At 63.6% G+C, this 230,686-nt stretch carries 168 protein-coding genes, 2 pseudogenes and 1 riboswitch (1 of these 171 cut by a window edge); of the genes and pseudogenes, 93 read left to right on the top strand and 77 right to left on the bottom strand.

All coding sequences use genetic code 11. The features are described from left to right. The 11 genes from glgA to FYB76_RS08390 form a co-directional block, all read left to right on the top strand. A protein-coding gene (glgA, locus tag FYB76_RS08440) for a glycogen synthase GlgA (protein WP_154133348.1) crosses the window boundary here: on the top strand, window positions 1–1,599 show its 3' portion. It extends 3 nt beyond the left edge of the window; 1,599 of the gene's 1,602 nt are visible here — the last part of the coding sequence; its start codon lies beyond the left edge, outside the window; its stop codon occupies window positions 1,597–1,599. Between the two features lie 189 nt (window positions 1,600–1,788). Then, a complete protein-coding gene (glgB, locus tag FYB76_RS08435; protein WP_154133347.1) occupies window positions 1,789–4,218 on the top strand; it encodes a 1,4-alpha-glucan branching protein GlgB in 2,430 nt (809 codons plus the stop codon). A gap of 2 nt (window positions 4,219–4,220) precedes the next feature. Beyond that, window positions 4,221–6,488 carry a glycogen debranching protein GlgX gene (gene glgX, locus FYB76_RS08430; protein WP_154133346.1) on the top strand — a complete coding sequence of 756 codons (2,268 nt, stop codon included), beginning with the start codon at window positions 4,221–4,223 and terminating at the stop codon, window positions 6,486–6,488. Further along, window positions 6,485–8,386, top strand: a complete 1,902-nt coding sequence (gene treZ, locus FYB76_RS08425) for a malto-oligosyltrehalose trehalohydrolase (RefSeq protein ID WP_088754389.1) — start codon at window positions 6,485–6,487, stop codon at window positions 8,384–8,386. Before glgX ends, treZ begins: the two co-directional genes overlap by 4 nt. Then, window positions 8,383–10,656, top strand: a complete 2,274-nt coding sequence (gene malQ, locus FYB76_RS08420) for a 4-alpha-glucanotransferase (RefSeq protein WP_154133345.1) — start codon at window positions 8,383–8,385, stop codon at window positions 10,654–10,656. The genes treZ and malQ overlap by 4 nt, the downstream gene beginning before the upstream one ends. After that, window positions 10,656–13,604, top strand: coding sequence for a malto-oligosyltrehalose synthase (treY, locus tag FYB76_RS08415; RefSeq protein ID WP_154133344.1), 2,949 nt, complete (start codon window positions 10,656–10,658; stop codon window positions 13,602–13,604). Before malQ ends, treY begins: the two co-directional genes overlap by 1 nt. Window positions 13,605–13,807: 203 nt before the next feature. Further along, on the top strand, window positions 13,808–15,511 hold the full coding sequence (pgi, locus tag FYB76_RS08410) for a glucose-6-phosphate isomerase (protein ID WP_154133343.1): 1,704 nt from the start codon (window positions 13,808–13,810) through the stop codon (window positions 15,509–15,511). 32 nt (window positions 15,512–15,543) lie between these two features. Further along, window positions 15,544–16,083, top strand: coding sequence for a hypothetical protein (locus FYB76_RS08405; RefSeq protein ID WP_154133342.1), 540 nt, complete (start codon window positions 15,544–15,546; stop codon window positions 16,081–16,083). A 308-nt stretch (window positions 16,084–16,391) separates the two neighbouring features. After that, window positions 16,392–17,996 carry an ATP-binding protein gene (locus FYB76_RS08400; RefSeq protein ID WP_154133341.1) on the top strand — a complete coding sequence of 535 codons (1,605 nt, stop codon included), beginning with the start codon at window positions 16,392–16,394 and terminating at the stop codon, window positions 17,994–17,996. Between the two features lie 54 nt (window positions 17,997–18,050). Further along, entirely contained in the window at window positions 18,051–18,515 is a 465-nt protein-coding gene (locus FYB76_RS08395; RefSeq protein ID WP_154133340.1) for a response regulator, read from the top strand. Beyond that, complete coding sequence (locus FYB76_RS08390) at window positions 18,512–19,660, top strand: hybrid sensor histidine kinase/response regulator (protein WP_154133339.1); 1,149 nt, start codon at window positions 18,512–18,514, stop codon at window positions 19,658–19,660. The genes FYB76_RS08395 and FYB76_RS08390 overlap by 4 nt, the downstream gene beginning before the upstream one ends. 38 nt (window positions 19,661–19,698) lie before the next feature. Here the strand turns inward: FYB76_RS08390 and FYB76_RS08385 are convergent, their stop codons facing one another. Next, a complete protein-coding gene (locus FYB76_RS08385) occupies window positions 19,699–21,897 on the bottom strand; it encodes an ATP-binding protein (protein WP_154133338.1) in 2,199 nt (732 codons plus the stop codon). Window positions 21,898–22,476: 579 nt separating this feature from the next. Here FYB76_RS08385 and FYB76_RS08380 point away from each other — a divergent pair. The 3 genes from FYB76_RS08380 to FYB76_RS08370 all read left to right on the top strand — a co-directional run bounded on the left by FYB76_RS08380 (window position 22,477) and on the right by FYB76_RS08370 (window position 27,188). Continuing rightward, on the top strand, window positions 22,477–22,647 hold the full coding sequence (locus tag FYB76_RS08380) for a hypothetical protein (protein WP_154133337.1): 171 nt from the start codon (window positions 22,477–22,479) through the stop codon (window positions 22,645–22,647). A gap of 13 nt (window positions 22,648–22,660) precedes the next feature. Then, the gene (locus FYB76_RS08375) at window positions 22,661–23,032 is read left to right on the top strand and encodes a hypothetical protein (protein WP_154133336.1); all 372 of its coding nucleotides are present in this window, start codon (window positions 22,661–22,663) and stop codon (window positions 23,030–23,032) included. Between the two features lie 367 nt (window positions 23,033–23,399). Beyond that, window positions 23,400–27,188, top strand: coding sequence for a PAS domain S-box protein (locus FYB76_RS08370; protein WP_154133335.1), 3,789 nt, complete (start codon window positions 23,400–23,402; stop codon window positions 27,186–27,188). A 112-nt stretch (window positions 27,189–27,300) separates the two neighbouring features. Here the strand turns inward: FYB76_RS08370 and FYB76_RS08365 are convergent, their stop codons facing one another. Continuing rightward, complete coding sequence (locus FYB76_RS08365; protein ID WP_154133334.1) at window positions 27,301–27,582, bottom strand: PAAR domain-containing protein; 282 nt, start codon at window positions 27,580–27,582, stop codon at window positions 27,301–27,303. 281 nt (window positions 27,583–27,863) lie between these two features. On the opposite strand from FYB76_RS08365, the gene FYB76_RS08360 reads away from it, so the two are divergent. Continuing rightward, the gene (locus FYB76_RS08360) at window positions 27,864–29,996 is read left to right on the top strand and encodes a TonB-dependent siderophore receptor (RefSeq protein ID WP_370516331.1); all 2,133 of its coding nucleotides are present in this window, start codon (window positions 27,864–27,866) and stop codon (window positions 29,994–29,996) included. Window positions 29,997–30,061: 65 nt separating this feature from the next. Continuing rightward, window positions 30,062–31,312 carry a PepSY domain-containing protein gene (locus tag FYB76_RS08355; protein ID WP_154133333.1) on the top strand — a complete coding sequence of 417 codons (1,251 nt, stop codon included), beginning with the start codon at window positions 30,062–30,064 and terminating at the stop codon, window positions 31,310–31,312. A gap of 25 nt (window positions 31,313–31,337) precedes the next feature. Here FYB76_RS08355 and FYB76_RS08350 read toward each other — a convergent pair whose 3' ends face one another. Beyond that, a complete protein-coding gene (locus tag FYB76_RS08350) occupies window positions 31,338–32,162 on the bottom strand; it encodes a universal stress protein (RefSeq protein WP_145601981.1) in 825 nt (274 codons plus the stop codon). 230 nt (window positions 32,163–32,392) lie between these two features. On the opposite strand from FYB76_RS08350, the gene FYB76_RS08345 reads away from it, so the two are divergent. Beyond that, entirely contained in the window at window positions 32,393–32,809 is a 417-nt protein-coding gene (locus FYB76_RS08345; protein ID WP_088754543.1) for a VOC family protein, read from the top strand. Further along, window positions 32,806–33,756: a glyoxylate/hydroxypyruvate reductase A gene (locus FYB76_RS08340; RefSeq protein ID WP_154133332.1), complete on the top strand. Its 951-nt coding sequence runs from the start codon at window positions 32,806–32,808 to the stop codon at window positions 33,754–33,756. Before FYB76_RS08345 ends, FYB76_RS08340 begins: the two co-directional genes overlap by 4 nt. 15 nt (window positions 33,757–33,771) lie before the next feature. Here FYB76_RS08340 and FYB76_RS08335 read toward each other — a convergent pair whose 3' ends face one another. From FYB76_RS08335 to FYB76_RS08310, 6 genes are all read right to left on the bottom strand, one after another. Further along, window positions 33,772–35,199, bottom strand: coding sequence for a heavy metal sensor histidine kinase (locus FYB76_RS08335; RefSeq protein ID WP_229296922.1), 1,428 nt, complete (start codon window positions 35,197–35,199; stop codon window positions 33,772–33,774). Further along, window positions 35,192–35,884 carry a heavy metal response regulator transcription factor gene (locus FYB76_RS08330; RefSeq protein ID WP_154133330.1) on the bottom strand — a complete coding sequence of 231 codons (693 nt, stop codon included), beginning with the start codon at window positions 35,882–35,884 and terminating at the stop codon, window positions 35,192–35,194. The genes FYB76_RS08335 and FYB76_RS08330 overlap by 8 nt, the downstream gene beginning before the upstream one ends. 99 nt (window positions 35,885–35,983) lie before the next feature. Then, window positions 35,984–39,136 carry an efflux RND transporter permease subunit gene (locus FYB76_RS08325; protein ID WP_220405144.1) on the bottom strand — a complete coding sequence of 1,051 codons (3,153 nt, stop codon included), beginning with the start codon at window positions 39,134–39,136 and terminating at the stop codon, window positions 35,984–35,986. Next, the gene (locus FYB76_RS08320; protein ID WP_154133329.1) at window positions 39,133–40,374 is read right to left on the bottom strand and encodes an efflux RND transporter periplasmic adaptor subunit; all 1,242 of its coding nucleotides are present in this window, start codon (window positions 40,372–40,374) and stop codon (window positions 39,133–39,135) included. Before FYB76_RS08320 ends, FYB76_RS08325 begins: the two co-directional genes overlap by 4 nt. A gap of 55 nt (window positions 40,375–40,429) precedes the next feature. Beyond that, complete coding sequence (locus FYB76_RS08315) at window positions 40,430–41,983, bottom strand: efflux transporter outer membrane subunit (RefSeq protein WP_141106962.1); 1,554 nt, start codon at window positions 41,981–41,983, stop codon at window positions 40,430–40,432. Between the two features lie 139 nt (window positions 41,984–42,122). Then, window positions 42,123–43,307: a citrate synthase family protein gene (locus tag FYB76_RS08310; protein ID WP_154133328.1), complete on the bottom strand. Its 1,185-nt coding sequence runs from the start codon at window positions 43,305–43,307 to the stop codon at window positions 42,123–42,125. 103 nt (window positions 43,308–43,410) lie between these two features. Between FYB76_RS08310 and FYB76_RS08305 the strand changes: the two genes are divergently transcribed. The 4 genes from FYB76_RS08305 to FYB76_RS08290 all read left to right on the top strand — a co-directional run bounded on the left by FYB76_RS08305 (window position 43,411) and on the right by FYB76_RS08290 (window position 47,054). Continuing rightward, window positions 43,411–44,796: a CoA transferase gene (locus tag FYB76_RS08305; protein WP_154133327.1), complete on the top strand. Its 1,386-nt coding sequence runs from the start codon at window positions 43,411–43,413 to the stop codon at window positions 44,794–44,796. A 49-nt stretch (window positions 44,797–44,845) separates the two neighbouring features. Continuing rightward, window positions 44,846–45,538 (top strand): signal peptidase I, encoded by a 693-nt coding sequence (gene lepB / locus FYB76_RS08300; RefSeq protein ID WP_154133326.1) that lies wholly within the window; start codon window positions 44,846–44,848, stop codon window positions 45,536–45,538. Between the two features lie 108 nt (window positions 45,539–45,646). Next, window positions 45,647–46,297 (top strand): TetR/AcrR family transcriptional regulator, encoded by a 651-nt coding sequence (locus FYB76_RS08295; protein ID WP_255475289.1) that lies wholly within the window; start codon window positions 45,647–45,649, stop codon window positions 46,295–46,297. Between the two features lie 418 nt (window positions 46,298–46,715). Then, window positions 46,716–47,054, top strand: a complete 339-nt coding sequence (locus FYB76_RS08290; protein WP_229296920.1) for a hypothetical protein — start codon at window positions 46,716–46,718, stop codon at window positions 47,052–47,054. 22 nt (window positions 47,055–47,076) lie between these two features. On the opposite strand, the gene FYB76_RS08285 is transcribed toward FYB76_RS08290, so the two are convergent. From FYB76_RS08285 to FYB76_RS08270, 4 genes are read right to left on the bottom strand one after another with little or no spacing between them, the layout of a single operon-like run. Next, a complete protein-coding gene (locus tag FYB76_RS08285; protein WP_154133325.1) occupies window positions 47,077–47,874 on the bottom strand; it encodes an endonuclease/exonuclease/phosphatase family protein in 798 nt (265 codons plus the stop codon). After that, complete coding sequence (locus FYB76_RS08280) at window positions 47,874–50,216, bottom strand: VTT domain-containing protein (protein ID WP_154133324.1); 2,343 nt, start codon at window positions 50,214–50,216, stop codon at window positions 47,874–47,876. The genes FYB76_RS08285 and FYB76_RS08280 overlap by 1 nt, the downstream gene beginning before the upstream one ends. A gap of 54 nt (window positions 50,217–50,270) precedes the next feature. Next, window positions 50,271–50,444 carry a hypothetical protein gene (locus tag FYB76_RS08275; RefSeq protein ID WP_154133323.1) on the bottom strand — a complete coding sequence of 58 codons (174 nt, stop codon included), beginning with the start codon at window positions 50,442–50,444 and terminating at the stop codon, window positions 50,271–50,273. 33 nt (window positions 50,445–50,477) lie between these two features. After that, the gene (locus tag FYB76_RS08270; protein ID WP_088754416.1) at window positions 50,478–51,263 is read right to left on the bottom strand and encodes an SDR family NAD(P)-dependent oxidoreductase; all 786 of its coding nucleotides are present in this window, start codon (window positions 51,261–51,263) and stop codon (window positions 50,478–50,480) included. A 335-nt stretch (window positions 51,264–51,598) separates the two neighbouring features. Here FYB76_RS08270 and FYB76_RS08265 point away from each other — a divergent pair, with 335 nt between their 5' ends. The 7 genes from FYB76_RS08265 to FYB76_RS08235 all read left to right on the top strand — a co-directional run bounded on the left by FYB76_RS08265 (window position 51,599) and on the right by FYB76_RS08235 (window position 57,563). Next, window positions 51,599–54,037: an ATP-binding protein gene (locus FYB76_RS08265; protein ID WP_088754417.1), complete on the top strand. Its 2,439-nt coding sequence runs from the start codon at window positions 51,599–51,601 to the stop codon at window positions 54,035–54,037. A 51-nt stretch (window positions 54,038–54,088) separates the two neighbouring features. Beyond that, on the top strand, window positions 54,089–54,814 hold the full coding sequence (locus FYB76_RS08260; RefSeq protein WP_088754418.1) for a methyl-accepting chemotaxis protein: 726 nt from the start codon (window positions 54,089–54,091) through the stop codon (window positions 54,812–54,814). Next, window positions 54,811–55,419 (top strand): hypothetical protein, encoded by a 609-nt coding sequence (locus FYB76_RS08255; RefSeq protein WP_154133322.1) that lies wholly within the window; start codon window positions 54,811–54,813, stop codon window positions 55,417–55,419. Before FYB76_RS08260 ends, FYB76_RS08255 begins: the two co-directional genes overlap by 4 nt. 31 nt (window positions 55,420–55,450) lie before the next feature. Beyond that, a complete protein-coding gene (locus FYB76_RS08250; RefSeq protein ID WP_088754420.1) occupies window positions 55,451–56,404 on the top strand; it encodes a chemotaxis protein CheX in 954 nt (317 codons plus the stop codon). A gap of 76 nt (window positions 56,405–56,480) precedes the next feature. Continuing rightward, window positions 56,481–56,849, top strand: coding sequence for a response regulator (locus FYB76_RS08245; protein WP_008329138.1), 369 nt, complete (start codon window positions 56,481–56,483; stop codon window positions 56,847–56,849). A gap of 173 nt (window positions 56,850–57,022) precedes the next feature. Next, the gene (locus tag FYB76_RS08240) at window positions 57,023–57,289 is read left to right on the top strand and encodes a BrnT family toxin (RefSeq protein WP_088754421.1); all 267 of its coding nucleotides are present in this window, start codon (window positions 57,023–57,025) and stop codon (window positions 57,287–57,289) included. Further along, window positions 57,276–57,563 carry a BrnA antitoxin family protein gene (locus FYB76_RS08235; protein ID WP_088754422.1) on the top strand — a complete coding sequence of 96 codons (288 nt, stop codon included), beginning with the start codon at window positions 57,276–57,278 and terminating at the stop codon, window positions 57,561–57,563. The genes FYB76_RS08240 and FYB76_RS08235 overlap by 14 nt, the downstream gene beginning before the upstream one ends. Window position 57,564: 1 nt before the next feature. On the opposite strand, the gene FYB76_RS08230 is transcribed toward FYB76_RS08235, so the two are convergent. The 3 genes from FYB76_RS08230 to FYB76_RS08220 all read right to left on the bottom strand — a co-directional run bounded on the left by FYB76_RS08230 (window position 57,565) and on the right by FYB76_RS08220 (window position 60,804). Then, window positions 57,565–58,431: a PCC domain-containing protein gene (locus FYB76_RS08230; protein WP_154133321.1), complete on the bottom strand. Its 867-nt coding sequence runs from the start codon at window positions 58,429–58,431 to the stop codon at window positions 57,565–57,567. A gap of 307 nt (window positions 58,432–58,738) precedes the next feature. Beyond that, entirely contained in the window at window positions 58,739–60,055 is a 1,317-nt protein-coding gene (locus FYB76_RS08225; RefSeq protein WP_154133320.1) for a voltage-gated chloride channel family protein, read from the bottom strand. Window positions 60,056–60,144: 89 nt separating this feature from the next. After that, window positions 60,145–60,218: riboswitch (Fluoride riboswitch) on the bottom strand. 211 nt (window positions 60,219–60,429) lie between these two features. Continuing rightward, entirely contained in the window at window positions 60,430–60,804 is a 375-nt protein-coding gene (locus FYB76_RS08220) for a cupin domain-containing protein (protein WP_088754425.1), read from the bottom strand. Between the two features lie 140 nt (window positions 60,805–60,944). Here FYB76_RS08220 and FYB76_RS08215 point away from each other — a divergent pair, with 140 nt between their 5' ends. From FYB76_RS08215 to ldcA, 5 genes are all read left to right on the top strand, one after another. Next, window positions 60,945–61,859 carry a DUF72 domain-containing protein gene (locus FYB76_RS08215; protein ID WP_370516330.1) on the top strand — a complete coding sequence of 305 codons (915 nt, stop codon included), beginning with the start codon at window positions 60,945–60,947 and terminating at the stop codon, window positions 61,857–61,859. Between the two features lie 162 nt (window positions 61,860–62,021). Continuing rightward, a complete protein-coding gene (queE, locus tag FYB76_RS08210) occupies window positions 62,022–62,657 on the top strand; it encodes a 7-carboxy-7-deazaguanine synthase (protein WP_088754546.1) in 636 nt (211 codons plus the stop codon). 106 nt (window positions 62,658–62,763) lie between these two features. Beyond that, window positions 62,764–63,210 (top strand): 6-carboxytetrahydropterin synthase QueD, encoded by a 447-nt coding sequence (queD, locus tag FYB76_RS08205; protein ID WP_034332336.1) that lies wholly within the window; start codon window positions 62,764–62,766, stop codon window positions 63,208–63,210. Continuing rightward, entirely contained in the window at window positions 63,210–63,761 is a 552-nt protein-coding gene (gene tadA, locus FYB76_RS08200) for a tRNA adenosine(34) deaminase TadA (RefSeq protein ID WP_088754426.1), read from the top strand. Before queD ends, tadA begins: the two co-directional genes overlap by 1 nt. A 2-nt stretch (window positions 63,762–63,763) precedes the next feature. Continuing rightward, window positions 63,764–64,768, top strand: a complete 1,005-nt coding sequence (gene ldcA / locus FYB76_RS08195; protein ID WP_154133405.1) for a muramoyltetrapeptide carboxypeptidase — start codon at window positions 63,764–63,766, stop codon at window positions 64,766–64,768. A gap of 48 nt (window positions 64,769–64,816) precedes the next feature. Here the strand turns inward: ldcA and FYB76_RS08190 are convergent, their stop codons facing one another. Beyond that, the gene (locus tag FYB76_RS08190; RefSeq protein WP_088754428.1) at window positions 64,817–65,389 is read right to left on the bottom strand and encodes a DUF1439 domain-containing protein; all 573 of its coding nucleotides are present in this window, start codon (window positions 65,387–65,389) and stop codon (window positions 64,817–64,819) included. 245 nt (window positions 65,390–65,634) lie between these two features. Between FYB76_RS08190 and FYB76_RS08185 the strand changes: the two genes are divergently transcribed. The 4 genes from FYB76_RS08185 (at window position 65,635) to FYB76_RS08170 (ending at window position 70,590) form a co-directional block, all read left to right on the top strand. Next, window positions 65,635–67,233, top strand: coding sequence for an ABC-F family ATPase (locus FYB76_RS08185; RefSeq protein ID WP_088754429.1), 1,599 nt, complete (start codon window positions 65,635–65,637; stop codon window positions 67,231–67,233). 38 nt (window positions 67,234–67,271) lie between these two features. Next, window positions 67,272–68,411, top strand: coding sequence for a quinolinate synthase NadA (gene nadA, locus FYB76_RS08180; protein WP_154133317.1), 1,140 nt, complete (start codon window positions 67,272–67,274; stop codon window positions 68,409–68,411). After that, entirely contained in the window at window positions 68,408–69,313 is a 906-nt protein-coding gene (nadC, locus tag FYB76_RS08175) for a carboxylating nicotinate-nucleotide diphosphorylase (RefSeq protein ID WP_088754431.1), read from the top strand. The genes nadA and nadC overlap by 4 nt, the downstream gene beginning before the upstream one ends. A 161-nt stretch (window positions 69,314–69,474) precedes the next feature. Continuing rightward, entirely contained in the window at window positions 69,475–70,590 is a 1,116-nt protein-coding gene (locus tag FYB76_RS08170; RefSeq protein WP_154133316.1) for a putative zinc-binding metallopeptidase, read from the top strand. Between the two features lie 118 nt (window positions 70,591–70,708). Here FYB76_RS08170 and FYB76_RS08165 read toward each other — a convergent pair whose 3' ends face one another. Next, the gene (locus FYB76_RS08165) at window positions 70,709–72,052 is read right to left on the bottom strand and encodes an MFS transporter (protein ID WP_154133315.1); all 1,344 of its coding nucleotides are present in this window, start codon (window positions 72,050–72,052) and stop codon (window positions 70,709–70,711) included. Between the two features lie 160 nt (window positions 72,053–72,212). Between FYB76_RS08165 and cyoA the strand changes: the two genes are divergently transcribed. The 13 genes from cyoA (at window position 72,213) to FYB76_RS08100 (ending at window position 86,392) form a co-directional block, all read left to right on the top strand. Then, window positions 72,213–73,145, top strand: a complete 933-nt coding sequence (gene cyoA / locus FYB76_RS08160; RefSeq protein WP_154133314.1) for a ubiquinol oxidase subunit II — start codon at window positions 72,213–72,215, stop codon at window positions 73,143–73,145. Window positions 73,146–73,221: 76 nt separating this feature from the next. Further along, complete coding sequence (gene cyoB, locus FYB76_RS08155; protein ID WP_088754434.1) at window positions 73,222–75,225, top strand: cytochrome o ubiquinol oxidase subunit I; 2,004 nt, start codon at window positions 73,222–73,224, stop codon at window positions 75,223–75,225. Continuing rightward, a complete protein-coding gene (gene cyoC, locus FYB76_RS08150) occupies window positions 75,218–75,844 on the top strand; it encodes a cytochrome o ubiquinol oxidase subunit III (RefSeq protein WP_088754435.1) in 627 nt (208 codons plus the stop codon). Before cyoB ends, cyoC begins: the two co-directional genes overlap by 8 nt. After that, complete coding sequence (gene cyoD, locus FYB76_RS08145) at window positions 75,841–76,329, top strand: cytochrome o ubiquinol oxidase subunit IV (RefSeq protein WP_154133313.1); 489 nt, start codon at window positions 75,841–75,843, stop codon at window positions 76,327–76,329. Before cyoC ends, cyoD begins: the two co-directional genes overlap by 4 nt. Further along, window positions 76,326–77,177, top strand: a complete 852-nt coding sequence (locus FYB76_RS08140; protein ID WP_154133312.1) for an SURF1 family protein — start codon at window positions 76,326–76,328, stop codon at window positions 77,175–77,177. Before cyoD ends, FYB76_RS08140 begins: the two co-directional genes overlap by 4 nt. Before the next feature lie 3 nt (window positions 77,178–77,180). Then, window positions 77,181–78,563: an ATP-binding protein gene (locus FYB76_RS08135; RefSeq protein WP_154133311.1), complete on the top strand. Its 1,383-nt coding sequence runs from the start codon at window positions 77,181–77,183 to the stop codon at window positions 78,561–78,563. A 129-nt stretch (window positions 78,564–78,692) separates the two neighbouring features. Continuing rightward, window positions 78,693–79,229, top strand: coding sequence for a response regulator transcription factor (locus tag FYB76_RS08130; protein ID WP_088754439.1), 537 nt, complete (start codon window positions 78,693–78,695; stop codon window positions 79,227–79,229). A 115-nt stretch (window positions 79,230–79,344) separates the two neighbouring features. Then, the gene (locus FYB76_RS08125; RefSeq protein WP_154133404.1) at window positions 79,345–80,529 is read left to right on the top strand and encodes an ABC transporter substrate-binding protein; all 1,185 of its coding nucleotides are present in this window, start codon (window positions 79,345–79,347) and stop codon (window positions 80,527–80,529) included. Window positions 80,530–80,577: 48 nt separating this feature from the next. Next, window positions 80,578–82,470, top strand: coding sequence for an ABC transporter permease (locus tag FYB76_RS08120; protein ID WP_154133310.1), 1,893 nt, complete (start codon window positions 80,578–80,580; stop codon window positions 82,468–82,470). Next, entirely contained in the window at window positions 82,467–83,228 is a 762-nt protein-coding gene (locus tag FYB76_RS08115) for an ABC transporter ATP-binding protein (protein ID WP_154133309.1), read from the top strand. Before FYB76_RS08120 ends, FYB76_RS08115 begins: the two co-directional genes overlap by 4 nt. Next, window positions 83,225–83,878, top strand: a complete 654-nt coding sequence (locus tag FYB76_RS08110; protein WP_154133308.1) for an ABC transporter ATP-binding protein — start codon at window positions 83,225–83,227, stop codon at window positions 83,876–83,878. Before FYB76_RS08115 ends, FYB76_RS08110 begins: the two co-directional genes overlap by 4 nt. Before the next feature lie 208 nt (window positions 83,879–84,086). After that, window positions 84,087–85,727 carry a histidine kinase famiy protein gene (locus FYB76_RS08105; protein ID WP_088754444.1) on the top strand — a complete coding sequence of 547 codons (1,641 nt, stop codon included), beginning with the start codon at window positions 84,087–84,089 and terminating at the stop codon, window positions 85,725–85,727. A 56-nt stretch (window positions 85,728–85,783) separates the two neighbouring features. Next, entirely contained in the window at window positions 85,784–86,392 is a 609-nt protein-coding gene (locus FYB76_RS08100) for a hypothetical protein (protein ID WP_154133307.1), read from the top strand. Here FYB76_RS08100 and bioD read toward each other — a convergent pair. Genes bioD through bioB form a run of 5 tightly spaced genes read right to left on the bottom strand, consistent with a single transcriptional unit; the run spans window position 86,370 to window position 91,750 of the window. Then, complete coding sequence (gene bioD / locus FYB76_RS08095; RefSeq protein WP_154133306.1) at window positions 86,370–87,050, bottom strand: dethiobiotin synthase; 681 nt, start codon at window positions 87,048–87,050, stop codon at window positions 86,370–86,372. The genes FYB76_RS08100 and bioD overlap by 23 nt on opposite strands. Then, window positions 87,047–88,399: an adenosylmethionine--8-amino-7-oxononanoate transaminase gene (gene bioA, locus FYB76_RS08090; protein ID WP_370516324.1), complete on the bottom strand. Its 1,353-nt coding sequence runs from the start codon at window positions 88,397–88,399 to the stop codon at window positions 87,047–87,049. The genes bioD and bioA overlap by 4 nt, the downstream gene beginning before the upstream one ends. Before the next feature lie 6 nt (window positions 88,400–88,405). Further along, on the bottom strand, window positions 88,406–89,551 hold the full coding sequence (gene bioF / locus FYB76_RS08085) for an 8-amino-7-oxononanoate synthase (RefSeq protein ID WP_154133304.1): 1,146 nt from the start codon (window positions 89,549–89,551) through the stop codon (window positions 88,406–88,408). Between the two features lie 10 nt (window positions 89,552–89,561). Continuing rightward, complete coding sequence (locus FYB76_RS08080; RefSeq protein WP_154133303.1) at window positions 89,562–90,731, bottom strand: cytochrome P450; 1,170 nt, start codon at window positions 90,729–90,731, stop codon at window positions 89,562–89,564. Then, entirely contained in the window at window positions 90,731–91,750 is a 1,020-nt protein-coding gene (gene bioB, locus FYB76_RS08075) for a biotin synthase BioB (RefSeq protein WP_154133302.1), read from the bottom strand. The genes FYB76_RS08080 and bioB overlap by 1 nt, the downstream gene beginning before the upstream one ends. 110 nt (window positions 91,751–91,860) lie before the next feature. On the opposite strand from bioB, the gene FYB76_RS08070 reads away from it, so the two are divergent. After that, window positions 91,861–92,499, top strand: a complete 639-nt coding sequence (locus tag FYB76_RS08070; protein ID WP_088754450.1) for a GntR family transcriptional regulator — start codon at window positions 91,861–91,863, stop codon at window positions 92,497–92,499. Here FYB76_RS08070 and FYB76_RS08065 read toward each other — a convergent pair. Next, on the bottom strand, window positions 92,496–93,443 hold the full coding sequence (locus tag FYB76_RS08065; RefSeq protein WP_154133301.1) for an AraC family transcriptional regulator: 948 nt from the start codon (window positions 93,441–93,443) through the stop codon (window positions 92,496–92,498). The two genes, FYB76_RS08070 and FYB76_RS08065, sit on opposite strands and share 4 nt — an antisense overlap. A 103-nt stretch (window positions 93,444–93,546) precedes the next feature. Here FYB76_RS08065 and FYB76_RS08060 point away from each other — a divergent pair, with 103 nt between their 5' ends. After that, window positions 93,547–94,296, top strand: a complete 750-nt coding sequence (locus tag FYB76_RS08060) for an SDR family oxidoreductase (RefSeq protein ID WP_154133300.1) — start codon at window positions 93,547–93,549, stop codon at window positions 94,294–94,296. Window positions 94,297–94,421: 125 nt separating this feature from the next. After that, window positions 94,422–95,834, top strand: coding sequence for a PLP-dependent aminotransferase family protein (locus FYB76_RS08055; protein WP_154133299.1), 1,413 nt, complete (start codon window positions 94,422–94,424; stop codon window positions 95,832–95,834). Between the two features lie 16 nt (window positions 95,835–95,850). Here the strand turns inward: FYB76_RS08055 and FYB76_RS08050 are convergent, their stop codons facing one another. Together FYB76_RS08050 and FYB76_RS08045 are read right to left on the bottom strand one after the other, a co-directional pair. Further along, window positions 95,851–96,057, bottom strand: a complete 207-nt coding sequence (locus tag FYB76_RS08050) for a hypothetical protein (RefSeq protein ID WP_088754454.1) — start codon at window positions 96,055–96,057, stop codon at window positions 95,851–95,853. 135 nt (window positions 96,058–96,192) lie between these two features. After that, window positions 96,193–96,996: a hypothetical protein gene (locus FYB76_RS08045; protein ID WP_154133298.1), complete on the bottom strand. Its 804-nt coding sequence runs from the start codon at window positions 96,994–96,996 to the stop codon at window positions 96,193–96,195. Window positions 96,997–97,216: 220 nt separating this feature from the next. Here FYB76_RS08045 and FYB76_RS08040 point away from each other — a divergent pair, with 220 nt between their 5' ends. Then, a complete protein-coding gene (locus FYB76_RS08040; protein ID WP_370516323.1) occupies window positions 97,217–99,625 on the top strand; it encodes a DNA polymerase II in 2,409 nt (802 codons plus the stop codon). An 81-nt stretch (window positions 99,626–99,706) separates the two neighbouring features. Here FYB76_RS08040 and FYB76_RS08035 read toward each other — a convergent pair whose 3' ends face one another. From FYB76_RS08035 to FYB76_RS08020, 4 genes are all read right to left on the bottom strand, one after another. After that, window positions 99,707–100,186: a type II TA system antitoxin MqsA family protein gene (locus tag FYB76_RS08035; protein ID WP_154133297.1), complete on the bottom strand. Its 480-nt coding sequence runs from the start codon at window positions 100,184–100,186 to the stop codon at window positions 99,707–99,709. 1 nt (window position 100,187) lies between these two features. Then, complete coding sequence (locus FYB76_RS08030) at window positions 100,188–100,484, bottom strand: type II toxin-antitoxin system MqsR family toxin (RefSeq protein WP_154133296.1); 297 nt, start codon at window positions 100,482–100,484, stop codon at window positions 100,188–100,190. 196 nt (window positions 100,485–100,680) lie between these two features. Then, on the bottom strand, window positions 100,681–100,884 hold the full coding sequence (locus FYB76_RS08025; RefSeq protein ID WP_088754456.1) for a hypothetical protein: 204 nt from the start codon (window positions 100,882–100,884) through the stop codon (window positions 100,681–100,683). Window positions 100,885–100,950: 66 nt separating this feature from the next. Beyond that, window positions 100,951–102,195 (bottom strand): multidrug effflux MFS transporter, encoded by a 1,245-nt coding sequence (locus FYB76_RS08020; RefSeq protein ID WP_088754457.1) that lies wholly within the window; start codon window positions 102,193–102,195, stop codon window positions 100,951–100,953. Window positions 102,196–102,515: 320 nt separating this feature from the next. Here FYB76_RS08020 and FYB76_RS08015 point away from each other — a divergent pair, with 320 nt between their 5' ends. Beyond that, the gene (locus FYB76_RS08015; protein ID WP_154133295.1) at window positions 102,516–104,237 is read left to right on the top strand and encodes a methyl-accepting chemotaxis protein; all 1,722 of its coding nucleotides are present in this window, start codon (window positions 102,516–102,518) and stop codon (window positions 104,235–104,237) included. 6 nt (window positions 104,238–104,243) lie between these two features. On the opposite strand, the gene FYB76_RS08010 is transcribed toward FYB76_RS08015, so the two are convergent. The 7 genes from FYB76_RS08010 to FYB76_RS07980 all read right to left on the bottom strand — a co-directional run bounded on the left by FYB76_RS08010 (window position 104,244) and on the right by FYB76_RS07980 (window position 111,382). Beyond that, the gene (locus tag FYB76_RS08010; RefSeq protein WP_154133294.1) at window positions 104,244–105,323 is read right to left on the bottom strand and encodes an adenosine deaminase; all 1,080 of its coding nucleotides are present in this window, start codon (window positions 105,321–105,323) and stop codon (window positions 104,244–104,246) included. Between the two features lie 54 nt (window positions 105,324–105,377). After that, complete coding sequence (locus tag FYB76_RS08005; protein WP_154133293.1) at window positions 105,378–106,346, bottom strand: nucleoside hydrolase; 969 nt, start codon at window positions 106,344–106,346, stop codon at window positions 105,378–105,380. A 32-nt stretch (window positions 106,347–106,378) separates the two neighbouring features. Beyond that, a complete protein-coding gene (locus tag FYB76_RS08000) occupies window positions 106,379–107,392 on the bottom strand; it encodes an ABC transporter ATP-binding protein (protein ID WP_154133292.1) in 1,014 nt (337 codons plus the stop codon). 12 nt (window positions 107,393–107,404) lie between these two features. Continuing rightward, complete coding sequence (locus tag FYB76_RS07995; protein WP_088754461.1) at window positions 107,405–108,184, bottom strand: ABC transporter permease; 780 nt, start codon at window positions 108,182–108,184, stop codon at window positions 107,405–107,407. Then, window positions 108,181–109,041: an ABC transporter permease gene (locus FYB76_RS07990; RefSeq protein WP_088754462.1), complete on the bottom strand. Its 861-nt coding sequence runs from the start codon at window positions 109,039–109,041 to the stop codon at window positions 108,181–108,183. The genes FYB76_RS07995 and FYB76_RS07990 overlap by 4 nt, the downstream gene beginning before the upstream one ends. 78 nt (window positions 109,042–109,119) lie before the next feature. Next, the gene (locus tag FYB76_RS07985; RefSeq protein ID WP_154133291.1) at window positions 109,120–110,172 is read right to left on the bottom strand and encodes a PotD/PotF family extracellular solute-binding protein; all 1,053 of its coding nucleotides are present in this window, start codon (window positions 110,170–110,172) and stop codon (window positions 109,120–109,122) included. Between the two features lie 91 nt (window positions 110,173–110,263). Continuing rightward, entirely contained in the window at window positions 110,264–111,382 is a 1,119-nt protein-coding gene (locus FYB76_RS07980; RefSeq protein WP_195724601.1) for a porin, read from the bottom strand. Window positions 111,383–111,576: 194 nt separating this feature from the next. On the opposite strand from FYB76_RS07980, the gene FYB76_RS07975 reads away from it, so the two are divergent. Then, window positions 111,577–112,503 (top strand): LysR family transcriptional regulator, encoded by a 927-nt coding sequence (locus FYB76_RS07975; protein ID WP_088754465.1) that lies wholly within the window; start codon window positions 111,577–111,579, stop codon window positions 112,501–112,503. A gap of 26 nt (window positions 112,504–112,529) precedes the next feature. Here FYB76_RS07975 and FYB76_RS07970 read toward each other — a convergent pair. From FYB76_RS07970 to FYB76_RS07950, 5 genes and pseudogenes are all read right to left on the bottom strand, one after another. Next, window positions 112,530–114,584, bottom strand: a pseudogene (locus FYB76_RS07970) (c-type cytochrome). Window positions 114,585–114,917: 333 nt separating this feature from the next. After that, the gene (locus FYB76_RS07965) at window positions 114,918–115,481 is read right to left on the bottom strand and encodes a cytochrome b (protein ID WP_088754467.1); all 564 of its coding nucleotides are present in this window, start codon (window positions 115,479–115,481) and stop codon (window positions 114,918–114,920) included. Window positions 115,482–115,538: 57 nt separating this feature from the next. After that, window positions 115,539–116,942, bottom strand: a complete 1,404-nt coding sequence (locus tag FYB76_RS07960; RefSeq protein ID WP_229296919.1) for a HAMP domain-containing sensor histidine kinase — start codon at window positions 116,940–116,942, stop codon at window positions 115,539–115,541. After that, on the bottom strand, window positions 116,939–117,610 hold the full coding sequence (locus FYB76_RS07955) for a response regulator transcription factor (RefSeq protein WP_154133290.1): 672 nt from the start codon (window positions 117,608–117,610) through the stop codon (window positions 116,939–116,941). The genes FYB76_RS07960 and FYB76_RS07955 overlap by 4 nt, the downstream gene beginning before the upstream one ends. Before the next feature lie 114 nt (window positions 117,611–117,724). Beyond that, window positions 117,725–117,961, bottom strand: a complete 237-nt coding sequence (locus FYB76_RS07950) for a hypothetical protein (protein WP_088754469.1) — start codon at window positions 117,959–117,961, stop codon at window positions 117,725–117,727. A 317-nt stretch (window positions 117,962–118,278) separates the two neighbouring features. On the opposite strand from FYB76_RS07950, the gene FYB76_RS07945 reads away from it, so the two are divergent. Further along, window positions 118,279–121,116: an EAL domain-containing protein gene (locus FYB76_RS07945; protein WP_195724600.1), complete on the top strand. Its 2,838-nt coding sequence runs from the start codon at window positions 118,279–118,281 to the stop codon at window positions 121,114–121,116. Here the strand turns inward: FYB76_RS07945 and FYB76_RS07940 are convergent. Then, window positions 121,080–122,597 (bottom strand): PLP-dependent aminotransferase family protein, encoded by a 1,518-nt coding sequence (locus tag FYB76_RS07940; protein WP_154133288.1) that lies wholly within the window; start codon window positions 122,595–122,597, stop codon window positions 121,080–121,082. The two genes, FYB76_RS07945 and FYB76_RS07940, sit on opposite strands and share 37 nt — an antisense overlap. A gap of 307 nt (window positions 122,598–122,904) precedes the next feature. Here FYB76_RS07940 and FYB76_RS07935 point away from each other — a divergent pair, with 307 nt between their 5' ends. The 4 genes from FYB76_RS07935 to FYB76_RS07920 all read left to right on the top strand — a co-directional run bounded on the left by FYB76_RS07935 (window position 122,905) and on the right by FYB76_RS07920 (window position 126,934). Next, a complete protein-coding gene (locus FYB76_RS07935; protein WP_195724599.1) occupies window positions 122,905–124,002 on the top strand; it encodes a sensor histidine kinase in 1,098 nt (365 codons plus the stop codon). Then, window positions 123,999–124,673, top strand: coding sequence for a response regulator transcription factor (locus FYB76_RS07930; RefSeq protein ID WP_241517295.1), 675 nt, complete (start codon window positions 123,999–124,001; stop codon window positions 124,671–124,673). The genes FYB76_RS07935 and FYB76_RS07930 overlap by 4 nt, the downstream gene beginning before the upstream one ends. A gap of 162 nt (window positions 124,674–124,835) precedes the next feature. Next, the gene (locus tag FYB76_RS07925; protein WP_158214899.1) at window positions 124,836–125,204 is read left to right on the top strand and encodes a response regulator transcription factor; all 369 of its coding nucleotides are present in this window, start codon (window positions 124,836–124,838) and stop codon (window positions 125,202–125,204) included. An 11-nt stretch (window positions 125,205–125,215) separates the two neighbouring features. Continuing rightward, window positions 125,216–126,934 carry a bifunctional diguanylate cyclase/phosphodiesterase gene (locus FYB76_RS07920; RefSeq protein WP_229296918.1) on the top strand — a complete coding sequence of 573 codons (1,719 nt, stop codon included), beginning with the start codon at window positions 125,216–125,218 and terminating at the stop codon, window positions 126,932–126,934. A 445-nt stretch (window positions 126,935–127,379) separates the two neighbouring features. On the opposite strand, the gene FYB76_RS07915 is transcribed toward FYB76_RS07920, so the two are convergent. Then, a complete protein-coding gene (locus FYB76_RS07915; RefSeq protein WP_154133285.1) occupies window positions 127,380–128,612 on the bottom strand; it encodes a type II toxin-antitoxin system HipA family toxin in 1,233 nt (410 codons plus the stop codon). A gap of 1 nt (window position 128,613) precedes the next feature. Continuing rightward, entirely contained in the window at window positions 128,614–128,919 is a 306-nt protein-coding gene (locus tag FYB76_RS07910) for a helix-turn-helix domain-containing protein (RefSeq protein WP_154133284.1), read from the bottom strand. A gap of 144 nt (window positions 128,920–129,063) precedes the next feature. Here FYB76_RS07910 and FYB76_RS07905 point away from each other — a divergent pair, with 144 nt between their 5' ends. From FYB76_RS07905 to FYB76_RS07890, 4 genes are all read left to right on the top strand, one after another. Next, window positions 129,064–129,588 (top strand): sigma-70 family RNA polymerase sigma factor, encoded by a 525-nt coding sequence (locus tag FYB76_RS07905; RefSeq protein ID WP_154133283.1) that lies wholly within the window; start codon window positions 129,064–129,066, stop codon window positions 129,586–129,588. A 46-nt stretch (window positions 129,589–129,634) separates the two neighbouring features. Next, on the top strand, window positions 129,635–130,654 hold the full coding sequence (locus FYB76_RS07900) for a FecR domain-containing protein (RefSeq protein WP_154133282.1): 1,020 nt from the start codon (window positions 129,635–129,637) through the stop codon (window positions 130,652–130,654). Between the two features lie 82 nt (window positions 130,655–130,736). Further along, complete coding sequence (locus FYB76_RS07895; RefSeq protein ID WP_154133281.1) at window positions 130,737–133,172, top strand: TonB-dependent siderophore receptor; 2,436 nt, start codon at window positions 130,737–130,739, stop codon at window positions 133,170–133,172. A 24-nt stretch (window positions 133,173–133,196) separates the two neighbouring features. Beyond that, window positions 133,197–133,724, top strand: coding sequence for an RNA polymerase factor sigma-70 (locus FYB76_RS07890; RefSeq protein WP_154133280.1), 528 nt, complete (start codon window positions 133,197–133,199; stop codon window positions 133,722–133,724). On the opposite strand, the gene FYB76_RS07885 is transcribed toward FYB76_RS07890, so the two are convergent. Next, a complete protein-coding gene (locus tag FYB76_RS07885; protein ID WP_154133279.1) occupies window positions 133,666–134,964 on the bottom strand; it encodes a PepSY domain-containing protein in 1,299 nt (432 codons plus the stop codon). The genes FYB76_RS07890 and FYB76_RS07885 overlap by 59 nt on opposite strands. Next, on the bottom strand, window positions 134,958–137,153 hold the full coding sequence (locus tag FYB76_RS07880) for a TonB-dependent siderophore receptor (RefSeq protein WP_370516322.1): 2,196 nt from the start codon (window positions 137,151–137,153) through the stop codon (window positions 134,958–134,960). Before FYB76_RS07880 ends, FYB76_RS07885 begins: the two co-directional genes overlap by 7 nt. 306 nt (window positions 137,154–137,459) lie before the next feature. Between FYB76_RS07880 and FYB76_RS07875 the strand changes: the two genes are divergently transcribed. Continuing rightward, window positions 137,460–137,759 carry a hypothetical protein gene (locus tag FYB76_RS07875; RefSeq protein WP_088754480.1) on the top strand — a complete coding sequence of 100 codons (300 nt, stop codon included), beginning with the start codon at window positions 137,460–137,462 and terminating at the stop codon, window positions 137,757–137,759. Window positions 137,760–137,832: 73 nt separating this feature from the next. Here FYB76_RS07875 and FYB76_RS07870 read toward each other — a convergent pair whose 3' ends face one another. From FYB76_RS07870 to FYB76_RS27090, 10 genes are all read right to left on the bottom strand, one after another. Next, on the bottom strand, window positions 137,833–140,340 hold the full coding sequence (locus tag FYB76_RS07870; RefSeq protein WP_154133277.1) for an EAL domain-containing protein: 2,508 nt from the start codon (window positions 140,338–140,340) through the stop codon (window positions 137,833–137,835). 222 nt (window positions 140,341–140,562) lie between these two features. Further along, window positions 140,563–141,744 carry an acyl-CoA dehydrogenase family protein gene (locus tag FYB76_RS07865; protein ID WP_154133276.1) on the bottom strand — a complete coding sequence of 394 codons (1,182 nt, stop codon included), beginning with the start codon at window positions 141,742–141,744 and terminating at the stop codon, window positions 140,563–140,565. Window positions 141,745–141,876: 132 nt separating this feature from the next. Next, window positions 141,877–143,055, bottom strand: a complete 1,179-nt coding sequence (locus FYB76_RS07860) for a YbfB/YjiJ family MFS transporter (protein WP_154133275.1) — start codon at window positions 143,053–143,055, stop codon at window positions 141,877–141,879. Window positions 143,056–143,066: 11 nt separating this feature from the next. After that, entirely contained in the window at window positions 143,067–144,071 is a 1,005-nt protein-coding gene (locus FYB76_RS07855; protein WP_154133274.1) for an MBL fold metallo-hydrolase, read from the bottom strand. 268 nt (window positions 144,072–144,339) lie between these two features. Then, complete coding sequence (locus FYB76_RS07850; protein ID WP_154133273.1) at window positions 144,340–145,221, bottom strand: ABC transporter permease subunit; 882 nt, start codon at window positions 145,219–145,221, stop codon at window positions 144,340–144,342. Continuing rightward, window positions 145,218–146,003: a taurine ABC transporter ATP-binding protein gene (locus FYB76_RS07845; RefSeq protein WP_154133272.1), complete on the bottom strand. Its 786-nt coding sequence runs from the start codon at window positions 146,001–146,003 to the stop codon at window positions 145,218–145,220. The genes FYB76_RS07850 and FYB76_RS07845 overlap by 4 nt, the downstream gene beginning before the upstream one ends. A 92-nt stretch (window positions 146,004–146,095) precedes the next feature. Next, window positions 146,096–147,106 (bottom strand): taurine ABC transporter substrate-binding protein, encoded by a 1,011-nt coding sequence (gene tauA / locus FYB76_RS07840; RefSeq protein WP_154133271.1) that lies wholly within the window; start codon window positions 147,104–147,106, stop codon window positions 146,096–146,098. 455 nt (window positions 147,107–147,561) lie between these two features. Beyond that, on the bottom strand, window positions 147,562–149,055 hold the full coding sequence (locus tag FYB76_RS07835) for a PepSY domain-containing protein (RefSeq protein ID WP_154133270.1): 1,494 nt from the start codon (window positions 149,053–149,055) through the stop codon (window positions 147,562–147,564). A 5-nt stretch (window positions 149,056–149,060) separates the two neighbouring features. Further along, complete coding sequence (locus FYB76_RS07830; RefSeq protein WP_195724598.1) at window positions 149,061–151,241, bottom strand: TonB-dependent siderophore receptor; 2,181 nt, start codon at window positions 151,239–151,241, stop codon at window positions 149,061–149,063. Window positions 151,242–151,370: 129 nt separating this feature from the next. Further along, window positions 151,371–151,721: a DUF2946 family protein gene (locus tag FYB76_RS27090; protein WP_370516329.1), complete on the bottom strand. Its 351-nt coding sequence runs from the start codon at window positions 151,719–151,721 to the stop codon at window positions 151,371–151,373. 169 nt (window positions 151,722–151,890) lie between these two features. On the opposite strand from FYB76_RS27090, the gene copC reads away from it, so the two are divergent. Together copC and copD are read left to right on the top strand one after the other, a co-directional pair. Then, window positions 151,891–152,409 (top strand): copper homeostasis periplasmic binding protein CopC, encoded by a 519-nt coding sequence (gene copC, locus FYB76_RS07820; RefSeq protein WP_229296917.1) that lies wholly within the window; start codon window positions 151,891–151,893, stop codon window positions 152,407–152,409. Continuing rightward, on the top strand, window positions 152,406–153,290 hold the full coding sequence (gene copD, locus FYB76_RS07815; protein WP_154133268.1) for a copper homeostasis membrane protein CopD: 885 nt from the start codon (window positions 152,406–152,408) through the stop codon (window positions 153,288–153,290). Before copC ends, copD begins: the two co-directional genes overlap by 4 nt. Window positions 153,291–153,373: 83 nt before the next feature. On the opposite strand, the gene FYB76_RS07810 is transcribed toward copD, so the two are convergent. Then, window positions 153,374–153,532 (bottom strand): hypothetical protein, encoded by a 159-nt coding sequence (locus tag FYB76_RS07810; protein WP_154133267.1) that lies wholly within the window; start codon window positions 153,530–153,532, stop codon window positions 153,374–153,376. 346 nt (window positions 153,533–153,878) lie between these two features. Here FYB76_RS07810 and FYB76_RS27085 point away from each other — a divergent pair, with 346 nt between their 5' ends. From FYB76_RS27085 to FYB76_RS07790, 4 genes are all read left to right on the top strand, one after another. After that, complete coding sequence (locus FYB76_RS27085; RefSeq protein ID WP_154133266.1) at window positions 153,879–154,265, top strand: DUF2946 domain-containing protein; 387 nt, start codon at window positions 153,879–153,881, stop codon at window positions 154,263–154,265. Between the two features lie 301 nt (window positions 154,266–154,566). After that, a complete protein-coding gene (locus FYB76_RS07800) occupies window positions 154,567–154,920 on the top strand; it encodes a hypothetical protein (protein WP_088754491.1) in 354 nt (117 codons plus the stop codon). Between the two features lie 49 nt (window positions 154,921–154,969). Then, window positions 154,970–156,283 (top strand): integrase family protein, encoded by a 1,314-nt coding sequence (locus tag FYB76_RS07795; RefSeq protein ID WP_154133265.1) that lies wholly within the window; start codon window positions 154,970–154,972, stop codon window positions 156,281–156,283. A 219-nt stretch (window positions 156,284–156,502) separates the two neighbouring features. After that, window positions 156,503–156,928 (top strand): SMI1/KNR4 family protein, encoded by a 426-nt coding sequence (locus FYB76_RS07790; RefSeq protein ID WP_195724597.1) that lies wholly within the window; start codon window positions 156,503–156,505, stop codon window positions 156,926–156,928. Between the two features lie 97 nt (window positions 156,929–157,025). Here FYB76_RS07790 and FYB76_RS07785 read toward each other — a convergent pair whose 3' ends face one another. The 3 genes from FYB76_RS07785 to FYB76_RS07775 all read right to left on the bottom strand — a co-directional run bounded on the left by FYB76_RS07785 (window position 157,026) and on the right by FYB76_RS07775 (window position 159,664). Further along, complete coding sequence (locus tag FYB76_RS07785; RefSeq protein WP_154133263.1) at window positions 157,026–157,796, bottom strand: amino acid ABC transporter ATP-binding protein; 771 nt, start codon at window positions 157,794–157,796, stop codon at window positions 157,026–157,028. Continuing rightward, window positions 157,793–158,443 carry an amino acid ABC transporter permease gene (locus FYB76_RS07780; protein WP_088754495.1) on the bottom strand — a complete coding sequence of 217 codons (651 nt, stop codon included), beginning with the start codon at window positions 158,441–158,443 and terminating at the stop codon, window positions 157,793–157,795. The genes FYB76_RS07785 and FYB76_RS07780 overlap by 4 nt, the downstream gene beginning before the upstream one ends. 63 nt (window positions 158,444–158,506) lie before the next feature. Then, on the bottom strand, window positions 158,507–159,664 hold the full coding sequence (locus FYB76_RS07775; protein WP_154133262.1) for a PLP-dependent aspartate aminotransferase family protein: 1,158 nt from the start codon (window positions 159,662–159,664) through the stop codon (window positions 158,507–158,509). Between the two features lie 100 nt (window positions 159,665–159,764). On the opposite strand from FYB76_RS07775, the gene FYB76_RS07770 reads away from it, so the two are divergent. The 9 genes from FYB76_RS07770 to FYB76_RS07730 all read left to right on the top strand — a co-directional run bounded on the left by FYB76_RS07770 (window position 159,765) and on the right by FYB76_RS07730 (window position 175,451). Then, complete coding sequence (locus FYB76_RS07770; protein ID WP_154133261.1) at window positions 159,765–160,694, top strand: LysR substrate-binding domain-containing protein; 930 nt, start codon at window positions 159,765–159,767, stop codon at window positions 160,692–160,694. A gap of 300 nt (window positions 160,695–160,994) precedes the next feature. Beyond that, window positions 160,995–161,825 carry a transporter substrate-binding domain-containing protein gene (locus FYB76_RS07765; protein ID WP_154133260.1) on the top strand — a complete coding sequence of 277 codons (831 nt, stop codon included), beginning with the start codon at window positions 160,995–160,997 and terminating at the stop codon, window positions 161,823–161,825. A 504-nt stretch (window positions 161,826–162,329) separates the two neighbouring features. Further along, on the top strand, window positions 162,330–167,606 hold the full coding sequence (locus tag FYB76_RS07760; protein ID WP_154133259.1) for a DUF4347 domain-containing protein: 5,277 nt from the start codon (window positions 162,330–162,332) through the stop codon (window positions 167,604–167,606). A 45-nt stretch (window positions 167,607–167,651) separates the two neighbouring features. Then, window positions 167,652–169,178, top strand: a complete 1,527-nt coding sequence (locus FYB76_RS07755) for a TolC family protein (protein WP_154133258.1) — start codon at window positions 167,652–167,654, stop codon at window positions 169,176–169,178. After that, a complete protein-coding gene (locus FYB76_RS07750) occupies window positions 169,175–169,975 on the top strand; it encodes an efflux RND transporter periplasmic adaptor subunit (RefSeq protein WP_154133257.1) in 801 nt (266 codons plus the stop codon). Before FYB76_RS07755 ends, FYB76_RS07750 begins: the two co-directional genes overlap by 4 nt. A 12-nt stretch (window positions 169,976–169,987) precedes the next feature. Further along, window positions 169,988–171,322: an efflux RND transporter periplasmic adaptor subunit gene (locus FYB76_RS07745; protein WP_154133256.1), complete on the top strand. Its 1,335-nt coding sequence runs from the start codon at window positions 169,988–169,990 to the stop codon at window positions 171,320–171,322. Then, a complete protein-coding gene (locus tag FYB76_RS07740) occupies window positions 171,307–173,430 on the top strand; it encodes an HlyD family efflux transporter periplasmic adaptor subunit (RefSeq protein WP_154133255.1) in 2,124 nt (707 codons plus the stop codon). The genes FYB76_RS07745 and FYB76_RS07740 overlap by 16 nt, the downstream gene beginning before the upstream one ends. 173 nt (window positions 173,431–173,603) lie before the next feature. Next, window positions 173,604–174,026 (top strand): nuclear transport factor 2 family protein, encoded by a 423-nt coding sequence (locus FYB76_RS07735; protein WP_154133398.1) that lies wholly within the window; start codon window positions 173,604–173,606, stop codon window positions 174,024–174,026. Window positions 174,027–174,068: 42 nt separating this feature from the next. Further along, window positions 174,069–175,451: an FAD-binding oxidoreductase gene (locus FYB76_RS07730; protein WP_154133254.1), complete on the top strand. Its 1,383-nt coding sequence runs from the start codon at window positions 174,069–174,071 to the stop codon at window positions 175,449–175,451. On the opposite strand, the gene FYB76_RS07725 is transcribed toward FYB76_RS07730, so the two are convergent. Further along, window positions 175,444–176,979 carry a PLP-dependent aminotransferase family protein gene (locus tag FYB76_RS07725; RefSeq protein ID WP_154133253.1) on the bottom strand — a complete coding sequence of 512 codons (1,536 nt, stop codon included), beginning with the start codon at window positions 176,977–176,979 and terminating at the stop codon, window positions 175,444–175,446. The two genes, FYB76_RS07730 and FYB76_RS07725, sit on opposite strands and share 8 nt — an antisense overlap. Window positions 176,980–177,244: 265 nt before the next feature. On the opposite strand from FYB76_RS07725, the gene FYB76_RS07720 reads away from it, so the two are divergent. The 4 genes from FYB76_RS07720 (at window position 177,245) to FYB76_RS07705 (ending at window position 181,607) form a co-directional block, all read left to right on the top strand. After that, a complete protein-coding gene (locus FYB76_RS07720; RefSeq protein ID WP_154133252.1) occupies window positions 177,245–178,036 on the top strand; it encodes a sulfite exporter TauE/SafE family protein in 792 nt (263 codons plus the stop codon). Between the two features lie 116 nt (window positions 178,037–178,152). Next, window positions 178,153–179,127, top strand: coding sequence for an agmatinase (speB, locus tag FYB76_RS07715; protein ID WP_195724603.1), 975 nt, complete (start codon window positions 178,153–178,155; stop codon window positions 179,125–179,127). A gap of 77 nt (window positions 179,128–179,204) precedes the next feature. Then, window positions 179,205–180,020, top strand: coding sequence for a transporter substrate-binding domain-containing protein (locus FYB76_RS07710; RefSeq protein ID WP_154133251.1), 816 nt, complete (start codon window positions 179,205–179,207; stop codon window positions 180,018–180,020). Window positions 180,021–180,071: 51 nt separating this feature from the next. Further along, window positions 180,072–181,607 carry an amino acid ABC transporter permease/ATP-binding protein gene (locus FYB76_RS07705; protein ID WP_154133250.1) on the top strand — a complete coding sequence of 512 codons (1,536 nt, stop codon included), beginning with the start codon at window positions 180,072–180,074 and terminating at the stop codon, window positions 181,605–181,607. Window positions 181,608–181,625: 18 nt separating this feature from the next. Here the strand turns inward: FYB76_RS07705 and FYB76_RS07700 are convergent, their stop codons facing one another. The 6 genes from FYB76_RS07700 to FYB76_RS07675 all read right to left on the bottom strand — a co-directional run bounded on the left by FYB76_RS07700 (window position 181,626) and on the right by FYB76_RS07675 (window position 190,241). Further along, entirely contained in the window at window positions 181,626–182,597 is a 972-nt protein-coding gene (locus FYB76_RS07700) for a threonine/serine dehydratase (RefSeq protein WP_154133249.1), read from the bottom strand. Between the two features lie 44 nt (window positions 182,598–182,641). Beyond that, the gene (locus tag FYB76_RS07695) at window positions 182,642–183,634 is read right to left on the bottom strand and encodes an ornithine cyclodeaminase family protein (protein ID WP_154133248.1); all 993 of its coding nucleotides are present in this window, start codon (window positions 183,632–183,634) and stop codon (window positions 182,642–182,644) included. A 111-nt stretch (window positions 183,635–183,745) separates the two neighbouring features. Then, window positions 183,746–185,368 (bottom strand): ABC transporter substrate-binding protein, encoded by a 1,623-nt coding sequence (locus tag FYB76_RS07690; protein WP_154133247.1) that lies wholly within the window; start codon window positions 185,366–185,368, stop codon window positions 183,746–183,748. An 843-nt stretch (window positions 185,369–186,211) separates the two neighbouring features. Then, a complete protein-coding gene (locus FYB76_RS07685) occupies window positions 186,212–187,981 on the bottom strand; it encodes an ABC transporter ATP-binding protein (RefSeq protein ID WP_154133246.1) in 1,770 nt (589 codons plus the stop codon). Beyond that, a complete protein-coding gene (locus tag FYB76_RS07680; protein WP_154133245.1) occupies window positions 187,978–189,822 on the bottom strand; it encodes an ABC transporter ATP-binding protein in 1,845 nt (614 codons plus the stop codon). Before FYB76_RS07680 ends, FYB76_RS07685 begins: the two co-directional genes overlap by 4 nt. 29 nt (window positions 189,823–189,851) lie before the next feature. Beyond that, complete coding sequence (locus FYB76_RS07675; RefSeq protein ID WP_088754511.1) at window positions 189,852–190,241, bottom strand: hypothetical protein; 390 nt, start codon at window positions 190,239–190,241, stop codon at window positions 189,852–189,854. Between the two features lie 410 nt (window positions 190,242–190,651). Between FYB76_RS07675 and FYB76_RS07670 the strand changes: the two genes are divergently transcribed. Then, window positions 190,652–192,703: a TonB-dependent receptor gene (locus FYB76_RS07670; protein ID WP_195724596.1), complete on the top strand. Its 2,052-nt coding sequence runs from the start codon at window positions 190,652–190,654 to the stop codon at window positions 192,701–192,703. A gap of 171 nt (window positions 192,704–192,874) precedes the next feature. Here FYB76_RS07670 and FYB76_RS07665 read toward each other — a convergent pair whose 3' ends face one another. The 6 genes from FYB76_RS07665 to FYB76_RS07640 form a co-directional block, all read right to left on the bottom strand. Further along, window positions 192,875–193,639: a thioesterase II family protein gene (locus FYB76_RS07665; RefSeq protein WP_195724595.1), complete on the bottom strand. Its 765-nt coding sequence runs from the start codon at window positions 193,637–193,639 to the stop codon at window positions 192,875–192,877. After that, on the bottom strand, window positions 193,636–195,339 hold the full coding sequence (locus FYB76_RS07660) for a thioesterase domain-containing protein (protein WP_154133242.1): 1,704 nt from the start codon (window positions 195,337–195,339) through the stop codon (window positions 193,636–193,638). Before FYB76_RS07660 ends, FYB76_RS07665 begins: the two co-directional genes overlap by 4 nt. Continuing rightward, window positions 195,326–196,468 carry a Gfo/Idh/MocA family oxidoreductase gene (locus FYB76_RS07655; RefSeq protein WP_154133241.1) on the bottom strand — a complete coding sequence of 381 codons (1,143 nt, stop codon included), beginning with the start codon at window positions 196,466–196,468 and terminating at the stop codon, window positions 195,326–195,328. The genes FYB76_RS07660 and FYB76_RS07655 overlap by 14 nt, the downstream gene beginning before the upstream one ends. Continuing rightward, the gene (locus FYB76_RS07650) at window positions 196,465–203,409 is read right to left on the bottom strand and encodes a beta-ketoacyl synthase N-terminal-like domain-containing protein (protein ID WP_154133240.1); all 6,945 of its coding nucleotides are present in this window, start codon (window positions 203,407–203,409) and stop codon (window positions 196,465–196,467) included. The genes FYB76_RS07655 and FYB76_RS07650 overlap by 4 nt, the downstream gene beginning before the upstream one ends. A 10-nt stretch (window positions 203,410–203,419) precedes the next feature. Then, window positions 203,420–210,559 (bottom strand): non-ribosomal peptide synthetase, encoded by a 7,140-nt coding sequence (locus FYB76_RS26775; protein WP_229296927.1) that lies wholly within the window; start codon window positions 210,557–210,559, stop codon window positions 203,420–203,422. Window positions 210,560–211,406: 847 nt separating this feature from the next. After that, window positions 211,407–215,939, bottom strand: coding sequence for a type I polyketide synthase (locus tag FYB76_RS07640; protein ID WP_195724594.1), 4,533 nt, complete (start codon window positions 215,937–215,939; stop codon window positions 211,407–211,409). A 299-nt stretch (window positions 215,940–216,238) separates the two neighbouring features. Between FYB76_RS07640 and FYB76_RS07635 the strand changes: the two genes are divergently transcribed. Next, window positions 216,239–221,914: a non-ribosomal peptide synthetase gene (locus FYB76_RS07635; RefSeq protein WP_195724593.1), complete on the top strand. Its 5,676-nt coding sequence runs from the start codon at window positions 216,239–216,241 to the stop codon at window positions 221,912–221,914. 3 nt (window positions 221,915–221,917) lie between these two features. Continuing rightward, on the top strand, window positions 221,918–222,643 hold the full coding sequence (locus FYB76_RS07630) for a 4'-phosphopantetheinyl transferase (protein WP_154133236.1): 726 nt from the start codon (window positions 221,918–221,920) through the stop codon (window positions 222,641–222,643). Between the two features lie 256 nt (window positions 222,644–222,899). Here the strand turns inward: FYB76_RS07630 and FYB76_RS07625 are convergent, their stop codons facing one another. After that, entirely contained in the window at window positions 222,900–223,370 is a 471-nt protein-coding gene (locus FYB76_RS07625; RefSeq protein WP_154133235.1) for a hypothetical protein, read from the bottom strand. 356 nt (window positions 223,371–223,726) lie between these two features. On the opposite strand from FYB76_RS07625, the gene FYB76_RS07620 reads away from it, so the two are divergent. From FYB76_RS07620 to FYB76_RS07610, 3 genes are all read left to right on the top strand, one after another. Next, entirely contained in the window at window positions 223,727–225,112 is a 1,386-nt protein-coding gene (locus tag FYB76_RS07620) for a hypothetical protein (RefSeq protein ID WP_154133234.1), read from the top strand. 97 nt (window positions 225,113–225,209) lie between these two features. Next, window positions 225,210–226,415 carry a hypothetical protein gene (locus tag FYB76_RS07615; protein WP_154133233.1) on the top strand — a complete coding sequence of 402 codons (1,206 nt, stop codon included), beginning with the start codon at window positions 225,210–225,212 and terminating at the stop codon, window positions 226,413–226,415. A 437-nt stretch (window positions 226,416–226,852) separates the two neighbouring features. Continuing rightward, on the top strand, window positions 226,853–227,062 hold the full coding sequence (locus tag FYB76_RS07610; protein ID WP_154133232.1) for an antitoxin MazE family protein: 210 nt from the start codon (window positions 226,853–226,855) through the stop codon (window positions 227,060–227,062). Window positions 227,063–227,111: 49 nt separating this feature from the next. Here FYB76_RS07610 and FYB76_RS07605 read toward each other — a convergent pair. Then, window positions 227,112–227,387: pseudogene (locus tag FYB76_RS07605) on the bottom strand (transposase); the annotation flags it as partial. 161 nt (window positions 227,388–227,548) lie between these two features. Beyond that, window positions 227,549–227,683, bottom strand: a complete 135-nt coding sequence (locus FYB76_RS26985) for a hypothetical protein (protein WP_255475286.1) — start codon at window positions 227,681–227,683, stop codon at window positions 227,549–227,551. A gap of 294 nt (window positions 227,684–227,977) precedes the next feature. Here FYB76_RS26985 and FYB76_RS07600 point away from each other — a divergent pair, with 294 nt between their 5' ends. After that, window positions 227,978–230,314, top strand: coding sequence for a type I restriction enzyme HsdR N-terminal domain-containing protein (locus FYB76_RS07600; RefSeq protein WP_154133231.1), 2,337 nt, complete (start codon window positions 227,978–227,980; stop codon window positions 230,312–230,314). Window positions 230,315–230,686 lie beyond the last annotated feature (372 nt).

Below are 230,686 nucleotides of genomic sequence, written 5' to 3'. Positions count from 1 at the left end.
CAAGCTCGAGTTCTGTTAGTCAGCTCAGAGGCCGTACCGCTCGTCAAGACCGGTGGCCTGGCCGACGTGATCACCGCGCTAGCCGTTTCGCTGCGCAAAGTCGGCATTGATGCCAGCATCCTCATGCCCGCCTATCCGGAGGCGGTCCGCAACCTCGGCGACACGGTACAGATCGGCTTGAAGCACGGTCTGCCCGGTGGCGCCGGCCGGCTCCTGCGCGGCACAATCCCCGGTACCGACGTCCCGGCGCTGCTGCTGGATACGGCGCGATTCCGCCAGCGCGGTGCCAATCCGTATGTCGATACCGATGGTGTCGAATTCAGTGACAACGCGCTGTGCTTCGCCGACCTGTCGCACGCGGCCGTGGCCATCTGCGCCGGCGAGACCAGCCTGCCGGTGCCGCATGTGGTACATGCCAACGACTGGCATGCCGGCCTGATTCCCTGCCTGCTCAAGCTGCGCGGACTGGATCATGTAGGTACCATGCTGACCATTCACAACCTGGCCTTCCAGGGCAATTTTGCTTTGGAGTCTGCCGAGCAGATCGGGATTCCCGAGCATCTGCTGACTGGCGACGGCGTGGAGTACTGGGGCAAGCTGTCCTTCCTCAAGGCCGGTATCCGCTTCTCCGATTGCGTCTCCACCGTCAGCAAGAACTATGCGCAAGAGATCATGACGCCGCGCTTCGGTTGCGGCATGGATGGCATTCTCTCCTTCCGCAAGCTGGACCTGCGCGCCATCCCCAACGCCATCGATGCCGAACTCTGGAACCCGGCCGATGATCCGCTGATCGCCCGCAACTTCAGCGTCGGCAACATGAAGGGCAAGGCTTCCTGCAAGCGCGATTTGCAAAAGCTCTTCGGTTTGCCGATCGATCCGTTTGCACCCGTCATGGGCCTGGGCTCGCGCATGTCGCACCAGAAGATGGCCGACGTCGTCATTGAAGCGCTGCCTGGCATCATGGAGCGCCATCCGCGCCTGCAAGTGGTGATCCTGGGTTGCGGTGACCATGATTACGAAGCCGCTTTCCTCGGCCTGGCCGAGCGCTATCGCGGCCGCATCGCGGTGCATATCGGTTACGACGAGCGTCGTGCCCATGCCCTGCACGCCGGCAGCGACATGCTGCTGCACCCGACCCGTTTCGAACCCTTCGGTCTCACGCCGCTCTACGCGATGCGCTACGGCGCCGTCCCCATCGGCTCGCGCGTGGGTGGCCTGGTCGACACCGTGTGCGATGCCGATCTTGACCCGAAACACGCCACCGGTGTGCTCTTCGAGGGCGAGACCGCCGCCGACATGCAGCACGCCGTGGCCCGCGCGTTCGTCCTCTACAGCGACACCGAGCGCTGGCAGAGCGTGCAGCGCAATGCCATGAGCATCGACTGCGACTGGGCCGGCCCGACCCGTGCCTACATCGAGGCCTATGCCCACGTGGCCGACATGGCAGTGCGTCCGCTGTTCGCTGCGCGTCCGCTGGCCGTCGAACGGCCCGCCGCACAGGTCCATGCACAGCATGAACGCGCGGTCAGCCCGGCCGCCGCCATTGCCGCTGCACTGGCGGGAGTGGTGGGCGTACCGGTGTCGGTGGCCGCCGCCTGAACGACGCTTGCTGGGCCCGCTGATCTGCGGGCCTTGGCGACATCCCGATCTGATCCTCACCCGGTCCCCGTGGACCGGGCAGGGGAGGTGTTTGCCGGCGCGCCGCTCCAACGCGCCGGTTTTTGATTCCGCTGTCTTGCGCTTGTTTGCGCAATTTCGATCAACCCGATAACAACAACAGGAGTGTGCATGTCCGGCATGTCTGTCACGGCGTACAGGGCTTCCACGGAGTCCATGGAAGAGGCTTCCGACGCCAGCTCGGCACCCCCCGGTTCCGCTTCGGCGCAACCGTCCTCCCTTTCTCATCCCACCGATTTCCCGGAACAAACTGCCTTGTCCCTTTCCTTTGAAGAGCAGGGCCTGCTCGAAGCCTTGCTGGCTGGCCGCCTGACGCAGCCCTTCTCCCTGCTGGGCCCGCGCTATGCCAGCCAGTCCAGCGGCGTGTCCGCCATCCGCGCCTTCCATCCCGGCGCGGCGGCAGTGCGTGTGCGCTGCCGCCACAGCGGTGCGCTGCTGGGCGAATTGCAGCAGTTCCAGCTGCATGGCCAGCCCAGCGGCTTCTTCAGCGGCGTGGCGACCGGCCTGGATCAGCGCCGCCATCAAGTGCCGTATGTGCTTGAGGTCGACTGGCTGATCCCGGACGGCAGCCGCAGCGTACAAAGCACTGAAGACCCTTATGCCTTCGGTCTCCTGCTCGGTGAGCTCGACCTGCACCTGCTGCGGGAAGGCCGCCATCGCCAGCTGGCCGACTGCCTGGGCGCACTTCCCATGGAGATCGACGGCGTACCCGGAACGCGGTTCGCCGTGTGGGCACCGAATGCCGAGCGCGTTTCCGTGGTGGGCGACTTCAACCAGTGGGACGGCCGTCGCCACGTCATGCGGCTGCGCCATGAATCCGGTGTATGGGAGCTGTTCATTCCGCGCATCGGTCCCGGCGATGTCTACAAATACGAAATCCTCGGACGCGACGGCGTGCTGCTGCCCCTCAAGGCTGACCCTGTCGCGCGCGCCACCGAGCCGCCGCCGGCGACTGCCTCGGTGGTAGCCGACCCCCGTCCTTACCTGTGGCAAGACCAGCAGTGGATGGCCGAGCGCGCGCAGCGCCAGTCGCTGTCGGCGCCGATGTCCATCTATGAACTGCATCCTGCCTCCTGGCGCCGCATCCCGGAACAGGCGCACCGCAACCTGAGCTGGGACGAACTGGCCGACCAGCTCATTCCCTACGTGGTGGGCATGGGTTTCACCCACATCGAACTGATGCCGGTGATGGAACATCCCTTCGGTGGCTCCTGGGGCTACCAGCCCATCAGCATGTTTGCGCCCAGTGCCCGCTTCGGCAAACCGGAGCGCTTTGCTGCCTTCGTCGACCGCTGCCACCAGGCCGGCATCGGCGTCCTGCTGGACTGGGTGCCCGCGCATTTCCCCAGCGACCAGCACGGCCTTGCCCAGTTCGACGGCACGGCCCTGTACGAACACGCCGACCCGCGCGAAGGCTTCCACCAGGACTGGAATACGCTGATCTTCAATCTCGGCCGCAATGAGGTGCGCGGTTTCCTGATTGCCAGCGCGCTGGAATGGATCGAGCACTTCCACATCGACGGCCTGCGGGTCGACGCGGTGGCGTCGATGCTCTACCGCGACTACAGCCGCAAGTCGGGCGAGTGGGTGCCCAACATCCATGGCGGACGCGAGAACCTGGAGGCCGTCGCCTTCCTGCGCGAACTCAATACGGTGGTGGCCCAGCGCTGCCCGGGCGTGCTGATGATCGCCGAGGAATCGACCTCCTGGCCCGGCGTGACCTCGGCAGTCAAGAATGAAGCGGACCATCACGGCCTGGGCTTCAGCTACAAGTGGAACATGGGCTGGATGAACGACACATTGCGCTACATGCAGCATGACCCGCTGTTCCGTCGTTATCACCATCACGACATGACATTCGGTTTGCTATATGGATTCTCGGAAAACTTCATCTTGCCGATATCGCACGATGAGGTGGTCCACGGCAAGCGCGCGCTGTTGAACAAGATGCCCGGCGACGAATGGCGCCGCTTTGCCAACGTGCGTACGTATTACGGTTTCATGTGGACGCATCCCGGCAAGAAGTTGCTGTTCATGGGCAGCGAGTTCGGCCAGCCTGACGAATTCGATCACGACAAGTCGCCGTACTGGCACCTGCTCGATGAACACGGCGGCCATCCGGCCGGCCACCGTCAATTGCGCCAGCTGGTCAGCGACCTGAACCACCTGTATCGCAGCGAACCGGCCTTGCACCAGCGCGACTGCCGTGCCGATGGTTTCTCCTGGGCCGTGGGCGATGACAGCGTCAACAGCGTGCTGGCGTATTTCCGCTATGCCGATGAAGGTCCGCCGGTGCTCATCGTGGTCAACCTGACCCCGGTACCGCGCACCCATTACCGCATCGGCGTGCCCCCGATCGCGCCCGGCCATCACGGCGTCTGGCGCGAAGTGCTCAATACCGATGCCGCCGTCTATGGCGGCAGCAACAGCGGCAACCTGGGCCAGGTACAAGTGCAGGAATTCGGCTGGCATGGCCACCCGACTTCCATCGAACTGAACCTGCCCCCGCTATCCACCCTGATCCTGCGTAGAGAGTCCTGATAATGAGCGTCGCCTTTCCTGATCGCCTGATGCCAGGCTTGCCTTACCCCCTGGGCGCCACCTCCGATGGCCTGGGAGTCAATTTTGCGGTGTTTTCGGCCAATGCCACCCGCATGGATCTCTGCCTGTTCGACCCCTCCGGCAAGCGCGAACTCAAGCGCATTACCCTGCCGGAATGCACCGATGAAGTGTGGCACGGCTACCTGCCCGGCGCCGCTCCTGGCCTGGTCTACGGCTTCCGCGCCCACGGCCCTTACGAGCCCACCAAGGGCCATCGTTTCAATCCCAACAAGCTGCTGCTGGATCCGTACGCCAAGCGCCTGGTCGGCCAGGTGCGCTGGACCGATGCGCTCTACGGCTACCGCCTGCACTCGGCGCGTGCCGACCTGTCCTTTGATCGCCGCGACAGCGCCGCCGCCATGCCCAAGGCCATGGTCACCGATGATGCCTTCGTGTGGGAACATGATCGCCTGCCGCAGGTGCCATGGAACAAGACCGTGATTTACGAAGCCCACGTCAAGGGCATCTCCAAGATGCGCGAAGACCTGCTGCCGCATGAGCGCGGCACCTTTGCGGCCTTGTCCGATCCGGCCTTCATCGACCACCTGCTGCGCCTGGGCGTGACCACCCTGGAGCTGATGCCGGTGCATGCCTTCCTGCAGGACAGCTTCCTGATCGAACGCGGCCTGTCCAACTACTGGGGCTACAGCACGCTGTCGTATTTCGCCCCGGAGCCGTCCTACATGTCCATGGGCGACCCCAACGAACTGCGCATGGCGGTACGCCGCCTGCACAGCGCCGGTATCGAGGTGATTCTCGACGTGGTCTACAACCACACCAGCTGCGGCAGCGAACTCGGGCCCACGCTGTCTTTCCGTGGCCTCGACAATGCCAGCTACTTCCGGCTGCTGCCGGGGCAGGAGCGCTATCACATCAACGATACCGGCTGCGGCAATACCCTGAACCTGTCGCATCCGCGTGTCTTGCAGATGGTCATGGATTCGCTGCGCTACTGGGCGCAGTCCTTCCATATCGACGGTTTCCGCTTCGACCTCGGTTCCACCCTGGGGCGTGAGCCGCACGGCTTCGATCCGGGCTCGGGCTTCTTCGATGCGCTGCTGCAGGATCCGGTGCTGTCCAAGCTCAAGCTGATTTCAGAACCTTGGGACATCGGCCCCGGTGGCTACCAGCTGGGCAATCACCCGGCGCGTTTCGGCGAGTGGAACGACAAATTCCGCGACGACCTGCGCAAGTTCTGGAAGGGCGACGAAGCCATGCGCGGCGGCTTCGCCCAACGCATGCTGGGCTCGGCCGAACTGTTCGAACACAATCGCCGCAAGCCCTGGGCGACGGTCAACTTCATCGCTTCGCATGATGGCTTCACCCTGCGCGACCTGGTCAGCTACAACGGCAAGCACAATGAGGCCAACGGCGAGAACAACAACGACGGCCACAACGACAACGCCAGCTACAACTGGGGCGCTGAAGGCGAGACCGATGATCCTGGCATCCAGGCCACCCGCGCCTGTGTGCAGCGCTCGATGCTGGCCTCCACGTTGCTGGCGCAGGGTACGCCGATGCTCCTGGCCGGTGACGAATTCAATCGCAGCCAGGGCGGCAACAACAACGCCTATTGCCAGGACAACGAGATTTCCTGGATCAACTGGGAACAGGCCCGCTCGCCCGAGGGCGCCGCGCTGACCGCGTTCGTGGGCCGTGTGACCGCGATCCGGCGTGATTTCGACGTCCTGCGCGCGAGCTACTTCCTGCATGGCAACCAGATGGTGGCCGATGGCTTGCCGGACGTGGCCTGGTTCGACGAATCGGCACAGCCCGTCACCAGCGAGGACTGGAACAATCCGGTGGCGCGCGCCATCACCCTGCAACTGGCCGGCAAGCGCATGGAGCCGCACAAGCAACTCAGTTCGCGCCTGCATGACGCCGCCGGTACCGGCGCCGATGGGGCAGGCGACCCCCAGGAAGTGCCGCCCGATGTGTTGATGATCTTCGTCAATGCTGGTCACGAGCCGATCGAATTCAGCTTCCCGCGTACCGAGGGCGAGTACTTCCTGCTGCTCGACTGCGCCCAGCCCACCGGCATGCCGGAAGGCGAGGGTGGGCAGGTCACGGTAGACGGCAGCGCCAGCATCCAGGTCCAGGCCCATACCTTGCAGGTATTTGCCAACCGGCCCTTGCACCTGTCCTCGGCCATCTATCCGCTGGCGGCCAATGAGTGGATCAAACGCAATGAATGGGGAGAACGCGCATGAGTGCCCGCTTTTCCGTCAAGCTCCCCTTTGGCGCCCAGGTCACGGCGCCCGGCCAGGTGCGTTTCCGCGTGTGGGCGCCGGGCGCCGATGCGGTGTCCGTGGACATCGTCGGTCGCGGCCGCCTGCCGATGGCGGCCGAGGATCCGGCTGCTCCGGCCTGGTACGTCGTGGAGGCCGAGTGCGACCCGGGCGCACTGTACCGCTACGTGTTCCAGACCCGCGAGCAGGGTGAGGTCATCGCACCGGACCCGGCCTCGCGCGGGCAGGCCGGGGATGTCTTCGATCCCAGTGTGGTGATCGACCCGCAGTCCTACCTCTGGCAGCACCCCAACTGGCAGGGTCGCCCGTGGGAAGAGACCGTGCTCTATGAATTGCATCCGGGCGCGCTGGGCGGGTTCGCCGGCATCCAGCAACGCCTGGCCGAACTGGCCGAGCTGGGCATCACGGCCATCGAGCTGATGCCGGTGGCGGAATTCCCGGGGGCCCACAACTGGGGCTACGACGGCGTGCTGCCGTTCGCCCCCGATGCCAGCTACGGGACCCCGGACCAGTTGAAGGCCCTCATCGATACCGCCCACGGGCTGGGGATGATGGTCTTCCTCGATGTGGTCTACAACCATTTCGGCCCCGACGGCAACTACCTGCACAGCTATGCGCCGGACTTCTTCCGCCATGACATGAACACGCTGTGGGGCGCCACCATCGATTTCCGTCGACCGGAAGTCGCGGATTTCTTTACCCAGAACGCGCTGTACTGGTTGCAGGAATTTCGTTTCGATGGCCTGCGCCTGGATGCCGTGCACGCCATCTGCGAGCCCGACTGGCTGGTGGCGCTCGGCCAGCGCATCCGCGCCGAGATCGGCAGCGAACGTCACATTCACCTGGTGCTGGAGCATGACGGCAACGCCGCGCATCTGCTGGGCTACACCGCTGCCGTTGAAGCGGAAGCCGAGGTGGCAGGGATCGGCCAGGTACGGGAGCGTTCCAGCCATGTCTACGATGCGCAGTGGAACGACGATGCCCACCACGTCCTGCATGTGCTGCTCACCGGCGAGGAGAGCGGCTATTACAGCGCCTACGCGGAGGCGCCGGCCGAGAAGCTGGCGCGGTGCCTGCAACAGGGCTTCGTGTACCAGGGCGAGGTGTCGCCGTATTCCGGCGAGCCGCGCGGCGAGCCCAGCGCGGACCTGCCGCCCACCGCCTTCGTCAACTTCCTGCAGAACCACGACCAGATCGGCAACCGCGCCTTTGGCGAGCGGCTGACGGTGCTGGCGCATCCGATGGCCCTGCATGCCGCGCAGGCCTTGATCCTGCTGGCGCCGCAGGTGCCGATGCTGTTCATGGGGGAAGAATTCTGCGCGGTGCAGCCTTTCCTGTATTTCACCAGCCATCGCGATGAAGAACTGGTGAAGGCCGTGCGGGAAGGGCGCCGCCGCGAGTTTGCGCGTTTCCCGCAATTCGCCGATCCAAAGCTGCTGGAACAGATTCCCGACCCCAACAGCTTTGCCACCTTCGTCTCCTCGATTCCCGAGCCCGGACCGGCCCCGGGATCGGCGGCCTGCCTGCGGCGCGCTGCCGAGCTGCTGCACATCCGCAAGCTGCATATTGCGCCTTACCTGCGCGGTGCCAAGGCACTGGGTGCGCGTGCCATCGGTCCCAAGGCCGTGCATGCACGCTGGCAGCTGGGCAATGGCAGCGTACTCAACATCACTGTCAATCTCGATGAGGCGCCGTTGCAGGAAGCGCTGGAAGACCTGGCCCAGCCAGCCGGAGCCGACGTGCTCTTCGACAGCGGCGGTGCGCTTGACGCCCTGGCAGGCGGGCGCTTCCCCGGGCATGCCATCCTGGCCCTGCGGGAGCCGCCGACGGCGCTCACTGAAACCGGGAGCGCCGCATGAACGCCGCCCTGCGCCAGCGTTTCGGGGAAATGGCACCGTCCAGCCCGGCCGCGCCTGCCCCGATGAACGTAACTCCGGCTGAAAACGATTTATATCGTTTGGCAGAACGAGCCGGCATCGCCGTCCACTGGATCGATGCCTATGACCAACCACAAGTGGTGCAGGACGATGCCCTGCGCGCCATCCTGGCTGCACTGGGCCTGCCCTGCGACAGTGCCGAAGACTGCCGCACCAGCCTGGCCCAGCTTGATCGCGAGCATGCGGTGGGGTACCTGCCGCCACTGCTCACCGGTGTGCAGCACCAGCCGGTGCAGTTGCCGGCCCACTCGCGCCTGCATGGTCTGTCCTGCCGTGTCGAGCTGGACAACGGCGCGCGCCTGACGCTGCTGATTTCGTCCGACCTCACCCAGCCGCCGACCTTGCCGGCCATCGACGTGCCGGGCTATCACCGCCTGCTGGTGGCGGGCCACATCCTGACACTGGCCATTGCGCCGCAGCGCTGCTACACCATCGCCGATGCGCTGGCTGAACAGGGGCGGGAGCGTGGCTGGGCACTGGCGGTGCAAGTCTACGGCCTGCGCAGCGAGAGCCTCAAGGAGGCCCGCAAGGTCTACGGCGACGGTGGCCTCGGCCACTTCGGCGCCTTGGCCGAGCTGGGCCCGATGGCAGCGCAATACGGGGCCGCCGCACTGGCCATGTCGCCGGTGCATGCGATGTTTGCCGCCGACCCGGGCCGCAGCAGCCCTTATTCGCCGTCCAGCCGCCTGTTCCTCAATCCTTTTCTGATCGACCCGGCCGGCATCCTCGGCGCCGACGCGCAAGCCCAGGTCCTGGCCGAGGGCGGCGCCGAAATGATTGCCACCCATGAACGCCTGCAGCAAGCCGGGCTGATCGACTGGGCGCGCGCCGCTGCCCATCGGATGTCCCTGCTGCGCCGTCTCCATGCGCTGTTCCGCACGGAACATGCCGACGACGTGAAGCAGCAGGCGGCCTTCGCGGCCTTCCAGCTGGATGGGGGCGCTGCCCTGCGCGCGCATGCCTTGTTCGAAGCCTACAGCCATCACCTGAGCAGCCAGGGCGTGCCCGGCTGCTGTGACTGGCGCCAGTGGGGCGAAGCCGGTCGTCATCCGGATACCCCCGAGATGCAGGCCTTCGCGGCCGAGCATGCGGGTGAGATCGAGTTCCACTTGTTCCTGCAGTGGCAGGCTGCGCGCCAGCTGGCCCAGACCCAGGAGAATGCGCGCCAGGCGGGCATGCCCATCGGCCTGATCGCTGATCTCGCCGTGGGCGCGGACAACGGCGGCAGCCAGGCCTGGAGTCACCAGGACGAAATCGCCGCCGGCCTGACCGTAGGCGCACCGCCTGACCGCCTGGCCCCGCAAGGCCAGAACTGGGGCCTGGGGGCGTTTTCGCCGCTGGCTTTGCGCCGCACCGGCTATCGCGGCTACCTCGCCATGCTGCGTGCCACCTTCGCCCAAGGCGGCGGTGTCCGCATCGACCACGTCCTGGGCCTGAACCGCTTGTGGCTGGTACCACAGGGGCGCGAGGCCGATGCTGGCGCTTACGTCGCCTATCCGCAGCAGGACATGCTGCGCCTGATCGCGCTGGAGTCCTGGCGCCATCGCACGGTGGTCATCGGCGAAGACCTGGGAACGGTGCCCCCCGGTTTCGAAACGGTGCTGGACGAGGCTGGTGTGTCCGGCATTCGCGTGCTCTGGTTCCAGCGCGACAAAAAGGGTTTCCTGCCGCCCGCAGACTGGTCGCGCCAGGCCATTGCCGTGACCACCACGCATGACCTGCCCACGGTAGCGGGCTGGTGGTCGGGCGCTGACCTGGCCTGGCGGGCGCGCCTGGGTCAGCTCGACCAAGGTTTGGCTGCGGCACAGGAGCAGCGCCGCCAGGAGCGCAGCCAGCTCTGGCAGGCGCTGGTGCAGCAGGGCTGGGCCAGCGGCCCGCTGCCTGAAGTGGCCCCTGCTGCGGTCGAGGCCGATGACGATGCGGCGCTGCCGGTGTCGCTGGAGGATTGCGGCATTGCCGTGGATGCCGCGCTCGACTATGTGGCCGCTACCCCGGCACCGCTGGCCGTGGTGCCGGTAGAAGACATCCTGGGCCTGGCCCAGCAACCCAACCTGCCCGGCATGACCGAGCCACACCCCAACTGGCGTCGCCGCCTGCCCGCAGACACGTCGCAGCTCTTCGCCGCCTATGCCGCCAAGGCCAGGCTGGAGCGGCTGCGCCGTGCGCGCGGCGGCAACGCCAAGGAGATTTGATGCCAGACCATCCCGTAACGCCGTCGCGCTCCGGCGTCCCGCGCGCCACCGCCCGGCTGCAATTGCACCGCGATTTTCGCTTCGAACAGGCGGCTGCGACGGTGGAGTACTACCACCGCCTCGGCATCAGCCACTTTTATCTCTCGCCCATCCTGGTGGCGCGCCCCGGTTCCACCCACGGCTATGACGTGGTCGATGCCACCCGCATCAATCCGGAACTGGGCGGCGAAGCCGGCCTGCGGCAGCTGCACCAGCGGCTGCGTGCGCAGGGCATGGGCCTGGTGGTCGACATCGTTCCCAACCATATGGCCGTGGGCCATCACAATGCCTGGTTGCAGGACGTCCTGCGCTGGGGGCGCACCAGCCGCCACGCCGAATGGTTCGACATCCATTGGGACAGCCCCGACCCCGCACTGAGCGGCAAGGTCCTGCTGCCTTTCCTGGGGCAGCCCTATGCCGAAGCGCTGGAAGCCGGTGAACTGGTCTTGCGCTTTGACACCGAACAAGGCGAGCTGCTGATCGCGCATCACGACAATTTTTTCCCGCTCGCCCCGACCGATTACGCAGCCGTGCTGGAGACGGCCGGCAGTGCCCGGCTGGCTGATGTGATCGCGGCTTTCGCCGCGCTCGATCCCGCCCAACCGGACAAGGATGTCCGCAGCGCGGCAGCCCGGGCGCAACTACGCCATCTCGCAGCCGACCCCGATGCGCTGGCCGACATCGATGCCGCGCTGGCCGCATTTTCGGCCAGCCAGCCGCACGGCCGCAGCGCCATGCATCAGCTGCTGGAGCGCCAGCACTACCGCCTGGCCTACTGGCGCAATGCCGCTGACGAGATCAACTGGCGTCGCTTCTTCGAGGTCAGCGAACTGGTGGGCATGCGCGTAGAACGCGACGATGTCTTCGAGGCCATGCATGCCGAGATCTTCCGCCTCTACGCCGAAGGCATCATCGATGGGCTGCGCCTGGACCACATCGATGGCCTCACCGATCCCGCCACGTATTGCCTGCGCCTGCGCGAGCGTTTGCGGAGCCTGCGGCCGGATCATGAACCTTATGTGATCGCCGAGAAGATCCTTGCCGGTGACGAGGCCTTGCCGCCTGGCTGGCAGCTCGACGGCACTACCGGCTATGAATTCATGGACCAGTGCGCGGCGGTGCTGCACGATGGCGAAGGCGAGCCGGTATTGGACGAACTCTGGCGCGACATCGTCGGCGAACTGCCCGCCACCGCCGATCAACTGCAAAGCCACGGCCCGGGCGAGCTGTGCCATTTTCCGACCATCGTGCAGGAAGCGCGGCGCAGCTTCCTGGTCCGCAACTTTGCGGCAGAATTCAATGCGCTCACGCTGTGCCTGCACCAGCTCGCACGCAGCGCTTCCCAGACGCGCGACCTGACGCTCATGTCCATTCGCCGCGCGGTGGCCGAGTTGCTGGTGCATTTCCCGGTCTATCGTACGTATGCGAATGCGCAGGGCATGCCCGCACAGGAGCGCGAACTGCTGGCGCAAACCGTGCAGAAGGCCAGCGCCAGCCTGCATGCGGCTGACCATGCCACGCTGCACGTGGTGGAGGGATGGCTGGGCGGCGACCTGCTGCAGGATGGCCGTGACCCGCATCGTCGCGCCTTGCAGCTGCGCGCCATCGCCCGTTTCCAGCAGCTGACGCCGCCGCTGACGGCCAAGTCGATGGAAGACACGGCCTTCTACCGTTACGGCCGGCTGCTCTCGCGCAATGAGGTCGGGGCGGAGCCGGCACACCTGGCCTTGCCGGTGGCGCACTTCCATCAACTGGCTGCACGGCGCGCCGCACAGACTCCCGGCAGCCTCCTGGCCACCGGCACGCATGACCACAAGCGTGGCGAAGATGCGCGCATGCGCCTGGCGGCCCTGTCCGAGATTGCCGAGGAGTGGTCTACGGTCCTGCGTCACTGGCATCAACTGAATGCGCCCATTGTTGCGGCGACTGCCGGCGAGCAGGGCGGCATCGACGCCGTGGATGAATGCATGCTGTACCAGACCCTCGTGGGTGCCTGGCCGGACGGCATGCGCGCCGGGGACGATGACCTCAGCGGGCTGGCCGAGCTGGCCGAGCGTGTCATTGCCTGGCAGCGCAAGGCCCTGCGGGAAGCCAAGCGCCGCAGTGACTGGGTGGTGCCGCAGACGGAATACGAAGCGGCCTGCGAGCGTTTCACGCGGGCGCTGCTGTGCGATCCGGGACTGGATCCGCGTCATCATCCTTTCCTCACCGAACTGGAGGATTTCGTGCGGCGGCTGGCGCCGCTGGGCGCAGTCAACAGCCTGTCCCAGACGATGCTCAAGATGAGTTCGCCAGGCGTGCCCGATTTCTACCAGGGCAGCGAATTGTGGGACCTGAGCATGGTGGATCCGGACAATCGCCGTCCCGTCGACTTCGCGCTGCGTGAACGGCGCCTGGCCGATGCCGTCAGCCGTCCGGTATCCCTGCGTGACTGGCAGGGTGGCAGTGCCAAGCAGCAATTGATTCATGCAGTGCTGCAGTATCGGCGCGAACATGCGGATTTGTTCGCGCAGGGCCAGTACCTGCCGTTGGCCACGCATGGCAAGCTGGCGCGTCACGTGATCGCCTTTGCGCGGCTGCTGCCGGGCAAGGAGGGTGAGGCGGGCGATATCGAGGCTACCGTGGTGATCTGCACGCGCCTGGCCGGACACCTGCTGTCCTTTGAAGGGCGCCGTGAGGAAGCCTTGCCGCTGGTCTCGGCAGAGGCCTGGGGCGATACCCGCATCACGCTTCCGCAGGTGTTATCGCACGCGGGCAGTGAGCTGCGCCAGTGGCGCAGCGTACTCACCAGCGGGCAGGGCGGGCTGGAAGAGTGCGCCATGGCCGATGGAGCGCGTGGGGGCAGCATCGCGGTGGGCGAGATCCTGGGCAGTCTGCCGGTGGAATTGCTGACGCTGCGCCTCAGTTGATCTGACGATGCAAGCGTCCCGGGGCGATGCGGGCTCGGGACGCTCCGGTTTCGGTCAGCTGATCGCGTGAATCATTTGCGGTTTCCGCTTTTCCTACATGGGAAAGTGCCGCCGTCCGATGTCACGTCATTGACGCGCACCACTACCATGTGGCGATACCGGCATTCCATCCGGATCTGCCATGTCGTACAAGGAGTTTGCGCATGACCAAGTTGCCCGCCGCCGATCTGCAGCTGCCGCTGTTCACCTATGGCCAGCGCGAGTCGCTGACCGAGAAGAGCGCCTGGATCGCCCTGCAGGAACATCATCAATACGATGCCCGCCACTATCGGCTGGAGCGCCTCTTCGCCGCCGACGACAAGCGTGGCGAAAACCTGGTGGCCGAAGCCGCGGGTATCTATCTCGATTATTCCAAGAACCTGGTCACCACCGAGACCATGACCCTGCTCATGAACCTGGCGCGCCAGTGCGGCCTGCAGGATCGCATCGAGGCCATGTTCCGGGGCGACCGCATCAATGCGACCGAGCAGCGCTCTGTCCTGCACACGGCCCTGCGCATGCCCGCCAGCCAACGCCTGGTGGTCGAGGGCGAGGACGTGATCGCCCAGGTGCAGCAGGTCCTCACGCGCATGGAGGCCTTCGCCGACCAGGTGCGCAACGGTGAATGGACCGGCCATACCGGCCGCCGTATCCGCCATGTGGTCAATATCGGCATCGGGGGTTCCGACCTCGGGCCGATGATGGCGTATGAGGCGCTGCGCCAATATGGCCAGCCTGACCTGAGCCTTCACTTCCTCTCGGATGTGGATGGGGCGGCCATGCTGGAAACCGTGCGTGACTTGCCCGCTGAGGAAACGCTCTTCATCGTCTGCTCTAAAACCTTCACCACGCTCGAAACCACCACCAATGCGCAGGCAGCGCGGCAGTGGCTGGTACGGCAATTGGGTGAGGAAGCTGCGGTGGCCCGTCATTTCGTGGGCGTGACGACCAATATCGAGGAGGCCAGCCGCTTCGGCATCGATCCGCAAAACATGTTCGGCTTCTGGGATTGGGTCGGCGGACGGTATTCGATGACCAGCGCCATTGGCCTGTCCACCATGATCGCCATCGGCCCAGTGCACTTCCGCGAGATGCTGGCGGGCTTCCATGCCATGGATGAACACTTCCGCACGGCGCCGCTGGAGGAGAACCTGCCGGCCATCCTCGGCATGCTCACGGTGTGGTACACCAACTTCTTCGGCGCCAGCAGCCAGGCCGTGCTGCCCTACAGCCAGTACCTGAAGCGCCTGCCGGCCTACCTCCAGCAACTGACCATGGAAAGCAATGGCAAGCAGGTGACCCTGCAAGGCGATGCGGTGGATTACCAGACCTCGCCGGTCTACTGGGGCGACAATGGCATCAACGGCCAGCATTCCTTCTACCAGTTGCTGCACCAGGGTACGCAGATGATTCCCTGCGATTTCATCGGCTTCTGCCAGCCGGTCGAATCGCTCGGCCAGCATCATGCACTGTTGATGGCCAACATGTTCGCCCAGGCAGAGGCCCTGGCCTTCGGCAAGAATGCGCAGCGGGTGCGCGAAGAAGGTACTTCGGAAGCGCTGGCCCCGCATCGTGTCTTCCCTGGCAACCGCCCCAGCAACAGCATGCTGGTCGAGAAGCTCACCCCCTTTAGCCTGGGATCGCTGGTGGCCTTGTATGAGCACAGCGTCTTCACCCAGGGCGTGATCTGGAACATCGATTCCTTCGACCAGTGGGGCGTGGAGCTGGGCAAACAATTGGCCAAGCGTACTGCCCGCCAGTTGCTCGATCCCGCCGAACCGCTGCATCACGACAGTTCCACCAACGCCCTGATTCGCCGCTATCGCAACGCTGCCAGTGCAGGTGCGGCGACTGAGACGACCCGATAAACCACGCTGCCCGCCCTTGTGCAGGAGAAGCCATGAGCACCATCATCGCCGCCCGTTTCGATCTGCAGGAAGAAGCCGCCCATGCGGTCTCGGTGCTGGAAGAAGCCGGCTTTGAGCGCGGGCGCATCAGCAGTTTTTTCGTCAATCCGGCAGGCCAGCATGACCGCTTTGCCGTCGGTGGCGACCGCGACAAATCACCGGGCGCCGAAGAAACCGACCGGGGTGCCGCCGCCGGCGTAGCCGCCGGTGCCGGCGCAGGTGCCGCTGCGGGACTGGCCACGGCCCCGGTGACCGGCCCGCTGGGCGCGGCCCTCGGTGGATTGGTAGGCGGCCATCTGGGTGGCCTGGTTGGCAGCCTGGCCGCCACCGATGACGCGCCCCTGCCGCGCCGTGTGGCGGGCATGATGGTGGCCGTTGCCGTAGCCGATGAGCAGCAGGGAAGCGACGTGATTCGACTCCTTCGCGGCCTGCAGGCCAGCGACCTGGAGCGCGCCGAGGGCAGCATCCGGGAAGGCGATTGGGTCGATTTTGATCCGCTGTCGATCCCCCGGGCGGTGCACGAACGCGCGTAAGCGAGCGTGCGCAGTGCGTTGTAGCGTCGTAGCGCAAGCCCGGCCCCTTGTTGCCGGGCTTTTTCATGGGCGCTTGCCACGGGCTGCGCGCGCGTGCATATTGTGAGTTTATAATCGTGCGTAACAATTGATTACCGGAAACGCACCCGGCCGGATTGCGCGACATCATCGCAGCGGTCCGCAAGCAAGGATGTGCGCAGGGCAGAACAACAAGGAAATGTCGTGGGGGCGCACTGCAGGTCAAGCCAGGACCCGGCTTGATCGATGGCGATGCACCGTAAGAATGATCATGAAGCGGGCGAACGCACATGAGATTGCTGACCAAGGGCTTGCTGATCGTTGCCATACCAAGCCTGTTTGAGATACTGCTGCTGGGCGCACTGTTCAACTCGCAGGCCGATGCCGAGGACGCCGAGCGCTGGGCCTCACATTCCCTGCAAGTGATGAACCAGGCCGCCGCGTTGCGCGAACCCATGCTGCTGGAAGCTGCGCGTATCCGCAATGCCGTCCTGCTGGATCAGCCCGATACCCTGAGCCGCAGCGACATGTGGGCCGACATCGAGGTCAAGGCCGGTGAACTGGCGCGCCTGGTGAGCGACAATGCGGGCCAGGGCCGCATCGTGCGCGAGGTGCATGAATCCATCGCGCGCTATCGCAGGTGGGACGACAGTGCCCGCGAGCGCCTGATGCGTGGCCAGCGAGACGACCTGATCCGCGAGTTGCGTGAGGAGCAGGGGCAGCACCGTCTTTCCGAATTCCTCAACCAGCTCGACAACTTCGTGGAAGAAGAGCGGCGCCTTGGTGCCGAGCGCAGCGAGCGCGTCCAGGCTGCACGCCGTTCGCAGACCTGGCTGCTGATCCTGGCGGTATTGGGCTCCATCGTCACGGCGGCGCTGGCCTCGCTGGCCTTTACGCGCAGCATCGCGGCCCGCGTGAACGTCCTGATCAGCAATGCCCGCCGCCTCTCCGAAGGCCAGCCGCTGGCCGCACGCGTGGGCGGCAGCGACGAAATCTGCCTGCTGGACGATGCCCTTCATCGCAGCAGTGAGCGTCTCACCGAAGCCGCCCGGCAGGCCCGCGGCTACCGCGAGGAACTCGAGCAGCGGGCGCGCGAACTGGCCGACGTCAACACCGACCTGCGCCAGCAGACCCAGGACAACGAGATGTTCATCTACAGCGTCTCCCATGACTTGCGCTCACCGCTGGTGAACCTGCAGGGTTTCAGCAAGGAAATCACCCACGCCACCCGCGACCTGCTGGACGAAGTCGACCGCCTCGCATTGCCCGAGCCGGACCGCCAGCGCCTGCGCACGCTTGTCGAAGACGACATCCATACATCGCTGCGCTTCATCCAGAATGCGGTCACCCGTTCGGCCGGCATTATTGACGCCATGTTGCGACTGTCCCGTGCCGGCCGTGTTGAATACCAGCCGGTCATGCTGGACATGCATGCCATCGCCACCCGTATTGTCGCGGCCATGAGCGGCAGCATCCGGGCCAAGTCGGCCCGGGTCGAGATCGAGGACATCCTGCCCCCGGCCTATGGCGATCCGACCTCTGTCGAGCAGGTGCTCGGCAACCTGGTGGGCAATGCCGTCAATTACCTGGATCCGTCCCGGCCCGGGCATATCACCATCGGCCACGTACCCCAGGCAGACAGTGTGGTTGCCGCGCCCAGCCTGGTGACCTACTTCGTGCGCGACAACGGCTTGGGCATCCCGGCGGCCTACATGGACAAGATGTTCATCGCTTTTCAGCGCCTGCATGGCAACGTCGCCAAGGGCGAAGGCATCGGCCTGGCCCTGGTCAAGCGGGTGGTGGAGCGGCATGGCGGGCGCATCTGGGTGGAATCGGTGGAAGGGCAGGGCAGCTGTTTCTATGTCGCCTTGCCGGCCCGCCCGCCGGTGTCCTGAAACGGCATGCAGCCCGTCAGGCGGTGCAACGAATCCATTGACAAGGAGAGCAAGATGGCCACAGAGCAGAGCGTCAACATCATCCTGGTCGAAGACGACGACGGCCACGCCTTGCTGGTCGAAAAAAACCTGCGGCGTGCCGGCCTGGTCAACGGCTTCCAGCGGCTGCGCGACGGGCAGGAAGCGCTGGATTATTTTTTCGGCGCCGACCTGGCCCGGGCCGAGCTGCAGCAGCTGGTGGTGCTGCTGGACGTGAACATGCCGCGCGTCAATGGCGTGGAGGTCCTGCGCCGGATGAAGCAGGAGGCCGCCACTGCCGCCATTCCCGTCATTATGCTCACCACCACGGACGACCCGCGCGAAATCGCCCATTGCTACGAAGTGGGCTGCAATGTCTACATCACCAAGCCGGTGGAATACGAAGACTTCATCGAAGCCGTGCGGCGCCTGGGTTTCTTCCTGCAGGTGGTCAAGCTGCCGACACCGGCAGCGGTGGCGAGGGAGAGTGAGTCCCGATGACCGTGCCCATTGCCCACGTACTGGTGCTGGAGGATGACGAAGGCCTGCTTGCGCTGGCCCGCCGGGTCCTCACCAAGCAGGGCCACCGTGTCACCGCCGTGGCCGATGCCGAATCCGCCCAGGCGGCGGTACAGCAGGAGCGGCCCGACCTGCTGATCGTGGACTACAACCTGCAGGCCCTGGAGAGCGGCCTGGATTTCTTCCGCAGCCTGCGCGCGTCCGGTGTGGAGATCCCTGCCATCATGGTCTCGGGCGTCTCGGATGAATTGCGCATCATCGAGGCCTTGCGGGCCGGGGTGGCCGACGTATTGCCCAAGACCAGCGATTACCTCGATCACCTGCCGCAGTCCGTGCAGCGCGTCCTGGAGCAGCAATCGCAGGTGCGACAGGCCGTGCAGCAGCTGCAGCGGGAGCTGGATGCCTTGCTGGCGGCGCAGCGTGAGGCAGAGGCCGAAATCGCGCGGCTGCGCAACGCCCGCGAAACCTTCCTCACGACGCTTTCGCATGAACTGCGCACGCCCCTCAACGCCATCCTTGGCTGGACCCAATACCTGTTGCGCGATGCCTCCGATCCGGCCGGGCTCAACAAGGGCTTGCAGGTCATCGAGCGCAATGCGCGCCTGCAGGCGCAACGGGTGGAGGAGCTCCTCGATGCCAACCGCGTGCTCTCCGGCACGCTGCGCCTGGCGGCTGAACCGGTCGCGCTGGCCGAACTGGTTCGTGATGCCATGCTGGCCGCCGAGAGTGCTGCCGCAGCCAAGGAGATCGCGCTGCGGGCGGAGCCGGCTGCCGGTACGGTAATGGGGGATGCGGCGCGTTTGCGGCAGGTGCTGGGCAAGTTGCTGGGCAATGCCATCCGCTTCACGCCAGCGCGTGGCTGGGTACTGCTGTGCCTGCACCGGCACGGCAGCGAGATCGAGCTGGAAGTGCGCGATAGCGGACAGGGCATGGAGGGCGCCGAATTGGCGCGCCTGTTCCCGGCGCCGCAGGCGGCTGCGGGTCGGTTGGGGAGTGCCGCCGAACTGGGCCTGGGCTTGGCCGTCATCCGCCAGCTGGTGGAGTTGCATGGCGGCCGCTTGCGCGCGGCCAGCGCCGGTCCAGGGCAGGGTGCAAGTTTCTTCGTGAGGCTGCCGCTGGCCGCCTGAGGCGCTCCGCCTGGAGCGCCTTGCAGGCCGGGCCGGATTCAACCGGGCAAAATCGGCAGGGTGACCGTGAAGGTAATGATGTGATGGTCGCAGTTCACGGCGATCTTGCCACCGTGGCCGCTGACGATCTCGCTGACGATGTACAGCCCCAGGCCCAGACCGCGTGCATTGCGCTGGTTGCCCATGGATTCCTTCTTGTAGGGCTTGAACATGTTCTCGCGCACTGCCGCCGGGATGGCCGGTCCGTGGTTGGAGACGGAGATCGTCAGTACATCCTCGCGGCGGAACACGATGAGCGTCGAGGGCTTGCCGATTTCGCCGTGATGGCGCGTGTTGGACAGCAGGTTGGAGACCACCTGGCTGATGCGGTCGCCATCGAGTTCGATCTCGCCGCAGTCTTCCGCTTCGAGGATGATCTCGTTGTCCGGATACGCCATGCGCGCTTCGTTGACGATTTCCGTGACCATCTTGCGCACATCCAGCGGACGGCGCTGGATATCCAGGCCCATGCCGCTTTGCAGGCGGCTGATGTCAAGCACCTGGGAAATCAGGCGATGCATGCGGCTCGATGAGGAGGAGATGCGCTTGCTCAGGTTCGAGCTCGAAGGCGAATGCTCGCGCACCTCGATCATGCGTGCGGCCATCATGATGGCCTGCAGCGGATCGCGCAGATCGTGACCCAGCGTGGCCAGCAGGGTTTCGCGTGCACGCTTGACCATATTCTCGTTGGACAGCGCCACTTCCTGCAGGTCCAGGCGCAGCTGGCTGGCGATCTCGGCTTCGGTCTTTTCCCAGGGCAGGCTCTTGCCGCGCACGGTTTCCTTCCAGACCGCGAAGGAGCCGCGCGGAGTCAGGCGCGGGCCCAGCGGCCCGATGCTGTATTTCTTTTCCGGATTGCCGCCCCAGCGCACGTCTTCCACCTGTTCGGTGCGGAACCAGAAGGCATAGCCATCCTGTTCACGATAGAAGCGCACGGCCAGCACGCCACAGATATCGCCCATCACCGCCTTCAGCGCGGGCGCATCGGCGCCCAGCGCGCTGGTGGAAAAAATGTCGCCGGGTTCGTTTTCGTTGAGCCAGTTGATGAGTGCGTTGACGCCTTCGCGCGAGGGCGCCTTGCCGAAAACCTGGGTCTTGCGCTCCATGGAGATGGCACCGCCGTGCGCGTTCATCAGGCGCACGAAGCCATCATGGTCGGCCGCCAGGGCCAGCACGATGTCTTCGCGGTCGGTCACCTGCGCCACGATCTGGCGCCGCAGGTCGGCGCTGTATTCCAGCGCGCGGGCGCGCTCACCGTTGAGATTGCGTTCCACCAGGGCGCTGACGAATTGCGACAGCAGCTGGCACGACATGCGTACCGCATGCGGCACCAGGTGCGCGGTCATGTGGTGGCAGGCGATGAGACCCCAGAGACGCTCGCCAATGACGATCGACAGGCTCATCGACGCACGCACGCCCATGTTGCTGAGGTATTCGATGTGCACCGGCGAGACGCTGCGCAACATGCTGTGGCTCAGGTCCAGCGGGCCGCCGGTCAGCGGGTTGTGATCCGGTTCCAGCGCCACGGTGGGCGCACCCACGTCGGCGATCAGGCGAATCGGATTGATCACGTACAGGCGCCGCGCCTGGGCCGGGATGTCGCTGGCCGGATAGCGCTGGCCGAGGAAGGGTTCGAGATCTTCACGCTTGTGTTCGGCCACCACTTCGCCGCTGTCGTCATGCAGGAAGCGATAGGCCATCACACGGTCGAAGCCGGTGATGCGGGCGATTTCATCCACCGCCAGCGTCAGCAGGTCTTCCACGCCGGGCTGGCGCTGGATGCGCTGGATGGCCTGGTGCGCGGCCAGGGCAAAGCCCTCCAGCGAGAGTGCATCCGACGGCCGCTGTTCGAATTCGGCGATGAGCACGCCTTCGGATTTGTGGGTGACCAGGTCGAAGGCGCCGCTGTCGAGCGAGATCATGCGCGAATCCACGTAGCCGTGGCGGTCTTCGAGCGCGGTTTGAATCACCGCGCGAGCGGCGGCGTTGAGGTGTTCCTCACCCAGCGGCTGCCCGACCTCGGGCAAGCTGCCCAGCAGGCCAGCGGCGTTGGCGCTGCGCGTGACCAGCTGGCCTTCGGGTGAAAAGCACAGGAGGGCGCCGTGATTCTGGATGGAGCCGGGAATGTGGATCGGCTCCTGGTCGCAATTGCTCAGGTCGACAGGTCGACGGCGCACTGCGTGGTAAGGATTGCTCATGCACTACTTTCTCGATGCCAGCCGGGGCGGGGCATCGAACTACCGGCGCGAAAAATCTCCGCGGCCGCAAGTTGGAGGGGCGAAGTGCAGCGCATCCAGAAGACCCCGGGGCTCCTGTCCGGCAGCCTGAGGCTGCGGTGGCAGATGATGCGCATTCTTTACTTCGGGAAGGGCCAATTATAGGCGTCATCGTCAAGCTCCGTGCAGCCTGCACAACAATTAATTCGCCGCTGCCCAGCTGGACGATCCGGCTTGTCTCGCGCGGGCAGGGATTTTCCATTTTGTCCTACAAGCCAATCCGGTACAGTCCGATAGGACTCATCCGTGCCTGGTCCTAAGATCTCTCAAAACTCGCAGAAACAACGCGGCATGGTCGGACCTGTTGCTCCATGGATGGGTCGGGGTGATGCCGCATGGGAAAAGAAAGCCCGGTCCTGCGCTGTCAAGTCTTCAGAAACCACAATTCGTGCAGCCCTTTGCATCAAGCTCTTCCAGTTTGGCGCGGGCTGGCTAAAATGAAGTGTCGTTCGAAGCGCAAGACAGTAAAGCGACCTGGCGCAGATCAGGGAGCGAACACCCATGCTGTCGATGAAACACAGGGAAAAGATCGATCACATTGTCGGCCAGACGACACGGCTGGTCGATCAGTGGCAGCGCGAGCGCCTGCATGCCCAGGCCAGGCGCGATGCCGCACAGGACAAGCTGATGTTGCAACCAGCCCGGCGCAAGTGGTCGGCGTCGGATCTTTGAGCAGGGTAGCCTCATGGACAAGTCTGATTCCACCCATCCTTATGATCCTCTGATCGCCATTTCCCAAGGCGACTGGACGGCCTATCGCAACCATATCTCCTCCCAGGCCCATGCCGGCGAGATCGAGTCCGAGCCCTTGCCGGCCTATCCCGAGCCGGCGCAGGACAGCGCAGGGCAGCCGCTGCATGGCGAGGAAGACATTTTGGCCTACCGGCGCCGCTGCGCGCGCGCCTACATCGGCATGAATGGGCGCCTTGGCGGCCGCGCCTATCGGCCCAACGAGCCTGTCATCCTGACCCAGGAAGCGGTGCAGGAACTGGCCGAACTCAATCGCCTGCTGCGCGAGGAACGGGCGCTGAAAAAGAAGTCCGAGAAATCCAGCTGAACCAGCGAAAAGCCGTCGCATGGCGGAGCCTTTGATGCGCCGGCGGCGTGGACCTGCCCGTGTAGGTGCGTGGCGCGATTTCGTGTAGGAAAACAGGAAGTCTTCCGTCATGCTTGCGCCATGCGGTTTTGCGGCCGATGGCAGTTTTTCCGCGCGCTGAGAGCAGGTCCGGAAGCGGCGCGGCTTCCCGTATAATCATCCGCGGCACGCAGCAGGCGCGCCGGGCGCATGCGCCTGGTCCTCAACGCCTGCTCCAAGCGGATGCGAACAACAATGAAGGGACCAGCGGGAGAACGACGGTACAAGCCCGTCGCCCGCCAGACCGACCTCGGTGCTCAAAGCTAGGCTTAAAGGTAAGTTTCACGACATGGCAGACATTTCTTGGTTGCGCGGTACAGGCCTGGCCGCGCAGATCGTCACGGCGACCGACTGGACCACCAGTCCCCTGGGTGCGCCGGCGCAATGGTCGCCGACCTTGCGCACCTCCCTCAACATCGCGCTGCATTCGCCCCTCCCGAGTCTGCTGGTATGGGGCGCAGCACGCCAGATGCTTTACAACGACGCATTCGCCGCCTGTATTGGCGCGGCCCATCCGTCAGCCTTTGGCGCGCCGTTGAGCGGCTCGCCGCTCTGGCGCGGCGCTGGCCGGCTCTGCGAAGCGGCGATCGGGGCCGCCTTCAATGGCCAACAGCAACAATTGCCGCGCCTGTCCCTGTTCCAGGAGACCGGGCAAGCCCAGGACATCGCCCGCCAGTGGGATCTCACCTGCGTGCCAGTGTGGGAAGACAGCGCCGATGGCCAGCCCGCGCAGGTGGCCGGGGTGCTGTGCACGCTGGTGCGCGCAACCACGCTCGATAGCGCGCTGGCCCATACCGACCTGTTGCGCGACCTGATGGAAGAGTCGCCCAGCTTCAAGGCCGTGGTGCGCGGCCCGCAGCACGTGTTCGAACGCGTCAATGGCGCCTACTTCAAACTGTTCGGCGATCGGCCGGTGCTGGGCTTGCCGGCGCGCGAGGCACTGCCCGAACTGCTGGACGAAAATCTTTTTGCCTTGCTGGACCGGGTGTACCAGACCGGCCAGACTTATACCGAACGCGGGGCACGCCTGTTCCTGCGGCGCACGCATGAGATCGGTTTTGCCGGCGCCGTGCTGGACTTCGTGTTCCAGCCGATCCGCGATGCCCAGGGCCAGGTAGCCGGCATTTTCATCGAGGGTAACGACGTCACCGAACGCTTCGTGGCCGAGGAGCGCTTGCGCATCGTCGACCGCGCCGGCGGAATCGGTATCTTCGAGTGGTTCCCGATCTCCGGCAAGCTGGCGGTCTCGGATCGGTTCCGCCGCTTGTGGGGCTTGCCGGCCGATGGCGAGGTGAGCTCGCAGCAGCTGGTGGACATGATCGATGAAGAATTCCATCCCAACCTGGGTACGTCGCGCATCAAGGAAGGCGGCCCGCGCAATCCGCTGGAATATACCGAATACCACATCACCCGTCCCGACGGCGAGCAGCGCTGGCTGGCGCGCAAGGGCGAGGTGGTGGAAGACGATCCGCGCGCCGGTTCACGCTATGTCGGGGTGGTCTTCGATGTCACCTCGCGCAAGCTCATGGAGCAGGCCCTGGCCGCCTCCGAAGCCAGCGTGCGCGCCAACAATGCCTTCGTGCGGCAGCTGCTCGATTCGACCGACCAGGGCTTCTTCTCGATCGACCGTGACGGCATCGTCACGCTATGCAATGCCGCCTTCCTGCAATTGCTCGGTTACGCCAGCGAGAAGGATGTGCTGGGCCGCGACATCCATGAGGTGATCGTCAGCGCCAATGACGATGCCGGCTCGCGCAGCGATTGCGCCGTGCTCAGGGCCGCGCGTGAAGGCCTGACCGCGCACGTGGACAGTGAGGACTTCATCCGTGTCGATGGCAGCAGTTTCCCGGTCCAGTACCAGGCGCATCCGGTCTGGCAGGACGGCGAACTGCAGGGGGCACTCTGTACCTTCGTCGACCTCACCGAGCGGCGCCGTGGGCTGCAAGCGCTGTCCTGGAGCGAGAACCGCTTGACGGCCATCTTCAACCAGGCCTCGGTGTGCTTCTCCGAACTGGACCTGCAGGGCCGCTACCTGCGCGTGAACCAGGCACTGTGCCGCATGCTGGGCCGCACCGAAGCCGAGATGCTGGAGATGACCCTGGCCGATGTGACCCATCCGGAAGACGTGCCGATGAACATGAACCTGTTCAATCGCTGCATCGCCGATGGCAGTTCCTTCACCCTCGAAAAACGCTACCTGCGCCCGGATGGCCGTGCCTTCTGGGTCTCCAGCGACATCAGCCGCATCGTCGATGATGAGGGCCGTCCGCAAGCCATGATTGCGGTCTCGACCGACATCACCGAGCGGCGCCGTGCCGAAGACGCCTTGCGCGAGCTCAACGATACGCTGGAACAGCGCGTGGTCGAGGAGATCGTCGAGCGCAGCCGTGCCGAAGCGGCGCTGCGCCAGATGCAGAAGATGGAGGCGGTCGGCCAGTTGACCGGCGGCGTGGCGCACGACTTCAACAACGTGCTGCAGATCATTGGCGGCAACCTGCAGTTGCTGCAGACCGACCCGCGCCTGGATGACCGCAGTCGCCAGCGCGTGCGCACCGCCATCGGCGCGGTCGACCGGGGTGCCAAGCTGTCCTCGCAGCTGCTGGCCTTTGCCCGCCGCCAGCCCTTGCAGCCGCGCAGCATCAACCTCGAGCGCGTGGTGCAGAACATGGATGACCTGCTGCGTCGCGCCGTGGGCGAAAACATCGAGATCTCCACGGTCATCACGCATGATCTCTGGAACACCATGCTCGACCCCAACCAGGTCGAGAACCTCATCATCAACACCGCCATCAATTCGCGCGACGCCATGCCCAACGGCGGCCGGCTCACGCTGCAGATCGACAACGTGCAGTTGAGCGACCCCGCCTTCCTTTCGCAGGCCGACCTGCAGCCGGGCGATTACGTGGAACTGCAGATCTCCGACAACGGCGCCGGCATGTCGCCGGAGGTGCGCGAGCGCGCCTTCGAGCCTTTCTTCACGACCAAGCGCGAAGGGGAGGGTACCGGCCTGGGCCTGTCGATGGCCTATGGCTTCGTCAAGCAGAGCCGTGGCCACATCAGCCTGCACAGCGAAGCCGGCAAGGGCACCACGATCCGCATCTACTTCCCGCGCTGCGTTGATGAGGAAGTGCTGATCGACGACAACCGCGACATGGAAGTGCGCGGCGGCGACGAAACCATCCTGGTGGTGGAGGATGATCCCAACCTGCAACTGACGGTGATCGACACCCTCTCTTCGTTGGGCTATCGCGTCCTCAAGGCCGATAACGGCGAACGCGCCCTGGCCATCCTGCAGAGCGGCATTGCGGTGGACCTGATGTTTACGGACGTGGTCATGCCCGGCAGCGTGCCCGTGACCGAGCTGGCGCGCCAGGCACGGCAGCTGTTGCCGGACATCGAGATCCTCTTCACTTCCGGCTACCCGCGCGATGCCATCGTGCACGAGGGGCGGCTGGATGCAGGTGTGGAACTGCTCTCCAAGCCCTATCGCATCAACCAGCTGGCGCAGCGCATCCGGCAGATGCTCTCCAGTCGCGCGCATCGCATCGAGCTGGCCCAGCTCACGCACGAGCGCGACCAGGCCAATGCCAACGCTGCGCTCCATATCCTGCCGGTGGGTGACAGCCAGCGCCCGGCAGAAGGCCAGGACGCGCACTTCGAGCAGCCTGGGGTCAGCAGCGCCACCGAGCTGGCCACTGCGCCAGGGCAGGCCGGGGCCGCCGCCAGCGGACTGCGTTTGCTGGTGGTGGAGGACAACATCGATTCCCAGCAACTGGTGTGCGAACTGCTGGAGACGCTGGGGCACCAGGCGCGTGGCGTGGTCAGCGCCGAAGACGCGCAGCAGGCGCTGGGCGAGCAGAGTTTTGATGTGCTCTTCACGGACGTCAACCTGCCCGGCATGTCGGGTGTTGACCTGGCCAAGCGTGCGCTGGAGCGCTTCCCCGACCTGGCGGTGATCTTCGCTTCCGGCTATGGCGCCATGGTGGCGCGCAATGTCGGCTTTGCCTCGCACTCGCTACCCAAGCCCTACGATATCGACCAGTTGCAGGAGATCCTGAAGAAGATCGCTGCTGCCTGATGCGCCCGCCGGAAGGGCCAGGGAAGGCGCTCTCTTGCCTGGCAGGTTTCGCGTTCGATCTTCAGCAGTTGGCCTGCCCACCCCGGTGAGCAGGCCATTTTTTATGCCTGTATCAGGCCTGCTTCGGGGTGGGCGTTATCCTGGCCAGATGCTGGGTCGCGATGAGCACCGCGCCGCAGGAGGTCAGCATGCCTTCCACGGCGGCCTTGCGTCCCAGGTATTCGTAGGTTTCTTCACCTGCCAGGATCACGAATTCACATCTGCATTGCGGGCAGTAGCCGCGATGGCCAACCCCGGCCATCGCCTTGCCGTACAACTTCACATTGGCGAAACCTTCCTGTACGACACCGCCGTGCGAGGTGGGATCGTCGAGGCGGATGATGGCCCTGGGCATGTGCGCTTCCTTTCATAAAAAGTGAGCAAGAAAGATAAAGCCAGCCGTTCGACTGAGGGGCATAGACGGCAAGAGATCAACCACATTCAGTAATTTTTGAAGCCTTGCCTCGAATCTGTTCGAGGCCATCATCTCCTTGGGTCACAAACTTTGTCAGGGAGGTTTCCTTTTTGTGTCATATTTCATAAAATAAATAAGAACTATTATCGTTCGTATTAATTACAATGAGAATGAAGAGAAATCCCTTGCTCCCGTCTTCCCTGCCAGCGCGTCCCAGCGCCATGTCGCGTGCCCTGCGCCCGGTCTTCCTCAGTATGGCGCTGGCCGGCTCCCCTGCGCTGGTGCTGGCGCAGTCTTCCCCGTCAGACGCTGCCGGTGCTGCATCTGCCAATGCCGCCAGCCAGCTGCCTACCGTGACCGTCTCCGCCGCTGGTGCGGGCCAGGGTACGCAGCACCTGCAGAGCCAGACCACGTCGGGTGCGCTGGGATCGCGTTCGCTGCTGGAGACGCCTTTTTCGGTCACCAGCATGACCGCCGCCGACCTGGCCGACAAGCAGGTCAACAAGCTGGGCGACCTGTTCTACAACGAGGCATCGGTGAGCGACAACAGCGGCGGTTACAGCGCCTGGGCGTCCTACATCACCATTCGCGGTTTGCCCGCGGACTGGCAGAACTCCTTCCGCATCGATGGCAAGCCTTTCCTGGGATACGGGATCACGCTGCCCTACGATCATTTCGAACGCATCGACCTGCTCAAGGGCTCGGCTGGCTTCATGTATGGATTCGGCTCGCCGGGCGGGGTGCTCAACTATGTCTCCAAGAAACCGACTGATACGCCCGTGCGCAGCGTCTCGGTGGGCTATACCAGCAACAGCATCCTGAGCGAGCACGTCGACCTGGGCGGACGCTTCGGCAACGACAACATGTTCGGGTATCGCCTCAATGTCACGCATGAACAGGGTGAGACTTTCAATGAAGGCCACATCCGCCGCAATTCGGCCTCACTGGCGCTGGACGGGCGTCTCACGCGCGACCTGACCTGGGATTTCCAGGCCATCTGGCAGAACAGCAATTCCACCGACCAGACTCCCTCGGTGGTCACCACCAACCTCACTGGCAGCCGCCTGCCCTCGGTGGTCAGCGGGGCGGACAAGACCCTGGTTGGTCCGGGCCAGCACCTGGACACCAACTTCCAGCTCTACCAGACCGGGCTCACCTATCGCATCAATCCCGACTGGAAGGCCAACCTCAGCTACAGCCACAGCACCGCCAAGCGTTTCCGCAATGAAGACATCGCCATGCTGTCGGATGCGGCCGGCAACTACAACGACTGGCGTTCTGACAGCCGCGAGGGGCATACCTTCGACCAATGGCAAGCCATGCTGGAGGGCAATGCCCGTACCGGCGGCATCGATCATCAGCTGGTAGTGGGCGCGTCCTGGCAGAAGCAGGTCAATGATTACTCGATCAGCTCGGTGTACAAGCAGATCGGTACCGGCAATCTCACTACGCAGAACACCAACGCGTATTACAGCAGCACCGACCTGCAGACCTATCACAACGCCATCATCACCCAGCAGGCGATTTTCGCCAGCGACACGCTGAACTTCTCGGAGCGCTGGTCGCTCTTGGCCGGTGGCCGCTACAACCAGTTCAAGCAGGACAATTTCACCACCACCGGCGCACTCAGTTCGCGCTATGACAAATCGGCCCTGACCCCGACGGTCGCGCTGATGTTCAAGCCCGAGCGCAACACCACCCTCTATGGCAGCTATGTGGAATCGCTGGAGCAGGGCGGCGTACCGGGCGTGACCAATACCAACTACGGTAGCCAGCTCAAACCGCTCAAGAGCAAGCAGTACGAGCTTGGCGCCAAGACCGACCAGCGGGACTGGAGTGCCACCGCCGCGCTGTTCCGTATCGAGCGTGCCTCCGAATACACGCTCAATGGCGCGCTGGTGCAGAGCGGGCAGTCCAATTACCAGGGCCTGGAACTGGGCGCTTCCTGGCGTCCGGCGCCGCAATGGCAGGTGGGTGGCAGCCTCATGCTGCTGGACGCGAAGTACCAGCAGGGCAACACCTACAACGGCAATCGTGTGGCCGGTGCGCCGCGCAACATGGCCACGGCCCAGGTGGCCTACCTGGTGCCGCAGGTGGCGGGCCTGAAGCTCTCGGCCGATGCCAAGCTGACCGGCAGCACCATGGCACGCGCGGCCAACGACATCGAGCTGGCCAGCTATACGCTCTTCAATCTCGGCGCCAGTTACACTACGCGCATCGGCCAGCACGATACGACCTTCCGGGCGTCGGTCAACAACCTGCTGGACAAGCGCTACTGGCAATACCAGTACGAGAACTACATCAAGCCGGGTGATCCGCGCAGCTTCAACGTGTCGGCCAAGGTCGATTTCTGAGCGTGCCATGCCAGCCTTTCCAGCTAGTCCCCCATCCCTTCGCCATTTAGCCAGGTAAGCCAGCCATGCGTGCACTTCTCGTTCTTCTCCACCGTTGGTTCGGCCTGGCCGTGGCCGTGTTCCTGTTCATCGCCGGCGTGACCGGCGCAGTGATCTCCTGGGATCATGAATTGGATGCCTGGCTCAATCCGCAACTGTTCCATGCCCACAGCGCCGAGCGCGCCGAGGCCGGGCGGCCCATGCCCGGCCTGGAGCTGGCGCAGCGGGTCGAAGCCGCCGAGCCCAAGCTGCGCGTGACCTATGTGCTGACCGAGGCCGAGCCTGGCCACACCATCAGCATGATGGTCGAACCGCGCCTGGACCCCGCCACCGGCAAGCTTCCCGAGCTGGATTACAACCAGATCGCGGTCGATCCGGTGACCGGTGAAATACAGGGGCGCCGCATGTGGGGGGCCATCTCGCTGGCGCGGGAAAACCTGCTGCCCTTCCTCTACAAGCTGCACTACACGATGCACTTGCCGGACCTGGGCGGCATCGAGACCGGCATCTGGCTCATGGGCATCATCGGCATTGTATGGGCACTGGATTGCTTCATCGCGCTGTACCTCTCCTTCCCGAACTGGCGCAGCTGGCGCAAGTCGCTGGCCTTCCGCTGGCGTGAGGGCGGGCACAAGCTCAACTTCGATTTGCACCGCTCGGGCGGGGTGTGGATCTGGGGCCTGCTGCTGGTCCTGGCGGTGACCTCGGTGTCGATGAACCTGGAGCGGCAGGTCATGCGGCCTATCCTGCAGACCGTGTCCAGCCTGACGGCCGGTCCCTTCGATACGCGTACGCCGATTGCGCCTGACAAGGTGCCGGAGCCGCGTATTTCACGCGAGCAGGCGGTAGCACTGGGACGCGCGCAAGGCCAGCAGCTGGGCCTGACGGAGCCGGTCGGTGGCGTCTTCTACTCGGGCATGTTCGGGGTCTATGGGGTGGGCTTCTTCCAGCCGGGCAATGACCATGGCGATGTGGGCCTGGGCAATGCCTGGCTGTATTTCGATGCCATGAGCGGTGCCTATGAAGGCGGCAAGATACCGGGGCGCGGCAGTGCCGGCGATATCTTCCTGCAGGCGCAGTTCCCGCTGCATTCCGGCCGCATTCTTGGCCTGACCGGGCGCGTGCTGATTTCCCTGATGGGCGTGCTGGTGGCGATGTTGTCGGTGACCGGGGTGATCATCTGGGTACGCAAGCGCCGCGCCCGCCTGCAACAGCGCGAGCGCCTGGCCGCCCAAAAGACACCGGCCCGCGAGGGGCCGGTAGTGGAAGCGCGCTGAGTCAGCGCGAGTCATGCTGGAGCGTTCAGTGCGCCATCAGCACCGGCAGCGTCATGGTCTTGAGGATGGTGAGCGTCACGCCACCCAGCAGCACTTCGCGGAAGCGGGTGTGACCGTAGCCGCCCATGACCAGCAGGTCGGAGCCCTTGTCGGCCGCCAGCGAGAGCAGGGCGTTGCCGATATCGAGCGTGGTCTGTTCCTGCGCCACTTCCACCTTCACGCCGTGGCGCGCGAGATAGAGGGCGATATCGGCACCAGGCTGCTCGCCGTGGGTGCCCAGGCGCTTGTCGGAATTGAAGAGCACCACCGTCACATTGTCGGCCTGGCGCAGCAGCGGCAGGGCGGCCGTGATGGCGCGGGTCGATTCCATGCTGCCATCCCAGGCGATCAGCGCATTCTTGCCCACGTGCTTGAATTCACCGGCACTGGGGATGATGAGTACCGGGCGCGGTGAATTGAGCATGACGTATTCGGGCAGGTCGGTGAGGAAGCTGTCATCGGCATCGTCCAGGTCGGCCTGGCTCACCACCACCAGGTCGGCATAGCGCGCCTGCAGCGCCAGACCCCCTTCGGCGTCGTCATCGACGAAACGCTTTTCGCAGGAGGGCACGCCCACGCTGTTGGCGATCTTGTCGAAGTTTTCCAGGGCAGCCAGGGCGCGGTCACGGAAACCGTCCATTTGCGCGGCGATGTAGGCCGCGCCTTCCATGGTGATGAAGCTGGAGATGCCGCTGACGGCGCTGCCGATCAGGTGCGCCTGCTGCGCGCGGGCCAGTTCGGCGGCAATGCGGATGCGCTGGGCGGCGTGGCGCGACTGGTCGACATGGACCAGGATGGACTTGTAGCTCATGGTGGCTCCTCGGAAATTCGTGGGGGAAGACATCCGGGGCGGGATGCCATGCAGGCAGATTAGGCCCGGCATCTCCATGCGTCCAGCGCAAATCCCGGGCTGCTTGACGCATGTCAATCCTGCCCGCGTGGCTCTTGTAGGGAAGCATCTTTGGCTTGTTTCCATACAAGCATCAAGCTTGCGGTATGCTTGTCGGCTTTCGCAACCAGCCTGCCGATCCGGGACTTTTCATGCCATCCATCTTTCACCTGGCCTACCACGTGCGCGACCTCGACCAGTCGCGCCACTTCTATTGCGACCTGCTGGGTTGCGCCGAGGGGCGCAGCACCGAGACCTGGGTCGACATCGATTTCTTCGGCCATCAACTCTCGCTGCACCTGGGCGAACCATTTGCCGTGAGCAACACCGGCCGTGTCGGCAATCATCTGGTGCCGATGCCCCATCTGGGCGTGATCCTGCAACTTGAGCAATGGCAGCAACTGGCGGACCGCCTCAGCGCCAGCGGCGAGGTGCAATTCGTGCTGGCCCCGCAGATCCGCTTTGCGGGTGAACCGGGCGAGCAGGCCACGATGTTCTTCCTCGATCCCTCGGGCAACCCCATCGAAGTCAAGGGCTTCCGCGATCTGGCTGCGGTGTACGCCAAATGAGCGCGCGCATGCCCATTCCTTTCGTCAGCCAGAGTGATCCCGCTGCGGTAGCGTCGTGGCTGCAGGCTTTGCGCGCGGCCATGCCGGAGGAAGAGATCATCGCCTTCAGCGAGCTGGACGAAGACCAACGCGCGCAATGCCGCGTGGCCATCGTCGCCAATCCTGATCCGGCGCAGCTGAAGCTGCTGCCGCAACTGCAGTGGGTGCATAGCGTGTGGGCCGGGGTGGAGCGGCTGGTGGCCGATCTCGGCCAGAGCGACTTGCAGATCACGCGCCTGGTCGATCCGCGCCTGGCCGCCACCATGGCCGAAGCGGTGCTGGCCTGGACGCTCTACCTGCATCGTGACATGCCGTATTACGCGCGCCAGCAACAGGCACGCCAATGGCAGCCGCTGGACTACGTGCTGCCGGAGCAGCGCCGCGTGGGCATCCTCGGCCTGGGCGCGCTGGGTGAAGCGGCTGCCGCCGCGTTGCGCCAGGCGCGGTTCCCGGTGATGGGCTGGAGCCGCAGTGCGCGCAACCTGCCGGATGTGCGGACTTACAGCGGCATGGACGGACTGGCGCAGATGCTGGCGCAGACCGACATCCTGGTCTGCCTGCTGCCGCTGACGGCCCAGACGCGTGCTCTGCTGGATGCGGCGCGGCTGGCGATGCTGCCTCCGCAGGCGCAGCTCATCAACTTCGCACGCGGGCCGATCATCGAAGAGGAAGCGTTGCGCCAGGCGCTCGATGCAGGCAAGCTGCGTCACGCGGTGCTGGATGTGTTCGCCACCGAGCCCCTGCCGCCAGGGGCATGGCCCTGGTCGCATCCTGCGGTGACGGTACTGCCGCATTGCTCGGCGCCCACGGATTCCGGTACTGCGTCGGCGATCGTGGCGGCCAATGTCCGTCACTATCGCAAGACCGGCGAAATTGCCGCCAACGTGGATCTCAAGCGCGGTTATTGAGCCAAACAGGCGCCCTCACTGGCGCGCGATGGTAAAGCCGATGGTATTGTGCCCGCCACTGCTGCTGGCAAAAGCGCGCCCGCCGTGCATGCGGGCCACCGCCTTGACGATGGCCAGCCCCAGCCCGTGGCCGTGGCTGCCGTTGATGTCCTGGCGCGCGCTGTCGACGCGGTAGAAGCGGTCGAACAGGCGCGGCAGGTGTTGCTCCTCGATGGCCGGGCCGGGATTGGTCACGGCCACGCGCACCATCTCTTCGCCGCCGGAAATGTCGATGCGCAATTGCGCACCCTGCGGCGAATGCTGGATGGCGTTCTGGATCAGGTTCGTCAAGGCGCGCTTGAACAGTGCCGTTTCCATGGTGGCCGTGGCATCGAGGTCACCGGCCACCGTGATGGACATGCCCGTGTCATCGAGCACGAACTCGAAGAAATCCACGGTCTTCTGCACCGCCGCGGCCACGCTGGCCGGTACGCGCGCTGTCGCCGCTTCACCCTGGTCGGAGCGCGCCAGGAACAGCATGTCGTTGACGATGGAACGGATGCGGTCCAGCTCTTCCAGGTTCGATTGCAGCACGTCCTTGAATTCCCCCGCACTGCGTTCGCGCGCCAGCGCCACCTGGGTTTCGCCGATCAGATTGGCCAGGGGCGTGCGCAATTCATGGGCCACGTCCGCATTGAAGGCTTCCAGTTGCGTGTAGGCTTGCTCGATGCGTTCGAGCGCCCCGTTGAAGGCATCGGCCAATACCGACAATTCTTCGGGCAGGGCTTCCACCGGCATGCGGGCCGACAGCTTGCGCGGCGAAAAGCTCTGGGCGCGCGCCGACATGCGACGCAGCGGCGCCAGCCCGGCACGGGCAATCCAGTAGCTGGAGATGACCGCCAGCACGATGCCCAGCAACGAGGAAATGGTAGTGGCCAGCAGGAAGGTGCGGCGCATCTCGAAATAGGGGGCGCCATCGACGCCGACCGTCACGCGCACTTCAGGACGATCCTCGAAGGGCGGCAGGGTGCGCGTCATGATGTGCAGCGGATAGGCACGCCCGGGAAGATGCAGGCGCCCGACCAGCTTGCCGTCGGCATGATTGATGGCCGAGGGTGAGAGCCGCGTCAGGTCGCCATAGGTATAGCGCGCATCGTCGCTGGCGATCCAGAAGAAGACGTGCTGGTCGGCCTGCGAGAGCGTGGAGAGTTTCAACTGCACGCGGGCCCAGCGCTCGGTATTGCCGGCGCGTTCGATCTGGTAGCTGATGTCGTTGAGGGTGGTAAAGAGCGCATCGCGTTCATGGCGCAGCAGCTCGCCCTTGAGGACGGTGTAGAGCGCCACGCCCGCCACGGCGAAGATCAGCAGCGCCGAGGCGGCCGACATCAGCACCAGGCGCGCCGTGATGGACTGGCGCAGCGGCAGGCGGCGCTTCTTCACTGGCTTGGCGGCGGGCTCACTCATCGGCGGCATCGGAGGAGGCGCGCGGCTCCAGTACGTAGCCCATGCCGCGGACGGTATGCAGCAGCTTCTGCTCGAAGGGCGCGTCGATCTTGGCGCGCAGGCGCTTGATGGCCACTTCCACCACATTGGTATTGCTGTCGAAGTTCATGTCCCAGACCAGTTCCGCAATGGCGGTCTTGGACAGGATCTCGCCCTGCCGCCGTGCCATCACGGCCAGGAGCGCGAATTCCTTGGCGGTGAGGTCGATGCGCAGCCCGCCCCGGAAGGCCTTGCGCGAGATCAGGTCGATCTGCAGGTCGCCGATGCGCAGCTGCGGCGCTTCCTGCACGCGGCCGCGACGGGTCAGGGCCTGCAGGCGGGCCAGTAGCTCCAGGAAGGAGAAGGGCTTGATGAGGTAATCATCGGCGCCGTCATGCAAGCCCTTGATGCGGTCTTCCACGCTGTCACGCGCGGTCAGCATGATGACCGGGGTCTGCTTGACGGTGCGCAGCGAACGCAGCACGGCAAAGCCATCCAGGCCCGGCAGCATCACGTCCAGCACGATGACGTCGTAGTCATGCTGGATCGCCAGGTGCTGTCCATCGACCCCGTTGCTGGCCACATCCACCGCGCACCCCTGCTCGGTCAGGCCCTTGCAGAGGTATTCGGACATCTTTTGCTCGTCTTCGACTATCAGGATCTTCATGCGCTCTCCACTGGCGGCGCCGGGAACACTCCCCGGCACTCGCCCATGCCGGATTCTACCTTCCCGGCTCGCCCTTGTTGATGAGGATGCCTCACTGTCTCAATGTTCCTGCGCCAGGCGTGCGGCCTTGCGTTCCTGCCTTGCCTTCTTCTTGCGTTCGTACCAGTAGTGCGCGCGGTCCAGGTAAAGATAGACCACCGGCGTGGTGAAGAGCGTGAGCGCCTGCGAGAGCACCAGTCCGCCGACCATCGCATAGCCCAGCGGACGGCGCAGCTCGGAGCCGGCACCATGGCCGAGCATGAGCGGCAGGCCCGAGAGCAGGGCGCACATGGTGGTCATCATGATGGGACGGAAGCGCAGCAGGCAGGCCTGGTAGATCGCTTCTTCCGGCTTCATGCCCTGGGTGCGCTCGGCGGTGAGCGCGAAGTCGATCATCATGATGCCGTTCTTCTTGACGATGCCGATCAGCAGGATGATGCCGATCAAGGCGATCACCGACAGGTCGTAGCCGCCGATCATCAGGATCAGCAAGGCACCGACACCGGCCGAGGGCAGGGTGGAGAGAATGGTCAGCGGGTGGATGTAGCTCTCATAGAGCAAGCCCAGCACGATGTAGACCGCGATCAGGGCCGCCGCGATGAGGTAAGGCTGCGAGGCCAGCGAATCGCCGAAGGCCTTGGCCGTTCCCTGGAAGTTGCCCACCAGCGTCTGCGGCACGCCCATCTCATCCTTGGTCTTCTGGATGATGTCCACCGCTTCGCCCAGCGAGACGCCCTTGGCCAGGTTGAAGGAAATGGTCACTGCCGGGAACTGGCTCTGGTGGCTGATCGACAGGTAAGAGGTCTTGGTGGTATCGACCTTCACGAAGGTCGACAGCGGCACCTGCTGGCCGGTCAGCGGTGAGGTCAGGTAGAGTTTGTCGAACAGTGAAGGATCCTTCTGCAATTGCGGCGTCACTTCCATGATCACGCGATAGCTGTTGATCTGCGTGAAGAATTGCGCCACCTGGCGCTGGCCGATGGCGTCATAGATGGTCGCGTCGATGAGCGAAGGCGAGATGCCGAAGCTGGAGGCGCGTGCCCGGTCGATGGTGATGACGGCTGCGGCCGCCTGGTTCTGCTGGTCGGAGGCCACGTCGGTCAACTGCGGCAGCTGGCGGAACCTCTCCAGCATGCGCGGTGCCCAGACGTTGAGTTCATCCAGGTCGGTATCGGTGATGGTGTACTGGTACTGGGTGCGCGAGAGGCGGCCACCGACGTTGATGTCCTGGCTGGCCTGCATGAACAGGTTCACGCCCTGGACCTTGGCCACCTGGGGACGCAGGCGCGCGATGACCTCGTCGGCATTGGTGGTGCGTCCCTCATCCTTGGGTTTCAGCGCGATGAAGAATTGCCCGGTATTGAAGGTGGTGGAGCCGGCACTCATGGCGAAGCCGATCACGTCCGGGTCCTGGCGCACCACCTCGGCCACCTTCAGCAGCCGCTCCTGCATGGCGGCCGAGGACGTATCCTGGGCCGATTCGGCAAAGCCGACGATGACGCCATTGTCCTGCTGGGGGAAGAAACCCTTGGGAATGAAGATGAACAGCACCACCGTCAGCGCCACCGTGGCGATGAAGCTCATCAGGGTGATGAACTGGTGCTTCATCACCACATCGAGCCCGCGCTTGTAGCCGTTGAGCATGGCATCGAAGCAGCGCTCGAACCACTGGTAAAGCTTGCCGTGCTGGCGTCCATGCTCGTTCTTGAGGAAGCGCGAGCACAGCATGGGCGTGAGCGTGAGCGAGATGATGACCGAGACCGCAATGGTCAGCGTCACCGTCACGGCGAATTCGCGGAACAGCCGGCCGACGATGCCGCCCATCAACAGCAAGGGAATGAACACCGCCACCAGCGAGACCGAGATCGAGATGATGGTAAAGCCGATTTCGCCCGCGCCCTTCAAGGCCGCTTCCAGCGGCGACATGCCCTCCTCGACGTAGCGGTAGATGTTTTCCAGCATGACGATGGCGTCATCGACCACGAAGCCCACCGCGATGGTCAGCGCCATCAGCGAGAGGTTGTCGAGGCTGTAGCCGACCACGTACATCACCGCGGCCGTGCCCATGATGGCCAGCGGCACGGTGACCGACGGAATCAGCGTGGCGGCCACATTGCGCAGGAACACGAAGATCACCATCACCACCAGCGCGATGGTCAGCACCAGGGTGAACTCCACATCCTCTACCGAGGCGCGGATGGTCTGGGTACGATCGATCAGGGTATTGACGTGGATGGCCGCCGGAATGGCCGCGCGCAGGCGCGGCATGGCGGCCTTGATGCGGCCCACGGTGTCGATCACGTTGGCACCGGGCTGCTTGGTGATGGCCAGCACGATGGAACGGCCATTGGTGATGGTGTGATCCGCCGTATTGGCAGCACCCGCAAAGGCCCAGGCGGCGATCTTGTTGTTCTCCGGGCCGTCGATGGCGATGCCGATGTCCTTGACGCGGATCGGCGCGCCATTGCGCCAGGCCAGGACCATGTCATTCCACTGCTCGGCCTTGAGCAGCTGGTCGTTGGTATAGACGGTAAAGGCCTGGCGCGCACCATCGACCGTCCCCTTGGGCTGGTTCACGGTGGTGGTGGCGATGACGCCGCGGATGTCTTCCAGGCTCAGGCCCAGCGTAGCGATCTTGGCCGGATCGACCTGGATGCGCACGGCCGGTTTCTGCTGGCCGTTCACGCTCACCAGGCCCACGCCCGAGATCTGCGAGATCTGCTGGGCCAGGATGTTGTCGGCATAGTCGTTGACCACCGTCAGCGGCAGCGCATCGGACTGTACCGACATGATCATGATGGGCGAATCGGCCGGGTTGATCTTGCGGAAGGTCGGCGGATTGGGCAGGTTGGCCGGCAGCTGCCCGGTGGAGGCGTTGATGGCCGCCTGCACATCCAGCGCAGCGGCATCGATATTGCGGTTCAGGTCGAACTGCAGGGTGATCTGGGTGCTGCCCAGGGTGCTCTGGGAAGTCATCTGCGACAGGCCCGCGATGAGCGAGAACTGGCGCTCCAGCGGCTGCGCCACGTTCGACGCCATGGTCTCGGGACTGCCTCCCGGCAATTGCGCGGTGACCTGGATGGTCGGGAAATCGACCTGCGGCAAGGGCGCTACCGGCAGCAGCGGCCATACCGCGATGCCCACCAGCAGGATGGCGATGGCCAGCAGCGTGGTGCCGATGGGGCGCTTGATGAAGGCGGCGGAGACGCTCACTTGGTGCTTCCTTTCGCCTCAGCATTGGCGCCAGGCGCAGCTGCAGCGCCCTTGGGCGGCTGCGGCTTGCTTTCCACGATGCGGCTGCCCGGCTTGAGCTTGTACTGGCCGTCGATGACCACGCGCTGGTCGACCGTCAGGCCGCTGTCGGCGCCCAGCACGGCCACGCCGTCCTGGATGCGGTCGACCTTGACGGGTTGCATGTTGGCCTTGTCGTCCTGGCTGATGGCATAGACATAGGTGCCTTGCTGGTTGCGCTGGATGGCGGCCGCCGGGACGGTGAGGGCATTGCCGTGGCTGTTCATCTGCAGGCGGGCATTGACGTACTGGCCTGGCCACAGCTTGTGCTCGGCATTGTCGAAGCGGGCCTTGAGCTGCACGGTGCCGTTGGTGGTGTTGATCTGGTTGTCCAGCAGGACCAGCTTGCCGGTGGCCAGCACCTCCTGCGAATCCCGCGCATAGGCCATGACCTTGAGCGGCTGCTGGCTGCTGCGCTGGGCGCGGTTGATGCCGACCACGGCTTCTTCGGGCAGGGTGAAGACCAGGGTGATCGGATCGATCTGGTTGATGACCACCAGGCCATTGGCATCGGCTGCGTGCACGATGTTGCCCGGATCGACCAGGCGCGCACCGACGCGGCCGGAGAGAGGCGCATTGATGGTGGTGTAGCTCAGTTGCACCTTGGCATAGGCCACTTGTGCCTCATCGGTCTTGACCGCCGCTTCCAGCTGCGCGACCAGGGCCTTTTGCGTATCGAGCTGCTGCTGGGTCGCCGCGTCCTGGCTGCGCAGGGTGGTGTAGCGCTGCAAGTCCAGGCGGGCATTCATGAGGGTGGCGCTGTCCTTGGCGCGTTGCGCTTCGGCCTGGGCCAGTTGCGCCTGCAGGGCGCGCGGATCGATCTGGGCCAGCAGCTGGCCTTTCTTGACCTCCTGGCCTTCCTCGAAGCCGACCTTCTCCAGCTGGCCGTCGATGCGCGTCTTGACCACGACACTGGCGTTGGCGGTGACCGTGCCCACGCCGGCCAGATACAGGGGGACGTCGCGCTCCTGCACGCGGGCGACCGACACCGACACCGGCGGTGGCGCCTTGGCGGCAGGCTGGTCGGCGGCCGTGGCGCGCTGCATCAGGGTCCAGCCACCGATGCCGGCGCCGAGGAGCAGGGTGGTGGCGACAAAAACGGCCAGCGAAGAGCGATGCGCAATGCGCGCAGCCTGGGGGGAGTTGGGTGAGGTAGTCATGCCTGAAACTCGTTCTGGAAATGTCACGTTGGATTCGGTATGTGCAATGTCCGCTTCAGCGGGCCGCCATCGGTGCCTGGGCATTGGCCGGATCGATTTGTCCGACCTGCCAGCCGCCACCGGTGGCCTTGATCAATGCCACGCTGGCGACCAGCTGCCGACCCAGCAGCGTGACGGCGCTGCGCTGGTTGGTCAGGGAAGTCGCCTGGGTGGTCACCACCGACAGGTAGGTCACGGTACCGGCCTGGTATTGGCTCAGGGCCAGCCGCTCGGCCAGTTGGGCGGATTTGACGGCCTGGGCCTGGACGGCGCTTTCCTGGTCCAGCACGCGCAAGGTAGAGAGGTTGTCCTCCACATCCTGCAGGCCGGCCAGGACCGTCTGCTTGTATTGCGCGGCGGCGGCGTCATAGGCGGCCAGGGCGGCATCGTTGCGGGCACTGCGTGCGCCACCGTCGAAGAGGGTCTCGGCCAGGGCGGCACCCAGCGACCAGACCCGGCCCGGGGTGTTGAAGAGATTGGCGAAGGAGGCGTTGTTGTAGCCGCCGCTGGTGGAGAGCGTGAGCGTGGGGAAGTAGGCGGCCCGTGCCACGCCGATGTTGGCATTGGCGGCCGCCGCCAGGCGCTCGGCGTTGGCGATGTCGGGGCGGCGCTCCAGCAGGTCCGACGGCAGGCCGGCCGGCATCTGCGGCAGGCTCGCCTGCAGCCGCTGGGCGTTGGCGTCCATGGCGCTGTCGCTGGCCTCGGCCGCTGGCAGCGGGGCCAGGCTGAAGGCGGCGGGTGCCTTGCCGATCAGCATGGCAATGGCGTGCTCGAGCTGGTTGCGGGTGGCGTCCAGGTCGATCAGCTGGGCCTGGGCCGAACGCAGTTGGGTCTCGGCTTGTGCGACATCCGAGCGCAGCGCGGTTCCGGCTTCGTATTGATGGCTGGTCAGTTGCAGCGAGCGCGTGTAAGCCGCCACGGTGCGGCGATACAGATCCTTCTGCAGGTCGGTCACGCGCAGCTGCAGGTAGTTCTGCGCCAGCGTGGCCTGGATCGCCAGCCGGGCAGCGGCCAGGCTGGCGGCACTGGCTTCGGCGTTGGCGTCGCCGGCCTCGGCACCACGGCGGATGCGGCCCCAGAGGTCGGCTTCCCAGGAGGCATTGAGGCCCACGGTGTAGTTGTCGGCCAGGCGTTGCACGCCGTTGGTGTTGGTCTGCGCGCGCGTGGCACCGGCCTGTGCACCGACGGTCGGCCACAGGCTGGCACGGGCGACAGCGGCGGTGGCCTGGGCCTGGCGATACTGGGCGGCAGCCTGCTGGATGGTCTGGTTGGCGGCGTTGGCCTGGGTGACCAGGTCATTGAGGATGGGGTCGCCATAGGCTTCCCACCAGCGCTGGCGGTCATCGGCCAGGCGCGGGGCGGCCACTTTCCAGGGGCCTTGCTCCTTGTAGGCCTGCGGCAGGTCCATGGCCGGTCGCACGTAGTCGGGCCCGACGGCGCAGCCGCCCAGCAGCGCGGCCAGCGCCAGCACCGTCATTCCCTTCTTGGCGCGGAAGGGGGAGTGTTGTGGGGGATGAGTGAAATGACGACGACTGACGCTGGCTGCGGCGCGGCGAAACGGGACGACCATAGGGCTCACGATGATGGCTTGCGGATGAAGGGCTGGCCGGCCCGGCGGCGCCCCTCAGCGCCCACGGCCGACCTCTGCTTACGGCGTTAATGTAAGCCCGGCCCCTCAACGCGAGGCTGACATCAACATGACAATTTTGTCAGCCAGGACGGACACCGACATAGGCCGCACGCGGCCGGATCAGGCTGCCGCCGCGGCCCTGTTCCAGCGCATGGGCGATCCAGCCCAGGGAGCGCCCCAGCGCAAACAGGCCGAAGGCACTCCCGGGCGGCAGGTGCAGATGGCGCCGCACGGCGGCCAGCGCAAAGTCCACCGAGGGCGGGTGCCCGGTCAGTTCGCGGACCACCTCGATGGCTTGTTGCCAGCGCGGATGGACCGGTAGCAGCGGCGCCAGCAGGGCGCAAGCGCGCACGTCGCCCTGCGGATAGAGATGGTGACCGAAACCGGGCAGCTCTTCGCCGCGCGCCAGTCGTTGGCGCAGGCTGTCGGCGGGATCGTCCTGTTCATCCAGCGTCTCGAGCAGGGCCTCGACCCGCGCCGTGGTACCGCCATGCAGCGGCCCGGATAGCGCAGCCAGCCCGCCGATGACGGCCGCCTGCAGGTTGGCACCGGTCGAGGCGATGCATCGGGCGGTAAAACCAGAGGCATTGAGTTCATGGTCGGCGCACAGCACCAGGGCACGGCGTACCAGCTGCGCGCCGGCCCCATCCAGTCCCCAGGCGCTGGCACATTGCTGGTGCAGGGGCGCGGTGGAAGGCGCCGTGCCGAGCAGGCAGGCCGCCAGGCGGCGTACCAGCAGGCCGCAGCTGGCCAGCTGGCGCGGCAGCGGCAGGTGCCATTGGGCGCCGATGTCTTCGGCGCAGGCCAGGGCAAACAGCGGCAGCAAGGTTTGTTCGGCGCGGCCTGCGCTCCACTCGGCCTGGACGCTCTCCAGCCGGGGCGGCCGGGCCGGCGGCACCGGGCCGAAGGCGTCGTCCACCGCGCAATCCCAGAGCAGGGCGGCGACCTCTTCGACGCTGGCCTCGGCGCTCAGGGTCACGGCATCATGGCCCCGGTAATAGAGCCGGCCGTCTTCGATCAGCGTGAGCGCCGATTCCAGCACCGGCAAGCCCCAGTCCAGCGCTGCCCGCGCCACCTCGCGCGGCTTGCGCCCACGGGAACGGCTGCCGGCCAGCCGCTCGACCTCGGCGGCCAGGTAGCGGCGGTCGCGCGCCTGCCCGCCGGGATGGGCGTGCAGCAGGCCGCGGCTGACATAGGCGTAGAGCGTCTGGCGGGATATGCCGAGCAAGGTGGCAGCCTCGGAGGAGGAAAGATAGCGGCTCATGGAGGCCCCTCAAAGACAGACAAGTTGATTAACTTAATCAATATTGACGATTAATTCAAGGCTAGTATCCTGCAGTCATTCCCCCTTCATTCCGAGGATTGCCATGACTTCCCTTTCCCCCTCGCAAAGCCTGCTTGCCACGATGTGGAGCGCCCTCGACGGCGATCCTGGCGCTCTTGCCGCCGTGCGCCTGACCGGCGAGGGCGATTTGCCCTCGGTGTTTGCCACCACGGACCTGGCCCAGGCATCGGTAGCGGCAGCCGGACTCGCGCTGGCCGGACTGGTCAGCAGTGCCGGGGGGCCCTTCCCCGGGGTGAGCTGCGATCGCCGCCTTGCAGCGATGTGGTTCAGCAGCAGCCTGCGGCCCGAGGGCTGGGCGCCGCCGCCTTTGTGGGATGCGGTGGCGGGGGATTACCGCGCCGCCGATGGCTGGATCCGCCTGCATACCAACGCCAGCCATCATCGTGCCGCTGCCCTGGCAGCGCTGGGGCTGGATGCAGGCCAGGCCACGCGCGAGCAAGTGGGGCGCGCCGTCTCAGGCTGGCGCGCCAGCGAACTGGAAAGCGCGGTAGTAGCCCACGGTGGCTGCGCCGCTGAAATGCGCAGCCAGGCGCAATGGGCAAGCCATCCGCAAGGCGCAGCCGTGGCGGCCGAGCCGCTGGTGGCCTGCCAGCACTTCGAGGCCGCTGCGGCCGCGCCGCGCCCGGTCGACGCAGCGCGCCCACAGGCCGGGGTACGGGTACTGGATCTGACGCGGGTGCTGGCCGGCCCGACGGCCACGCGTTTGCTCGCCGCTTTCGGCGCCGATGTGCTGCGCATCGACCCGGCCTCTTGGGAGGAACCCGGCGTGGTTCCCGACATGGCGCTCGGCAAGCGTTGCGCCGGACTGGACCTGCGCCAGCCGGCCGGGCGCGCCGCGCTGGAAGATCTGGTGCGGCAGGCCGACGTGATGGTGCACGGGTATCGTGCCGATGCCTTGGAGCGCCTGGGGCTGGGGGCGCAGCGGCGGCGCGAACTGAACCCGGGGCTGGTCGATGTGGCCCTCAATGCCTACGGCTGGAGCGGTCCGTGGTCGTCGCGGCGGGGCTTCGACAGCCTGGTGCAGATGAGCAGCGGCATTGCCGAGGCTGGCATGCGCGCCGCCGGCAGCGACAAGCCGGTACCGCTACCGGTGCAGGCCCTGGACTATGCGACCGGTTATCTTATGGCGGCGGCCGCCGTGCGCGGGCTCACGCGGCGCCAGACCGGTGGCGGCAGCCAATACCGCCTGTCGCTGGCCCGTACTGCCCGTCTGCTGGCTGATTATCCGGCTGCCTCAGGCCAATCGCCGCTGGCCCCCGAAACGCCGGCCGATGTGCATCCGCATCTGGAAATGACCGCCTGGGGCCCGGCCCGGCGCCTGCGTGGGCCGCTCGGCGTGGGGGTGGCCGCGATGGCATGGGACCGGCCGGCTTCGCCCCTGCGCAGCGTCCAGCCCGCATGGAGCTGATTTCATTTAGCATGGTGGTCTTCGTGAACACAATCAGCGAGACGGCAACATGAGCTTTCCCCTCAAACAACTGGCAGCGGCCAACAAGGGCCTGCTGGCCTTCATCGCTTTGATGGTGGTGTTTCGCAGCGCCATTGCCGACTACAACGTGGTGCCCAGCGGCTCCATGCTGCCCACCGTGATGGTGGGCGACCGCATCCTGGTCGACAAGCTGGCTTATGACCTGCGCCTGCCGCTGACCCACATCAGCCTGGCCCGCCTGGGCGAGCCGCGGCGCGGCGACATCGTCACCATCGATTCAAGGCAGGCCGGCGAATTGCTGCTCAAGCGCATCATCGGCCTGCCTGGCGACGTGGTGGAGTTGCGCGACAACGTGCTCTTCATCAACGGCCAGGCGGCCAGCTATGGCCCCGCGCACGCACGGCCCGAGAGCGGCGATGGGGTGGACCAGGCGCGCTATCGTGATGAAACGCTGGATGGCATGAACCACCTGGTGCGCCTCTCGGAAGCCCACCCCAGCCTGCACAGCAGCTTCGGCCCGGTCGTGGTGCCGGCCGATCACTACCTGATGCTGGGCGACAATCGCGACAACAGCATGGATTCCCGCTATTTCGGCTTCTTCGCCCGCAACGAGCTGATGGGACGTACCCGTCGCATCGCTTTCTCGCTGGATGCGGAGCAGTTCTACAAGCCCCGTCTGGAGCGTTTCGGACGCCGGCTGGACGCTGTCACCATGCAGTAATGGACTTGCCGGGTTTTTTGTCACAAAAATCTGCGTTTTTTTGCTGTCAATCGCTCAAGTTGTCCAAAAGCATGCCGTTATCAAGAACGGAATACATGCCTTTGTCATCTGGAGCACATCATTTCTCTCACCTTCATCTCCGACCCGGCCACCGGTCGCCGCAGGAATGCCGTCAGCCATGACGCCATCCTCGATGCCACTTATGTGATGCTCGAGGAGATCGGTTTCGACAAGCTCTCCCTGGAGGGCGTGGCTGCGCGCGCCGGTGTTGGCAAGGCCACCATCTACCGCTGGTGGCCCAACAAGAGTGCGCTGGCCATGGAAGCCCTGCTGCGAGCGGTGGAGCCCATGCCCCCCATTGGCGACAGCGGCTCGGCCCGTGATGACATCGAGCAGCACATGCTGCAACTGTCCCAGCTGCTGGGCGGCAAGTCCGGCCGGGTGGTGCGCGAGATGATCGCACTGGCCCAGTTCGAACCGGAAAGCAAACGCATCTTCAATGACAGCTACCTGGAGCCGCGCCGCCTGGCGCTGGTCAACGTGCTGCGCCGCGGAGCCCAACGCGGCGAATTCCGGGAAGACGCCGACCTCAACCTGGTCTTCGACCTGCTGTATGCCCCCGTACTGCAGCGTCTGCTGACCGGCAGCGGCGATATCGACGAGCGCCAGATTCAGTCCCAACTGAAGCTGGTCCTGGGCAGCATCGCGCTGTCGCAACCCATTTTGACGCCTAGTAAAATTTCGAGCCAACAAGCGTAAATTTTGTTGAGCAGTGCCCTGATTGCACCTAGAATCCGAGACGAAACGTATCGTATTGGTTCTGGGCAAGTGAACTTTTGCGTCAAAAATCAGCGATTCCGGGTGACCGGGGTGGCCTGAAAGCGCCCGCAGACGGCGACAAACGACGATAAAAATCCATGTCTTCCTCCGCAGAGGGTGCGGAGGACAGCCCTCGGGAAATACGAGCCGCCGGTATGGCAGGCGGCCTGTTTCTTCCCATGCGCCGGTGCAGGCCGGCGTTTTTCCACGCTACGTTGATCCGAACAGACATCGCCGGTTTTCCTCACGGGGAGACTGGCTCATGGTTGCCGCAGCGCATTTGGGCGTCGTCATGACGGCGCAGCGGTGACCCAGGGGCAGACCAGACATGCAACACAGGCCAGTGCAAGGGGGAAACATGCACAGCAACGCCATGCAGCCATGCCGGGGCGGTAACGCCTCGCCACGCCGCGACGATTTGTGCCGCCGTTACCGCAAGATGCGGCGATGGTGCCTGACCGGTTTCGTCGGCATCCCGCTGTTATTGGGATTTCTCTGGCTGCAGTTCGTGGCCGCGCGCAGCGGGGGCGAATTGTTCTACGCCGATCAGGTGTGCGATTGCCGCGAGGCGGCATCGGTATGGGTACGGGATTATGTCTGGACCCAGATGATCTGGTTGCCGGGCAATATGCTGTTCCTGCTGATCTGGATCGCGCTCGCAGTCAAGCTGTGGAGCGGCAAGCGCAACGCCGGCTGAGAAATTTGCAGCAGGCCCGCGCTCATCCGGCTATGTGCGCCACCAGCGGCAAGTGATCCGACGCCACACGCGCCAGCGCCGTGCGGTGCACATGCACCTGCAGCAGGCGCTGGCGCGGGCTGATCCAGATGCGGTCGAGGGCAAACAGGGGCAGCCGCGAGGGGAAGGTGCGCGGTGCCGGTGCTGCCTCGAAGTGGGAGACCAGCCAGCGCAGGGTGCGCCCCCACATGAACCATTCATTGACATCCCCCATCAGGATCACGGGGGCCTGGTCAGTATCGAAGGCCTGCAGCAAGCGCTTGATCTGGGCGCGCCGTTCAGCGGGCTTCAAGCCGAGATGGGTGGCGATCACCCGCAGCATGTGGCCGTGGCAATCGATATCAGCATCCAGCGCGCCACGGGGCTCGCGGCTGCCGAAGGAGAGGTCGATGCTCTCTTTGGCCAGGATGGGATAACGGCTCAGGACCGCATTGCCGTAGCGTCTTTCCTCGCTTTTCATGGTCGGGCCTTCCACTGCAAAGAAGCCGGTTTCCTCTTTCAGCAAGGCCAGCACATCCGGCTGCGCGCTGCCGCCCAAGGGGACTTCCTGCAGCGCGACCACGTCGGCTTTGATCTCCTGTAACACCCGGGCGATGCGCCCGGGCGCGAACCGTCCGTCCGTGCCCACTGCACCGTGGATGTTGTAGGTGGCCACCGTCAGGGGCCAGGGATCGAGGTCGCGCAGCGGCACGTCCCCGCTGAGGACGAGCTCGGTATCGGACAGCGCGTGCGGTGCCGGGGCACCCTGCGGCGTACGGCGGGACAAGGTTGCGGAACGCATCAGGCCTGCCTTGCCTCCACACCGTGTTCGGCATTCAGGCGCGCCATGCCGTCGTCGCTGGACGGTGTCGTCGCCTGGACTTTGCGTGGCTGCTCGGTGACGGGCCTGCCGGAGGCGCTGTCGCGGGACTTTGCGGCCGGCTTGCCGGACTTCTTGCCGTCACGTGGCTTGAGCAGCTTTTGCAGGCCGAAGGCCATCAGCATGAGCGCGGCAGTCACGCCGACCAGGATCAGTACGGTCTTCATGCTGGGATGGCGGATGGCTTCGGCCAGGTTATGCGAGAAGACCACCGTCAGTACGATGCCAGGGAGCATGCCGATGAGCGTACCCAGCAGGTAGTCACGCATGCCCAGGTGCGAAGCGCCAGCCACCACGTTGACCACGGTAAACGGCGCGATGGGCAGCAAACGCACCACCGCCATGGCCGCGATGCCGCGCTGGGCGAAGCGCCGGCTCAGGTTGTTGATGCGCGGGCCGAGCATGTCGCGCAGCGCGTCGTGGCCCAGCCAATGCCCCAGGCCAAACCCGAGCAGGGCGCTCAAACCCACGCCCGCCGTGGCATAGAGGCCGCCATTGACAGGTCCGAACACCACCCCCGCCACCGCGATCAGTACCGTGATGGGCACCATCAGCATGCCCGCCACGACAAAGGCGGCAATGACAATGGCCGGTGTGAAGGGCATCTTGTCGACGCTGCGGGCCAAGGCGATCAATGAACTCAGGTTGATCCACTCGCGCAGTGGCGTGAAACGCCAGGCCAGCGCAAAGACCACCAGCGCCACGGCCAGCACGCCCAGGCCGACCATGCGGCGCGGAACGGGCTTCCTGGCGCTGCGCGGCACATAGGCGTCGACGATTTCATCCGGGCTGATGGGGCGCTCGGGGTCGAAGACGGCGTTGTCCTGGGTCAGCGCATCCAGTTCCGGAATGAGGCGTGGATCCATGGGCCGCAGTTCGCGCCGCTCAGGTTGGCGCAGGCTGGCGATGGCCGCGTGCAAGCCGTGCTCTCGCTGCAGCGCCGCCTGTACATCGGCCGGCGCCACGCCGAGGTGTTCGGCCAGCAGGCGATTGCGCATGAGGGCGATGGCGTTGCGGATTTCTTCCTGCTTGGCAGCATCGCCCTGGACCTCGATGGTGAGGTTGCATTCGGTGTCGAAGGCCATGGAGCGATTGCTCATGTTGGCGGAGCCTACCGAGATCATCCGGTCGTCCATGGTGAAGACCTTGCTGTGCACGTTCAGGCAGCTGCCGTCTTCCAGGCCGGGCAGGTGCGGACAATACATCTGGTAGCGGGCGTCGGCCTCTTGGCCCTGTTCATCCAGCGCGCTCTTGAGGCGATGGTGGATGCGTGCGCGCAGGGCGCCCATGGTGGCCTGTTCCAGCCAGCCGCTTTGCGTCTGTGGCGAAATCACCGCCACTTCCGGTCCCTCGGGTTCACGCAGCCGGGCACCGATGGCCTCGGACAGCACGTTGGAGGTGAAATACTGGTTCTCGAAGAACAGGTGTTGCCGGGCAGCGGCGATGGCGTCCAGATACAGTTCGCGTACCTCGAAGACGCCCGGCCGGCCCTCGTAGGCAGGCTCGGTGCGGGAAATGCCGACCTGCAGGTCACGCAGGTCCGGTTCGAAACCTTGCGGCCACGGATCCTCCGAGGGCAGCGCCAGCGCAGCTTGCATCAGCGGACGGCGTTCGGCATACCCGGCCAGGCTCCAGCGGCGCCGTGCCAGTTCGCCAAGCGCGCGGGCAGCATCGCCATCCACCATGGCCTGCACATCGTGGAAGGGCGCATAGGGCTTGTCGTCGGGATCGCGCCGCAGCGGGTGCTCCGGCAGGTGCTCCGGGGTATCCCAGCGGCAGCGCGTGAGGTCGAGGCCACCGACGAAGGCCAGCTTGTCATCGATGACCACGATTTTCTGGTGATGCGACGCCCCCACCGGATGTCGCGCATCCGTGCGGAAATGCAGGCGTTTGTTGCGCGGCCGGCCGGGCTTGCGCGCCATCATCCATTCGCGCTCCAGCGCGTAGAGCATGGCGTAGTCCCAATTGAGGACGTGGATGTGCAAGTCGGGCTGGCGCTCGACCAGCGCGTGCAGCAGGTCACCCAGCTGCGGCGGCATGCCGTCGTCATTGATCCCCGGTACCAGCACGGTACGGCTATCGATATCCCATCCCAGGATGTAGACGCTGCGCCGTGCATTGAGCAAGGCCAGGCGCAGCGCGCGGAAATAATCCGCTGCGTCAATGAGCAGCTTGAAACGCCCTGCATGTTCTTGCCGCCAGCAATTGCGGCCGGGCTGCAACAGCGCTGAAGGGGCAGGGTCCTGGACAGTGGTGGACGACATCGGAGCCTCCGGGGAGTCGGTGGTCATTGGGGTGATGGTTGTTGTTGTGGGTGCTCAGGGTTTTCCCACCGAAATCGGATGCTCTTCGTCCGCCGCGGGATGTTCCGGCGAGGGACGATCACCGCCGCCCTTGACCGCATCGTGCGGAAGCGGGGTCGGCTTGCGCTGGTCCATGCCGGTTTCGGTCGCCTCGGTGGTGTCCTCGGGCAGGGGGATCTTGTCGCTCACGATGTGCTCCTCTTCATTTGGTTTCACAGGTGGTCATTGCGCTGGCTGGCCATTGGAGGCCGTCACGCCGCCATCGACAGGCAGATTCACGCCGGTCACGAAACCGGCGTCGGGACTTGCCAGGAAGGCGATCACCGAGGCGATTTCCACGGGGTCGGCCCCCCGGCCCAGCGGGATGCGTTCGGCGAATTTGGCCAGCTGTTCCTGGTCCTCTGCCACGTCGGCGGTCATGGCGGTGAAGGTCAGGCTGGGGCAAACCGCATTGACGCGCACGCCCTTGCGGCCAAAGTCCATGGCCATGGCGCGCGTGAGGTTGACCACCGCGCCCTTGGAGGTGTTGTAGGCTGCCAGATTCCAGTCCGCGCCCAGGCCCGAGACCGAGGCCACGTTGACGATGCAGCCGCGCGTCTTTTCAAGGTGCGGCATGGCTTCGCGGGCGCCGTAGAACACCCCGTTCACGTTGGTGGCCTGCACGTGATGCCAGTCTTCCGGGCTGACCTGGGTGATATCGCCTTCGGCAAAAATGCCGGCATCGCTGACCAGTACGTCAAGGCGGCCGAAGCGTTCGATGGCGAACTCCACCATCTGCTTGACGTCTTCGTGGTGCGAAACATCCGTTTCGCGCGCGGCCGTCCGGTCGGCGGGGAGGGAATCGAACACTTTCGTCAGGGCCGCAGCATCGCGGTCAGCCACCAGGACCGACGCGCCTTCGTCCGAAAACCGCCGGGCCGTGGCTTCGCCGATGCCGGAGCCGGCACCGGTGACGATGACGACCTTGTCCTTGAAGCGTTGCAGTCGGGAGGGATTGAGGCTGGGCATGCGGGCTCCTGTTCAATGTGGAAAGCTTGTGGGCGGCCAGGCGCGACAGGCCCTACCGCCAAAAGCTTCACATTAGGCCCTTCCTCGTTGGCGGCCCATCGGACAGCTCCCCAAGCTGATGTAGGAAGATGCTGTCGCAGCCCCCCTTGAAACGGGCGAATGCGAGTCGCTGAACCCGGCAGGGGTGAAGGTTTTTGTTGTCACGGAGCAGTAATACTTCAGTGCAACAATGCGCCCCGCATCCAGACCGGCTGTTCATTCGTTCAGTTTCCCGGGAAGAAACTGAAGCAAATGTCCACACCTCGCCGGTTCACCGCCACCTCAAGGGGACTTCCATGACCATCCGCATGCGTATCACGCTCTTGGTGATACTTACCTTCATCGCCATCGCCGGCATCGGCGGCTATGCGATGACGCAATCCCGCAGCAGTGCCGTCGAGGTGCGCTCGGTCACGGAGGGTGTCATGCCCAGCGTGCTGGCTTCGGCCGACCTGATGGGGCAGTTGAAGGACGTGCAACTGGCCGCCATGGTGATGGTCAACGAGACCGACAACCAGCTGGTCGCGCAAGAAAACGACAAGCTGGCCGAAAAGAAGGCCGTCCTCGAAAAAGCCCTGGCGGCCCAGGCCGAGCAGGCGCAAGGCGTGGCCCAGCGCGGCTTGATCGAACAGGCCAAGGAAAGCCTGGACAATTATTTCGGCGCCATCGACACCACGGCCAAGTTCAAGCTGGCCGGCAAGAACGAGATCGCGCAAGCGCAGTTCTTCGGCGGCGTGATGCAGTACCAGACCGAGCTTGAAGGCATCGTCAACACCCTGCGCATCGAGAAGAACCGCTTCAAGGACAACGCCATTGCCTCGTTGAACGGCAAGCTGGCGCAGACCACCACCACCATCAGCATCGTCACCGTGGTGGCGGTGCTGCTGCTGGGCGGCATCGGCTTCCTGCTGTATCGCCAGATCACCGGCCCGATCAGCCGCATGGCCGCCATGATGGGCGAGATCGCCACCAGCCAGGACTTCACGCGCCGCCTGCCGGTGCAGCGCATGGATGAAGTGGGCCATTCCATCGTCGCCTTCAACGGCATGGTCGAGAAGATCGAGCAGGCTTCGGCCCAGGTACGCCAGAAGACCGCCGACATGCAGGCCATGTTGCAGAACATCCCGCAGGGCATTCTCACCATCGTCGATGGCAACAAGGTGCATCCGGAATATTCGGCCTTCCTGGAAACGGTGTTCGACACCACCGACATCGCCGGCCGCGACGTGATGGAACTGGTCTTCTCCGGCACCAATCTCGGTGCCGACACGCTCTCGCAGATCGAAGCCATCGGCGGCGCCTGCATCGGCGAAGACGTGATGAACTTCACCTTCAACGAACACCTGATGGTCGGCGAAATCGAAAAGACCATGGCCGATGGCAGCGTGAAGATCCTCGACCTCTCCTGGTCGCCGATCACCGATGAGCAGGACCTGGTGATCCGCCTGATGCTGTGCGTGCGCGACGTGACCGAGCTGCGCCACCTGGCCGCCGAAGCCAACGAGCAGAAGCGCGAACTGGAAATGATCGGCGAAATCCTTGCCGTGGCGCCGGCCAAATTCAGCGAATTCATCGCCAGCGCCCGCCGCTTCCTGGACGAGAACGAGCAGATCGTCCACCAGAACCCGCAAGCCACGGCCTTTGCCATCGCCAAGCTGTTCCGCAACATGCACACCATCAAGGGCAATGGCCGTACCTACGGCCTGCTGCACCTGGCCAACGTGGTGCACCATGCCGAGCAGCACTACGACGACCTGCGCCACCCGTCCAGCGGCGCTGCCTGGGACCAGCAAGAATTGCTGCTGCAACTGGGCCAGGTGCGCGAGATCATCGACCGCTACGCCCGCATCAACGACGTGACCCTGGGCCGTGGTGCCAGCGCCGGTGCCGACCAGGTACTGCCGGGCTATGAGCGCCATGTGCTGACGATCGATCGCAAGCACATCCAGGAAAGCCTGCTGCGCCTGGAAAACGTCAACACCGCCAACCTGCACGAACTGGTGGCCGTCCGCAACGACGTGCGCCGTACCCTGCGTCTCTTGGGTACCGAGACCGTCGAGGCTGTGCTGGCGCCGGTCATCGATTCGCTGCCGGCGCTGGCCAGCGACCTGGGCAAGGCTGCCCCGGTGGTGCAGATCGACGACAACGGCTACGTGGTCCACAGCTTTGCCGCCCCGCTGCTGCAGAACGTCTTCATGCACCTGATCCGCAATGCGGTCGACCACGGCCTGGAGTCGGCCGAGGAACGCTTGGCCCACGGCAAGCCTGAAGCCGGCACCATCAAGCTGGAAATGGGCGTGATGGACGACATGTTCCAGATGGCCCTGTCCGACGACGGGCGTGGCCTGGCCCTGCACAAGGTGCGCCAGATCGGCATTGAGAAGCAGCTCATCAGCGTGGACCAGGTGCTGACCGACGCCCAGATTGCACGCCTGATCCTGCAGCCGGGCTTCTCCACCCGCAGTGAAGTGACCGAGGTGTCCGGACGCGGCGTGGGCATGGATGCGGTGCTGGACTTCGTGACCCGTGAACACGGCAAGATCGAGATCTGCTTCACGGATCGGGAGGAGGGCGCTGCCTTCCGCGCCTTCCAGATCATCGTGATGCTGCCGGAGAACGTGGCGGTGGAAGTTGACGGCATCGATGTGCCTTATCCGGTGGCCGGGCAGGACCACGCACCGGTCGCGGTGCAGCCGCTGGTACTGCCGCAGGGCGGCGATCCGCAGGTGGCCTGAGCCGTCCGCTGTCGTTACCCTGGAAACATCAACCTGCAGGAAATCAGATCCATGTTTGAATCCCTTCTCCTGGTGGCGCTGGGCGCCGCCCTGGCCGGCCTGCCGATGGCTGCGCTGTGGCTGCGCCAGAAGCGCCGGGCACGCCAACTGGTCGACGCCGGCCAGCTGGAACGCGTGCGCGACCAGGCCCAGGCGGCGCTGGCCGAGCAACAGCAGCAATGGGCCGCGCACCAGCAACAGCTGGAGCAGGACAGGCTGGCCGCGCAGCAGCATATGGCCGAGATGCGCCGCGAGAGCGAGGCCATGATGGCGCGCCTGTCCAGCGAGCAATCGGATCATGTTTCGCGCGTGCGCCAGAGCTGCGATGAATCGCAGGACACCATCAGCAAGCTGCTGGGCCTGGTGCGTACCTTCGAGCGCTGGCATGACGACATGAACGAGCTGATCGCCCACAACCGCGAGATGCATCGCAAGAACGACGAGTTCGCCCTGATCGTGAACCAGGTCATCATCGTGGCCTTGAACGCCTCCATCGAAGCCGCACGCGCCGGTGTACATGGTCGCGGCTTTGCAGTGGTAGCGCAGGAGGTGCGTGACCTGGCGCAGCGTGCCGAGAAGCTCTCCAAGAGCTATCGCGCCAACCTGTACCAGAACGACCTGATCACCACCACCACCTTCCAGGACCTGCAAGCCGGCGGCAAGATGATCATGGGTGCCGTCATCGGGCTGGACCTGATCAACAAGAAGACCAGGCAAGCCCTGGCCGAAGCAGCATGAGCGCCAATGACATGGACGAGCTGCAAGCCGTGGCCGGGATCATCACCGATGAGCGCATCAGCGCCAGCGCCCGCGATGGTTTCGACACGCTCTTGCAGCAGGCGCTGCGCAGCAGCCTGGTGCCTGCGGACGCTACGGCGGAGATATCGGTAGTCGAAGACGTGGCCGAGCTCACCGAAAAGAAGATGGTGGTGCTGACCATTTCCTCCTATCTGTTTCGCCTGATGGTGATGTTTCATTTCAGCCCGGATATGGCGACCCGCGGGCATTTTGCGCGGCTGACGCGGGTCTCTGCCGGTGAGATGGACGAGCGGGCCTTGATGGATGGGATCGCCGAATGCGGCAATCTTTGCTGCGGCATCTTCAACCGCGAGCTGGGGCGTTTCTTTCCGCACCTGGGCATGTCCACGCCCAACGTGATCGACACGCAGTGCGTGGCCTACCTGCAAAAACTCAACTGCGCGCACGTGCGGCATTTCGCCATCGACATGCCGGACGCGCCGCGTCTGCACGTCTCGCTGGCCGTCTCCACTTATGACCGGCTGGACTTTGCGGTGGCACCGGGCGAAGAGGCCGACACCACGGGCGAGCTGGAACTGTTCTGACCATTCATCGATTCGGGGGAATCTCATCATCATGCAAGCCTCTGCCAGCCTCGACAACGCCATCACCAGCAAGGTGCTGGTCCTGGACCGCGATGCCGACTGCTACGACACCATCAAATCCTTCTGCGAGCGCCACAACCTGGTCGGGCTGAAGGCCCATGAGGAGCATGTGATGGCCGTCTTGCGCAGCAACGTGGACCTGGGCGGCATCATGCTCTCGGAAAGCCTGGCCGGACTGGGCGAGGGCGGGCCGGGCCTGGCGCGCCGCATCCGCGAAGTGCGCCCGGAGTTGCCGATCTTCCTGCGTCGCCGGCGCGAAGCCGCTGATGCCGAACTCTCCGGGCGGGACAGCGAACTCTTCAGCGCCGTCTACCGCATCGAGGAAATCGATGCCCTGGCACCGGCGGTGGCCTCGTCGATCTTCAGCCAGCAGTATCCCAATGCGCTGGTGCGCGGCATTGCCGAGATCAGCCGCATGGTCCTGGAGAGCCAGTTCCCGGACATGCAGGTCGAGATCGAGCAACCTTACCTGGTGCGCGACCGCATCATTTTCGGGGAAGTGTTTACGCTCATTCCGCTGGAGAGCAGCTGGTGCCGTGGCTACATGATGCTGCAGGCCGAGCAGAAAACGCTGCAGGCGCTGGCGCCGGAGGAATCGGGCGACTTCCGCCATCTCAACAATGCGCTGGGCGAATTGACCAACCTGATCTGGGGCTGGTTCAAGAACCGCTTCATCAACCAGGCCCAGCCCATTCATCAGCTGAGCCAGGTGCCGATCATCATCAATCACCAGCATCGCTACATTTCCTTCGGTTCGGAGGATGCGCAGCTGTGCTTCAAGTACTTGCTGCGCCGGGATGGCGGCGCACCGCTGGTCCTGCTGCAGCGCTTCATCTTCAACCTGTCGTGGTCGCCGGAAGATTTCACCGAGAACCAGACCTCGGTGGAAGAGCTGTTCGAATCCGGCGAGCTGGAACTGTTCTGAGGCCGGGGCAGCTCCCCGGCATTGATTTATCTTCCCCTCAAGCAATTACGCAAATCAAGCAAAGAGAGAATTCAAGATGGCACAAATCCTGGTAGTGGACGATTCGAGCACCGTGCGCGCCGAAGTCGGTGACTTCCTCAAGAAGAATGGCCTGGACGTGGCCCTGGCCGTGGATGGCCGCGACGGCCTGGCCAAACTCAAGGGCGACCCGGCCATCAAGCTGGTGGTTTCCGACGTGAACATGCCCAACATGGATGGCCTGACCATGGCCGAGAAGATCCGCAGCGAACTGGGCAATGCCAGCGTGAACATCATCATGCTGACCACCGAGAACTCGCCCATCATGAAGGAACGTGGCAAGGCGGCCGGGATCAAGGGATGGATCGTCAAGCCCTTCAAGGGGGAGGCGGTGTTGCCGACGTTCAAGAAGCTGGTGGGTGTTTGACGAGATTCGTCTAGATTGAACATTGAATCTTCATCAAGTAGTGTCAACACGAATAGGCCCGCAGTGATGCGGGCCTATTCGTTTGTGTCTGCCGTCGGAGCAAAGCTGGTTTATTAATCGTAGCTACGAATATTGGTTGAAGAGCGGATTAAGTGTAGTTACAATTAATCCCCATGCAGATTACATTCGACCCGAAAAAAGACGCCATCAACCGACACAAGCACGGCGTTTCACTAGCAGAGGCGGCGGCCATCGAATGGGACACGGCATTGCTCAGCGTCGACCGCAGGTTTGACTATGATGAGGTTCGGGAAATCGCGATTGCCTACATCGGTCTGCGGCTCCATGTGGTGGTCTTCGTGGAGCGAAATGAAGTGTTGCGCATCATCAGTCTGCGCAGGGCAACCAAAAGGGAGATACAACACTATGCCGAAGCTTAAACAAGGAACAATCGTACCCACGGCCGCCGAAGATGTGGCGCTCACCAAGGCCGCGTTGGCGGATCCGGACGCGCAGCCTCTCACGGCAGCGCAGTTCGCCACGATGCGTCCGGCGCGCGGACGCGGCAGGCCGGCGGGAAGTGGTTGCAAGGTGCAAGTGACGATGCGCTTTGATCAGGACATCGTTGAGGCTTTCAAGGCCGGTGGTGATGGCTGGCAAAGTCGGATGAACGGTGCCTTGCGGGAATGGCTGGCGCAGCACAAGCCTGCTTGAATCACTTCTCTTCCAGCACCAGTTCGAAACAGATCAGTACGGGATTGCTGCCGCGCTTGAGCACCCCCTCACAGACCTGACCTTGGGGATTGATGAGGCCGATGTCCAGGCGCCCGATGCCATCGCGCACTTCGCCCGAACGGACCAGGATTTCAGTGGCGCGGTCGTCCAGTACGCGTCCGTCTTCGAATTCCGCCCCGATGATGCTGCCCACGCTGCCGCGCACGATGGCATCGCGCATGCCGTGCTCCGCGCAGGCTTGTTCGACGGCGATGGTCAGGTCCTGGTCGGGCCGGATGCGTGCCAATACCACGCGTTTTCCACTCGCTGAAAGAGGCTGGTCGCTTAACCGAGTCGGGTAGAACAGGGTGAAATTGGTCTCGGGATCGTAGCGGGTCGCCATGGTGGCGTCGTGCAGGCCCCAGGCTTGCGCGGGGGTACTTGCGCCAACCTCGGTTTTTTCCATCATCAGGTGACCGCCCTGGCGCTGTCCGTCGCGGCCGCGCCAGATGGCGTGACAGTGCACGAAAGGCTCGCCATCCTTGCGTCCGGCGGTGGCGCAGGCGTATTCGATGACCGTTCCTTCTTCCATCGCATGGGGTGCGCTGTAGAAAGCGGCGTGCTGGTCATCCACCGCCAGGGCGGGCATCAGGAAATGCAGGGGGGCGACGGGAAGGTTGGCGAAGCGCACGGTACCGCCATCCAGGCCCGCGCGCGCCAGGGGAATGCAGATGGCGTCGCGCAGGTTCATCCCGGCTTCGAGCATGAAATCGAGATACATCGCCGGACCGGACAGGGTGACGATGCGCTGCGGGTCGGGCGCGCCAGGATGGCGGACGGTGCGGGCGAAGGCGGGTGTGGCTGGCATGCGGTCTCCTTGGCAGCTGGGCTGCGGGCGGTGCGGCTTTGAGGGGCCGTCGGGGCTGGTTGGTTTCGGCGATTATCGCGCGTTCGGGGATGGGATGCCGGTGAATGTTTTTAAACCGTCAGCATGCAGATGAGGTTTGCTGCTGCACCTTTTCACCCGCAGTGCGTGCTGACACCTGTGCGCACACCTTTGCCCCGGTCAGCAGTACAGTTCGAGCCAATGACCATTACAGTCCCGATACAGCTCACGGTACAGTTCTGCCATCCCCCTCCTGCTCAACGAGACAGCAGACCCGCCTGGCCTGTCATCACTTTTCGCCAGCGTTCTCCGATGCTTGTTCCTCCCGGCGCTTTGCCTTGTAAGCCCCGATCTCTCCAATCCTCAATCCTTCCGGCAGCGACAGGTACTTCCCTTGTCCCACACGTTGTGCGTGGTAGATGCCGGTATGTCCCGAGAACAGATACGCCACCACGCAAGCCAGCGCCGCAAACGGACCGATCTCCGGCCCGAACAATTCGACGGCCATGATGGTGGAGGCAATCGGCGTATTGGCCGCGCCCGCAAAGACCGCCACGAAGCCGATTCCGGCCAGCATCGAAAAAGGCAAATGCAGCAGCGGTGCGAGTGCATTGCCGACGGTCGCCCCGATGTAGAAGAGCGGTGTGACTTCGCCACCCTTGAAGCCGGTGCCCAGCGAGGTCACCGTAAAGACCATCTTGCCCAGGAAATCCCAAGGGGCCAGCGGTTGCTGGAAGGCTTCCACGATCACCGGGATGCCCAGGCCGATGTAACGTTGCGTGCCCAGCGCCCACACTGCCACCGCCACGATGGCGCCGCCGATGAAGGGGCGCAGCGGGGCATAGCTGACGTGCCGTTTCATGAAGCCCGAGAGGCGGTGCGTGCTGTTGGCAAACACCATGCCGACCAGGCCGAAGATCACACCGGCAGCAATCACCGCCGCCACGCTCGCCAGCGCGACCGGCACCACGCCCCCCATGTGGTAATGGGTGTGATGCACGCCCCAGGCCAGCCCGACCTGGTCGGCCGCGATGGCCGCCACGAAGCAGGGCAGGATGGCGTCATAGCGCATGCGGCCGATGGCCAGCACTTCGAGACCGAACAGCGCCCCCGCCATCGGCGTACCGAAGACCGAGGCAAACCCGGCGCTGATTCCGGCCATCAAGAGGATGCGCCGGTCTTGCGGGCGCAGGCGCAGCAGCGTGGTCAACTGATCGGCCAGCGCACCGCCCATCTGCACGGCCGTGCCTTCCCGCCCAACGGAGGCGCCGAACAGGTGCGACATCACGGTGCCAAACAGCACCAGCGGCGCCATGCGCAGCGGAATCACCTTCTTCGGATCGTGGATTTCATCGATGAGCAGGTTGTTGCCGGCTTCGACCGGCTTGCCGGTCTTCAGGTACAGCCAGCCCACGGCAAAACCGCCCAGCGGCAGCAGCCAGATGATCCAGGGATGGGTTTCACGCCAGTGCGTGGCGTAGTCCAGCGCAAAGAGGAAGAAGGCCGAGGCCGATCCGGCCAGCGCCGCGATCAGGCAGGCGATCAGGCACCACTTGAGGATGTAGGGCAGCAGGTGCAGCTGTTCAGGGAGTTTTGGATTTTTCATGTGACCAGAGTGCTGAATGAACATCCTGGCACACCGGGTGTGGAGCGCGCGAAGCAGAAAGGCGAACGCCTACAGCCCCGGATTGCCAGGTCACTGTAGGCATCATCAGCCCCAACAGGACGTTGGTGGCGGTTGAAGGAGGAATGCCATCTCCTTGACCACGATAGTAGCAAGTTTGTAGCTCATCGACAACGGCGCGTTGTCAGTTGGGGACACAGTGCATGCGTGCATTCATCCAAGCAGGGTTGCCCCGAGGTCGCGCACCTGCCGCCACGGGCAGCGCTGCTGCCGACCACCAAGGCGTGTGCGATGCGCTTTCCGCTGCCGCCCGGCCAGGGCCGGTCAGGGCGCAGTTGCACCGCGCCAGCAGGTACTCAACCGGCGGCGCGTTCGACGATGACGTAATGCTTGCGCACCGGTTCCACCACTTCAAAGACGCCCCTGAAGCCTGCCGGGATCACCATCGCATCGCCCGGTCCCGCTTCGGCCGCATGGCCTTGTTCGTCAATGACGCGGCAGCGGCCTTCGAGGACGCAGAAATATTCATCCTTGTTGGGGGCGAAGGCGATGCGCCAGCTGCCTTTTTCGCAGGCCCAGATGCCGGCGTTCATTTCGCCGCTGGCATTGGTGAAGTGATTCCAGGTGGTACGCAGCGGATTGCCCTCCAGCCGGCGGTCCTCGCGCGGGTGGTCAACTTCGGGAGCGGGGGAGGCCAGGCGGAACTGGGTGATGGCAGGAGTGGCGGACATGATGAAGTAGTGGACAGGAGTCGGTCAACGGCTGGGCCCGCAGTGTAACAGCAGCAGGCCCGCTACGGTCGCGCTGGCTGGCACCAAGCTGCGCGCCTTTGGTCACATCGGATCAGGAGAACCTGAACGAGGAGAGCATGGTGGGCAAGATCTGGATCGGCATTTCCGGCTGGCGCTACGCGCCGTGGCGAGGCGGTTTCTATCCCAAGGGGCTGCGTCAGGACGACGAACTGCATTACGCCTCGCGGGTATTGCCCAGCATCGAGCTCAACGGCTCCTTCTACGCCCTGCAGCGCCCGGAAAGCTACCAGCGCTGGTATGAAGACACGCCGCCGGGCTTCCTCTTCAGCCACAAGGGCAACCGCTTCATCACGCACACGCGCCGGCTGCAGGATATTGATGGTGCTTTGGCCAATGTCTTCGCCTCAGGCGTACTGAACCTGAAAGAAAAACTCGGCCCCTTCCTGTGGCAGTTCCCGCCCAGCTTTCGCTATGACCCGGAACCGCTGGAACACTTCCTGAGCCTGCTGCCGCACGATACCGAGGCGGCGCAGCGGCTGGCGCGGGGCCATGAGCCGCGCATGGAGGGCAGGGCGGCGCTGGAGATCGACCGCAAGCGCAAGCTGCGCCACGCCATGGAGATCCGCCATGACAGCTTCGTGGATGAATCCTTCATCAAGCTGCTGCGCAAATACAAGGTGGCGCTGGTGGTCGCGGATGCGCCCAGGAAATGGCCCTACCAGGAGGACGTGACGGCCGATTTCATGTACCTGCGCCTGCATGGCGACAAGCGCCTGTACCAGAGCGGCTACAGCGACGAGGCCATCGACGCCTGGGCCGAGCGTATCCGGGCCTGGGCCGGCGGCGGTCAGCCGGAAGAGGGGCCGCGCATTGCCGGGAGTGCGCCGCGCAAGCGGGCCAGCCGCGATATTTACTGTTATTTTGATAACGATATGAAGGTCAAGGCCCCCTTTGACGCCCGCCGCCTGATCGACCGCCTGGGCCTGAAGCTGGACTTGGCGGTCCCCGGCCGCATGCTCGATGAGGATCAATGAGGTGAACCGGCCCGGGGAGCGGCTATAATACCGCCCCTGATGCGGAGAAAATGGGCTGCAATATCAGTGACTTAGTGAAGTTTGCTGTGGCTCGGCCCGCCGCATGAATACGTCCCAGTGCGGCCCTGCGCCTGCCTTTCGCCCGCCTTTCGCTTTCATATCGTGACTTACAGCATCAAAGAAATTTTCTATACCTTGCAAGGCGAGGGCGCTCATGCCGGCCGTCCGGCGGTGTTCTGCCGCTTTTCCGGCTGCAACCTCTGGACCGGCCGCGAGGAAGACCGCGCGCGCGCCATCTGCCAGTTCTGCGATACCGATTTCGTCGGCACCGATGGCGAGAACGGCGGCAAGTTCAAGTCGGCGGCTGAGCTGGCCGACAAGATCAACAGCTTCTGGCCGGCCCGTCATGCGGCCAGCAAATATGTCGTTTTCACCGGTGGCGAGCCCCTGCTGCAACTGGATACGGCCCTGATCGAGGCCATGCATGCGGTCGGTTTCGAGATCGCCATCGAGACCAATGGCACCATCGAGGTGCCTGAAGGCGTGGACTGGATCTGCGTCAGCCCCAAGATGGGCTCGGAACTGAAGGTCAAACGCGGCAGCGAACTGAAAGTGGTGGTGCCGCAGCCCGGCCAGCCGCTGGACGAGTATGAGAAGCTGGATTTCCAGCACTTCCTGCTGCAACCCATGGACGGCCTGCAGGCAGCGGCCAATACCCGCCTGGCCATCGAGATGGTCAAGGACAACCCCAAGTGGAAACTGAGCATCCAGACCCACAAGCTGCTCAATATCCCCTGACTGATTTTTTGCTTTTTTCTTCATGCGGCGCTGCGCCGCGTGATTACAATGGCTTCACCCGGGCTGCTGCACGGCTTGTGCAGCGGCCATCCTCGAAGAAACATTCATGCTCACCATTACCCGCAAACTCGAATTCGACGCCGGCCACCGCATTCCGGACCACAAGAGCCAGTGCCGCAACCTGCACGGCCACCGCTATACGCTGGAAATCACCCTGACCGGCGCGGTCATCGACATCGAGGGCAATTCCGACAATGGCATGATCATGGACTTCTCGGACATCAAGGCCCTGGCCAAGGAACACCTGGTCGATGTCTGGGACCATGCCTTCCTGGTCTACGAAAAGGACGCGCCGGTACGCGACTTCCTGGCCAGCCTGCCGGGCCACAAGACGGTCATCATCGGCAGCATCCCGACGGTGGAAAACCTGGCCCGCGAAGCCTTCGCCATCCTCAAGGCGGCCTACAAGGACCGCTACGGCACCGGCCTGCACCTGCAGAAGCTGGTGCTGCACGAAACGCCCAATTGCTGGGCCGAAATCACGGCAGACTGATGGACGGCGCTGTGCTCCCGCAAGCCGTCACCGAGGCCGACCTGCGCCACATGCGCGCCGCGCTCGACCAGGCCAACAATGCCTGGGCCCTGGGCGAGGTGCCGGTGGGTGCAGTCGTGGTCAAGGATGGCGTGGTCATCGCCACCGGTTTCAACCAGCCCATCGGCAAGCATGATCCGACCGCGCACGCGGAGATCATGGCGCTGCGCCGGGCGGCTGAGAAGCTGGGCAATTATCGTCTGCCCGGATGTGAACTTTACGTCACGCTGGAACCCTGCGTGATGTGCTCCGGTGCCATGATGCACGCCCGCTTGGCGCGCGTTGTGTATGGCGCGGCCGATCCCAAGACCGGCGCGTGCGGCTCGGTGGTGAACCTGTTTGAGCAAGACAAGCTGAATCACCACACTGAGCTGCTGGGAGGCGTGATGGCCGAGGAATGCGGCCAGCTACTGAAAGAATTCTTCGCCATGCGACGCGAACAAGTGAAACAGCAACGCCTGCTCGACGCCGCAGCGCAAGGCGATGTACAAGCATCAGGTGAACCACTATGACGATGGCAACTGCTGGCCGTGAATTGCTGGAAGGACTGGTCCCGCCGGGAACCGGAGTGGCCATCGTGGCGCCCTGCGGGCATGCCGGGCTGGATCCCGCTGGCGTGCAGCGTGGCGTTGCCTTGCTGGAATCGCTGGGCTGCCGGGTGCGCAATTTCTACGATCATGCCCAGCGTTACCAACGCTTCGGCGCCACCGATGAGCGGCGCGCGGCGCAACTGATGGAAGCGGCGGCCGACCCGGAAATCGAGGTCATCATGGGCCTGCGCGGCTCCTACGGCATGAGCCGCATCCTGTCCGCGCTGGATATTCCCGCCCTGGCCGCCAGCGGCAAGCTGCTGGTCGGCTACAGTGATTTCACGGCCTTGCAGTGCTGCCTGCTGGCGCAATCCGGTTATGCCGGTTTCCAGGGGCCGATGCTTTCCGGTGATTTCGGCGCCGAATCGCCCGACTGGGCCGCGCTGGCGACTTTCTGGCGCACGCTGACTTCGCCGCAGGTGGTGGTGCGCAACTATGCGGGACAGGCTGCGGCAGATCGCGCCCCCAATGGGGACCGCCGTACCGATCCGATGAGTCCGGTGCTGAAGTGCGCAGGCAAGCTGTGGGGCGGCAATCTGGCGATGATGGCGCATATGGTCGGCCATCCGCAGTTTCCCCCGATTGAAGGCGGGATTCTGTTCCTGGAGGATGTGAATGAACATCCCTTCCGGGTCGAGCGCATGATCCTGCAGCTGGAGCAGGCAGGCCTGCTGGCCAGGCAGAAGGCGGTCCTGCTGGGCGACTTCTCCGCCTACCGCCTGGCCGAGATCGACAATGGCTACGATTTCACCGAAATGCTGGCGTTCCTGCGCCAGCGCATCGCCACCCCCATCGTGACCGGCCTGCCTTTCGGCCATGTGCGCGATCTGGTGACGCTGCCGCTGGGCGCGCACGCGGAACTGGACGCCCGCGGTGCAGAAGGTTTCACCTTGACCCTGTCGGATTATCCCACCCTGGCCCGGCGCTGAGGCTGCAGGCGGCTCGCCGGGCTGCCTGGGTAGTCACTGAAGGAAACGTCACTTTTCCTTGATTTCTACCTTCACCGCGTCCTGTTCGACCGTGATCTTGCCGGGCTCGAAGGTCTTGCCGTTCATCTGCAGCTGTTCCGGCTTGAAGGTGTAGAGCGCATAGTCGCGCAGGAACTGGTCGGCAGCGGCATTGCCCAGCGCCGTGAGCTGTTGCGCGTATTGCGGCGGCAGGTCGGTGCTGTCGACCTTGTCCACCTTGGGTGCATCGAGCCGCAACGAGCGCGTGGCCGGATCGTACTTGAAGGCGCTGCTCAGGGTCAGCACCGCATTGACCGGGCGCTGCAGCAGCAAGGGATTGGCGATCTGGGCGTCCACCACGGTATTCATGCGGTTTTCGGCCGGCAGCATGCCCAGGCGCGGATTGCTCAGGGTGACATCGAAAATGTCCATATAGCGCAGCTTGCGCGGGAATTGCGGGGCGATGGCCGTCTGCAGCTGCTGGCGGGAGACGCTGTATTCGTTGGTCCAGACGTTGTAGCCGGTGTCGGCCGCTTGCGCCGGCATCGCGGACAGCGTGGACCAGGCGAGGAGGGCGATGGCGGGGATGATGGCTCGCTTCATGCTTGCGGTTTCCTGAGTGACAAAATGGGTCAGAGCCTGCCGGGTGGCGTAAAAATCCCGGGAATTGTAAGCCGGCCGTGTGCGATGAGCAGCGCAAACATGGAAGTTTGGCAAGATTTTGGCGGTGCTCAGGCACCGCGATGCAAGCCGCATCAGGCGTGCAGTGGTAAAATGCCCGGTTTCGCGCGCCCGGCCAAGCTTGCTGGCTGGCATACGCAAGTTACATTTTTGAAAAGGTTTTCGCAGTGCTATCCACCGCAAACATCACCATGCAGTTCGGCGCCAAGCCGTTGTTCGAGAACATTTCCGTCAAGTTCGGCGATGGCAATCGCTATGGCCTGATCGGCGCCAATGGCTGCGGCAAATCCACTTTCATGAAGATCCTGGGCGGCGACCTGGAACCGTCGGGCGGCAATGTCAGCCTGGACGTCAATGAGCGCCTGGGCAAGCTGCGCCAGGATCAGTTCGCCTATGAAGAAATGCGCGTGCTGGATGTGGTCATGATGGGCCACGTGGAAATGTGGGCGGCCATGTCCGAACGCGATGCGATCTATGCCAATCCGGATGCCACCGACGACGATTACATGAAGGCGGCCGACCTGGAAGCCAAGTTCGCCGAATACGACGGCTACACCGCCGAAGCGCGTGCGGGCGAGCTGCTGCTGGGCGTGGGCGTGCCCATCGAACAGCACAACGGACCGATGAGCAATGTCGCACCCGGCTGGAAGCTGCGCGTGCTGCTGGCCCAGGCCCTGTTCTCCAACCCGGACATCCTGCTGCTGGACGAACCGACCAACAACCTGGACATCAACACCATCCGCTGGCTGGAAGAAGTGCTCAACGAGCGCAATTCCACCATGATCATCATTTCCCACGATCGCCACTTCCTGAACCAGGTCTGTACCCACATGGCCGACATGGACTACGGCACCCTGAAGATCTATCCGGGCAACTACGACGACTACATGCTGGCTTCCTCGCAGGCCCGCGCCCAGCAGCTGGCCGCCAATGCCAAGGCCAAGGAAAAAGTCGCTGAACTGCAGGACTTCGTGCGCCGCTTCTCGGCCAACAAGTCCAAGGCCCGCCAGGCGACTTCGCGCGCCAAGCAGATCGACAAGATCAAGGTCGAGGACATCAAGCCGTCTTCCCGCGTGAACCCGTTCGTGCGCTTTGAAGGCGAGAAGAAGCTGCACCGCCTGGCCGTGGAAACCCAGAGCATCACCAAGACCTACGACCGCGACATCTTCCGGAACTTCAACATCATGGTCGAAGCCGGCGAGAAGATCGCCATCATCGGTGCCAACGGCGCGGGTAAAACCACCCTGCTGCGCAGCATCGGCGGCGACGTGACCGGCCTGCATCCGGATTCGGGTGAGGTGAAGTGGGCGGAAAACGCCAACGTCGGCTACATGCCGCAGGATCCCACCGAGGAATTCGCCGGTGGCGAAACCCTGACCGACTGGATGGGCAAGTGGACCCAGGAAGGCGACGATGACCAGGCCGTGCGCGGCATTCTGGGGCGCCTGCTGTTCTCGGGCGACGATGTGAAGAAGTCGGTGAAGGTGCTCTCCGGTGGCGAAAAGGGCCGCATGATGTACGGCAAGCTGATGCTGGGCCGCCACAACGTGCTGCTGATGGATGAACCGACCAACCACATGGACATGGAGTCCATCGAGTCGCTCAACATCGCGCTGGAAAAGTACGCCGGCACGCTGATCTTCGTGTCGCACGACCGTGAATTCGTGTCCTCGCTGGCCACCCGCATCCTCGAAGTGAAGGACGGCCAGGTGATCGACTTCCAGGGTGGCTACGAAGACTACCTGGCCAGCCAGGGCATCGAATAATTCCCCCCAACCGCATCAGCACAGCATTGTTGACCGCCATGCAAGCAACAGCAACCAAGGTCGTCGAGTTCGAGCGACCGCAAATGGAGACCGGCGGCAGTTGTACCGCCAATGCGTGGGCCAAGGTACCGGCCACGCCCAGCCCCGAGGAACGCGCGCAGCTCAAGGCGCGCATCCGCCAGCTGCTCAAGGAGAAGCAGGCGGTGCTGGTGGCGCACTACTACGTCGATGGCGACCTGCAGGACCTGGCCGAGGAAACCGGCGGCTGCGTCTCGGATTCGCTGGAGATGGCACGTTTCGGCCGCGACCATGCCGCCCAGACCCTGGTCGTGGCCGGCGTGCGTTTCATGGGCGAGACCGCCAAGATCCTCAGCCCCGAAAAGCGCATCCTCATGCCCGACCTGGACGCGACCTGTTCGCTGGACCTGGGCTGCCCGGCCGACGAATTTGCCGCCTTCTGCGACCAGCATCCGGACCGCACCGTGGTGGTCTATGCCAATACCAGCGCAGCGGTGAAGGCCCGTGCCGACTGGATGGTGACGTCGGGCATCGGCCTGGAAATCGTGCAGCACCTGCATGCCCAGGGCAAGAAGATCCTGTGGGCACCGGACAAGCACCTGGGCAGCTACATCCAGAAGCAGACCGGCGCCGACATGCTGCTGTGGCAGGGTTCCTGCCTGGTGCATGACGAATTCAAGGGCATCGAGCTGGAACTGATGCGCGCCGAACACCCCGACGCCCTGGTGCTGGTGCACCCGGAGTCGCCCGAGGCGGTGGTGGCGCAGGCCGATGTGATCGGTTCGACGTCACAGCTGATTGCGGCGGTGCAGTCCTCCGATGCGCCCGCTTTCATCGTCGCCACCGACAACGGCATCCTGCACAAGATGCGCGCAGCGGCGCCTGGCAAACGGTTCATTGATGCCCCGACCGCCGGCAACAGCGCCACCTGCAAGAGCTGCGCGCATTGCCCGTGGATGGCCATGAATGGCTTGCAGAACCTGCTGCACGTGCTGGAAACCGGCGCCAATGAAATCCACGTCGACCCGGCGATCGGCAAGCAGGCTGTCGTGTGCATTGACCGCATGCTGGATTTTGCCGCCCAGCGCAAGGCCAAGGTCCGCCCCTCGGCGCGCCTTGAAGACGAACAGCAACTGTTTGCAGGAATCGGCCCCGCATGACGCTCCACGCCCTCAAGACTGCCTCGACCATCGCGGCCAGCAACCTGCGCAATCCCTTTGGTCCTTTCGATGCCGCGCTGCATGCGGCTTTCGATGCCAACGTCAACCAGGCCATCGCCGAGGATGTGGGCGACTGCGACTACACTGGCCTTCTGGTGCCGGAAAACGAATTCGTGAAGGCCCGCGTCATCGTGCGCGAAGCCGCCGTGCTGTGCGGTGCGCCCTGGTTCGAGGCGGTAATGACCCGTCTCGATCCGCGCCTGCAGGTCAGCTGGGGCTATGCGGAAGGCGACCTGATGGCGGCCGACAGCGAGGTCTGCACCATCGAAGGCCCGGCCCGTGCCTTGCTGACTGCCGAGCGCGGTGCGCTCAATTTCCTGCAACTGCTTTCGGGCGTGGCCAGCGCTACCCGGCGTTATGTCGAGGTGGTGCAGGGCACCCGCGCGGCCATCCTCGATACCCGCAAGACCTTGCCCGGCCTGCGCCTGGCGCAGAAGTACGCAGTGCGTGTGGGCGGTGGCGCCAACCAGCGGCTGGCGCTGTATGACGGCATCCTCATCAAGGAAAACCACATTGCGGCCGCCGGTGGCATCACTGCGGCCGTGGCTGCCGCCTTGAAGCTCAACGCCGGCGTGACCATCCAGGTCGAAGTGGAAAGCATTGCCGAGCTCAACGAAGCCCTGCAGGCTGGCGCCGAATCGATCCTGCTGGACAACTTCTCGCTGGACATGATGCGCGAGGCGGTGGCCGTCAATGCGGGCCGCGCTTTGCTGGAAGCTTCCGGCGGCATCAACCTGCAGACCGTACGCGCCATTGCCGAGACCGGCGTGGATCGCATCTCCATCGGCAGCCTGACCAAGGATATCCAGGCAACCGATTTCTCCCTGCGCGTGATCGGCTGACCGGCTGATCCCACCCTTGCATCAGCCTGGCGCGGAGGCTTGCGCCAGGCTTCATTTTTTTCCGGCACCGAGTGCAGGAACGTATCCGGGTTTTCCCCTTCCAACGCCAGATGCCAGCGACAATGGTTCGCCGGCGACGACGATAAACACAGGGGGAGCCCATGAAAACCTTTCATTGCGACAATTGCAGTGCGCAAGTCTTCTTCGAAAATACCGTATGTGGAAACTGTGGCTGGATGCTGGGTTACCAGCCCCAATTGCAGGCCATTGCCAGTTTTTCGCCACTGGAGCCGGCCGTCGCACCGGCAACTGATGCTGACTCTGTCGCCGCTGAGGCGGGGCCCGGCCGCTGGCGCAGCGTCAAGCCGCAGAACGAGGGGCTGGTATTCAAGCAGTGCGTCAATTACTGGCGCGAGAACATCTGCAACTGGATGCTCGATGAGCGCGAGCCGCACGAGCTGTGCGCCTCCTGCCGCCTGACCCGCGTCATTCCCAATCTCGACGAAGGCAATAACCGCGTGCTGTGGAGCCGCCTGGAGACGGCCAAGCGGCGCCTGCTGCATTCCCTCTGGACCTTGCAATTGCAGCCGGTCCCAAAGATGGAAGATGAAGAAGCCGGCCTGGCCTTCGAATTCCTGCAGGATCTTCCGCATGGCGAGCGGGTACTGACCGGGCATGCCGATGGCGTCATCACCATCAACATCGCTGAAGCCGACCCCGCCTACCGCGAACAGGCGCGCGAGCAGATGGCCGAGCCGTATCGCACGCTGCTGGGGCATTTCCGCCATGAGAGCGGGCATTATTATTTTGACCGGCTGGTAGCGCCGACCGACTGGATCACACCGTTCCGGGAGAAATTCGGCGACGAGCGCCAGGATTATGGCGAAGCGCTCAAGGTCCACTACGAGAACGGCCCGCGCCCGGACTGGGAAGAAAACTTCGTCAGTGCCTACGCCAGCAGCCACCCCTGGGAAGACTGGGCGGAGACCTGGGCCCATTATCTTCATATGTTCGACACCCTGGAGACTGCCTACGCCTGCGGCGTGCAGTTGCGGCCGCGCCATGAGGGCGAGCAGAAACTGGTCATCAAGGCGCCGCCGGTGGCGGCCGGTTCCTTTGACGAACTGGCTCGCGAATGGTTTGCGCTGACCTATGTGCTCAACAGTCTCAATCGCAGCATCGGGATGCCGGACTCCTATCCCTTCACGCTGTCCACGCCGGTGCTGGAGAAGCTGCGTTTCGTGCATGAGGTGGTCAATGGCGGCGCGCCTGCCTGAGGCTCGCAGGATATTTCACGTACACGCGCACGCACGCGCGCGCGGCGCAATAAAAAACCCGGAAGTTTCCTTCCGGGTTTTTTCATCCTGCGCGCAGGGATGGGGATGTCAGAGCGGCTCAGTCATCCCGCGCTTCCAGCGCACGGTTCAGGCTCAGTGCGGCCAGCGAACCCACCGCGCCCGACAGCAGGTAGAAGCTGACATAGGCCATGCCGAAGTGCGCCGACAAGCCCAGCGCCACCAGCGGGGCGAAACCGGCACCAACCAGCCAGGCCAGGTCTGAAGTCAGGGCCGCGCCGGTGTAGCGATAACGGGTCTTGAAGTTGGCCGTCACGGCACCGGCAGCCTGGCCGTAGGACAGGCCCAGCAGGGCAAAGCCGATCAGGATGAAGGTGTTCTGGCCGGATTCACCGCCGTTCATCAGGGCCGGCACGAAGGCCGACAGGATCGCGATCAACAGCGCCATCGAACCCAGCGTATTGCGGCGGCCGAAGCGATCCGCGACCACGCCCGAAACGAGGATGCCCACTGCCATGATCAATCCGCCCCAGATCTGGATCACCAGGAAATCCGACGCTTCACGCAGCGAATAAAGCTTGATCCACGACAGCGGGAACACCGTCACGAGGTGGAACAGCGCATAGCTGGCCAGCGCGGCGAGGGCGCCGATGATGATGTTGCGGCCCTGGGTGGTGGCCAGCTCTACCACACCGGCCGGCTCCAGCTCGCGCTCATCGAGCAGCCGGGCGTATTCCGGGGCCGACACCAGGCGCAGGCGCGAGAACAGGGCGACCACGTTGATGGCAAAGGCCACGTAGAAGGGGAAGCGCCAGCCCCATTCAAGGAAGTCGGCCGTGGTCAGCGTGGCCAGCATGTAGGCAAACAGGCTGGCGGCGATCACGAAGCCCAGCGGTGCGCCCAGCTGGCCCATCGCGGCATACCAGCCACGCTTCTCCGGCGGGGCGTTCATCGCCAGCAACGAAGGCAGGCCGTCCCACGCGCCGCCGAGTGCTACCCCTTGACCGACACGCAAGAGCGAGAGCAAGATGATGGCCCACACACCGATGTGTTCGTAAGTTGGCAATAACGCAATGCCCGCAGTCGAAAAGCCGAGCATGAACAACGCCAGCGTCAGTTTTACCTCTCGGCCGTAGTGCTTTTGAATCGCCATGAAGATCGTGGTCCCGATGGGGCGGGCCAGGAAGGCGAAGGCAAAGATCACGAAGGCGTAGAGCGTGCCTTCCAGTTTCGGTTCGTTGGGGAAGAAAACCGCCGGGAACACCAGCACCGAAGCCAGTGCATAGACGAAGAAGTCGAAGTACTCGGACGCGCGTCCGATCACCACGCCCACCGCGATCTCACCGGGTTCGATCGTGCCGTGTTCGTGGTGAGTGGAAGGATTGCTGGATTGAGGCCGGAGTTGACCGGAACCTTCACCATTGTGGATGCTGGTGCTTGCCATGGCTTTGTCTCCCACTGTTAGAGGTTTAGTCGCAGTACGTGCTACAAATCCCAACCTGGCAGGTGGCAAGTGACAGGGTGGGACAAAACGTCCAATCGCCAACACACTTTATTGGCGTTACATTACCACGCTCTGATACATACGACTGGAATTTTCCTTCATGGTTTCTCAAATCCTCCGTCGCGGATTGCTCCTGCTTCCTGCGCTTCTGTTGGCTGGGTGCAACACCGTCGTGATGAATCCTTCCGGCGACATCGCTAACCAGCAAGCACGCCTGATCGTCATCTCGACCGCGTTGATGCTGCTCATCATCGTCCCGGTGATCATCCTGACGCTGCTGTTCGCATGGCGTTATCGCAAGAGCAACACTTCCGCTCCCTACGAGCCGGACTGGGATCACTCGACCCGCCTGGAACTGGTCATCTGGGGCGCACCCCTGCTGATCATCATCGCCCTGGGCCTGTTGACCTGGATCACCACCCACACCCTGGACCCGTACCGTCCGCTCTCGCGCATCGACGCCGAGCGTCCGCTGTCGCCCCAGGTCAAGCCGCTGGTGGTGGAAGTGGTGGCGCTGGACTGGAAGTGGCTGTTCATCTATCCGGAACAGGGTATCGCTACTGTCAATGAGTTGGCGGCGCCCGTGGATGTTCCCATCCAGTTCAAGATTACTGCCTCCAACGTGATGAATTCCTTCTACATCCCGGCACTGGCAGGCCAGATCTACGCGATGCCGAGCATGGAAACCAAGCTGCACGCCGTCATCAACAAGGCCGGCGAATATGAAGGCTTCTCGGCCAACTACAGCGGCGCCGGCTTCTCGCACATGCGCTTCAAGTTCCATGGCCTGGACCAGGCCGGCTTTGACGCCTGGGTGCAGAAAGCCAAGGCAGGCTCCGGCAAGCTGGATCGTGCCGAGTACCTGAAACTGGAACAGCCGAGCGAACGCGAACCTGCCCGCCTGATCGGCAGCGTCGAGCCCGAACTGTTCCACGCCATCGTGAACCGCTGCGTAGCACCCAACACGGTTTGCATGGACAAGATGATGGCCACCGACCTGAACGTGAAACCGGGCCAGCAAAAGGCCGAATGATTTCCTTGCCTGGTAGCCGTATCAGCGCAGCAGAACACCGCTGCGCCCCAATTTCCTTTTTCCCCGGGAAGTAAAGATGTCTGACAATTTTGACCTGATAAAGCTGATCTTCGGTCGTCTCAGTCTGGAAGCGATTCCATACCATGAGCCGATCCTGATCGGTACCTTCGCCATGGTGGCGCTGGGCGGCATAGTCGTACTCGGCCTGCTCACCAAATATCGCCTGTGGGGCATGTTGTGGCGCGACTGGTTCACCAGTATCGACCACAAGCGCATCGGCATCATGTACATCGTGCTGGCCATCGTCATGCTGCTGCGTGGCTTTGCCGATGCGTTGATGATGCGTGCGCAGCAAGCCATCGCCTTCGGCGACAACGCCGGCTTCCTGCCGCCGCACCACTATGACCAGGTGTTCACCGCCCACGGCGTGATCATGATCTTCTTCGTGGCCATGCCCCTGGTGACCGGTCTGATGAACTACGTCGTGCCCCTGCAGATCGGTGCACGCGACGTGGCATTCCCCTTCCTGAACAACTTCAGCTTCTGGATGACCACCTTCGGCGCGCTGCTGGTGATGGCCTCGCTGTTCGTGGGCGAATTCGCCCGCACCGGCTGGCTGGCTTACCCGCCGCTGTCGGGCATCCTGTACAGCCCTGACGTGGGGGTGGACTACTACATCTGGGCCTTGCAGGTGGCCGGGGTAGGGACACTGCTCTCCGGCATCAACCTGGTGGTGACCATCGTCAAGATGCGCGCCCCCGGCATGAACATGATGAAGATGCCGGTCTTCACCTGGACTTCGCTTTGCACCAACGTCCTGATCGTGGCTGCCTTCCCGGTGCTGACCGCCGTGCTGGCCATGCTGTCCCTGGACCGCGTCTTCGGCACCAACTTCTTCACCAACGACATGGGCGGCAACGCCATGATGTACGTGAACCTGATCTGGATCTGGGGCCACCCCGAGGTGTACATCCTGATCCTGCCGGCCTTCGGCGTGTTCTCGGAAATCGTGTCGACCTTCAGCGGCAAGCGCCTGTTCGGTTACACCTCGATGGTGTACGCGACCGTGGTGATCACCATCCTGTCCTACCTGGTGTGGCTGCACCACTTCTTCACCATGGGTTCGGGCGCCAGCGTGAACTCGTTCTTCGGCATCACCACGATGATCATCTCGATCCCGACCGGTGCCAAGATCTTCAACTGGCTCTTCACGATGTACCGTGGCCGCATCCGCTTTGAAGTGCCGATGCTGTGGACCATCGGTTTCATGGTCACCTTCGTCATCGGTGGCATGACCGGCGTGCTGCTGGCCGTTCCTCCGGCCGACTTCGTGCTGCACAACTCGCTGTTCCTGATCGCCCACTTCCACAACGTCATCATCGGTGGCGTGGTGTTCGGCATGTTCGCCGGCATCAACTTCTGGTTCCCGAAGGCCTTCGGCTTCAAGCTCAACGAATTCTGGGGCAAGTGCTCGTTCTGGTTCTGGCTGGTCGGCTTCTACCTGGCCTTCATGCCGCTGTACGTGCTGGGCCTGATGGGCGTGACCCGTCGCATGAGCCACTTCGACGATCCGTCGCTGCAGATCTGGTTCGTGGCTGCAGCACTGGGCGCTGGCCTGATCGCCCTGGGCATCGCTTCTTTCATCATCCAGATTGCCGTCTCGATCCGCGACCGCAAGAAGCTGGCCGATGTGACCGGCGACCCGTGGAACGGCCGTACCCTGGAATGGTCGACTTCCTCGCCGCCGCCGGCTTACAACTTCGCCTTCACCCCGGTCGTGCATGACAACGACGCCTGGGCTGACATGAAGAAGAACAACTATCAGCGTCCGCTGGGTGATTTCGTGGAAATCCACATGCCCAAGAACACCGGTGCAGGCTTCATCATCGCCGCGCTGTCCGCTGCTGTTGGCTTCGCCATGATCTGGCACATGTGGTTGCCCGCCGTGGCCGGCTTCATCGCCCTGTGCGTGGCCACCATCGTGCACACCTTTAATTACAACCGCGACTACTACATCCCGGCCGACGAAGTCGTCCGTGTCGAAGCAGAGCGCACACGTCTGTTGAATAGCCATGTCTGAAGCAATCAACCACACGGCCGACGCGACGCCTAGCTCGCGCTATTTCGTCCGCCATCACCATCCGGAGAACGGCACCCTGCTGGGCTTCTGGATTTACCTGATGAGCGATTGCCTGATCTTCGCCTGCCTGTTTGCGTGCTATGCCGTCCTGGGCCGCAACTATGCAGGCGGGCCGACCGGCGCCGAGCTGTTCGACCTGCCGCTGGTGGCGCTCAACACCGCGCTGCTGCTGCTGTCGTCGATCACCTACGGTTTCGCCATGCTGGCCATGCAGGCCAAGAAGCAGCAGAACACCATCATCTGGCTGATCATCACGGGTCTCTTGGGTGCTGGCTTCATCTACTTCGAACTGTATGAGTTCCTGCACCTGATCCACGAAGGCGCCGGCCCGACCCGTAGCGGCTTCCTGACCTCGTTCTTCGCGCTGGTCGGTACCCACGGCCTGCACGTGACCTTCGGCATCATCTGGCTGGTCGTGCTGCTGTTCCAGATCAACAAGCACGGCCTGACCGAAGCCAACGGCCGTCGCCTGATGTGCCTGTCGATGTTCTGGCACTTCCTGGACGTGGTCTGGATCGGCGTCTTCACCTTTGTCTACCTGATGGGAGTCCTGCCATGAGCCGCGGCCACCAAGAACACCCGGCCCTTCCGATGGGCCACCACGACGACCACGGCCACGGTCACGACCATGGTCATGGTCATGGCGACCACGCCGCCCACGGCACGATGAAGGATTACGTTACCGGCTTCGTGCTGGCCGTGATCCTGACCGCGATCCCGTTCTGGATGGTCATGAACAAGACCATCGCCAGCTCGGCGACCCTGGGCATCGTACTGCTGGCCTTCGCGGCCGTGCAGATCGTGGTGCATATCAAGTATTTCCTGCACATGAACGGCAAGTCCGAAGGCGGCTGGAACATGCTGGCGATGATCTTCACCATCGTCATCGTGGTCATCACGCTGTCCGGCTCGCTGTGGGTCATGTATCACCTGAACCACAACATGATGCCGACCATGTCGCCGGAAAACATGCCCAACGAAACCGTGCCGCAGTCGATGCAAGGCATGCAGGGCATGCAACACGGCGCAGCCCAATCGAAATGAGCCAAACGCCAAGCAATGGCGTGAAGCAAGGCAAAGAAAGCGGGGCGGTGCAAGCCGCCCCGGTATCCCGCACAAAGGCCAGCTTGTTGTTGCTGACGCTTTTGGCGGGATTTTTCTTTCTGGTCTTCGCCGCCCTGGGAACCTGGCAGGTTTATCGCCTGCAATGGAAACTGGACCTCATCGCCAAGGTGGACGCCCGCGTGCACGCCGCACTGGTGGCACCGCCCGCTCCGCAGGACTGGCCGAATGTCGGCGCCGAGCGGGATGAATACAAGCGCGTGGTCTTGAGTGGCCGCTACCTGTACAGCAAGACGGTGGCCGTGCAGGCCAGTACCGACCTCGGCAGCGGTGCCTGGCTGCTGACGCCGTTGCAGGCCGCCGACGGCAGCCTGGTGCTGGTCAATCGCGGCTTCGTGCCGGTTTCGCCGCTCAAGCTGGCTGACACGCAGCTGCCGGACGCGCCTGCGGGGCAGATGAACGAAGTGACCGGCCTGTTGCGCATGAGCGAGCACGGTGGCGGTTTCCTGCGCAGCAACGACGCCGCACAGAACCGCTGGTATTCACGTGATGTGAAGGCCATTGCACAAGCCCGTGGTCTGCCAGTGGGGCAGGTGGCGCCGTATTTTGTCGATGCCGACAAGGCTTCGTCAGAAGCCAATGCCGCCAGCGCTCCCGATGCACAGAAACCCGTCGGTGGCCTGACCGTGATTGCCTTCCACAACAGTCACCTGGTGTACGCCCTGACCTGGTATGCCCTGGCGTTGATGTCGCTGGGTGCGGGCTACTGGGTCATTCGCGACGAGCGCCGCTGGCGCCAGCGCATCCAGGATGCACAAGCCCGTGGCTGACCGATGACCGCCTCCGACACCGTCGCCAAGCGCAAGACCCTGCGCGAGCGCTGGCAGCGCCTGCGCCAGGGCGAGCAGAACCCGGCCGGCCACCAGAACATGCTGCTGCTGATCCAGCTGCGCTGGCTGGCGGTGCTGGGGCAGGTGTCCACGATTGCCTTCGTGGTGCTGGTGTTCGACCTGCATTTGCCGCTGCCGCACATGCTGGAGGTGCTGTCCTGCCTGATCGCCTTCAACATCGCCAGCCACCTGCGCTGGCACGAGCGGCGCATCGCCACCAATGCCGAACTGTTCCTGGCCTTGCTGGTGGACGTGGCGGTGCTGACCTTCCAGCTTTACCTGAGCGGCGGCATCACCAATCCCTTCGCCTTCCTGTACCTGATGCAGATCATCCTCTCGGCCGTGCTCCTGAAGCCCTGGTCGAGCTGGGCCATCGTCGCCGTGACCATGGCCTGCCTGGCGGGATTGGCGCTCTTTTCCGAGCCGCTGGCGCTGCCGCCGGACCACAACGCCGGCTTGCTGAGCCTGTATGTGGAGGGCACGCTGATCTGCTTCCTGCTCAATGCCGGGCTGATGGTGTTTTTCATCACCCGCATCAGCAGCAACCTGCGTGCCGGCGATGCCCTCTTGGCCGACCTGCGCCAGCGTGCTGCGGAAGAAGACCACATCGTGCGCATGGGCCTGCTGGCCTCCGGTGCGGCCCATGAACTGGGTACGCCCCTGGCCACCGTATCGGTGATCCTGGGCGACTGGAAGCGCATGCCCGAGATCAGCCAGCGTGCCGACATGCTGGAAGACATCGCCGAGATGGAAGCCCAGCTGCAACGCTGCAAATCCATCGTCAGCGGCGTGCTGCTCTCGGCCGGCGAGGCGCGCGGGGAATCCTCCATCAAGACCACCATCAACACCTTCCTCGACAGCGTTGCCGAAGACTGGCGCAAGACGCGCCCGGTGGAGATCTTCGAATACCGCAACCTGATCGGGCAGGATGTGCCGGTGGCCTTCGACTCGGCCATCAAGCAGATGCTGGGCAACGTGCTGGACAACGCCTTCGAGGTCTCGCCGCAGTGGCTGGCGCTGGAGGTGCGCAGGGAAGGCGATCTGCTGCTCATGGAAGTGAGCGACCGTGGCCCGGGCTTCCCCGACTGGATGATCAACCAGATCGGCAAGCCCTACCAGTCCACCAAGGGCAAGCCGGGACGCGGGCTGGGCCTGTTCTTCGTGGTCAACGTGGCGCGCAAGCTGGGTGGACGGGTCTGGGCCAGCAATCGTGCCGCCGGTGGTGCGCGCGTGACGCTGGAGCTGCCGCTGTCGGCCATCAGCCTGGCACCGCTGACCGAAGAGACGCCGGGCAGCGAAGTACCGGACTATCCCACCGGCGCTTGATGTGGCGCAAGCCGCGCCTGACGCGGCTTTGACTGTAATCATTTCCTTTTTCTTCAGGTGCCGCCGGTGTCCGGCGCCGTCTCGCCTTACAATACCGGCTTTGGCAAAGTAGAAAAATAGGAAATGCACATGCCGGCTGATCGCCTGCTTCTGATCATCGAGGACGACGCCGCCTTCGCACGCACCTTGGGGCGTTCCTTCGAGCGCCGCGGCTACACCGTCCTGCTGGCCGCCAGCCAGGAGGAAGCGGCGGCCCACCTGAAAGAACACAATCCCGGCTATGCCGTGGTCGACCTCAAACTGGGCGGCAACGCCTCGGGCCTGGCTTGCGTGCAGATGCTGCATGCCCACGATGAAGCCATGCTCATCGTCGTGCTGACCGGCTTCGCCAGCATCACCACGGCGGTGGAAGCCATCAAGCTGGGCGCCTGCCAGTACCTGGCAAAACCTTCCAATACCGACGACATCGAAGCTGCCTTCGGCCATGTGGCCGGCGTGTCGGAGGTCGAGCTGCCCGCGCGCGCCACCTCCATCAAGACCCTGGAATGGGAACGCATCCATGAAGTGCTGGTGGAAACCGACTTCAACATCTCCGAAACCGCCCGCCGCCTGGGTATGCACCGTCGTACCCTGGCGCGCAAGCTGGAAAAACAGCGTGTGAAGTAATCTGCATACGGCCGCGCCAGCGGTTATCATTACGCCCGCCCCGCGCGCCTCGGCGGCCCGGGCACTCTCACCAGAAGGGAATGACGTGAACCATTTCAACTTCCAGCGCGGCCTCCTGTGGGCGTGCGCCGCGACCATCGTGAATCTTTCTGCGGGCGCAGCCCAGGCGCAGGACACCATCAAGATCGGCGAGATCAACAGCTACAAGGCGCAGCCAGCGTTCCTGGAGCCGTACCGCCGGGGCTGGGAGATGGCCCTGGATGAAGTCAATGCCGCCGGTGGCGTGCTGGGCAAGAAGCTGGAAGTGATCGCCCGCGACGACAACGGCAACCCCGGCGACTCCGTGCGCGTGGCCGAAGAACTGATGGCGCGCGAGCGTGTGGCATTGCTCTTTGGTGGCTTCCTCTCCAATACCGGGCTGGCGCTGACCGATTACGCCAAACAGCACAAGGTCTTCTTCCTGGCGGCCGAGCCGCTGACCGACAAGATCGTCTGGCAGAACGGCAACAAGTACACCTACCGCCTGCGTCCCTCGACTTACATGCTGGTGGCCTCCGTGGTGAAGGAAGCTGCCAAGCTGAAGAAGAAGCGCTGGGCCATCGTCTATCCCAACTATGAATATGGCCAGTCTGCGGTGGCCAGCTTCAAGACCTTGCTCAAGCAAGCCCAGCCGGATGTGGAATTCGTGGCCGAACAAGCGCCGCCGCTGGGCAAGATCGATGCCGGTGCGGTCACGCAGGCGCTGGCCGATGCCAAACCGGATGCCATCTTCAATGCGCTGTTCGCTGCTGACCTGGGCAAGTTCGTGCGTGAAGGCAATACGCGCGGCCTGTTCGACCAGGTGGAGGTGGTGTCGCTGTTGACCGGCGAACCGGAATACCTCGATCCGCTGAAGAACGAAGCGCCGCAGAACTGGATCGTCACCGGCTATCCCTGGTATGCCATCAACACGCCCGAGCACAAGAAGTTTGTGGACGCCTACCGCAAGAAATTCAACGACACCCCGCGCAATGGTTCGCTGGTCGGCTATAGCGCCTTGATGTCCATCGTCGCCGGGATCAAGAAGGCGGGCAGTACCGATGCCGACAAGCTCGCCGCCGCCTTCTCGGGCCTGAAGGTGGAGACCCCGGTGGCTTCCATCGTCTATCGTCCGCAGGATCACCAGTCCACGCTGGGGGCTTTCGTGGGGCGTACCGGCCTCAAGGACGGCCGCGGCATCATGACCAGCTTCAGCTATGTGGACGGTGCCAGCCTGCAGTTGCCGGATGCCGAGGTCAAGAAGCTGCGCCCGGCCGATTGATCCGCACACTGATCGTGTCCTTGTCCGCCTGCGGCCAGTCCTGATGCCATGACGCTTGCCAGTCTCACCGTCCAGCTGCTCAATGGCCTGGCCGATGCTTCCGCGATGTTCCTGGTGGCGGCGGGCCTGTCGCTGATCTTCGGCGTCACCCGCATCGTCAATTTCGCGCATGGCTCTTTCTACATGCTGGGGCTGTATGTGGCCTACAGCCTGGTGGAGCGCTTGGGCAGCACGGCCCTCGGTTTCTGGGGCGCACTGCTGCTGGCCGCGCTCACCGTGGCCGCGCTTGGTGCCGTGGTGGAAGTGCTGGTCCTGCGCCGCATCTATCGTGCGCCGGAACTGTTCCAACTGCTGGCCACCTTCGCCCTGGTACTGATCATCAAGGACGCCGCGCTCTGGATCTGGGGCCCGGAAGACCTGTTCGGCCCACGTGCGCCGGGACTCTCCGGTGCCGTGCATCTGCTGGGGCGGCGCCTGCCGCAGTATGACCTCCTGCTCATCGTGATCGGCCCGCTGGTGTTCGGGCTGCTGTGGCTGCTGCTCAACCGCACGCGCTGGGGCACGCTCATCCGTGCGGCCACCCAGGACCGTGAAATGCTGGGCGCACTGGGCGTGAACCAGGCCTGGCTGTTCACCGCCGTCTTCGCGCTGGGCTGCTTCCTGGCAGGACTGGGCGGCGCCGTGCAGGGACCACGCATGCCGGCCAACCTGGCTCTGGATCTCGATACCATCGGCAATGCCTTCGTGGTGGTGGTGGTCGGTGGCATGGGCTCGCTTGGCGGCGCATTTGCTGCCGCCTTGCTGATCGCGGAGGTCAAGGCGCTGTGCATCGCACTGGGCAATGTCTCCCTGTTCGGCATCGAGGTCTCGCTCTCTCGCCTCACCCTGGTCGTGGAATTCCTGGTGATGGCGGCCATCCTGGTGATGCGCCCCTGGGGCCTGTTCGGCAAACCGCTGGCGCTGGTGCGCAGCGGGGCCGGCCATGACGCGCCCCTGCGCGCAGCCGGCCGCAAGACCCGCCTGGCGGGGTGGGCTGCGCTGCTGGTCTTGCTGGCCCTGCCTTTGCTGGCGACCCGGTTCCCCTATCTGCCGGTGCTGATGGTGGAGATCCTGATCGCCGTCCTCTTTGCCGCCAGCCTGCATTTCCTGATGGGGCCGGGCGGCATGGTGTCGTTTGGTCACGCGGCCTATTTCGGCCTGGGCGCCTATGCGGCGGCACTGGTCACGTTGAAACTGCAGTGGCCGATGCCGCTGGCCATGCTCGCCGGCGCGCTCGCGGCCATGGCCGGGGCCATCCTGTTCGGCTGGTTCTGCGTGCGCCTGTCGGGCGTCTATCTGGCCATGCTCACGCTGGCGTTTGCCCAGATCGTCTGGGCCACCATTTTCCAGTGGGACGACCTCACCGGCGGCAGCAACGGGCTGGTCGGGATTCGTCCCGCCGACGCGCTGGCCTCGCCCTTGGCGTATTACTACCTGGCCCTGGGCTGCGCCGCCCTGGGCGTGCATCTCCTGCGGCGCGTGATCCATGCGCCATTCGGTCTGGCCTTGCGTGCCGCGCGCGATGCGGCCGGGCGCGCCGAGTCGCTGGGCATGGACGTGCGCAGCCTGCAATGGGGTGGCTTTGCCATCGCCGGATTGTTCTGCGGGCTGGCCGGTGTGCTGTTCGCATTTTCCAAAGGCAGCATCTCGCCGGAAGTGGCCAGTGTGGGGCGCTCGGTCGATGGCCTGGTCATGGTCTTGCTGGGCGGCGTGCAAAGCCTGCTGGGCCCCTTGCTGGGGGCGGCACTGTTTACCTGGCTGCAAGACCTGGTGGCGCGTGAGACCGATTACTGGCGCGCCTTGCTGGGTGGCGTGATCCTGTTGCTGGTACTGCTGTTCCCGGGTGGCGTCGCAGGTGCATGGCGCGGCGTGCGTGCGTCCGCGAAGGAGGAGGGCGCATGAGCCTGCTGCAAGTCGATGGCCTGCGCAAGTCTTTCGGGGGTGTCGCTGCGCTCGACGGCGTGTCCTTCGCGCTGCCGGCCGGACAGATGCTGGCGCTGATCGGGCCCAACGGCGCCGGCAAGTCGACCTGCTTCAATGTCATCAACGGCCAGCTGCGCCCCGATGCCGGACGTGTCCTGCTTGATGGTCAAGACATCGCCGGCCTCGACGCCCGCCGTATCTGGCGGCGTGGGGTGGGACGCACCTTCCAGGTCTCGGCCGCCTTTGCCTCGCTCACCGTCCTGGAAAACGTCCAGGCTGCCTTGCTCTCGCATCATCGCCGGCTGTGGCAATTGTGGCGTCCGGCGGCGGCCTGCCTGCGCGAACAAGCCATGGACCTGCTCGCGCAGGTCGGCATGGCCGACCAGGCAGGGCGCGCCTGCAGCGTGCTGGCCTATGGCGACATCAAACGCGTCGAGTTGGCCATGGCGCTGTCCAATGCGCCGCGCCTGCTGCTGATGGATGAACCGACGGCCGGCATGGCCCCGCGCGAGCGACAGGCGTTGATGGCCCTCACGCGCCGTCTGGTCAGCGAACGCGGCTTGTCGGTGCTGTTTACGGAGCACAGCATGGATGTGGTCTTCGCCTTTGCCGACGAGATCATCGTGCTGGCACGCGGCCAGTTGATCGCACAAGGCAAGCCGGATGCGGTACGCCAGGATGCCCGCGTGCGCGAGGTCTATTTCGGTTCCGGCGCCAGTTTCGGGAGCGCTGCATGAGGCCGCCCTTGCTGCAAGTGCAGGGCTTGCATGCCTATTATGGGCAGGCGCATATCCTGTTTGATCTCTCGCTGGAAGTCGGACGCGGCGAAGTGGTCGCACTCACCGGCCCCAACGGCGCGGGCAAGTCCACCACGCTCAAAGCGCTGATGGGCCTGCTCGAAGGCACGCAGGGCAAGGTCACCCTGGACGGACGTGACATCACGCCCCTGGCCCCTTTCCGGCGCGCAAGGCTGGGGCTGGGCTTCGTCCCCGAGGACCGGCGCATCTTCACCGAACTGAGCGTGCTGCAGAACCTGGAGACCGGCCGCCAGCCGCCCCGCCCAGGTGTTCCGGGGTGGACCCCGCAGGCGCTCTTCGCGCTTTTCCCCAACCTGGGCGCCATGCCCCATCGCCCTGGCGGACGCATGAGCGGCGGCGAGCAGCAGATGCTCACCATCGCCCGCACGCTCATGGGAAATCCTGCGTTGTTGCTATTGGACGAACCCTCCGAAGGGGTAGCGCCCGTCATCGTCGAGCAGATGGCCCGCATGATCCTGCAATTGAAGCAGCGCGGCATGTCCATCCTGTTGTGCGAGCAGAATACGCACTTCGCGGCCATGGTCAGCGACCGTTCTTATACGCTGGATCAAGGCCGCTTGTTGACGTAGGAAAGCACGACACTGCGGCCAGCTCATCCATGGGAATCCCGCCTGTGGCAAGGCTGGCGACAGGCAGGCAAAAAGATGTAACAGGCCACTCGCGTTCCTGTTGCAAATCGCGGGGAACCGATGAGGTACTCCGTGTCCAAACTCCTGAAAGCAGCTCGCTTCCCGTTGCCTCACTGCAACCGAAAACAGCCAAACGGAGAAAAATACAATGCCCACATTCGCCAGGCACCCCACGGTGCATTGGCCTGCCGACGACTTCAATGATGCAGGAATACGTAACGACCACGCCAAGGTCGCGGTAGGCGATGACGCCAACGATATCTTTTTTGCCGCCGTCGAAATGACGCGCATGCCGATGATCGTGTCGGATCCGAACCGGCCTGACAACCCGATCATCTTCGTCAACAATGCCTTCATCAACATGACCGGCTACAGCCGCGCCGAAGTGGTGGGCAAGAATTGCCGCTTCCTGCAAGGCCCGGAAACCGACATGTCGGTCGTGGCGCAGGTCCGCGAAGCCGTGGCCGAGCGCCGCGAAATCGCCACCGAACTGCTGAACTACCGCAAGAACGGCTCCACCTTCTGGAATGCGCTCTTCATTTCCCCGGTCTATGACCAGCATGGCGAGCTGAAGTATTTCTTCAGTTCCCAACTGGACATCAGCCGCCGCCGCGACGCCGAGCAGGCGCTGGGCCAGGCGCGCAAGATGGAGGCGCTGGGCCAGCTGACCGGCGGTATCGCGCACGACTTCAACAACCTCCTGCAGGTCATCAGCGGCTACCTGGACATCATCAACCTGGCCCTGCGCAGCGACAAGCCCGACCTCGACCGCGTGGCGCGCAGTACGGACAGCATCCGCAAGGCCTCCGGCAAGGCCGCCATGCTGACCCAGCAATTGCTGGCCTTCGCCCGCAAGCAGCGGCTGGAGGGGCGCACCATCAACCTCAATTCGCTCACGGAGGGTTTTACCGATCTCGTGCAGCGCACGCTCGGTGGCGACATCGAAGTACAAACCGAGCTGGGTCAAGGCTTGTGGAATTGCCGCGTCGATCCGACCCAGATGGAAGTGGCGCTGCTGAACGTGCTCATCAATGCGCGCGACGCGATGTCCGGCAAGGGAACGGTGCGCATCCATACAAGCAATGAAGACCTGACTTCTGAAGATCGGGCGATCCAGCTGGGCGTGAAACCCGGCCTCTATGTATGCATCGCCGTTTCCGACAACGGCCCCGGCATTCCGCCCGACATCCTGCCGCGCGTGATGGATCCCTTCTTCACGACCAAGGACGAAGGCAAGGGCACAGGGCTGGGATTGTCGATGGTGTATGGCTTCGTGAAGCAGTCCGGCGGTTCGGTGCGGATTTCATCGGGCATGGACCGTGGCACGACCGTCTCGATCTACTTCCCGGCCACGCAGGACCAGGTCGGCGGCGCCTTCGAGTACGACAACCGCACCCATAGCCAGGGTGGCCACGAGCACGTCCTGGTGGTAGACGATAGAATCGAGGTCGCCGAGCTGGCCCAGGCGATGCTGGAGAGCCTGGGTTACCGTGTCAGCATGGTCAACTCGCCGACGCAAGCCCTGCAGGTCCTGCGTTCGGAGCCGAAGGTGGACCTGCTGTTCACCGACCTGATCATGCCCGGCAGCATGAATGGGGTGGTACTGGCGCGGGAGGCCCGGCGCATGATACCTTCCATCAAAATTTTATTAACTACCGGTTATGCCAGTGAGTCGATAGAGCGGCATGGCGCCGATGGCGAGTTTGCCGTCATCGACAAGCCTTATCGCCACGATGAACTGGCCCGAAAGATCCGCATTGTCCTCGACGGCGCCACTGGCGTGAGCTGAAAAAAATAACAACAAGTCGTCCGTACACGTGCCCTCACACGAAGGGGAGTCGTCCCATGCAATTGGATCACCTGCTGGCCAAGGCGCAGTCCTTGGCCTATCGGATCTCGGCCGAATACAACGGCCAGCCGCTGCCCGATGACCGCCGTGCCTGCGCCGCCATCGGCTGCCTCACCGTGGCCCAGCAGCACCACTGCGGCATCATCCTGCTGCTGCGCAATGACATGCCGGTGCACGCCTCGGCCTTTGCCTTGATCGGTCCCCAGATCGAAACCGCATTCAATGCCCTCTGGCTGTGGTACTGCGCTACTGAGGAGGAGATCACGCGCTATCTTTCGGATGGCAGCGGCAAGAGCATGCGCCAGCTGGTCACCCAGGTCGACAGCGCACTGGCCGGGCGTGATGGCCAGGAGGCGGCCATCGTGCGCGGTCACTGGGCGCGCCTGAGCGACTTCGTGTTTTCCGGCGAACGCCGCATCCGCCGCTGGCTCGACGCCAATGAGGTCGATGCCCTGTATTCGGAAGAGGCCGTCACCGAACTGGTGGAGCTGTCCAATTCGATGGCCGAGCTGGGACTGGCCAGCTATCGCACCATCCATGACAAGCATTTCACGGCGGTGCGCAATGAGCTCGCCCGTGGCCTCAGGATGGATCAGGCCAAGTAAGACGCGCAGCAGCCTGCGCCGCCGTCATGCCCGGCAACCACGGCAGGCGGCCCAGCAGCGGCGCCCGCAGGCGCTGCATGAGCGACGCCACCATGGCCTCACCCTGTTTTTCTCCCGCATCGATATGGTTGGCGACCCAGCCGGCCAGGCGCAAGCCCCGGGCACGGATGGCCTGCGCGCTGAGCAAGGCGTGATTGATGCAGCCCAGGCGGATGCCCACCACCAGCACCACCGGCAAGCCCAGTCGCACTGCCAGGTCATCGCTGTTGTGCTCGGCATTGAGCGGCACCATGAAGCCTCCCGCACCTTCCACCACCAGGACATCGCAGGACGATTGCAACTGCGCATGGCATTGCAGCAGGTGTTCCAGCGTGACCTGCACGCCTTCTCGCGCCGCCGCGATATGCGGCGCCGTGGCCTGACGCAGCAGGTAGGGGTTGACCAGCTGCGCCGGCAAGGCGGCATTGGAGGCGGCCTGCAAGGCTTGCACATCCTCGTTGCACCACACGCCCTCATGCAGGAAAGCCCCCGAGGCCACCGGCTTCATGCCGCCGGCCCGCAAGCCGCTTGCCGCATGCAGGTGGATCAGTGCGCAGGCCACCAGCGTCTTGCCCACGCCGGTATCGGTGCCGGTGACGAAACAGCTGCGGCCGTTCATGCCTTCTCCTTCCCGTTGAGTGCCGCATCGAAAGCGGCATGCAGCCGTTCACCCAGCCACTGCGCCTGCTGCGCGTCGATGATGTAAGGCGGCATCACATAGAGCGCGGTACCGATCGGGCGTACCAGCAGTTCGCGCTGCGCAGCTTCCCGGGCAAGCCGGCGTGGGAACGCCGCTGCTGTTGCCGCATCGTCGATGCGCGCATCACAGGCCCAGATCATGCCGCGCTGGCGCACGTGCTGCACGCGGGCATCCTGTGCCAGCGGCTGCAGGGCTTGCGCCAGCAGCGCGGCGATGCGGCCGTTGCGTTCGATCACCTGGTCCTGCTCGAAGATGTCCAGCGTGGCCAGGGCAGCGCGGCAGGCCAGGGCATTGCCGGTGTAGGAGTGCGAATGCAGGAAGCCGCGCCGCACGTCATCGTCATAGAAGGCCGCATAGATGGCGTCGCTGGCCATCACCAGCGACAGCGGCAGGTAGCCGCCGCTGATGCCCTTGGACAGGCACAGCAGGTCCGGCCAGATTGCGGCCTGTTCGCAGGCGAAGAAGCTGCCGGTGCGTCCGCAGCCGACCGCGATCTCGTCGGCGATCAGGTGCGCCCCATGCGCATCGCACAGGGCACGCAGGCCGCGTACGTAGTCCGGATCATGCATGGCCATGCCGGCCGCACACTGCACCAGCGGCTCGACGATGATGGCGGCGATACGCCCGCTGCGTTCCTGCAGCAGCCTTTGCACATCGGCCAGGGCGCGGCGGCTGACATCGGCGGCGTTTTCGCCGGGGCCGGCCAGGCGCGCATCGGGCGAGGCGGCGATATGGGCCGGGCGCAGCAAGGCCTCATAGGCGCTGCGGAACAAGGGAGTGTCGGTCACGCCCAGCGCGCCCACGGTCTCGCCGTGATAGCCGCCGGCGATGCAGATGAATTCGTTCTTGTCTGCACGCCCGGCATTGCGCCATGCATGCACGCTCATCTTCAGTGCGATCTCCACCGCCGAGGCACCATCGGAGGCAAAGAAGCAATGCCCCAGCGCATGGTCGGTGCGTGCTGCCAGCCGCTCGGAGAGCTGCACCACCGGCTCATGGGTGAAACCGGCCAGCATGGCATGCTCCAGCCGTCCCAGCTGCTCGACCAGGGCGGCATTGATGCGCGCGTTGGTATGGCCGAACAGGTTGACCCACCATGAACTGATGGCGTCGAAGTAGCGCCGCCCGTCGGTATCGACGAGCCAGGGGCCATGTGCGCTGGCCAGTGCAATGGGCGGCGTGCGTTCATGCTGGCGCATCTGGGTGCAGGGATGCCAGACGCTGCGCAGGCTGCGTGCCGCCAGGGAGTTGGTGATGTCCATGGGCATGTCTCCTCAGGCCAATGCGGTCAACGCGGCCACCAGGCGCGCCACGTCAGCCGAAGTGTGCAGGGCCGACAGGCTGATGCGCAGCCGCGCGGTCCCCTTGGGTACCGTGGGCGGACAGATCGCCGGCACCCAGATGCCTTGTGCGCGCAGGGCGGCCGAGAGCGCGCGGGCGGCGGCGTTCTCGCCCACGATCAGCGGCTGGATCGCGGTGGCCGAAGGCAGCAGCGACCAGGGCAGGCCGGCCAGGCCCGCGCGCAATTGCGCGGCCAGTGCCTGCAGCCGTTCGCGCCGCCAGTCTTCGCGCGCGATCAGCGCGAGGCTGGCCGAGGTGGCGGCCGCCAATGCGGGCGGATGGGCCGTGCTGAACATGTAGGTACGCGCCCGCTGCAGGATCCATGCAAGCACGCCAGCATCGCCCGCGACGAAGGCCCCGGCTACCCCGGCTGCCTTGCCCAGCGTCCCCATGGTCAGCACATGCGCTGCGCGCACCCCGGCCAGGGCCAGGCTGCCGCGTCCTTGCGGGCCGAGCACCCCCAGGCCGTGGGCATCATCCACCAGCAGCCAGGCATCGTGCCGGCCGCAGACTGCCACCAGTTCGACCAGCGGTGCCAGGTCGCCATCCATGCTGAAGACGGCATCGGTGAGCACCAGCTTGCGCCCGGTGGTGCAGCGGGCCAGCACCTGCTCCAGGCGTACTGCATCGTTGTGCGGGAACACCTTCAGGCTGGCCCCGGACAAGCGCGCTCCATCGATCAACGATGCATGGGCGAGGCGATCCACGATGACGGTATCTCCTTTGCCCACCAGCGCTGCCGTGACCCCGAGGTTGGCCATGTAGCCACTGCCGAACACCAGGGCCGAAGGCATGCCGACAAAGGCGGCCAGTTCGCTTTCCAGCGATTCATGGGCGCGGCTGTGGCCGCTGATCAGGGGCGAGGCGCCGGCGCCCATGCCGTAGCGTTGCAGGGCGTCGGTGGCAGCGGCAATGAGGGCGGGATGGTTGGCCAGGCCCAGGTAATCGTTGCTGCAGAAGGACAGCTCCTGGGTGCCATCGACCTGCAGCAGCGGACCTTGCGGCCCCTCGACCACGCGCCGTGTGCGCAGCAGGCTCTGGCTGGCCAGGGCCTCCAGCCCGGTGGTGAAATCTTGCATGGAAGTGCTTTCAGAAAAATACAGACAAGCGGTCCAGTGCCCGGTAGGCGGCATTGTCTTGCCAGATCGGTGGCGTGTCGGCGAGTGTGAGCGCAGGCAGGCGCTGTATCAGGGCGCTGAAGGCGATCTCGGCTTCCAGCTGCGTCAGCGCCGCACCCAGGCAGACGTGAGGCCCTTGGCCAAAAGACAGGTGCATGCCCTCGTCGCGCCGGATATCAAAGCGATGGGGCTCGCTGAAGCGCCGCGCGTCATGATTGGCCTGGCCGATATGCAGGATGGCCAGTTGCCCGCGCCGCAAGGTCTGTCCGCCCATTGCCACATCCTGCAGCAGGCGCCGACCCGTGTATTGCACCGGACTGTCATGGCGCAGCATCTCGCGCACGGCCAGGCGCAACGCCGCCGTATCGTCTTGCTGTGCCTTCAGGGCTGCCCATTGGTCCGGATGCTGCAGCAAGGCCAGCAGTCCGTTGCCCAGCAAATTGCGTGTGGTTTCGTAGCCGGCAAAGAGCAGGGTGCAGCACTGTGCCAGCAATTCGGTGCGGTTCAGCTGGCGGTCCTGGTGGGCTTGCAGCAGCGTGCTCACGAGGCAGCCAGGGGCCAGGTCGGCAGGGCGTTCCAGCACCTGCGTGAAGAACTGGCACAGCTCCGCCAGGGCGTCTTGCGCGGCGCGCGTTTGTGCTGCATCCGGTGTCGGGCTGCCGATGAAGGCGGCGAGATCGGCGGCCCAATCGATGAACTGCGCAGGCACGCGATCCGGCAATCCCAGCAATTGCGCAATCACCAGCGCGGGCAGTGGCCGTGCAAAACGCCCGATGAAGTCGAATCCGTTTGCTGACTTCGGATCAGCGACGATGTCATCGATCAAGCGATGCGCCAGTGCGGTAATGCCCGCGCGCTGCGCTTGCAGCTCAGCCGGCTTGAAGCCCGGATTGAGCACACCGCGCAGGCGGCGATGGGCGCGTCCGTCAAGGAACAGCAGCGAACGCGAAAAGAGCCGCTTGAAGCGCTGCTGCGCCTGCTGGTCGCAGTCATCGTCGCTGCGCTCGCCGAGAGCGCTGTTGATCCAGCGCGCCGCCCGTCGCACGGTGAAGCGGGGATCACGCAGCGCGCTGGCCACTTCCTCGTAGCCGCTGATGACCCAGGCCCCGCCGCAATACGCGGTGCTCCAGTGCAGGTGCATCAGGCAGCCGCAGGCGCCGCCTGCAGGCCCAGGCGCTGCAACAGGTCGCGGTCGGCGGAGACCGGTGCATTGGCCGTGGTCAGCAGCTTGGCACCCAGGAAGATGGAGTTGGCTCCCGCTGCAAAGCACAGTGCCTGGGTCGCGTCGCCCATGCTTTCGCGTCCGGCCGAGAGGCGAATGACCGCATGCGGCAAGGCGATGCGGGCCACGGCGACCGTGCGCACGAATTCGAATTCGTCCAGCGGCGCCACATCCTGCAGGGGCGTGCCGGCAATGGGCACCAGGTGATTGATGGGCACTGACTGCGGCGGCACCGGCAGGCTGGCCATCTGGGCGATCAGCCCGGCGCGCTGGGCGCGTGTCTCGCCCATGCCGATGATGCCGCCGCAGCACACGTTCAGGCCGGCGTCCTGCACCCGTTGCAGGGTCTGCAGCCGGTCCTGGTAGGTGCGGGTGGAGATCACCTGGCCATAGAAATCGGGGGCGGTATCGAGGTTGTGGTTGTAGTAGTCCAGCCCGGCCTGCTTGAGCGCCTCGGCCTGGGCCTGCTCCAGCATGCCCAGCGTCATGCAGGTTTCCAGCCCCAGCGCGCGCACCTGGCTGACCATCTCGGTGAGGGCGGCCATGTCCCGCTCCTTGGGGTTGCGCCAGGCGGCACCCATGCAGAAACGGGTGGCGCCCTGGTCGCGCGCGGCTTGCGCCGCCTGCACCACCTGGTCCACGCCCATGAGCTTGCCGGCCGGGACCTTGGCCTCCTTGTGATGCGCCGATTGCGAGCAGTAGCCGCAGTCTTCGGCGCAGCCCCCGGTCTTGATCGACAACAGGCTGGAGAGCTGGACTTCGTTGGGCCGATGGTGTTGCCGATGCACCGTCTGGGCGCGGTACAGCAGGTCGAGGAAGGGCAGCTCGAAAAGCTGCGCGACGGCGCTGCCATCAATGGCCGCAGCTGGGCGGTGGAAATGCAGCGGCGCGCTGGCCTGGTGGCCGTTGGCAGCGGAAGGGGCGGGGCACTGGCTCATCGATAAAATCCGGTCCGTGAGTGAAAAGGCTTAGAATTCAACGTCGGCGGATTCTAACTTCGCTCAATTTCGTAGAACAATTTCTTTTTTCATAGATTATCTATAAATATATGGCGCACCAAACCGAGCATCCCAGCACCGTTGAACGCATTGCCGAGGTGCTGCGCACGCGCATCATTCGCGGCGATATCGCAGGTGGGGCGGCGCTGCGGCAGGATCACGTGGCCCAGGAATTCCAGTCCAGCCACGTACCCGTGCGGGAAGCATTTCGCCAGCTGGAGGCACAGGGATTGGTACTCACTTTGCCCCGTCGCGGGGTAAGGGTGACGCAGGTAGACCGGGCCGCGGTCAAGGAAAATGCGGAGATGCGCGGCGCGCTGGAAATCCTGGCCCTGCGCCACAGCGTGCGCAAGTTCGGGCCGCAGCACATCGCCCGCCTGGAAGAGGCCCAGGACGCCTGCGCCCAGGCTGCCTCGCTCATCGAATGGGATGCCGCCAACAACCTGTTCCACGACATCCTCTCCAGCGAATGCGGCATGCCGCGCCTGCTGGCGGTGTTGAAGCAGCTGCAGCTGACCAATTCACGCTATCTGTTTTCGACCGGCTTCAAGCGCGGCTGGCAGCCGCGCTCGGATCACGACCACCGCCTCATCATCGAGGCCCTGCGCGACAAGAAGACCGACCGTGCCGTGCAGCTGCTGAGCATGCATATCGGCACCATGGAGCGAGTGGGATTCGTTGCCGCCTAGCTGCTGCCCTGGCGGGCGAATACCGAAGGCGGCACGCCCACATGGCGGCTGAAGGCCACACTGAAGGTGGACGCCGAGCTGTAGCCGACCTGTTGCGCGACTTCCGCCATGGAGCCGTCATCGCGCAGCAACAGTCGCTTGGCCAGTGCCATGCGCCAGGCCAGCAGGTATTCCATGGGCGCCAGCCCGACTTCGCGGCGGAAGCGTTCGAAGAAGGACGACCGTGACAAGGCGGCTGCGCGCGCCAGTCGCGCCACGCTCCAATCCTCGGCGGGATGTGCATGTATGGATCGCAGGGCCGAGGCGAGCCGTACATCGCCCAGGCCGCGCAGCAGGCCGGGGGAGGCAGCAGCGCCGGCATCGGCGCTGGAGCGCAGGGCTTCGATCAGCAGCACCTCCAGCAGGCGCGCCAGCACCACATCACGGGCCGGGCGTTCGGCGCGGTATTCGTCGCCCACCAGTTGCACCAGCGTTGCCAGCCGCGCGTGTGCCCGCGCCACCACCAGGCTGGGCAGCAGCGACAGCAGCAGCGGCGTGTCGGGCGACTCGAAGACGCAATGGCCCACCACCAGCTGTACCTCCGGCGGCAGGCCCAGAGTGCCCAGGTGATAGCGGCCATCGGGCAGGCGCGGCGGGGGATTGTCTTCGTCGAGGACGGCGTCCTCGCACTCCGCCATGCTGGCCAGGGTAAATCCTTGCATGGCAGGTGCCAGGAAAAAATCCCCTGCATGCAGCACGATGCCTTCATCCCCGGGACCCACACCCGGCCATGCGCGCAGAATGCGGCAACTGCCTTCCAGCACGGCGCAATAGAAGGCCAGCTCCGGCCGCGAGCGCTGTACGCGCCAGCCGCCGGCGCCTTGCACATACTTGGTGTAGCGGGCGGCGGGCCGCAGCAGGCCGACCACTTCGGCCAGGGGATCGGACAATGCGGTGTCGGACATGGCTGGACGATTGCAAATGAATGATGGACTCCTGATTGTAGCAAGTCCGGTGATCAGCGCCTATGCTTTGCCTTGTCCTCTCCCACACCACAAGGAAACGTTCATGAAAACCGTCCTCATCACTGGCTGTTCGTCCGGCTTCGGCCTGGAAATCGCAAGCTACTTCCTGCAACGTGACTGGCAGGTCATCGCCACCATGCGCACACCGCGCAGCGACCTGCTGCCGGCCTCGCCAAACCTGCGCATCCTGCCGCTGGACGTGACCAGCGCCGCCAGCATCGCCGCAGCCCTCAGCCAGGCCGGGCCCGTCGACGTACTGGTCAACAATGCCGGTATCGGCGCGCTGGCCGCCGTCGAAGCCCAGCCCATGGAGCAGGTGCGCGAGATCTTCGAGACCAACACCCTGGGCAGCATCGCCATGACCCAGGCCGTGATCCCGCAGATGCGCCAGCGCGCTGCGGGGGTGATCGTCAATGTTACGTCCTCGGTGACCCTGCGCTCGCTGCCGCTGCTGGCGGTCTACACGGCCAGCAAGGCGGCCGTGAATGCCTTCACCGAATCGGTCGCGCTGGAGCTGGCCAGCGTGGGCGTACAGGCCCGCCTGGTCTTGCCGGGCCGGGCACCGCATACGCGCTTCGCCGACAATGCCCGCCCGCGCATGGAGGGCGCCATCCCGGATGCCTATGGCCCGCTGGCTGCCCAGGTGTTCAGCAATTTCCAGGACCATGGCCAGATCACCCACGCCAGCGACGTGGCCCAGGCCGTCTGGGAGGCCGCCACCGATCCGGCCGCACCGATGCGCATCGCGGCCGGGGAAGATGCCAGGGAATGGATGCGTACGGCCACGGCATGAGCCAGGTCGCCCGCAAAGCCTTGGTACAAAGGGAAGTTGCGATGTATGGATTTTTGTTGGTCATGCATCCATACTAGACGGCCGGCCCGCAGCCAGCCCTGCGGGCAACTTCACCCAGGATGCTCATGGCCAGACCGGAACCCCCGCACGCAACAGATCCCTCCCTGCACTGGATTGCCCGCTTTTCCGCCCATGGCGGCCCGCGCTACCTGCAAATCGTCGGCTTCATGGAGCAGGCCATTGCCGATGAGCGGCTCAAACCGGGTGACCGCCTGCCGCCGCAGCGGATGCTGGCCGAGCGCCTGCAGGTCGATCTCACCACGGTCACGCGCGCCTATGGCGAGGCGCGCCGCCGCCAGCTGCTCGAAGGGCGCGGCGCGGCCGGTACCTTCGTGGCCGCCCCCAAGGTGGATTTGAGCCAGGTGATCGACCTGTCGATGAACATACCGCCGCCGCCCACCGGGATCGACCTGGACGACCTGCTGCGGCAGGGCGTGTCACAGGTACTGATGCACAGCGACGTCGACCTGCTGATGACCTACCACCTGGGCGGCGGCAGCAGCACCGACCGCGCCGCCGGCGCCATGTGGCTGCAGGACATGCTGGGCCCGGTCGATGACAGCCGGGTGCTGGCTTGCCCGGGCGCACAGTCGGCCCTGGCCGCCTTGCTGCTGTCGCAGACCCGGCCGGGCGACACCATCCTGGCCGAGCCGCTGGCCTATCCCGGCTTGCTGGCGGCAGCGGCGCAATTGGGACGGCGCGTGGTGGCGGTGGGCGTCGATCACGAAGGCATGCGTCCCGACCTGCTCACGACCATGGTGCGCAAGCACGGCGCGCGCCTGGTCTATCTCAATCCCACCCTGCAGAACCCGACCACCCACACCATGCCGGCCACACGCCGTGCCGAGATCGCAGCGGTGGCCACGCGGCTGGATTTGCGCATCATCGAGGATGATCCCTACTGGCGCTTCGCCGTGCATGCGCCCAGGCCGCTGGCACACTATGCGCCGCGGCACGTGTTCTACGTGTCCACGCTGGCCAAGTGCCTGCTGCCGGGATTGCGGACCGCCTACGTGCTCACCCCGGAAGGACAGGCGCAGGATGAGGTGCTGGCCGCATTGCGTTCCTTCGTGCTGATGTCCACGCCACTGACCACGGCGCTATCGACCCAGTGGATACACGATGGCACCGCCGCCACGCTGGCCACCGGTATCCGGCAGGAAGCCTGGGCGCGGCAGGAGTTGGCCCTGCGTACGCTAGGTGACGAGAGCCTGGCCGACAGCGGCGGCATCCATCTCTGGAAGGCGCTGCCGGCTCATTGGAAGGGGCAGGATTTCGTGGGCCGGGCCCGGGAGGCCGGTTTGAACGTGGTATCGCAGGCCAGTTTCGTGGCCGGCGAGCCCGAGGCACAGCGCGGCATGGCGCCGCACATCCGCATTTCGCTGGGGCGTTCGCGCAGCCGCTTCGAGCTCGTCCACGCCTTGCGGCGGCTGATGGAGCTGGCCCATCGCCGCAGCTTGCGGGAAGTCGTGGTGTAGCAGGAGGAGGGGGGGGCTAGGCGGCCATTGCGCTGCGGGTCTGGCGCCGCGCTGCTGCCAGGATCTCGCCGACGGCGTCGTCTTCCGAGTGCGCCGCCAGGGGCAGCGAGCCCCGGGTGATCTCTGCACGATCCTTCAGGATCGCGTAAGAGCCTTTCCAGCGGCCTTCGCTATCATCGGCCTGGTAGACCAGCAGGTAACCGTCGAATTCGATTTTCTTCATAGGAGCTTCTCGCCAGGGCAAGGGGAGCATGCGCACCATGCTCGATGTTGCGCAGTATGCCCGTGGCGCATGCTCCCGCCTGTCATCCGCCTTCGCAATCACGTGTAGGACAAGCGCGCAAACTCAAGCTTGGCCCTAGCGCGACTGCACCGGGGCCAGCAAGCCATTGAGCGCATCGGCCACGATCAGCGAGGGCAGCGAGGCGCGGTCGTTGCTGACGATCACCGTGTCCTTTTCCACGTCGCCGGGCAGCGCCAGCCGGGCAATGTAGCGGCAATCGGCGCTGCAGGTGTAGCGCAGCACGGTCTGGCCGCGCACGGCTTCGAGGATGTGCTGGCCGTTCTCCATGCCGTAGTAGCGCACCGCTACCAGCGGCTGCGTCTCGCCTGCGTCGGGGTCACGATAGAAGTACTGGCCGTGCTCGGCGCGCGCGTAATGCGGCCAGGGCGTGCTGCCGGCCGGTGCCAGGTGATCGATCTGGCGCGCGTCCAGGCCCAGCCGCAAGGCCGGCGTCGCCGGCAGCGCGACTGGTTGCGCCTGAGGCGGCGCCAGCGCAGCCAGGGCAGGTGCCGGCGCGCCCGCTGCTGCGGTTGGCTTGTCATTGCCTGCCGGCGCTGCCAAGGCCTCCAGTTCGCCCTGGCGGCGTTGGTACCAGGCCAGCAGGCAGTCGCGGTCGTGGCAATTGTCCTCCCGCCAGCGCCATTGCGCGTCGCTGGCGCTGCGGAAAGCACGCACGTCCGTCGCTGCCTGCCGCGCCCGGCGATAGGCGCGGCCCAGTTGATCGTCCAGCGCCGAGAGCTCGGCATCACGGCAGATGGCCTTTTCATTGGCCGACCCGGCGCGGCTGCAATCGAAGCTGGCGGCGTGGGCTGTCGGCAGCTGCAGGACGCCCAGCACGCTGGTGCTGCTGAGCAGGAGGATGAGGGGCAGGACTTTCATGGCGAGACTCTCCGTATTGCGGGGACGTGATGGGCGCCAGCATCGCACCGCCACCGGGGGCGCAAAACGCGGAGAAGACAGGGAATTTTTTTAAAATCTTTGCAGCTGAAAAAGCATGTTGGGCCTTCTTCACAATTGCCCTCGCGCGCTCCCGCCCTCGCGCACGTGCGCGCACATCCAAGTAGAATCCCGACTCCATCCGCACACCCCACGACTGACGGTGACCGACCAAGCCCTTGCTCTTCCTGCTGCTTCCCTGCGCCCCGGCGAGCGCGCGGGCTTCCTGCTGTCCCGGCACTGGCGCGATACGCCGGCCGGGGTGGAGATCGAGCTGTGGGTGGCCACCGACGACGGTCCGCAATGCCTGCGCCTGCCGCCGCAGACGGCCGTGGCCTTCGTGCCGCAGGCACAGGCCGAACGCGTGCAGGCCTTGATCGCCAACGAGCCCGGCATGGAGCTGCGCGCCCTGGAACACTTGAAGGATGTGAGCCAGCGCCCGGTGCTGGGCTTGTATGCGCGCCAGTATCGCAAGCTGCTGAAGATGGAAAAGACCCTGGTCGCCGCCGGCATCAGCGTCTACGAAGCCGACATCCGCCCGCCCGAGCGCTACCTGATGGAACGCTTCATCAATGCGCCCGTGGCCTTCCAGGGCGTGGACGATGGCCATGGGGTGCTGGTTGATGCACGCATCCGTGCCTTGCCAGGCTATCGTCCACCCCTGAAGCTGGCGTCGCTGGATATCGAAACCAGCTGGCAGGGCGAGCTCTACAGCATCGCCATCGAAGGTTGCGGCCAGCGCAGCGTCTATGCGCTGGGGCCGCCCAGCGGTGCGGTCGATGCAGTGGATTTCGAACTGCAGTTCTGCCACAGCCGCAAGGAACTGATCGACTGCCTCAATGCCTGGGTTGCGCGGCATGACCCGGATGCGCTCATCGGCTGGAACCTCATCCAGTTCGACCTGAACGTGCTGCAGAAGCAGGCCCAGAAATACCAGGCCACCCTGCGCCTGGGCCGTGGCGGACGAGCGCTGGAATGGCGCGAGCACGGCATGCGCGCCAACCACCTGCTGGTCAATGCAGCCGGCCGCCTGGTGATCGACGGGATCGAAAGCCTGCGCGGGGCATTCTGGAATTTTCCGTCCTTCAGCCTCGAGAACGTGGCGCAATCGCTGCTGGGGGAAGGCAAGGCCATCGCCACTCCTTACCAGCGCATGGATGAGATCGACCGCATGTTCAACGAGGACAAGGCGGCCCTGGCCACTTACAACCTCAAGGATTGCGAACTGGTCACGCGCATCTTCGGGAAGACCGACATCCTTTCCTTCCTGCTGGAACGCGCCAGCGTGACCGGGCTGCAGGCCGACCGCAGCGGCGGCTCGGTGGCCGCCTTCACGCACCTGTACCTGCCGCACATGCATCGCAAGGGCTACGTCGCGCCCAACCTGGGCGATGCCGAGGCGCTGGCCAGTCCGGGCGGGTTCGTGATGGATTCGCGCGCGGGCCTGTATGACTCGGTGATCGTGCTGGACTACAAGAGCCTGTATCCCAGCATCATCCGCAGCTTCCTGATCGATCCGGTGGGACTGGTCGATGGCACCTTGAATGAACCCGAGGGCCACACCGTGCCGGGCTACAACGGTGCGCGCTTCTCGCGCCGCAGCCACAGCCTGCCGGCCATCATCGAACAGATCTGGCAGGGCCGCGAAGCCGCCAAGGCGCAAGGCAACAAGCCGCTGCAGCAAGCGCTGAAGATCATCATGAATTCCTTCTACGGCGTGCTGGGCTCGACCGGCTGCCGGTTCTTCGATTCGCGGCTGGCGTCCTCCATCACCCGGCGCGGGCACGACATCATGCATCGCACGCGCGAGCTGATCGAGGAAGCGGGTTACGAAGTCATCTATGGCGACACCGATTCCACCTTCGTCTGGCTGCGCCGGCCCCATGGCGATGAGGAGGCACGCCGGATCGGACTGCAGCTGACCGCGCGCATCAATGACTGGTGGCGCGTCCACCTGGCCAGCCAGTATCAACTGGAAAGCGCGCTGGAATTGCAGTTCGAGGTGCATTACCAGCGCTTCCTGATGCCGCATGTGCGCGGCGCCGATACCGGCAGCAAAAAGCGCTACGCAGGGTACGTGCGCACGCCGGAGGGCCAGGACAAGGTGACCTACAAGGGCCTGGAAGCAGTGCGCACCGACTGGTCACCCCTGGCGCAGCGCTTCCAGCAGGAGCTGTACCTACGCATTTTCCGGGGCGAGCCCTATCGCGATTTCATCACCGGCTATGTGGCTGAGCTGCTGGCGGGAAAGCTGGATGAACTGCTGGTGTATCGCAAGCGCCTGCGCCGCCAGCTCGACCATTACGAAAAGAACGTGCCTCCGCATGTACGCGCAGCCCGCATGGCTGACCAGGTCAACGAGGAGGGCGGACGTCCGCTGCAGTACCAGCAAGGTGGCTGGATCAACTACGTCATGACGACCGCCGGTCCCGAGCCGCTGGAAAAGCGCCGCGCCGCCATCGATTACGGCCACTACCTGGAGCGCCAGCTGGCGCCGGTGGCCGATGCCATCCTGGTCTTCGTGGGAGACAGCTTTGCGGCGGTGACTTCGCCGCAGCAGGAGTTGTTTTGAGGTGCTCAAGCGCCCCTTCCGATGAGGCTATAAGAGCATCTTTGCTTCTTGCGACTCGCCCGGCTGCGGGTTGGATGCAGATCAGCGGCGCAGCGCTGCCGGAAGCGGCTTCGCCATGGGCTTCTTGATGCCCAAGGGGAGTGCCTGGGCAGCGGCCGGGGAATTTGTCCGCACTTCTTCAAGCAACTCGGGATGATTGCGCAGCAGGCGCAGCAGCTGCACCAGCGAAAGGGGCGGTCGCGTGGCGCCAGCCTCGTATCGGTTGAAGGCATTGATGCCGCCGCCGAACAGCACGCTTGCATCGCGCTGGCTGAGCTTGAGCGCCACGCGCGTTTCGGCAATTTCTGCCGGTTCAATGCGGGTGGCGTTCACCTCCCTGTTGAAGGCCAGCATGTCCGCAGAGACGCGGGACGACTCGTCGAAGTCGGTGATGGACTCGCCGCAGGCCGGGCAGAAATCACCGGTTACAGCTGAGATGGTCGTGGTTTCACCCTTGTAGGTATAGGGCAGGTCACGGGTATCGTGCACCATTTCAGCGGCACCGCAGGTGGGGCATTTCATCTCATTTCTCCTTGAAGGAAACAATCAGCAGGGAATTCACCACGGTCAGCTTGACGTAGAGCTGGCCTACGTGGGTCATCGGCTTGTAGACATCCTGCCAAACCTTGTCATCCGCGTGGGTTGTCATGGCTTTGTGAAAGTCGCCTTCGGTCAGCGCCATCACCACCTCCAGCATCTCGATGAAGCCCAGGCCAAGAGCCGCCGCACCTGCTTTTGCCGTATGGGTCGCAGCAACGCGCTGCTGCCTGATCAAGTCGCGCACGGTCGAAAGCGGGCAATGAGGCGAATTCTTTTCCATGAACGGAGTATAACCTAGTAAGTGTATTACACCAATTAGGTTATCATGCACCGTATCTTGCCTGCAATCGCTCGGACAGTCTTCGTCTTGCACGGATACCGCAAAGACAAAGGGCTGGATTCAATGAATCCAGCCCCAGGCTGACCTGCAATCCAACAGTGATTGTCTACGTTTGGCGCACGACAGCGTTCACGTTTCAGCGGTAATACGAATCACGCTCACGGCTTTCAATGCGCTCGTGATGGACACGCACGCGCACCGGCACCGGCTGGCGCTGCGCCTTGCCGTAGACCTTCTGCCACAGCACGGCCCCGAACGCCAGGCTGCCCGCCAGCAGGTACAGGGCATAGAAGGCGGCGAGATAGCTGGCGTAGTGCAACAGGGTCTGGATGAGGGCCATGGGGTTCTCCGGGCAATGAATCAGTGTCGATGACTGCATCGTATGCCCATGGCCGTTGCGCCGGTATCAGGGTTTTTCTGATGGTCGGATTGGCAACGCCCCGGGGACCGCCGGCACCTGCAGGTGCTGCAGCAGTTTGCCCACCATGGCAATGACGGTCAGCCCGACGATGCAGAAGAACACTGCCAGCGGCGTGAGGCTATGGATGGAGACAAAACCGGCCAATCCCATCATCCCAGAGGACACCAGCAGCAGCGCAAAGCCCAGGATGGCGCTGGTCAGTCCGGCAATGTGCGGGAAGATCGAATTGCCCTTGGCCATGAGCGTGGGATACATGGCGCCGGCACAGAAGGCCATCACCAGCACCGGCGTGATGAGCGTCCACACCGTCAGCCCGACCAGCAGGGCCAGCGCCAGCATGGCGAAGGCCGCCACCGTCATGACGCGCGCGCCGATGCGCAGCCGCTGTTCGGCCGAGGGCAGGCGGCGATGGTGGATGCGGTTGGAGATGCCGCCCAGGAAATACATCATGCCGATGGCCAGGGCCAGGTAGCCGAAGAAGGTGGGCGGCTGGTGCAAGGTGTTCTGCACCATGAAGGGGCCGACGATGTTGAACACCAGCAGGATGCTGTAGCACAGTCCCTGCGCCAGGAAGCAGCTCTGGAACACCGGGCTGGCCAGCACCATGCGCGCATTCTTGAGCAAGGTGGCCGGATGCAGGTGCACCGGCCGGGCCAGTGTCTCCCGATACTTCCACAGGATGGCCCACATGGCGAACGAATACACCAGCAGGAACACCAGGCAGGAGCGCCAGCCGAAGGCCTCCTGCAGGTGGGCGCCGATCACCGGCGCGATGATCGGTGCCAGCCCCCAGGCGATGGCCATGTAGGTGTAGGCATGGACCAGGGTTTGGCCGGTGAAGGAGTCGGTGATGATGGCCTTGGCCAGCAGGTTGGTGGCCGCAATGCCGAAGCCCTGCAGCACCCGCGCCGCGACGAAGGTTTCCAGGTTGGGGGCGGCCAGCGAGAGCACGCAGCCCAGCGTGAACAGACTGAGCCCCAGGACCAGGATGCGCTTGCGTCCGTAGGCATCGGCCAGCGGACCGAAGACCAACTGCCCGAAGGCATAGGCAATCAGGTAGCCGGTCACGCTGGTCTGGATCGCCTGGGCCGAGGTGGCGTAATCGACCGCCATCTCCGGCAGGGCCGGCACGTAGAGGTCGATGGCCAGCTGGCCGGCCGAGGCAAAGGCACAGATCAGGAACAACAGGAAACGAGGATGATTGGCAGCACGCGGTGCAACAGGGTTCATGGGCAGCAGTCTGCAGGGCAAAGTCCGCTATTGTGAACCGGGTTCGCTTTTCTTGCTGGCGCTCACACGATGGTGAACTAGATGTCGGTGATGGACTGAAAAGGCTCTGATATTTTTGTTACGGATCAGGATAGTTTTAGAGAGAAATTCAAATTTATTCGATAAAAAAAGCGAACTAATTCTAGATTCATCAAGCATCTTCCTGCGTTTCGCCCCTAAGCCAAGCCCTCCACGTATCGTCCGCCTGCCGGTCGGCGAGGCACTGCCCAAGAGGCTTTGCGCGGCCCGGTCGGATTTTTCAGACGAACAGGGAGGGGAAGATGTCCATCTATAAACGTTTCTCGATCAGGCAAATTCTGCTGACGATCACTTTCATCATTTCCGTGCTGATGGTGACGCTGGTGGTGGTGGCCATGGCCGAATCGCAGGCCGAGCGCGGGCTCAACCAGGCGCATCAGCGGCGATACGTGTCGCAGCAGCTGGCCGAGGAGTTGCGGCAGAGCTCGGATGATCTCACGCGCCTGGCGCGCACTTATGTGATCTCCGGCAACCCGGAGTATGCACGGCAGTATCAAGCGATCCTGGACATTCGCGACGGCAAGCGCGCACGTCCGGAACAATACCAGCGCATCTACTGGGACCTGGTCGCCGCCGACGGCCAGCCGCCCCGTCCGGACAGCAGCGTGACCGCCTCGCTGGGCGAGTTGATGCAACAAGCCGGCTTCACCCAGGCGGAGATGGACAAGCTGCTCGAAGCCAAGCGCAACTCCGACACGCTGGTGGCCACCGAGACCCAGGCCATGAACATCGTGCAAGGCCGCTACCAGGGCCGCCAGGGTGCTGACCTGCTGCTGGCCGAGCCTGACCTGGAATTGGCCCGGCGCATCCTGCATGACCATGCCTATCACGTGGAGAAGGCACGCATCATGCGTCCGGTGGATGAATTCCTGGCGATGCTGGAGGCGCGCACGGAGCGCGAGATCGTCCAGGCAAGCCAGCGCGCGGAGTCACTCAATGCCGCGACCACCCTGTTGGCAGGCGTGGTGCTGCTGGTCATGGCGGTGAGCCTGACCAGCCTGTACACCCTGATCACCGGGCCGCTCAGCCAGGCCGCTCATCTGGCCACACAGGTGGCCAAGGGCGACTTGTGCGGCCAGATCGAAGTCGAGGTCAAGGGCGAGACCGGCAAGCTGCTGGCTTCCCTGCAGGACATGCAGCAGGGGCTGCGCCACATCGTGTGCCAGGTACGCCATGGGGCCAAGGTCATCCGTGGTTCCGCCGGCAACATCGCTGATGGCGCACTGGACCTGGCCGCACGCTCGCAACAGCAGGCCTGCTCGCTGGAGGAAACCGCCGCTGCCATGGAACAGCTGAGCGCCACCGCGCAGCAGAGCGCCACCTGTGCCCAGCGGGCCAGCACCCTGGCGGACTCGGCCGCGCAAGTCGCCGCCGAGGGTGGTGCGGCAGTCGACCAGGTGGTCATCAAGATGGCGGCGATCCAGGCCGCTGCCGGACGCATCGTCGAGATCATCACGGTGATCGACGAGATTGCCTTCCAGACCAACTTGCTGGCGCTCAATGCGGCCGTGGAGGCCGCCCATGCAGGCGCGCACGGGCGCGGCTTCGGGGTGGTCGCCAGCGAGGTGCGGGTATTGGCACAACGTTCGGCGGCCGCCGCCCAGGAGATCAAGACCCTGATCGAAGCGTCGGCGCAGCAGATCGAAGAGGGCAGCCAGCGTGCCCAGGCGGCCGGCCTGACCATGCAGGAGGTGGTGGTGCAGGTGGGCAGCGTAAGCCGGGTCATTGCCGAGATCGCCAGCGTGAGCACGCAGCAGTCAGCCGGCGTGGTTCAGGTGGCCGAGTCCGTCAGCGCCATGGAGCAGATCACGCAGCACAATGTGGCACTGGTGCAGCAGTCTTCGGCGGCCGCCGAGGCGATGCGCCTGGCGACCGAACGGATGGCCGACCTGGTGGGCGCGTTCCGGGTGGACCAGGGGGAATTCCATGACGATGACGGCATGGTCATCGACATGGCGGCCTAGGGCCTGTCAGGCCTGCAGGCGCGCGTGCAGCTGGTCGAAGCGGGCAGTCCACTGGCTGCGCCATTGCTGGCGCAGCGACGGCGCCATCCACGCCGCATCCAGGCCATTGAGCATGAAGGCCTTGAAGTCACTGACCTGCGCGCCCAGTTGCAGCATCATCAGCCAGGCACCGCTGGGCGTGACCAGGTGCAGCGTCGGATCGTCGGTGTTGGGGTGCAAACGCAGCCCGGCCGCCAGCATCTGGCGGATCGGATGATCCTGCGCCCAGCGCTGCGGCGCCAGCGTGCGCAAGTAGTAAGAGTTGGTCGGCACCACCGTGAAGACCAGCCCGCGTTCGACGCAACGTTGCATCAGTTCGGGGTTGTCGACGATGGTGTAGCCATGGTCGATGCGGTCCACCTGCAGCAGGTCGATGGCGGTGGCCACGTTGTGCCAGGGCATGCCGAATTCACCGGCATGCGCCGTGCTCTTCAGGCCCGCTTCGCGCGCCAGGCGGTAAGCCGCTTCGAACAGTTCGGGCGGACGATCATTCTCGCGGTAATCCATGCCGATGCCTACCACTTGCGGTGCGCGCCTGGCCAGCATCCACTGCACCATGGCCACGGCTTCTTCGGGGCTGGCTTCGCGGTCGATGCTGGGGATCAGGCGTCCGATGATGCCGATCTCGCGTTCTGCATCGACGATGGCACGCACGATGGCGTCCTGCGCGTCGGCGTAGGCAATGCCCGAGACGCGCACCGTGCCGGTCGGGTTCCAGAAGAACTCGCTCCAGGCCACGCCGTGGGCGTGGGCATCCTGCAGGTATTCGTAGGTGATGCGGTAGAGGTCGTCGGGCTGGCGGATCAGCTCGGCATCCAGGGCGCGCAGCACGCGCAGCACGCCGACCGGTTTTTCACCGCGGGTATAGAAGGCGTCGATCTCTTCCGGCGAGACCGGATGACCGGCGCGGGCGGAGAGATCGCTGAAGGTCTCGCGGCGCACCGCGCCGAACAGGTGGCAATGCAGTTCGACCTTGGGCAGCGCCCGCACGAATTGTTCGAGCGTGAGCGGGCCGGTGTCTTGTTGGTGGTGGTTGTCGAGGGTCATGAAACGCAAATCAGTGGAGAGGGCCGGGGCCATTGAGCTTGGAGGTCGGCGTCTTCAGGAGAGCCTGCCCAGCAATTCCTGCATCATGCATTGCATGGCACGCGGGCCGTCGACCGTCATGGCGACCTCGGTATTGGCCGGGGCGCGGCGCGGTACGCGGAATTCGCAGACCGTCATGCCGCGCGTGAGGCGGCCCTGCAATTCGATGTCCACCCGCGCCGGCTGGAAGCTGAACAATTCCGGCCGCTTGAGCCAGATCGCCACCGCCGGGTCATACATCGGCATGGGTACCGAGCCGTCCGGACTGCGGATGCGCAGGTAGGCATCGAAGTAGCCTGCCAGCCATTTGGCGCGCGGGGTACCCAAGGCCCGTACCTGCTGGACTTCTGCGGCGGTCACCAGCAGCTGGCGGCACAGGTTCAGGCCGAACATGCGCAGCGGGATGCCGGAGCGGAACACCACATCCGCCGCTTCCGGATCGGCAAAGATATTGAATTCTGCAGCTGCCGTGTGATTGCCCTGGTCGGCCGAGCCGCCCATGAGGATGATTTCCTTGACCATGCCCGCGATCTCGGGCGCGCGCTGCAAGGCCACGGCCACATTGGTCAGCGGGGCGATGCACATGAGCGTGATCTCGCCCGCATGCAGGCGGATCGCCTCGATCATGGCATCGACTGCATTCGGCAGCGGATCGCGTTGCAGTTGCCGGGACTGGCGCGCTTCGAGCTCGGCGATGTCGACCTGGGGCAGGGCATCGCCCGTGGTGGCCATGCCGGATTCACCGAGGATGCCTTGTGCAGTTTCCACGGCGCCGGCCAGCGGCCGCTCGCAGCCCGCATAGACGGGCACGTCGAGCTGGTAATGCTGCTTGATGCGCAGCGCATTGTCGTAGGTGGTGACCAGCGGGGCATTGCCTGCCACGACTGAAACGCCCAGCCAGTTCACCTCAAGGTTGGCCGACAGCATCAGCATGGCCAGCCAGTCGTCAAAGCCGGGGTCGGTATCGAGCCAGATCTTGTGCATGTTTGTCTTCTTCTTCAAAGGTCGAGGGGAGCTCAGGCAGCCAATGCCAGTGCCTCATGCGCGGGCAGGTCGAAGTGCACGGTGTCGCCTTCACGGGCCGAAGCGAGGGCGGCGGGCGCTATGCCGCGCACCTCGCCCAGCGCGGTCTGCAACAGGTATTCGACATGCTCGCCGAGGAAACCGCGCGAGAGCACGCGGCCCGCGTAGGGACCGCTGCCGACCTGCACCTGCTGCACCCGCCATCCGGCGCAGGCGGTGCCTGCGGGCAGGCCGGCCAGCGGCAGTTGGCCCGCCGCACCGTGCAGCTGGCCGTCGCGATAATCGAACAGGTTCTCGAAGCCCATGAAGTTGGCCACGAAGCGCGTGCGCGGCGCATTGAAGAGCTGCTCGGGCGTATCGAGCTGCTCGATCTTGCCGCTGTTCATGACCACGATACGGTCCGACATGGCCAGCGCTTCATCCTGGTCGTGGGTCACGTAGAGCATGGTGATGCCGAGCTCGCGCTGGATGCGGCGCAGCTCGGCACGCATCTGCACACGCAGCTTGGCATCGAGGTTGGACAGCGGTTCATCCAGCAACAGCAGCTTGGGTTCGATCACGATGGCACGCGCCAGCGCCACGCGCTGTTGCTGGCCGCCCGACATCTGCGCAGGCAGGCGCGCTTCGAAACCGGCCAGGCCGACGGCGGCGATGACCTTCTCGACGCGCTGGCGCAATTCGGCGGCCGGCACCTTGCGCAGGCGCAGGCCGAAGGCCACGTTGTCGAATACGTTCAGGTGCGGGAACAGCGCATAGGACTGGAATACCAGGCCGATGTCGCGCTTGTTGGGCGGCAGGCGGCTGATGTCGCGGCCATCGAGCGTGATGCGGCCGGCGCGCAGGTCGATCAGGCCGGCGATGGCGCGCATGGTGGTGGTCTTGCCGCAGCCGCTGGGGCCCAGCAGCGAAATCAGTTCGCCGCGTTCCACGGCCAGGTCCAGGCCTTCCACGGCGGTCCTGGCGTTGCCGTAGCCGAGCGCCACTTGCTGCAGATTCAGGTAACTCATCAGGTTCTCACATCACATGTATTTGGAAATGCCCAGCACCTTTTCGGTGACCAGCACGAAGGCCATGGTGAACAGCACCAGCAGCGTGGACAGCGCGGCAATGGAAGGATCGAAACTGTTTTCCATGTGGCCCAGCATTTCGATGGGCAGGGTGCTGATGCCCGGGCCGGTGAGGAACAGCGACACCGGCACCTGGTTGAAGGAGGTCACGAAGGCCAGGAAGAAGGCCGCGATCACCGCGCCCCGGATATTGGGCAGCACCACCAGCCGGAAGGTCTGCATGCGCGTGGCCCCCAAGGTGATGGCGGCTTCCTCGATATCGACCCGCAGGTTGGCCAGGCTGGAATAGACCACCCGCACGGCATAGGGCGTGAGCAGCCCGACGTGGCCGATCAGCAGGCCCAGGAAGACGGGGGCATCGACCAGCAGCACGAAGTGGCGCAACAGGCCCAGGCCCACCAGCATGGCCGGGATGATCAGCGGCGACGTCAGCACCTGCTTGATCACCGCCATGCCCGGCGGCGGCATGCGCGACATCGCATAAGCCACGGGTACGCCCAGCAGCAGCGCGATCACGGTCGCCAGCAAGCCGATCTGCAGGCTGGTGCCGAAGGCCTGGCGGAATTCCTCGGCCTGCAGCACCGAAACGATCCAGCGCAGCGAATAGGAGGGTGGCGGGAAGGCCAGCGTCTCGCCGCCGCTGAACCCGGCCAGGAAGACGATGATGAAGGGCCCAAGCAGGAACAGCATCACGGCCCACAGCACCACGCGCGGGAAAAGTCCTTGTTTCATGTCGTCCTCCGGGGTGCGGCAATACGTTTCAAGCCGGCGTTGACGGCCAGCGTCATCGCCACCAGGATCACCGCGATCACGTTGGCGGTGCCGAAATCACTTTCCACGCTGACCTTCTGGTAGAGCAGCGTTTCCAGCATCAAGACCTTCGGTCCACCCAGCAGGGCCGGGGTGACGTAGGCGGTGACGCTGCCGGTAAAGACCAGGGTGCCGCCCACGATCAGGCCTTCCTGCGTCAGCGGCAGCGTCACGCGGGTAAATACCTGCCAGGCATTGGCGCCCAGCGTCGAGGCGGCCAGTGCGAGGTCGGCCGAAATGTTTTCCATCGCACTGACGAGCGACATCAGCATCAGGGGCAGCAGCAATTGCAGCAGGCCCACGAAGACCGCCATTTCGGTAAAGAGCAGGCGTTGCGGTTCATCGGCCAGCCCCAGCTGCAGCAGCACCGCGTTGACCGCACCATTGCGTCCGAACAGCACGATCCAGGCATAGGTACGCGCAATGGGCGAGACCATCAGCGGCAGGATCATCATGCCCAGCACCAGCCCGCGCCAGCGCGCAGGCACCCGCACGATGGCCTGGGCGGCGGGATAGCAGAGCAGGGCCGAGCAGAGCGTCACCAGGGCCGCAATGCGCAGGGTGCGCCAGAGAACCTGCAGGTGCAGGGGCTCGGCAAAGAAATCGGCGAAGCGGGCCAGGCTCCATTGCAGCGGGCCGCCGTCGAGGCTGTCGGGGCCGCCGATGCGGAAGGCATCCAGCAGCAGGGCCGCCACCGGCAGCAGGAAACAGACCAATGTGAAGATCAGCGCAGGCGTGACCAGCATCAGTCCGAGGCGTGATTTGGAAGAGGCGAGCATGGGGCGCAAACGAGGTCCGGAAAGAAAAGGGCGGCGCACTGCCAGCGGCAGGCGTCGCCACGGCGTGAAAGGTTACGCTTACTTGCTGATGCCCTTGTTCCACTGTTCCAGCCAGCCCGAGCGGTACTTCAGCAGGTCTTCCGGCTTGACGAACTTGAGCGAGGCGATGTGCTCACCGCCATAGGTATTGAATTCGGCCTTGTCCTTGGGCAGCACGACTTGCGTATTGACCGGCGAATCCACCAGTTCCATGGCCAGCGCCGTCTGCACTTCCTTGGAGAGCCAGAAGTCCATCAGCTGGTAAGCCAGGTCGGCATTCTTCGATTTGGCGACGATGCCCATCACGTTCATGCCGGCGGCCTGGCCTTCGGCGGGGATGGCCCATTTCAGCGGCATGCCGGTCTTCATCAGTTGCGACCAGGTGAAGCGCGCCACCGGTGCCACCCAGATCTCGTCCTGGGCAAACAGCGACGACAACTGCGCGCTGTTCTTGGTGAAGGTCACCACGTTGTTCTTGATCGAGAGGATCTTCTGCATGCCGGTGCCATAGTTGCCGCCCTTGCCGCCCCAGGCCAGGTCGGCCATCTGCAGGGCCAGCGGGCCTTGCGTGGTGCTCACATCAGGCAGCGCCAGGCGGCCCTTCAGTTCGGGACTCCACAGGTCCTTCCAGGATTGCGGGGCGCGCGTCTTGTCGCTGCGGTAGACCAGGCCGACCGAATAGATGGTGTAGCCGACTGCGTAATTGCCGCCGATGGGATTGCGGGCGAAGGGATAGATCTGACTGTAATTCTTCAGCTTGGCATAGTCCAGCGGCTGTACCAGGCCCTTGCGGGCGGCTTCGAGCATGCCGAAGTCCGACAGCAGCACCAGGTCCACCACCGGATTGTTGCGGCGGGCGTCGAGCTTGGCGATGCGATCGGCATTGTTGCCGGTTTCCACCACGATCTCGCAGCCGCATTTTTCCTTGAAGGGCGCATAGACCAGCTTGTTGAACAGCGGCTGGGAAATCGGATACGCCGACAGCACCAGCGTGCGCTTTTCCGCGTGGGCCGGGGTCGCCAGCAGGGACAGGCCGAGGCCGGTCATGGCCAGGGCGGCGAGGGGACGGAAGAAACGTGCGGGCTTGAACATGGCGGATCCTTGATACCGGTAAAAAGACTGCATATTGTAGGCCCGGCCAGCGCGGGAGCCACTGGCCAGGCCTGGGGAGAACAAGTAATGCTTAGAACACGTGGCGAACGCCCAGCATCAGCACGGCCTGCTTCTTGTCGCTGGACGAGGGGAAGCCGAAGATGGTGGCCTTGGTCGCATCACCCGCGGCCAGCTGGTAGCTGTAGGTGATGGCCACGTCGGTGCGCTTGGAGAGGAAGTAGTCCGCCTGCAGGTTGATCTGGTGCCACTTCGGGTTCTTGTTGATGGTGTCGTACTTGCCGGTGGTGTAGAAGTAGGACGCGCCCAGGTTCAGCGCCGGCGTGTAGTGGTGCACCAGGTTGATGTCGAAGTTCTGCAGCGTCAGCTTGGTGTTGTCCAGGTATTCGTACTTGACGTTGCTGTACATGGCACCGAAGTCGGTCTTGCCAACGGTATAGAAACCGCCGGTCCCGGCAATGCGCTGGCGGCGTACGCCGGCCGAGCTGTTGAGTGCGCTCTTGTTGAAGATCAGCAGCGAGCTGGCATAGTCGTTGCCCATGGCGCCGTCGGGACTCTTGCTGCTGTTGGGCTGGTCCATCTGGGTGTAGGCCACGGCCCAGCGGAAGTTGCCGCCCTTGTAGCCGGAGCCGATGCTCATGACGCGGTTGACTGCTGCATCACCGGCGGCTTCGCCAAATCCATACAAGGCGGTAACGTTGAAATCGTTGAACATCGGGCTGACATACTTGACCGAGTTCTGGACCCGCAGGTTGTTGTAGCCGTTGTCGTTGTCGCCGATGTGCACGCCGTTGGAGGCGATGACCACCGGGCCCAGGTAGTCCTTGACCGCTTCATACTGGCGGCCCAGGGTCAAGGTACCCATGCTGTTGGAGGCCAGGCCGACCCAGGACTGGCGGCCGAACAGGCGGCCGTTTTGCGAGGCCGCGCCGGTCATCATGTTGAAGCCGTTTTCCAGCGTGAAGATGGCACGGGTGCCGCCGCCCAGGTCTTCCTGGCCACGGAAGCCGATGCGCGGATTCTGGTTGGTGCCCGAGAGCGCCTCGAAGTTGTGCGGACCGCCCTGGTTGGTGAGATAACCCACGCCCCCCGAGATGAGACCGTAGATCTCGACCTTGCTTTGCGCCTGTGCCTGTGCGCCTGCCAGCGCTGCCGGAATGGCCAGCGCGCCTATCATCCAGTGTTTTTTCATGCCTGCCCCTGTGGTATTGAGATGGTCTTGCGACCGTTCAGTGTTGGATTTTGTTGAGAACGGTGTGGAGGATAGGACAAGACGTTAAATAATATAATTTGTTTATATTTATAATTTCATAAATTCGATTTATAACCAGGCGGCGTTTCCCATCCCGTGATTGCCTGCTTGCCGACTTCTTTTGAGCGCTTGCCATGATCAAACTGAATCAGAAAGTCACCCTGCGGCACCTGCAGGCCCTGGTCACCCTGGCCGACACCAACAGTTTCAGCCGCGCCGCCGATGCCCTGGCGGTGACCCAGCCGGCCTTGTCGGCGTCCATCAAGCAGCTCGAAAACCAGCTCGGGACGCGGCTTTTCGACCGCACCACGCACCAGATCAGCCTGACCGCGCAGGGCAGCGTGGTGCTGGAATACGCGCGCCACCTGCTCAATACGGCCAGCAACATCTTCGACGATATCGAGCACGCCATCGGTACCGGACGCCACCGTATCCGGGTCGGGGCGATTCCTTCGGCGGTCACGCTGACGGCGGCGGTGATTGCGCGCTACAACCAGGCGCATGACGAACATGTGGAAATCCTGCTACAGGATATGCCCAACGATGCCCTGCTCGATGCGCTGCATTCGGGCAAGCTGGATTTCTGCGTGGGCATCAAGCCGCCGGATTCGCTGTCTTCGCAGACGCTGGAGACGGTGACCCTGTTCGAGGATGAACTGGTCTTGATCGTCTCACGCCGCCATCCCTTGTCGGCGGCCAAGGAAGTGCAGTGGCGGCAGATGGCGGGCGAGGAGATCGTGCTCTTCACCCAGGGCAGCGTATGGGAATTCGCGTCGGCGGCACTGATGCAACACGGGCTGGCGTCATCGCGACGCTACCAGGTGGTGCACAGTGAATCGCTTTACGGCGTGGTGCGCTCGGGCATCGCCATCGGCATCATGCCCAGCCTCTACACCACCTACCTGCGCGATGACAGCCTGCACGTGGCCCCGCTGCGGCAGCCGACCTTGAAACGCAAGATCGTCCTCATGCGCCGCAACGAGGTCAGCCGCAGCCACTGGACCGATCATTGTTTCCGCGAGCTGCGCAGCGACCTGAAGCAGGCCAACCAGTGGTTCTGACGGCGCACCGCAACGCTCACCGCGCTTCAGTAGCGTGCATCGGCCGGCTTCTTGTCCCGTGGCCAGTCCTTGGACTTGAGGGCGAAATCCGGGCGCGGCTGGTGCGTGAAGAACTCGGCCACGTCCACCGCATCCTGGTCCGATAGTCCGCCCTGGCCCAGCGGGAAGCGGTCATGCAGGGCGATGGGCATGTTGCGTTTGACGAAGGCCGCCGCAGTATAGGTGCGCGCCATGCCGGCGCCGATGTTGAAGGACTCCTCGCCCCATAGCGCAGGGTAGATCCACTGGCCGTCGCGACTGCGGATACCTTCGCCCTGCGGACCATGACAGGCGGCGCACTGCGCGCGGTAGATGCGTTCACCGTTGACCGGATCCGGCTTCAGATTGTGGTCGATCTTGCCGATGCCACGTCCCGGCACCTTGCCGCCGGGTTGCGCATCACGGCGCATCCACTCGATATAGGCCAGCATGGCTTGCATGTCTTGCGATCCCGGCGGCAAGGGCTTGCCGTTCATGGAGCGGGGGAAGCAGCCATTGATGCGATCTTCCAGCGTGATGACGCGCCCGGCGCGTGCCGCGTAGGACGGGAAGGCGGCCGACACGCCCACATAGGGCGAACCGCCGCCGACGGTGCCGGCATTGAGATGGCAGCTGGCGCAGTTCAGTCCGTTGCCCACGTGCTGGGGCAGCAGGCGGCCGGTCTCGATATTGAGACGGGCGCCACGGATGAGCTGAGGAGAATTTTTTTCTTTCAGCATGTCGGCCAGGCGCGGCGCTTCGAAGCGAGGGCCTTCGGGTCTCTGCTGCGGCGTCCCCAGTTCGGAACGCAGCCGGGCGACTTGGTGCGCGCTGATATTGCCCTGTTGACGTCCACCCCAGCTGGCCCGTGCGAAGTTGAGGATCTCGGCAATCTCGCCATCGCTCAACGCGGAAAACGCCGGCATGCTCATCGCCTTGGGCTGGGCATGAGTGCGTGCCGCACGCCATCCGGTGAGCATGATGTGGATCAGCGAGGAGGGCTCATCGCTTTGCAGGGTCGGATTGCCCGCCAGGGGCGGGAACAAGTCTTGCACCCCGTTGCCGTCGCTGCGATGACAGGTGGCGCAGAACTGCAGATACCCCAGCCCGCCGCGCGTGCTGTAGAGCTCGGCCGGGACGGTGCTGGTGACAGTTGCGGCAACCGCCGGGGATGGTCGTTGCGGGGACGCCGGCGACAAGCTGGCCAGATAAGTGCCGACGGCCAGCAGGTCCTCGTTGCTCAGGTATTGCGTGCTGTGCTGGACCACGTCGACCATGTTGCCCGCCACCGTACCGAAGCGGTTGCTGCCGGTGCGCAGCAGTCCGGCCACATCCTCGGGCCGCCAGCGGCCGCGCAGATCGAGCGCGCGCCAATGTTCCACCGTCTCGCCGGAGAGGAACAGCGGACCATTGCTGCCGGATTCACTCATGGTCTTTTCCTGCATGCCGATGCCGCGCGGGGTATGACAGGCCCCGCAATGCCCCGGTCCCTAGACGATGTAGGCACCGCGATTCCACTGCGCCGAGCGCGCCGGATCGGGCTCGAATGCACTGCGCTGCAGGAAGGCCATGTTCCACAGCGCCATGCCCCAGCGCTGGTTGAAGGGGAAGGACATTTCCAGTGGGCGGTTCGGCAGCGTCACCGGCTTGACCGCCTGCATCAGGTAGACGTAGAGGGCACGCATATCCTCTTCGCTCATCTTGGCGTAGGACGGGTAGGGCATCGCCGGATAAAGATGGCGGCCGTCTGCCGTTACCCCTTCGCGCATGACGCGATCGAATTGGGCGAAGCTGTACTGACCGATTCCGGTCTGTCGATCTGGCGTGATGTTGGTGGAATAAAGTTTGCCGAAGGGGGTCTCCAACGCCAGGCCACCGGCCATGGGCTTGCCCTTGTCGTGTGTGTGACAGGCCACGCAATCGCCCAGCCGCGCGACGTAGCGGCCGCGCAAGACCTGCTCACGGGTGGTTGCATCGAGCGCGTCGCTGAAGTCGGACGGGAGATCGTCGGACAAGCTGGCCACGCTCGCGGGCATGGTATTGGGCGGTGCGGCGGCGGCCAGCGGCGAGCAAAATGCAGCGCACAGCGTCAGCGAGGAAAGCAGGGAGACAGTCAAGGGAAGAAGGGGAAGAAGGGGGCGGCGAAGACTTGTCATGATGGTTCCGGGTGGTTATTCCGAGGGGGAAACACCCACCATTTAAGCCTTGCTGCGCAGCCACCTCGAGCGCCTCATCGGGATTGGCTTGATCTTCCGCAAAGCCCGTCGACGCGGCCTGTGTCAGGTTTTTGATGGCTTTCACAAACCTTTCCCTGGCAACAAAAAACGCCATCCGAAAAGCCCGGATGGCGTTGTCAACGAAGGCGGCGCAGCATTCGCTGCGCGGATCGCCAGATCTCAGCGGCGCGGCGAGCGCAAGGACATGCGCTGCAGGATGGGCATGCGATCAAAGAGCTGGTGCCACAGCGCGCCCAGCACATGCAGGCCGACCAGGAAATACACCGCGTTGCCCATGAACTCGTGCACCTCCTTGATGGGGCCGCGTACGGCCATGTCCTTGGCCAGGATCACCGGGAGCGTCATGCCGAAGAACACCACATCGCGCCCACCGGCCTGGGTGAAGAGGATGCCGGTGATGGGCAGGCCGATCATCACGGCATACAGCAGCAGGTGCACGGCGCTCGCACCGAGCTGCTGCAGGCGCGGCAGCGGCAGCTCGGGCGGCACGCCCGTCAGCTTGCGGGCGACCAGGCGCACCACGACGAAGATCAGCACCAGCTGGCCGGCATGCATGTGTACGGTGCGCAGCAGGTCGCGCAGGGGATCGCCCTTGGGGATGTCTTCGCGGTATTCGATGGTGGCCAGCGCCACCACGAACAAGAGGAACATCAGCCAGTGCAGCGCGGCGTAGAGGGGGTGGTAACGGGTGCCTTGCCCGAAGGCATCATTGGACTTGTTCATTTGGGTTCCCATGGAAAAAAAGCTGCCCCATGGTAAGCCACGAAACTTAGTCCGGCATTAGCCTGGCGCAATAAATTGCTGACCAGGCCTGACCGTTGCCGTTGCCGCCCCTGGCGCGGGAATATCGAGGATCACGCGCAAGCCAGCCTGTGATTGCTCATCGCTTGCCGCCAGGCGCACCACGATATCCAGCCGCGCGGCCACCGACTGCACGATCGCCAGGCCCAGGCCCGAACCCGGCGCCGCTGCCGGGTCGAGCCGCAGGAACGGCTGGAAGACACGCTCGCGCTCGCTGGCCGGGATGCCGGGACCATTGTCGGCAATCTCCAGGCGGACATGGCCCGGCGGCGTTTGTGCCGGCGCCGCCAGGGTCAGGCTGATACAGCCGCCTGGCGGGGTGTAGCGGATCGCGTTGTCGACCAGGTTGCCCAGCAGCAAGCCCAGCTCCACGGCATTGGTGTCGACCTCGGCGTCAAGGGAACCGTCCACGCCGAGGTCGATGTTCTTCTGCTGGGCCAGCGGCAACAGGTCTTCCAGCACCGGACGCACGGCTTCGCGCAGGACCAGGCGCTGGCGCGGTGCTTCACCAGCCTGGTCCTGCGCCTGCACGCGCGCCAGGGCCAGCAACTGGGTCACCAGCGTACGCGCCCGTGCCAGCCCTTGTTCCAGGCGTTGCAGACGTTCGCGGGCGGAGTCGGACAATTCGCTTTGGTGCAGGCGTTCGGCCTGCAGCGAGAGTGCGGCCAGGGGCGTACGCAATTCATGCGCGGCATCGGCCACAAAGCGCCGCTGCGCCGTCATCGCGCCTTGCACGCGCGCCAGCAGGCGATTGATGGCGTCCACGAAGGGACTGATTTCGGTGGGCAGGCCTGTCGTCGGCAGGGGGGCAAGCTGATCGTCGCGGCGCCGGTCGATCTCGCCGCGCAGGCTGGCCAGGGGTGCAAAGAGCCGTCCCATGATGCGCTGGAGTGCCAGCAGCAGTACCGGTACCAGGATCAGGACCGGTATCAATGCACGCCAGGCGGCGCGCGCAGCGATGCGGTCGCGCACGTCGGTTTCCTGCGCCAGGGCGATGCGCCGGCCCGAGGGCAGGGGCTGGACGTAGACGCGAAAGTTTTCATGAAACATGAAGACGGTCTGGAAGCCATCGTGCAATCCCTCCGGCAGCGGCAGTGCGGCACCTGTGGCGCCGGCCTGGCCCGGTTGGGGCAGCCACTGCACGCTGATGCGGGATTCATGATCGGCACCGGGATAGCTGCCCACGGCGCCATCATCGGGCAGGCTGCCGCCCAGGCGGACGATGAGCGCGCCCACCTGCAACAGCAGGTCGTCCTGGAGACGGATGGAATCGCGATAGGCGCTGATGAAACCGAAGGCACCGGCGCCCACGGCCACCAGCAGGATGGCCAGCGTCAGCGCCACCGACAGGCGGGCTTGCAGGGAGCGTTGCAGGTGCTTCATGGCGTGGCCGTTCCCCGCGCTACCATCCAGCCCATGCCGCGGACGTTCTTGATGGCCTCGCGGTCCAGTTTCTTGCGCAATCCGTGGATCAGGAATTCGACCGCATTGCTCTCCACTTCCTCGCCCCAGCCATAGATGCGTTCTTCCAGTTCACCGCGCGAGAGGATGGCACCGGGACGATGCATGAGTGCCTGCAGCAAGGAAAATTCACGCGCCGACAGCGTCACCGGCGGCTGGCCTTGCCAGCGTGCGGTCTTCTCGGCCAAATCCAGGCATAGCTGGCCGTTGTCCAGCACCACCGTGGCCGCGCCGGACTTGCGCCGCATCACGGCGCGCAGGCGCGCCAGCAACTCGCCCATGGCAAAGGGCTTGAGGATGTAGTCATCGGCGCCGCTGTCGAGCCCGTCGATGCGGTCCTGCACGCCATCGCGGGCGGTGAGGATCAGCACCGGCGTGGCAGCGTGCCTGCGCAATTGGCGTAGTACCGACAAGCCATCGGTACCGGGCAGGCCCAGGTCCAGCAGGGCGGCGTCGTACTGCTGTCGCGCCAGCGCGGCCAGGGCCAGCGCACCGTCCTGCACCCAGTCTGCTGCGTAGCCAGCGTCCTTCAGGGCGGCACGGACTTCTTCGCCGATCATCGCGTCATCTTCCACCAGCAGTATTCGCATCGCTCGCCATGCCTTCCTCAACGTACTCAAGGTACCGATCGACCTGACCGGATGGCGCTAGAGTCTAAGTCAAAATGTGCGGCGGCAGTGCATCGGCGAGCAGCGCGAAGCGGCTCAAAGCCGCCGGGCCGCGATACGCTGCGCCGCGAAGGCGCGGGCGGCCTCGATGGCCTGGTCGCGGCTGCGCGCCGGTGCCCCGATCTGCACCTGCTGGCGCTGGACGACGCACAGGCTGCGGCGCGAGGTGGAACGCCCGCGATAGATCGTCACGAAGGGTTGCCAGCCGGTATTGGCGAGGTTGGCGTACGCTTCCAGGACAATCTCGTATTGCCCCATCACTTCGATGTGCATGATGTGCTCCCTGCTGCATGGTGTCGATGGCGCGAGCATAAGCAAGCAGCAACGTGGATGCCATGCTTGCACACGCTGTACCGGCCTGCAGAATACGTCTTCTGTGCTGCCTGCAGCAAGCCATGCCACCCATGCACGCGCTACCTGGCCACATTGCGATGGTCGATCAGGCAGGCTGTTGCTGCCTATCAATGCCGGTGGCAACTGTGTTCCACAAGCCTCCGGCGCTGTGTATGTACCGGGCTCATCGCACCCCTCCTAGACTTCCTTCCCATGCACAGCAAGCCGTCGCCGACGGCGCAAGCAAGGAAGGCATCATGCGATCCCCCAGCATTGGCACCATGGCCGGCATTGGCCGCTCCGATATCGCCCGCAGCAGTGAACCAGTTCACGGCTACAGCCGCACCATGATCGAATGGGGTGCGCTGGCGGCCACGCTGGGTTTTACGGCGCTGCTCATTGCCAACTTCGTCTGGTCCGAGCAGCGCCTGGTGGTGGCCGATGAAACCGAGCGCATGCAGAGCCAGGCGCGCATCATCGAGGAAAACCTGGCGCACCAGTTCCAGGGCGTACGCCATGCGCTGGAAAGCGCGCGCAGCGCCCTGGGCGAGGACTCCGGCTGCACCGCGTCCTGCCAGCGACTGCTGCTGCAATCGCTCAAGCGCGCCATGCCGGGGGTGCGGGCCATGGTGGTGCTCGATGCGCGCGGCCACATCCTGCGCTCGGCCGATGATCTCGATGACCGGCGCCTGGATGACAGCGATTTCCTTTCGCAGATCCCGCGCATGTCCTCGGGGCAAATGATGTACGTCTCGCAGCCCTATGAGAACACGCCCGGTGTCTTCAACATCAAGCTCACGCTGCCGGTGACCACACCGGAAGGGCGGATCGAGGGCGCGGTCAGTGCCATCCTCAATCCCGAGTATTTCGATGCCGTGATGCGCTCGGCCCTGTATGCCGAGGACATGAACATCGCCATCACCGGCGAGGACGGGCGGCGCCTGCTGTTCGTGCCGGCCAACGCTGCGCAGATGCGCATGGGCAGCCAGCCCGGCAGTGGGCCGGAGGAAGTCCTGCAGAAGCACCTGCGTGGAGGCGACGTCACCAGCGTCATGCACTTCGCCGACTCACGGGGACAATCCCGGCTCATCGTCCAGCGCACCGTGACCAGCCGCGAACTGGGGTTGGACAAGACCCTGGTCATCAGCCTCTCGCGCAGCCAGGCGCAGGTCAATGCAGGCTGGCATGAGCCGGTGCATTCCTTCCTGCTGCTCTGGCTGCTTTTCGGTGTGGCCGCCGCCTTGGTGCTGGCGTGGCTGCAGCGGCGCCGGCGCGCAGCGCAGGCCCTGGCCACGCAATGCGAATTGCAGCATGCCGAGATGACCGAGCGCATGGAACTGGCCCTCTCGGGGGCCAACCTCGGTTTGTGGGACTGGCACATCCAGCAGGATATCCGTACCGTCGACGCGCGCGCCAATGCCATGCTGGGCTATGCGCCAGAGCGCCAGTTCCATGCGCCCGGCGAGTGGCGCACGCTGGTGCATCCGGAGCACATGCCGGCACTGGACCACGCCCTGCGCCTGCACCTGGCCGACAGCCGGCACAACTTCGAAGCCGAATACCAGATGCGTCACCAGGACGGCCACTGGGTCTGGGTCCAGTGCCGCGGCAAGCTGGTCGAGCGCGATGGACAGGGCCGCCCGCTGCGCATGGTCGGCACCCGCATGGACATCAGCGCACGCAAGGCCGCCGAGGAGGAGATCGCTCGCCTGGCGTATTACGACGGCCTGACCGAACTGCCCAACCGCCGCCTGCTGCTGGACCGCCTGGGACAGGCAGTGGCCCGCTATGCGCGGGGAGGGCAGGTGGGCGCGGTGATCTTCGTGGACCTCGACAATTTCAAGGGCCTCAACGATACGCTGGGCCATGATACCGGCGACCGCCTGCTGGAGCTGGTCGCGCTGCGCCTGCGCCAGGTCACGCGCGAGGTCGATACCGTAGCGCGACTGGGTGGCGATGAATTCGTGATCCTGCTGGAGAACCTGGGCAGCCTGGTCGAAGAAGCCGAGCACAATGCCGAGTGCGTCTGCCGCAAGATCCTGGTGGCGCTCAATGCCGGCTATGAACTGCAGGGCCATGAGGTACGCAGCACACCCAGCCTTGGCGTGGTGCTCTTCGGCAATGGTCGGCATACCGTCAATGACCTGCTGCGCCAGGCTGACATGGCCATGTACGAAGCCAAGGCGGCAGGCCGCAATACTTACCGTTTCTTCTGCCCCTCGATGCAGGAAGTGCTGGACCAGATGGCCATGCTGGAAAATGATTTGCGCCACGCCCTGGTACGCCATGAGCTGCGCCTGCACTACCAGCCCATCGTGCGTGCAGACGGCAGCCTCTCCGGGGTGGAGGCCCTGATGCGCTGGCAGCATCCCCAGCGCGGCATGGTGTATCCGGCGGAGTTCATCGGCCAGGCCGAGAAGGCCGGCCTGATCGTGGAATTCGGCCAGTGGGCGCTGACCACCGCCTGCGAGCAGCTGGCGGCTTGGGCGCACGACCCGCAGACGGCGCACCTGAGCATCTCGGTCAATGTCAGTGCCCGGCAGTTCCGCCAGCCCGACTTCGCCCAATGCGTGCTGGAGATCCTGGAACGGACCGGTGCCGATGCGCACCGGCTCAAGCTGGAACTCACCGAGAGCATGCTGCTCACCGACCTCGATGCCCTCATTGCGCGCATGGCCATGCTCAAGGAAACCGGACTGGGCTTCTCGCTGGATGATTTCGGTACCGGCTATTCCTCGCTGAGCTATCTCAAGAAGCTGCCGCTGGACCAGCTCAAGATTGACCGGTCCTTCGTGCAGGACATGTTGCAGACGCCGCATGCCGGGGCCATCGTGCAGACCATCGTCAGCCTGGCGCGTGGGCTGGGCCTGGATGTGGTGGCCGAAGGCGTGGAGACCAGCGAGCAATGGGCCGCCTTGCGGCAGCTCGGCTGCACCGGCCTGCAGGGCTACCTGTTCGGCAAGCCGGCGCCGGTGGAGCAATTGCGTTGGGGCAGCTTGATGGGAGCGCACAACAGCGTGGCAGAGCAGGCCGAGCCGGCCGCTCCGCCGCGCACGGCTCACCTGGCGTTGATCAGCCCGCCCGCCGGGGCCTGAGCCGCCAGCGGGCGCGCCGCCTGGTAGTGCGGTTGCGCTGCCTGTGCGCTACCGGCCAAGAGGCCGTGGCACAGTTCGCCCAGGGTGCGCACGGCCGCTTCGATGCCGTCTTCCCACGGGAAGCTGTAGTTGAGCCGGATGCAATGCCGGAAGGCCCCGTCGGTACTGAACATGTCGCCCGGCGCCACGCTGATGCCGGCGGCCTGCGCCAGCGCGTGCAGCTCCAGTGCCAGGATGCCGTCCGGCAGCGTGACCCACAGCAGGTAACCGCCCTGTGGCTCGGAACAGCGCGTGCCGGCCGGGAAGAACCGCAGGACGGCAGCACGCATGATGCGCTGGCGCTGCATGAGGAGCTTGCGCAGTCGGCGCAGGTGAAAATCGTAGCCCTCGCTTTGCAGGTATTCGGCCACCGCGCGCTGCGGATGCGCCGGCATGGACACCGTATTGAGGAATTTGAGCCGCTCCACCGCCTGCCGGTAACGTCCCGGCAGGGTCCAGCCGATATGGTGTTCCGGCGTGAGGCTCTTGGAGAAGGACGAGCAGTACAGTACCCGTCCATCCTGGTCATAGCTCTTGGCCGTGCGCGGGCGCTGCTCGCCAAAGTGCAGTTCGCCATAGACATCATTTTCTACCAGCGGCAGATCGTGCTTGGCCAGCAGGCGCACCAGCGCCTGCTTTCTGGCGTCCGGCATGACGTAGCCGAGCGGGTTCTGGAAATTGGTCATCACCGCTACACCGGCTACGTCGCCGCTGGCCAGCGCCCGGTCCAGCGAGGGCAGGTCCATGCCCTGGTCCGCGTCGGTGGCGATGGGCAAGGCGCGCATGCCGGCCCGTTCGATGGCATGCAGCAGGGCGTAGTAAGTCGGCGACTCCACCGCAATGGCGGCACCCGGCCGGGCGATGGCGTGCAGGCAGAGCTGCAGCGCCTCGGTGGCACCCTGGGTGATGATGATCTCGCCGGCTTGCACCGGCAGCCCGGTCTGCAAATGACGCCGCGCGATCTGGCGGATCAGCTCGGCATTGCCTGGCGGGAGCACCCCGATGAGCTGCGCATGCTCGCGCCGCTTGTAGAAGCCTTGCGCCAGCTGGCTGATGCGCATCGACGGGAACAAGGCCGGATTGGGATAGGGGGAGCCCAGCGGAATGCGCGCATTGCAGTTGATCGAGCGCAGGTTGTGCAGCACCAGTTCGACTGGCGTATTGGCGGCGGGCAGCCGGCTGGGTGGCAAAGCCTGGGGGGCTGTCGCGATAGTCGGTGCCGCTGGCGCGTTCTGCGGCGTGCGAACGAAATACCCCGATTGCGGGCGGCTCTCGATGTAGCCCTGGCTCTCCAGCAGCAGGAAGGCACGGATCACGGTGGAGATGCTGAGCTGGTATTGCTGGCTGGCGCGGCGCACTGAGGGAATCTTTTCTCCCGGCAGCATCACGCCGTTGAGTATCTGGCGACGGATGGTCTCGGCAAGCGTTTCATAAAGTTTCATGGCGGTCCACGGCTGGGCTATTGGATGAGCCGATGCTAGGACTGCCGTGCCAGGCCGCCAATAACACCAAGGTATGCGGATCAGACCGCCATGGCAGCCATTCCCCGGCGCATGAGAAGCCGCCCGCGACGGCAGTGCATCAGCGCCGGATTGCCCCCTTATACTTTGGTGTAATACATGCACTACTGCATGCGCACTGGCCTTATACTCGCGTCCAAAACGGGACCGGCTATCCGCCGCAATCCCCACCGATGAAAAGTTTCACCAAACTTGGATGACAGAGGCGATGCAGCAGGGGGGATCCTACATGTACCGAACCATTCGTTCACCGGCTGTGCCGGCCGCTGCGGCCGCACTGACGGTGGCGATCTTTTCCGTTGATGCGCTGACCTCGCTGGATGTGGCCATTGCGGTGCTGTACGTGGCCGTGGTGCTGATGTCGGTCTGGATCTGGCCGCGCCGGGGTGTCATCGGGGTGATGCTGTTCTGCATGGCGCTGACCCTGCTCGCCTTCGTGCTGTCGCACGATGTGCTGCGTGACGATGCCGCCCTGGCGCGCTGCCTGGTCAGCCTGGCCGCCATTGCCATCACGGGCTTCCTGGCCGTGAAGGGACAGGACGCCACGCAGGCGCTCCTGCAGCGCGAAGAGGCGCTCAACCAGGCCCGCAACCAGCTGGCCCACGCCAGCCGCGTGAGCACGCTGGGCGAGATGACCGCCACCATTGCCCACGAAGTCAACCAGCCGCTGGCGGCCATCCTCACGCACGGCCAGGCCGGACTGCGCTGGCTCGATCGCGACCAACCCGAACTTGGCGAAGTGCGCCGCGCCGTCGACGCCATGCAGCAGAACGCCCGCCGCGCCAGTGAAGTGATCCAGCGCATCCGTGGCATGGCACGGCAGTCGGCGCCCAGCATGGTGCCGCTGGCACCGGCTGCACTGGTGCAGGAGAGCTGCGACCTGCTGCGCCGCGAGCTGCACCGGCTGCGCGTGAAGCTCAAGCTGGAACTGGCAGCGGACCTGCCGCTGGTGATGGCCGACAAGGTGCAGCTGCAGCAGGTCGTCATCAACCTGGTCATGAATGCGGCCCAGGCCATGTCCGAGGCCATGACCGTGGCGCCCACCATCGAGGTGCGCTGCACCCTGGTCCCGGCCGGGGAGGCCCAGGAGGGCGCAGCGATGATCCAGGTCGAAGTGGCCGACAATGGCCCGGGCCTGAGCCAGGAGCACATGGAACGCATCTTTTCCGCCTTCTTCACCACCAAGAAAGAAGGCATGGGCATGGGCCTGGCGATCTGCCGCTCCATCCTGGAAGCCCATCATGGCAGCATTCGCGCCGGCAATCGCGTCCCGCAGGGCGCCGTGATGCGGGTCTTGCTGCCGCCAGTGACGGGAGGGGCCTCGTGAGCCAGCCGATCCGTCCCGCGCCGAACCAGTCGGCCAGCACTTCGCCAGCCAAGCCGGTGGTGTACATCGTGGATGATGATCCGGCCTTGCGCGAAGCCCTCGACAGCCTGTTGCGCTCGGTCGGCCTGCAGGTGGTCGGCTATGCCAGCGCGGTGGAGTTCCAGCAGCGTGCGGCCCTGGCCGCACCGGCCTGCCTGTTGCTGGACGTACGCCTGCAAGGCATGAGCGGGCTGGATGTACAGGCCGAGCTGGTGCGCAGCGGGGTGGACATGCCCGTGATCCTGATGACCGGGCATGGCGACATCCCCATGAGCGTACGCGCCATGAAAGCCGGTGCCGTTGATTTCCTCACCAAGCCATTCCGCGACCAGGACCTGCTCGATGCAGTGGCGGCCGCCCATGAGAAGGATCGCCACCAGCTGGCCCAACGCCAGGCCCGCAGCGGCCTGCAGGCGCGCTACGCGAGCCTGACCCCGCGCGAATCGGAAGTGATGTGGCTGGCCGTCAGCGGCTTGCTCAACAAGCAGATTGCCGGTGAGCTTGGCACCAGCGAAGTCACGGTCAAGATCCATCGCGGCCATGCGATGAAGAAGATGCAGGCGCGTTCCTTCGCCGACCTGGTCCGCATGAGCCAGGCACTGGAACAGGACGGACTCAAGCCGCAGCCCTGAAAGCCGCTTGCAGCCTGGCGCTGCGGCGCTCATACCAATGTATGATTCCCGCCCCGGCGCGGGATTGCTAACCTGCGATCAAGAATGCATCTCATCCATCGGGATGCACAGGACAAGCCGCCCCCGGCATCACGCGAGGCGCGGCATCGCCAAGGGAATGCAGTGAATCACACAAGCAAGATCGCCGTCATCGATGACGACGCCTCCATGCGCGAAGCGCTTTCGGCGCTGATGCGCTCCATGGGTTGGCAAGTGCAATGCCACGCCAGCGCCAGCGATTTCCTCGCCGCGCTGGGCTATGACGGGACCGACTGCATCGTCACCGATGTCCAGATGCCCGGAATGAGCGGCGTGGAATTGCTGGAATGGCTGCGCGGCCAGCAACTGGCCACGCCAGTGGTGGTCATCACCTCCTATCCCACGCGCGTGCAAGAAGAGCGTGTGCAGGCAGCAGGGCAGGCGGCCTTCCTGGGCAAGCCCTTTGATGGTGACGAGATGTTGCATACGGTTGAACGCCTGTTGACGAAATGACCCCGGGGGACATGATGGAACATCTGATGCTGCAATCGCGGCCGGTGCCGCGCCGCTGGAAAGACAGCCTGCTGGCGCTGCTGCCGCCGCCTGCTGCGGGACATGAGCGCAGCATGCGCCAGCGCCTGGCGCGTCACACGCGCTGGCCGATCTATCTGCTGCTGACTCTGGTGGTGGCCTGCGGGGCCGGCCTCTCCATGGTGATGCAGCACACCGTCGAGAACATCCGCAATGCCGCCGATCCGCTGGTGCATTGGACCCTTCATGGTCTGGGCATGCACGACGTGACCGAGCTGCTGCGCCAGGATGGCCTGGTCGATGTCAACCTGCAGCGCATTGCCCGCCTGGTGCACTGGTTCAACCTGCTGGCGCTGGCCACGGCGCTGTTCATGATGTATCACATTCGTGCGCGCTTTCGCTCCGAAGATGCGCTGGCGCACCAGGCCGCACACGACCCGCTGACCGGACTGGCGCATCGCCGCTCGCTGGAGCGACGTATGCATCAGTTGCAGGGACATCCCCATACATTGGTACTGGGCAGCGTGGATCGCTTCGAACGCGTCATCGGTGCCTACGGGCATGAATTCGCCGACGCCATGATCATCGACATCGCCACCCGCCTGCGTACCATCGCCGGCGCCTACCAGGGCGAGGTGTTCCGGCTCGATGGCGCCAATTTCGTCATCCTGTACCGCCAGCAGGCCCAGTCCGAGGACGTTGGGCGCGCCCTGGTGGCCTTGCAGGCGGGCATGCAGCGCCCCTTCAGCTGCCGCACGCACGAAGTGTTTTCACACTTGAGCCTGGGCGCTGTCGAGTATCCGCGCCACGGCGGCGATGCGGTGCAGCTGCTGCGCAACGCCGACGCCGCGCTGCAGTCGGCGCGCCAGCAGGGCGGCAGCCTGCTGGTGACGTATTCAGAGGCGCTCAATGCCGAGGCGCAGCGGCGCGTGGACCTGGAGGCGCAGCTGGTGCATGCACTCGAACGCGACGAACTGGAGCTGCACCTGCAGCCCCAGCAATCGCTGGCCGATGGCAGCCTGGTTGGTTTCGAGGCGCTGGTGCGCTGGCGTCGCCAAGGGCAGCTGGTGCCGCCGGGCGACTTCATCCCGGTAGCCGAGGAGTCGGGCCTGGTCATTGCCATCGGCGAGTGGGTGCTGGAGCGGGCCTGCGCGCAGATCCATGCATTGCGCAACCTGACCGGGCGTGACGTGGTGGTGGCGGTCAATATCTCGGCCAGGCATTTCGGGCATCCCGATTTCCTGGCGCGCATGGAGGCGCTGCTGGCCCGCACCGGCATCCCGCCGGCCAGCCTGGAGCTGGAGATTACCGAGGGCGCAGTCATGGAGCACACCGAAGCGGCGATCGAACTGCTGCATGCCCTGCGCGCGCTGGGGCTGAAGCTGTCCATCGATGATTTCGGTACCGGCTATTCCAGCCTGGCTTACCTGAAGCGTTTTCCGATCGACAAGCTCAAGGTCGACCGCTCCTTCGTCAGCCAGCTGCGGCCGCATTCGCAGGATGCCGCCATCGTCCAGGCCGTCATCGGGCTGGGCCACACGCTGGGCATCAAGGTCATCGCCGAAGGGGTGGAAACGGTCCAGCAGCGCGAATGGCTCAAGCGCCTGAGCTGCGACGAGATCCAGGGCTATTTCTACAGCCGGCCGCTGGCCGAGCCGCAACTGCTGGGTTTCGTGATCGGGCAAATGCGCAACGATGCGGCGGCGGCCTGAATGGTGTGCGGGAAGCAGCGCTGCGGAAGGCGGTCGGGAAGTTTTGCAGGGACCCAATGAGGCAAGCGCTGCATACATGCGTGGGGAAAAGGACACTTGTCCTTTGTCATCCTCGAACCGGTACGCCCGATCTGACTTGATGTATGGGCCGGATTGCGGTGAGATGCATGCATCTTTCCTATCCGCTGCGGGGCAGGGTGGCCAGTAAGATGGCCGCTTTTCCGTGATGCGCGCTGGAGCCTGGTGCAAGGCTGAAGGCAGGAAAGCAGATGAGTCCCCCCCGAGCTGCCGGCGCCGCGCTATGCGGTCCGATCTTTTTCCCCCCTCCAGGGTGACTCATCCACAGGCGGCATTCTAGCGGGGCTTGCAGGGAAAGAAACTAGTCCAATTGGACTGGTTGGCTACGATGCGACAGTGCACAGCGACGTGCTGACGCTACCAAGGATTACCGGCCAGGATCAATGCAGCTCTCCAGCAGGTGCAGGTCGGTCCGGCTCACACCGCATTGGGCAAAGAGGCTACGCCAGCCTGCAACCGTTGCGCGCACCTCCTCGATGATCTTCTGCGCTTCCGGCGGTTTGAGCAGGAAACGATGACATTGCGAGAGGGCGTTGGCAGTCGTGCTGGCAGCCCCATGGGCGCCTACGCCGATGGATTGGGGCAGGTAGGCCGCATCGAGGTGCGGCAGCAGGTCGAACGCCGGAGAGAGGCGATAGCGACCACTTGCATCGCGCAGCAGTGCGTGATTGCGCATGTGATCGTCCACATTCCCGATGAAAATGTTGAAGACCATGCGCCGAAACAGCTCCGGGGCATCTTGGGCGGCGTGATCATCGAGCGGACGCAGGGCCTCGGCGATGCCTGCATAGGAATAGCGGGTCCGATAGTGCTCTGCGCCGACTTCATCGATGTCGATGAGGCTGTTGGCGCTGAGATAGTGAAGGCGTCGTCCATCGTCGGTGCGGTCAAAGCGGGCCAGCAAAAGCAGCGAGCGGCTGCCCAGCATCACCAGCTCGAAGTCCGGCACGTCAATGCCTGCAAGGTGCGCCAGGCGCAGCGTGGCGTATTCCACCGTGGGCACGTCGAAGCGGTCGTCCAGCCGGCTGAACTTGGCTATGGTCTCCCTTCCTTCGTGCAGCACGACCGTCTTCGGCCTGACCCCACCCAGGCTGGCGCCCGGGAAAAAGAGACGCAGGGCTTCTTCGTCCAGTTCGCTGTCAGCGTCTGCAGTGAGTGCCTCGATCGCTTGTGCCTGCCGCTCGTCCAGCCTGGACAAGGGTTCAGGCGGGTTGCCCGGTATCGGCAAAACAGAATGGTGTTCGGAGAATCCCAGGCAACCCGACCCGAATTGCCAACAATGGACGAACCAGTCGACCGGCGTCTCGGGCTGCGGGCGGCCATACTGGCGATTGATGCTGCTGGTCAGCCGCACTCCCCAGGCATTCGGCCCGGCATCGGAGAGCACCCCGAACGAGCCGTCACGACGTCGGCGCACCGCGTGCAAATCGGTCTGGAGAGGCAAGTGGACCGGATCGAGTGCGAATGCGTCAGGGCGTGTCACGTAATGCTTGCCGTAGCCCAGCTTGCCGTCCCCATTGGTGTCAAGTGCAAAACCGGCGACCGGGCGGGGCGCGTCCGGATTGGAACAATCGAAGACAGTGCAGGCCGTTTGTCGCATGTCAGAAATCCTGATCGACTACAGGTGATGGCGCAGCGCGCAAGTGCCGCGGCACTTCCGGGCGACTGACCAGCAATTCGATATCCGACAGCTCTTGCAAGGCCTCCAGTACGGCCAGCAAGCCACCGATGGAAACACCAGGGTCACCCAGCTCCAGCCTGCCCAAGGTCGAGCGGTGGATGCGGGTAATTTGTTCCAATTGCGACAACGACAACTTGCGCGCTTTGCGAGCGCGGCGGATGCGCTGTCCCAACTGGTCCAGCGTGTTGCGTACTGCCTCGGTAAGGAAGTCGTGTCCTTGGCGCATATATGCATCATATGTTTGATAATGATGTATTTATACATCATTAATTGGACTGCTACAAACTAGCTTGCTTTTCAGACCGTTGTCAAACTTCACCTGCAACATTAAAATGAGAATTATTATTATCTAGAAGCCTCACTAACCCCCATGCCCGTCCCGCATCCTGCCGACGCCCAGCGCATCGACTCGCTCTACCGCGAGCATCATGGCTGGCTGCAGCAGTGGCTGCGACGCAGGCTGGGCAGCAGCTGCGATGCCGCCGACCTGGCCCACGATACCTTCCTGCGGGTGCTGGGCAAGCCGCAAGTGCTGGCCGACCTGCGCGAACCGCGCGCCTGGCTGACCCGGATCGCGCAGGGCCTGGTGGTGGACAAGGTTCGGCGCGACGAAGTCGAACGCGCCTGCATGGAGGCCATCTCCCACCTGCCGATGCCCGAAGTAATCTCGCCCGAGGCCAGGATGCTGCTGGTGGAAGCACTGGCCACCATCGACGCCATGCTCGAAGGCCTGGGGGCCAAGCCGCGCGAGGCTTTCCTGATGTCCCGCCTGGATGACCTGGGCTACGCCGAGATCGCCCAACGCATGGGAGTATCGCTGAGCAGCGTCGAAAAATACATGGCGGCGGCCATCCGCCATTGCTACCTGATGCGACAAGCCTGGCAGTCGCGCTGAAGCGCCCCCGCTCTCGCTGCTGCCCGCCGATATGCCCGCTCATCGCATGCCTTCCGTCCCGCCTGATCCCGTACTGGAACAAGCCATCGCCTGGCTGGTACAGCTGCGCGCGCAGCCTTCCGGAGTCGCACCGGATCCCGCCTTGCAAGTCCGTATCGATGCCTGGCGCGCAGCAGATGGCCGTCACGAAACGGTGTGGTCCGAGCTGATGGCGGCGGAAGCCCAGTTCCAGCGGCTGGTGGCGCTGCCGGTCGCGCCCGCGCAATGGCAGCAACCGCTGGCGGCGCTCAATGGCTCACGCAGCCGCCGCCAGGCGCGCCGTCGCTGGCTGGGCGGGGTGGCGCTGGGCCTGGGCAGCGTAGCCCTGGCCGGCTTTGCCGCGCGCCAGGCCGGTCTGTTCGACCGTGTCGCCGGCCAGCGCTACGCCACCGGGACCGGCGAGCAACGCCGGGTGGTGCTGGGCGACGGCACGCAACTGGCCCTCAACACCGCGACCGATGTGCGCCTGCAGTTCGATGCGCAGCAGCGCCTGATCGCGCTGGAGCAAGGCGAGATCTTCATCGAGACCGGCCGCGATGCACTTTCGCCCCTGCATCGTCCGTTGCTGGTGCAGACCGCCCAGGCTCGCCTGCAGGCGCTGGGCACGCGCTTTGCGGTGCGCCAGCAAGAGGGCGTGACCCGCCTGAGCGTGCTGGAAGGAAGGGTAGCCGTCGACCCGGGGCAGGGCGCGCGCACCGTGATCGTCCCCGGTGAAACGGTGGACATCGATGCGCATGGCCAGCTGCGGCGCCAGGCCATTCCCGCTGCCAACATGGACCCAACGGCCTGGCTCGGGGGCACGCTGGTGGCGCGCGACATGCGGCTGGGCGACGTGGTAGCCGAGATGGCGCGGTATCGCCACGGTTGGCTCCAATGCGAGGACAGCGTGGCTTCCTTGAAGGTGTCGGGCGTGTTCCAGCTGCGCGATGGCGATGCGGCGCTGGAGTCACTGGCGCAAGCGCTGCCGGTGCGTATCGAGCAGCGCACCCGCTTCTGGGTCCGGGTGGCGGCGCAACACAGCCAATAAGAATTTTCTGGCGGGGATTACGGGTTTTGCGGGCCTGCTTCGGCATACCTCATGAGACCAGTGAATTTTCTTGCCAACCGCCATGCCCGCCCTCATCCCGCCGCGACTGCACGCCGACCGCCTGCGCCGCCCCCGCCTTGTGCTCGGGCTGCTGCTGGCGCTTGCCGTGCCGGGCTGCGCCGGATTCGCCTGGGCGCAGGAGGCGCGGCCAGCGCATCGCCACTACCAGCTCAGCGCCGGGCCCCTGGACGAGGCCCTGAACCGGTTCGCCCGGCTGGCTGGCATCACGCTCTCCTATGCGCCGGACATGGTGCAGGGACGAACCGCCCCCGCGCTCGACGCCGACCTGGCCGTGGAAGAGGCCCTGGCGCAGCTGCTGGCCGGATCCGGCCTGCGGGCGGTGCGCACGCCGGGCGGCGGCTATGGCCTGCAATGGCAGGGGCCTGCGCGTTCCGGCAATGACGGCATCCCCGAGCAAGAGCAGCGCCTGAAGCAGGTCGTCATCGTCGGCCGTCCCGACGGTCAGGCATTGCACGAGGGGCCGCCGGACCATGCCGCCACCCACGCCCGGACCGGGACCCGCACCGATACGCCGCTGCTGGACATCCCGCAATCGCTCTCGGTAGTCACCCGCGAGGAGATGGACGCACGCGGTGCCGCCAGCGTCATGGACGCGCTGCGCTACCTGCCGGGGGCCAACACCCAGACCCATGGCGTGGATCCACGTGGCTACGACTACTTCAACCTGCGCGGCTTCATCAATGCCCAGAACACCAGCAACTATCTCAACGGCCTGCGGCAGCTGGTGGCGGGGTTCGGCATGTTTCGCACCGAATCCTACGCACTGGAGCGGGTCGAGGTGCTGCGCGGCGCGGCCTCGGCCACCGTCGGCCAGGCTGATCCGGGCGGGGTGGTCAATCGCATCAGCAAGCTGGCCGGGGAAGGGTCGCCCAATGAACTGGCGCTCTCGGCGGGTACCTTCAACATGCGCCAGCTGGCCGCTGACCTCAGCGGCACGATCGATGAAGACGGCCAGGCGCAGGCGCGCCTGGTGGCCCTGGTGCGCGACAGCGATACCCAGTTCCGCTATGGCAATGGCCGCGCCGTGCAGAACGACCGCCTCTATCTGGCGCCCTCGCTCAAGCTGCGCCTGGGCCGCGACACCAGCCTCATCTTGCTGGCCGACTACCTCAAGGACCGCAACGGCAGCAGCCGCTGGACCGCCGTCGCTGCCGACGGCCGCCTCACCCACATGCTGGTGGGCGACCCCGGCATCGACCGCCAGCGCGGCGAGCAATGGTCGCTGGGGTGGCAGCTGGCGCATCGCCTGGATGACCGCTGGCAGCTGCTGCAGGATTTCCGCCAGGCCGGTTTGCGTTCGCAGTATTCGGTGCTCAATCCGGTCAGCCTGAGCGGCCGCGTGCTTACGCGCATGGCGGCGCGTTATGACACGCAGATGGAGAGCAGCCAGCTCGATACGCGCCTGCAAGGCCAGCTGCAGCAGGGTGCGGCTGAACATACCGTGGTACTGGGACTGGACCTGACCCGCATGCACCAGGCCGAGCAACGTTATCGGGGCGACGCGCCCAGCCTGGACCTGGACGCACCGGTCTATGGCCTGCCCGTCGCGATGGCCTCGCAAGCGGTGGCGCGCTTGGAGGAGGACCTGCATCAGACCGGCCTGTACCTGCAGGACCAGATCCGTCACGGCGCGCTGGTCTGGACGCTGGGCAGCCGCTACGACCGCGTCACCGACACCAACCGCAACCTGGGCACCGCAGTGCGCACCGACACGCGTGCCCATGCATTGAGCCATCGCGCCGGATTGTCGTGGAAGCTGTTGCCGTCGCTGGTGCCGTACCTGAGCGTGAGCACCTCATTCCTGCCGCAGCCGGGGCAGGATGTGGCCGGCCGGCCGTTCTCCCCCAGCCGCAGCCGCCAGATCGAGGCCGGCATCAAGTTCCAGCCCGAGCCGCAGCGGGCGCTCTACAGCGCCGCGCTGTTCCAGATCACCAAGGATCATGTCCTCACCAGCGATCCGCAGAACACCAATTTCTCGGTTGACCAGGGCCAGGTGCGTTCGCGCGGCCTGGAGCTGGAGGCGCGCGGTGCGCTGTGGCCCGGACTGAACCTGCTGGCTGCCTATACCTGGACGCAGGCCATCAACACCGCCCATGCCGATGCGTCGCTGCTGGGCAAGATGCCGATGCTGGTGCCGCGCCATGCCGCCAGCCTGTGGCTGGACTACACGCCCGGCGACAGCTTGCCCGGCTTGGGCATGGGCGCGGGTGCACGCTATACGGGTGCCAGTTACGCCAATGCCGACAACAGCGTGCGCAACGCTGCCACGGTGCTGTTGGACGCGATGCTGCGCCTGGACCGGGGCCATTGGCGCTATGCCTTCAACGTCAGCAACCTGGCCAACCGCCGCACCACGTCCTGCCTGGCCGAGCCGACGCTGACCTGTTTCTGGGCCGAGGAGCGCACCGCCGTGCTCAGTGCCCGCTATCGCTGGTAGTACTTCACGAGGAGACCCGGACGCATGCATCACGGCACCGCCCCCACCGGCCTGCAACAGCACTTCATCGGCCAGCGCCAGCGCCTGCGGGATGCCGCCCAGCGCATCCTGGGATGTCCGCATCGCGCCGACGACGTGGTGCAGGACGCCTACCTCAAGATCGGCGAGGTGCAGCAACAGGAAAGCGGCGCCATCCGCCAGCCGCAAGCCTACTTGATGCGCATCGTGCGCAACCTGGCCATTGATCGTCATCGCCGCTGCCGCTTTGAAAGCGATGTCTTTGCCGACGAAGAAGCCGGTGAAGACATCCATGAAGAAGCCCACGGCCCCGAGGCCATCGCCATCAGCCGCCAGACCCTGGCACTGGTGAGCCGGGCGCTGGACGGCTTGCCCGCCCGGACCCGGCGCGCCTTCGAACTGTATCGCCTGGCCGGGCTGAGCCAGCGCGAGATCGCAGCCGAACTGGGCATCTCGGTCACGCTGGTCAACTTCCTCATCCGCGATGCCCTGGCAAGCTGCCGCCAGTGCCTCGCGCTGGCATCGCCGCGCTGACCGGACGGACGGCGCGCGCTGCCCGTTTCTTCCACCAGATGATGATGCCGGTCACGGTCAGCACGCTCACCAGCACGCCCAGCACGGCCAGGAAGATGCGCCAGGGCAGGCCGAACACCTGGCCCATGTGCAGGGCGCCGATCCAGTTGCTGAAGGTATTGCCGCTGCGGTCGCCCTGCGGCAGCCAGTGGCCGCGGATGTCACCGGTGGCGGGATCGATCAGCAGGCCGGTGTTGCCGGTATCGCTGCGGATGTCTGCATTGCTGTGGACCATGTATGCATACAAGCCCCGGCGGCGATCCATACTAAGTTTTTCTTCGAAGTCGACGGTCAGGCCACGTTCCTGCGCGAAGCGGGCCATGGCCGCACGTGCCATGGCATGGGCCTGGGGCCAATCCAGCGGCGGCCGCGCCAGCGGTTTGGGCAGCGGTGCGGTGCCGCGCCAGCTGGTATCGAACGGCAGGATCTGCGACATCACCGGCAGATAGATCTGGTCACGCAGGTTGAACATCACGCTGGACCAGGCAATGAGCAGCAGCATCACCCACAGCCACAGTCCGCAGGCACGATGCAGGTCGAGATTGATGCGATAAAAACCGGCATGCCACTTGATGAGCCAGGCCGGTTTCCATTTCACCAGGAAGGGCCGCGCGCGCGGCCAGGTGAGGATCATGCCGACGAAACAATCCAGGCTCCACAGCAGTGCCACGATGCCCATGAGCAGTGCACCCGGCACGCGCGGCAGGGCCATCGAGTGATGCACCTTGAACAGGAAGGGCATCAGCTGCGCGGGCCGCAGGCTGATCGCGTTGCGGTCCCGCACACCCTGTATCGTGCCATCGTAGGGGTTGGCGAAGACCTCGTCATAGCTGAGCCGGTAGGGCTTGCCGCTGGCCGGATCCAGCGCCGGTTCCGCGAGGAAGCGTACGGTTCGCCCCGGCTGCGCACGCAAGATCAGCTGGTTGACCTGCGCCTGCGGTCCCAGCGCCTGTTCGACCCTTGCGCGCAACTGGTAGGGATCGAGCGTCGTCGTGGCCGGCTGGCCTGGCAGCGGCTGCGCCAGGTGCAGCTCGGGGGCCAGCCAGGTATCGAGCTCCTCCTCGAAACTGAGCAGGCTGCCGGTCAGGCAGGCCACCACCAGGAAGAAGGCGATGGCCAGCCCGGTCCAGCGATGCAGCAGGACCAGGTGCGGACGGCGTGGCGCAAAGCGGCACACCCAGGCGCACAGCGTGCTTACCATCGCGTGGTCAGCTGCACGAGGCCGGTGCGGCGTGCGCCGTACTCGCAGAGTTCCGAGCAGAAGGCGTAGACGCGATCGGTCACGTTGTTGAGCTTGAAGGCCAGTTCGACGTTGCGCCAGTCCGCATTGATGCGTCCCAGGTCCAGGCGTGCGCCGAAGTCCAGCAGCGTGACCGAAGGCACCTCAAAGGTGTTGAGCGCATTGCCATAGGCGCGGCCGATGTAGCGTACGCCCGCCGACACATGGGTGCCGGCCAGCGTGCCGCGCTGGAAGGCATAGTCCGCCAGCACGCCGGCATTGTGCCTGGCCGCACCGGGCAAGGCCTTGCCCTGGGTGTCGGTGCTGCTGCTGGTGGCGTTGTTGCTGGTGACCTTGGCGTTGGTATAGCTGTAGCTGGAGGTCAGGCTGAGGCCCTCGCTGAGGGACACCTTGCCTTCCAACTCCACGCCCTTGGAGCGGGCCGCACCGGTCTGAACCGAGTAGCCCGCATGGGCCAGGTCGGTGGTGGCCACGTTCTGGCGGCGCAGGTCGAAGACCGCCAGCGTGAAGAGCGCATTGGTATTGACGGGTGCGTATTTCACGCCGGCTTCGTATTGCTTGGCGCGCTCGGGCTTGAGCATGGCGCCGCCGAAACTGGTGCCGGTGGTGGGGGTAAAGGATTCGGTATAGCTCAGGTAGGGCGAGACGCCATTGGCCAACTCATGCACCAGCCCCAGGTTGCGCGTGTTGGCGCGGTCGCTGCGGTCGGTCTGGGTGCGTGCGATGGCGTTGCTGACGGTCTGTTGCGAGCGGTCGTGGCGCACGCCCGCCGAGACGAACCAGCGTTCGGCGATCTTCAGCTGGTCCTGCAGGTAGAAGCCGAGCTGGTCATCCACCGTGCGCAGATTGTAGTTCTCGGGCACGGCCGGGAGCGTGCCATAGCTGGTGGTGTAAATGTTGGAGAGCACATAGCCGGCCAGCGTGTTGGGGCTGACGTAGCCACGCACGGTACCAGCGGTGTGATGGAAGTCCACACCGATCAACACCTTGTGCTTCACGGCACCGGTGCTGAAGTCGGCCTGCAGCTGGTTGTCGGCGGTGAAGGTGTCGGACTCGGTACCCAGGCGCCAGCGCTGCAGGGCGGCGGTCGCCGACTGCGTCGCCGGGTAGAAGGCGGCGAAGCGCATGCTGTTGCGGGTGCCGTTGTAATCCGTATAGCGCAGGTTCTGGCGCATGCTCCACACCTCGTTGAACTGATGCGAGAACTGCGAGCTGAGCGACCAGTTTTCGTAGCGCTCGCCATTGTCGGCGCTGCGACCCACTGCCGTGCTGGTCGGGATCTGCCCGTTGCGATTGGCCGTGACCGTGCCGCTGGCGGGGAAGACGTTGTTGGACAAGCCCTCGCTGCGCTGGTATTCGAAGCGGCCGGTCCATTCGGTGCGGTCGGACGGGCGCCACGTGATGGACGGTGCCAGGAACAGGCGACGATCCACCGTGCCATCGACCTGGGTACCGGCATCGCGAGCCAGCCCGGTGATGCGATAGGACCAGACGCCAGCTTCATCGAGTGCGCCGCCGAAGTCGCCGGCCACCTGCTTGCGATCAAAACTGCCGACCTGCACCTGCAATTCACGCAGGGTGGTGGTGGTCGGCTTCTTGGAGACCACGTTGATCAGCCCGCCCGGCGCGTTCTGCCCGAACATCACCGAGGCCGGTCCATGCAGCAGCTCGATGCGTTCCAGTCCGTAGGGTTCCGGCGCATAGCGGCTATAGCTGGCGTTGGAGGCCGTGAGCGTGCCGTCGCGGTAGAGCGAGCCGCCATTGTTGATGGGGAAGCCGCGCAGCAGCGAGGCCGTTTCGGAAATGGCGAAGGCGCCATTGGAGACCTGGATGCCGCTGCTGTAGCCGAGCGCCTCCGAGACCGACCGCGCCTGCTGGGTGGCGATCTGGTCGGCCGTGACCACCGAGATGGATTGCGGTGTTTCGGTGATGGGGGTATCGGTCTTGGTCGCCGTGGCACTGCGCTTGGCCACGAAGCCGTGGACCGGGCCGGTAGCCTGTTCTTCCTGCCCGGCCGTGATGGTGACCTGGGGCAGCGCGGTGTCGGTGGTGGTCTGCGCCCAGGCGGGGGCAGCAGCGGGCAGGCCCAGCAAGGCCAGGCGCAGCGCCTGCACCATCAGCCGGGGACGTGCAACAGGAGAGGGAAGCACAGCGCAGGCGTGCGGGGAAGTGCGGCAGGTTTTTCTTGTCGTCATGGTCGGAAGCGTGGTCGCAATGAGGGATTGCCAGCGGCGCTGGCACGAGCCGGAGGGCCCGCTTCCTGGATGACGAATGAGACGTGTTCTTGTTTAAAACAAGCGATGCTGCGATGGGAAAATCACGGCGCGCCGATTGCGCGAGGCCCGCTTTTCATCGCCCGGGAATGCCCGCTGCTTGTCGGTGTTGAAATCAGGAAACGCCTGATGGCGAGGTCGCCAGCACCGTCCTATCTTGGTCTGCATGACAAGGAGGCAGACATGTGTACCAATGCCATGAGCATCGCGCGGCGTCACCTGGGCATCATCGTGCGACTGTGTGAGATGTCCGAACAGGACCAGCCCACCGGCGAGCTGGTGCGCGCCACGGTCCGCAATTGCCTGCTGGCCATGCAGGCGGCCGGGACCGAACCGATGGAGGCGGCCGAGATCATCGAACAATTGCTGCAGCATGAACTGGCGGCCTTGCCTGCAGAGCGCGCCAAGTGCCGCGAGTTGCTCGAGGCGGCGCACCTGCATGCAGAATACCTGACCGTGGCGGAGCGTCGCGCTACCCATTGATGGAAGCGGGGCGCGAATACCTGCTTTTTACGCGCCTCTTTTTTGTACCTCTTTTTGCGCCTTCTTTCACGCCTCAATCCAGGCCTTCAAACTGCTCCGCCGGCACCGGCCTTCCAAACAGATACCCCTGGTAGCGCGTGCAACCCAGCGCCGCCAGGAACTGCTGTTGCTCGCGGGTTTCCACACCCTCGGCAATGACCTCCAGCCCCAGTGCATCGCCCAGCGTGATGACGCTCTTGGCGATGGCGACGTCACTGGGCGCAAACAGGAGTTCGCGCACGAAGGACTGGTCGATCTTGAGCTGGTCGATGGGCAGCTTCTTGAGCAGGGACAGCGACGAATAGCCGGTCCCGAAATCATCCAGCGACAAGGCCAGGCCGTGATGCTTCAGTTCCAGCATCTTGTCGATGGTGGCCTGCACGTCATCGACCATGGCCGACTCGGTCAGCTCCAGCTTGAGGTGGCAGGGATCGGCACCGGTCGCCTTGAGCGTGTCCAGGATGCATGGCACGAAGTCCGGCTGGCGTACCTGCACGGCGCTGACGTTGACGGCGATGACTACCGGTTGCCGTCGTCCCGGACGATTCCAGCGCACCGCCTGACGGCAGGCCTGCTCGAAGACCCAGTGACCCAGTGGCAGGATCAGCCCCGAGGCCTCGGCCACCGGGATGAAGATGCCCGGCGAGACGCTGCCACGGAAAGGACTGTTCCAGCGCGCCAGGGCTTCCACCCCGATCAGCCGTCCGGCCTGGTCGCGCTGGGGCTGGTAGTGCAACTGGAATTGGCTGCTGCCGATGGCGCGCCGCAGGTCGCTTTCCAGCCCGGTGCGGAAATGCAGTGCCTGTTCCATCTGCTGGTCGAACACGCAGCAGGTATTGCGGCCTTTCTGCTTGGCGGCATACATGGCCAGGTCGCCCCGGCGCAGCAGGTCTTCCACGCTGGCACCATCCCCTTGCATGAGGGTGACACCGACCGAGCAGGTGGCAAAGTGACTCAGGCCGTTCAGGTCAAAACGCTGCTCCATGGCCGCGACGATGCGCTGGCCGAACTGCAGCGCGGCGTCTTGCACCACCTCGCTGCCAGCCTGCGGCTGCTCGCACAGCACCACGAACTCGTCGCCGCCCAGGCGCGCCACCAGGCCCTCCCCAGCCAGTTCCTTCAAACGCGCGGCGATCAGGCAGAGCAGGCGGTCGCCGATGGAATGGCCCAGGGCATCGTTGAGATCCTTGAAGTTGTCCATGTCGATGAAGAACAGCGCGGCCGCATGCCCCTGGCTGCTGGCAGCGCCGATCTTGTCGAGCAGCAGGCGGCGGTTGGGCAAGCCGGTCAGCGGATCGTAGAAGGCCAGCTGCCGGGTTTCCTCCTGCAAGCGCTTCTGGCTGCTGATATCGACCTGGGTACCCACATAGTGGCTGATACGGCCGTTCGGATCGGCTACGGCCGTGAGGGTCACCACGGCGCAGAAGGTGGCACCGTCCTTGCGCCATACCCGCAGTTCTCCTTGCCATTTGCCATCGCGCTGTACCAGCGCCCATAGCCTGGTGCGGAAATCCTCGCTTTCCTCGTCGCGCTGGCAGGGCGGCAAGCCGCCTTCAGGCAGCTCGTGCAGCCGATACCCCGTCAGTTCGGTGAAGGCTGCGTTGGCGTCCAGTACCTTGCGCCGGGCATCCATGACCCAGATGGCTTCGGAGGAATGGAAGGCGGCCGCCGCGATGCGCAGCGAGATTTCGCTCTCCTGCAGCCGGGCGGTACGGCGTGCCACTTCACGTTTGAGGTAGGCGGCAATGAGCAGGGCGCAGGCCAGCAGGAACAGGGCAGCTCCCAGCAGCCACCAGACATAGGCCGGGATGCTGCTGTTGCCGCGCCCCCATTTGCGCAGGATGTCGAAGTAGATGGATCCCGGATCGGCCTGCCATTGGGACAGCGTGCGATCGATGGCGGCCAGGATCTCGGGGGGCTGCTGCCGTCCGCTGACGAAGAACAGCTTGACCGGCTGGAACACGATGCTGGTGTCGGCCAGCTTGTAGCGGTCTGCCAGCATGTCGCCAGCTTGCTGGCTGGCAATGATGCCATCAATCTCGCCTGCCGAGGCCATCCGGAACCCGGCCTCGATATTGTGCAGCGGCACCAGCTGGACCTTGATGCCGGAGTTCTCGACCAGGTTGCGGAAGTAATTGGCCTGGACCGAGTTCTCCAGCAGGCCGATCTTCTTGTCCTTGAGATCGAAGACCGAATTGATGGCCACCGAGCGGTTGCGATAGAGGATGGACCAGCTGTAGAGCGCCGGCACCGCCGGGAATTGCAGCACCTTGGCACGCTGCTCATTCCAGGCCACGTCGGGCAACAAGTCGAGCTGGCCGCTTTCCACCTGTTGCAGGCAGGCCTGCCATTCGCAGGGGACGAAGCGCAGCTGCCAGTGTTCGCGTTCGGCGATCAGGCGGATCAGGTCGATGTGCAGGCCGGTGGCCGTGCCTTCGCCGTCGAAAAAGATCTTGGGGGGATTCTGGTAGACCCCGACCGTGAGGAGCTTTGCAGGGGGAGAGGCGGAGTTGGGAGTCGCTGTCTGTGCGCAGGCCGCCATCGAGCTGCAACAGATGAGCAGCCATAGCAGCGCTCGTGAGAGCCTGGTGCGCAAGCGCCTCGAACGGCGCGCCGATGCCGTCCTGTCCCCTGTCGCAGCCAGAATGGGTACTGGAATCTTCATGTTGCCTGCGCCTGTCCCTGATTGGTTTTTTGTCTACTTTATAGGACATCCAACCAAATGGAAACCTTTATCGGCGCAGGCCACCCCTGCGAGGTGCGATCAGAAGAAGCCCTGGGTCGGCAGCCTCACCTGGTTCACGCTCAGGTTGCCCAGGGCGTAGGCCTTGTGCGAGGTGGGGTTGTGGGTGGAGATGGTGCGGATGTTGCGCCAGTGGCGATCCAGGTTGAACTGGGTCAGCGTGGCCGAGGCCCCGGCGATATCGAACAGCGCCGTGGCTGCGTGATGGGCGATGCGGTCCACCGTGATCTTGGCGCGGGCGGCAGCGGCGGCCGCATCTTGGAGGCGATCATCGGCGTCGGCCGCATTGGCCTTCAGGGCGGCGTAGGCGCGGTCGGCTTCGGCGGCGGCGGCCAGTACCACGGCGCGGGTGGCGAAGGCGTCGGCATCGCGCTCGCCGAGGGCAGTCAGGAGGATCGGATCCTGTGCGGCCGAGGGCGTGGGGGCGTAGTAGTAGTTGCGCTTGCGCTTGCCCAGCAGGGCAGCGCCGTCACGGGCCACGGCGCTGACCACGCCGGCGATCACCGAGGTCAGGAAGAGCTGGGCGATGGTCGAACCGAAGACGGCCTGGCGTACCGGCACCTGGTCCGGCAGGACCACTTCATCGGCGGCCACCACCACGTTTTCGAAGACGGTCGTGCCACTGCCCGTCAGGCGCTGGCCCATGCCGAACCAGTCGTCGACGGTCTGCACGCCTTCGCGTTGGCGCGGCAGCAGGACCACCGCGCGGCGGCCATCTTCCACCGACACGGTCACATGCAGCCAGTCGGCGAAGAGCGAGCCGGTGGAGTAGAACTTCTGGCCGTTGAGGACGTAGTGATCGCCCTGGCGCACCAGGCGCGTGGCCAGCGGTGCATTGCCACCGATCTGGGGCTGGCCCAGCTCGGTGTGGGAGGCCCCGACCAGATCACCGGCGCGCACGCGTTCGCGCAGGCGCTGCACGCCGGCGTGCTGCAGGGGCGCATTGAGCAGGCGTTCGAGGGCGACGTGGTGATTGCGCCAGATGTGGGCCACGTTGGGATCAGCCGCACCCAGCTGGATGGCCGTGGCTAGCGTTTCGACGAAGGTGGCGCCGCCACCGCCGTAGTCGGCGTCCAGGCGGCCGGCACCGAAACCGGTGGCCTTGATCTCGGCGATCACGTCAAAGGGTTGTTCGCGCTGGGCATCGCGCTGGGCAGCGCCATCGGCGATACGTTGCAGGAGGTCGGGAGGGATTTTGCTCATGAGGTCATGTCCGGTGTCGGCCTTGCGGCGGATGGCAAGGATGCGGACATCATAGGGTCACGAGGCGCAGGACCAAACTGCGAATTTCTTCTTAGCTTGCGCGGGTGGCGCATACTGCCGCCCGCGCTGCCTTCAGCGGCTGCACAAGCCGGCAATGAGCGCCAGCCCGAGGGCGGCCGCCCCGATCAGGAAAGTGCTGAGGTGATGGCCGTTGCTGACCGCATAGAGTGCAGAGTAAGCATAGCCTCCCAGCGCCTGGGCCAGTGCAAAGGCGACCGTGAGCCGGCTCCAGATGGCCTCGCGCGCATGGGCGTCGTCGCTCAGGCCGTGCAGCCGTGCCAGCGCCAACGGCACCACCCCGGCGGGGAAGGAACCGATGATCACGGCCAGTACCATGAGCGCCGCCAGCTGACTGACCAGCCCCAGTGCCAGCACCGCCAGCAGTTGTACGCCGAACGCCGCCAGCATTGAAGAACGTGCGCCCCAGCGGTCCGCTGCCCAGCCGTAGAGCAGTGGACCGACCGAGGCACCGATCCCATAGGCCACCCAGGTCGCTGCGCCCAATGCAGTCCCATGGTTCAGCTCGCGGGCGATGTAATCGACCAGGAACAGCATTTCCGGCACCAGCCCCAGCGCGGCCAGGGCGTACTGCACGAAGAGCAGGCGCAATGCCGGGGATAGGGGTGCCTTTTTCATGGAGGTCATGCTGCGCACTGCCGTGTGATCGTGTGCCGGCCAGGCAAACCAGCTGGCCGCCGTCAACAGCAGGGCCAGGCCGCCCAATGCCAGCCAGGTCGCCTGCAGACTCAACGCCAGCATCAGCGGCACCACCGTTCCGGAGAGGATCACGCCGATACCGATCCCGAAGAAGATCGCACCGCTGGCCAATCCACGCTTGCTGTGCGGTACCCGGTGTAGCACGACCCCCGAGACCAGCACCATGATGGCGCCACCGGCGATCCCCGAAAGCAGCCGCCAGCAGAAGAACCAGACCTGCGACAAGGGAAACGCACAGCCGATGAAGGACACGGAGGCCAGCAGCGTCATCAGCCGCAGCACGGCCACCGGACTCTGATAGCGCGCCATGGCGCGGCCCGAAAATGCACCAACCAGGTAGCCGGCCAGGTTGGCCGCGCCCAGGTAGGCCGCCTGGGAGGCATCAAACCATTGCGCGTGGATCATCACCGGCAACAGCGGCGTATAGCCGAAGCGCGCCAGTCCGATACCGACCAGGCTGGCCACCAGACCGGCAAAAATGGCCGGCACGTAGCCCGTGGCTGCAGCGCCCGAAGGCGCGGGGGAGGAAGCCATGCCTGCGCCGCTCAGCGCACCAGCGCGTAGTTGATCGGCACCCAGCGATAGCCGCTGCCGTCCTTGACGATATGGCCGATGCCGGGGAAGGACAGGTGGGCGGCCGCGATCAGTTCCTTGGCGTCGGCGACGGCATCGAAGGCCTTGCGGCGATCCTGCTGGGCTTCCTTCTCATCGGTATCGAAGCCGATGGTGATGTCGGGCTGCGGGAACTGCACCGCGGCCACGTGGATCATGTCGCCCACGATCAGGAGTCGTTGGCCCTTGCTGCTGACCAGGTAGGCGTTGTGCCCGGGCGTATGGCCATAGTTGGCCACGCTGGAAATGCCGGGTTGCAGTTGCGTGTCACCCTCGAACGGACGGAACTTGCCGGCGGCGATATAGGGCTTGAGCGACTTTTCGGCGACCTCGAAGAATTCCTGGTTGATGGGGCTGGCCTGGGCCTTGTTGGCGGGATTGAGCCAGTACTCGGCGTCTTTCTTGTCGGCCCGCACCACAGCCTTGGGGAAGACGCGCTTGCCCTTGTGGGTCAGGCCGGCTTCATGGTCCGGATGCAGGTGGGTCAGGTAGACCTCGTCGACCTGCTCGGGGCGGTAGCCGGCGGCCTTCAGGCTGGTGAGCAGGTGGCCGCTGTCGGCATCAAGCACGCCGCCGGCGCCGGTATCGATGAGGATCAGCTTCTTGCCGGTATTGACCAGGAAGGCGTTGACCGATGTCTCGACCGGATCGCTGACGAAGGCAGCCTGCAGGCGTTGCTCCAGGTCTTCCTTGCTGATGCCGCGCAGCATTTTGCCGGCTGGCAGGCGGTTGGTCCCATCGGAGAGCGCGGTGACTTCGATGTCGCCGATCATGGTGCGATAGAAGCCCGGCTGGTTCTTGTGCAGCGGCGCTTCGGCGTAAGCAGCATGCACCACGGCCAGGGCGATGAGGGCAGCAGAGGCCGCCGCCAGCGGACGCAGCAGCGCGGAACGAGAGCGGGAGGGGGTGGACGAAGACGCGCGTAATGAACGATGCATGGCAAGACTCCTCGGAGAGCGGCAACGCGGCACAGGCCGCCACGCCAGACTTGCGCAGGCAGTGAAGGCGGTAGCAAGACCGGCGAAGCAGGGAATGGGCCGCCGTACTGGCGGGGGACGGGGAGGAGTGTGCGCAGCAGCGGCTGCGGTGTCTAGCTATACGAAAGGATAGGTGGACGGCCCTGTTGGCCCGCGAATGACCGGCGCTGTCGCTTTCTGCTCACGCCCATCATCCGCCGCTGGTGGAAAGCAGGCTGGTCCGATGGCCTCAGCTCTTGCCCTTCCAGGGAACCAGCGCGCGTTCCAGCAGGCGCATGCCATAGCTGAAGGCGAAGGCGCAGGTGGCAATCAAGGCGATGCCGACGAAGACTGCATCGGTTGCCAGGAAGTGGGAGGCCGACATGATCATGTAGCCGATGCCGCGATTGGCTGCAATCAGCTCGGCCGCCACCAGGGTGCTCCAGCCCACGCCCAGCGCAATGCGGATGCCGGTCAGGATTTCCGGCAGGGCCGAGGGCAGGACGATCTCGACCAGCAGTTGCCAGCGCGTCGCGCCCAGTGAGAGCGCCGCATTGACCCGTTCCAGCGGCAGCGAGCGCACCCCCGCCTGCGCCGACAGCACCACGGGTGCAAACATGGCCAGGGTCAGCAGGGTGATCTTGGAGGCTTCGCCGATGCCCAGCCAGATGATCATCAAGGGCAGGTAAGCCAGCGGCGGCAGGGGCCAATAAAATTCAATCGGGGTATCGAGCACGCCCTTGACCCAGCGATTGAGCCCCATCAGCAGACCCACCGGAATGCCCAGCGAAACCGCAATGACGCCGGCGGTGAGGATGCGCAGCAGGCTTGCACCCACGTGCTCGGTCAGGGTGGCATTGGCGTAGCCGTCTTCCCAGATGCCCTGGGCCACATGGATGACCTCGGAAGGGGTAGGCAGGAACAGGTGCGGCACCCAGCCGGTCTGCGCGATGAGCCACCACAGCGCCAGGATGGCGATGCCGGCGGCCACGCTGATGCGCACCGTGGAGCCTTCGCCGATGCCGAAGCTGCGCATCTTGACCAGGCGCGGTGGCGCGCTGGCCGCGGGTGGAGCCGATGTCCCTGCGCACAGGGAATCCAGCAGGGGGAGGGGTTGGACTTGGTCGCTCATGATGAGACGAGGTCTTCGGACTGGTGGACGATGGCGCGAATTTCTTCACGCAATTGTGCAAAGGCAGGTTCGGTCTTGATGGCCCGGGCATCGCCCTCGGCTACAAAACGGCGCACGAAATCGGTCTGGAAACGCGCTACGATGCGGCCCGGGCGCGGTGACATCACGATTACCTCGGTGCCCAGGAAAAGCGCTTCCTCGATGGAGTGCGTGATGAAGAAGACCTGCTTGCCCGTGCGTGCCCAGACCGATACCAGCAGCTCCTGCATCTGTTCGCGGGTCATGCTGTCGAGTGCACCGAAGGGTTCGTCCATCAGCAGGATCTTGGGGGCCGGGGCCAAAGCGCGGGCCAGGCCCACGCGCTGGCGCATGCCGCCCGAGAGTTCGTAGGGGGCAGCCTTGGCGAAGTCCTGCAGTCCTACCAGGCGCAACAACTCCTGCGCACGGTCGCGGCTTTCATTGCGCGGCACGCCTGCAAACTTCAGGCCCAGGGCGACATTGTCCAGCACCGATTTCCAGGGCAGCAGGCTGTCCTTCTGGAACACTACGCCACGCTCGGCACCGGGTCCGGAGACCGGTTTGCCGTCGAGGGTGATGCTGCCTTCGGAGAGCGGCAGGAATCCGGCCATGGCATTGAGCAAGGTCGACTTGCCGCAGCCCGAGGTGCCCAGCGCGACCACGAAGCCGCGTTCAGGAATATCCAGCGAGACCCGGTCAAGCGCATGGACCACCTGTTTGTCCCGGCCGGCAAAGAAGACGCTGGCGTTTTCTACTTTCAACATGGTGTGTTCTTTCCAAACCGTACAAGCGCAAGCGCCGTGCGACAGGGTGGCTATCGGCACGACGGGCTTGCAGACGGTATCGACGGGGAGGCTTACTTCAGGCCAGTCACCGCCGTTGGGGTGACGAAGGCGGCATAGCTGGGCAGCACGTCCGAGATCTTCTTCTGTTCCTTCAGGAACACGGCGGTTTCCTTGAGGATCTTGGCCAGACCCGAGTTTTCACCGCCACCCAGCCAGGCCGGCGACGCTTGGGCGCTGACCGGTACCAGGTTCAGGTTCTGCAGGCCCGAAGCCTGGTCGGCCGGGGTGCCGCCGAGCAGCTTGGCCAGCAGGCGTGCGTTCTCGCTATCCTTGTTCCAGGCGGCCTTGTCGTTCTGGAAGGACAGGCTGGCCTTGTCGATCACGGCGCTGAAGGTCTTCAGGAATTCAGGATGTTCCTTGGCAAAGGAGCCAGTGGCGATCCAGGCCGAGAAGGTCGGCGCGCCCTTGTCGGCCACATCCTTGGAGGTCACCAGGACTTTGCCGTTTTTCTTCAGTTCGGTCAGAGCCGGGTCCCAGACGAACCCGCCGTCGATGTCGCCACGATTGTAGGCGGCCACGATTTCAGGCTGCGGAATGGCAAAAACCTTCACATCCTTCTCTGTCCACCCCTGGCTCTTGATCAGCGCCAGCAACTGGTAATGGTCGGTGGAGACGGGGGCGGCGGCCAGCTTCTTGCCCTTCAGGTCGGCAACGCTGTTGATGCCCGAACCATTGCGCACCACCAAGGCCTCATCGGTGCCGGAGATGGAAGCCAGGTAGAAGGCCTTGACGTCAAGACCGCGCGAAGCCGCTGCGGCCAGCGGGCTCGAACCCACGTAGCCCACCTGCACATCGCCACCGGCGATGGCCGCGATCACGTCGGCACCTGAGTTGAACTTGCGGAAGTCGATCTTCTTGCCGGTGGCCTTTTCGAATTCACCGTTGGCGATGGCCAGCGACGAGGGCAGGGCATCGCTCTGGTAGCCGACGACGACGGGCTTGTCGGCAGCACCTGCGGCTGTGGCTCCGGTCAGCAGCAGGGCGGCGATGGCGGTGTTGAATGCTCTTCTTGTGATGTGCATGGTCTGTTCCTGTTCTTGGTTTAATGGGCGCGCAGGCTTGCGTCGTTGAGGAGTATGCAAAGCGCGCATGGCTTGCACAACGACCGTTTTCGCGGTTCCTTATGAGGATTTCGCGGATGACCCTTTGCGAGCCCTGCAGTTCGCGCAGCAGGCGCCGGGTGTCAAGTGTCAGCGGCGGCAGCCGCATCATCGAGGGGATGCCGGCGAAACACGGTTTAAAAAAGCCGGTGATTGTGGGGGGAAGAAGTCGTTCATGAAAAAAACCAGCAAGGAGGGCGCGATGAGTAAGGGCACTCATGGCCACAGCCGGCAGTCTGGTCATCGGCGCATCCGCTTTCAACCAAGAAAAATGCCATTGCCAATGCGGAGAACAACTTGAACAGCTAAACTGCGACACCTGAAAGCTCAGCCGTCAGCCAAGCAGAAGATCGCTGTCCTTGGGACTTCGATGGTTTCTAGTGGCGACTCCTCATCTTTCTATCGACACGACGCACCCCGATGACAATCCCGCTGAGAGAAAGCCCCAGTCCGCCAAGACTGAGCAGGATCAGAACAGCCTCCCTCCAGCCGACTGCAGCCAGCATGAAATGCAGGTCCCAACTATGCAGGAAGCTGAACAGCCAGCGCCCCAGCCGTTGCGCGCGGTCGGCGCTGAGAACGACCTGTCCGGTGGCCGGATCGATATAGACCAGGGTGCTGCCTGCATCAGCAAAACGCAACCTGAGCACCGGCAGGCGACGCTCGGCGCCGCCCATCATGGCTTCCGGCGCACGGCCGTAGTAATAGGCATCACCGCCATCGAGCAGTTCTGCCTGCGTGATTTTGGCGGGCAGCAGCATTGCAGCGGCCTCTTGCAGCACGGCCTGTGGCCATTGCCGCTGTACCAGCAGACCCTGTGCATCCGCGGTGACGATGCGCGTGCCATCTGCGGCATCCCGGGCAAGCACGAAGCCATGGCCACCAAGATTTTTCCACTCCAGCTCGACGGCCCGGAAACCATCCCGCTGAAGCGCCTGCAGGATGTCCGTTGGCGTGCGATCCATGTACTGCCGGGAGACAATGGCCCCTTCGTAGCGCGCCAGGTCCGGCGATTGCGTCGGCGAAAAAATACCCAGTGGATTCATCGACATCAGACCACTGAAGATCCATGTCAGCGTAATGGCAGCAAAGCCCAAACCGAGCAGATGGTGCCAGCGCATCCATCCCGGCGCGAACGGCGAGCGGGAACCAGATTTGTAAGGTCGTGCAAAGCGCCAGCGCCATAGCCCCACGACGATGCCACTGCAGGCAACCAGCACGCAGCCCGCCGAGAGCGCAATAACGGTCCAGCTCCAGACCGGATCGCGCGACTGGTTCTTCAAGGGATAAAGCCAGTGCAGCCAAGCGCCAACGTAATTCCACATGCGCTGGGACCGGCTGGCCTGCATCACGACCTCACCGGTCCGGGAGGAAACGTAGAGCAAGGTCTGCGCAACATCGCCGACCTGCACCATATGCAGGGGGCGATGGGCGTTGAGGCTGCCGGAATGGGTCCAACGGTCTTCATCGATGCTGCCCAGGTATTGAACATCGGCACCGCCTGAGAACACCCTGGCGCTATGCAGTGCCGCAGCGCTGCTGTAGCCGTCTGCTGGCACACCATTGGACGCATCTACGCTGGTCAGGCTGCCATCAGCACGCTGCACGATATAGCGTGCTTGCCCGGAGGCAGCGTTGAGGACCAGCCGGCTGACCGGCCCATCTCCCATGACCTGCGACGGTAATTGTGGTGCGGCACCCAACGCTGGCAATGCTGCCAATCGGTCCCAAGGGGTGAGCTTGGGATAACCGATGAACAGCATCACCATGCCGCTGACAAACCACAATGCCATCAGCAGGCAGCCGGCGAAACCGCACCAGCGGTGCGTGAGATAGGTCCAGCGCCGCAGGCTGCCAGTTACACTCTTCATCAAGCTCAGAAGCGATGATTCAGCGTCAGCTGAACTTCACGTTCGGGACCGTACAGCCATTGCGTGGTGGTGTAATACGCCGTGGTGAAATAACGCTTGTCGAAGACATTGTTGGCACGCAGCGTGACCGTGGTGGCCTGCGTGGCCTTCCATTGCAGCGCCAGGTCAGTGGTGGTGTAGGAGGGTAGCCTGAGCGTATTGGCATTGTCGGCATAGCGCTGGCCGACATACTGCAGGCCGCCGCTGGCGGTCCATGCCGGCAGGAAGTTCCAGCTCAGCCAGACATTGGCCAGACGCTCGGGCACATCGGTGGGTACCTTGCCGGCACGCGAGACAGCTGCGCCGCTGACCGATTCGGTGAAGTCATCGAAACGTGCGCGCAACATGCTGGCATTGGCGTTCAGTTTCCATTGCTCGGCAAAGGCCAGCGACAGGCTGGCTTCGATACCTCGCGAGGACTGCTGTCCGACCTGCACGCTCACACTGGGATTGGACGGATCGCGGGTGAGCAGATCGTTCTTGCGGATATCGTAGAGCGCCAGCGTCCACTCACCGCGCTTGTCCCAGAACACCTGCTTGATGCCAGCCTCGATCTGTCGTCCGGTCGACAACTTGAATTTGCTGTTGGCCTTGCTCATGAAGAGCATGCTGCTCACGGGCGCCGCAGCCTTCGAGTATTGGCCGTAAACACTCAGGTCAGGGGTAATGGCATAGACCGTTCCCAGGCGCCAGCCGAGGTTGGAGAAGCCCTGATCGAAACCACCCGTACCACCGGCAAGATCGGTGCGGGAGACATCAGCGTGATCGAAGCGCAGGCCGGCCAGCAAACTCAGTTTTTCGCTCAGGTCCAGCTTGTCTTCGGAGAAGACTGAATACTGCGAGGCGCGCGCGCGGAAGCGCGGCAGGAAAGCCGGAATCCCTACACCGCTGGCATAGTTTCCCGGATCGAAGCTATACGGGTTGACCGAGCTGAAGCTGCCATTGTAGGTGTTGTTGGTATGCGTAAAAGACGTCGAGTTGATGTCAAAACCGACCGAGACCTGATTCTTCAGGCCTGCCAGATGGCCCTTGAAGGTCGCATCAGTGGTTACCCCGGTCTGGGACTGGTCATGCCGGATTTCGGTGGCATCGCCACGATCGACCAGTCCGGTGGTCTTGTTGTAGACATAGCTTTCGGCATTGCGCCAGTAGCGGTTGCTGTTGATCTGGTAAAGCCGGGTGCGCAGCGTGGTATCGGCATCAGGTGTCCACTGGGCTTCCAGTTGCGCCCAGCGGTCCTTGTAGTCGATGGTGCCGTCAGCCACGTTATAGTTGCGTTCGCGCAGGGCGTCCACTTGTTGACCATTGGTCAGGGGCGTACCGAAATAGGCCATCGGACGCTGATGCCCCTGGGCATAACTCAGCTGTACGAACAGATCGCGATTGACATCCAGGCGCAACGCACCGGAGAGGCTCAGATTATTGGTGTTGCCGCGATCGACCCAGCCATCCGACCGATCTCCGGCGATGTCGACACGATAGGAAAGCATCTCGTTGATGGCACCGCCGCTACCCAGTCCGAGGCGCCGGGTGTTATGGGTGCCGACGCTCGCTTCAATTTCGTTTTCGATCTTCCCGCGGGTGGGCTTTTTGGGGATCACATTGACCACACCGCCGATGGCACCATCACCATAGATGACCGAGGCAGGGCCGCTTAGGACTTCGATACGGTCAATGTTCCAGGTGTCGAACGGAAAGCTCACGCCCACGCCACCATATTGGCGCAGGCCATCATAGAGACGCATCACGGAGGTGGCATCGGTGAAGCCGCGCGCCGACAGTGCGCTGCCGCTGTTGCCCGGGTGGCCCATGGCGCTGTAGCCGGGCGCGCGGGTGATGGCATCGGTGATGCTGGCGTCGCCGCGCTCTTCCAGTTGTTGGCGGTTGATGACGGCGACGCTGGCTGGCGTCTGCAAGGGTGTCAGATCCAGATTGGAACCGACCGACACCTGATTTTGCAGCGGCAATGGACTCTGGGCATTGATCGTGATGGCCGGCAGCGCATTGGCGGAGTCCTCAGCCTGGACCGGAGTGGTAAGGCAGAGCAGGGGCAGTGCATAGGGAGCATAGGCAATCGTGCGGCGCAACTGGGTTGGCAGCGAACGCGCTGGATACAAGAGGGTGCGTGGTTCAGATTTTTTTATCATGTCGGTGTCTCGGGGAAGGTGTCGTGGGGTGACTGAGGAAGGACCAGTCACGCGCGCAACGCAGCATGCGCGGCGCCGCTTGTCAGGGGCGAAGCGGGAATGCCGTCAGCTGTGGCAGCGTGGGATAGATCAGCAGCGTGTACCCGGTGGCCCCCGGGGAGCTGCACTCACCCAGGCTGTGTGCGCCCGCCGTCGCTCCTGAACAGGCGCTGGGGCCAACGATTTCCGTAACAACGGCTGTGGCAGATCCAGCCGTGCCGGCAACACATGAGCAAGATCCTGCTTCGCGCAGAACATGCAGTGCCCTGCATGGGCCGCATGCTCGGTTTTGCCCGTGCTTCGACCTGAAGTCGCAGCGGGGTCATCGGCCACTGAACATAGCTCATTCCAGGGTAAAGCCAGCCTGGTCGCGATGCGCGCTTGCACCACTGCCGACCACATCATTGCCAGCAGGGCAGCAATGGTGAGCCACGCGATCATGCGTAGGCGGGGAAGGCGAGTTTTCATGGGCGCAGATTCTAACGTCCAAGAAGCCAGTCCGGCCGCTCGCGCAAACCAGGCCTTTTTATGGGAAAAAGACAGGAAGTCCTTGCCTGTAAAGGATTTGTAAGATTTTCGTCAAGTGCACGTTCGGCTTGTCTGCGACAATATGTCGCATGTGCTGCGCCTTGGTCGTGGCAAACTTGTCGCCCGCGAAGATGTGCGCCCGGATGCGGGCTCAGTCAGCTTCCATGAATCAGATCACCGGACCGATCAGGGTAAGTACATCCCCTCAGTCGATCCCATAGTGGAATTGAAGATAATGAAAAATGTTAAGCGCCTCCTCTCGTTAGTGATCCTCTCCAGCCTCTTAATGGCGCAATTCGTCTGGGCGCACGCCCACCTGAAGACGGCCTTTCCCGGCGATCAGGCGGTAGTCGCTTCACCAGCAGAGCTCACCCTTACTTTCTCAGAGGGATTGAATCTGAAATTCAGCGGCGTCAAGTTGTCAGGCCCCGATCAGAAGGAAGTCAAATTGGGTGAGGCCATGCTCATGGACGAGGGAAAGACATTCATGGTGGGGGTCCCCACACGACTGGCACCGGGCACCTACACGGTGCAATGGCATGCCTTGTCCGTAGATGGCCACAAGACCGAGGGTAGCTACAGCTTTTCCGTAACACCTTGATTTCTCCCACGCTTCTCTTGGGCCTTTGCCGGCTTTCACTCGATGGTGCGGCACTGTTTCTGTGGGGCGCGGGCCTGACTTTGCTTGTGCTGGTCGCAGAGCCACTCAGGAGCGAGCTATGGCAACGCCTGGCCGGATGGCGACGTCTTTTGTTCGGACTTCTGTACACTGCCGTGCTTGCCAGCTTGCCCCTGCAAGCCAGTATTCTTGGCGATGGCTGGGCTGATGCCTGGCACCTTGACATGCTCGCTGCGGTAGCCAACGGCACCTCAATCGGTACGGCATGGTGGACCCAGTTGATCGCCGTTTGCCTGCTCTTGTTCAGCGAGACGCAATCGGAGCGCATGCGCTTGCTTGCATGCATCGCTGGTAGCGGCATCATGCTGACGAGCCTGGCGCTGACCGGACATGCCGTCATGCATGAAGGATGGACGGGACTGTTGCATCAGGCAAACGACGTTCTCCATGTGTGGAGCGTCGGGGCTTGGATAGGCGCATTGCCGATCGTCTTGATGGTCCTGTCAGACCGATATCGCCGCGTGTATCCAGATATGGTCAATACCATATTGCGGCGCTTTTCAAATATCGGCCATGCAGTGGTGGCATTGGTTTTCCTGACAGGCTTGCTCAATACCCTCCTCATCCTTGGACGACTGCCGTTGGATTTCGATTTTCGCTACCAGGCGCTGTTGACCATGAAAATCCTGGTGGCTGGCGCAATGATGGCCATTGCCGTGTTCAACAGGTATGTGCTGGTGCCATCGATGCGTCATCATCGCCATGCCCTGCGACAGCTATACCGTCTGACCCTGGCGGAAATTTTGCTTTCCTGGGTTGCGTTGATGTTGCTGGCATGGCTGGGAATGTTGCAGCCGAATTGAACATGCCGCCACTGCGGCAAATCGCCGCAGCGTGACGTCTTGAGCACATGCTCATGCGCCGGAAGATATGCGGGTTCGCCAGCCTAACTTACCTGCGCCTGGATCCATGCAAACAGCGCATCCAGGTCGTAATCGCCACTATGAGGGCGATTCCAGGCGAACTCCAGATTGACCTGTGCGCCACGCTGACGTGCGGCTGCAGCCAGTAGCGTCGGCACGGCCAGCGAGGTCTCCCGATCCATCCCGTTTACGGCTCAGCCAGGCCAGCACCGGAGACCTGGCTGTGCTGCGCCGAGAATGCGGTGTTTGGAGCGGATGCGTTCGGGGTCGCCGGGGAAGCGCCTGCGTTGTAGCGTAACCCGCGCACCGCCGCCTTGAGATCGACGATGGCGGCAGCTGCCTTGCCGGTCCATCGGCCGTTGCTCGCCTGCAGAGTGCGTCAAGCAATGCTACGGAAGTCGCATTGCACATGCCCTGGCTGCGGCAAATTGACGCAGCCAGGGCCACGCCGCGTCATCACCTGCAAAGGCGGGCTTATCATAGGTCACGCCAGATCCTATTTTGTACATCGTTTCCAGACCTCCGAACATGAGTTTGAGCCGACGCTTTCATCAACTGCTCGCATGGCTTGCGCTAGGCGTGATGGTGTTTGGTGCTGCCGCTCCAACCATTTCTCGGACGCTGGCCTCCAATCCCCAGCTCACCTGGATGGAAGTCTGCAGTGCCAGTGGCACCAAGCGCGTTGCGGTGCCAGGAAACAGGACGGCAGGGCAGGAGAAAATGCCCGTCGACGTAGCACATTGCGGCTATTGTGTCCTTCAGCAGCACGCGCCGGCTCCACCCTCTGCTGCGCCCGCTATCACCTCGCTGATTGCGGTGCTGGCGCACCCTGTCTTCTTCATTGCTGACGTCACCGTGGTCCTGACTCTGGCTCCCACGGCACATCGCAGTCGAGCGCCTCCGGGACTCGTTTAACCGCCTTGTTCATGTGTGGTGCACAGGTCGCTTTCGCGCACTTGTGCAGGTTTTGCGCACCTGTCCGGCAAGGCGGAACACGAGCAAGCAGCATGCATCCCGAGCAGGGATGCATGCCATCGGCTCATCACATGGGAAAGCGAGCGCGGTCAGCGCGGCGTCTTTCTCACTTCTCTCTCGATCCATTCAGCGAACGCTCCGTTGAGGATGCAGCGACTTGCGCTTGTCCGATTACATGATCCCAATCGAGACGTCCACAACGAGGTTCGTTACTCCGGCCTGTCCGGACCCAGGAGGCTATATGCAAACGAATGATTATTTGGAGTTGGTAAAAACAAAGCTCGACCTGCAATCCGACCACGCATTGGCAAATGTGCTGGGTGTGACGCGCAGTGCGATCAGCCATATGAAAAGCGGGAAAAGCGGTATCGGCGATGCGACGGCAGTGAAGGTGGCTCAGCTAAGCGGCATTTCGGTTGCTCGCGTCCTGATCGATGTTCATCTTGAACGATCGAAGGCTCCAGAGGTGAAAGCAGCGTGGGCCTCGATGATGGAAAAATATCCCGCACCCTTTGATCCCCACATGCCATACCGCAGTCAGCATCTGAACTTCCTTTCGTCATCCCAAACTGGCACCTCACTTCACGATCGGTAAAGCCAACAGAATTGGCTGACATCTGAATGGCTCTGACGGAGAAGAAAACATGTTCAATGCAATCGCAGTGCAATCCCTGCCCGCTGGCAAGCATCTCACCATCCCCAAGCATCGTGGCTTGCGCTTGCGAGCCAACGAGCGGATGTACAACTGGATTTATCGCTACAAGAATCCGGAGGATGGCAGGATTCGCCAGGTCAAACTGGGCGAATGGCCCAACATGTCATTGAACTCGGCCGTTCGCCAGTGGCGGCAACTCAAGAGTCTGCGTGATCAGGGGATCGATCCATCAACGGTGCATCGGCAAGCGCAAGCCCCACGACGCAATTCCATATCAATGTCGCCTGAGTCCGCTGCGCAGCTGACGGTACAGCAAATCGGTTTGTATTATTACGAAGGACACGTCAAGCATCATTGGGGTGAGAGAGGGGCCAAGGAAGTGTGGCGTATTTTCGCGCGCACGCTGGGTGAATTCGCCAACCTTCCAGCCGAGGCGGTCGATGCAGTCATGGCTGCGGACTTTCTTCGTGGCTTCCTGGATCGGCCGACCCAAGGCACTATCACGCGACGCGAACTGGGTGCTGCCTGGGACCACGCCATTGCGCATGGATTGCTTCCTGCCAAGTGCGTCAATGTGTGGCGTAGCGTGATGCGTGGTGAGTTCAAGAGCAAAGGCGTTCGTATCAAGGGCGTGTATCGCGGCCCTGTGAAGCGTCTGCTGTCGATCAATGAACTCGCCGTCATCTTGCCGTGGCTCCAGCATTTCACCAGCGCCAACGAGGATATCCTGACGCTGCTTGCGTGGACATGCGCTCCCGGAAAGGAAATTTGCGCCATGCACGCCCGCGAGATCAGCCAGGAGCAAGATGGCTGGTGGTGGACGATCCCGGAGGAAAAGCTGCGTCCCCAACGACGCGGTGCCGCTAGTGATTTTCGTGTTCCCCTGGTGGGCCGGGCGCTGGAGATCGTACAGCGTCGCCTTCTGGCCAGCAGGACGGGCTATCTGTTCGAGGGACGCAAGGGCGGACGCTTTGACCCCAAGAATGTCGGCGTGGCCGTCTGGAATGCACGCGCGGACTGCGATTCCCGCCCTGAATATCAGCGACCGCGCCTGCCCATTTCGGACTGGACTCCCAATGACCTCCGACGTGCCGCTGTAGAGTTGCTCAAGACGATGGAATGTCCGCCGGAAATCCTTGCCGCAGTGCAGGGGCAGCTCGGCAATCATCTGCGCCTGTCTACTGACGGGCAAGCTCACGCTGCTATGAAACGGCTCTGGATGACACGGCTGGCACAAGTCCTGGACCAACTCATGCGCGGCAGGATCCCGGCGCCGTGGGAGACGGAAAAGCTGGCTGCCTGAACGAGACGGCGCCGTCTTCATCCTATTGACAGGCGCGGACATAGCGACAATATGTCGCACATGAAATTCGACAAAGGGAGTTCGATTGGTCGCACAATCATCAACTCCTGCAAGGCAGGCAGATGGTATCCGAATGAATCAATTCGCGACCAGTCGGCAGCTGAAGATTGGTTTGCATCCTGAGTCGGGCTTCGGGCTCGCTGTTTTCTTATGTTCTTGATGTCGGATCTGGAAGTGCTGGAGAGCGGCCGGCCCTGTACTGAGCGGGAAATCCTCGATGCGGAATGCATGCTTGGCTTTTCACTGCCGACCGAGTTGCGCAACGCCTATCTCAACGCCAACGGCTTTACCGGGCCGTCCGAAGCCCGGTTTCTTTACCCGCTGGCGCGAAGTGAGGCGTTCTCCTTTGTGACCATGCTAAGGCTGACGCAAGTTCTGCGCCGCTTGCCGACTGCGGCGTCATTGTGGAACGCAGCGGTGGCCTTCGGCGATTATGGCATCGGGTCTACCTGGGGCATGACCTCGGAGGGACGTGTATTCGAATGGTGGCCAGAAGACGGTGACGAACCGTTCTTTCTGGACGTGTCGCTCCAGCAGTTATGGTCAGAGCGCAGCAAACTTTTTGACTCCCTTTCGGCTTCTTGATCATTTGCAGAAGTGCCGAAGCACCACAATGTCCGCTCTATCTTTTTCGTCCCCGTGGCCTGCAGCGCGGCCACGGTAGTTCGCCAGCCTGCGCACATCATTCGTGCAGACGCCCCAGGAACTGCCGCGAGCGCTCGCTGCCCTGCGTGCCGAAGAACAGGGCAGGGGTGGTATCTTCCAGCACGTGTCCACCTTCCATGAAGATGATGCGGTCGGCGACATCCCGGGCGAAGCGCGTTTCGTGCGTCACGACCAGCATGGTCATGCCTTCGGCCGCCAGCGCGCGCATCACGTTCAAGACGTCGTCGCGCAGTTCCGGATCCAGGGCCGAGGTCGGCTCATCAAAGAGGATCACTTCCGGATCCATGGCCAGTGCGCGGGCAATGGCCACACGCTGCTTCTGGCCACCGGAGAGCTTGCCCGGATAAGCATCGGCTTTTTCCGCCAGCCCGACCTTGCCCAGCAGCGCCAGGCCGCGCTCGCGGGCCTCCGCCTTGGCGACACCCTTGACCGAAACCAGGCCTTCGATCACGTTCTGCAGCGCCGTCATATGCGGGAACAGGTTGAAGGACTGGAACACCATGGCAGTCTGCTGCCGGATCTGCAGCGTCTTGCGCCGCAGTTCGCGTGCGGGCAGCGTTGCCGGATCGTTCAGCGCCACACCGCAGATCTCGATGCTGCCGCGATCCGGCAATTCCAGCAGGTTCAGCGAGCGGATGAAGGTGGTCTTGCCGGACCCGGAGGGACCCATGATGACCACGACTTCGCCACGCGCGACTTCGAGGTTGATGTTGCGCAGTACCTGATTGGCGCCATAAGCCTTGGCCAAGGCGCTCACGCGCACAGTACAGGAGGATGACGGATTCATTGATAGCGCCTCGACAGTTTCTCTTCCAGCCAGGTTTGCAGGAGGGTGAGCAGTTGATTGATGACCCAGTAGATGGTACCGACGATGATGAACATGTCCATGTAGCGGAAGGTGGTCGCCCCCAGCTGATCGGCCACGCGCGTCAGTTCCACCACGGTCACGGTGGAGGCCAGCGAGGTATCCTTCATCAGAGCGATCAGGCGGCTGCCCACGGGAGGAATGGCGATGCGCAGGCCTTGCGGCAGGATCACGCGCCACAGCGTCTTCCAGTAACCCATGCCCATGGACCAGGCGGCTTCCCACTGGCCGCGATCGACCGCATTGATGCCGGAGCGAAAGTTCTCGCTCAGGTAGGCCGCCGAGAACAGGGTCAGCGCCAGCAAGGCGGCGGGGATGGGATCGATGGTGATGCCGTAGTTGGGTAGGCCGAAATAGATCAGCAGGATCTGGATCAGCAAGGGCGTGCCGCGAAACACCGACACATAGGCAAACGCCAGCCAGCGCAGCGGCCGCGCATCGGAAATGCGGGCCAGCGCAATGAGCATGCCCAGCGCCGAACCCAGCACGAATGAGCCGATACCCAGCCCGATGGTCACCACCACCGCTTTCTCCAGCAGCGGTAGCGCCCTGACAAACAGATCAATCATGGTTCTCCTCCCGGTTGCAGCGCCTGCATGCGGGCGCCGCTTCAGTGTTCATAGACGCGTGCATCACGCCTGTGCGGCAGCTTTTGCGTACTGGGCCAGTGCCTGGTCCAGATCGGCGATCAGCAGGGCAGGATCTTCCAGGCCGATGGACAGGCGCACCACTGGCTGGTCGGTCGCCGGGAAGGCGCGATTGGCCTGCAGGGCGGCCGGATAATAAGCCGCCAGGCTGTGCACGCCGCCCCAGCTGGCACCGATGGCGAAGTGCTGCAGGGCATCGAAGAAGCCGTGGAAAGCGCTTTCCGGTGCCGGTTGCAGGATCATCGAGAACAGGCAGCCATTGGTCTTGTAGTCGCGCTTCCACAGAGCATGGCCGGGGTCGCCTTCGAGCGGCGGGTACATCATGCGCGCAACCACAGGATGATCGGCCAGATGGCGCGCCACCTGCAGGGTCGAAGCACTTTGGGCCCGGACGCGCAATGGCAGGGTTTCCAGCCCGCGCAGCACGAGGAAGCAATCCTCGGGGCTGACCTGCTGGCCGAGGATGCTCTGGGTCTCGCGCAGGATCTCGTAGTGGCCGTGGTCATTCATGCTGATGCATCCCATGAGTACGTCGGAGTGACCGCCCATGAATTTGGTGGCGGCCTGGATACTGAAGTCCACGCCCATGTCCAGGCATGTCAGTCCCAGCGGACTGGCCCAGGTGTTGTCCAGCATGGTCAGCACACCGTGCTGCCGTGCCACGGCGGTGATGGCCGGGATGTCCTGCATTTCCATGGTGACCGTGCCGGGCGCCTCCATGCAGATCAGGCGGGTGGAGGGCTTGATCAGTTCGGCGATTTCCGCGCCGATGTCCGGCCGGTACAGCTCCACCTCCACGCCCATCTGCGCCAGCCATTTTTCGGCAAAGGTCTTGAGGGCACCATAGCAGGCGGCCGAGACCAGCAGATGGTCGCCACCGCGCACGAAGCCCATCACGGTAGTCATCAGGGCGGCCGCGCCGGAGGGCGCGATGACGCAGTGACGGGCGTTCTCCAGCGCGGCTACGCGCTGCTCCAGCAGGCGCGCCGTGGGGGTGCCGGTGACGCCATAGCTGAAGCCATCGGGCTGGCGCTGCTTGCGCTGGACAAAGTCCTCGAAGGTGTCGAACACCACGGTGGAGGCGCGCATCACCGGGGGCGAGAGGCTGGCGAACGCGGGTTGAGAGGAAACAGGGTGGCTCATGCGATTAATTTGTTAATCTAAAAAAGAGAAGCCCAGTATCCGAATTCGCGCCGCTGCCATCAACAGCTCGCCGGACTAACTTTATAAGTGGTACTTATACATGGACATGCGAGACATCCAGGTCTTCCGCGCCGTCATGCGCGCCGGGACCACCAGCAAGGCCGCCGCCCTGCTCAACGTATCCCAGCCCGCGATCAGCCAGTCGATCCGCAAGCTGGAAGCGTCTTCCGAGCTGCGGCTGTTCGAACGCACCCGTGGCCGGCTGGTGCCGACGCAGGAGGCGCTGGCCTTGATCGTGGAGGTGGATCGCTGCTTTGCCGGGTTCGAGATGATCGAGCACCGTATCCGCAGCTTGCGCTCGTTCGGACTGGGTCGCCTGGCCATTGCCTCCTTTCCCGCACTGGGCAATGGTTTCATGCCGCGCGCCATTGCCGCCTTCGGCCTGGGCGAGCGGCGTGTGCAGATGTCGTTCCAGATCATGAGCTCGCGCGAGGTTTACCAGCAGGTCAGCGCAGGACAGCTGGATTTCGGGCTGATGGCCGATGAACTGTCCGTCTCCGGGCTGGAGCATTCGCAATTCATGAGCGTGCCGGGTGTGATGGTGATGAATGACCGGCATCCCTTGGCCGGCAAGCCGGTCATCACGGCCGACGACCTGCTGGAACATCCCTTCATTGCGCTCAATCCGGAAGATGCCAGCCGCCGGCGTCTGGAGCAGGAGCTGATCCTGCAGGGAAAGGTTTTGCGCCCCATCCTGGAAACGCCTTATTCCAATTCGGTCTGCGAATTCGCCATGCGTGGTGTCGGCATGGGCATGGCGCATCCCATCCTGGCGCTGGATTACGTCACGCGGGGCCTGCGCCTGAAGCCGATGGAGGTGACGGCCAACTTCACGGCGCTGCTGGTGTTCCGGCCTGGTGTGCCGATGTCGGAGAATGCCAAGGAGCTGCTGCGGGTGATGCGCATCCAGATGGAGTCGGACATGAGTTCATTGCGCCAGGTGCTGTACCAGAAACCCGGCGCTTTCTGAATCTCGGTGCCATGCACCGGTTTGAGCGCTGCGCACAAGTCTGGGGCAAAGCGCGACCGCAAGAGATCTCACGATGAGCCGCCGGCCCCAAGGGAAGCACCGCAGGGAAGGGCGCAACGCTATTGGGTCGCTTCATTTTACGGTGCCGGATTGGTGCAAGATCTCTTATGGACGCATCAATTTCATCGTTGAAACTATAAGCTCCACTTATCACTCAAGAAACGTCCCCGGATTGCTGATCCTTTGGCCTGGGCACAGAATGGGCTTCCGTTTTCATTGATGACCGAGAGGGGACAGTACATGAAGTTGCATCATTTCATTCCGGCCTGCCTGGTGGCAGCGCTCCTGGGCAGTGCAGCGGCTGCCGTGTCAGCCCAGAACATTCCGGCCGATATCCTGGCCAGTGCCCGTGCCTCGGGCGTGATCCGCATCGCCAACACCCAGAGCAGTCCGCCCTGGAGCCTGATTGACGACAAGCTGCAACCGGCCGGCTATGACGTCGAGGTGGCCAAGGAAGTGGCGCGCCGCATCGGCGTGGCGAAAGTGGTTTTTGTGGCTGACAGTTTCAAGAATTTCGTGGAGGGGCTCAAGGCGGGCAAGTACGACATGGTGATGAACGACCTGACGCCCTCGCCGGAACGGGAGAAGCAGGTCGATTTCGCGGCACCCTATGGCGTGGAGGATTTCCGTATCTTCGTACTGGCCAGCAACGCCAGCATCAAGGACAAGCCCGATCTCAAGGGCAAGAAGGTGGGCGTCACCACCGGTACCACCAATGAAAGCTGGGCCCGGGCCAATCTGAAGGAATCGGACTTCCGCGCCTATGACAATGGCGGTTTCGTCTTCAATGACCTGGGCAATGGGCGCATTGATGCGGTCATCAGTTCGCACTTCGGCGGCATGAAATACGCCAATGTGAACAAGTTGCCGATCAAGGAAGTCGGACCGGTGCTGATCTACCAGCTGTCGGCACCCGCCATGCCAAAGGGCCAGCAGCCATTGAAGGACGCAGTCAGCAAGGCAATTGGCGACATGACGCGCGATGGCACCATTGATAAGCTGGCGCGCCGCTGGGTGGGTGCGGATTTCGATATGGTGGGGGATATCCAGCGGGCTTTGCAGCAACCGTGACTTGATTGCCGCCTCAGCGGTAACGGGTATTCACCGGCAGGCCAGGAGGCTTGCCGATTGTGCTTTGTTGCCCGATGGGTTCACTGCAAAACAGGATAAGTTTCGCAACCAATCAACGATCACCTCAAGGGTAGGGGAGTCGTACCGCCGCGAGGCCCCTTTTCCATTTGTCAGAATGACACCGAGAGCTAGCACCCTGTCCCGGATTGAGATCGGGATGTTGTCTGTACCAGTCCATCTGGACTGTACATGTCGCAGGGAAACACTGCTATTATCTTGCCAAAAATCACGAAGACGGTTCCGGTTTGCGCAGCGACCGTCCAGGTTATCGTTTCCCGGCAGATCAGGCAAAGATCTGATGGCTAAAGTCGGCATGAACGAACTTCCACTTCGCTCGGATCGTGGCTGCCTCCCGGCGCGGGGCGACCTGATAGGTCATATCAAGTAAAAAATTACAAAAGAACAATATTCCAGGCAGTCAGCCATATATTGTCAGGGGGTGTCATGAAAGCATTCTGGAGGGCTATCCGTCAGTCCGGTGAAACGCGTGCGCAGGCCGCCATGCGGGAAACCCGGCCGGAACGAGAGCGCAGGGCCGCGCCGCTGATGTTGGCGCTGGAGCCCAGGCTGATGTTCGATGCCGCCGTCGCTGCCATTGCAGCCGACGCGGTGGTCAAGACCAGTGTGCCCGATACCACGGCCCCGGCCGAAGCGAGTCATACCGCCACTGCCGATAAACCGGCGGCGGACAAGACCACCGAAAACAGCAGCGCGGCCAATAACGTGACAAGTGCGGCAAGCGCTGCCAGCGCCGCAAATGGCAGCACCCAGCGCCATGACATCGTCTTCATCGACGGCAAGCTCAGCGATTCCCGGCAAGTGGCTGCCGCCCTGCCGCAAGGTACCGAGGTAGTGATCCTGGACGGCAGCAAGGATGGGCTGGCGCAGATGGCGGCCTATCTCGCCGGGCGCCACGATATCGACTCCATCGCCCTGATCTCGCACGGCAGCACCGGCGCGGTGCAAGCCGGCTCGGTCTGGCTGACCTCCGACACCTTGGCCGCCCATGCCGATGCGCTCAGGAGCATCGGTGCCGCGTTGTCGGAAAACGGCGACATCCTGCTTTACGGTTGCAAGGTAGGCGCCGACCAGGCTGGTCAGCAGTTCCTGGATCAGCTGGCGGCGCTGACCTCGGCCGATGTGGCGGCCTCGACCGACAACACCGGCGCTTCCGCGCTGGGCGGCAACTGGATCCTGGAGCGCCACACGGGCGCAATTGAAGCGCCGAGTCTGGCTGGTGCACTGGCGGGTTATGACGGCTTGCTGGTAGCGCCGGGCTATGAGACGTTCGACGGTTTGACTTTGCCGGACGATGGCGGGCGCCACCGGTTTCTGTCGCCCGCCCAGGATTTGCTCTTCAACGGCTGGACATTCGGCCTGCGCGACTACAGCGGCAACGCAGACGCAGGCAGCCAACTGGTGGCCACCAATCAGATGGTCGACACCACATTGGCAGACGACAACATAGACAAGGCGCTGATTTTTTTGGGCAGCTCGTCTACCTATGCTGCCGTCATCAAATCGACCAACGGGGAGGAATTCAGCTTTCACTCCATCACCGTCGAAGACTACGCCTCTGGCAACTTGAACTACAGGCTGGTCGGTTATCGGGATGGTGTCCAGGTAAGCGGAGCCTCGCTGAATTTCACCATGGCGGACTACGGTACCACTTACAATGGCCAGGTGGTGTCGGTGTCGGGTACGGCATGGCAGTATGTGGACGAGGTACGAATCGTCTACCAGAACGGCAGCGGCGGTGTCTCGCTGGCCATGGATGACCTCAATGTCAGTGCTGGCATTGCACCCAATGTGCCGCCGGTGATCAGCAATCTCAATGGCGACAGCGTGACCTATATCGAAGGCAACTCGCCTGTCCTCCTGGATCCTGGGTCCAATGCCATCGTCACCGATTCCGACAGCACGGACTTTTCTGGTGGCAATCTGACCGTCACCATCGTCACCAACAACTACATCGCGCAAGACAGATTGATGGTGGTGGATCAGGGCTCGGGGGCCGGACAAATCGGTGTCTCCGGCAGCAACATCCAGTATGGGGGCACCACCATCGGTACCGTTTCCGGTGGCAGCGGCGGCGCCAGCCTGGTGGTCACTTTCAATGCCAATGCCAATCTCACGGCGGTGCAGGCGCTGCTGCGTGACATCGCATATTCAAATTCCTCCAGTGATCCCAGCGAGGCCCTCCGCACCGTGCAGTTCACGCTCAATGATGGAGATTCGCCTACCAACAGCGCGGGCTCCCGGGTCACGGTCGATGTCAAGGCAGTCAACAACGCACCCACGCTGACCACGACAGCGGGCAATACCACCTACACCGAGAACGCGGCTGGCGTATCCCCGTTCAGCGGCACCGTCGTGAGCACGGTGGAAAGCAGCCAGGGCATCCAGACGCTGACCTTGACCGTCGGCAACGTGGCCGACGGAGCCAGCGAGATCATGCGCATTGACGGCTCTGATGTCAGCTTGGTGAATGGGACTTCCCTGACGACCGCCAATTTGGGACTGTCAGTGACGGTAAGCGTCAGTGGTGGCGTGGCCACCGTGACGCTCGACAAGAGCGCCGGCATCACCGCTGCCCAGTCGCAGGCGCTGGTCAACGGGCTCACCTATCGTGATCTCAGCGAGGCGCCCACGGCAGGAAACCGCACCATTACGCTGACCACGGTCAGGGATACGGGCGGCGTCGCCAATGGCGGGGTGGACTCCGCCGTTTTATCCCTGGCGTCCACCGTCAATGTGGTTGCGGTCAATGATGCGCCAATCTTGACCACCACTGGAGGCAGTGCCACCTTCTCGGCTGGCGACAACACCCCTTCCACTCCCGTCGTGGTTGACGCGGGGCTGACGTTGTCCGATGTCGATAACACCACGATGGCGTCCGCGACCGTCCGGATTTCCGGGAACTTCCGCAGCGGCGAAGACCAGCTGATCTTCATCAACAACAACAGCACGCTGTATGGCAACGTCACTGCCAGCTACAACGCAGGGACCGGGGTAATGACCCTGACCTCCGCGGGCGCCACGGCCTCGGTGGCGCAATGGCAGGCGGCGCTGCGCACAGTGCGCTATACCGATACAGCCGTCACTCCCAACAGCGCCACCCGCACCATCAGCTTTGTCGTCAATGACGGCACTAACGACAGCACGGCCGCCACGCGCAACGTCACGGTGACCCCGGTCGATCAGTCGCCGATCCTGGGCACCAGCGGCGGCAGCAGTACGTTTACCGAGGGCCAGGGAGCGGTACACGTCGATAGCGGCGTGACGGTATCCGATCTCGACAACAGCACCTTGGCCTCCGCGTCCGTGCAGATCACCGGCAACCTGCACGCAGGCGAAGACCTGCTGCTGTTCACCAATACCAGCAGCACCACCTTCGGCAACATCGTCGGTAGCTACAACGCGGGCACGGGCACCCTGACCCTGGTGTCGGCCGGTGGCACCGCGACCGTGGCGCAATGGCAGGCGGCGTTGCGCGCGGTCGACTACAGCAACACCTCCGGCACGCCGGATACCAGCGTCCGTACCGTCAGTTTCTCGGTCAACGACGGGACCAAAACCAGTGCCACCGGCACTCGTGACGTGCAAGTGGTGTCGGTCGAGATTCCCCCGGTACTGGGCAGCTCGGGCGGCAGCGTCAGCTTCACCGAAGGCAACCAGGTCGCCGGCACGCCCGTGGTGATCGACAGCGGACTCACCGTCTCCGATGCCGACAGTCCCACACTGACCAGTGCCACCGTAGCGGTTACCGGCAACTTCCGGGCCGGTGAGGATGTACTCGGATTCAGCAACACCAACAGCTCCCTGTACGGCAACATCCTGGCGAGCTACAACGCCGGCACTGGTGCGCTTACCCTCAGTTCAGCCGGTGCCACCGCCACGGTGGCGCAATGGCAGGCAGCCTTGCGCTCGGTCACTTACAGCAACAGTTCCGATACGCCAGGCACGTCCACGCGCACCATCAGCTTCACGGTGAGCGATGGCGCCGTCTCCAGCAGTACGGTCACGCGCGATGTGACCGTGGTCGCGGTCAATGACACCCCGCAATTGAGCGGCAGCGGCAGCACGGTGGCCTTCACCGAAGGCGACAATGCCGCGCCCATCCCCATTGCGCTGGACGCCACCCTGAGCCTGGTCGATCCCGACAGCATCGGCATGGGTACAGCCACCATCGCCATCACCGGCAACCTGCATGCCGCCGAGGATGTGCTGGCCTTCCGCAATACCGATGCCAGCGTCTACGGCAATCTGGCCGGCAGCTATGACGCCGCCACCGGGGTATTGACGCTGAGTTCGGCGGGCAATACCGCCACGCTGGCGCAATGGCAGGCGGCGCTGCGCGCCGTCAGCTACGCCAATACCTCAGAGACACCCGATACCTCTACCCGCGTGATCAGCATCCGGGTCAGCGACGGCAACAGCGACAGCAATACGCTGGTGCGCTCGGTGCAGGTGACAGCCACCAACGATACCCCCGTGATCCAGCTGCCGGGCTCGGTGCAGCACCTCCTGCAAGGCAGCACCATCAGCTTTGCCAGCGGCCTGGGCAATGGCATCAGCTTGAGTGATGCCGATGCCGGCAACGGGCTGGTGCAAGTGACCCTCACGGCGACGCAGGGTCTGATCAGTCTCGGCGCCACCAGTGGCCTGAGTTTTGTAGCGGGTAGCGGCACCGGCGATGCCACGATGACCTTCTCCGGATCCGTGGCCGATATCAATGCGGCGCTGCAAGGCCTGCTCTTCAGGCCCGCCAGCGGCTACCAGGGGGCGGCCAGCATCACCATCGCCGCCGATGACCTCGGCAACAGCGGCGGTACGGCCAGGACCGCCAGCAGTACAGTTGCGCTGAGCATCGATACAGTCAGCGTGACCACACCGGCCAGCCCGGCTGCCAACCAAGCTGCCAGCACATCTGACAGTTCCACGCTGGCGACGGTACAGCCGTTGCCGCTGTCCACGGTGACCGCACCCGGGCCGGTGTTGCTGCCTGACGGTCCGGCCGGACAGGGCCCACGCGGCGCGGTGCTGTCGCCAATGGCGCCGCTGACCTTCGACAGCCAAGTACAACTGTCCGGGTCTTTCGGGTTGTTCGGCGCGATCACGGGCATCGACGCCTTGCTGGGCCGCAGCACTCCACTGGTAGGCGATGCGCTGGACATGCGTTATTTCGTCGGCAGCACACAGCCCGGCGAGGCCAGCTTCAACGAGCTTGCGGGCAGCGCCGGCGCGCAGGGCAGGGCGCTGCAAGAAACTGCTGCGCTGGGCCAGTACGTGGTGGCACCGGGTCAGCCGGTGAGCATCGTCTTGCCCATGGAAAGCCTTGCCGGACAAGCGCGTAACGGACCCGTTACGGTCGAGGTACGCATGGCCGACGGTGTGCCGCTGCCGCGCTGGCTGCGCTACGACCCGGTGAACGGAACGCTGAGCGGCCAGGCACCAGCCGGCCTGGCGCAGAAGGTATCCATCGAGATCGTGGTGCGCGATGCCAAGGGTGAACAGGCGATTTCGCACGTGGACCTGGAGGTCAACGCCAGCGCCGATGCCGGGCCACTGCCGATCAGCCCCTTGGCTGCTCCGCAAGCGATCCCGGCGGGCCGCGCCGACCTGTCCCAGCAGTTCGGCCAGCACGGCCATGCCGCACGCGAAACCGAGCGCCTGCAATGGTTGCAGCATTTGGCGGCGGCCCAGGCCGAGGCCGCGTAACTACGACACCGTTAGATTCCCCCGTCTTCCAGGAGATGTACCAACATGAAGCTGTATCTTCCTCGCCGCAGTCGCGTGGCGCCCGTGTTCGGCGCGCTCATTGCATTGATGTCCCTTGGCCTGGCCGGATGTGCGGTCCCCCCGCAGGCCTTGACCGCCGACGAGCGCCAGGACATGGTCAAGGCCGACCGCCAGGCACTGACCCAGCAACAGGAGCCCCTGCAGGGCCCGATCACGCTGGAAGAAGCCATGGCACGCGCCATCCGCTACAACCTCGATCATCGCGTCAAGCTGATGGAAGCGGCAGTGGCCCAGCGCCAACTCGACCTGTCCCGCACCGACCTGCTGCCCAAGCTGGCCTTGTCAGCCGGGTACAACTGGCGTGACAACGACCTGGCCTCTTCCTCGCGCAGCGTCCTGACCGACCGCCAGTCGCTGGAACCGTCGACCTCCACCGACCGCGCCCGCGGTACATCCGACTTGACGCTGAGCTGGAACGTGCTGGACTTCGGCGTCAGTTACTTCACCGCGCAGCAGCAGGCCGACCGCGTACTGATGGCCGAAGAGCGTCGGCGCAAGGTGTTGCACCTGCTGATGCAGCAGACCACGCAGGCCTACTGGCAGGCCGCCGGAGCGCAGATGCTGGAGAACCGCATCGAACCAGTGCTGGCGCTGTCGCGCCGCGCCCTGGAAGACTCCCGCAAGGTCGAACTGGAAAAGCTGCGTTCGCCGGTGGAGGCGCTGAACTACCAACGCCAGTTGCTCGACATCGTGCGGCAGTTGCAGGCGGTACGCGACGAACTGGCCCAGGCCAAGCCACGCCTGGCGGCCATCATGAACCTGGAACCGGGACAGGAGTTCTCGGTGGTGGTACCAGCTTCCATGCAGGTGCCACGCATTACGCTGCCGGCTGCCAGCATGGAAGAGGCCGCCCTGCTGCGTCGTCCGGAACTGGTAGAAGCCCAGTACAACGAACGCGTGAGCCTGCTGGAAACCCGCAAGGCGCTGGCGCGCCTGCTGCCGGGCCTGGAAATCTACCTGGGCGGCCACTATGACAGCAACAGCTACCTGACCAACCGCCAGTGGGGCGATGCCGGGCTGCGCGTGAGCTGGAACCTGTTCAACCTGCTCAATGCCGGTGAAATTCGCGGCATGGCCCAGGCCCAGCTGGACCTGGCCCGCCAGCAGCGCCTGGCCATGAGCATGGCGGTGCTCACACAAGTCCATGTGGCGCGCCTGGACTACCTTGGACGCCTGAGCCAGTTCGAACTGACCGAACAGATCAACAGCGTCGAGCAACGCATCTTCACCTATGCGCGCAATGCCGCCAGCGCCAACAGCCAGGGCAAGCTGGAAGAAATCCGCGCTTCGGCTGCGGCCATGATGTCCGAACTGCGGCTATATCAAAGCTATGGCGCGCTGCAAGGAGCCTATGGTCAGCTCATCGCCACCATCGGATTGGACCCGCTGCCGGAATCGGTGAACAGCCATGACATCCGCAGCCTGGGAGAAGCCGTCAAGGCCTCCGAGCAGAACTGGATCAAGACCATGAATCCCGAAGGCGGCGTATGAGGCAAGCAGTTGTCCAGACCGGGCTGATGATGGTGCTGCTGTCGGCCCTGTCCGGTGCAGTAGGGCAGGCCCTGGCGCAAACGCAACCGCCAGCGCAAACCACGGCAAGCCTGCCGACCTCCGTCACCGACAAGGAAGGCCGCATCCGCGCCCAGCTCAGTTCGCGCAATGCGGTCACCATTTCGGCCGAGATTCCTGCTCGTGTGGCGACCCTGCGCCTGCGTGAGGGCGATGCCTTCCGGCCCGGTGATCTGCTGGTCGGGCTGGACTGCTCAGTGCACAAAAGCCAGCAGAACAAGGCTGAAGCCTCGGTGGAGGCGGCCGGTGCCGTGGTGGCGTCCAACCAGCGCCTGGCCGAACTCAATTCCATCGGCAAGCTGGAAGTGGAGCAGGCACGCGCGCGTCTCAAGGAAGCCCAGGCCGAACTGGCCAGCACGCGCATGGTGGCCAGCCGTTGCAACATCGTGGCGCCCTTTGCCGGACGCGTGGCCAAGCGCCATGTGGCCGCGCACCAGTACGTCACGCCAGGCAACGCCTTGCTCGAGATCGTCGAGACCGGACAACTGGAAGTCCAGATGATCCTTCCCTCGCGCTGGCTGTCCTGGCTCAAGCCGGGCGTGGCCTTCAGCGTCGATGTGGAAGAACTGGGCAAGCGCTATCCCGCGCGTATCCAGCGCCTGGGCGCGCAGATCGACCCGGTGAGCCAGACCGTGGCTGCTTTCGGCGTGATGGACGGCGCCCAAGGTGGCCTGTTGCCCGGCATGAGCGGCTGGGCGGTGTTTCCGGCCCATCCCTGAACGCGCACTGCCATGAACGCTCCGGACCGCTCGGCCCCGTTGGTCAACCTGTTGCAGTTGCAACGGCGTGCGCGTGAGGCCACCTCGGCGCCGGCGCTGGGCTTCGTGATGGTCAACGAGACCCTGCAATTGCTGCCGTATCGCCAGGCAGTGTTCTGGTCCGCATCCGGACTGGGCAGCGTGGCTGCCGTTTCCGGGCCGCCGCAGGTAGATCCTCAGGCCCCTTACGTACAGTGGGTAACGGCCTTGTGCCGTCATCTGGCTGCCCGGCAGGGTGCGACCGGCGAGATCGTGCGCGCGCAATTACCCGCCGGCCTGGCCGAGGAGTGGGAGCACTGGTGGCCAGCCCATGTGTTGTGGCTGCCGCTGCCAGCGGCCGAGCAAGCCAGCATGGGCAGCCTGCTGCTGGCACGAGATACCCCCTGGCAGGCCCATGAAGAAGCCCTGCTCAAGGAACTCGCGCATGCCTACGGCCATGCCTTGCACGCGCTCAGGCCGCCTGCCGCGTGGCGCGATCGCCTGTGGCAAAGCCTGCGCCTGCCGCGCCGCCGGTGGTGGCTGCTGGCCGGCGTGGCACTGGTCGCCCTGTTTCCGGTTCGGCTGACCGCGCTGGCACAGGCCGAGGTCATGCCGCGGGATGCCTTCATGGTGCGCGCCCCTCTGGATGGCGTGATAGACCGCTTCGTCGTGCGCCCCAACCAGCAGGTCCAGCCGGGCACGGCCCTGTTCAGCCTGGATACCACGGCCCTGCGTGCGCGGCTGGAACTGGCGCGCAAGGCGGTCGATACGGCGCAGGAAGAGTATCGGCAGTCGGCCCAGGCCGCCGTCACCAGTGACAAGAACCGCGCCGAACTGACCCAGCGGAGGGGCCGTGTGCAGGAACGCACGCTCGAGATGGACTACAACGCCGATCAACTGGCCCGCGTCCAGGTCAAGGCTGATCGTGCCGGTATCGCGGTGTTCGCTGACGCCAATGACTGGATCGGCAAGTCGGTGACGCTGGGCGAGCGCGTCTTGTTGCTGGCCGATCCGGCGAAGGTGGAATTGGTGGCCTGGATGCCCGCCGCCGACCTGGTGCCGGTGGCGCCCGGCGATGCGCTGACCCTGTATCCCCAGGGCGCGCCGCTGCACTCCTTCCAGGCGCGAGTGGAGAGCGTGGCCTACCGCGCTGAACCCACCCACGAGGGCTATCTGGCCTACAAGGTCAAGGCTGTCTTCACGCCCGACCAGAGCCTGCCGCGCATCGGCCAGCTCGGCACGGTGCGCCTGCACGGCGGCTGGGCACCGCTGGTGTACGTGGCCTTGCGGCGGCCGCTCTCTGCCTTGCGCCAATGGCTGGGCTGGTAAATTTGCCGCCGCTGCGGCAGGAGCTGGCGCTGCATCCAGGGCCGCAGGCCAGCGACGGCGCACCCACCTGGACCCTGCACGATCCTGCCACCAATCGCTTCTTTGCCCTGAGCTGGCCGGCCTTCGAGATACTGTCGCGCTGGTCCATGGGCCATGCCGACGACATCCTCTCCGCCATCCAGGCCCATACCACCTTGCACGTCACGCACGACGAGTTGCAGGATCTGCTGCGCATGCTGCAGGCCAACCACCTGCTGGTGGCCAGTAGTTCCGAGGACACCGAACGGCTCGGCGAGCAGGCGAGGGCGGCACGGCTGGCGCCGCTGCAATGGCTGCTGAAACACTATCTGTTCTTCCGCGTCCCGCTGCTGCGGCCCATGGACTGGCTGCAGCGCACCAGCCCTTCGCTACGCTGGGCCTTCCGTCCGGCCTTCTGGCTGGGGATCGCCGCCATCACGCTGCTGGGTCTGGTGCTGGCCGCCCGTCGATGGGACGAGTTCAGCCACACCATCACCACCTACGCGAGCTGGGAGGGCCTGCTGGCCATTGGTATTGCCCTGAGTGCCGCCAAGCTCATTCACGAACTGGGACACGCCTTCACCGCAACCCATTTCGGTTGTCGCGTGCCCACCATGGGCGTGGCTTTCCTGGTGATGTGGCCGGTGCTGTACACCGACACCAACGAAGCCTGGAAGCTCTCATCCCGCCGCCAACGGCTCTACATCGGCGCAGCCGGGATGCTCAGTGAGCTGGCGCTGGCTTCGCTGGCACTGCTGGCGTGGAGCCTGCTGCCCGACAGCCCCGGCTGGGCACCGATCCGCTCCGGCGCCTTCTTGCTGGCCACCACCACCTGGGTGCTGACGATCACCATCAATGCCAGTCCCTTCATGCGCTTCGACGGCTATTTCCTGCTGGCTGACGCGGTCAACCTGCCGAACCTGCATGAACGCTCGTTTGCGTTGGGTCGCTGGTGGCTGCGTGAACAGCTGTTCGGCTGGAACGCGCCGCCGCCGGAACATTTCAGCCCGCGCCGACAGGCCGCGCTGGTCCTGTTTGCCTTTGCTACCTGGCTGTACCGGCTGGTACTCTTCTTCGGCATCGCTCTGCTGGTCTATCACGCCTTCTTCAAACTGCTGGGCCTGATGCTGATGACGGTTGAACTGGTGTGGTTCATTGCCCGCCCGGTGTTGATGGAGCTGCGGCACTGGTGGGCTCAGCGTCAGCACCTGCACTGGAACCAGAGGCTGCGTCGCAGCACCATCCTGTGCGCGCTGCTGATGCTGTTGCTCTGCTGGCCCTGGGCGGGCGTGACCCGATTACCGGCGGTGCTGAGTCCTGCCCAGATACAGACGGTGTCGTCGGCTTATGCCGCCCGGGTAGAGTCGCTCAACATCCGCGTGGGGCAGGGCGTGGCAGCGGGCCAGTTGCTGATGCAACTGCATTCACCTGAACTGGACATGCAGTTGCAGCAAGCGCAGCTTCAGGAACAGCAATTGCAGATCCAGCTGATGCAGCAAGCCTTCGACGACAAACTGCGGGAGCAGGGGCCAGCCTTGCGCAAGCAATGGGAACAGGCGCTGGTGCAGGTCCGTGGCTTGCAGGAGCAGAAGGAGCGCCTGGCCGTGCGCGCTCCGTTCGCCGGCCACGTGGCCGAACTGGCCGACGACCTGCGTCCCGGGCAGTGGCTCGCTGCCGGCGAACGCTTGCTGAGCGTGGCCGGTCGACAGGGCAGCAAGCTCGACGCCTATGCAGACGAAGCCGCCCTCGAAGACCTGCGCAGCGGCATGGCGGGCCGCTTCATCGCCGCCGCCGGTGGCAGCGCCGTCACCTGTACCCTGGGCCGGATCGCTCCGGTGCAGTTGGCTACCCTCGACGAGCCCGCCGCCGCTGACCTTTACGGTGGCAGCGTGGCGGTCCAACGCAGCCCCGACGGCCGCTTGCTGCCTCTGCACCCGGTCTTTCACCTGCGCCTGGAGCAGTGCCAGACGGAGCAATCGCCCAAGATCGCCTTGTACGGAACGGTTCATCTCCAGGCCCCTCGGGCTTCTTGGTTGGGTGACGGCGTTCGCTGGCTCGTTGGCAGATTGCAGAGCGAGGTAGCCTTGTAGCGTGGTCCCTGTCCTTTGCAGCAAGCTGGGGAATGGAGCATGACAAGTGGCCTGCCGGCTTTGCCGCAAAGCGATCTGTCCTGGCACGATCATTATCCGCACGTGGCTCTATCGATAGTGTTGAGGCTCCCTTAGGCTGTGATCCTTGCTTATATTTTGATCGGGATCTGGCCATGAATCAGCATCAACATGCACCGCTAAACACGCACTCCGACAAGGCCTTGCTGGCCCTGCTGGAAGGTTTTTCCGATGCCTGGAACCGTCATGATCTGGCGGCATTGATGAATTGCATGCATGACGATTGCGTGTTTCTGACCGCCGCCGGCAACGAGGCGCACGGGACGCGTCATGCCGGGCCAGCCGCTGTCAGCAAGGCGTTTGCTTCGGCCTGGGAAACCTTCCCCGATGCCCGCTGGCGGGATGCGCGGCACTGGGTCAGTGGCGATCGCGGCGTTTCCGAATGGACCTTTACAGGGACCGCCGCCGACGGTACGCGCTCGGAATCCTGCGGAGTCGATCTGTTCATTTTCCGGGATGGGAAGATCCTCGAAAAGAATGTCTTCCGCAAAGACCGCCCGCGCCTGCCTGCGCGCTGAGCCGCCTTCCGAGCTTGTCTTCCACCCTCAGCAAAAAACACCATGAACAGCCGCACTGCATACGATCCGCACTTCGATCCGCTGGTCTCTTCTTCGATCGGCCATGACGCCGCCTATGCACCGACCTATTGGGTCGCCTCGGCTGGCGAACCGCCACCGCACGATGGCCCCGTCACCGGCGATATGGATGCGGATGTAGTGATTATCGGCTCCGGCTTTACCGGTCTGTCGACAGCCTTGTTCCTGGCGCGTGAGCACGGCATTCGCGCCACCGTACTGGAAGCCAACCAGCTGGCCTGGGGCTGTACCAGCCGCAATGGCGGACAGGGACAGAACGCCAGCGGCCGGTTGTATCGTTCGCAATGGATTGCCCGCTGGGGCTTGCAGACGGCCCTGAAAATGCATGAGGAAATCCAGTGCGGCTTCGACACCTTCAAGCAACTGGTGGCACAGATCGATTGCGATGCGCAGCCGGGTGGGCATCTGCAGATTGCACATCGGCGCAAAAAACTGGCCTTCCTGCAAAACGAAGTCAATGTCTTGCGCCAGCAGTTCGGTTATGACGCCCACCTGCTCAGCAAGGAAGACGTGCATCGCGACTGGTGCGGCGATCAGGAAGCCGTTGGCGCCATGCATGAGCCGGAAGGCATTTCCGTGCATCCGCTCAAGCTGGCCTTCGGCATGCTCAGGCAGGCTCGCGCACAGGGTGCCCGCGTGCATCCGGCCAGCCCGGTAACCGGATGGGAAACACACAATGGCGTGCATCACCTGCATACGCCCGGTGGCATCGTACGTGCCCGCGCCGTTGCCATCGCAACAGGGGCGTATGCGACGCCAGGATTGTCGCCGTTATTGAAAAACCGCATCTTCCCCGTATTGTCCAATTCAATCGTCACGCGGCCGCTGACCGCTGGAGAACTCGCGGCGTGCAGCATTCGGACCCATCAGCCGATGACGGATACCCGCACTTTGCGCTTCTACTACCGCCTGTTGCCTGACAATCGCGTACAGATTGGCAGTCGCAGCGCCATCACCGGCGCCGATGCCGGCCGCGATGCGCATTACCGCTTGCTCACCGAGGGCTTGGCGCGCAAATTCCCGGCCTTGGCTGGCATCCAGATCGATTATTCATGGTGGGGGTGGGTAGATGTCAGCCACGATCTGATGCCGCGGGTGGTGCAGCCCGATCCGTCGCAACACATTTATTACGCCACGGGGTACGGTGGCAATGGCGTGTCGTTTTCTGCGCATGCCGGCAGGCGCATGGCTGAGCGTATTGCGGGCGTGCGCGACAGCACGATCACCTTGCCGATCTACGATAGCCCGCTGCCGTTCCCGCGCCAGGGAGAATGGGCTGCACCGTTTCGCCGTATCGGGCAGCGCATGCTGTATCGCTGGTACTGGTTGCGTGATGAAATCATCTAGGCGTGCCGGGCGAGGGCGTGCGCTGCCGTTTGACCAGCGCCGCCAGTTCCTTGATGCCCGGCTCGATGCGATCGACCGGAATCGATGAAAACCCTAGGCGCACATGGTTGGTCCGGTCCGCCTGTGCCAGAAAGAAGCTTTCACCAGATTCGATCAGGATGCCATGTTCATGCGCAGCTTGACGTAACTTCCGGGTATCGAAGCCGGCAGCAAACTCTCCCCATAAGGCCGAACCGCCATCCGGCGGCTGGAACTGCATTTCCGGCAAATGCGTTTGCAGCGCGTGGGTCAGTGCCTTCGCGCGCCGTGCCAGTTCCTCGCGCATGGTATGCACGAAGCGATCATAGTGGCCATGCGCAATGAACAGTGCTGCGGCCATTTGATTGTTGGTGGCGGGATGACGGATCATCAGGCGCCGCAACACCCGCAATTGTTCAATCACTTCTGCCGGCGCCACGATATAGCCGATCCGCAATCCGGGCGATAGCGTCTTGGAGAGACTGCCGATATAGATGGTGCGGCGATCATGGTCGATGGCTTTGAGCGCCGGGGATGGCTTTCCCGTGTACTGCATTTCGGCATCGTAATCATCTTCGATCAGGATGCCATCGCACTCACGGGCCCACGCCAGCAAGGCGGCCCGCCGCGCGGCGCTGAGCGTGATGCCGGTTGGGCACTGGTGGCTCGGTGTGCAATACACGGTTTGCGCTGCGGCCAGAACATCGCGGTCCGGCAGCACGCCTTCATGATCGATATCGAGTCCCACCAGGTGCGCCCCACGGCGCAGGAAGATATTGCGCGCATCCATGTAGCCAGGATTTTCTACTGCGACGGTCGAGCCAGGCGCCACCAGCAATTCGCTGATCAGATAAAGCGCCTGCTGTGCGCCGACGGTCAGCAGCACTTCTTCACGCTTGGCGGCGATGCCCCGGCGTGGCAGCACGTGCCAGATCAACTGGGCAAGCAGCGATTCATTGTCGTGGTCGATGGCGTCCGGCGCCCAGCGATGGATGGCGCTCACGTCCAGTGCGCGACGGCTGCATTCCCGCCAGTCTGCAATGGGGAACAGGCTGGGATCGAACTGACCATACAGGAAGGGATAGCGATAACGCTGCCAATCGCCGGGCTTGTCCAGCCAGCGCATTCCTGCGGGCAATCCGATCATGCGCCGGTGCCAGTCCACCGGGTTGGATGACGCCGGCTTCGTATCGATGGCGGGTGCCGTTGCCGTCGTCGTGCGAGCGTGGCTCAGGTATTGATCGCTGACGTAATAGCCATTGCGCGGCCGATTCTCCAGATAACCGTCTTCGACCAGCTTTTCGTAGACCAATACCACGGTATTGCGCGACACCGACAACATGTCGGCCAGTTCGCGGCTTGACGGGAGCCGCATGCCGGCCAGCAATCGGCCGTCCCGCATGGCATCGACAAAACCAACCCGCAACTGACTTTGCAGCGTGGACGCCTGACGGTCGGGATTGGGGAAAATCTGATGCCACATGACCTGATAGACGTCGTTGTTGCGCATAGTGCTCTCCCTGTTTTACAGCGTGCTGAACTGCATCTTTCATGCCATCCATGTGCGCAGCGTTACAAACCGGGGCGAGCTATCCCCGGACAGGGGCATCACCCTGCGGGCCCTACCGATGGCGGTACGTCATACAGGTCATGATTTGTGCAAACGCAGCCGGCGCGCACGATTTTAGTGCGGCCGCTGACCGTTACCGTGCTGGACCCATCGATTGCCGTTCTTGGCGTTATACCGGCGCACGCAACAATGCAATGATGCTGTCATGCCAATCACGCTGTGTACTGCGCTCATGCTTTCATCCTTTTTTTTCGGGTCGCTCACGTTGTTGGCTTGGCTGGCAGCAGTCAGTTTGCTTGCCGGTGTGATCAAAGGGGTCAGCGGTTTCGGGGCAGCGCTGATCATGGCGCCCTTGTTTGGCCTGTGGCTAACGCCGTCCCATGCCAGCGCATTGGTGATACTGCTGCATGCAGCAACAGCGTTACAGGGCTGGCGCAACTGGTCCCTGCTAGTACGCTGGAAGAGCGTGACGCCGCTGGCCCTGGTGGCCTTGGCATGCACCATGCTAACAACGCGCCTGTTCAATGATGGCGATAACACGCAAGTGCATCGGCTCATGGGCGCGGTGGTCATTCTGCTGACGCTGCTGCATGTGGGCGGCTGGCGCTGGCGACATCAGGGTGGCGTCGCAGCCACGCTGACGGCAGGCCTGGCCAGTGGTGCCATGACGGCTTTGGGGGGCATGGGCGGTGCGCCCGCAGTGTATTACTTCAGTGGCGCACCTGGGGGCAAAGCGGAGGACCACCACGTTACGGCGCGGCTACGCGCCAACTTGCTGGGATATTTCTGCCTGCTCTTCGTGGGCGCCAGTCTGATTCTCGGCTTGCAGCGGCATATCAATGCGACCGTGCTGGCGAGCAGTGCCGTGCTGGTGCCGGTGTTTGCTGCCGGGGTGTGGATCGGCGAACGCCTTTATCGGCACTTGCCGGCTTGCTGGATCAATTTCACGGTGACTGCCTTGTTGCTCGGTTCTGGATTGTTGTCCTTGCTGCGTTGAATGCGTAGCGCGTTCTTGGGTAGGTCGTAAGCAATGAGCTTGCTTTGCTCATGAGCGTGCGCGACGTGCCATTTTTTAAAACTGATTTGTCGTCAAGGATCACGAGGGGATGCACCATGTCGGTCAATAAATTTCATCCGATCACCGGATCGGTCATGCCACGGTTTGCCGGCGTTGCCTCGCTGATGCGTCTGCCGCTGGTAGGGCTGGAAGACCAGATGTTTGATGAGGTCGATATCGGCCTGGTCGGCGTGCCGTGGGATGGCGGCACCACGAATCGTCCTGGGGCGCGCCATGGTCCGCGCCAGGTGCGGGATGCCTCTACCATGGTACGCAACGTCAATCGTGCCAGCGGCATCAAGCCGTTCTCCCTCTGTAATTGCGCTGACCTGGGTGACACGCCGGTCAACCCGGTTGACCTCATGGACTCACTGGCGCGCATAGAGGGCTTCTTTGGACGCCTCAAGGCAGCCGACATCGTGCCGCTGGCGGTGGGTGGGGATCATCTGGTGAGCTTGCCGATCTTGCGCGCACTGGCCAAGGAGGGGCCGGTCGGCATGGTGCACTTTGACGCCCATACCGATACCTGGGATCGCTATTTTGGCGATTTCAAATATACCCATGGCACGCCGTTCCGCCGCGCCATCGAGGAAGGCATCCTGGATCCGAAACGTACTGTGCAGATCGGCATCCGGGGCGCCTTGTACAACGACGCCGAGGATACGTGGGGGCAGGAGCAGGGCGTGCGTGTGATTGATATCGACGAGTTCCACGAGATGGGTGTCAAGGCCGTCATCGCCGAGGCGCGGCGCGTGGTGGGGGAGGGGCCGACCTACATCAGCTTTGATGTCGACGCGCTTGATCCGGTCTATGCACCGGGAACCGGGACGCCCGAGATCGGCGGCCTCACCACCCTCGAAGCGCAGCATCTGATCCGTGGCCTGCAAGGGCTGAACCTGATTGGCGGCGACGTGGTGGAAGTCTCACCACCCTTTGACCCCACCGGTGGTACTGCCGCTGTGGCGGCTACGCTGATGTTTGAAATGCTGTGCGTGATTGCCGATAGCGTCAGTCATCGCGCAAGAAGATAAGAATTCAGCCTTGCTGCTTCTGCTTTTCATTGCTGTCTTTTTTTGTGTGCTTTAACCCTTCTCTTAAGGATGTTGCCATGTTCGATGCCTCCATCATCACCAAAAAAGTTCGTCTCGGTCTGTGCCTTGCCAGCCTGTTGTTCAGCGGGATGAGTGCCATTTCCGCCAACGCGCAGACCGCGGTACCGAATCAATTGAAGGTTGGCCTGGAAGTGGCCTATCCACCGTTTGAATCCTACGAGGGGGACAAGATCGTAGGCTTCGATCCCGAACTGACCATGATGCTGGCGCGTGCCATGAAGCTGCAACCCACCTTTGTCGATACCAAATTCGCCAGCCTGATTCTGGGCCTGGGCGCTGGCCAGCATGACGCTGTCATTTCCGGCCTGTACATCACGACCGAGCGCCTGGCCGTGGCCGATGCCATTCCTTATGCCAAATCGGGCGCACTGATTCTCGCGTCCAAGGATGGCGTGATGCCGAAAAGTGAAAACGATTTATGCGGTTTGAAAGTCGGCCTGCAAGCCGGCACCAGCTGGGTAAAGAAGCTCAAGGATCTGTCGACCGATTATTGCGCCCCCAAAGGCAAGCCCGCCGTCGATGTCCATGAGTTCCCGACCGCCCCGGAAGTCTTGCAGGCGTTGCTGTCGAAAAACATCCAGGCCCAGATTGAAGTGGCCGCCGTTGCCAAGGCCTTTGCTGAGAAAAGCCGGGGAAGGGTGGTGATCAGCTCGCCATCGCAGATCTACATGCAGACATTGGGGGTATTCGTCAAGAAGGGCAACGTCGCCTTGAAGCAGGCGTTCGAGGCTGGCATGGTGGCCATCAAGAAATCCGGCGAATATGACGCGTTGATCAAGAAGTATGACCTTGGCGCGGTGGATATCAAGTAGTCGCTGCATCACCCATCCGGAATAACCTGCACTGCCCACGCCGAGGATCTTATGCAACTGGATTGGCCGTATTTCTTTTCTCTCTTTTCCATGGGAGCCTTCTGGCGTGCGGTGGTGACTGTGGTGGAGCTGGCTGCCCTGTCTTGGGGTGTGGCCTTGCTGCTCGGATTTTTTGTCGCCAGCGCACAGCTATCAGCTTTACCGTGGCTGCGACTGCTGGCGAGGTGGTATGTCTGGTTTTTCCGCAGCGTGCCTTTGCTGGTGTTGGTGGTTTTCGTTTTCAACCTGCCGCAGCTGCTGCCATCGACGGGCTGGTTCTTGTCGGTTCCGTTCGTTTCCGGCCTGCTTTCGTTGGTGTTGAGCGAGACCGCCTACATGGCTGAAATCCATCGCGGCGGTTTGCTGTCGGTATCGAAAGGGCAGCGCGAGGCGGGACGTGCACTGGGTTTCGGCTATTTCGGCATCCAGACGCGCATCGTGGTGCCGCAGGCGTTTCGCATTGCCTTGCCCACGCTGGTCAATGAATACGTCACTATCGTCAAATTGACGTCGCTCGTGTCGGTCATTTCATTGCCGGAATTGCTGATGACCGGCCAGCGTTTGTACGCGCAGAATTTCCTGGTGATGGAAACGCTGTTGGCGGTGGCGGTCTATTACGTCCTGATCGTTTCGGTCTTCAGCATAGGCTTTCAATGGCTCGAAAAACGCCTTGATATGCAGAGCCGCCAGCCCAGGACGCTCAGCGAAGAACAATGTGCTCAATTGCGGGCACGACCGGCGCTTGCCGTTTCCGGCCAGGTGGCTCAACGCAGGCAACCGGCATCTGGCGCTCCGCTGGCCCTGGAGTTGCACGGTATCGAAAAGAGCTACGGGCCGCAAAAAGTGCTCAAGAGCATCAGCCTCACGGTGCGCAGCGGCGAAGTCATCAGCCTGATCGGACCGTCCGGTTCCGGCAAAACCTCGCTGATCCGCACCATCAATGCCCTGGAGTCCATCGACCGTGGCGAGATCATTCTGTTTGGCGAAGCTTATATCCGCGCCGGCGAAGACCTCAATTCCGGTCAGGTAAGGACCGGAATACGCCGCATCGGGATGGTGTTTCAAGGTTTCAACCTGTTCCCGCATCTGACGGTACTCGACAACATCAAACTGGCCCCCGGGTATCACCATCCGAAAGACAGCGCGCTGCATGAACAGGAAGCGCTGCAGCTGTTGGAAAGGGTCGGATTGCTGGCACATGCCTACAAATATCCGCATCAGATGTCCGGCGGTCAGCAGCAGCGCGTGGCAATCGCCCGTGCGCTGGCCTTGCGGCCGGATGTGATGTTGTTTGATGAACCGACTTCGGCACTTGATCCGGAATTGGTTGGCGATGTGCTCAAAGTGATCCGGGACCTTGCCAAGGAGGGCATGACCATGTTGATTGTCACGCACGAGATGGATTTTGCGCTCAGCATTTCTGATCGCATTCTCTTCATGGAGGGCGGTCATGTTCAGCTTGATGTTGCGCCGGATGTATTGCGGAATGAACAGCAGGGCGGCGAGGCGCTGGCGCGTACTCGCAGATTCATGGGGATCGCTGCCTGAATTGCCCGGACATCTTTGTTATGCGACAGGTTTATATACGTCAGCCAAATCACACAAGTCCCAATTGCCACCAGTCAATACCGCACAGACTTTCTCATCCGGCCTCACGCTGACACCACCCGCCAGCAACGCCCCGATACCAATCGAGGCTGCCGGCTCCGCAATAAGCTTGGCATCTTTTGCCAGGATACGCATCCCCTCGATAATGTGCTCATCCTCGACGAGAACGATCTCGTCCACATACTTTTCTATGATGGGGTAGGGATTTTGTCCCGGGACACTGATCCTGAGCCCATCCGCGATGGTATTTTTCAGAGGTAGTGATGTTCTTTGCTTGTTGATGCGGCTCTGATAGTACTTGGGTGTAAGAGCGGGCTCTGCTCCGACCACCTTGATGGAGGGGCGGGTTTCCTTAAGCGCAGTCGCAATCCCGGAAATCAAGCCGCCCCCACCCATGGGAATGATGACGGTATCCACATCTGGCAAATCATCGATGATTTCGCACCCAATGGTGCCTTGCCCGGCCATCACCACGGGATCTTCGAATGCGTGCACCATTACATAGTGATTTTCCGCGGCGATCTCGGCAACCTTCTTCCAACGAGCTGCCGTATCGCCGTCGAACAAGATAACTTCCGCACCCAGTGCTTGCGTGTTGGCGATCTTGATTTTCGGGGTAGTCACCGGCAACACCAAGAGCGCCTTCACGCCGAGCATCCTGGCGGCATAAGCCAGGCCTTGCGCGTGGTTGCCCGAAGAGGTCGCAATGATCCCATTGGCAATCGCTTCCCTCGGCAGCGATAAGGATTTGTTCAGCGCACCTCGAATCTTGAAAGCGCCCGTGATCTGAAGTGTTTCGGGTTTCAGATAGAGTTCGCAGCCAAACTGTTTTTCGATCTTCTCTGCGCGAAGCAAGGGCGTATGCCTGATATGGGGAGAGAGCCGTTCGCGCGCTTGGTGAATGTCTTGGAGAGTGGGATATTCATGCATGAAGTGGATTCCTTTTTTCGCTGCAAAGAAAATGCGAAGCGAACTTACTCAATGAATTCAAAGAACTCACCGATCTTGTTGACGACGGCGTTCTGGTAGATTTTCGTAGCTGTCGTATTGTCCTGGATGGCCATGCCGGTGGAATCGAAAATCGTGATTTCCTCATCGTTCTCCCGGCCTGGCTTCCTGCCCAGCAGAATCTCCCCGAGCTCACCATGAATATCATTCATGGTGATGATCTGTCGTGTCAGGGGATGCCAGCTCTCTCCTTTTTCACAGCACTGTGCTGTGGAGTCATGCACGATCTTGGCGTGCTTGAATAATGCGGGATCCAGCTCCTGTTTTCCTTGCTGATCAGCGCCGATGGCAATGATGTGTGTACCCGGCTTGACCCACTTGGCTTCCACCACCGGGCCAGTGCCACGCGTGGTGGTAACAAGAATGTCCGAACTTGCGACCACATCTTGTGCAGAGGTGGCGAGTGCCACAGGAAGACCAAAATCACGCTCGATATCCGCCTGGAAGCTGGCCATTTTTTCTGCGGTTCTACTCCATGCCTTGATGCCCTGAATATCGATGACTTCGCGCAGAGCACGAATCTGCATCCGGGCCTGCTGCCCAGTCCCGATTGCACCAATTACCTTGGCATCCTTTCTTGCCAGCACTTTGGCGGAGGCCGCCCCGGCAGCGCCAGTTCTGAGTCCGGTGACCAAACTTCCATCCATGACGCACATCAGGGCGCACGATCTGGCATCAAACAGGAGGATGGTCCCCATGCTGCTGGGCACACCATAGAGTTTGGGATTATCGGGAAATGCCCCCGAAGAACTCTTCATGGAAATGACTTCGTTACCCTCGTAATAGCTCAGCTTGAAGTCGATTTCTCCTCTCGGTGCAGGAAGATGGATACCGGTATAAGGAGGCTGCATTACGCTGTTTGCACTGAATGCCCGATAAGCCTCTTCGACGGTACCAATCACCTCCTTCATGGAGATCAATTTGCGAACTTCCTCTTTCTTCAGCAATAAGGTGCGCATCAATACTCTCTTGAATACTAAAACTCATTTCACAGCATTGAAGTGATGTGCCAGCAAACGGTGCAGCATAAAAATACTGCACCGCTTTTTCAGGCAACGACACGATCTGAATCAGGCATCCAGCCAAACATATTCTGCGCAGGTGTAGTTCATGAATGCTCCCAGTGGAACGGGAGTGATGCCCTTCACCTTGGTGTTGACGCCTTCGAGGTTAATGATGAAGACGGGAATGCCGATGCCGCATTTCTCATGCACGAGGATCTGCATGTCGGCATACATTTGCTTTCGCTTGTTGAAATCGGTCTCTCCACGTGCGGCGACCAGCAACTGATCAAACTGTGCATTTTTCCAGCCCGACTCATTCCATTGCGCATCGGACTTGAATAACTGCGTAAACAAAATGTCCGCACTTGGGCGCGGATTGATATTGCCGAAGCCCAACGGCACCTTCATCCACTGGTTGGACCAATAGCCATCAGGAGGTACGCGTTTGACATCCAGTTTCAACCCAATTTTCTGCGCACTTTGCTGCATCAGCACGGCGATGTCGACCGAACCGGTAGCCGCTGCCGACGCCACGAGAGGGATAGTGCTACCCAAGACGCCTGCCTTTTGCAGGTGGAACTTGGCCTTGTCCGGATCGTAGGGGCGCTGCGGCAAACCGGGGAAATAAAAACGGTTGGTCGGATCGATAGGTTGATCATTGGCGGTCACGGCGTAACCACGGAAGGCGGCGTTCTTGATTTGCTCCCGGTCCATCAAGTACTTCATTCCCAAGGTGAAATCCATGCTATTGCCGGGTGCCACATCCTGACGGATGACCAGATCGGTATAGAGCCCCGTTCTGGTCTCTATCACGGTATAGCCTGCGGTCGTCCTGACGCGCTCGGTAGAACGGGCATTCACGTCATTGATCCAATGCACATCGCCCGATAGCAAGGCATTGACCCGGGCGGCCTCATCGGGGATGCCAAAGACTTCAACCTCATCGAGATAGGGCATTCCCGATTTCCAGTAATTTTCATTGCGCACGCCAATGGTACGCACTCCCGGGGTGAACTCCTTGACCTTGAACGCGCCAGTTCCATTGGGCGTGCGGAAGTCGGTCGTGCCGTCCCGGATGATCAGGAATTGCGCCGTGGACAAGATCACAGGCAGGTCGGCATTGGCACCTGCCAGTTTGATCTGCACTTCATTGGGCCCTGTCGCTTTGACCGACTCGATCTGATCTGCCACGACCTTGACCTTGGAGGCCACAGCCGGGTCTTTGTGACGCATCAGTGAATACACGACGTCGGCCGGGGTGAACGGTTTGCCGTCGTGAAAAACGACATCTTTACGTAGCTTGACGGTCCAGGTAATGGCATCCGTAGTCAGCAGTTCTTCGGCCAGCACCATTTGCGGGCCGAGCTTGCTATCGAGCTTGGTCAGTCCGTTATAGAACAGATTCACACGCGTGTAGTCAGTGGCGTGTGCCGCCTTGGCAGGATCGAGGGTGTCGGCGGTGGAACTGGTTTGGGTGGCCATGCGGAGTTTGCCGCCGCGCTTGGGTGTCTGTGCCATGGCGCCACTGCTCACCGCCATGAGGCTGGCCGATCCCAACGTCAAGAGACTCCCGGCCATCAGGGTGCGCATCATGTCGCGACGCGTGAAGCCATCGCGGAGGCCGCTCCCTGACTCAGCTGCTGCAGTCAATTCATCGGAGAAGAATCGCTTGTTTTCCTGATTACTCATGAAACCCCCGTCATCAAAGTTGAACTACGAAATTACGGAATGGACCTCGCTGCTATTGGTGCGGCTTACCGCTTATGGACAACGATCTCTCCCTAAAACGTCATAGGTTCAACTGGAGTCCCCGCCTGATCCTCAGGATTACAACACGGCGAAATTTATTGTTTATGTCGATTTATGTGATGGCTGAGGCAGGAATGTGTGTTTAGGGCGACCTCATCAGCAGAATTTGCCGAGCGATGCAACAAGCCTTATTGATAGCCCCAGAATGGGGCATCCTCCCAAAAATGGACTTGCCTTTCCTTATTGCTCTGGCGAAAAAGAACATCCACGCATTTCTTCACAAGGCCCGCGCCGGGCCGTACTGCGGCAGAAGGTTATGGTGGCAATCAGCTGGATGATTAGCGAAAGCGTGTCTCCACTATCGTGCCTGTCGTCAGACTCATGCCGCTTCCCTGCAACATCTTTCCTGCAGCGGCAAACCAGGCCGCGCCCATGCGCAGCGCCACCAGCAGGTAGAGGTGCAGGTTGATGAGGGGGGCGGCCAGGCTGAAGGTGAGGCCGCTGCCATAGCTGACCAGGAAGGCGGCTCCGGCGACCTGGCCGATGATCAGACCCAGGCTGTGCAGCGGTTGCGCACCGGCCTACGTGAAGGCATAGCCGAGAGGGCGCGGGCAGACGAAGGAGCGGTCGGGAAGGTTGGCGCAGTGGTCATGGTAATACCGATATCAATCGTTGATAACGAATGCATCGCCACTGTCTGCTGTCGCTGTCAATCGCTATAAAGACGCATGGTAAAAGATTCGTTGCGGTGCGGCGATGACATCGAACGTCAATCTGAGTTGCTCAATGCAGGCCCAGCTGCCAGGACTGCCCTTGGCTCCATGCCGACCAAAGCTGCTGATAAAGCGGGCAGCGGCGTAGCAGTTCGGCATGGCTGCCGCAGTCGATCACCTTGCCCTGATCCATCACTACCACCTGGTCTGCCGCGACCGCGTGATCCAGGCGGTGCGCCACCATGATGGTGGTGCGTCCTGGCAGCAGCTCACGCAGCGCGCAGCGGATGGCGTGATCGTTTTCAGCATCCAGCGCCGAGGTCATTTCGTCGAACAGCACGACAGGCGCATCCTTGAGCAAGGCGCGGGCGATGGTGAGTCTTTGCTTTTGTCCTCCGGAGAGATTGCGTCCCCATTCAGCCAGCTGGGTGTCAGCTCCATCCGGCATCGCATCTACGAAAGCTTCGCACTGGGCGGCGCGCAGAGCAGCGCGTACTTGCTCCGGCGTGGCATGACGGGCGCCGGCTGCGATATTGCTGGCGATGCTGTCCTGGAACAACAGGCCATCCTGGAACACCATACTGATGCGCGCCAGATGGTCGCCCAGCGCAACCGCGCGGATATCCTGACCGTCCACGAGGATGCGACCAGTGCTGGTATCGTGGAAGCGCGCCAGCAGTTGCAGCAGGGTCGACTTGCCCGCGCCGCTGGGGCCGACGATCACGGTGGTCTTGCCAGCGGGGAAATCGAGATCGAGATTGTGCAGCACCGGCTCGCCATGCCGGTAACCGAAGCTGACCTGCTCCAGCCGGATCTGCGCCTCTCCCGCTGCCACCTCCGCGTGGCCGTCGGGAAGAGCGGGATGGGCCAGCAGGGCGGCATGAGCGGCCATGGCTTCCTTGCTGGCCAGTGCCTGGAAGCGTTGCGCCAACAGCGATTCTATGGGCTGGCTCAGGGTGCTCAGCACCGCCAGCACGATGAGCAGTTGGGCGCCGTCGAGATGGCCGTCCAGATAGCGCCATCCGGCAAAGCTCAGGGCGGCTGCCATCACCAGGCCGAACAGGCTGTTGGAGATCAACAGGCCTGGCGCCAGCTTCCAGCTCGTACGTTGGTAAAACTGTCGCAGTTGCTGGTTGTGCTGGGTGAATCGCTGCTTGATGCGGGCATCATCCTGGTAGGCGCGCAGTACCGGCATGCCGGCGCTGAGTTCGCCCAGATGGCGCGAGACCTGTTCCAGCTGCGCCTGCTGCTGCCGTGCGCTGGTCAACATCCTGTGCCCGATCTGCTCCATTACCAGTACCGCTACGGCCAGCAAGACCACGACCAACAAGGCCAACGTCAGGTCCAGCCACCCCAGCGCGCCGACCAGGGCAGTCAGCAGCAACGCGTTGCTGATCTGCTGGGCGATCCCGAAGGAAGAAAATTCTTCCACCCAGCGCAGGTCGTGCACGATGAAGCGCGACAGGCGTTCGCTGGGAAAAGCGCGCGCGAGCAAGCCCAGTGGAACCCTCATGGCGTGGGCGACCAGGTTGGAGCGCAATTGCCCGGTGATGCGATAGCCCTCCATGAACAGTGCGGTCTGCGCCGAGGAAGTCATCAGCAGCCGCAGCAGCGGGCAGGCGCACGCCAGCAGCACCGTCCAGTAAGGTGGTACTGCCTGCGCCCCACGCAGCAGGCTGCCCAGCAAGATGGCCGCGCAGAGATAGGGGACAGCGCTGAGCAGACCATCCAGCATCATGATGCACAGTGCACGCAGGTAACGTCGCTGTTCCTGGACGGGGGTGTTGCCGAACCAGGTGTGGACAATCTGGTTCCAGCTCAGGGTCTGTCGGGTCGTCATGAGAGGGCGGGAGAAGAGGGTTCGGAGGTTGGCTGCGCGGGCGTGATGTCGTGGGCGTGCTGCATTCGCCACAGGCTGGCATAGCGACCTTGCTGCTGCAGCAGTGCGGCATGCGGGCCTTGCTCGACCACGTGTCCTTGTTCCAGCACGATGATCTGGTCGGCGTGCGCAATGCTGCTCAGGCGGTGCGCGATGACCAGTACGGTCTTGTCGGCGGCCAGGGCCGAGAGCGCCAGTTGGATGCGATGTTCATTGAGGGCGTCGGCCTGGGACGTGGCTTCGTCCAGCAGCAGGATGGGCGCATTCTTGAGAATGGCCCGGGCGATGGCCAGACGTTGTTGTTCGCCGCCCGAGAGCAGCGTACTGCCCTGCGCCAGCACGGTCTGGTAGCCCTGCGGCAGCGCCATGATGAACTCATGCGCCTGTGCCGCCCGCGCCGCTTGGATGACTTCCTCCTCGGTGGCGGCAGGTTTGCCCAAGCGGATGTTGTCGGCAATGCTCATGTCGAAGAGCTGGTTTTCCTGGAAGATGCAGGTGATGTTCTGGCGCAATGCCTCGCGCGTATAGTCGTTGATGGGCCGCTCGCCCAGCAGGATGCGGCCGCTGGTCACATCCCAATGACGCAGCAAGAGCTTCACCAGCGTCGATTTGCCCGAACCGCTGCCGCCGACCAGTGCGGTAGTGGTGCCGGGATGCAGGGTCAGGCTGAGATTGTCCAGCACCGCCTGCTGGTGATAGGAGAACGAAACCTGCTCGCAGCGGATGGTGATTTTCTCGGGCAGGGACGTGTGGCTGCCCTCGCTCTGTTCAGGAGCGCCCAGCAACATGTCCAGGTGTTCGAAGGCTTGCTGCTGCTGCACGAAACGGTTGGAAAAACCGGCCAGCTTGGTCAAGAGGTTGCCCAGCCCAGGCGTGAAGAAGACAAAGAAGCACAAGGTGGCCAGGTCCAGGCTGCCCTGCTGGTGCCACCACAGGCCCAGCGGCAGCAGCAACAGCAGCGGTGAGCTCACCAGCACCTGCATCACCAGATTGGGCAGCAGCGCGCCACGCACCCAGCGATGGGCGGTGCCGACATAGTCGCCATTGGCTTCTTCCACCCGGTCCTGCATGGCGGCCCCGCTGTTAAACAGTCGTGCGGCGGGCATGGTGCGCAGGATCTCGGTCATGGCCTTGAACAGCTTGCCCTGGTTGAGATAGAAGTCCTGGGCAATGTCATGCCGCTTGCGCATGAGCAGCATGCAGGCCACCATCCCCAGTACCAGGCTCGACAGCGATGCCAAGCTGAGTCGCCAGTCCACTGCGAAGAGGCCGGCGATGACGATGAGCGGTGCAATGAAGTGCGAAGTCAGTTCCGGGATCAGATGTGCCAGACCATCTTCGAGTTGCTCGACGTCGTCGATCACCACCTGCCGGATCTTCTGTGAAGAATGGTCCTGGAAAAAGCCCAGTGGCACATTGACCAGCCTGGAGAGCAACTGGCGACGCAGCTCGGTCTGGATGTCTGCCGCCATCAGGTGCGAGCTCACCTGGCTGGCCAGGAAGCACAGCCGCCCCGCCAGCGTCCCGCCAATGAGCCAGCCCACCAGGGCAATGAGGCGGTCCTGGTCGAGTGACGCATGCAGCAGCGCCAGGCTGAACTGGTAGGCCACCAGGTTGGGCGTGAGGCTCAGGATGGCAGCAGCAATGCCGGCCAGCGTGGCGATGAGCAGGGGACCTGGTCTTGTACGGGTCAGCGCCAGCAGTCGGGAGACTACGCCGGGCGCAGGGGCAGCGCGCGCTGCAGAAACAGAGGCGGCCTCAGGAGGGGCCGCATCAGATGGGGGCAGAGGAGTCGCTTGCACGGCAGAACCTTTCTTGGAATCCGGCCTGCTCAGGCGGCCAGCCAGTGGTTGGCCTGGGCCAGCGCGGCATCCTTGTCGGCTACGATCTTGTAGGGATAGGGGGAGCGACTGGACATCACATAGATCAAGGCCTTGCGCCAGAAGGCATTGCGTTTGCGCTCGTCAGGCTCGATGCGCACTGCGCCCAGGCACCACTTGCGTTGTTCGGCCAGGGTGCGCTTGCTCCACTGTGCATACAGCTTCATGAAATGCGCAGAATCGCGCGGCAGCTCCGCCCCGGAAAAGATCAGAACGAATTTCGCGCCACGCGCCAGCACGGCGTCGAGCTGCGCAATGACGCCGTCGGCGTCGGCGTCGCTGACATGATCGGGCATCTGGTAGTGGACGATGGGCCAGTCGTGGGTGCTGATGATGCTCATCTCGTTTTTCCCTTCTTGTTCGTGAGGTGCGTTGACGTTTTTGCCGTGGATGCCTGGAGGGCGTGCGAGCGATACTATCAAATTTGGATGCAAATGCGAATCATTATTGTTATTATCTGGCTCGCTGCAAATCGTCGTAATCATTCAACAGTGAACTTTTTGATACCAGGAAGGTGTTGCGTAGCGTTAGAGGCCGATGTTCTGGAGCGGGGTGTCATCTGTGCCACCTCGCGTAATTTGCCGGGGGAGGACACTGGCATGCGGACCTCAATGGCGGCATCGGCGCGAAATCTGTTCTTAGCCTTGTTTCTTGCCCGTGAACAGTGGAGAGAGGATTGCATTGGCGTGCTGGCATGCCATCACGGTCTTCTCAAGACACCTGCAGGTACGAGATTAAGGACAACAAAAACATGTTCCAAAGAAAGCCGATCTATATGGCCCTCACCGGGGCGCTGACTCTGTATTCGCCGGTGGGCGTGGCGCAGGAGGTTGCTTCGCAAGGGGCCGCCCTACCCGAGGTGACGGTGCAGGCAAGCAAGCAGGGCAAGACCGAGCAGAAGATCAACGGCTCCACCAGCGTGGTCTCAGGTGCGACGCTGGAGCAAGCCAACGTCAGCCGCACCGATGATCTGCAACGCGCCTTGCCTGACCTGTATTTGCCGCAACAGGGCAACAGCGCTTTCATCACCCCGTCGTTGCGTGGCGTGGCCTCCCTCAATACCTACAATCCGGCCGTGGTGATGTATGTGGACGGTGTGCCGCAGTTCGTGACAGCGCAGTCGCAGCTGCTCACCAATGTGGAACAGGTGGAACTGCTGCGAGGCCCCCAGGGCAGCCTGTTTGGCCGTAATGCCGCCGCCGGGGTGATCAATATCGTCACGCGCCAGCCTGACAATGAACTGGCCGGCCATGTCGAAGGTGGGTTTGGCAACCGTGGCCGCCGCACCACCACTGCTTCCATCTCAGGACCGCTGGTCAAGGACTCCCTGTATGGCGAAGCCGTGATTGCTTACGACAGCGCCGACGGCTTCCTGCGTAGCCTCTCCAGTGGGCAGGACAATGTGGGCATGCGCGAGGATGTGGCCGGCCAGGTCAAGCTGCGCTATGCCCCCGTGGGCGGGCCGCTGGACGTGCGTTTCATGGCCAGCCATGAGTGCGTCCGCTCTGCCGAAGACAACTACGTCTCCTACACCAATTTCAGCAACCGGGTCATCCTGGACGGCAACTCCGTACCGGGGCTGGCTACGATGAACTCCTATATGAAGCGCTGTATCGACAACATGTCGCTGAGCGCCGATTACGACTTCAGCGACTATCGCCTCAGCCTGGTCACGGCCCGCAACAAGGTCGATATCCGCGAGCGGCTGCTGGGTGCGCAGGGAAAGTCCATGCCCGAAAGCCAGGAGAGTCTGTCGCAGGAAGTCCGCTTGGCCACCCGCGGCACGGGCCGTGCATGGGATGGCGTGGTGGGCGCCTACTTTGAACACGGTCGCTACAAGCAGCGCAGCAGCTACGTGCTATTCCCGACCTTCGGCACCGACCGCTCGCAGACCACCACCGACTCGGCCGCCGTGTTCGTCGACGGGACCTGGCACGTTACCCCGCGTTGGGATGTCAGCGCCGGTGCGCGCCTGGTGCAGGACAAGGCCGAGACCTCCGGGGTGCTACCCATCGAAGGGGTGGCTGCCTATGCCGCCAGCACCAGCAGCAACAAGGCGCTGGGCAAGTTGAGCACGGGCTATCAGCTCACACCTTCGCTGCGTTCCTACGCCAGCCTCAGCCAGGGTTACAAGCCGGGCGGCTACAATCTCCAGCCGACCAGCGCCAACGACAGCCGCTCCTATCGTCCCGAGACCTCGCTGAACTATGAGATGGGGCTCAAGTTCAACACCCCGGACCAGAAGGTCAGCGCCCGCGCCGCCGTGTTCCAGATCGAAAGCCGCAATACCCAGCTGTACCAGGGCATCGTCGGCAGCCAATACCTGACCAACGCCGGACAAGCCCGCTCTCGCGGCATCGAAGCCAACCTGTCGGCTGAAGTGTTGCGCAACTGGACACTGGGCCTGGATGCGCAGGTGGTCGATTCGATCTTCACCGACTATCGCGTCAACAGCAGCACCGACTACACCGGCAACAAACTGCCCTTCGTGCCCCGCTATATCCTGGCGGCCAGCCTGAGCGGCCGCATTGCAACCGACGTGGGCATGGTACGTCCGCGTGTGGCAGCGCGCTACATCGGCCAGCAGCAGTTCGATGCGGCCAATAGCCTGAAGCAGCAGGGCTACATGCTGGTGGATGGCCAGGTGTCGTGGCGCGCTACCAGCAAGCTCGATGTGAGCTTCTACATCAACAATGCCTTCGACAAGCGTTATCTGAACTATGCCGCTACCTCCAACGGACTGAAGTTCGCTACCCTGGGCGAAGGCAGGGAGTTCGGCGTGAAGCTGCGTTACGATTTCTGAGCGGAGTGCAGGGCCAGTTGCGCAGCGTAGTCGTGGCGTGATCACTGGTCTAAGCAAGTAAAAAACAGGCAAAGGTGCAAGCCTTTGCCTGTTCTTGTTTTGTTGTTGATATTCCGTTTCTATCCTTGTCTTGATCGATGTTGATGTTGGGATCAAACAACCATCAAATAATCAAACCTTCTCCCTGCTCTGCACCAACCGGCGTGCAATCTCCTGCCATAGCACCTGCTGGGCTTGTTCATCGGGGAAATGTGCGCCGCCAATGACCTGCTGGCTGAAGTCCGCTGCTGTATGCATTTGCCACAGCGCCATTTGTGCCGCGCTCACTTCGGGATCACGCTCTCCGACGAAGCTATGCAGCGGGCATTGCAGCGCCGGTCTGGGCTGGTATTGATAGCACTCGGTGATGGCAAAGTCGGCGCGGATGACGGGAAGAAAAAGCGCTTGCAGTTCCGGGTGCGCCAGCAGTGTGGTGCCATTGCCACCCAGTGCCAGCAATTGCTCGACCAGCTCGGCATCGCCCATCTGATGACGCCAGGGCAGCGGTGTCGGCAGTTGCGGCGGTCGCCTGCCCGAGACGAACAAGGCCTGCGGTGGCCGCCCCTGCGCTTGAAGGGCGCTGGCCAGTTCAAAGCCCAGCAGCGCACCCAGGCTGTGTCCATAGATGGCATAGCGTTCGGGAAGTAGCCCGAGCAAAGCGTGGCTCATGTCCTCGATCAGCGTGAGATGGCTGGTATGCAGGGATTGGCTGCGGCGCGTTCCGTGTCCGGGCAATTCGAGGGGGGCGATGTGGATGCCGTAGCCGGCAAAATAGGCTTGCCAGCTGCGGAAACTGGCCGCATTGCTGCCGGCGTGGTGCAGGCAGAACAAGGTCATGCCACTGCGATGCGTATCGTTGAAGGGCAGGTAGGGGCTGGTTGGTGTGGAAGAGATCATGCGTGTGTTATTTCCTCTTTCCAGGGGCTGGACAGCAGTTGATCGATGCACGCCAGCAGTTGTGGGCGCTGCTGGCGCAGGAAGAAGTGGCCGCCCGCCACGGCATGCGCTGAAAACCGACCACGGGTGTGGTTGCGCCATTGCAACGCCTGCTCGGGCGTGACCAGATGATCGTCCTCGGCATAGAAGAGCGTGATGGGCGCATCGATACTGCAGTCACTGGCGCAACAATAGTGTTCGGCCAGTTGGCTGTCGCTGCGCAGAGCCGGCATGACGGTCTGCATCATGTCGGCATGCTGCAGGATATCGGCGGGTGTTCCGCCGAGTTGGGCCACGGCGTGGGCGAACTGGGCCGGCGGCAGGTGCGAAAGCGCTTGTCGTACCGGCACGCTGGGAGCGGGACAGGCCAGCACGATGAGATGCTGCGGCGGTGTTCCCTGGGCGCTGAAGTGACGCGCCAGTTCGAACGCGATTTTGCCGCCCAGGCTACAGCCCAGCAGCGCCCAGGGCTGCTGCACATAGGGCTGTAATACCGCGGCCAGTTGCTGCACCAGCTTGTCCATGTCCACATGGGCGGCTTCCGCCAGCCGGTTCTCGTGCCCGGGCAACTGGAGCGGATGCAGGCTCCAGTGCGCGCTGGCCGACGTCCAGTCCCGATAGACGGACGCGCCGCCGCCTGCATAAGGTAGCGCGAACAGATTGCAATGACCGGGTCTGGCTTGCGTGGCCGGATGACTGAGCGGCAGCCAGCCGCCACCCCGCTCGGCGGGCGGGGCTGGCCGTGGGGTCGGTGGCCGTGTTTGTCGTGTTTGTCGCGGTTGTTGCACTTGTTCCAGCCGCTGGCCGCGCTGGCGCAGCGCTTCCTGCAGTGCAGGGCCAATCGGCTGCGCTCGCCTGGTGCTCTTGCGCCAGTGCTGGATGATGTAGTCGGCGCGGCCCTCTTCCAGAGCGGCAAAGAGCGGCGAGTCGGGGTTGGCCAGATACTGTTGCAGTTCAGCGTGCAAGGAGGGATTGTCCAGCTCCGCCAGGACCTGCTGCAATCGCCGCCACAAATGGGGCGAGGCGCGTCGGCGCGAAGCCAGCACCTCTTGCCTGACCGAGCGGTGCTGCTGCAGCTCCAGGCCGCACAGGGACAGGGCCTCTTGCAGCAGCGGCAGGCTGTTCTGGTCGATGACGTCGCTGAAACAGAAATAACCCTGCGGGGCCAGGATGCGCTGCACCTGTTCGAAAAACGCCGGCAGGTCGCTGTAGGCGCCCGAGGATTCCATGTTCAGCACTACATCCACACTATTGTCGGGATGCGGCAGGCGGCAGGCGTCCCCCAGCTGGAAGCGCAGGCGCCGTCCCTGGTGTTGCTGGCGGCAGTAAGCGATATTGCTGGGGCTGATGTCGATGCCTATCAGTTGCGTGGGCGCATAGAAACGCTGCAGCAGGGCCAGCGCTCCACCCCGGCCACAGCCGATGTCCATGATCCGTTTGCCATCCAGGGGCGTCTTGCCGATGATTTCCAGCACCAGGCGGGCCTGGCTGTGATTGGGCTCGTGATCCGCGATGCGATGGCAGGCCTGGTCCCTGTCCGGGCCGTCGCTGTGATAGCCCCAGTTCAGATAGTGGGCATGGTGGGCCAGCCCGGCGTGTTCCAGCAGGGTGGCCAGACCCTGGTAGGCCAGCCGGTTGCGGCGATGGTTAGCGTCCAGCATGGGCATGCTCTCTGGCGTAGAAAACGGGATCAGGGAAGGGCGGGCAGGGCGGAGCCAGCTCGGTCATGACGGGCTGGCCGACGGCGCGCATGATGTCCAGCCAGGTCTGGCCATGCTGGACCCAGTGCGGACTATCCGGGCTGGGTTCCTGCATGAGTTCGTCCAGCGCCCTGAAGATGGCATGGGGAATGTCCTCTTCGACCGCCTCATTGAGGCTGGGCGCCTGCGCTGGCCCGAAGGTGATGGCGGTGGGCTGGCGGTTGTAGCGGCTGCTGCGCAGCGCTTCGCCGTTGAGTAGGTATGAGGCGTCGGCGCCATCCTCCTGATAGTTGGGCGCGTAGATCGGGTGGCTCCAGACTACGGGGCCATAGCTGTTGGCCAGCAGGATATTGCCCTGCGGTCCACCGCAGCTGATCCGGTGCATCACCAGACTGTGGTGGTCCAGGTCGCGGTGGTCCAGATAGGTTTGCAGATGCAGGCTCAAGGGAATCCCCGCCAGCACACCCTGCAGCGAGCGAAACGGCCAGGGGTGCGCTGGCCGGGGCAGCGTCTCCAGGCTCAAGGGCGCGCTTACAGCAAAGGGCGCCAAGCCGCCCAGGGCGCGTCCCAGAATATCCAGGCTGGAGTACAGCAGTTGCAGGCTGGTCGTCATCTCGATGAACCACAGCGGCTGTTGCGTCAGGCCCTGGCGTACGTACTGTATGAAGCGCTGGCCGGCGGGCAGATGGGGATACAGCGTATTGATCTGGTAGCGCACGCCATACTCTCGTGCCGTGCTCAAGAGGCGCTGGGTATCGGTGGGGTGCAGCGGATGCTCTTGCAGCACATGGATGCCACGTTGCAGCAATGCGCTGGCCAGCCGTGTGCCATCGCCGCCGACGATGCTGGTCCTCACCGCCACGCAGGCGATATCGATATCTGCGGGCAACTGATCCACCTGCCGGTACAGGGGAATGCCCAGTTGCCGCGCCAGCGCGACCGAGCGCGCACTCCCTCTGGCCAGGACGCCGTACAACTGGTAGCCCGGTCTTTGCTGCGCCAGCGCCGCCAGGTAGTGTTCGCCGAAACGGGTGCCGCAGACGATGACCTTGCGCGGCGGCCTGGTTGCCAGGTTCTTGTCGGCGTTCATGGGTGCCCTTTCTTGCGCAGCGAAGACAGCCGGGGAAGGTCAGCGGCAAAGGCGGCCATGTCGGCAAGATCGGCCTCGGCCTGGATCAGCGCCGTGGGCGGGCGTTGCCAGTTGTCGGCTGACCGGGCCAGCGCATGCAGGATCGCTTCCAGGCGCAGGATGACAGTCTCGCCGACTTCTTCCGGGAATATCCTGGTGTCGAGGTCGATGTTGTAGAGCAGGGCGCTTTCCTCTTCCAGCACCTGCAGGTGCAGCCAGGTATCGGCTTGGCTGGCGGTTTCGTAGCTGGGCATGCCCAGCAGCGGATCGGACACTTCCGGGATGCTGTAGGCCTGGCGCACGCCCAGCAGGCTGGTCATGGCCACCGGCGGCAGCGCCCCCAGATGGGTGCTGCCCAGGGTGCTGTGCTGATGGTCCTGCAAGACTGCTGCGGGGTCGGGGATGAACAGCTGCAAGCGTTGCTGCAGAGCCTGCTGGCACTGTTGCATGAGGGCCGTGACATGGCTGGCCGTCAGGTCGCAGGGCAGCACGGCGCAGGTGCTGGCATCGAGCATCACGTTCATGATGTGGGCATGCAGCGGCAGGCGATCGGGATAGTCCAGCCGCAGCGAAAAGGCGGACTGTTGCGTCCACGGTTGCAGCGCCATGGCCAAGGCCGCCAGCAGCACTACGGTGCCGCTCACGCCGGCTTGTTCCCCTTGTTGCTTTAGCTGCAGCCAGTCCGGGCGCGCCAGGGTGCGGCGCCACGTCAGCAGCGCAGCACCTGCGCGCTGGCTGGCATGGACCGGCAGTTCGGGCGGCGTGGGATAGCCGGCCACGATGTTGCGGTACTGCTGCAGATGCGACTGCGCCAGGGGGGTCTGGCTCAGTGCTGTTTCGGCATGCAGATAGTCCAGTCCGTCAAAGGCCAGGCTGGGCAGGCCATAGTCGGGATCGTTGATGAGCAGGTGCAGCTCACGCAGCATGATGCGGAAGCTTTCGATATCCACCAGCAGGGTGTGGACCAGCAGATGCAGGCACAGCCGTTCCCCCGGAAGGTGGCTGGCGTGCCACTGGAACAGCGGCCATTCCCCCGGTGCGAAACGATAGCTGCTCAGTCGTTGCCGCAACTGCTGGCGCGCTACCGCCAGGGAGTCGCCCTGCTGCGCCGTCAGATGATGGTGCGTGATGCGCTGGTGTACCTCGGCGACCGGACGCAACTGGCCATCGCTGGCGATGCCGCAGCGCAGGATGGGGTGCCGTTGCAGCAGCCTGTTCCAGGCTTGCTCGAAGCGGGCCAGGGGGAAGGACTCGGTCTTGTCGTATTCGACATAGAGCTGTGGCGGCCGGTCTGCATGTGCCTGTTGCCAGCGCAGCGCGCGCAACCCTTGCAGGCGTGGTGGTGCGGCGCTGGCGGGACGGGCGGTATCGCCATTGTCCAGCAGCCATCCGGGGCGTTGCCGCTCCAGCGCTTGCAGCGCCTGGCGCAGCAGCGGGGTTTCCTGCGCTGGGGCCGGGGTGGCATGGGCTTGCTTCTGGCGTAGTAGTTCGGTGAGGGCCTGCAGATGGCTGGCCTTGAAGATATCTTCGGCCGAGAGATGCACGCCGGTATCGCGCCGGATACTCTCGTTGAGTTCCAGCAGTAGCAGGGAATCCAGCCCCAACTGGATCAGCGGCGTGAGCGGATCGATCTCGTCCGGTGCGCACTTGAGCAGTTGCGCCAGTTGCTGGCGCAGATAAGGGCCGGTCGGATCTTCTTCGCGCGTTGGTGTGAGCGCTTGCAAGCTCACTTGCGTTGGCCCGTGGGCTTGCGTGCGTTGCTGCGGGATCAGCCCGGCCAGGGCATCAACGAAGCCTTGCAGCGTTTGCGAAGCGAAGGCAGTGCTGGCCGAGATATCGATGCCGTAGCGCTTGTTGAGCCGCTCGCACAATTCCAGCAATAGCAGCGAATCCAGGCCGGACTGGATCAGCTGGCTATGGCCATGCAGGCTGTTGGCATCGCACTTGAGCAGGTCGGCCATGTCTCGCCTGACTTGCTCGAACAGACCAGAGCCGGAGACCCCCCGCACATCAGAGACATCAGGCAGACTGGCTTGCACTGTCGGGAGCGCAGCTGCATGGTTGATTCCCACGCCCTCTGCCGGCAAGGTGGAGGCCAGACGGCAGGCCACATACACGGCCTGTTCACCTGCGACCGCCTGTGCCAGCAGGGCGAGCGCTTCGCTGTTGTTCATGCCCAGCATCCCGCGCTGCGCCAGGGTGCTGGCCAGTGCCTGGCGCCGGTCCTGGGCGATGTCGCGCCAGAAGCCCCAGGCCAGCGCCACGGTATCGCAACCGGCCTGGCTACGTTGCTGCGCCAAGCTTTCCAGCAGTGCGTTGGCGCCAGCGTGGGAGGCCTGGCCCGCTGGCGCGAAGGCCGTGGCCGCCGATGAGAAGTAGACCGTCAATTGCGGCGACAGCTGGGCTTCGAACTCGTGCAGCAACAGGGCCGGCAGGTACTTGGTGTTCACCGACGCCTGCCAGCTCGTCGCTTCATAGCGCGCCAGCGGTGCATCGTTGACGACCCCGGCAAGATGGAAGATCGCACCGATGGCCGGGCCCTCGGCCAGCCGTTGCAGCGCGGCGCGGAACTGTGCGGGATCGGTGGCGTCGGCCTGTGCATCGACCTGGATCAGCGCGCCGTCCAGGCTCAGCATCTGCAGCCTTGCCTGCTCGGCGGCAGTGGCGCGTCGGCGTGCCAGCAAGACGATATCGCGCACGCCCTGCTGCTGCAGCCAGTGCGCCAGCGTCAGTCCCATCTCCCCCAGTCCGCCCACGATAACGCATCGGCCCTGGGGTAGGCTGGCGAGCGAGTGCGCGCCTGCCGCCGCCAGCTGGCGCTGCCAGAGTTGTTGGCCGCGCTGGGCGATCACTGTCTGTACGTTGCCGTTGGCCGCTGCCAGCCAGGGCAGCATGGCCGTAGTCGGCGGCTGCGATGGGTCCAGTTCCAGATGCAGCGCGTCCAGCGCAGGATATTCATGGCGGGCCACCCCCAGCACGCAGGACAAGGCCTGGCCGGTGCGATGGTGGACGATGTCGTCCGGCCAGACGGCCAGGCTCTGTTCGGTCAGCAGGACCAGCCGCATGGGTTGCGGCCATGCCGCTATTGCCTGGACCAGCACGGCCAGTGCGCCCAGTTGCTGCTGGCTGGCCTGGACTTGTTCTTCAGGCGCGTCGCCAGCCCTGTCATGCGCGCGATAGCACAGCGTGTCGGGCTGATGCTGGGTCAGCAAAGCGTTCAGTGCAGCGGTCGTCCAGGAAGCAGGCTGTTCTGGCTGGATCAGCGTGATCCCTGCTGCCTGCAACAGGCGCATCCACGCCGCTGGGCAAGGCTGGGCATCCAGCCACAGGAGCTTGCGCGGCAGCGCGCCGTCGCCCTGCGCATTCTGGGGACAGGGCTGCCATTCCCAATGATACAGAGTCGCCGATGGTTCACCGGAACGCCGCCATGGCTGCGGGAGAGCGGCGACCGGTCGATGTCCCTGCCAGACCATGAGGGCTTGCCCCTGCGCATTGCGCAGCGACAGGCTCTGGTCGGGATGGCGGAACCACTGGCTGCTGCCGGTCTGCCGTTGAGGCCAATACAGGCGGGCGATCTGATGATGATAGGGCGATGGTTCTTGCTGCGGCAGGCTCGACAGCAGGCTGTCGTAGGCGTTGCCTGCGTCGGCCAGCTTGCCGCCGGGCAGGCTGCCTGCGGGCAACTGGCAGGGCAGGGCGCGCAGTTGGCGCAGGCGTGCAGATAACAGCAGGGCGCGTTGTTGCTGTGGTAGCTGTACCGACAGTTGCAAGTGATCCTGCCACTGTTGCAGGCTTGCCGTCAGCGGCAGCGGTGCGTCGCTGAGGTCGAGATGCCAGCACAGTTGTTCCAGGCAGAGACGCGGGGTGGTCTGGCCTGCATCGAGCCCATCCAGCAGTTGCGCCACGATGGCGCCCGGCGCCAGGTCCGTGAGAGTGATCGGCTGCCCCGGCAGATCCGCCGGGGCAACGCGCGCCTGGGCATGGCGCGCCAGCAGGATGTGCTCCCCCAGCCTGCTGGCTGCAGCATCCGCAGCGGGGAAGGCAGCGAAGTCCTCGAAGCCGGCGTCCTGCAGCGAGGCCTGCCAGACCTCGCGGGAGGCGAACAGCTCGCCCGCGCGTCGGTCCTGCGGATCCAGCGGTGGGACCAGTGGACCGAATACGAAGTCAAACAGGGGTTTGGGCTGGGTGATCTCGCGCATCATGATGATCCCCCCGGGGGCCAGCAGGCCCGCCAGGTTGCGCAGCATGTGACTCAGATGCGGGGCATTGTGCAGCACGTTGGCGGCGACGATGACATCGTATTGCGCCAGCGGCAGCGCCTGAGTGGCGGCTGGCTGGTTCATGTCGAACGGTACGTAGGACATGAAGGGATAGGCCGCAAACTTCCTGGCCGCACGCTGCAGGAAGAGCGGCCCGATGTCGGTGAAGCTGTAGTGCTGGCAGCGCCCGGCCGGCAAGGCGGCGAGGATATCGCGCGTGGTGCCGCCGGTGCCACCGCCGATTTCCAGGATGCGCAGCGGCCCGGGGCTCTGGGCGGCATGGCGGGCCAGCAGGCCGGCAGCCAGCTGGTTGAGGTAACGTGAATAGGGCTGGTCCTGGTACATGTGTTCCACATCCTCCGTGGAGGCCGCCGGGAATACCACGCTGACCGGGTCCACCTTCAGGCTTAGCATGTCGGCCAGTCGCGGCCCGCTGCGCTCCACCAGTTGCGCCAGATGGTCATAACCGAGCTGGCGCATGGTGGCCAGCCATTCGGCGCTGCGATCTGCCTGCGGCAGGCGCAGGCGGCGGTAGTGCGGCTGGCCGTCCTGGCGCTGGCAACTGAGCTGGCCTGCGCTGGCGAGGTCGCGTAGCAGCCGCGCCAGCAGATCGAGGTAGCGGTCCGGCAGGCCGCTGTCCTGCAGGCATTGACGGGCGCTCTTCCATTGCTCCTCGGGCACCACCTTCAGACTGGCCAGGGCCGTGCTCACGTAGTGCGCGTGCAGGGCGGTGACGCCTTGTTCTTCCAATGCCAGCTGGCTCATATCCAGTCCTGCCGCCAGTTCGGCGCCGAGCTGCTGGCCTCTCTGGCACAGCTGTTCCCAAGGGGAGGACAGTCTTTCTTCCGCAGCGGCGGGCGGCGCACTGTACCAGCAGCGTTCACCCTCGAAGGGGGCGGTGGGCAGCAATTGCCGCTGCCGTGGCGTGCTGCGCAACAGGACATGCGCTTGCCAGTCGGGATGCGGCTGGCTGAGGATGTCGGCCAGAGTGGCGGCGTCGCGGCCGTCAGCACCCATGACCCAGCATTGCGGATGCAGGCTCGCCGGGGCTTGTTCGAGGAAACGGTACAGTTCGTTGATCAGCGCCTCCCTGTCCGCGCCGGTCACGGCCAGACGCCAGCCATACAGCTGCCGATGATGACGGCTGGTGGCGCAGTAATCGGCCAGGTCCAGCGCGGGCGCATCTTCCAGCCTCTGGAGATGGCGCTGCGCCAGCAGGCTCAGTGCGCGCTGGCTGCGGGCACTGAGCAACAGCACATGCGTGTGCGGCTGTATCGCATCGTCGGGGCGGGCTGCAGTGATCGGCGGGGCCTCTTCCAGCACCACATGGCAGTTGGTGCCGCCGATGGCGAACGAGCTCACGCCTGCGCGACGGGGTGTCCGGCTGTCCGGCCAGGGCAATAGCACGGGTGGCACATAGAAGGGGCTGTCTTGCCAGTCGATGGCCGGGTTGGGTGTCTCCACGCCCAGGCTGGGCGGGATGTGGGCGTGATGGACCGCCAGCGCCGCCTTGAGCAGGCTGGCAATGCCGGCCGCCGTGTCCAGATGGCCGAGATTGGATTTGACCGAACCGAGGGCGCAATACTGGGCGGCCGAGGTGTGGGGACGCCATGCCTGGGTCAGTGCCCGGACTTCAATGGGATCGCCCAGCGGGGTGCCGGTGCCATGGGCCTCGACCAAGCCGATGTCGGCCGGCGAGACGGCGGCCAGCGACAAGGCTTCGGTAATGACGGCCTGTTGGCCTTCCACCGAGGGGGCGGTAAAGCCGGCCTTGCGTTGGCCATCATTGTTGATGGCCGAGCCGCGGATGACGGCGAGGATGGGATCTCCGTCGGCCAGGGCTCGCTGCAGCGGTTTGAGCAAGACCACGCCAGCGCCGTTGCCGATGGTTACCCCATCGGCCTGGGCATCGAACGGGCGACATTGGCCCTGGGCCGAAAAGATCATGCCGTCCCGGTGCAGATAGCCGCTTTCCTGCGGAAAGCTCAGCCCGACACCGCCGGCCAGGGCCATGTCGCATTCGCCGCTGACCAGTTGTTCGCACGCCATGTGCACCGCCACCAGCGAACTGGAACAGGCCGTCTGCACCGTCAGGCTGGGGCCGGTGAGGTTGAGCTTGTAGGACACGCGCGTGGCCAGGTAATCCTTGTCGTTGCCGATGAGGCGCTGGAAGGTCAGCGGAGAGGAGACCTCCTGGACCTGCTCGAAGCGCCCGGCCGGATAGGTACTCATCTTGCAGGCGCCGATTACTGCGATGCGATTGTTGCGGCCCAGCGCCTCGGGCGGATACCCCGCCATTTCCAGGGCTTCCCAGGCGCACATGAGGAAGAGCCGCTGCTGCGGGTCGATGGTTTCGGCTTCCTGGCGCGAGTAGCCAAAGAATCCCCAGTCGAAATGGTCGGCCTGGGGGATCACGGCGGCCACCGGCACGTGGGCCGGATGCTGCGCCATGCCCGTCGCCACACCCGCTGCGGCCAGCGCGGCGGCGTCGAGGCGACGCACCATGTTTTCGCCGTCGGCCAGCTTGCGCCAGAAGGAAAAGAGATCATCGGCATCGGCCATGCGGCAGCCGGCCCCGACGATGGCAATCGGGAAGGTGTCGCCGTAGTGTTCGTTCATGAAGGAGGAGGAAGTAGTGGACATGATCAGGCCCTTATTCGGAGAGTGCGCGGCGTTTCTGGGCGCGGTCATTGTTGCGCCGGCGTTCAAGGCGGGAAGCGCTGTCCGGGGCGGCGGCAGGATCAGCGGGCTGCTGCTGGCCAGCCAGGCGTCCCAGATGGGTCGCCAGGCTGGCCAGGGTGGTGTGGCTGAAGACATCGACCACCGGCAGGGCCAGGTCAAAGCGATGCTGCAGGCGTTGATGCAGGCGGATCAACTCTAGCGAGCTGGCGCCCAGTTCGAAGAAGTTGGTCTGCAACAAGGCGTCGCGCCGCTGCAGCAGATGGGCAGGCAATTCCACCAGCTCCCCCAGCAGGCTGGTCAACTGATCGGCGATGGCCTCGGGCAGATGCGCCTGGGGTGCGGCATCGTTGGCCGCAGGCGCGCTGGCGGTGCTCTCCAGCAGGCGCGCATGCCGCTCCGGCAGCAACAACGTGGCCGGTGTGGCCCAGGCGCTGTCATGGTCGGCCAGGGTGTGCAAGAGCAGTTCGTAGGCATGGAACATCTCATCGAGCAAGCCCTCCGGGAAGAGGCCATCGACGCTGTCCCAGCTCAACTCCAGCCTGCCGTGGCGCTCCACCAGTTGCTGGTCCAGCCAGACCTGGGGCGTCTGGCTGACGCTATAGACGAAGTCCCCCAGCCAGCTGTCGTGATCATCGCCCCCCTGGGCCACGCCCAGCCCGCTGGTGAAGACCACGGGCGCGGCCACCATGTTCAACTGGCCGCGCTGGCGCGCCGCTTCGCGCAGCACCCTCACCGCCGACACATCCTGGTGTTCCAGGTCTTGCCACATCTGGCCTTGCACGGCCGTGGCGCGTTGCTGGAAGCTGGCCGGCGTGCGGGCGTCGAAGGCAAACAGGACCAGCGAGGTGAAGTCGCCCACCATGCCATCGATGTCGGCATGGACGGCGGGACGATTGAACAAGGTCAGGCTCAGCGTGAAGTCGGCACGCGCCGACCAGTGGGCAATGAGCTCGGCATAGGCCGTCAGCAGCAGGGCATTGATGGTCAGGCCGCGCTGGGTGGCAAAGCCTTGCAGACGTTGCCAGCGATCCGCTGACAGCCGCATCTGGCGCCGCGTGAAATGCGGCAGCGCATCGCTGGTCCTGGCCTGCATCGGCAGGACAGGCGGCGGCGGCAGCTGTTGCAGGCGTGTGAGCCAGTAATGCAGCGATTGCTGGTTGACCGGCTGGGCCTCGCGGAACAGGACATAGTCGCGGAAGCTGGCGCTGAGCAGCGGCCATGACTGTTCCGGGTGACGCAGCCGGGCCGACCACTCCGCCAGGATCAGGCGCATGGAGCGGCCATCGCAGATCAGGTTATCCAGGCTGATGCAGATGCGGATGCGCTGCGCGTCCAGGCTGGCGGCGTGAATGGCGAAGAGCGGCCAGCGCGTGGTGTCGTGGACCGCATGCGACAACTGCTGGCGGGTCTGTTCTTGCCAATGCAGGTGTGCCGCGTCGTCGGCCTGGCGCAGATCGTGGTAGGTGATGACGTAGGGAGGCACCTCGGGCAGGCACTGTTGCAGCCCATCGTCGCTGATGACGGCGCGCAGCATGCCGTGGCGCCTGACCACGGCCTGCCAGCTCGATTGCAACTGCTCGATAGAGAAGCCCTCCACCTCGATCTCTGCATAGATATGGGTCGAGATGCCGCCCAGTTCGAAACCTGCCTTGCGGCCGATCCAGTAAGCCTGTTGCACATCGGTCAGCGGGAAGGGCTCGGCCCAGTGGACAGGGTCGGGCTGCAAGCCAGCACTGTGCGTCTCTGCCATAGCAGGTGCGGCCAGGACGCGGCGCTCGAAAGCGCCAAAGCCCGAGGCCTCGAACAGATCGGTCAGCGCCACATTGGCGTGGAGGGTATGACGGATACGCTCGATGAGACGCACCGCAATCAGGCTGTCGCCACCCAGGGCGAAGAAGTCACTGTCGGGCGTGAGTGTGCTCACGCCCAGCGCTTGTTGCCAGAGCTGGGCCAATGGAGTGTCGGCCACGGCGGAGGTGGCCGATGCCAGTGCCGCACGCATGGCCGGCCTGGGCAGGCGCTTGCGGTCCACCTTGCCGGTGGCGCTCAGGGGTAGCTCGTCCAGCGCCATCAGCGCCCCGGGCACCATGTAGGCTGGCAGAAGCTGCTGCAGCGCCTGTTGCAGGGGCGCACTTTGGAAGCGGTAGACGTGTTCGCGCTGCTGCGCCAGCAGCAATGCCAGTCCTCCCAGGGGAGCCGGCTGGATGCCGCTCCAGCCGGCCCGTTCCCAGCCAGCCTCGTTGAAAGCGCTGACCCACTGGTCGGCGCTGAGCAAGGCGTCGCCGCTGTGCTGGCGCTGGTCGGCGAACTGGGTATAGCCCTGCTCCAAGAGGGCCACGGTGGCCAGCTGGAAGTGGCTGTTGCGGGTGGTCTCCACGGCCAGCAGGCAAGCGCCAGGCGCCAGCCGTTGGCGCAGGGCGCGCAGCAGAGCGGCAATGTCGCGCTCCCGGTGCAGGGCATTGAAGGCCACGACCAGGTCCATGTCGTGTTCGGCCTGCGGGCCATGCTGCGGCGCTTGCGTGAGCTCGAAAGTGAACTGATGTTCTGGATGAGGATGCGCGGACAGCCGCTGGCGCGCCTGTTCCAGCAGTGTGCGCGACGGATCGCTGAGGTGGTAATGCAGCGGGCAGCCGGCTAGCTGCAGCAACAATTGCTGCGCGGCCAGGCCACTGCGCCCCCCCACTTCAAGGATACGCAGCGGTTGCGCACTGGCACGGGCAAGCTGCCTGATCGCTTCGGCCATGGCGCTGGTGGCGCTGGTGGCCAACGGGTTGAGCTGGGTCAGTTGTTCGGGCGAGAGGGTCTCGTCGCTGCTGTAGAACAACTCCATGGCGTCGCGCTGCTGGCGCAGGATGGCCAGCCGCAATGCGGCGCTGTGTTGCAGCCTATCCAGCACCGTGGCGGGGAGTTGCTGCACGCTGGCCAGCGCGCGCAGTTCAGCCCAGTCCGGCAGGGGGGCAGACTGCGCCGCCAGCAGCGTGCGCCAGCGTTGCAGCAGGCTGAAAAAGACCGGTGCTGCGCCGGTCTGCTGCATGAGCTGGTCGGCGCTGCAGCCAGCGGGATCGGTGATGCCTGCCTGCGCCAGGGTGTCATGCATCATCCGCAGCCCCAGTTGATCCATCAGCTGCCAGAAGTCCTGCAGACGCTCAGCCTGCGCCGGCTGGCCGGCAAACACTTGCTGGCTGTGCGAGAGGATGTCCTGCCAGAGCCGCTCCGGCTCTGTGAAGGGGCTCTCCAGCGCCTGCAGGATGGGCGAAGGACCGCCCTGTGGCACCACCCAGGCTGCCAGTCTCAATTGCGGTGGCGTGCCGATGGTATCGACCACTGCTTCGCGCACGCCCGGGCAGCGCAGCAGCGCTGCCTCGATGTCGCCAAGCTCGATGCGGTTGCCCGCGATCTTGACCTGGAAGTCGCGGCGGCCCAGGAATTCCAGGTTGCCATCGCCCCAGTAGCGGGCCAGGTCGCCGGTGCGGTAGAGGCGTTGGCCATCGGGCATGTGGATGAAGCTGTTGGCCGTCTTCTGTGCATCGTTCTCATAGCCCACCGCCAGGCCGATGCCGGCGATGTAGAGATCGCCCGTCACATAGTCGGGGCAAGGCTGGCCGTGGGCGTCCAGGACGTGATAGGCCTGGTTGCTCAAGGGTTTGCCATAGGGAATGGAGCGCCAGTGCGCGGCCACTTCCTGCACCGCAAACCAGTTCGACCAGATCGAGGCTTCGGTGGCGCCGCCCATGGCGATAAGCTGGCTCGCAGGTGCGGCCTGGCGCAGGCGCGGCGGCAGGCCCAGCGAGATCCAGTCGCCGCTCAGCAGGACATGGCGCAGTCCGGGCAGGGACTGGCCGCTCTGTTCGGCACTGTCCAGCAGCAATTCCAGCAACGCCGGTACGCTGTTCCAGACGGTGACGTCATGCTCCAGCATCAGCCTGAGCCAGTGGCCCGGATCACGTACCTTGTCGTGATCCGGCAGTACCAGTGTGCCGCCTGCGGCCAGCGTACCGAAGATGTCATAGACCGACAGGTCGAAGTAGAGTGAAGACAGCCCCAGTACCTTGTCCCCGGCAGTGATGCCAAAGCGCCGGTTGATATCCAGCACCGTATTGGCCGCACCCATGTGGTCGATCAATACGCCTTTGGGCGTGCCGGTGGAGCCTGAGGTGTAGATCACATAGGCGGCATCGTGCAGATTGCGCGGCGCCTCCGGCGTGTGGGCCGGATAGCTGGCCAGCTGGTCTTCATCGGCTTCCAGCAGGATCGTTTTCTGGCCATCGAGCAGGGATTGCACGTGAGCGCGCTCGGCGCTGCGGCTGAGCACGACCCGGATGGCGCTGCCGGCCAGGATGCTGTGCAGCCGGCTGGCCGGGGTGCTGCTATCGACCGGCACATAGGCCGCTCCGCATTGCTGGATGGCCAGACAGGCCGCCACCTGCTGGCTGCATTTCTGCATGAGCACGGCGACCCGGTCGCCCGGTCGCACGCCGGCCGCCAGCAGTGCCTGGGACAGGCGCTGCGCCCATTGCGCAAGCTGGCCATAGCGCCATTGACCCTCGCGGCTGACCAGGGCGAGCTGCTCTGGCTGTTGCTGCGCACGCGAGAAGAACAACTGGTCCAGGCAGGCTTGCGGCAAGGGCGCCGGGGTGTCATTGACCGCTTGCCGTACCTGTTGCTGGCGCAACGGCAGCATGGCCGGAAGCGCCTTCTCCCAGTGCGCCGGATCGGCGGCCAGGTAGTGCAGCAGCGTACAGTAGGCATCGAACATGGCATCGACCACGCCGGGCAGGAACAGGTCATCGATCACATCCCAGTTGAACACCAGCGCGCCTTCTTGTTCACAGGCCTGATGGTCCAGCCAGACCTGCGGAGTCTGGCTGATGCCGTACACGACCTCGCCCAGTGGACTGTGGCGGGCCGCACCCTTGGTGGGATCGCTCATGCCCAGCTGGCTGGTGAAGACCACCGGCATCGACAGCGCCTCGGCCCGCTCGCGGCCCCGGTTCCATTCGCGCAGCACGTCCACGGCGCTGAAGGCCCGGTGCTGCAGATAAGCCAGGATGCTGCCATTGACCGCGGCGGCCCGCTGGGCAAAGCCGCTGCGCGAGGACAGGTCCAGCGGCAGCAGGGTGACGGCAGTGAAGTCACCCAGCAGATGCGGCACATCCTCGTGCCAGGGCAGGCGGTCAAAAGTGGTCAGGTTCAGCGTAAAGCGCTTCTCACTGCTCCAGGCTGCGAGCACTTCGGCAAAGGCCGTGATGAGCAAGGCCGCCGGGGTGCAGTTCACGCTTGCAGCCTGCTCGCGCAGCCGGCTCCACTGGTGAGCGTCGAGCCGGTGCTGACGTCGGCTAAAGCGTGGCTGGTGCTGCTGCAGGGCTTCGTGGCGCAGCGGCAACTGCGGCGCGGCCGGCAAGCTCGGCAATTGTTCCAGCCAGAACTGGCGCGCCTGTTCGCGTGCAGCCTGGCGGGCCGTGCTGTGCTGGTACTTGGCCTGGATATAGTCGCGGAAGCTGATGCTAAAGGGGCGCAGTCCCGCTGCTTGCGCATCGCCATCGGCCTGGTACAGGGCCGCCAGTTCTTCCCACAGGATCTGGCCGCTGGTGGCGTCGTTGATAAGCATGTCGATGCCGATGAAGAGGCGGCTGCGGCCTTCCGGGCAGTGCATCACGCGCACATCGAACAGCGGCCATTGCTGGCTGTCCATCACCTGGTGCGACATGGCCTGGCGCCACTGTGTCTGCAATGCGTCGGTTTGCGCCTGGCTTTGCTGGCGGCAGTCTGCCACCTGGATCGCATAATGCGGCGTCTGCGGCAGGATCCGTTGCAGACCGTCGCTACCGATGACAATGCGCAAGGCGCCATGACGGGCAATGAGCACGTTCCAGCAACGCTCCAGCCGTGCGCTGTCCAGGCCGTGGCCGGCGTCGGCTTCGAGATAGGCATGACAGGCCACGCCGCCCAGGGCGTAATGGCTTTGCCGGCCGACCCAGTAGGCGTGCTGCAGTTCGGTCAGCACGAAGGGTTGGTCGGCCTGTGCGGGATCAGCATGGATAGGTTCAGCAGCCGCCATGGACGCGCTGGCACACGCCTGGACCTGCTGCTGTGCCTGTTGCAACAGGTAGTCGGTGAGCGAGGCCGCCGTAGTGTGTTCGAACAGGGCCTTGAGCTCGCAGCGGATGCCCAGCGTCAGCTCGCACTGGCGCGCCAGCTCCATGATCAGGATGGAGTCCATGCCCAGGCGCAGCAGAGAAGCGTCCGGGGTGAGTTCGGCCGGGCTCATGCGCAGGATGCGCGAAAGTTCGGCGGTGACGAAGCCGGGGATGGCGGCGGCCAGTGCGGCCCGGTCAGCGGTATCGAGCGCTTGCGCCAGTGCCCCTGGCTGGCGCTGGCCAAGCAAGTCCTGGCAGCGGCTGAACAAGGCCAGGGGCTGATACAGCGTCATGAGGGCGATCAGTCTGGACCAGTCGGCCTGCACCGCCACTGCGCAGCCATCGGCCAGCAGGCTGGGGCAGGACAGCAGTTGCCCCAGCCGCTGCAGGTAATGTTCGGGGCTCAGGCGCCGGATGCCTGCGGCCCGCAACAACTGCAGCAGGGATTCATCCACGTCGGACATGCCGCCACCGCCCCAGGGCCCCCAAGCAATGGCCATGCCCGGCAGCCCTTGCTGGCGGCGCAGGCGGATCAGGGCGTCTTCGAAGGCATTGGCCGCGCCATAGGGAATCTGCAGGCGCGAACCCCAGATGCCGGAGATGGAGCTAAAACAGATCAGGCTGGCCTGTGGCCGTTGCAGGCTCAGGCGGTGCAGGTTCCACGCGCCCTCGACCTTGGCGCTGCTGACGCGCTCGTAGTCTTCTGCGGTCAGTAGCGCCAGTTCGCGGAAGACGCTGGTGCCGGCGCAGTGGAAGAGGGCAGACAGGGTATGGCCGCTTTCTTCTTCGCATGCAGCAATCCTGTGCCAGGCCTGCTGCATGGAGGCTGCCTCAGCGATATCGGCCTGCACCTGATCAATCCGGATACCCTGTTGCTGCAGCAGGGCCAGCCGCCGCGCCTGCACCCCGCTGGCCGGCTGACGCGCCAGCAGCACCAGATGGCGCGCACCATGTCGCGCCAGCCAGTCCACCATATGCCGCCCGAGCGCACCGTTGGCGCCAGCCACCAGATACAGTCCGGCCGGATCGGCGCGGAAAGTGGCGTCGGCTGGCGTCGCCATCTCTGGCAGCGGCGCCAGTCTTGGCGTCCACCATTGGCCTTGTCGCCAGGCCAGGGCATTTTCCTGCGGCAGCCACGCTTGCCATTGCGCGGCCTGGGCCGCGATCCAGTCCAGGTCTGCCGCATGCTCGCTGTCGATCATCAGCCAGCGTACCGCCGGATACTCCAGCGCCAGCGCCCGCGCACTTCCCCACAGGGCGGCCTGGCCGGGATGAACTTGGTTTCCGGCCACGGCCTGTCCCCGTTCGGTCAGCAACACAATGGCGGGCGTGCGCGCATGGCGTTGCAGGGTCTGCAGGCAGCGCACCAGATGCCAGATATCGTCGTGGGCAAACGGCGCGGCTTCATCGCTGGCCCGCGCCAGGAAGACCAGCATGTCGTCATTGCCGGGAAGCTGCGTCTGCTGGTCCGGATCGAACCAGCGCCATGCCAGCGCCGATGCGCCCCCGTGCTGGTGCGCACTGGCCAGCCACAGGCCCGGCGCCGGATCGCTTGTTCCGGGCTGCGGTGGGTTCCAGGCTTCCCAGCTGATCTGGTAGAGCGGGACCGCCGCCGCCTGCGCCGGCAGAGGCCGGGGGGGCAGCGCCAGCGGTGCATGGCGGGGAGCATCTTCGTCGTATTCGAGCCAGTAGGAATGGCGGTCGAAGGGATAGGACGGCAGCGTGTGGGCGGCCACGGTGGGGCCGGGGTGGCTATGCTCCCAGAGGAAGTCCTGACCCAGCCGGTACAGGGCGGCACAACTGTGCGCCATGCTCTGGCCATCATCCTGCTGCCGTAGCAGGCTGGCCACGAACTGCACGGGACTGGACAACGGGCTGCGCTGCGCCAGGGCCGTGAGCACGGCATGCGGTCCCACTTCCAGCACCACGTCGACCACCTCGGCCAGCGCCTGCAGGGCCTGGTGGAAGCGCACTGGCTCGCGCGCATGCTGGCGCAGGTAGTGGGGCGAGGGCGCCTCCTGCAGCCAGCTTTCCGGTCAGGGTGGAGAGCATGGCCGTGGCGGGGGCGCTGGACATGACCGACTGACACTCCTGCTCCCATTCTTGCAGCATCGGATCGAGCAAGGGCGAATGGAAGGCATGCGAGACGCTCAGGGCGCGGCAGTGGCAGCCTGCGCCGGCCAACTGTTCGGCCAGCACGGCAATGGCGCTGCCAGAACCGGAAAAGACCACATCCTGCTGGCCGTTGATGGCCGCAATGGCCAGCTCTTCCTGCAAGGCCGGCGGCAGCTGCCGCAGATGATCGTTGGCCTGTGCTTCGGTGAGGCGGGCCGCCAGCATCTTGCCGCCCTCAGGCAGCGCCTGCATCAACTGGCCGCGACGTACGATGAGACGGCAGGCCTGCTCCAGTGGCAAGGCCCCGGCGATCACCATGGCGGCGAATTCGCCGATGGAGTGGCCCATCACCGCCACCGGCGCTACCCCCAGGTGCAGCCACAGCCGCGCCAGTGCGTACTCGATGGCAAACAAGGCGGGCTGGGCGTGACAGGTCTGCTGCAGCAGCGCTTCCTCGCCGTGATGCATGAGATCGATGATGGAGCGGCCCAGATAGGGCAGCATCAGCGTATCGACCTCGTCCAGCGCCGCGCGAAATACCGGCTGTTGCTCATGGAGTTGCCGGCCCATCCCGATGTATTGCGCTCCCTGACCGGTAAACATCATCGCGATGCGGGGCGGCTGCATGGCTGGCGTGCCGTCCTCCACAGGCTGGGCCAGCAATGTGCGCAGCTGGGCGATATCCTGCGCGACCAGGGCCTGCCGCACTGGCAGGTGTTCGCGCTGTCGCGCCAAGGTATTGGCCAGATGGGCGGGAGGGTAGGCTGCGTCCAGCAGATGGGCGTGATAGCGCGCCAGCAAGTGGCGCAAGGCGCTCTCGGTCTGGGCCGAGAAGTGGAAGACGTAGGGCCCGGTGGCTTGCTGCTGCCCGGTGCTCAGGGAGCAAGACAGCGACGGCGGCGCCTGTTCCAGCACCACGTGGGCGATGGTGCCGGTGAACCCATAGGAGGTCACACCGGCGCGACGGACCGGTGCGCGTTGCGGCCACGCCTGCGGCGCCGTCGGCAGCCGCGCAGGGATGCGTTGCAGGTCAACCAGCGGGTTGACTTCATTGAGCCCGACCAGCGGCGGAATCAGCCCCTTTTCCAGCGCCAGGATGGTCTTGACGATGCCCGCCGCCCCGGCAGCGGCTTCAAGGTGGCCGATGTTGGTCTTGATGGAGCCCAGCCACAGAGGGTCATCGTCTGCCCGCCCGGCAAAGAGCTGCGCCAGCGAGTCATATTCGATCGGGTCGCCAAGGCGAGTGCCGGTGCCGTGCATTTCCACATAGTCGATTTGCGCCGGGCTCAGTCCGGCCCGTTGCAGCGAACGGCGCAACAGCTGGAACTGAGCCTGTCCATTGGGCGCCGACAGGCTGCTGCCGCTGCCGTCCTGGCGCACGGTCGTGTCGCGGATGACGGCGCGGATGGTATTGCCATCGGCCAGGGCCTGTTGCAGCGGCTTGAGCACCAGCACCAGGCAACCTTCGCCACGCACATAGCCGTCGGCGGCCGCATCCATGGTCTTGCAGCGACCATCGGCAGCCAGCATGCCGGCCTTGTTCAGTACCACATCGATCTCGGGCACCAGGTGCAGCTTGACCCCGGCGGCCACGGCCAGCGGGCATTCACCCGCGCGCAGGCTCTGCACGGCCAGGTGCAGCGCGCTATGGGCCGAGGAGCAAGCCGTGTCCACCGACATGGCCGGGCCATGCCAGTCGAAGTGGAAGGACAGGCGTCCCGCCGCCGCCGCAAAGACGGTGCCGGTGCCGTAGTACGCATCCAGGTGCGCCGGGTCGGCGCTGGCAAAAGGAAGGTGGCCGTAATCGGCCGTGCCGATGCCGACGAAGACGCCGGTGTCGCTGCCCTTGAGCGAGGAGGGCGTCAGTCCCGCATTTTCCAGCGCGTGCCAGCACTCCTCCAGCAACAGTCGCTGCTGGGGATCGGTATTGATGGCCTCGCGCGGCGACATCTTGAAGAAGGGCGCATCGAAGCGGTCGATGTCTTCCAGGTAGCTGCCCAACCCAGGGATATCGTCGCGCTGGCGGAAGCGCTGTGCCGGCATGCTGCGGATGGCGTCCTTGCCCTGCACCAGCATGTCCCAGAGGGCCTCTTCGGTGACGATGTCGACGCCGTCCGGACCGGGCAGCCGCAAGCCCATGCCGATGATGGCGATGTCGCTTGTTCGTGCGATGTCGCTGGCCTGCGGCGCTGCTGCAGCCGGGCCCGGCTCCAGATCGGCGCGTAACTGTCTGAGCAATGCATGGATGCTGGGATGCTGGTAAAGCAGATCGTCGGGCAGGTTGCGGCCCAGTTCACGGCCCAGTGCGGCGGTCAGCTCCACGGCGCTCATCGAATCCAGGCCATACTGGAACAGGCTCACCTCGGGGTCCAGCGAACGCGCGGAGACATTGCCCAGGCGCTGCGCCAGCCATTGGCCCAAGCCCCGGAGGGAGAGATCGAAGGCTGGCGCCGTTGGCACTGCTGCCGGTGCAGCGGGCGTCAGGATGTCCTCATGCAAAACCACCAGCTCGCGCGCGAGATAGGACTGCCTGACCGTGCGCCGCCGTATCTTGCCGCTGGTGGTGCGGGGCAGGGTGCCTTTGCGGATCAGGATGATGGCATGCGCGTTCAACTGATGCTCCTGCGCCACCGTCTGGCGGATGGTCGCGGCCAGTTCAGCGTAGTCCGAGGTCTGGGCCTGGGCGCTCTTGCGCACCTCCTGCACGATCACCAGTCTGTCCTCACCGCTGTCATCGCTGAGGGAAAACGCCGCCGCACTGTCCTCGACAGCCAGTGCATGACACTGGCTGGCGCTGGCCTCGATGTCATTGGGGTAGTGGCATTGGCCACGGAAGATCATCATGTCCTTGCGCCGTCCGGTGACAAACAATTGGCCCTCATGCAGGAAACCCATATCGCCTGTGCGCAGGAAGGGGTGTTCTCCCGGCGCGGCATCGGCCAGTGTTCCGGCAAAGGCTTCGTCGTTCTGGTTCTTGCCCCAGTAGCCCCCGGCCACGCTGGGTCCGCGCACCCAGATTTCTCCCACCTGGTCCTGGCCCAGGTGGCGCTTTTGTTGGGGATTGACGATCAGCACTTCCTGTGCGCCAAAGTCGTCGCCATTGCCCACATACCAGCGGGCGCGCTCCTCGGATGGATGAGGGATGACGATATCGCGCTCGATGGCCTGCCGGTCCACGGCCAGCAGGCAGGGCCCGCGGTCATGCGTATTGGCCGATACCACCAGGGTGGCTTCGGCAAGGCCGTAGGCAGGGCGCATGGCGGTGGCGGTGAATCCGTAGGGCGCAAAGGCGTCGATGAAACCCTGCACATGCACCGGCAGCACCGGTTCGGCGGCGGGCATGAGGCAATGCACCGAGGACAGATCCAGTTCACGGCGCTGCTCCGGCGTGGCGTTCGCCAGCGCGCTGACGCAGCTTCGCAGCGCAAAGCTGGGACAGGGAAGCACGGTGGCGCGCTCGCGGCTGGCCAGTAGCAGCCAGTCCAGGGGAGCGGCCACGAAGGACATCGGCGGCATGTACAGCGCCCTGCCACCCAGCGCCAGCGGTGCGAGGATGCCCATGATCAGACCCAGGTCATGGAACAGCGGCAGCCACGACGCGACCGTACAAGACTGGCCTTGCGGCGCCAGCAGGCGGCGCTGGAACTGGATGTTGTGTAGCAGTTGCCCGTGGCGGTTGACCACGCCCTTGGGCAGGCCGGTCGAGCCCGAGGTGTATTGCAGGAAGGCGATGGCTTGCGCGTTCAGTGCATCCGGACGCTGCCATGCAGCCGCATCGGCCACCAGTGATTCGAGATGGACGATGTCCATGGCCTGCCGGGCCGCAAACTGCTTGAGCTCATCGCCTGACGCCTGTTCGATTGCTTCGCCCGTGAGCACGAAGGCCGGCTTGCAGTCGTCGCTGATGGCATCGATCTTGGCCAGCACCCGCTTGACCCGCGCTGCCCCCGGCAGATTGACCGGCACGGCGATGATGCCGGCATAGAAACAGGCCAGCAGGCTGACCACGTAGTCCAGTCCCGAGGGGAACAGGATCAGCGCCACCGTCCCTGGCGTCCAGCGCCGTTGCAGCGCTGCGGCATGTGCGCGCACGCGTTCGGAGAGTTCGCCATAACTGAGCCGCTGCTGGCGGTTGTCGGAAAAATGCAGGGCTTCCCGCGCCCCATGCTGCCGGGCCCAATGCTCCAGCCAGTCGGGCAAAGCGGGTTTGCTACTCAGGTCGTGGGCATGGTCGGTCATGGCGGAATCCTCAGTTGAACAGCATGTAAAGAGCACAGCCAGGCTCCGATGGTGGCGCCGGGATGTGAAATGAAGTACAGGTCGAGGGCATACTAAATGATAATGATTGTTATTTGCAATATGGATTTTTTTAGATAAGATGCTTTGCCAGGTCATTTTTGTTGTGCCGCAAGTGCAGTTCCGGACCACAATTCCGGCCCTGTCGTGACGGCCCTGTTCCCCAGCCCGGAAGAGCATCCCCGACCATCCTGCGTCGGGTGGTGCGTATGCAAAATTCACGTCGCAAGGGGATGCCTGTGTTGAGTCAACGAAGTGAGCCGCGCTCCAATGGCCAGGGCGTGCGCCCAGCCGCCGCCTGCCTGTCGGCACTGCTGGAAAAAGTCGGTCTGGCCGGCCAGCCGCAGCCGCTGCGCTGCCTGCAAGTAGGGTGGGAAGATGACGCGTTCTATCGCCTCATCAGCGCACGCTGGGCGCCTGCCTCGGTCTCAGCGGCCTCAGCGGCCACAGCAGACACAGTGGCTTACACCGTGGGACTGTTCTCCAGCCTGCGCCTGTCGGCCGCGCGCAAGCAGACCCGCCTTCCGCTCGACTGGGCATTGCTCGACCAGCACTGGCAGGCAGGTTCATCGCAACGTGATCCATCCGGGTATGGGCTCATCGTGGTGCATCTGGATGCGCTGGGCGCACAGCCATGGCAGAGCGGCCTCGCCTTGCTGCTGGCGCAGCTGGCGCCGCAGGGCCGTCTGCTGCTCATCGGTGCGCAGCCGGACAGCCTCACTGGCCTTGAGCCGCTGGAGCAGGTGCAGACCGACGGCTGCCATGGCTGCATCTTCGGACCCTCCCTGCCGTCCTTTCCCCTGACCGATATCCAGCACGCCTATTGGCTGGGCCGGGGCGACAGCCTGTCCCTGGGAGGGGTGTCCTGCCATGTGTATTTCGAGTGGCGCATCGCGGGGCTGGACCTGCAACGCATGGAGCAGGCATGGAACCAGATCATCGCCCGGCACGGCATGATGCGCGCCGTGATCGACGCCGATGGCCGCCAGCGCATCCTGGCCGAGCTTCCCCATTACGCCATCGCCGTCGATGACTGGCGCGACCTAGCACCCAGCGGTCAGGCCGAAGCGCTGGCCGCCAAGCGCGCCAGGATGTGCGCGCAGGTGCTCGATGCCGAGCATGGGCCGCTGTTCGATCTGTCTGCCAGCCTGGAGCCCGGCGGGATCGTGCGCCTGCATCTGGATCTGGACCTGCTCATGTTTGATGTGCAGAGCTTCCATATCGTGCTGGCCGAGCTGGAGCAGCGCTACCACCACCCAGAGCGCAGTGTCGATCCCATCGGCCTGAACTTTCGCGACTACATGCTGGCCCAGCAGGAACCGCAGTACCAGTTGCAATACCAGCAGGATCGCCAGTGGTGGCTGCAACGCATCGAGACGATCGCGCCCGCCCCCGTGTTGCCGTTGGCCTGCGTACCGGCCGAACTGAGCCAGCCTGAATTCATCCGGCTTCAGCATCGCCTGCCCGAGACGGCCTGGCAATCGCTGTCCGCGCTGGCTTCGGCACAAGGGATCACGCCCTCGGCAGTGCTGTTGACGGCCTTTGCCGAAGTGCTGGCCACCTGGGCAGCGGATCCCCGGTTCACGCTGAACCTGACGCACTTCAATCGCCGCCGCATCCACCCGGACGTGGACCAACTGGTGGGCGACTTCACCTCGGTATTGCTGCTCACGCTCGATTGCAGCGGCACGCTATCCTTGGTCGAACGTGCGCGCCAGGTCCAGGCCAGCCTGTGGCAATGCCTGGGTCATACCCGCTTCGGCGGCGTGGAAGTGCTGCGCGAACTGGGCCGCAGGAATGCGACTGATGCAGCGGCGGGAAGCCTCATGCCGGTGGTCTTCACCAGCTTGCTGGGCATTGACCTTGATGAGCTGGTGCGGGGCGCCGATACCTTGGGCGAGCCGGACTTCCTCTACACCTGCACGCCCCAGGTCTGGCTGGATCATCAGGTGATGGTGCGCAAAGGCAGCCTCGAATACAACTGGATCATCACCCGCCAGCTCTTCCCGGAAGGCATGGCGCAAGCCATGTTCGACAGTTACAGCCAGTTGCTGTATCGACTGGCGCAGCAGCCGCAACAGTGGGAGCAGCCGGTCGGTCAGTTGCTGCCGGAGTCGCAGTTGCGTGTGCGCACCGAGGTCAACCAGACCGCGACCGCTTTCACCCTCGCTCCGCTGCATGCGGGCTTCTTTGCCCAGTGCCGCCGCCAGCCAGCGGCGGCCGCGCTGTTGGGCGCTCACTATCAGATCAGTTATGGACAACTTGGCGCCCTGGTGGAACAGGGCATGGACCGGCTCAGAGCGCACCACATCCAGCCCGGCCATCTGGTGGCATGCGCATTACCCAAAGGCCCGATGCAGGTCGCTGCGGCGCTGGCCATCCTGGCAGTGGGCGCGGTGCTGGTGCCGCTGCCCACAGGACAAGGGCGCGAGCGCACCCGGGCCATCGTAGAAAGGGCGGGTATCGACGCCATCCTGCTGGACCCCGCAGAACCGATCGAAGAACCCGGCTGCCCGCGCATTCTGATGACACCGCCTGCCCAATGGGAGGCCGTGCCGACCGCGCCCCTGAGCAGCCCGGTACACCAGAGCGCGCTGGATGACCTGGCCTACATCATCTATACCTCCGGCTCCACTGGTGAACCCAAAGGGGTGGCCATCACCCATCGCGCCGCGGCCAATACCCTGGCCGATATCGACCAGCGCATTGGACTATCGGCGGCTGACCGGGTCTTCGGTATTTCAGCGCTGCATTTCGATCTGGCCATCTACGATGTCTTTGCCACCCTCAGCCAGGGCGCGGCGCTGGTGCTGCCCGCGCCCGATGCACTGCGCGATGCCCCGCATTGGCTGGACCTGGTGCAGCGTCATCGGGTCACGGTATGGAATTCGGTGCCGGCCTTGTGCCGCATGCTGCTGGAACAGGCTGCACACGATGATGCCGGCATTCCCGCCAGCCTTACCCGCGTCATGCTCAGTGGCGACTGGATCGCACTGGATCTGCCGCAGGCGCTGCGCCAGCATGCCCCGCAGGCGCGCTTGCTGGCCCTGGGAGGGGCCACCGAAGCGGCGATCTGGTCCAACTGTTTCGAGGTCGTAGAGATTGCGCCTGAATGGAAATCCATCCCCTATGGATTCCCCCTGGCCAATCAGCAATACCACATCCTGGATGCGCAAGGACGCGACTGTCCCGACTGGGTCACTGGCTGCCTGTTCATCGCGGGTGCGGGGCTGGCCCGTGAATACTGGCATGCGCCCGACCAGACCTCGGCCAGCTTCAGCCAGCATCCCAGGCATGGCCGCCTCTACAACACCGGCGACTTGGCCAGGTACTGGCCGGATGGCTGCATCGAATTCCTCGGGCGGGTCAACAGCCAGGTCAAGCTCAACGGCTACCGCATCGAGCTGGGCGAGATCGAGGCCGCGCTCAACAGCTGCCCCGGCGTGAAGGCGTCGGTCGTCACGGTCTGGCGTACGCCCTCAGGAGCACAGCAACTGGCGGGTTTCGTGGTCCCTGAGCCCACCGCCACCACGGTGCCACTGTCGGGCCTGCCATCGCTGCTTGCGCCAGTCCTGCAGGAAGCCGCCAGCCAGTTGCCGGGCAACACCGACCGGGATGCGCTGGCACGCTTCCAGCAACAGAGCGAGGCACTGGCGCCCTTGTTGATCCTGCATAACCTGATCCAGCTGAAGCTGTGCGCCGGGCAGGGGGCAGTACTCTCGCTTGCAGCCCTGCTGGACAATCACGCTGTCCAGCAACGGTACGCGCCGGTGCTGGAGGCATGGATGCAGATACTTTGCGACGAGCAATGGCTGGTTCCGCTGGGCGGGCAGCAATGGCGGGTCGCCCGCAGTTTTCCATCCAGCGACGTGCTGCAAGCCGCTCTGAACGAAGCCAGGACGAGCTTGCAGGGCAGCCTTGGATGGCTGGATCATGGCCAGGCCTTCCTGGCCTGGCTGTTCCAGTCGGCGACGAGCTTGTGGCGCAGCCTCATCGGCCAGCTCATGTCCACCGAACTGATCTTCCCCGAAGGGGCGCGCGAAGGCGCGGAGGGGCTCTATGGCGACAACATCGTGGCCGCCTACCTGGGCGGCATCGTAGTGCGTTGCCTGCAACATCAGGTGCAGCACTGCGCTCGGCCCCTCGCACTCATGGAAGTCGGCGCCGGCGTCGGCGGATTGAGCATGTACGCCTTGCCGGCCTTGTCCCAAGCCAGCCCGCAGTCCCTCTACCACTACACCGACCTCAGCCAATTCTTCCTGCAGATCGGACGGGAAAAATTCGGCATGTATGCCGGTGCCCGCTTCGCTCTGTTCGACATCGACCGCACCGCTGAGCCTCAGGGCATTGCGCCGGGCTCGCTGGATCTGATCCTGGCCTCCAATGTGCTGCACAACGCGCTGGACCTGGATGCCTCGCTGTCCTACCTGGGCAGTCTGCTCAAGCCGGACGGCCTGCTGGTGCTGTGCGAGGCCACGCGCCAAAAAAGGCTGCAATGGGTTACCGTGGCTGCAGTGCTGGAAGCGGCGCAGGACGGTGCGGCACAGCATCGCCATAGCCGGCTGCGCGGTACTGACGAGTGGATCGAGGCGTTGGGCGCAAGCGGATACGAGCCCATCGGTGCCTATCCCGCCGAGGAAAGCGAAATGGGCTTCGTCGGCCAGCAAGTGTTGGTGGCCCGGTGGAGCAGGGCTGTCGCGGCATGTGACGACAAGAGCATTCGCCAGCATCTGGCCGAGCGCCTGCCGGCCTACATGCTGCCCACGCATCTGCAGTCTCTCGATGCGCTGCCCTTGTCGGCCAATGGCAAGGTGGACCGCAGCCGGCTACCCGCTCCGGTGCCGGCCAGCCCATCGGCAGCGCGGCCTGAAACGCCGGTCCGCGCAGGCAGCGAAAGCACCCTGGCAGCGATATGGCAAGACATCCTGCAGCAGCCTGTGACCAGCCGCGACAGCGATTTCTTCCAGTTGGGCGGCGACAGCCTTCTAGTGACGCGCCTGGCGGCGGCGATCCGGGAACGCTTCCAGGTCAGCATCCCGATCCGCCAGCTCTTCGATACCTCCCGGCTTGAGCAACAGGCGCAGGCGCTGGCGCAACTGCAAGCCGACAGCCGGGGGGCAAGCTCCGCCATTGGGCTGGTCCCACTCAATACCGCCGCACCCGCTGCGCCCACGTTGCTGTGCCTGCCGGCCAGTGACGGCAAGGCCATGTCCTACCATGCTCTGGCAGGGCTGCTGCAAGGGCAGGTCCGCTGCCTGGGCGCCGAGTTGCCCGCAGTCTTGCCGCCTAGTATGGCAGGCAGTATCGAAGCGATGGCGCAGCATTATCACGGCCAGTTACCCGAAACAGAACGTAACTCCACTACCGCTTACCTGGGCTGGTCCATGGGCGCCTACACCGCCATTGAAATGGCCAGGCAGCATCTTGCGCTCACCGGCAGTCGCGCTGCGGCGCTATGGCTGATTGATCCGGTGGACCAGAGCGTCATGCAGTCCCTGGCGGCCAGTGAATACGGCCTGCTGCTATCCTTCCTTCCGGAAGAGGGCGCAACGGTGGACGTCGATGCGATCCAGTACGAGGCCCTCGCTCCTGCCGCCAAGTTGGCCTGCTGGCGTCAGATGCTAGCGAAGCAGCCCTTGGCAGATCAACTGGACGACACGGCCTTGCGCCGGTACATCGATGGTGTACGCGACAGCATCGCAGCCATGGTGCGGTACCAGTTGCCCGAGAGCTTTGATTTCGTAGAGGCGGTTTACCTGTGCAAGGCTGCCCAGCAGCGCCAGGTCTGGGCTGACATCACGACTGTCTGGCCCGCCAGCTTGTGCTCACGCGCCCGCTGCCTGAGCTTGCCGGGCGATCACTGGCAAAGCATACGGGCCGCTGAACTCGCGGCACTGATCAGGCAGTCGTTGGACTAGCGCATGGAGGTCTTGCTTTCCGACGCCGGCACGCAAATGCGCAGTTTCATACCGACCATCACACCGTTATCCCTGGAGACCGGCTCGCAGTTGCGGGTATTGACCTGCACGTTCGACCGCGAGGCCTATCACGACGGGCTTTATGCGGCCCTCGGTATGGCGCAGCCTGCGCAGATCATGGGTGCGGTGGTCAAACGCAAGGCCGAGTATCTGGCCGGACGCTACCTGTGCCGCCTGCTGTTGCAGGTAGAGGGACAAGCGGGGCAAGTGGCCATCGGGCCGCAACGCCAGCCGCTCTGGCCTGTGGGCTGGCAGGGATCGATCACGCACAGCGGCAACCGTGTTGTGGTTGCCCTTTGGCCGGACCGGAGCGGCAGGCTCCTGGGGCTGGACCTGGAGCAGTGGATGCCAACTGCCACCGCAAGCACCGTTCAGTCCCGCATCATCCTGCCGGACGAGCTCGATGGCCTGGCCGCCCACTGGCCCAGTGAGCGCTTGCTGACGCTCGCATTTTCGGCCAAGGAATCCCTGTACAAGGCATTGTTTGCAAGAGTGGGCCATTTCTTTGATTTTCACTGCGCGCAGTTGTGCGCAGTGGATGACCTGAGCCATCGCTTCACCCTGCGATTGAATCAGGATCTGGGCGAAGACTTGCTGCAAGGCAAACAATTCACGGGAGGATTTTTTGCTGGTGCCCGGCAGTTGCTTACCTGGATCGCATGCACTTAGAGCACAGCCGCTGCAGCGGTAGATGCGCACCTACCTATCGATGGTGAGTTAGAACGACATTGCTTGGACTGACCATAGCGGTGGGCCTTGCCCTGCTGTAATGGGATTTGTCTGGATATTGTCTGCTGGATCCTCCATGAACCCCTTGGTTAAAATGCTCACGCAAGTGTTAGGGGGGAGGGCAGTGAAACGCCTTTGCCCGTTTCGGGGATGAAAGATTAGTCCAACCCTTGGCTCGAAGACGCCGACATTGAAATCATAAAATCAATCGCTTGGAACAAGATCGGCGGACGTGGAGATTTGCGATACCGTCGACACAAGTTCGTCCGCGAGCGCTTTTTGGTGAGGTGCGCTGGACCTGGCCCGGTGCCAAAGTTTTATGATTACGCCCCCAGATTTTGAACTTACGTCCCTGGACTGTTGTAACACTGCGGCTGCCTGACCGATGTATTTGGTGCTGGAACAAGCTGGAGGTGACTACAAACAATAATTCGCAATCTTGGTAGTTTTTATAATTGTTGCGCAACCATTTCCTGCTCTTCTCTAGGCTATATATGGGTTTTATTTCATTTTTTCCATATGAGCGTGTTGCGTCGATAAAGGCAAACTTTGTTGCGTAGTTTTTGGTGCTAGGTGCAACACAGATGTGTCCATACGCAGCCCATTTTCCAATCGTTGTTGCGTTTTCCTTTCTCCCAATAAAAATGCCTTCCAGGGTGGAAGGCATTTTGCGTTGCATCTGTCGTGTGACGTATATTACATGAGCTATTGGACATCACGTACAGATCGCCCTTTGAGCGCAAATCTTAGCAGACCTGGCAGGGCTAGCAATTGCAGCATTATAAATGGTACTTCCGGCGAGAAAAATATCCGAAATTGAACGCCCTTATGATCACATTTTAGCCTTGTCATCGCAGCTTCTCGGTTCGTTTTTTGGTATGCACGCGTTCAAAGAATCATTGATGAGGAACTGAAACAGAAGATAAAGCCTGTGCAGAAAGAGGCAAGGAGATTATTAGAATCACGTTGTTAGATTCATGTCGCAAAATAAATTGACGTGAATAAAAAATCTAGAGGGACGCAATGACATTAAAAGAAGATTTGATTAAATTGGTTGCCGCCTTGAATCGCGTTCATGCAGGTGCATTCAATTGGTCTGTGCAGGATGGGCTTCCTGATTTTGTTACTGCTGAGAGTGGGATGCAAGTGCATTTCACACGTGATGCACGCAGGGCTCTAAGAAAAATATCTGAGACGTTGCTCGGGAACCGTTCACCTGACAGTATCAAGGTTGAGATAGGCCCATACGAAAAAGTGGTGCGACAGATAATCGCTGACCTATACGCACAAGACGATTTTGAAGAGTCTATGGCGGATGAAGGCAAGAAGGTTATCGAGAAATTAAAACTACTTTCGGAGCAACTTCTGCGCTCCAATAGTGATGAATTTACTCATTACATACCGGCATGGACTGTTGGGTTGGAGAACGATTCGCCATTCAAATTGGGACCGGTGACGATCTTTAATCGTATGGATTGGATCGACCGTGTGGAATTTTCACCCAAAGCCATGAAGACCTTTTTGGGCGAGTCTGAAGCCAATCACCATTGGAAAGACTTGGTGCGGTCCGCCTTGGGAAAGCAGTCAGGGGAAGTCGATCTTGCTGGGTTGGCTGGCCCTGTCTATTCGGCTGTTTCTACGTGTCCCGCTTTGCTGGAAGTGACCGTTCGAGGTTATGAACAAGACTTCTCAAAAAAGCTCGCTAAACTGGTAGCGAAGACGGCGCTCGACTGTACCTCGCTCGTACTGGGAAGCGCCGAATTTTTTTTTCAACAAGCAGTTCAAGAAGAGCGTTTACCTCCAGCAGGCAGCGATAGTCTCATGTCGACAAATGGATATCTCTGGCTTCCTGGTAGCTCGATAGGAAAACGTCTTCGTCATCTTTCCGGTGCTCGTCTACGGCAAGCGAAGGATGATGTGAACTTGTTAGTTCCGGAATTCTCTTCAATTCTTTCTGCCCTGATAGATCCCGCAAGTCATAGTCATCCGAAATTGGCGATGCGATGGGCCACGGCTCTTGATTGGTTTGGTGAAGGGAATCGCGAATTGAGTGATGCGATAGCAGTTGCGAAACTGGGGTCTTGCCTTGATGTGCTTGGGTGTGGCGGTAAATTTGCAGGAATTCGAGATATGGTGATCAATTTGACGGACACATCTGGAGATACCATTGTGGTAAAAGGCGATAGGCCTCTAACACTCGCGGAACTAATAAAAAATATATACGACGATGGACGATCGAAAATTTTGCACGGAACACATTTCGATAGATTGAAATCATTTGAGGTAGAAAGAAGACAAGCTAGTGAGGTCGCAAGGGTGGTGCTAATTGCGGCCGCCCAACGGCTTATGCATTATTCTGGATCTGACGTTGATAAAGCCTTCAGAACAATGCAATCCTCTAGCGCTTGATGTGTAGCTAGGACCATAGAACCATTATGATCCCGCCGATGATGAACTAGATGGAACTACGTCTGTAGCCATTTCCGGCGGTGGGAGTGTTAATTTTGTGCCCAAATTACATCTATTAAATAAACAAGCGGATGCTATGGCAGAAATGTTGCCAGCAAATCGGATGATTGCTGTTCAAGAGAACTTGATCGCATTCAAGAGTGCTGGAGATGAGCAAGGTCCAACTGCTGAATTTCCTATCTATTCTGACCGCAGCCTTGTCGGCGAAACGAAAATTACGCAATCGCCGTATCAGCTCCACAACGCAGTATTCATCGAAGGGCAGGCGCGGGTAGGAATTACCGCCGTGTTGCGTCTTACGTCTTGCCTTGCCTATCAAGGCGGGATTAGTACAGAGCGCTCCGATGTGGCTACATATCATGGTGGCTGGCTCCCGGATGAGGTGGCGGCTTTGAGCTCGTTAATTCTTGGTATCAGACTAAAATCAGGGCCGGCAAATCGCATTTTTAATCAGATAGTGGATCCTCGAGGTCGCTTTACATCCTCGCAAGCCCAACCGAATATCAGTTTTTTCTACGATTTGGAGCAGCCGATTCTAAGTAGCGTGCTAACCACTCCCAATTTAGAGCTGGTTGATGAACGGCTGTTTTTGCTAGATCGACTGCCTGCGAGCATGGTGATTGCGCTCGTGAGAGCCGCGAGATCCTATCAAGATGCTTTGTGGATTGCCGAGTCAGAGCCGAACTTGGCATGGCTGCTTTTTGTGTCTGCGATCGAGATCGCGGCGTCAGAGCATGTAGTGATGCGCGAAAGCGACGAAGAAAACCTTCGTGAATTTATGCCCGAACTGGCATCTTTACTTGATGCTTCAGGTACGAATGGTTTGACGGCTGGCGCAGCGCAGAATCTGCGCCATCTCTACGGTAGCACCCGTAAATTCCGGTCATTCTTAGAGCAGTTTATACCGCCCCCACCGGCGCTAAGGCCCGACGAAACATATTGGCAAGTGGATTGGGCGCCTGCAGCAATGAAAAGAACTCTAAACACTATCTATGGATTGCGTTCCAAGGCACTACATGAGGGACGGCCGTTTCCTGCACCAATGTGCATGCCCGGCAGCAAGGGTGCAGGAGCGGTACGGGCAGAAATTGCCGTTACTGGATTAGCGGTTAGGACTCTTGGCTCATCGTGGATTCCAACTGATGCGCCTATGACACTTGACACATTTCACTACATTGTACGTGGTGCTCTTCTTGCATGGTGGGATCATGTGCTCGCTAGCACCCCCGAGGTAACAAAATAATTGGTGCTCACAAGTTCCTTGTTGGACATCTTTCAGAATACCATTTGTTGCGAAATGCGATTATAGGTGATCGAATCGTACTATTCCACCAGTCCACCAGTACCCATCGAGTTTTCTAACTGAATTCACGCCGTGAATTACTGCTGGGTTGAGCTCGAAAATTTGCTCAAATTTCGCAAACAAGGCGAACCGTGAAACAGATATTCATCGACAACCGACTCACTGCCGGACTGGCTAAAACTTACCTACACAGGTCAGCATCGCTTCGAAACATTACAACACGTCCACCCGCTGAGGCGGTTGCTTTAGCTGCGTAAAGTGAGCAGGTTTCGCTGGGTCATTACAGACTTACGTTTGTCGCATGAAGAACATTACATCACGTTGCAAGTAATATACGTGAAGCGCATAATGTTTCACGTGACGAGAAGGGGGCCAGTATGGCACGGCGCAATTCAAAAGTTCAAGAACACCGCGATGCCTTACCCATGGCGGGCCTCCGCTTGGTGCAAATATGGGTTCCGGATACGCGACGCCCAGACTTTGCGGAGGAATGTCGTCGCCAATGCCTACTCATAGCTCAGGCCGATATGGCCCTGCAGCAGTTCATGGATCAAGCCTTGGTAGAAGTAGATGGTTGGACGGAATGATGGCTGACACTTCTTGACGGTTGGAATCCAGGACGACTTTGCCGACTCGACGGTCCCGAGGAACTTCAATTGGCAACTCCCCAAATTCGCCCTTGAGCGTCTTGCGACTCTTGCCGTCTCGGGTATTGCTTGACTCATTGGCTACGCTCCCGTGCTTCTCATGGCCCATGTGCTCGCTCAGTTCGACTTCCAGGGCTCGTTCCACCACCAGCTTGGTGAGATGCTTCATCAGGCCTTCTTCACCTATTAAATCTTCGGGATTCTTGTAATTGGCTAGCAATTCAGCCAGTAATTCTTCTCGTACGTCGTGTTTCTTTTTACTCATTGTGGCTCCGGACAAGGCGACAGTTTCCTGCCAATAGTCCGTTTACACAAATATGTACAGGCCCTCATGGGCCACCGATTCGCGGCGATTTGCCCCGCTTAGAAGTTTCCTTGCCTTAGTTCGCGTAGTATCAGTTTATCGATTGAGGTATCCGAAAGCGCTCAACCGAAATAGGTTTGTTCCGTCCATCCGAGTTGGCGGCTGATTTCGGCCACCTTCTTACCTTGCGCTGACATAACTTCTGCTTCGCGCTGTTTGTGAATGATGTCTTCGAATGTGAATCCCTTCTTGGCCACGGTCTGTCTCTCCTTTTCAATAGCATATGAAATTTGGAGTTAGACCGTCTTTTTCAGGTGAGGTCAGTCGTGCTACCCGGAAAATCAGGGAATCCTGCGAACTGGCCGCGCTCGAAAGAGCGGCCAGGTTCAGCCATCATCGACTGCTCGACTGCAGTGTCGGCCAAACTTAAACCCAATAGCCTCTGCGCAAGTCGGGGCGATTCACAGTAGGGACCGTACGGGAGCGGGAGTTGCACAGCACCCGGGCTCGACCTAGTACACTATCGTCTGGATAACATTAGATTAGATTCTATGAGTATGCCGCCAGCCGATGGAATTTTCGGATTTCCCGACCCGAACACCAATGAGGCCGACTTCCAAGCCGCGATCGTCGAAAGAATTCGTACCGCTTTCCCGTTGCTGAAAGCTGGAGTGCGCGTCGAGCGCTACTTGGCGCTCAAACTTGGGCACCACGATTTGAAGATCGACGGCACGAGTGTCGTCAAGACCGTCAAGGGAAGGCTGGATGTTGTCGTCTTTGATGGTGCCGCGCCACTGCTGCTTGTCGAGTTGAAGGCGCCGCACGTTCACATCACAGACGAAGATGTTGAACAAGGTTTGTCTTATGCCCGTCTACATAAGCCGATGGTTCCGCTTGTTCTGGTCACGAACGGCAGTTCTGCCGGGACTAGGGTCGTGCGTACATATGACGGTGCCGCCATGGAGGCCGACACATTAGAAACAAAGGCCCTGGGTAGCATCCTGCAATCTGCGTCCGTGCTTGCCGCTTCGGCCGTCGAAGGATCGATACGGACCCTTCTTGGAAGCGATCCCGTGGTTTGGCGTGGCATCCTGAATCGGTGGAATACTGAGGCCATCGGCAGCAGAACAGGCGAGATTGGCGATTTTCGGCAGCCCATCGTTCAAGACTTCCTAATTCCGCGCGACGCTGCCCTGGCGGCTCGTGAGCATCTCGTTGGCGGTGCTACTGTGGTCGTGTTGCATGGCGAGCCGCTCTCAGGAGTTACTTGCGCGCTAGTGCAAATAGCGGGTCTTCTAGGCGATGAACCTTGTGCTTACATCGATGCGGCGAATACCGGGGACGTATTGCAATTCATTGCTGCTCGGCTTAGCCGTGAATTGCAGACCGGTGTGTCGAAGGATGACCTGAGACACTGGCTCAACACCGCTCAGGTGTTGCCCAGCCTAACCCTGATCATCGATGGCGTACCGTTGGGCGTGACCGAGGAGCTCTTGTATAACGCGACTGCAGGACGACTTCGTCTGGTATTTGGCTTCAACAGCCGCGCCTATGCCACCCTGAGAACGCTTCCAGGAAGGTCAGAAGAAACATCGATTTCACGCGTGGCGAAAGCCATCGAACTCACTGACCTAACACTGCCGGAGTTCGAAAGGGCCCAGGACCTCTTACTCAAACAATTCAATGCGGTCTTTCTGCCTGGATCCGAGATCGTAGCCGATTTAAGGCGTCCACGTACGCTTCGGTTGGTCGCGTCCCATCTCGCTGGACAGCGCCCCCGCCCAGACATTACCGCGGAACGCAGTAATGTCAACCTCTCGATCATACCTGCTATACCGGTCTATCGGGCATTCGAACAGGCTAGCTCCCGTTTTACCGTGGATCCAAGGTTGAAACACGATCTGTCACGCCTGGCGGCCGCTTACCTAGAGGACGTAAGAGTAAACGGCGACAACCCGGAGCGCATCTCCGAGACCTACGGCACTCCATCGATTGACCCATATCTACTTGAAGCATCGCTTGGAGAGACGCGCATAGGCAGGCTATCCGACCAAGGTTTCATTCACTGGATCGACACCACGGTTTTAGGGCCGCGCCTGGTCGTGCGTCTTCCCGAGGTACTGTCTCATCATATATCGATCCTCCTGACCCGTGAGTTGGATGGTGTAGCCGTCGAGGACATTGCTGGTACCTTGGGGGATCTTGTCAATTTGTCGTCCTACCTCCCATACGGAGACCTTTGCTTGGCCGCGGCGATCGCGAGAGTCGATGAACCGACACGGCTCGGAGCAGTAATCGACTACTTACTCAATCGCGAACCACAGGAGTCTCACCTCGGTGAAGGTTCGGTCATTGAGGTTCTGATAACCGATCGGGCGCCTGTGCGCGTCCACTTCGGAGATGGGATGAACGAACCTGTGATGGACGACCTCCAGCCCTGGTTAATCCTGAGCCATCTCGCAGCGATCCGCCTCAACGGCGATGACTCAAAGCCCTCCCTTAACATGAGTATTCTCGCCGGTATCGGCAACTTTTCCGGGCAGCTTTATGTACCACCGCCCACGACGCTCAACGAAATTCCAGGGTTTCACTTCCATGAAGTGGACGGGCTGGGAAAAATTCCGTGCCGACAAGCAGGAATTTTTGAGCCAGTGTTGCAAGCACTATACTTGCACGCTTTGCGTCACCCGGATGAGTTCGACCGGCTCGTCGACTACGCCATTAAAGAAAAGAAACCCTTCTTGGTCTGGCGACTCTGGACGGTCGCCGCGCTGCTCAAGACGTTAGCCTCGCCTCACGTGAGTGCTGTGGGGATGAGGGCCAATGCGGCGCTCAGCAATTGGTGGAACCGGACCCAAGGTCGTTTTAGCGTTACTAACGACATTTGACCAGGTAACCACAGGAGAGAACGGGGGATTTGTGACGAAAAAGGTAAATGTAGCTATCGAGAACGCTCTAACTACCTTTCCCGGTGGTTCAAAATCGAGAGTAAATAGAGCGGGCAATAACGTTCGTGCTGGCACAGCTTCGCGGGAAGACCTGGCCGTAATTGAAGAGTGGCGGGCGGCGCATCGGGCGGTACTAAATACATTTCAAGCTATATTGCACAAGCGCGCCCGGAATAAGGGGGTGATTGTTGATTTGCTCGCGGATTTGACCCTCTCCATTTGACCCACCTTCCACCGTCTACCAAAGGCGGCCACGCGGTCGTACGACCCTTCATATCCCAGCTCTTTTAAATCCAGGAACATCTGTTTCAG

The sequence above is a fragment of the Herbaspirillum sp. CAH-3 genome (assembly GCF_009668275.1).
Taxonomy (GTDB): Bacteria; Pseudomonadota; Gammaproteobacteria; order Burkholderiales; family Burkholderiaceae_D; genus Herbaspirillum; species Herbaspirillum aquaticum.
The sequence above is the reverse complement of the archived record's forward strand: the minus strand, read 5'-3'. Positions and strand labels throughout refer to the sequence as shown.

What these genes read in the sequence shown, in the direction of transcription:
- FYB76_RS08245 (WP_008329138.1), top strand. Translation starts at nt 56,481, where the DNA reads ATGGCACAAATCCTGGTAGTGGACGATTCGAGCACCGTGCGCGCCGAA.
- FYB76_RS08170 (WP_154133316.1), top strand. Translation starts at nt 69,475, where the DNA reads ATGAAAACCTTTCATTGCGACAATTGCAGTGCGCAAGTCTTCTTCGAA.
- FYB76_RS07600 (WP_154133231.1), top strand. Translation starts at nt 227,978, where the DNA reads ATGAGTATGCCGCCAGCCGATGGAATTTTCGGATTTCCCGACCCGAAC.
- FYB76_RS08100 (WP_154133307.1), top strand. Translation starts at nt 85,784, where the DNA reads ATGCAATTGGATCACCTGCTGGCCAAGGCGCAGTCCTTGGCCTATCGG.
- FYB76_RS07640 (WP_195724594.1), bottom strand. Translation starts at nt 215,939, where the DNA reads ATGACCGACCATGCCCACGACCTGAGTAGCAAACCCGCTTTGCCCGAC.
- FYB76_RS08355 (WP_154133333.1), top strand. Translation starts at nt 30,062, where the DNA reads ATGCGTGCACTTCTCGTTCTTCTCCACCGTTGGTTCGGCCTGGCCGTG.
- FYB76_RS08290 (WP_229296920.1), top strand. Translation starts at nt 46,716, where the DNA reads ATGCACAGCAACGCCATGCAGCCATGCCGGGGCGGTAACGCCTCGCCA.
- FYB76_RS08335 (WP_229296922.1), bottom strand. Translation starts at nt 35,199, where the DNA reads ATGAGTGAGCCCGCCGCCAAGCCAGTGAAGAAGCGCCGCCTGCCGCTG.
- FYB76_RS08385 (WP_154133338.1), bottom strand. Translation starts at nt 21,897, where the DNA reads ATGAGCAATCCTTACCACGCAGTGCGCCGTCGACCTGTCGACCTGAGC.
- FYB76_RS08140 (WP_154133312.1), top strand. Translation starts at nt 76,326, where the DNA reads ATGAGCCAAACGCCAAGCAATGGCGTGAAGCAAGGCAAAGAAAGCGGG.
- FYB76_RS08400 (WP_154133341.1), top strand. Translation starts at nt 16,392, where the DNA reads ATGAGATTGCTGACCAAGGGCTTGCTGATCGTTGCCATACCAAGCCTG.
- FYB76_RS08340 (WP_154133332.1), top strand. Translation starts at nt 32,806, where the DNA reads ATGAGCGCGCGCATGCCCATTCCTTTCGTCAGCCAGAGTGATCCCGCT.
- FYB76_RS08255 (WP_154133322.1), top strand. Translation starts at nt 54,811, where the DNA reads ATGAGCGCCAATGACATGGACGAGCTGCAAGCCGTGGCCGGGATCATC.
- FYB76_RS08165 (WP_154133315.1), bottom strand. Translation starts at nt 72,052, where the DNA reads ATGGCAAGCACCAGCATCCACAATGGTGAAGGTTCCGGTCAACTCCGG.
- FYB76_RS07875 (WP_088754480.1), top strand. Translation starts at nt 137,460, where the DNA reads ATGTGTACCAATGCCATGAGCATCGCGCGGCGTCACCTGGGCATCATC.
- FYB76_RS07950 (WP_088754469.1), bottom strand. Translation starts at nt 117,961, where the DNA reads ATGCACATCGAAGTGATGGGGCAATACGAGATTGTCCTGGAAGCGTAC.
- malQ (WP_154133345.1), top strand. Translation starts at nt 8,383, where the DNA reads ATGAACGCCGCCCTGCGCCAGCGTTTCGGGGAAATGGCACCGTCCAGC.
- FYB76_RS08050 (WP_088754454.1), bottom strand. Translation starts at nt 96,057, where the DNA reads ATGAAGAAAATCGAATTCGACGGTTACCTGCTGGTCTACCAGGCCGAT.
- glgX (WP_154133346.1), top strand. Translation starts at nt 4,221, where the DNA reads ATGAGCGTCGCCTTTCCTGATCGCCTGATGCCAGGCTTGCCTTACCCC.
- FYB76_RS07650 (WP_154133240.1), bottom strand. Translation starts at nt 203,409, where the DNA reads ATGTCCACTACTTCCTCCTCCTTCATGAACGAACACTACGGCGACACC.
- FYB76_RS07870 (WP_154133277.1), bottom strand. Translation starts at nt 140,340, where the DNA reads ATGGCGGCCTGCGCACAGACAGCGACTCCCAACTCCGCCTCTCCCCCT.
- FYB76_RS07750 (WP_154133257.1), top strand. Translation starts at nt 169,175, where the DNA reads ATGAGGCAAGCAGTTGTCCAGACCGGGCTGATGATGGTGCTGCTGTCG.
- FYB76_RS08350 (WP_145601981.1), bottom strand. Translation starts at nt 32,162, where the DNA reads ATGAGCTACAAGTCCATCCTGGTCCATGTCGACCAGTCGCGCCACGCC.
- FYB76_RS08345 (WP_088754543.1), top strand. Translation starts at nt 32,393, where the DNA reads ATGCCATCCATCTTTCACCTGGCCTACCACGTGCGCGACCTCGACCAG.
- FYB76_RS08330 (WP_154133330.1), bottom strand. Translation starts at nt 35,884, where the DNA reads ATGAAGATCCTGATAGTCGAAGACGAGCAAAAGATGTCCGAATACCTC.
- FYB76_RS08360 (WP_370516331.1), top strand. Translation starts at nt 27,864, where the DNA reads ATGTCGCGTGCCCTGCGCCCGGTCTTCCTCAGTATGGCGCTGGCCGGC.
- FYB76_RS07755 (WP_154133258.1), top strand. Translation starts at nt 167,652, where the DNA reads ATGAAGCTGTATCTTCCTCGCCGCAGTCGCGTGGCGCCCGTGTTCGGC.
- FYB76_RS07895 (WP_154133281.1), top strand. Translation starts at nt 130,737, where the DNA reads ATGCCCGCCCTCATCCCGCCGCGACTGCACGCCGACCGCCTGCGCCGC.
- FYB76_RS07785 (WP_154133263.1), bottom strand. Translation starts at nt 157,796, where the DNA reads ATGAATCCGTCATCCTCCTGTACTGTGCGCGTGAGCGCCTTGGCCAAG.
- FYB76_RS07885 (WP_154133279.1), bottom strand. Translation starts at nt 134,964, where the DNA reads ATGGTAAGCACGCTGTGCGCCTGGGTGTGCCGCTTTGCGCCACGCCGT.
- FYB76_RS07620 (WP_154133234.1), top strand. Translation starts at nt 223,727, where the DNA reads ATGACATTAAAAGAAGATTTGATTAAATTGGTTGCCGCCTTGAATCGC.
- FYB76_RS07935 (WP_195724599.1), top strand. Translation starts at nt 122,905, where the DNA reads ATGTACCGAACCATTCGTTCACCGGCTGTGCCGGCCGCTGCGGCCGCA.
- FYB76_RS08110 (WP_154133308.1), top strand. Translation starts at nt 83,225, where the DNA reads ATGAGGCCGCCCTTGCTGCAAGTGCAGGGCTTGCATGCCTATTATGGG.
- FYB76_RS27090 (WP_370516329.1), bottom strand. Translation starts at nt 151,721, where the DNA reads ATGATCGCGTGGCTCACCATTGCTGCCCTGCTGGCAATGATGTGGTCG.
- FYB76_RS07960 (WP_229296919.1), bottom strand. Translation starts at nt 116,942, where the DNA reads ATGAAGCACCTGCAACGCTCCCTGCAAGCCCGCCTGTCGGTGGCGCTG.
- FYB76_RS07610 (WP_154133232.1), top strand. Translation starts at nt 226,853, where the DNA reads ATGGCACGGCGCAATTCAAAAGTTCAAGAACACCGCGATGCCTTACCC.
- FYB76_RS08235 (WP_088754422.1), top strand. Translation starts at nt 57,276, where the DNA reads ATGCCGAAGCTTAAACAAGGAACAATCGTACCCACGGCCGCCGAAGAT.
- FYB76_RS08005 (WP_154133293.1), bottom strand. Translation starts at nt 106,346, where the DNA reads ATGCACAAGATCTGGCTCGATACCGACCCCGGCTTTGACGACTGGCTG.
- FYB76_RS07745 (WP_154133256.1), top strand. Translation starts at nt 169,988, where the DNA reads ATGAACGCTCCGGACCGCTCGGCCCCGTTGGTCAACCTGTTGCAGTTG.
- FYB76_RS08375 (WP_154133336.1), top strand. Translation starts at nt 22,661, where the DNA reads ATGGACAAGTCTGATTCCACCCATCCTTATGATCCTCTGATCGCCATT.
- FYB76_RS07920 (WP_229296918.1), top strand. Translation starts at nt 125,216, where the DNA reads ATGATGGAACATCTGATGCTGCAATCGCGGCCGGTGCCGCGCCGCTGG.
- FYB76_RS08320 (WP_154133329.1), bottom strand. Translation starts at nt 40,374, where the DNA reads ATGACTACCTCACCCAACTCCCCCCAGGCTGCGCGCATTGCGCATCGC.
- nadC (WP_088754431.1), top strand. Translation starts at nt 68,408, where the DNA reads ATGACGCTCCACGCCCTCAAGACTGCCTCGACCATCGCGGCCAGCAAC.
- FYB76_RS08020 (WP_088754457.1), bottom strand. Translation starts at nt 102,195, where the DNA reads ATGAACCCTGTTGCACCGCGTGCTGCCAATCATCCTCGTTTCCTGTTG.
- treZ (WP_088754389.1), top strand. Translation starts at nt 6,485, where the DNA reads ATGAGTGCCCGCTTTTCCGTCAAGCTCCCCTTTGGCGCCCAGGTCACG.
- FYB76_RS07955 (WP_154133290.1), bottom strand. Translation starts at nt 117,610, where the DNA reads ATGCGAATACTGCTGGTGGAAGATGACGCGATGATCGGCGAAGAAGTC.
- FYB76_RS08115 (WP_154133309.1), top strand. Translation starts at nt 82,467, where the DNA reads ATGAGCCTGCTGCAAGTCGATGGCCTGCGCAAGTCTTTCGGGGGTGTC.
- FYB76_RS07625 (WP_154133235.1), bottom strand. Translation starts at nt 223,370, where the DNA reads ATGCCTTCCACCCTGGAAGGCATTTTTATTGGGAGAAAGGAAAACGCA.
- nadA (WP_154133317.1), top strand. Translation starts at nt 67,272, where the DNA reads ATGCAAGCAACAGCAACCAAGGTCGTCGAGTTCGAGCGACCGCAAATG.
- FYB76_RS08285 (WP_154133325.1), bottom strand. Translation starts at nt 47,874, where the DNA reads ATGCGTTCCGCAACCTTGTCCCGCCGTACGCCGCAGGGTGCCCCGGCA.
- FYB76_RS07980 (WP_195724601.1), bottom strand. Translation starts at nt 111,382, where the DNA reads ATGAAAAAACACTGGATGATAGGCGCGCTGGCCATTCCGGCAGCGCTG.
- FYB76_RS07915 (WP_154133285.1), bottom strand. Translation starts at nt 128,612, where the DNA reads ATGCGACAAACGGCCTGCACTGTCTTCGATTGTTCCAATCCGGACGCG.
- FYB76_RS07690 (WP_154133247.1), bottom strand. Translation starts at nt 185,368, where the DNA reads ATGAGTAATCAGGAAAACAAGCGATTCTTCTCCGATGAATTGACTGCA.
- glgB (WP_154133347.1), top strand. Translation starts at nt 1,789, where the DNA reads ATGTCCGGCATGTCTGTCACGGCGTACAGGGCTTCCACGGAGTCCATG.
- FYB76_RS08405 (WP_154133342.1), top strand. Translation starts at nt 15,544, where the DNA reads ATGAGCACCATCATCGCCGCCCGTTTCGATCTGCAGGAAGAAGCCGCC.
- FYB76_RS07905 (WP_154133283.1), top strand. Translation starts at nt 129,064, where the DNA reads ATGCCCGTCCCGCATCCTGCCGACGCCCAGCGCATCGACTCGCTCTAC.
- bioA (WP_370516324.1), bottom strand. Translation starts at nt 88,399, where the DNA reads ATGCCCATGGACATCACCAACTCCCTGGCGGCACGCAGCCTGCGCAGC.
- cyoC (WP_088754435.1), top strand. Translation starts at nt 75,218, where the DNA reads ATGTCTGAAGCAATCAACCACACGGCCGACGCGACGCCTAGCTCGCGC.
- FYB76_RS27085 (WP_154133266.1), top strand. Translation starts at nt 153,879, where the DNA reads ATGAGTTTGAGCCGACGCTTTCATCAACTGCTCGCATGGCTTGCGCTA.
- FYB76_RS07780 (WP_088754495.1), bottom strand. Translation starts at nt 158,443, where the DNA reads ATGATTGATCTGTTTGTCAGGGCGCTACCGCTGCTGGAGAAAGCGGTG.
- FYB76_RS07675 (WP_088754511.1), bottom strand. Translation starts at nt 190,241, where the DNA reads ATGAGCATCATCAGCACCCACGACTGGCCCATCGTCCACTACCAGATG.
- FYB76_RS08065 (WP_154133301.1), bottom strand. Translation starts at nt 93,443, where the DNA reads ATGTCCGACACCGCATTGTCCGATCCCCTGGCCGAAGTGGTCGGCCTG.
- FYB76_RS08025 (WP_088754456.1), bottom strand. Translation starts at nt 100,884, where the DNA reads ATGGCCCTCATCCAGACCCTGTTGCACTACGCCAGCTATCTCGCCGCC.
- FYB76_RS08135 (WP_154133311.1), top strand. Translation starts at nt 77,181, where the DNA reads ATGACCGCCTCCGACACCGTCGCCAAGCGCAAGACCCTGCGCGAGCGC.
- FYB76_RS08055 (WP_154133299.1), top strand. Translation starts at nt 94,422, where the DNA reads ATGGCCAGACCGGAACCCCCGCACGCAACAGATCCCTCCCTGCACTGG.
- cyoA (WP_154133314.1), top strand. Translation starts at nt 72,213, where the DNA reads ATGGTTTCTCAAATCCTCCGTCGCGGATTGCTCCTGCTTCCTGCGCTT.
- FYB76_RS26775 (WP_229296927.1), bottom strand. Translation starts at nt 210,559, where the DNA reads ATGGTGGACTGGCTGGCGCGACATGGTGCGCGCCATCTGGTGCTGCTG.
- FYB76_RS07775 (WP_154133262.1), bottom strand. Translation starts at nt 159,664, where the DNA reads ATGAGCCACCCTGTTTCCTCTCAACCCGCGTTCGCCAGCCTCTCGCCC.
- FYB76_RS07830 (WP_195724598.1), bottom strand. Translation starts at nt 151,241, where the DNA reads ATGATAAAAAAATCTGAACCACGCACCCTCTTGTATCCAGCGCGTTCG.
- FYB76_RS08365 (WP_154133334.1), bottom strand. Translation starts at nt 27,582, where the DNA reads ATGCCCAGGGCCATCATCCGCCTCGACGATCCCACCTCGCACGGCGGT.
- FYB76_RS07710 (WP_154133251.1), top strand. Translation starts at nt 179,205, where the DNA reads ATGTTCGATGCCTCCATCATCACCAAAAAAGTTCGTCTCGGTCTGTGC.
- FYB76_RS07985 (WP_154133291.1), bottom strand. Translation starts at nt 110,172, where the DNA reads ATGTTCAAGCCCGCACGTTTCTTCCGTCCCCTCGCCGCCCTGGCCATG.
- FYB76_RS08060 (WP_154133300.1), top strand. Translation starts at nt 93,547, where the DNA reads ATGAAAACCGTCCTCATCACTGGCTGTTCGTCCGGCTTCGGCCTGGAA.
- FYB76_RS07860 (WP_154133275.1), bottom strand. Translation starts at nt 143,055, where the DNA reads ATGGCTTCCTCCCCCGCGCCTTCGGGCGCTGCAGCCACGGGCTACGTG.
- FYB76_RS08370 (WP_154133335.1), top strand. Translation starts at nt 23,400, where the DNA reads ATGGCAGACATTTCTTGGTTGCGCGGTACAGGCCTGGCCGCGCAGATC.
- queD (WP_034332336.1), top strand. Translation starts at nt 62,764, where the DNA reads ATGCTCACCATTACCCGCAAACTCGAATTCGACGCCGGCCACCGCATT.
- FYB76_RS07945 (WP_195724600.1), top strand. Translation starts at nt 118,279, where the DNA reads ATGCGATCCCCCAGCATTGGCACCATGGCCGGCATTGGCCGCTCCGAT.
- copC (WP_229296917.1), top strand. Translation starts at nt 151,891, where the DNA reads ATGTCGCATGTGCTGCGCCTTGGTCGTGGCAAACTTGTCGCCCGCGAA.
- FYB76_RS07850 (WP_154133273.1), bottom strand. Translation starts at nt 145,221, where the DNA reads ATGAGCGACCAAGTCCAACCCCTCCCCCTGCTGGATTCCCTGTGCGCA.
- FYB76_RS08305 (WP_154133327.1), top strand. Translation starts at nt 43,411, where the DNA reads ATGACTTCCCTTTCCCCCTCGCAAAGCCTGCTTGCCACGATGTGGAGC.
- FYB76_RS07975 (WP_088754465.1), top strand. Translation starts at nt 111,577, where the DNA reads ATGATCAAACTGAATCAGAAAGTCACCCTGCGGCACCTGCAGGCCCTG.
- treY (WP_154133344.1), top strand. Translation starts at nt 10,656, where the DNA reads ATGCCAGACCATCCCGTAACGCCGTCGCGCTCCGGCGTCCCGCGCGCC.
- FYB76_RS07695 (WP_154133248.1), bottom strand. Translation starts at nt 183,634, where the DNA reads ATGCGCACCTTATTGCTGAAGAAAGAGGAAGTTCGCAAATTGATCTCC.
- FYB76_RS07670 (WP_195724596.1), top strand. Translation starts at nt 190,652, where the DNA reads ATGTTCCAAAGAAAGCCGATCTATATGGCCCTCACCGGGGCGCTGACT.
- FYB76_RS08270 (WP_088754416.1), bottom strand. Translation starts at nt 51,263, where the DNA reads ATGCCCAGCCTCAATCCCTCCCGACTGCAACGCTTCAAGGACAAGGTC.
- FYB76_RS07630 (WP_154133236.1), top strand. Translation starts at nt 221,918, where the DNA reads ATGGAGGTCTTGCTTTCCGACGCCGGCACGCAAATGCGCAGTTTCATA.
- FYB76_RS07740 (WP_154133255.1), top strand. Translation starts at nt 171,307, where the DNA reads ATGGCTGGGCTGGTAAATTTGCCGCCGCTGCGGCAGGAGCTGGCGCTG.
- FYB76_RS07910 (WP_154133284.1), bottom strand. Translation starts at nt 128,919, where the DNA reads ATGCGCCAAGGACACGACTTCCTTACCGAGGCAGTACGCAACACGCTG.
- FYB76_RS08130 (WP_088754439.1), top strand. Translation starts at nt 78,693, where the DNA reads ATGCCGGCTGATCGCCTGCTTCTGATCATCGAGGACGACGCCGCCTTC.
- FYB76_RS08010 (WP_154133294.1), bottom strand. Translation starts at nt 105,323, where the DNA reads ATGACCCTCGACAACCACCACCAACAAGACACCGGCCCGCTCACGCTC.
- FYB76_RS07810 (WP_154133267.1), bottom strand. Translation starts at nt 153,532, where the DNA reads ATGGATCGGGAGACCTCGCTGGCCGTGCCGACGCTACTGGCTGCAGCC.
- FYB76_RS07765 (WP_154133260.1), top strand. Translation starts at nt 160,995, where the DNA reads ATGAAGTTGCATCATTTCATTCCGGCCTGCCTGGTGGCAGCGCTCCTG.
- FYB76_RS08310 (WP_154133328.1), bottom strand. Translation starts at nt 43,307, where the DNA reads ATGAGCCGCTATCTTTCCTCCTCCGAGGCTGCCACCTTGCTCGGCATA.
- FYB76_RS08280 (WP_154133324.1), bottom strand. Translation starts at nt 50,216, where the DNA reads ATGTCGTCCACCACTGTCCAGGACCCTGCCCCTTCAGCGCTGTTGCAG.
- FYB76_RS07940 (WP_154133288.1), bottom strand. Translation starts at nt 122,597, where the DNA reads ATGAAACTTTATGAAACGCTTGCCGAGACCATCCGTCGCCAGATACTC.
- FYB76_RS07770 (WP_154133261.1), top strand. Translation starts at nt 159,765, where the DNA reads ATGGACATGCGAGACATCCAGGTCTTCCGCGCCGTCATGCGCGCCGGG.
- FYB76_RS07795 (WP_154133265.1), top strand. Translation starts at nt 154,970, where the DNA reads ATGTTCAATGCAATCGCAGTGCAATCCCTGCCCGCTGGCAAGCATCTC.
- FYB76_RS07800 (WP_088754491.1), top strand. Translation starts at nt 154,567, where the DNA reads ATGCAAACGAATGATTATTTGGAGTTGGTAAAAACAAAGCTCGACCTG.
- FYB76_RS07735 (WP_154133398.1), top strand. Translation starts at nt 173,604, where the DNA reads ATGAATCAGCATCAACATGCACCGCTAAACACGCACTCCGACAAGGCC.
- FYB76_RS07990 (WP_088754462.1), bottom strand. Translation starts at nt 109,041, where the DNA reads ATGCTCGCCTCTTCCAAATCACGCCTCGGACTGATGCTGGTCACGCCT.
- FYB76_RS07845 (WP_154133272.1), bottom strand. Translation starts at nt 146,003, where the DNA reads ATGTTGAAAGTAGAAAACGCCAGCGTCTTCTTTGCCGGCCGGGACAAA.
- FYB76_RS08015 (WP_154133295.1), top strand. Translation starts at nt 102,516, where the DNA reads ATGTCCATCTATAAACGTTTCTCGATCAGGCAAATTCTGCTGACGATC.
- FYB76_RS08230 (WP_154133321.1), bottom strand. Translation starts at nt 58,431, where the DNA reads ATGCCAGCCACACCCGCCTTCGCCCGCACCGTCCGCCATCCTGGCGCG.
- FYB76_RS08080 (WP_154133303.1), bottom strand. Translation starts at nt 90,731, where the DNA reads ATGCACCTGCACTGGAGCACCGCGTATTGCGGCGGGGCCTGGGTCATC.
- FYB76_RS07900 (WP_154133282.1), top strand. Translation starts at nt 129,635, where the DNA reads ATGCCTTCCGTCCCGCCTGATCCCGTACTGGAACAAGCCATCGCCTGG.
- bioD (WP_154133306.1), bottom strand. Translation starts at nt 87,050, where the DNA reads ATGAACGGCCGCAGCTGTTTCGTCACCGGCACCGATACCGGCGTGGGC.
- FYB76_RS07655 (WP_154133241.1), bottom strand. Translation starts at nt 196,468, where the DNA reads ATGAACGCCGACAAGAACCTGGCAACCAGGCCGCCGCGCAAGGTCATC.
- FYB76_RS07720 (WP_154133252.1), top strand. Translation starts at nt 177,245, where the DNA reads ATGCCAATCACGCTGTGTACTGCGCTCATGCTTTCATCCTTTTTTTTC.
- FYB76_RS07730 (WP_154133254.1), top strand. Translation starts at nt 174,069, where the DNA reads ATGAACAGCCGCACTGCATACGATCCGCACTTCGATCCGCTGGTCTCT.
- FYB76_RS07995 (WP_088754461.1), bottom strand. Translation starts at nt 108,184, where the DNA reads ATGAAACAAGGACTTTTCCCGCGCGTGGTGCTGTGGGCCGTGATGCTG.
- FYB76_RS08190 (WP_088754428.1), bottom strand. Translation starts at nt 65,389, where the DNA reads ATGAAGCGAGCCATCATCCCCGCCATCGCCCTCCTCGCCTGGTCCACG.
- FYB76_RS08035 (WP_154133297.1), bottom strand. Translation starts at nt 100,186, where the DNA reads ATGAAATGCCCCACCTGCGGTGCCGCTGAAATGGTGCACGATACCCGT.
- ldcA (WP_154133405.1), top strand. Translation starts at nt 63,764, where the DNA reads ATGGCAACTGCTGGCCGTGAATTGCTGGAAGGACTGGTCCCGCCGGGA.
- FYB76_RS08120 (WP_154133310.1), top strand. Translation starts at nt 80,578, where the DNA reads ATGACGCTTGCCAGTCTCACCGTCCAGCTGCTCAATGGCCTGGCCGAT.
- cyoD (WP_154133313.1), top strand. Translation starts at nt 75,841, where the DNA reads ATGAGCCGCGGCCACCAAGAACACCCGGCCCTTCCGATGGGCCACCAC.
- FYB76_RS08380 (WP_154133337.1), top strand. Translation starts at nt 22,477, where the DNA reads ATGCTGTCGATGAAACACAGGGAAAAGATCGATCACATTGTCGGCCAG.
- FYB76_RS07660 (WP_154133242.1), bottom strand. Translation starts at nt 195,339, where the DNA reads ATGCTGGACGCTAACCATCGCCGCAACCGGCTGGCCTACCAGGGTCTG.
- tauA (WP_154133271.1), bottom strand. Translation starts at nt 147,106, where the DNA reads ATGCACATCACAAGAAGAGCATTCAACACCGCCATCGCCGCCCTGCTG.
- FYB76_RS07705 (WP_154133250.1), top strand. Translation starts at nt 180,072, where the DNA reads ATGCAACTGGATTGGCCGTATTTCTTTTCTCTCTTTTCCATGGGAGCC.
- FYB76_RS08240 (WP_088754421.1), top strand. Translation starts at nt 57,023, where the DNA reads ATGCAGATTACATTCGACCCGAAAAAAGACGCCATCAACCGACACAAG.
- speB (WP_195724603.1), top strand. Translation starts at nt 178,153, where the DNA reads ATGTCGGTCAATAAATTTCATCCGATCACCGGATCGGTCATGCCACGG.
- FYB76_RS08390 (WP_154133339.1), top strand. Translation starts at nt 18,512, where the DNA reads ATGACCGTGCCCATTGCCCACGTACTGGTGCTGGAGGATGACGAAGGC.
- tadA (WP_088754426.1), top strand. Translation starts at nt 63,210, where the DNA reads ATGGACGGCGCTGTGCTCCCGCAAGCCGTCACCGAGGCCGACCTGCGC.
- cyoB (WP_088754434.1), top strand. Translation starts at nt 73,222, where the DNA reads ATGTCTGACAATTTTGACCTGATAAAGCTGATCTTCGGTCGTCTCAGT.
- FYB76_RS07790 (WP_195724597.1), top strand. Translation starts at nt 156,503, where the DNA reads ATGTCGGATCTGGAAGTGCTGGAGAGCGGCCGGCCCTGTACTGAGCGG.
- FYB76_RS07760 (WP_154133259.1), top strand. Translation starts at nt 162,330, where the DNA reads ATGAAAGCATTCTGGAGGGCTATCCGTCAGTCCGGTGAAACGCGTGCG.
- FYB76_RS08000 (WP_154133292.1), bottom strand. Translation starts at nt 107,392, where the DNA reads ATGAGTTACCTGAATCTGCAGCAAGTGGCGCTCGGCTACGGCAACGCC.
- FYB76_RS08265 (WP_088754417.1), top strand. Translation starts at nt 51,599, where the DNA reads ATGACCATCCGCATGCGTATCACGCTCTTGGTGATACTTACCTTCATC.
- FYB76_RS08225 (WP_154133320.1), bottom strand. Translation starts at nt 60,055, where the DNA reads ATGAAAAATCCAAAACTCCCTGAACAGCTGCACCTGCTGCCCTACATC.
- FYB76_RS08070 (WP_088754450.1), top strand. Translation starts at nt 91,861, where the DNA reads ATGGCGCACCAAACCGAGCATCCCAGCACCGTTGAACGCATTGCCGAG.
- FYB76_RS08315 (WP_141106962.1), bottom strand. Translation starts at nt 41,983, where the DNA reads ATGGTCGTCCCGTTTCGCCGCGCCGCAGCCAGCGTCAGTCGTCGTCAT.
- FYB76_RS07725 (WP_154133253.1), bottom strand. Translation starts at nt 176,979, where the DNA reads ATGCGCAACAACGACGTCTATCAGGTCATGTGGCATCAGATTTTCCCC.
- FYB76_RS08260 (WP_088754418.1), top strand. Translation starts at nt 54,089, where the DNA reads ATGTTTGAATCCCTTCTCCTGGTGGCGCTGGGCGCCGCCCTGGCCGGC.
- FYB76_RS07890 (WP_154133280.1), top strand. Translation starts at nt 133,197, where the DNA reads ATGCATCACGGCACCGCCCCCACCGGCCTGCAACAGCACTTCATCGGC.
- FYB76_RS08250 (WP_088754420.1), top strand. Translation starts at nt 55,451, where the DNA reads ATGCAAGCCTCTGCCAGCCTCGACAACGCCATCACCAGCAAGGTGCTG.
- FYB76_RS08220 (WP_088754425.1), bottom strand. Translation starts at nt 60,804, where the DNA reads ATGTCCGCCACTCCTGCCATCACCCAGTTCCGCCTGGCCTCCCCCGCT.
- FYB76_RS07965 (WP_088754467.1), bottom strand. Translation starts at nt 115,481, where the DNA reads ATGAACAAGTCCAATGATGCCTTCGGGCAAGGCACCCGTTACCACCCC.
- FYB76_RS07865 (WP_154133276.1), bottom strand. Translation starts at nt 141,744, where the DNA reads ATGAGCAAAATCCCTCCCGACCTCCTGCAACGTATCGCCGATGGCGCT.
- bioF (WP_154133304.1), bottom strand. Translation starts at nt 89,551, where the DNA reads ATGCAAGATTTCACCACCGGGCTGGAGGCCCTGGCCAGCCAGAGCCTG.
- FYB76_RS07700 (WP_154133249.1), bottom strand. Translation starts at nt 182,597, where the DNA reads ATGCATGAATATCCCACTCTCCAAGACATTCACCAAGCGCGCGAACGG.
- FYB76_RS07665 (WP_195724595.1), bottom strand. Translation starts at nt 193,639, where the DNA reads ATGATCTCTTCCACACCAACCAGCCCCTACCTGCCCTTCAACGATACG.
- FYB76_RS08395 (WP_154133340.1), top strand. Translation starts at nt 18,051, where the DNA reads ATGGCCACAGAGCAGAGCGTCAACATCATCCTGGTCGAAGACGACGAC.
- FYB76_RS07835 (WP_154133270.1), bottom strand. Translation starts at nt 149,055, where the DNA reads ATGAAGAGTGTAACTGGCAGCCTGCGGCGCTGGACCTATCTCACGCAC.
- FYB76_RS08045 (WP_154133298.1), bottom strand. Translation starts at nt 96,996, where the DNA reads ATGAAAGTCCTGCCCCTCATCCTCCTGCTCAGCAGCACCAGCGTGCTG.
- FYB76_RS07855 (WP_154133274.1), bottom strand. Translation starts at nt 144,071, where the DNA reads ATGCATCGTTCATTACGCGCGTCTTCGTCCACCCCCTCCCGCTCTCGT.
- FYB76_RS08030 (WP_154133296.1), bottom strand. Translation starts at nt 100,484, where the DNA reads ATGGAAAAGAATTCGCCTCATTGCCCGCTTTCGACCGTGCGCGACTTG.
- pgi (WP_154133343.1), top strand. Translation starts at nt 13,808, where the DNA reads ATGACCAAGTTGCCCGCCGCCGATCTGCAGCTGCCGCTGTTCACCTAT.
- FYB76_RS07685 (WP_154133246.1), bottom strand. Translation starts at nt 187,981, where the DNA reads ATGACGACCCGACAGACCCTGAGCTGGAACCAGATTGTCCACACCTGG.
- FYB76_RS08105 (WP_088754444.1), top strand. Translation starts at nt 84,087, where the DNA reads ATGCCCACATTCGCCAGGCACCCCACGGTGCATTGGCCTGCCGACGAC.
- lepB (WP_154133326.1), top strand. Translation starts at nt 44,846, where the DNA reads ATGAGCTTTCCCCTCAAACAACTGGCAGCGGCCAACAAGGGCCTGCTG.
- bioB (WP_154133302.1), bottom strand. Translation starts at nt 91,750, where the DNA reads ATGAGCCAGTGCCCCGCCCCTTCCGCTGCCAACGGCCACCAGGCCAGC.